199 protein-coding genes, 4 tRNA genes, 2 pseudogenes and 1 riboswitch (1 of these 206 cut by a window edge) are annotated in these 230,686 nt (G+C 70.8%); of the genes and pseudogenes, 113 read left to right on the top strand and 92 right to left on the bottom strand.

Features of this window, described 5'->3' with window-relative positions:
- Window positions 1–374 precede the first annotated feature (374 nt).
- From ACIRL2_RS26345 to ACIRL2_RS26320, 6 genes are all read left to right on the top strand, one after another.
- A complete protein-coding gene (locus ACIRL2_RS26345) occupies window positions 375–707 on the top strand; it encodes a putative quinol monooxygenase (RefSeq protein ID WP_395782147.1) in 333 nt (110 codons plus the stop codon).
- Window positions 673–1,941: a helix-turn-helix domain-containing protein gene (locus tag ACIRL2_RS26340; protein ID WP_402234891.1), complete on the top strand. Its 1,269-nt coding sequence runs from the start codon at window positions 673–675 to the stop codon at window positions 1,939–1,941. The genes ACIRL2_RS26345 and ACIRL2_RS26340 overlap by 35 nt, the downstream gene beginning before the upstream one ends.
- A gap of 1,079 nt (window positions 1,942–3,020) precedes the next feature.
- Window positions 3,021–5,348, top strand: a complete 2,328-nt coding sequence (gene pucD / locus ACIRL2_RS26335) for a xanthine dehydrogenase subunit D (protein WP_402234888.1) — start codon at window positions 3,021–3,023, stop codon at window positions 5,346–5,348.
- 130 nt (window positions 5,349–5,478) lie between these two features.
- Window positions 5,479–5,982, top strand: a complete 504-nt coding sequence (locus tag ACIRL2_RS26330; protein WP_395867907.1) for a nucleoside deaminase — start codon at window positions 5,479–5,481, stop codon at window positions 5,980–5,982.
- A 228-nt stretch (window positions 5,983–6,210) separates the two neighbouring features.
- The gene (locus tag ACIRL2_RS26325; protein ID WP_395867905.1) at window positions 6,211–6,510 is read left to right on the top strand and encodes a hypothetical protein; all 300 of its coding nucleotides are present in this window, start codon (window positions 6,211–6,213) and stop codon (window positions 6,508–6,510) included.
- A 224-nt stretch (window positions 6,511–6,734) separates the two neighbouring features.
- Complete coding sequence (locus ACIRL2_RS26320; protein WP_395867902.1) at window positions 6,735–7,091, top strand: VOC family protein; 357 nt, start codon at window positions 6,735–6,737, stop codon at window positions 7,089–7,091.
- Window positions 7,092–7,136: 45 nt separating this feature from the next.
- On the opposite strand, the gene ACIRL2_RS26315 is transcribed toward ACIRL2_RS26320, so the two are convergent.
- Window positions 7,137–7,727 carry a TetR/AcrR family transcriptional regulator gene (locus tag ACIRL2_RS26315; protein ID WP_395867900.1) on the bottom strand — a complete coding sequence of 197 codons (591 nt, stop codon included), beginning with the start codon at window positions 7,725–7,727 and terminating at the stop codon, window positions 7,137–7,139.
- Between the two features lie 76 nt (window positions 7,728–7,803).
- Here ACIRL2_RS26315 and ACIRL2_RS26310 point away from each other — a divergent pair, with 76 nt between their 5' ends.
- Window positions 7,804–9,573 (top strand): ABC transporter ATP-binding protein, encoded by a 1,770-nt coding sequence (locus tag ACIRL2_RS26310; RefSeq protein WP_395867898.1) that lies wholly within the window; start codon window positions 7,804–7,806, stop codon window positions 9,571–9,573.
- A 63-nt stretch (window positions 9,574–9,636) separates the two neighbouring features.
- Here ACIRL2_RS26310 and ACIRL2_RS26305 read toward each other — a convergent pair whose 3' ends face one another.
- On the bottom strand, window positions 9,637–10,716 hold the full coding sequence (locus tag ACIRL2_RS26305) for a PP2C family protein-serine/threonine phosphatase (RefSeq protein WP_395867896.1): 1,080 nt from the start codon (window positions 10,714–10,716) through the stop codon (window positions 9,637–9,639).
- 235 nt (window positions 10,717–10,951) lie between these two features.
- Here ACIRL2_RS26305 and ACIRL2_RS26300 point away from each other — a divergent pair, with 235 nt between their 5' ends.
- The 4 genes from ACIRL2_RS26300 (at window position 10,952) to ACIRL2_RS26285 (ending at window position 16,606) form a co-directional block, all read left to right on the top strand.
- The gene (locus ACIRL2_RS26300; RefSeq protein ID WP_395867894.1) at window positions 10,952–11,578 is read left to right on the top strand and encodes a TetR/AcrR family transcriptional regulator; all 627 of its coding nucleotides are present in this window, start codon (window positions 10,952–10,954) and stop codon (window positions 11,576–11,578) included.
- A gap of 220 nt (window positions 11,579–11,798) precedes the next feature.
- Entirely contained in the window at window positions 11,799–13,499 is a 1,701-nt protein-coding gene (locus ACIRL2_RS26295) for an amidohydrolase family protein (protein WP_395867893.1), read from the top strand.
- A gap of 186 nt (window positions 13,500–13,685) precedes the next feature.
- A complete protein-coding gene (locus ACIRL2_RS26290; protein WP_402234883.1) occupies window positions 13,686–15,347 on the top strand; it encodes a peptidoglycan-binding protein in 1,662 nt (553 codons plus the stop codon).
- Complete coding sequence (locus ACIRL2_RS26285; RefSeq protein ID WP_402234882.1) at window positions 15,344–16,606, top strand: ABC transporter permease; 1,263 nt, start codon at window positions 15,344–15,346, stop codon at window positions 16,604–16,606. Before ACIRL2_RS26290 ends, ACIRL2_RS26285 begins: the two co-directional genes overlap by 4 nt.
- Before the next feature lie 327 nt (window positions 16,607–16,933).
- On the opposite strand, the gene ACIRL2_RS26280 is transcribed toward ACIRL2_RS26285, so the two are convergent.
- On the bottom strand, window positions 16,934–17,332 hold the full coding sequence (locus ACIRL2_RS26280) for an SseB family protein (protein ID WP_020549161.1): 399 nt from the start codon (window positions 17,330–17,332) through the stop codon (window positions 16,934–16,936).
- Between the two features lie 217 nt (window positions 17,333–17,549).
- On the opposite strand from ACIRL2_RS26280, the gene ACIRL2_RS26275 reads away from it, so the two are divergent.
- The 3 genes from ACIRL2_RS26275 (at window position 17,550) to ACIRL2_RS26265 (ending at window position 21,271) form a co-directional block, all read left to right on the top strand.
- Window positions 17,550–19,376: an acyl-CoA dehydrogenase gene (locus ACIRL2_RS26275; protein WP_395867887.1), complete on the top strand. Its 1,827-nt coding sequence runs from the start codon at window positions 17,550–17,552 to the stop codon at window positions 19,374–19,376.
- 179 nt (window positions 19,377–19,555) lie between these two features.
- A complete protein-coding gene (locus ACIRL2_RS26270; RefSeq protein WP_395867885.1) occupies window positions 19,556–20,842 on the top strand; it encodes a M18 family aminopeptidase in 1,287 nt (428 codons plus the stop codon).
- 138 nt (window positions 20,843–20,980) lie between these two features.
- Window positions 20,981–21,271, top strand: a complete 291-nt coding sequence (locus tag ACIRL2_RS26265; protein ID WP_395867980.1) for a DUF6458 family protein — start codon at window positions 20,981–20,983, stop codon at window positions 21,269–21,271.
- Between the two features lie 201 nt (window positions 21,272–21,472).
- Here the strand turns inward: ACIRL2_RS26265 and ACIRL2_RS26260 are convergent.
- Window positions 21,473–22,921: pseudogene (locus tag ACIRL2_RS26260) on the bottom strand (thioredoxin-like domain-containing protein); the annotation flags it as partial.
- A gap of 171 nt (window positions 22,922–23,092) precedes the next feature.
- Between ACIRL2_RS26260 and ACIRL2_RS26255 the strand changes: the two are divergent.
- The 3 genes from ACIRL2_RS26255 to ACIRL2_RS26245 all read left to right on the top strand — a co-directional run bounded on the left by ACIRL2_RS26255 (window position 23,093) and on the right by ACIRL2_RS26245 (window position 24,976).
- On the top strand, window positions 23,093–23,632 hold the full coding sequence (locus ACIRL2_RS26255) for an LURP-one-related/scramblase family protein (protein WP_395867883.1): 540 nt from the start codon (window positions 23,093–23,095) through the stop codon (window positions 23,630–23,632).
- 94 nt (window positions 23,633–23,726) lie between these two features.
- Window positions 23,727–24,293 carry a SigE family RNA polymerase sigma factor gene (locus ACIRL2_RS26250; protein WP_395867882.1) on the top strand — a complete coding sequence of 189 codons (567 nt, stop codon included), beginning with the start codon at window positions 23,727–23,729 and terminating at the stop codon, window positions 24,291–24,293.
- 11 nt (window positions 24,294–24,304) lie between these two features.
- A complete protein-coding gene (locus ACIRL2_RS26245; protein WP_402234877.1) occupies window positions 24,305–24,976 on the top strand; it encodes a hypothetical protein in 672 nt (223 codons plus the stop codon).
- Between the two features lie 21 nt (window positions 24,977–24,997).
- Here ACIRL2_RS26245 and ACIRL2_RS26240 read toward each other — a convergent pair whose 3' ends face one another.
- Entirely contained in the window at window positions 24,998–25,771 is a 774-nt protein-coding gene (locus ACIRL2_RS26240) for a carbon-nitrogen family hydrolase (protein ID WP_395867879.1), read from the bottom strand.
- A gap of 149 nt (window positions 25,772–25,920) precedes the next feature.
- Between ACIRL2_RS26240 and ACIRL2_RS26235 the strand changes: the two genes are divergently transcribed.
- Entirely contained in the window at window positions 25,921–26,733 is an 813-nt protein-coding gene (locus ACIRL2_RS26235) for a maleylpyruvate isomerase family mycothiol-dependent enzyme (protein ID WP_395867877.1), read from the top strand.
- A 16-nt stretch (window positions 26,734–26,749) separates the two neighbouring features.
- Here the strand turns inward: ACIRL2_RS26235 and ACIRL2_RS26230 are convergent, their stop codons facing one another.
- The 4 genes from ACIRL2_RS26230 to pdhA form a co-directional block, all read right to left on the bottom strand.
- On the bottom strand, window positions 26,750–28,027 hold the full coding sequence (locus tag ACIRL2_RS26230; protein ID WP_402234875.1) for a nitrate/nitrite transporter: 1,278 nt from the start codon (window positions 28,025–28,027) through the stop codon (window positions 26,750–26,752).
- 173 nt (window positions 28,028–28,200) lie between these two features.
- Entirely contained in the window at window positions 28,201–29,595 is a 1,395-nt protein-coding gene (locus ACIRL2_RS26225; RefSeq protein WP_402234934.1) for a dihydrolipoamide acetyltransferase family protein, read from the bottom strand.
- A 32-nt stretch (window positions 29,596–29,627) separates the two neighbouring features.
- Window positions 29,628–30,593, bottom strand: a complete 966-nt coding sequence (locus ACIRL2_RS26220; RefSeq protein WP_402234931.1) for an alpha-ketoacid dehydrogenase subunit beta — start codon at window positions 30,591–30,593, stop codon at window positions 29,628–29,630.
- A 35-nt stretch (window positions 30,594–30,628) separates the two neighbouring features.
- A complete protein-coding gene (gene pdhA, locus ACIRL2_RS26215; RefSeq protein WP_395867874.1) occupies window positions 30,629–31,756 on the bottom strand; it encodes a pyruvate dehydrogenase (acetyl-transferring) E1 component subunit alpha in 1,128 nt (375 codons plus the stop codon).
- Window positions 31,757–32,120: 364 nt separating this feature from the next.
- On the opposite strand from pdhA, the gene ACIRL2_RS26210 reads away from it, so the two are divergent.
- On the top strand, window positions 32,121–32,777 hold the full coding sequence (locus ACIRL2_RS26210) for a response regulator (protein WP_395867873.1): 657 nt from the start codon (window positions 32,121–32,123) through the stop codon (window positions 32,775–32,777).
- Window positions 32,778–32,850: 73 nt separating this feature from the next.
- Here the strand turns inward: ACIRL2_RS26210 and ACIRL2_RS26205 are convergent, their stop codons facing one another.
- The 5 genes from ACIRL2_RS26205 to hisC all read right to left on the bottom strand — a co-directional run bounded on the left by ACIRL2_RS26205 (window position 32,851) and on the right by hisC (window position 41,909).
- Window positions 32,851–34,230, bottom strand: coding sequence for a flotillin family protein (locus tag ACIRL2_RS26205; protein ID WP_395867975.1), 1,380 nt, complete (start codon window positions 34,228–34,230; stop codon window positions 32,851–32,853).
- 185 nt (window positions 34,231–34,415) lie between these two features.
- A complete protein-coding gene (gene cydD / locus ACIRL2_RS26200) occupies window positions 34,416–37,994 on the bottom strand; it encodes a thiol reductant ABC exporter subunit CydD (RefSeq protein ID WP_402234872.1) in 3,579 nt (1,192 codons plus the stop codon).
- 56 nt (window positions 37,995–38,050) lie between these two features.
- Window positions 38,051–39,088: a cytochrome d ubiquinol oxidase subunit II gene (cydB, locus tag ACIRL2_RS26195; RefSeq protein WP_402234869.1), complete on the bottom strand. Its 1,038-nt coding sequence runs from the start codon at window positions 39,086–39,088 to the stop codon at window positions 38,051–38,053.
- Window positions 39,089–39,100: 12 nt separating this feature from the next.
- The gene (locus ACIRL2_RS26190) at window positions 39,101–40,537 is read right to left on the bottom strand and encodes a cytochrome ubiquinol oxidase subunit I (RefSeq protein WP_395867867.1); all 1,437 of its coding nucleotides are present in this window, start codon (window positions 40,535–40,537) and stop codon (window positions 39,101–39,103) included.
- Window positions 40,538–40,844: 307 nt separating this feature from the next.
- Window positions 40,845–41,909 (bottom strand): histidinol-phosphate transaminase, encoded by a 1,065-nt coding sequence (gene hisC, locus ACIRL2_RS26185; RefSeq protein ID WP_402234928.1) that lies wholly within the window; start codon window positions 41,907–41,909, stop codon window positions 40,845–40,847.
- A 247-nt stretch (window positions 41,910–42,156) separates the two neighbouring features.
- On the opposite strand from hisC, the gene ACIRL2_RS26180 reads away from it, so the two are divergent.
- From ACIRL2_RS26180 to ACIRL2_RS26160, 5 genes are all read left to right on the top strand, one after another.
- Window positions 42,157–43,176, top strand: coding sequence for a LacI family DNA-binding transcriptional regulator (locus ACIRL2_RS26180; RefSeq protein ID WP_395867865.1), 1,020 nt, complete (start codon window positions 42,157–42,159; stop codon window positions 43,174–43,176).
- Between the two features lie 242 nt (window positions 43,177–43,418).
- Window positions 43,419–44,360 (top strand): metallophosphoesterase family protein, encoded by a 942-nt coding sequence (locus tag ACIRL2_RS26175; protein ID WP_395867863.1) that lies wholly within the window; start codon window positions 43,419–43,421, stop codon window positions 44,358–44,360.
- A 167-nt stretch (window positions 44,361–44,527) separates the two neighbouring features.
- Window positions 44,528–45,151, top strand: a complete 624-nt coding sequence (locus ACIRL2_RS26170; RefSeq protein ID WP_395867860.1) for a hypothetical protein — start codon at window positions 44,528–44,530, stop codon at window positions 45,149–45,151.
- Window positions 45,152–45,231: 80 nt separating this feature from the next.
- Window positions 45,232–45,441, top strand: a complete 210-nt coding sequence (locus ACIRL2_RS26165) for a hypothetical protein (protein ID WP_395867858.1) — start codon at window positions 45,232–45,234, stop codon at window positions 45,439–45,441.
- Window positions 45,442–45,573: 132 nt separating this feature from the next.
- Entirely contained in the window at window positions 45,574–47,337 is a 1,764-nt protein-coding gene (locus ACIRL2_RS26160; protein ID WP_402234865.1) for a GAF domain-containing protein, read from the top strand.
- A gap of 246 nt (window positions 47,338–47,583) precedes the next feature.
- Here ACIRL2_RS26160 and ACIRL2_RS26155 read toward each other — a convergent pair whose 3' ends face one another.
- A complete protein-coding gene (locus tag ACIRL2_RS26155; protein ID WP_395867854.1) occupies window positions 47,584–47,706 on the bottom strand; it encodes a hypothetical protein in 123 nt (40 codons plus the stop codon).
- A gap of 118 nt (window positions 47,707–47,824) precedes the next feature.
- On the opposite strand from ACIRL2_RS26155, the gene ACIRL2_RS26150 reads away from it, so the two are divergent.
- From ACIRL2_RS26150 to ACIRL2_RS26135, 4 genes are read left to right on the top strand one after another with little or no spacing between them, the layout of a single operon-like run.
- Window positions 47,825–48,742, top strand: a complete 918-nt coding sequence (locus ACIRL2_RS26150) for an ABC transporter ATP-binding protein (protein WP_402234862.1) — start codon at window positions 47,825–47,827, stop codon at window positions 48,740–48,742.
- The gene (locus ACIRL2_RS26145) at window positions 48,739–49,458 is read left to right on the top strand and encodes an ABC transporter permease (RefSeq protein WP_395867851.1); all 720 of its coding nucleotides are present in this window, start codon (window positions 48,739–48,741) and stop codon (window positions 49,456–49,458) included. The genes ACIRL2_RS26150 and ACIRL2_RS26145 overlap by 4 nt, the downstream gene beginning before the upstream one ends.
- The gene (locus tag ACIRL2_RS26140; protein ID WP_395867849.1) at window positions 49,455–50,582 is read left to right on the top strand and encodes a sensor histidine kinase; all 1,128 of its coding nucleotides are present in this window, start codon (window positions 49,455–49,457) and stop codon (window positions 50,580–50,582) included. Before ACIRL2_RS26145 ends, ACIRL2_RS26140 begins: the two co-directional genes overlap by 4 nt.
- Complete coding sequence (locus ACIRL2_RS26135) at window positions 50,579–51,265, top strand: response regulator (RefSeq protein WP_402234858.1); 687 nt, start codon at window positions 50,579–50,581, stop codon at window positions 51,263–51,265. Before ACIRL2_RS26140 ends, ACIRL2_RS26135 begins: the two co-directional genes overlap by 4 nt.
- 48 nt (window positions 51,266–51,313) lie before the next feature.
- Here ACIRL2_RS26135 and thiC read toward each other — a convergent pair whose 3' ends face one another.
- The 4 genes from thiC to ACIRL2_RS26115 form a co-directional block, all read right to left on the bottom strand.
- A complete protein-coding gene (thiC, locus tag ACIRL2_RS26130) occupies window positions 51,314–53,083 on the bottom strand; it encodes a phosphomethylpyrimidine synthase ThiC (RefSeq protein WP_395867844.1) in 1,770 nt (589 codons plus the stop codon).
- Window positions 53,075–53,183: riboswitch (TPP riboswitch) on the bottom strand. Its footprint overlaps the gene before it by 9 nt.
- A gap of 53 nt (window positions 53,184–53,236) precedes the next feature.
- A complete protein-coding gene (locus tag ACIRL2_RS26125) occupies window positions 53,237–53,437 on the bottom strand; it encodes a hypothetical protein (protein WP_395867842.1) in 201 nt (66 codons plus the stop codon).
- Window positions 53,438–53,581: 144 nt separating this feature from the next.
- Window positions 53,582–54,247 carry a thiaminase II gene (gene tenA, locus ACIRL2_RS26120; RefSeq protein WP_395867840.1) on the bottom strand — a complete coding sequence of 222 codons (666 nt, stop codon included), beginning with the start codon at window positions 54,245–54,247 and terminating at the stop codon, window positions 53,582–53,584.
- Between the two features lie 121 nt (window positions 54,248–54,368).
- Entirely contained in the window at window positions 54,369–54,686 is a 318-nt protein-coding gene (locus ACIRL2_RS26115; protein WP_402234853.1) for a cupin domain-containing protein, read from the bottom strand.
- Window positions 54,687–54,768: 82 nt separating this feature from the next.
- On the opposite strand from ACIRL2_RS26115, the gene ACIRL2_RS26110 reads away from it, so the two are divergent.
- The 4 genes from ACIRL2_RS26110 to ACIRL2_RS26095 all read left to right on the top strand — a co-directional run bounded on the left by ACIRL2_RS26110 (window position 54,769) and on the right by ACIRL2_RS26095 (window position 57,895).
- On the top strand, window positions 54,769–55,146 hold the full coding sequence (locus tag ACIRL2_RS26110) for a phage holin family protein (protein WP_395867836.1): 378 nt from the start codon (window positions 54,769–54,771) through the stop codon (window positions 55,144–55,146).
- A gap of 93 nt (window positions 55,147–55,239) precedes the next feature.
- Window positions 55,240–56,361 carry a cystathionine gamma-lyase gene (locus ACIRL2_RS26105; RefSeq protein ID WP_395867834.1) on the top strand — a complete coding sequence of 374 codons (1,122 nt, stop codon included), beginning with the start codon at window positions 55,240–55,242 and terminating at the stop codon, window positions 56,359–56,361.
- Between the two features lie 74 nt (window positions 56,362–56,435).
- Window positions 56,436–57,335, top strand: a complete 900-nt coding sequence (locus tag ACIRL2_RS26100; protein WP_402234850.1) for a LysR family transcriptional regulator — start codon at window positions 56,436–56,438, stop codon at window positions 57,333–57,335.
- A 98-nt stretch (window positions 57,336–57,433) separates the two neighbouring features.
- Window positions 57,434–57,895, top strand: coding sequence for an NUDIX domain-containing protein (locus ACIRL2_RS26095; protein WP_395867830.1), 462 nt, complete (start codon window positions 57,434–57,436; stop codon window positions 57,893–57,895).
- Between the two features lie 43 nt (window positions 57,896–57,938).
- On the opposite strand, the gene ACIRL2_RS26090 is transcribed toward ACIRL2_RS26095, so the two are convergent.
- From ACIRL2_RS26090 to ACIRL2_RS26080, 3 genes and pseudogenes are all read right to left on the bottom strand, one after another.
- Window positions 57,939–58,607, bottom strand: a complete 669-nt coding sequence (locus ACIRL2_RS26090) for a response regulator (RefSeq protein WP_395867828.1) — start codon at window positions 58,605–58,607, stop codon at window positions 57,939–57,941.
- On the bottom strand, window positions 58,604–59,926 hold the full coding sequence (locus ACIRL2_RS26085; RefSeq protein WP_395867826.1) for a sensor histidine kinase: 1,323 nt from the start codon (window positions 59,924–59,926) through the stop codon (window positions 58,604–58,606). Before ACIRL2_RS26085 ends, ACIRL2_RS26090 begins: the two co-directional genes overlap by 4 nt.
- 22 nt (window positions 59,927–59,948) lie before the next feature.
- Window positions 59,949–60,227, bottom strand: a pseudogene (locus ACIRL2_RS26080) (MMPL family transporter); the annotation flags it as partial.
- 1,122 nt (window positions 60,228–61,349) lie between these two features.
- Here ACIRL2_RS26080 and ACIRL2_RS26075 point away from each other — a divergent pair.
- Together ACIRL2_RS26075 and ACIRL2_RS26070 are read left to right on the top strand one after the other, a co-directional pair.
- Window positions 61,350–62,261 carry an ATP-binding cassette domain-containing protein gene (locus ACIRL2_RS26075; protein ID WP_402234845.1) on the top strand — a complete coding sequence of 304 codons (912 nt, stop codon included), beginning with the start codon at window positions 61,350–61,352 and terminating at the stop codon, window positions 62,259–62,261.
- Window positions 62,248–63,021 (top strand): hypothetical protein, encoded by a 774-nt coding sequence (locus ACIRL2_RS26070; protein ID WP_402234842.1) that lies wholly within the window; start codon window positions 62,248–62,250, stop codon window positions 63,019–63,021. The genes ACIRL2_RS26075 and ACIRL2_RS26070 overlap by 14 nt, the downstream gene beginning before the upstream one ends.
- Before the next feature lie 65 nt (window positions 63,022–63,086).
- Here the strand turns inward: ACIRL2_RS26070 and ACIRL2_RS26065 are convergent, their stop codons facing one another.
- Window positions 63,087–66,839, bottom strand: coding sequence for a replicative DNA helicase (locus ACIRL2_RS26065; RefSeq protein ID WP_402234925.1), 3,753 nt, complete (start codon window positions 66,837–66,839; stop codon window positions 63,087–63,089).
- A 696-nt stretch (window positions 66,840–67,535) separates the two neighbouring features.
- Here ACIRL2_RS26065 and ACIRL2_RS26060 point away from each other — a divergent pair.
- Window positions 67,536–68,819 (top strand): MATE family efflux transporter, encoded by a 1,284-nt coding sequence (locus tag ACIRL2_RS26060; protein WP_395867969.1) that lies wholly within the window; start codon window positions 67,536–67,538, stop codon window positions 68,817–68,819.
- Window positions 68,820–69,036: 217 nt separating this feature from the next.
- On the opposite strand, the gene ACIRL2_RS26055 is transcribed toward ACIRL2_RS26060, so the two are convergent.
- The 9 genes from ACIRL2_RS26055 to rpsF all read right to left on the bottom strand — a co-directional run bounded on the left by ACIRL2_RS26055 (window position 69,037) and on the right by rpsF (window position 75,389).
- Window positions 69,037–69,246 carry a heavy-metal-associated domain-containing protein gene (locus ACIRL2_RS26055; protein WP_395867818.1) on the bottom strand — a complete coding sequence of 70 codons (210 nt, stop codon included), beginning with the start codon at window positions 69,244–69,246 and terminating at the stop codon, window positions 69,037–69,039.
- Window positions 69,247–69,424: 178 nt separating this feature from the next.
- On the bottom strand, window positions 69,425–70,390 hold the full coding sequence (locus ACIRL2_RS26050) for a hypothetical protein (protein ID WP_402234839.1): 966 nt from the start codon (window positions 70,388–70,390) through the stop codon (window positions 69,425–69,427).
- Window positions 70,387–71,499, bottom strand: coding sequence for a hypothetical protein (locus tag ACIRL2_RS26045; protein WP_402234837.1), 1,113 nt, complete (start codon window positions 71,497–71,499; stop codon window positions 70,387–70,389). Before ACIRL2_RS26045 ends, ACIRL2_RS26050 begins: the two co-directional genes overlap by 4 nt.
- On the bottom strand, window positions 71,496–71,951 hold the full coding sequence (locus ACIRL2_RS26040) for a DUF4188 domain-containing protein (RefSeq protein WP_402234835.1): 456 nt from the start codon (window positions 71,949–71,951) through the stop codon (window positions 71,496–71,498). The genes ACIRL2_RS26045 and ACIRL2_RS26040 overlap by 4 nt, the downstream gene beginning before the upstream one ends.
- On the bottom strand, window positions 71,948–73,492 hold the full coding sequence (locus tag ACIRL2_RS26035; protein WP_395867810.1) for a phenylacetate--CoA ligase family protein: 1,545 nt from the start codon (window positions 73,490–73,492) through the stop codon (window positions 71,948–71,950). Before ACIRL2_RS26035 ends, ACIRL2_RS26040 begins: the two co-directional genes overlap by 4 nt.
- Before the next feature lie 157 nt (window positions 73,493–73,649).
- The gene (rplI, locus tag ACIRL2_RS26030; RefSeq protein WP_020557175.1) at window positions 73,650–74,096 is read right to left on the bottom strand and encodes a 50S ribosomal protein L9; all 447 of its coding nucleotides are present in this window, start codon (window positions 74,094–74,096) and stop codon (window positions 73,650–73,652) included.
- A 17-nt stretch (window positions 74,097–74,113) separates the two neighbouring features.
- On the bottom strand, window positions 74,114–74,350 hold the full coding sequence (gene rpsR, locus ACIRL2_RS26025; RefSeq protein WP_020557174.1) for a 30S ribosomal protein S18: 237 nt from the start codon (window positions 74,348–74,350) through the stop codon (window positions 74,114–74,116).
- Between the two features lie 66 nt (window positions 74,351–74,416).
- The gene (locus ACIRL2_RS26020; protein WP_402234830.1) at window positions 74,417–75,022 is read right to left on the bottom strand and encodes a single-stranded DNA-binding protein; all 606 of its coding nucleotides are present in this window, start codon (window positions 75,020–75,022) and stop codon (window positions 74,417–74,419) included.
- A gap of 76 nt (window positions 75,023–75,098) precedes the next feature.
- Window positions 75,099–75,389 carry a 30S ribosomal protein S6 gene (gene rpsF, locus ACIRL2_RS26015; protein WP_020557172.1) on the bottom strand — a complete coding sequence of 97 codons (291 nt, stop codon included), beginning with the start codon at window positions 75,387–75,389 and terminating at the stop codon, window positions 75,099–75,101.
- 245 nt (window positions 75,390–75,634) lie between these two features.
- Here rpsF and ACIRL2_RS26010 point away from each other — a divergent pair, with 245 nt between their 5' ends.
- Complete coding sequence (locus ACIRL2_RS26010; protein ID WP_395867807.1) at window positions 75,635–75,961, top strand: hypothetical protein; 327 nt, start codon at window positions 75,635–75,637, stop codon at window positions 75,959–75,961.
- Between the two features lie 24 nt (window positions 75,962–75,985).
- On the opposite strand, the gene urtE is transcribed toward ACIRL2_RS26010, so the two are convergent.
- The 5 genes from urtE to urtA all read right to left on the bottom strand — a co-directional run bounded on the left by urtE (window position 75,986) and on the right by urtA (window position 80,849).
- The gene (gene urtE / locus ACIRL2_RS26005; protein WP_402234922.1) at window positions 75,986–76,681 is read right to left on the bottom strand and encodes an urea ABC transporter ATP-binding subunit UrtE; all 696 of its coding nucleotides are present in this window, start codon (window positions 76,679–76,681) and stop codon (window positions 75,986–75,988) included.
- An 8-nt stretch (window positions 76,682–76,689) separates the two neighbouring features.
- Window positions 76,690–77,478, bottom strand: a complete 789-nt coding sequence (gene urtD / locus ACIRL2_RS26000; protein WP_395867805.1) for an urea ABC transporter ATP-binding protein UrtD — start codon at window positions 77,476–77,478, stop codon at window positions 76,690–76,692.
- Complete coding sequence (gene urtC, locus ACIRL2_RS25995) at window positions 77,475–78,596, bottom strand: urea ABC transporter permease subunit UrtC (RefSeq protein WP_395867803.1); 1,122 nt, start codon at window positions 78,594–78,596, stop codon at window positions 77,475–77,477. The genes urtD and urtC overlap by 4 nt, the downstream gene beginning before the upstream one ends.
- Window positions 78,593–79,486 carry an urea ABC transporter permease subunit UrtB gene (gene urtB, locus ACIRL2_RS25990; protein WP_395867801.1) on the bottom strand — a complete coding sequence of 298 codons (894 nt, stop codon included), beginning with the start codon at window positions 79,484–79,486 and terminating at the stop codon, window positions 78,593–78,595. The genes urtC and urtB overlap by 4 nt, the downstream gene beginning before the upstream one ends.
- Before the next feature lie 118 nt (window positions 79,487–79,604).
- Entirely contained in the window at window positions 79,605–80,849 is a 1,245-nt protein-coding gene (gene urtA, locus ACIRL2_RS25985; protein ID WP_402234824.1) for an urea ABC transporter substrate-binding protein, read from the bottom strand.
- A 242-nt stretch (window positions 80,850–81,091) separates the two neighbouring features.
- Between urtA and ACIRL2_RS25980 the strand changes: the two genes are divergently transcribed.
- Together ACIRL2_RS25980 and ACIRL2_RS25975 are read left to right on the top strand one after the other, a co-directional pair.
- Entirely contained in the window at window positions 81,092–82,210 is a 1,119-nt protein-coding gene (locus tag ACIRL2_RS25980; RefSeq protein WP_395867797.1) for a lipid II:glycine glycyltransferase FemX, read from the top strand.
- Window positions 82,211–82,343: 133 nt separating this feature from the next.
- Window positions 82,344–83,375: an alanine racemase gene (locus ACIRL2_RS25975; protein ID WP_395867795.1), complete on the top strand. Its 1,032-nt coding sequence runs from the start codon at window positions 82,344–82,346 to the stop codon at window positions 83,373–83,375.
- A gap of 232 nt (window positions 83,376–83,607) precedes the next feature.
- Here the strand turns inward: ACIRL2_RS25975 and ACIRL2_RS25970 are convergent, their stop codons facing one another.
- Window positions 83,608–85,065, bottom strand: a complete 1,458-nt coding sequence (locus ACIRL2_RS25970; RefSeq protein WP_395867793.1) for a glycosyltransferase family 87 protein — start codon at window positions 85,063–85,065, stop codon at window positions 83,608–83,610.
- Between the two features lie 97 nt (window positions 85,066–85,162).
- On the bottom strand, window positions 85,163–87,697 hold the full coding sequence (locus tag ACIRL2_RS25965) for a transglycosylase domain-containing protein (protein ID WP_395867791.1): 2,535 nt from the start codon (window positions 87,695–87,697) through the stop codon (window positions 85,163–85,165).
- A gap of 372 nt (window positions 87,698–88,069) precedes the next feature.
- Here ACIRL2_RS25965 and ACIRL2_RS25960 point away from each other — a divergent pair, with 372 nt between their 5' ends.
- From ACIRL2_RS25960 to ACIRL2_RS25940, 5 genes are all read left to right on the top strand, one after another.
- Window positions 88,070–88,729 (top strand): PadR family transcriptional regulator, encoded by a 660-nt coding sequence (locus tag ACIRL2_RS25960; RefSeq protein WP_395867789.1) that lies wholly within the window; start codon window positions 88,070–88,072, stop codon window positions 88,727–88,729.
- A gap of 48 nt (window positions 88,730–88,777) precedes the next feature.
- On the top strand, window positions 88,778–89,857 hold the full coding sequence (locus ACIRL2_RS25955) for an inositol-3-phosphate synthase (protein WP_395867788.1): 1,080 nt from the start codon (window positions 88,778–88,780) through the stop codon (window positions 89,855–89,857).
- Window positions 89,858–90,001: 144 nt separating this feature from the next.
- Entirely contained in the window at window positions 90,002–91,321 is a 1,320-nt protein-coding gene (locus tag ACIRL2_RS25950; protein WP_402234819.1) for an MFS transporter, read from the top strand.
- Window positions 91,322–91,563: 242 nt separating this feature from the next.
- A complete protein-coding gene (locus ACIRL2_RS25945; RefSeq protein WP_395867784.1) occupies window positions 91,564–91,953 on the top strand; it encodes a hypothetical protein in 390 nt (129 codons plus the stop codon).
- A 144-nt stretch (window positions 91,954–92,097) separates the two neighbouring features.
- The gene (locus ACIRL2_RS25940; RefSeq protein WP_402234816.1) at window positions 92,098–92,760 is read left to right on the top strand and encodes a hypothetical protein; all 663 of its coding nucleotides are present in this window, start codon (window positions 92,098–92,100) and stop codon (window positions 92,758–92,760) included.
- 33 nt (window positions 92,761–92,793) lie between these two features.
- On the opposite strand, the gene ACIRL2_RS25935 is transcribed toward ACIRL2_RS25940, so the two are convergent.
- Window positions 92,794–94,281 carry a CCA tRNA nucleotidyltransferase gene (locus ACIRL2_RS25935; protein ID WP_395867780.1) on the bottom strand — a complete coding sequence of 496 codons (1,488 nt, stop codon included), beginning with the start codon at window positions 94,279–94,281 and terminating at the stop codon, window positions 92,794–92,796.
- 129 nt (window positions 94,282–94,410) lie between these two features.
- On the opposite strand from ACIRL2_RS25935, the gene ACIRL2_RS25930 reads away from it, so the two are divergent.
- The 9 genes from ACIRL2_RS25930 (at window position 94,411) to ACIRL2_RS25890 (ending at window position 107,073) form a co-directional block, all read left to right on the top strand.
- Window positions 94,411–94,872 carry an NUDIX hydrolase gene (locus ACIRL2_RS25930; RefSeq protein WP_395867777.1) on the top strand — a complete coding sequence of 154 codons (462 nt, stop codon included), beginning with the start codon at window positions 94,411–94,413 and terminating at the stop codon, window positions 94,870–94,872.
- A 35-nt stretch (window positions 94,873–94,907) separates the two neighbouring features.
- Window positions 94,908–97,289, top strand: coding sequence for a DUF6049 family protein (locus tag ACIRL2_RS25925; protein WP_402234812.1), 2,382 nt, complete (start codon window positions 94,908–94,910; stop codon window positions 97,287–97,289).
- Window positions 97,290–97,341: 52 nt separating this feature from the next.
- Entirely contained in the window at window positions 97,342–100,002 is a 2,661-nt protein-coding gene (gene murJ, locus ACIRL2_RS25920) for a murein biosynthesis integral membrane protein MurJ (RefSeq protein ID WP_402234809.1), read from the top strand.
- 239 nt (window positions 100,003–100,241) lie between these two features.
- Window positions 100,242–102,392 (top strand): protein kinase family protein, encoded by a 2,151-nt coding sequence (locus tag ACIRL2_RS25915; RefSeq protein WP_402234806.1) that lies wholly within the window; start codon window positions 100,242–100,244, stop codon window positions 102,390–102,392.
- A gap of 84 nt (window positions 102,393–102,476) precedes the next feature.
- Window positions 102,477–103,190 carry an RNA polymerase sigma factor SigM gene (sigM, locus tag ACIRL2_RS25910; protein WP_395867769.1) on the top strand — a complete coding sequence of 238 codons (714 nt, stop codon included), beginning with the start codon at window positions 102,477–102,479 and terminating at the stop codon, window positions 103,188–103,190.
- Window positions 103,187–104,128 (top strand): anti-sigma factor family protein, encoded by a 942-nt coding sequence (locus ACIRL2_RS25905; RefSeq protein WP_395867767.1) that lies wholly within the window; start codon window positions 103,187–103,189, stop codon window positions 104,126–104,128. The genes sigM and ACIRL2_RS25905 overlap by 4 nt, the downstream gene beginning before the upstream one ends.
- A 166-nt stretch (window positions 104,129–104,294) precedes the next feature.
- Complete coding sequence (gene trxB / locus ACIRL2_RS25900; protein ID WP_402234800.1) at window positions 104,295–105,236, top strand: thioredoxin-disulfide reductase; 942 nt, start codon at window positions 104,295–104,297, stop codon at window positions 105,234–105,236.
- 93 nt (window positions 105,237–105,329) lie between these two features.
- A complete protein-coding gene (gene trxA, locus ACIRL2_RS25895; RefSeq protein WP_395867763.1) occupies window positions 105,330–105,656 on the top strand; it encodes a thioredoxin in 327 nt (108 codons plus the stop codon).
- A gap of 238 nt (window positions 105,657–105,894) precedes the next feature.
- Window positions 105,895–107,073 (top strand): N-acetylmuramoyl-L-alanine amidase, encoded by a 1,179-nt coding sequence (locus ACIRL2_RS25890; protein ID WP_402234798.1) that lies wholly within the window; start codon window positions 105,895–105,897, stop codon window positions 107,071–107,073.
- 381 nt (window positions 107,074–107,454) lie between these two features.
- Here ACIRL2_RS25890 and ACIRL2_RS25885 read toward each other — a convergent pair whose 3' ends face one another.
- The 8 genes from ACIRL2_RS25885 to rpmH form a co-directional block, all read right to left on the bottom strand.
- The gene (locus ACIRL2_RS25885; protein ID WP_402234795.1) at window positions 107,455–108,660 is read right to left on the bottom strand and encodes a ParB/RepB/Spo0J family partition protein; all 1,206 of its coding nucleotides are present in this window, start codon (window positions 108,658–108,660) and stop codon (window positions 107,455–107,457) included.
- Window positions 108,657–109,589 (bottom strand): ParA family protein, encoded by a 933-nt coding sequence (locus tag ACIRL2_RS25880; protein ID WP_395867965.1) that lies wholly within the window; start codon window positions 109,587–109,589, stop codon window positions 108,657–108,659. Before ACIRL2_RS25880 ends, ACIRL2_RS25885 begins: the two co-directional genes overlap by 4 nt.
- A gap of 268 nt (window positions 109,590–109,857) precedes the next feature.
- On the bottom strand, window positions 109,858–110,610 hold the full coding sequence (gene rsmG, locus ACIRL2_RS25875; RefSeq protein ID WP_395867963.1) for a 16S rRNA (guanine(527)-N(7))-methyltransferase RsmG: 753 nt from the start codon (window positions 110,608–110,610) through the stop codon (window positions 109,858–109,860).
- A gap of 82 nt (window positions 110,611–110,692) precedes the next feature.
- The gene (locus ACIRL2_RS25870; RefSeq protein ID WP_395867756.1) at window positions 110,693–111,244 is read right to left on the bottom strand and encodes a protein jag; all 552 of its coding nucleotides are present in this window, start codon (window positions 111,242–111,244) and stop codon (window positions 110,693–110,695) included.
- Between the two features lie 68 nt (window positions 111,245–111,312).
- Complete coding sequence (yidC, locus tag ACIRL2_RS25865; RefSeq protein WP_395867754.1) at window positions 111,313–112,470, bottom strand: membrane protein insertase YidC; 1,158 nt, start codon at window positions 112,468–112,470, stop codon at window positions 111,313–111,315.
- A 2-nt stretch (window positions 112,471–112,472) separates the two neighbouring features.
- Window positions 112,473–112,817, bottom strand: a complete 345-nt coding sequence (gene yidD / locus ACIRL2_RS25860; protein ID WP_020557146.1) for a membrane protein insertion efficiency factor YidD — start codon at window positions 112,815–112,817, stop codon at window positions 112,473–112,475.
- The gene (gene rnpA, locus ACIRL2_RS25855; protein WP_395867752.1) at window positions 112,814–113,317 is read right to left on the bottom strand and encodes a ribonuclease P protein component; all 504 of its coding nucleotides are present in this window, start codon (window positions 113,315–113,317) and stop codon (window positions 112,814–112,816) included. Before rnpA ends, yidD begins: the two co-directional genes overlap by 4 nt.
- 16 nt (window positions 113,318–113,333) lie before the next feature.
- A complete protein-coding gene (gene rpmH / locus ACIRL2_RS25850) occupies window positions 113,334–113,471 on the bottom strand; it encodes a 50S ribosomal protein L34 (RefSeq protein ID WP_010849920.1) in 138 nt (45 codons plus the stop codon).
- 350 nt (window positions 113,472–113,821) lie between these two features.
- On the opposite strand from rpmH, the gene dnaA reads away from it, so the two are divergent.
- The 10 genes from dnaA to ACIRL2_RS25800 all read left to right on the top strand — a co-directional run bounded on the left by dnaA (window position 113,822) and on the right by ACIRL2_RS25800 (window position 128,137).
- Window positions 113,822–115,807: a chromosomal replication initiator protein DnaA gene (dnaA, locus tag ACIRL2_RS25845; RefSeq protein ID WP_395867750.1), complete on the top strand. Its 1,986-nt coding sequence runs from the start codon at window positions 113,822–113,824 to the stop codon at window positions 115,805–115,807.
- An 843-nt stretch (window positions 115,808–116,650) separates the two neighbouring features.
- Window positions 116,651–117,784 carry a DNA polymerase III subunit beta gene (gene dnaN / locus ACIRL2_RS25840; RefSeq protein ID WP_395867748.1) on the top strand — a complete coding sequence of 378 codons (1,134 nt, stop codon included), beginning with the start codon at window positions 116,651–116,653 and terminating at the stop codon, window positions 117,782–117,784.
- A 191-nt stretch (window positions 117,785–117,975) separates the two neighbouring features.
- Window positions 117,976–118,917: a phosphogluconate dehydrogenase (NAD(+)-dependent, decarboxylating) gene (gene gnd / locus ACIRL2_RS25835; protein ID WP_402234789.1), complete on the top strand. Its 942-nt coding sequence runs from the start codon at window positions 117,976–117,978 to the stop codon at window positions 118,915–118,917.
- 18 nt (window positions 118,918–118,935) lie between these two features.
- Complete coding sequence (gene recF / locus ACIRL2_RS25830; protein ID WP_395867744.1) at window positions 118,936–120,078, top strand: DNA replication/repair protein RecF; 1,143 nt, start codon at window positions 118,936–118,938, stop codon at window positions 120,076–120,078.
- On the top strand, window positions 120,071–120,598 hold the full coding sequence (locus ACIRL2_RS25825) for a DUF721 domain-containing protein (protein ID WP_395867742.1): 528 nt from the start codon (window positions 120,071–120,073) through the stop codon (window positions 120,596–120,598). Before recF ends, ACIRL2_RS25825 begins: the two co-directional genes overlap by 8 nt.
- A 393-nt stretch (window positions 120,599–120,991) precedes the next feature.
- Window positions 120,992–123,028, top strand: a complete 2,037-nt coding sequence (gene gyrB, locus ACIRL2_RS25820; protein WP_395867740.1) for a DNA topoisomerase (ATP-hydrolyzing) subunit B — start codon at window positions 120,992–120,994, stop codon at window positions 123,026–123,028.
- Between the two features lie 82 nt (window positions 123,029–123,110).
- Window positions 123,111–125,735 (top strand): DNA gyrase subunit A, encoded by a 2,625-nt coding sequence (gene gyrA, locus ACIRL2_RS25815; RefSeq protein ID WP_391587269.1) that lies wholly within the window; start codon window positions 123,111–123,113, stop codon window positions 125,733–125,735.
- 399 nt (window positions 125,736–126,134) lie between these two features.
- Entirely contained in the window at window positions 126,135–126,557 is a 423-nt protein-coding gene (locus ACIRL2_RS25810) for a DUF3566 domain-containing protein (protein ID WP_395867738.1), read from the top strand.
- Between the two features lie 50 nt (window positions 126,558–126,607).
- Window positions 126,608–126,681 (top strand) — tRNA-Ile (locus ACIRL2_RS25805).
- Between the two features lie 571 nt (window positions 126,682–127,252).
- On the top strand, window positions 127,253–128,137 hold the full coding sequence (locus tag ACIRL2_RS25800) for a phosphotransferase family protein (protein WP_402234785.1): 885 nt from the start codon (window positions 127,253–127,255) through the stop codon (window positions 128,135–128,137).
- A gap of 274 nt (window positions 128,138–128,411) precedes the next feature.
- On the opposite strand, the gene ACIRL2_RS25795 is transcribed toward ACIRL2_RS25800, so the two are convergent.
- From ACIRL2_RS25795 to ACIRL2_RS25765, 7 genes are all read right to left on the bottom strand, one after another.
- A complete protein-coding gene (locus ACIRL2_RS25795) occupies window positions 128,412–128,948 on the bottom strand; it encodes a hypothetical protein (RefSeq protein ID WP_402234784.1) in 537 nt (178 codons plus the stop codon).
- A 97-nt stretch (window positions 128,949–129,045) separates the two neighbouring features.
- Window positions 129,046–129,816, bottom strand: coding sequence for a class E sortase (locus ACIRL2_RS25790; protein WP_402234781.1), 771 nt, complete (start codon window positions 129,814–129,816; stop codon window positions 129,046–129,048).
- Between the two features lie 74 nt (window positions 129,817–129,890).
- On the bottom strand, window positions 129,891–130,886 hold the full coding sequence (locus ACIRL2_RS25785) for a class E sortase (protein WP_402234778.1): 996 nt from the start codon (window positions 130,884–130,886) through the stop codon (window positions 129,891–129,893).
- A 485-nt stretch (window positions 130,887–131,371) separates the two neighbouring features.
- Complete coding sequence (locus ACIRL2_RS25780) at window positions 131,372–132,010, bottom strand: aminodeoxychorismate/anthranilate synthase component II (RefSeq protein WP_395867720.1); 639 nt, start codon at window positions 132,008–132,010, stop codon at window positions 131,372–131,374.
- A complete protein-coding gene (locus ACIRL2_RS25775; protein WP_395867985.1) occupies window positions 132,007–132,219 on the bottom strand; it encodes a hypothetical protein in 213 nt (70 codons plus the stop codon). The genes ACIRL2_RS25780 and ACIRL2_RS25775 overlap by 4 nt, the downstream gene beginning before the upstream one ends.
- Before the next feature lie 88 nt (window positions 132,220–132,307).
- Window positions 132,308–133,000 (bottom strand): class E sortase, encoded by a 693-nt coding sequence (locus tag ACIRL2_RS25770; protein WP_395867718.1) that lies wholly within the window; start codon window positions 132,998–133,000, stop codon window positions 132,308–132,310.
- 49 nt (window positions 133,001–133,049) lie between these two features.
- On the bottom strand, window positions 133,050–133,799 hold the full coding sequence (locus ACIRL2_RS25765; protein WP_395867962.1) for a DUF881 domain-containing protein: 750 nt from the start codon (window positions 133,797–133,799) through the stop codon (window positions 133,050–133,052).
- A gap of 130 nt (window positions 133,800–133,929) precedes the next feature.
- On the opposite strand from ACIRL2_RS25765, the gene crgA reads away from it, so the two are divergent.
- Window positions 133,930–134,181, top strand: coding sequence for a cell division protein CrgA (crgA, locus tag ACIRL2_RS25760; protein WP_020557121.1), 252 nt, complete (start codon window positions 133,930–133,932; stop codon window positions 134,179–134,181).
- Between the two features lie 183 nt (window positions 134,182–134,364).
- Here crgA and ACIRL2_RS25755 read toward each other — a convergent pair whose 3' ends face one another.
- Complete coding sequence (locus tag ACIRL2_RS25755) at window positions 134,365–135,240, bottom strand: rhomboid family intramembrane serine protease (protein WP_395867716.1); 876 nt, start codon at window positions 135,238–135,240, stop codon at window positions 134,365–134,367.
- A gap of 62 nt (window positions 135,241–135,302) precedes the next feature.
- Window positions 135,303–135,833: a peptidylprolyl isomerase gene (locus tag ACIRL2_RS25750; protein ID WP_395867714.1), complete on the bottom strand. Its 531-nt coding sequence runs from the start codon at window positions 135,831–135,833 to the stop codon at window positions 135,303–135,305.
- A 201-nt stretch (window positions 135,834–136,034) separates the two neighbouring features.
- Here ACIRL2_RS25750 and ACIRL2_RS25745 point away from each other — a divergent pair, with 201 nt between their 5' ends.
- Entirely contained in the window at window positions 136,035–136,637 is a 603-nt protein-coding gene (locus ACIRL2_RS25745) for a DUF5324 family protein (protein WP_395867960.1), read from the top strand.
- A 111-nt stretch (window positions 136,638–136,748) separates the two neighbouring features.
- Here the strand turns inward: ACIRL2_RS25745 and ACIRL2_RS25740 are convergent.
- The 8 genes from ACIRL2_RS25740 to ACIRL2_RS25705 form a co-directional block, all read right to left on the bottom strand.
- Window positions 136,749–136,821, bottom strand: a tRNA-Ala gene (locus ACIRL2_RS25740).
- Window positions 136,822–136,956: 135 nt separating this feature from the next.
- Window positions 136,957–137,094 carry a DLW-39 family protein gene (locus ACIRL2_RS25735; RefSeq protein WP_020557117.1) on the bottom strand — a complete coding sequence of 46 codons (138 nt, stop codon included), beginning with the start codon at window positions 137,092–137,094 and terminating at the stop codon, window positions 136,957–136,959.
- A 232-nt stretch (window positions 137,095–137,326) separates the two neighbouring features.
- Window positions 137,327–139,225: a Stk1 family PASTA domain-containing Ser/Thr kinase gene (gene pknB, locus ACIRL2_RS25730; RefSeq protein ID WP_395867712.1), complete on the bottom strand. Its 1,899-nt coding sequence runs from the start codon at window positions 139,223–139,225 to the stop codon at window positions 137,327–137,329.
- Window positions 139,226–139,431: 206 nt separating this feature from the next.
- The gene (locus tag ACIRL2_RS25725; protein ID WP_395867710.1) at window positions 139,432–140,961 is read right to left on the bottom strand and encodes a peptidoglycan D,D-transpeptidase FtsI family protein; all 1,530 of its coding nucleotides are present in this window, start codon (window positions 140,959–140,961) and stop codon (window positions 139,432–139,434) included.
- Window positions 140,962–140,995: 34 nt separating this feature from the next.
- On the bottom strand, window positions 140,996–142,669 hold the full coding sequence (locus ACIRL2_RS25720; protein WP_395867708.1) for an FtsW/RodA/SpoVE family cell cycle protein: 1,674 nt from the start codon (window positions 142,667–142,669) through the stop codon (window positions 140,996–140,998).
- 10 nt (window positions 142,670–142,679) lie between these two features.
- On the bottom strand, window positions 142,680–144,260 hold the full coding sequence (locus ACIRL2_RS25715) for a PP2C family protein-serine/threonine phosphatase (RefSeq protein WP_402234771.1): 1,581 nt from the start codon (window positions 144,258–144,260) through the stop codon (window positions 142,680–142,682).
- 5 nt (window positions 144,261–144,265) lie between these two features.
- Window positions 144,266–144,802, bottom strand: coding sequence for an FHA domain-containing protein (locus ACIRL2_RS25710; RefSeq protein WP_395867704.1), 537 nt, complete (start codon window positions 144,800–144,802; stop codon window positions 144,266–144,268).
- Between the two features lie 10 nt (window positions 144,803–144,812).
- Complete coding sequence (locus ACIRL2_RS25705) at window positions 144,813–145,703, bottom strand: FhaA domain-containing protein (protein ID WP_395867702.1); 891 nt, start codon at window positions 145,701–145,703, stop codon at window positions 144,813–144,815.
- A 387-nt stretch (window positions 145,704–146,090) separates the two neighbouring features.
- Here ACIRL2_RS25705 and ACIRL2_RS25700 point away from each other — a divergent pair.
- Together ACIRL2_RS25700 and ACIRL2_RS25695 are read left to right on the top strand one after the other, a co-directional pair.
- Window positions 146,091–146,174 (top strand) — tRNA-Leu (locus ACIRL2_RS25700).
- 121 nt (window positions 146,175–146,295) lie between these two features.
- Window positions 146,296–147,678 (top strand): DUF2252 domain-containing protein, encoded by a 1,383-nt coding sequence (locus ACIRL2_RS25695; RefSeq protein ID WP_402234768.1) that lies wholly within the window; start codon window positions 146,296–146,298, stop codon window positions 147,676–147,678.
- 7 nt (window positions 147,679–147,685) lie between these two features.
- On the opposite strand, the gene ACIRL2_RS25690 is transcribed toward ACIRL2_RS25695, so the two are convergent.
- Window positions 147,686–148,531 (bottom strand): ATP-grasp domain-containing protein, encoded by an 846-nt coding sequence (locus ACIRL2_RS25690; RefSeq protein WP_402234767.1) that lies wholly within the window; start codon window positions 148,529–148,531, stop codon window positions 147,686–147,688.
- Between the two features lie 63 nt (window positions 148,532–148,594).
- On the bottom strand, window positions 148,595–149,182 hold the full coding sequence (locus ACIRL2_RS25685; protein WP_020557109.1) for a TetR/AcrR family transcriptional regulator: 588 nt from the start codon (window positions 149,180–149,182) through the stop codon (window positions 148,595–148,597).
- A 182-nt stretch (window positions 149,183–149,364) separates the two neighbouring features.
- Between ACIRL2_RS25685 and ACIRL2_RS25680 the strand changes: the two genes are divergently transcribed.
- The gene (locus ACIRL2_RS25680; RefSeq protein WP_395867696.1) at window positions 149,365–150,177 is read left to right on the top strand and encodes a hypothetical protein; all 813 of its coding nucleotides are present in this window, start codon (window positions 149,365–149,367) and stop codon (window positions 150,175–150,177) included.
- Window positions 150,178–150,446: 269 nt separating this feature from the next.
- Window positions 150,447–150,779 (top strand): rhodanese-like domain-containing protein, encoded by a 333-nt coding sequence (locus tag ACIRL2_RS25675; RefSeq protein ID WP_395867694.1) that lies wholly within the window; start codon window positions 150,447–150,449, stop codon window positions 150,777–150,779.
- A gap of 18 nt (window positions 150,780–150,797) precedes the next feature.
- On the opposite strand, the gene ACIRL2_RS25670 is transcribed toward ACIRL2_RS25675, so the two are convergent.
- Window positions 150,798–151,487 (bottom strand): PaaI family thioesterase, encoded by a 690-nt coding sequence (locus ACIRL2_RS25670; RefSeq protein ID WP_395867692.1) that lies wholly within the window; start codon window positions 151,485–151,487, stop codon window positions 150,798–150,800.
- A 122-nt stretch (window positions 151,488–151,609) separates the two neighbouring features.
- On the opposite strand from ACIRL2_RS25670, the gene ACIRL2_RS25665 reads away from it, so the two are divergent.
- The 16 genes from ACIRL2_RS25665 to ACIRL2_RS25590 all read left to right on the top strand — a co-directional run bounded on the left by ACIRL2_RS25665 (window position 151,610) and on the right by ACIRL2_RS25590 (window position 170,724).
- Complete coding sequence (locus ACIRL2_RS25665) at window positions 151,610–153,256, top strand: AMP-binding protein (RefSeq protein ID WP_395867690.1); 1,647 nt, start codon at window positions 151,610–151,612, stop codon at window positions 153,254–153,256.
- Between the two features lie 228 nt (window positions 153,257–153,484).
- Window positions 153,485–154,306, top strand: a complete 822-nt coding sequence (locus tag ACIRL2_RS25660) for a DUF5819 family protein (protein WP_395867688.1) — start codon at window positions 153,485–153,487, stop codon at window positions 154,304–154,306.
- The gene (locus tag ACIRL2_RS25655) at window positions 154,293–155,588 is read left to right on the top strand and encodes an HTTM domain-containing protein (protein ID WP_402234761.1); all 1,296 of its coding nucleotides are present in this window, start codon (window positions 154,293–154,295) and stop codon (window positions 155,586–155,588) included. Before ACIRL2_RS25660 ends, ACIRL2_RS25655 begins: the two co-directional genes overlap by 14 nt.
- A gap of 113 nt (window positions 155,589–155,701) precedes the next feature.
- Complete coding sequence (locus ACIRL2_RS25650) at window positions 155,702–156,454, top strand: TrmH family RNA methyltransferase (protein WP_395867684.1); 753 nt, start codon at window positions 155,702–155,704, stop codon at window positions 156,452–156,454.
- Complete coding sequence (locus tag ACIRL2_RS25645) at window positions 156,451–157,314, top strand: DUF6457 domain-containing protein (protein ID WP_395867682.1); 864 nt, start codon at window positions 156,451–156,453, stop codon at window positions 157,312–157,314. Before ACIRL2_RS25650 ends, ACIRL2_RS25645 begins: the two co-directional genes overlap by 4 nt.
- Window positions 157,314–158,531, top strand: coding sequence for a molybdopterin molybdotransferase MoeA (locus tag ACIRL2_RS25640; RefSeq protein ID WP_402234759.1), 1,218 nt, complete (start codon window positions 157,314–157,316; stop codon window positions 158,529–158,531). Before ACIRL2_RS25645 ends, ACIRL2_RS25640 begins: the two co-directional genes overlap by 1 nt.
- A complete protein-coding gene (locus ACIRL2_RS25635) occupies window positions 158,528–159,676 on the top strand; it encodes a potassium channel family protein (RefSeq protein ID WP_395867677.1) in 1,149 nt (382 codons plus the stop codon). The genes ACIRL2_RS25640 and ACIRL2_RS25635 overlap by 4 nt, the downstream gene beginning before the upstream one ends.
- Window positions 159,677–159,686: 10 nt before the next feature.
- A complete protein-coding gene (locus ACIRL2_RS25630; protein WP_395867675.1) occupies window positions 159,687–160,667 on the top strand; it encodes an NAD(P)H-quinone oxidoreductase in 981 nt (326 codons plus the stop codon).
- Between the two features lie 172 nt (window positions 160,668–160,839).
- The gene (locus tag ACIRL2_RS25625) at window positions 160,840–161,577 is read left to right on the top strand and encodes a hypothetical protein (protein ID WP_395867673.1); all 738 of its coding nucleotides are present in this window, start codon (window positions 160,840–160,842) and stop codon (window positions 161,575–161,577) included.
- Window positions 161,578–161,721: 144 nt separating this feature from the next.
- Window positions 161,722–162,540, top strand: a complete 819-nt coding sequence (locus ACIRL2_RS25620) for a hypothetical protein (RefSeq protein WP_395867671.1) — start codon at window positions 161,722–161,724, stop codon at window positions 162,538–162,540.
- A 164-nt stretch (window positions 162,541–162,704) separates the two neighbouring features.
- Entirely contained in the window at window positions 162,705–163,289 is a 585-nt protein-coding gene (locus ACIRL2_RS25615) for a PadR family transcriptional regulator (RefSeq protein ID WP_395867669.1), read from the top strand.
- Window positions 163,286–164,035 carry an ABC transporter ATP-binding protein gene (locus ACIRL2_RS25610; protein WP_395867667.1) on the top strand — a complete coding sequence of 250 codons (750 nt, stop codon included), beginning with the start codon at window positions 163,286–163,288 and terminating at the stop codon, window positions 164,033–164,035. Before ACIRL2_RS25615 ends, ACIRL2_RS25610 begins: the two co-directional genes overlap by 4 nt.
- A complete protein-coding gene (locus ACIRL2_RS25605) occupies window positions 164,032–166,872 on the top strand; it encodes an FtsX-like permease family protein (protein ID WP_402234752.1) in 2,841 nt (946 codons plus the stop codon). The genes ACIRL2_RS25610 and ACIRL2_RS25605 overlap by 4 nt, the downstream gene beginning before the upstream one ends.
- Window positions 166,873–166,899: 27 nt before the next feature.
- Window positions 166,900–167,433, top strand: a complete 534-nt coding sequence (locus ACIRL2_RS25600; protein WP_395867663.1) for a bacterial proteasome activator family protein — start codon at window positions 166,900–166,902, stop codon at window positions 167,431–167,433.
- A 164-nt stretch (window positions 167,434–167,597) separates the two neighbouring features.
- Window positions 167,598–168,734 carry a protein kinase gene (locus ACIRL2_RS25595; protein ID WP_402234749.1) on the top strand — a complete coding sequence of 379 codons (1,137 nt, stop codon included), beginning with the start codon at window positions 167,598–167,600 and terminating at the stop codon, window positions 168,732–168,734.
- A 394-nt stretch (window positions 168,735–169,128) separates the two neighbouring features.
- The gene (locus ACIRL2_RS25590; protein ID WP_395867659.1) at window positions 169,129–170,724 is read left to right on the top strand and encodes a protein kinase domain-containing protein; all 1,596 of its coding nucleotides are present in this window, start codon (window positions 169,129–169,131) and stop codon (window positions 170,722–170,724) included.
- 149 nt (window positions 170,725–170,873) lie between these two features.
- Here ACIRL2_RS25590 and ACIRL2_RS25585 read toward each other — a convergent pair whose 3' ends face one another.
- From ACIRL2_RS25585 to ACIRL2_RS25570, 4 genes are all read right to left on the bottom strand, one after another.
- Window positions 170,874–171,848 carry a phosphotransferase gene (locus ACIRL2_RS25585; protein WP_402234746.1) on the bottom strand — a complete coding sequence of 325 codons (975 nt, stop codon included), beginning with the start codon at window positions 171,846–171,848 and terminating at the stop codon, window positions 170,874–170,876.
- 170 nt (window positions 171,849–172,018) lie between these two features.
- The gene (locus ACIRL2_RS25580; protein WP_395867655.1) at window positions 172,019–172,822 is read right to left on the bottom strand and encodes an HAD family hydrolase; all 804 of its coding nucleotides are present in this window, start codon (window positions 172,820–172,822) and stop codon (window positions 172,019–172,021) included.
- Window positions 172,823–172,896: 74 nt separating this feature from the next.
- Window positions 172,897–173,784: an LLM class flavin-dependent oxidoreductase gene (locus tag ACIRL2_RS25575; protein ID WP_395867653.1), complete on the bottom strand. Its 888-nt coding sequence runs from the start codon at window positions 173,782–173,784 to the stop codon at window positions 172,897–172,899.
- Between the two features lie 59 nt (window positions 173,785–173,843).
- A complete protein-coding gene (locus tag ACIRL2_RS25570; RefSeq protein WP_402234743.1) occupies window positions 173,844–174,545 on the bottom strand; it encodes a TetR/AcrR family transcriptional regulator in 702 nt (233 codons plus the stop codon).
- 95 nt (window positions 174,546–174,640) lie between these two features.
- Between ACIRL2_RS25570 and ACIRL2_RS25565 the strand changes: the two genes are divergently transcribed.
- The 6 genes from ACIRL2_RS25565 to ACIRL2_RS25540 all read left to right on the top strand — a co-directional run bounded on the left by ACIRL2_RS25565 (window position 174,641) and on the right by ACIRL2_RS25540 (window position 181,256).
- Window positions 174,641–176,158 carry an MFS transporter gene (locus tag ACIRL2_RS25565; RefSeq protein ID WP_395867649.1) on the top strand — a complete coding sequence of 506 codons (1,518 nt, stop codon included), beginning with the start codon at window positions 174,641–174,643 and terminating at the stop codon, window positions 176,156–176,158.
- 160 nt (window positions 176,159–176,318) lie between these two features.
- Complete coding sequence (locus ACIRL2_RS25560) at window positions 176,319–177,122, top strand: alpha/beta hydrolase fold domain-containing protein (protein WP_402234740.1); 804 nt, start codon at window positions 176,319–176,321, stop codon at window positions 177,120–177,122.
- Window positions 177,119–178,045 carry a hypothetical protein gene (locus ACIRL2_RS25555; protein ID WP_402234737.1) on the top strand — a complete coding sequence of 309 codons (927 nt, stop codon included), beginning with the start codon at window positions 177,119–177,121 and terminating at the stop codon, window positions 178,043–178,045. Before ACIRL2_RS25560 ends, ACIRL2_RS25555 begins: the two co-directional genes overlap by 4 nt.
- Window positions 178,046–178,047: 2 nt before the next feature.
- Entirely contained in the window at window positions 178,048–179,001 is a 954-nt protein-coding gene (locus ACIRL2_RS25550) for an LLM class flavin-dependent oxidoreductase (protein ID WP_402234734.1), read from the top strand.
- Between the two features lie 219 nt (window positions 179,002–179,220).
- Complete coding sequence (locus ACIRL2_RS25545; RefSeq protein WP_402234732.1) at window positions 179,221–179,991, top strand: FadR/GntR family transcriptional regulator; 771 nt, start codon at window positions 179,221–179,223, stop codon at window positions 179,989–179,991.
- The gene (locus ACIRL2_RS25540) at window positions 179,988–181,256 is read left to right on the top strand and encodes a CynX/NimT family MFS transporter (RefSeq protein WP_402234730.1); all 1,269 of its coding nucleotides are present in this window, start codon (window positions 179,988–179,990) and stop codon (window positions 181,254–181,256) included. The genes ACIRL2_RS25545 and ACIRL2_RS25540 overlap by 4 nt, the downstream gene beginning before the upstream one ends.
- 34 nt (window positions 181,257–181,290) lie before the next feature.
- Here the strand turns inward: ACIRL2_RS25540 and ACIRL2_RS25535 are convergent, their stop codons facing one another.
- Window positions 181,291–182,088, bottom strand: coding sequence for an HAD family hydrolase (locus ACIRL2_RS25535; protein WP_395867637.1), 798 nt, complete (start codon window positions 182,086–182,088; stop codon window positions 181,291–181,293).
- A complete protein-coding gene (gene serS / locus ACIRL2_RS25530; RefSeq protein ID WP_402234728.1) occupies window positions 182,085–183,362 on the bottom strand; it encodes a serine--tRNA ligase in 1,278 nt (425 codons plus the stop codon). The genes ACIRL2_RS25535 and serS overlap by 4 nt, the downstream gene beginning before the upstream one ends.
- A 101-nt stretch (window positions 183,363–183,463) precedes the next feature.
- On the opposite strand from serS, the gene ACIRL2_RS25525 reads away from it, so the two are divergent.
- Complete coding sequence (locus ACIRL2_RS25525; RefSeq protein ID WP_402234725.1) at window positions 183,464–184,279, top strand: phosphatase PAP2 family protein; 816 nt, start codon at window positions 183,464–183,466, stop codon at window positions 184,277–184,279.
- 30 nt (window positions 184,280–184,309) lie between these two features.
- Window positions 184,310–185,956: a diacylglycerol kinase family protein gene (locus ACIRL2_RS25520; protein ID WP_402234722.1), complete on the top strand. Its 1,647-nt coding sequence runs from the start codon at window positions 184,310–184,312 to the stop codon at window positions 185,954–185,956.
- 22 nt (window positions 185,957–185,978) lie between these two features.
- On the opposite strand, the gene pheA is transcribed toward ACIRL2_RS25520, so the two are convergent.
- Window positions 185,979–186,926: a prephenate dehydratase gene (gene pheA, locus ACIRL2_RS25515; RefSeq protein WP_395867629.1), complete on the bottom strand. Its 948-nt coding sequence runs from the start codon at window positions 186,924–186,926 to the stop codon at window positions 185,979–185,981.
- 163 nt (window positions 186,927–187,089) lie between these two features.
- On the opposite strand from pheA, the gene ACIRL2_RS25510 reads away from it, so the two are divergent.
- A complete protein-coding gene (locus ACIRL2_RS25510; RefSeq protein WP_402234719.1) occupies window positions 187,090–187,875 on the top strand; it encodes an ABC transporter permease in 786 nt (261 codons plus the stop codon).
- On the opposite strand, the gene ACIRL2_RS25505 is transcribed toward ACIRL2_RS25510, so the two are convergent.
- Entirely contained in the window at window positions 187,845–188,669 is an 825-nt protein-coding gene (locus ACIRL2_RS25505) for a BRO family protein (RefSeq protein ID WP_402234717.1), read from the bottom strand. The two genes, ACIRL2_RS25510 and ACIRL2_RS25505, sit on opposite strands and share 31 nt — an antisense overlap.
- A 418-nt stretch (window positions 188,670–189,087) precedes the next feature.
- On the opposite strand from ACIRL2_RS25505, the gene ACIRL2_RS25500 reads away from it, so the two are divergent.
- From ACIRL2_RS25500 to ACIRL2_RS25490, 3 genes are read left to right on the top strand one after another with little or no spacing between them, the layout of a single operon-like run.
- A complete protein-coding gene (locus ACIRL2_RS25500) occupies window positions 189,088–189,330 on the top strand; it encodes a hypothetical protein (protein ID WP_402234714.1) in 243 nt (80 codons plus the stop codon).
- Window positions 189,330–190,961: an alpha/beta hydrolase gene (locus tag ACIRL2_RS25495; RefSeq protein ID WP_402234711.1), complete on the top strand. Its 1,632-nt coding sequence runs from the start codon at window positions 189,330–189,332 to the stop codon at window positions 190,959–190,961. The genes ACIRL2_RS25500 and ACIRL2_RS25495 overlap by 1 nt, the downstream gene beginning before the upstream one ends.
- Entirely contained in the window at window positions 190,958–191,446 is a 489-nt protein-coding gene (locus tag ACIRL2_RS25490) for a hypothetical protein (RefSeq protein ID WP_395867619.1), read from the top strand. The genes ACIRL2_RS25495 and ACIRL2_RS25490 overlap by 4 nt, the downstream gene beginning before the upstream one ends.
- Here the strand turns inward: ACIRL2_RS25490 and ACIRL2_RS25485 are convergent.
- Both ACIRL2_RS25485 and ACIRL2_RS25480 read right to left on the bottom strand, forming a co-directional pair.
- A complete protein-coding gene (locus ACIRL2_RS25485; protein WP_402234708.1) occupies window positions 191,421–193,523 on the bottom strand; it encodes an FGLLP motif-containing membrane protein in 2,103 nt (700 codons plus the stop codon). The two genes, ACIRL2_RS25490 and ACIRL2_RS25485, sit on opposite strands and share 26 nt — an antisense overlap.
- Before the next feature lie 118 nt (window positions 193,524–193,641).
- Window positions 193,642–194,394, bottom strand: a complete 753-nt coding sequence (locus ACIRL2_RS25480; protein ID WP_402234705.1) for a TetR/AcrR family transcriptional regulator — start codon at window positions 194,392–194,394, stop codon at window positions 193,642–193,644.
- Between the two features lie 174 nt (window positions 194,395–194,568).
- Here ACIRL2_RS25480 and ACIRL2_RS25475 point away from each other — a divergent pair, with 174 nt between their 5' ends.
- From ACIRL2_RS25475 to ACIRL2_RS25460, 4 genes are all read left to right on the top strand, one after another.
- On the top strand, window positions 194,569–195,573 hold the full coding sequence (locus tag ACIRL2_RS25475; RefSeq protein ID WP_395867611.1) for an ATP-binding cassette domain-containing protein: 1,005 nt from the start codon (window positions 194,569–194,571) through the stop codon (window positions 195,571–195,573).
- Window positions 195,570–196,397 (top strand): ABC transporter permease, encoded by an 828-nt coding sequence (locus ACIRL2_RS25470; RefSeq protein ID WP_402234702.1) that lies wholly within the window; start codon window positions 195,570–195,572, stop codon window positions 196,395–196,397. The genes ACIRL2_RS25475 and ACIRL2_RS25470 overlap by 4 nt, the downstream gene beginning before the upstream one ends.
- 160 nt (window positions 196,398–196,557) lie before the next feature.
- Window positions 196,558–197,046 (top strand): MarR family winged helix-turn-helix transcriptional regulator, encoded by a 489-nt coding sequence (locus tag ACIRL2_RS25465; protein ID WP_395867607.1) that lies wholly within the window; start codon window positions 196,558–196,560, stop codon window positions 197,044–197,046.
- A gap of 209 nt (window positions 197,047–197,255) precedes the next feature.
- On the top strand, window positions 197,256–198,785 hold the full coding sequence (locus tag ACIRL2_RS25460) for a DHA2 family efflux MFS transporter permease subunit (protein ID WP_402234699.1): 1,530 nt from the start codon (window positions 197,256–197,258) through the stop codon (window positions 198,783–198,785).
- A gap of 112 nt (window positions 198,786–198,897) precedes the next feature.
- Here the strand turns inward: ACIRL2_RS25460 and ACIRL2_RS25455 are convergent, their stop codons facing one another.
- Window positions 198,898–199,305, bottom strand: a complete 408-nt coding sequence (locus ACIRL2_RS25455) for a winged helix-turn-helix transcriptional regulator (RefSeq protein WP_395867603.1) — start codon at window positions 199,303–199,305, stop codon at window positions 198,898–198,900.
- A 65-nt stretch (window positions 199,306–199,370) separates the two neighbouring features.
- Here ACIRL2_RS25455 and ACIRL2_RS25450 point away from each other — a divergent pair, with 65 nt between their 5' ends.
- Window positions 199,371–200,312: an NADP-dependent oxidoreductase gene (locus tag ACIRL2_RS25450; RefSeq protein WP_402234694.1), complete on the top strand. Its 942-nt coding sequence runs from the start codon at window positions 199,371–199,373 to the stop codon at window positions 200,310–200,312.
- Between the two features lie 208 nt (window positions 200,313–200,520).
- On the opposite strand, the gene ACIRL2_RS25445 is transcribed toward ACIRL2_RS25450, so the two are convergent.
- The 7 genes from ACIRL2_RS25445 to ACIRL2_RS25415 form a co-directional block, all read right to left on the bottom strand.
- A complete protein-coding gene (locus ACIRL2_RS25445) occupies window positions 200,521–200,946 on the bottom strand; it encodes a hypothetical protein (RefSeq protein WP_395867599.1) in 426 nt (141 codons plus the stop codon).
- A gap of 5 nt (window positions 200,947–200,951) precedes the next feature.
- Entirely contained in the window at window positions 200,952–203,357 is a 2,406-nt protein-coding gene (efeB, locus tag ACIRL2_RS25440; protein ID WP_402234691.1) for an iron uptake transporter deferrochelatase/peroxidase subunit, read from the bottom strand.
- Entirely contained in the window at window positions 203,354–205,168 is a 1,815-nt protein-coding gene (locus ACIRL2_RS25435) for a copper resistance protein CopC (RefSeq protein ID WP_395867595.1), read from the bottom strand. Before ACIRL2_RS25435 ends, efeB begins: the two co-directional genes overlap by 4 nt.
- The gene (locus tag ACIRL2_RS25430) at window positions 205,155–205,808 is read right to left on the bottom strand and encodes a copper chaperone PCu(A)C (protein ID WP_402234688.1); all 654 of its coding nucleotides are present in this window, start codon (window positions 205,806–205,808) and stop codon (window positions 205,155–205,157) included. Before ACIRL2_RS25430 ends, ACIRL2_RS25435 begins: the two co-directional genes overlap by 14 nt.
- A complete protein-coding gene (locus ACIRL2_RS25425; RefSeq protein ID WP_395867592.1) occupies window positions 205,805–206,524 on the bottom strand; it encodes an SCO family protein in 720 nt (239 codons plus the stop codon). Before ACIRL2_RS25425 ends, ACIRL2_RS25430 begins: the two co-directional genes overlap by 4 nt.
- Window positions 206,525–206,689: 165 nt before the next feature.
- Window positions 206,690–207,439, bottom strand: coding sequence for a YcnI family protein (locus tag ACIRL2_RS25420; RefSeq protein WP_402234685.1), 750 nt, complete (start codon window positions 207,437–207,439; stop codon window positions 206,690–206,692).
- Between the two features lie 119 nt (window positions 207,440–207,558).
- Window positions 207,559–208,311, bottom strand: a complete 753-nt coding sequence (locus tag ACIRL2_RS25415) for a hypothetical protein (RefSeq protein ID WP_402234682.1) — start codon at window positions 208,309–208,311, stop codon at window positions 207,559–207,561.
- A 262-nt stretch (window positions 208,312–208,573) separates the two neighbouring features.
- Between ACIRL2_RS25415 and ACIRL2_RS25410 the strand changes: the two genes are divergently transcribed.
- The 4 genes from ACIRL2_RS25410 to ACIRL2_RS25395 all read left to right on the top strand — a co-directional run bounded on the left by ACIRL2_RS25410 (window position 208,574) and on the right by ACIRL2_RS25395 (window position 213,403).
- Window positions 208,574–209,014, top strand: coding sequence for an ATP-binding protein (locus tag ACIRL2_RS25410; RefSeq protein WP_395867585.1), 441 nt, complete (start codon window positions 208,574–208,576; stop codon window positions 209,012–209,014).
- 80 nt (window positions 209,015–209,094) lie between these two features.
- Entirely contained in the window at window positions 209,095–209,880 is a 786-nt protein-coding gene (gene larB / locus ACIRL2_RS25405; protein ID WP_395867583.1) for a nickel pincer cofactor biosynthesis protein LarB, read from the top strand.
- A gap of 118 nt (window positions 209,881–209,998) precedes the next feature.
- Entirely contained in the window at window positions 209,999–211,192 is a 1,194-nt protein-coding gene (gene larC, locus ACIRL2_RS25400; RefSeq protein WP_395867581.1) for a nickel pincer cofactor biosynthesis protein LarC, read from the top strand.
- 81 nt (window positions 211,193–211,273) lie between these two features.
- The gene (locus ACIRL2_RS25395; protein WP_395867579.1) at window positions 211,274–213,403 is read left to right on the top strand and encodes a hypothetical protein; all 2,130 of its coding nucleotides are present in this window, start codon (window positions 211,274–211,276) and stop codon (window positions 213,401–213,403) included.
- Here ACIRL2_RS25395 and ACIRL2_RS25390 read toward each other — a convergent pair.
- Together ACIRL2_RS25390 and ACIRL2_RS25385 are read right to left on the bottom strand one after the other, a co-directional pair.
- Window positions 213,336–214,811, bottom strand: coding sequence for a hypothetical protein (locus ACIRL2_RS25390; RefSeq protein ID WP_402234678.1), 1,476 nt, complete (start codon window positions 214,809–214,811; stop codon window positions 213,336–213,338). The two genes, ACIRL2_RS25395 and ACIRL2_RS25390, sit on opposite strands and share 68 nt — an antisense overlap.
- A gap of 49 nt (window positions 214,812–214,860) precedes the next feature.
- Window positions 214,861–215,622: a glycosyltransferase gene (locus ACIRL2_RS25385; protein WP_395867576.1), complete on the bottom strand. Its 762-nt coding sequence runs from the start codon at window positions 215,620–215,622 to the stop codon at window positions 214,861–214,863.
- Between the two features lie 404 nt (window positions 215,623–216,026).
- On the opposite strand from ACIRL2_RS25385, the gene ACIRL2_RS25380 reads away from it, so the two are divergent.
- Window positions 216,027–216,773, top strand: coding sequence for a bifunctional DNA primase/polymerase (locus ACIRL2_RS25380; protein ID WP_395867574.1), 747 nt, complete (start codon window positions 216,027–216,029; stop codon window positions 216,771–216,773).
- 180 nt (window positions 216,774–216,953) lie between these two features.
- Window positions 216,954–217,577: a hypothetical protein gene (locus ACIRL2_RS25375; protein ID WP_402234675.1), complete on the top strand. Its 624-nt coding sequence runs from the start codon at window positions 216,954–216,956 to the stop codon at window positions 217,575–217,577.
- Window positions 217,578–217,888: 311 nt separating this feature from the next.
- Here the strand turns inward: ACIRL2_RS25375 and ACIRL2_RS25370 are convergent, their stop codons facing one another.
- Window positions 217,889–220,117 (bottom strand): MMPL family transporter, encoded by a 2,229-nt coding sequence (locus ACIRL2_RS25370; protein ID WP_402234673.1) that lies wholly within the window; start codon window positions 220,115–220,117, stop codon window positions 217,889–217,891.
- A gap of 158 nt (window positions 220,118–220,275) precedes the next feature.
- Between ACIRL2_RS25370 and ACIRL2_RS25365 the strand changes: the two genes are divergently transcribed.
- Entirely contained in the window at window positions 220,276–221,019 is a 744-nt protein-coding gene (locus tag ACIRL2_RS25365; RefSeq protein ID WP_395867568.1) for a response regulator transcription factor, read from the top strand.
- Between the two features lie 63 nt (window positions 221,020–221,082).
- Window positions 221,083–222,738, top strand: coding sequence for a sensor histidine kinase (locus tag ACIRL2_RS25360; protein WP_402234669.1), 1,656 nt, complete (start codon window positions 221,083–221,085; stop codon window positions 222,736–222,738).
- 66 nt (window positions 222,739–222,804) lie between these two features.
- On the opposite strand, the gene ACIRL2_RS25355 is transcribed toward ACIRL2_RS25360, so the two are convergent.
- From ACIRL2_RS25355 to ACIRL2_RS25345, 3 genes are all read right to left on the bottom strand, one after another.
- The gene (locus ACIRL2_RS25355) at window positions 222,805–223,776 is read right to left on the bottom strand and encodes a DUF5926 family protein (RefSeq protein WP_395867564.1); all 972 of its coding nucleotides are present in this window, start codon (window positions 223,774–223,776) and stop codon (window positions 222,805–222,807) included.
- A gap of 246 nt (window positions 223,777–224,022) precedes the next feature.
- Window positions 224,023–224,496, bottom strand: coding sequence for an ATP-binding protein (locus tag ACIRL2_RS25350; RefSeq protein WP_395867958.1), 474 nt, complete (start codon window positions 224,494–224,496; stop codon window positions 224,023–224,025).
- A 202-nt stretch (window positions 224,497–224,698) separates the two neighbouring features.
- Window positions 224,699–225,526: a glycerophosphodiester phosphodiesterase gene (locus tag ACIRL2_RS25345; protein ID WP_402234666.1), complete on the bottom strand. Its 828-nt coding sequence runs from the start codon at window positions 225,524–225,526 to the stop codon at window positions 224,699–224,701.
- Between the two features lie 439 nt (window positions 225,527–225,965).
- Here ACIRL2_RS25345 and ACIRL2_RS25340 point away from each other — a divergent pair, with 439 nt between their 5' ends.
- From ACIRL2_RS25340 to ACIRL2_RS25325, 4 genes are all read left to right on the top strand, one after another.
- Window positions 225,966–227,519, top strand: coding sequence for a trypsin-like peptidase domain-containing protein (locus ACIRL2_RS25340; protein ID WP_402234664.1), 1,554 nt, complete (start codon window positions 225,966–225,968; stop codon window positions 227,517–227,519).
- A gap of 103 nt (window positions 227,520–227,622) precedes the next feature.
- Window positions 227,623–227,711: transfer RNA gene (locus ACIRL2_RS25335), tRNA-Ser, on the top strand.
- Window positions 227,712–227,915: 204 nt separating this feature from the next.
- Window positions 227,916–230,135, top strand: coding sequence for an MMPL family transporter (locus tag ACIRL2_RS25330; protein WP_402234661.1), 2,220 nt, complete (start codon window positions 227,916–227,918; stop codon window positions 230,133–230,135).
- Between the two features lie 5 nt (window positions 230,136–230,140).
- A protein-coding gene (locus tag ACIRL2_RS25325; protein ID WP_395867556.1) for a sensor histidine kinase crosses the window boundary here: on the top strand, window positions 230,141–230,686 show its start. Its footprint extends 639 nt past the window's final position; only the first 546 of its 1,185 coding nucleotides appear in the window; its start codon is at window positions 230,141–230,143; its stop codon lies beyond the right edge, outside the window.

Below are 230,686 nucleotides of genomic sequence, written 5' to 3'. Positions count from 1 at the left end.
GCGACCCACGGGGGCGCCCGCCTTCCGCCAAGTCCGCGGGCGCCCCGGCACACATCGGTGTGCCCCGTCTTGAGAGACGAGTGGCCGTGACCCCCGACGCGCGTGTTCGTACCGCGCATCGAGGACCAAAAGCACTCGTTTCGATCTCATTCGTCACACTGTTGAGTTCTCAAGGACCGAGCTGTCCCGGCGCTTACGGGCGTACGGCCGAAGCCGCCTTCCCTGGCAGGTCGCACAGTGCTCTGCGCCGCTTCAGTAGATGAAGCAACACTGCGAACGTACTCACAGAAAAACTGCGAGTCAAGAGAAACTGCTAGTCGCAGGAAAACAGCGAGCGTGTGAGACTGGCTGTTGCCCTGTGAGAGGAGCGAGACGTGGCCTTCGGCCTGAACGTGCGCTTCACCGCCCGCGACGAAGCGGCAGTGGAAGCCTTTGACGCCCTGGTGGCAGAGACCTTGGTCGGCATCCGGGAACTCGAACCCGGGACGCTCATCTATGTGAGTCACACCGTGGAGGGGCAGCCGCTTCAGCGGATGTTCTACGAGCTGTATGCGGACCGGGCCGCCTTCGATCGGCACGAGCAACAGCCGCACGTCCGGCGGTTCCTTGCTGCTCGTGAGCAGTACATCGACGCCGTCGAAGTGGACTTCCTGGAGTCCGTGGACGGCAAGGGTGTTGTCCAAGGGGAGGTGGCCGGTGGCGTCTGATGATGAGCGCAAGGCTTTCGGGGCGCGGGTCGCAGCGCTCCGGAAGCAACGTGGCATCAAGCAGACGGAATTGGCGACCGCAGTCGGTCGTACACCAAGTTGGGTGTCCCAGGTCGAGCGCGGCGTACAGCCCGTTTCGCGGCTCGATGTCCTACAACTGCTGGCCGACGCGCTCGGCGTCTCGGTCCAAGCGCTCAACCCCGATGCTCCGGTGGCGTCGGTACCGCCACCCACGGTGCCGGAGGGACCGAACGATCTCGATGCCGCGCGCCTGACGATCTCCGGTCATCCGGCACTGGGCGCCTTGCTGGCAGGCAGGGCGGCAACGACCGAGCGAACCTCGCTCGCCGATTTGAGTCACCAGGTAGACGTGCTGTGGGAACTCACCCACACCGCGAGGTTCGCAGAACTCAGCGCTCAGGTGGGGCCGTTGGTCGATCGCCTGGAAGCGGCGGTGCGAACCGCGGCCACCGCCGACCGGCCCGCACTGCAGGCCCTGCTTGCCCGTGTCTACCAGGCGCTGGCAGCGGCGTTCGTTCGCCAGGACGAGGCCGATGCCGCGTGGATCGCTGCCGACCGCGCCATTCGTGCTGCCGAGCAGTCCGGTGACGTGCTGCCGGTGTTCGCCGGCATCTACCGTCTTGCTCAGGCGTTCGTGAGGCTGAAGCGGTTGGACCAAGCCGAGCACGCCGCAACAACCGCTGTCCGAGCGCTGGAGACGCACGGTGAAGACGCGTTGTCCGTGCCGGAAGGGCTGTCCGTGCTGGGATCGCTCCGCTTGATCCTGGCGTTGGTCCATGCTCGTTCCGGCAACCGTGACCAGGCCCGTGCAGAGATCAGCGAAGCGCGATCCGTGGCTCGGCGCATCGGGGCGGACCGCAACGACTTCAATCTTGAGTTCGGCCCGACGAACGTGGAAATCCAAGCCGTGTCGACAGCCGTCGAACTCGGCGACGCCGGCGAAGCGCTGGACATCGGCGCTCGCATCAATGCCGAAGCGCTGTCCCCCGAACGTCGATCACGGCTCCTGATGGACCTTGGCCGCGCCCATGCCCAACGACGACACGTCGGCGAAGCTGTCGAGTACCTGCTTCGCGCCGAAGAACTTGCTCCGGAAACCGTCCGCAGCCACACCGCGTCACGTGCCGCCATTCGCGAACTGACCCTGATTGCCGGGCGCACGGCGCCGCCGGAACTGGTCGGCCTCGCCGAGCGCTCCGCAGCGCTGGACTAGGTCGGTCCTTGTCCCGCGTGTCCGACTGTCCGGTCACATGCTCTGACCTGGGAAGACGCTCCGGACACCCTGGACTGTGGGTGTCCGGGGTGTCCGGCAACCGCGAATCAAAAGGATTGCTGAAACATCCGGATGTTTCAGCAATCGTCCTGCCTCGCGCCGCAAGCCCCTTCCCGATCGGACAGAAGACGGCGGTGGGGTAATCCATGGGTGAGGGTGACGAAGTCGCTCCCCTAGCTCTTCCCTCGCACACGTCAGCGGCTTGAAGCGACAACACGTAGCTCTTGGGTCCTGCCAGCAGCCCCGACGACCATGATCATGGGCCATGCGCGGGCCGCTGGGCTGTCCGTCGCACCTTCACACCCGTTGTCGCAGGTCAGACCGGCTTTCGCGGCGCAATCGCCTCTGTTCGGCGAGGAGAGCGGGTCTCTTCTTTTTTGGGCGACTTCGTCGCCGGCTCGCGAGGCCCCACCTTTTTTCTCTCCCCCGCTTCGCTCCTCCGAGAAAAAAGGTGGGGCCTCGCTCGGGGCTTCGTGTCCCTCCGCTTCGCTCCGGGGCACGAAGCCCCAACTTGCGGCTCCGCCGCTCTCCGCGCTTCGCGCGTCGATCACTGGGGTGGGCGGGGGGGCGGGGGCGCTGACGCGCCGGGGGGTGGGCGGCGTTGGGGTGGCGTTGGGGTGGCGTTGGGCTCGGGGTGTGGCCGTTGGGGGTGTGCGGCTTGGGTGTCGTGCGCGAGATGAGCGGGCCCGGCCGAGGAGCTCGTGGCTCGGCGCCGCCGCGCACGAGGACCCTTTGCGCGGGTGGGGGTGATTCGGGGATGTGGGCGGCCAGCTCTTGTAGGAGTCTACGAAGAGGTGGGTGCGGGGTGTGGGCGCTTTCATTTCTTCCACCCCTGGTTGGCTCCACTCGGGTGACTGTGTACTTCTCGTAGGTGCAGCGCACCGCGATGACCCGCATTGGGGATCGGCATTTCCCGCGCGAGTCGCGGGCATCGGATAACTGCCTGCCATGCGGGCCGATTCGACTCACTCCGACCGAACTCTGGTTGCCGAGTGTCCAGACCGTGGGGGACTTTCCTGATGACCGAACAGACTTCTCCCGCTCGTACGCCGCAGGACCTCGACGAGTTGGTCGGTGGTGGCATCGGCGACAGCCCACTGCGGCCGGACGGGACGCTCAAGGTGCGCGGGCAATACGCCTACTCGTCGGATCTGTGGGCGGAGGACATGCTCTGGGGCGCGACACTGCGGAGTCCGCATCCCCATGCGCGGATCAGGTCGATCGACATCGGGCCCGCGCTCGGGCACCCCGGTGTGTACGCGGTGCTGACCCACGAGGACGTCCCCGGTGAGAACATCTACGGCCTGAAGGTCGCCGATACGCCCGTGCTGGCCGAGGGAATCGTGCGCTACCAGGGCGAGCCGGTGGCCCTGATCGCCGCGGATCACCCCGAGACGGCCCGGCGCGCGCTGGCGAGGATCGTGGTCGAGTACGAAGTGCTCGAGCCGATCACCGACCCGGAACGGGCCGCGCACGACGACACGTTGCCCAGGCTGCACCCCGGCGGCAACGTGGTGCGCTATCAGCCGATCGTCCGGGGCAATCCGGAGGCCGAGGCCGACGTCGTGGTGTCCGATGTGTACACCATGGGCATGCAGGACCAGGCGTTCCTGGGGCCGGAGTCCGGTTTGGCCATCCCGGCCGAGGACGGCGGGGTCGACCTGTTCATCGCCACCCAGTGGCTGCACGTGGACCAGAGGCAGACGGCGCGGGCGCTCGGGCTCCCGGTCGAGAAGGTGCGCTTCACCATGTCCGGCGTCGGCGGTGCCTTCGGTGGCCGCGAGGACCTCTCCATGCAGATCCACTGCTGCATGTTGGCGCTGCGCACCGGCAGGCCGGTGAAGATGGTCTACGGCCGGGAGGAGTCCTTCCACGGGCATGTCCATCGGCACCCGGCGAAGATGTACTACGAGCACGGCGCGACCAAGGACGGCAGGCTCGTCTACGTCCGGGCGCGGATGTACTTCGACGGCGGCGCGTATGCCTCCAAGACCCCGGTCGTGGTCAGCAACGCCACGTCGTTGGGAATCGGGCCGTACGAGGTACCCAACGTCAGGATCGAGGGTTGGGGCCTGTACACGAACAACCCGCCGTGCGGCGCGATGCGTGGCCTCGGCGCGGTGCAGCCCGCCTACGCCTACGAATCCCAGATGGACAAACTCGCCAAGGCGTTGGACATGGACCCGGTGCGGTTGCGCCGGCTCAACGCCATCGAGGAGGGCTCGACCCTGCACACCGGGCAGGTGCTGGACTACCCCGCGCCGGTCGCCGAGTTGCTGGACCGGGTCGAAAACATCCCGCTGCCGCCGGACGGCCGGAGCGGACCGGTGGACATCCGGGAGCTGCCGGGCGGCGCGGCCAACACCACGCACGGCGAGGGTGTCGTTCGGGGCGTCGGCTACAGCGTGATCATCAAGAACATCTCCTACGCGGAAGGCGCCGACGACTACTCCACGGCGCGGGTGCGGTTGCAGGCCATCGCCGGCAACCCGGTTGCGATGGTGCACACCGCGGCGGCCGAGGTCGGGCAGGGTCTGATCACCGTGCAGCAGCAGATCGCCCGCACCGAACTCGGCGTGGAGCGGGTGAACATCCACCCGAACGACACCAACGTCGGCGACGCGGGGTCGAGTTCGGCCTCCCGACAGACCTACATCACCGGCGGCGCCGTCAAGAACGCGTGTGAGGCCGTCCGCGAGGTGCTCTTCGAGCGGGTCGCCCGGCGTTTCGGCGAGAAGCCCGGGGACCTGTCGCTGGCCGGGGGCAAGGTCGTCTCCGAAGTCACCGGTGTCCTCGCCGATCTCGTCGACGTGCTCGGTGACGACGTGATCGAGGAGACCAGGGAATACCACCACCTGCGGACGTACGAGTTGGACCCGGTGAGCGGGCAGAGCCCGCGGGTGCACGTCCAGCACGCCTTCTCCGCGCACCGGGCGGTGGTGGACGTGGACACCGAATTGGGTCTGGTCAAGGTCGTGCAGTTGGACTGCGCGCAGGACGTCGGCAAGGCGATCAACCCGGACGCCGTCGTCGGGCAGATCCACGGTGGTTCCGCGCAAGGGCTCGGCCTGGCCGTGATGGAGGAGATCCAGGTCAGGGACGGGAAGATCCGCAACGCGTCGTTCACCGACTACCTGATCCCGACCATCATGGACATGCCGCCGATGACGGTGGACGTGATCGAAAGGGCCGACCCGAACTCGCCGTACGGGGTGCGTGGGGTCGGCGAACCGCCCACCATTTCCGCGACCCCGGCGATCGTGAACGCCATCCGCAACGCGACGGGGTTGAACCTGACCCACACTCCGGTCGCTCCGGAGCACATCTGCGGCGTCCGGCCGTCATGAACACCCGCGGGTGTCGCCGGCCGAGGTGAACTCGGGACGGCACCCGCAGGCCCACTTGTCACCCCGGTGCGTGCGGTGTTCCGCGTCGACAGCGCATCCGGGGATCCCCACACCGTCGCTAGGAGTGACCGTGACCACGCACACCCAAGGAACGAGCATCCGGGACCTCGAGCGCGCCTGGATGGACGAGGCGATCAGGTTGGCCACCGACAACGTGACCAATGGTGGTGGTCCGTTCGGCGCACTGGTCGCCAAGGAGGGCGTGGTTGTCGCGATCGGGCACAACCAGGTCACCGCGACCCTGGACCCGACGGCACACGCCGAGGTGAGCGCGATGCGCGCCGCCTGCAGGCAACTGGACGTCTTCTCGCTCGAGGGCTGCGTCCTGATCACCTCGTGTGAGCCGTGTCCGATGTGCCTCTCGTCCGCCCTGTGGGCTCGCGTGGACCGGATCGTCTACGCCGCCGATCGGCACGACGCGGCGGTGGCCGGCTTCGACGACCGCAAGTTCTACGACCTGTTCGAGAAGAAGCCCAAGTCGATGTGGCCGACCCGGGTCGAGCGGTTGGACCTGCCGCACCGCACGGCCCCCTTCGACGCGTGGCTGGCCAAGTCCGACCGCGTCGCCTACTGAGGACACGGGTGACATGCGCGCCTTCGCCCGGGCGTCGGCGCGCTTTGCCGATCCCCGCCGGGGGTGTCCGGTCGGGCGGGCCGAGACGTGCGTCGGGCTCGGCAGGGGTCCATCGCTCATGGTTCGGGCCGGCGGCGCCGATATGCCGTACATGGTCCGCGCGTCCGAGGTTCCCGATGTGGTGCCCCGAAGGGACGCGATGAGCACATGGGGTTGGTGAATGTTGTCGTGCGTGTCCTCGCCTGGGCGCTGCGATCGAGCCGTCCCGATCCGAGCGGCCCACACGAGGTCGAGGTCGAGCGCACCGCGCGCCCGAGCGGGCCTCGCGGGCCGGCCGCGCGCCCGGGCGGGTGGCCCGACTTCGTACCGCCCGCTCCCGTCGACGACCCGCCCGTGCCGGCGGCGACGAAGGTCGTCGGGTCGTATCCGATGTCGCCGGAGGAACTCGCCGAACGGCGCCGCACGGGTGTGGAACGTGCCCGGCGGCAGGCGCGGTTCGTCGCGACCGCGCACCGCGGACCGGGCTGACCGGGCCGGCTGGGCCGACGGGCCGACCGCGCAGCCGAAATCGACCGGTCCAGCCGGCTGCGGCCGGCGCGCACGGGGCCGCCGAGTCGACCGGCTCGATGTGGCGTGGAGCGGCGCGGCATGGTGGGCGCCGCGACGGCGGGCCGACCGGCCGGTTGCGCCATAATCGGGGATTTCACCGGCTCGTGTGGGGCGACCGGGCCCGTGATCGTGTGGGAGAGACCGTGTTTCGTGGCGTTCGGACCGTCCTCGTCTTCGCCGCCGATCCGCGCCGGAGTGCCGGTTGGTGGGCCGAGGTGCTCGACGTCCCGGCCCGCTTCGACATCGACGGGGAGTCGGTGTACGCGTGGGTGGACATCGCCGGTGTCGAACTCGGCTTCCACCCGGCCGATCCGGAGCGCAATCCGCCGGGCGCGAGCACCGTTCCGTACTGGGGTGTGGACGACCTTGACGTGGTCCGGGATCGGCTTCTCGCGGCCGGGTGTGCGCATCATCGCGGCCCACTGGTGGTCGAGGCCGGGCGGCGGATCTGCCAACTCACCGACCCCTTCGGCTTCGTCTTCGGGCTGGACGGGCCGTAAGCGGTTGGCACGGCGTCGCCGACGGCCGGTCGGTGAGCCCGCGGGTCAGTGTGGACGCGGATCAGTCGGTTCCGGGGCGAGGACGCCTCGGGTCAGGCTGGTCATGATCGCGTCGACTACCTCGTGGCGGGGCAGGCCGTCCTCCTTCGCCGCCTCCCAGCCCGTGTAGAGCAGGGCCCAGAAAGTACGGCGGGCCCACCCGGCGGGGAGCGCCGGGGCGGTCGGCCCGCCGGCGCGGGTGAGGATCGTGTCGACCGGATCGTCGCCGCCGATCAGTTCGTCCCACAGGTCGGTGTCGCCGACGAGCGTGGGCTCGTTGTAGATGAACAACAGGATCGGACCCAGCGCGAACTGCTCCTCGACGACCCGGCGCAGCGCCGCGAGTGGCGGCCCGCTGTCCGGGCGGGCCCGGGCCACGGCGGCCTCGCTGAGCGTGATGACGTGCCGGGCGAGGGCGCGCAGGAGGTCGTGCCGCTCGGGGAAGTACCGGTGCAGCGTGGTGCGGCCGACCTCGGCCGCCGCGGCGATCTCGCCGAGCGACGCGGCGGGGGAGGCCGCGAACACCCTCGCGGCCGCGTCCAGGATCGCGGTCCTGGTGCGGAGTCGGGTGCCGGTTTCCGCGGCGTCTTTGGTCATGCCGGCAAAGGTACCACTATGACCCGTAATGGAAATCTGCTTGACCAAAATGGAACAGTCATGCTCCACTCGAAGCATGACGCAGCCCGCCATCCCTTCCGAGCGCCGGCCGAACGCCCGCCTGCTCTGGAGCTTCGTCCGCCCGCATCGCGCGCGGCTGGCCCTCGCGCTGCTCCTCGGCCTGGGTTACACCGGCACCGCGCTGGCGACCCCGCTCGCCACCAAGTGGATCCTCGACACGATCGACTCGCCGAACTCGCTGGTCGGGCCGATCGGCCTGCTGGCCGGACTGCTCGTGCTCGGCGCCGGGTTCGGGCTCGTGCAGTGGATCATGCTGGGTCGGCTCGCCGAGCGGATCGTCTTCGACGCACGCGAATCACTGGTCCGGCGCTTCTTTCGAGGCGTGCTGCCCGACCTCCAGTTCCGGCCGCCCGGCGAACTGGTCACCCGGGTCACCTCGGACACCGTCCTGCTGCGCGAGGCCGCCTCCTCCAGCCTGGTCGACCTGGTCAACGGGACCGTCTCGCTGGTGGGCACGATCGTGCTGATGGCGGTGCTCGACGTACCGCTGCTGCTGTGCACGCTGGTCGCGCTCGTCCTGATCGCGGTCCTGGTCGGCTTGCTGATGCCGCCGATCGCGCGGGCCCAACGGCAGGCCCAGGAGTCGCTGGGCAACCTCGGCGGCATCCTCGAAGGCGGACTGCGCGCGGTCCGGACGGTCAAGTCCAGCGGCGCCGAGCAGCGCGAGGGCGACCGGGTGATCGCCGAGTCCCGCGACGCGGCCCGGCACAGCGTGCGGGCGGTACGCACCGAGGCGATCGCCTGGACCATCGCCGGCAGCGGCATCCAGTTGGCCATCATCGTGATCCTCGCCTACGGCGCGTGGCGGGTGGGCGAGGGACGGATGGCCGTGTCCACCCTCGTGGCGTTCCTGCTGTACGCCTTCCAAATCGCGGAACCGGTGGGCGAGTTGACCACCAATGTGGCCCAACTCCAGGCCGGTGTGGCGGCGGCGGCGCGGCTGCGCGAAGCCGAGTCGATCCGGACCGAGGACCTCACCGACGGCGAGCCGGCCCCGGCACGGCACTGCGGCCCCGCCGCGCTCACCCTCGACAAAGTGTCGGTGACCTATCCGGGAGCCGAACGACCGGCCCTGTCCGAGCTGAGCGTCGACGTCCCGCACCGCGGCCACATCGCGATCGTCGGCCCGTCGGGGGCGGGCAAGACCACGATCTTCTCGCTCCTGCTGCGGTTCTACGAGCCGGACGGCGGACGCATCGACATGGCCGGCGTGCCGTACCGGCGGCTGAGCATCGGCGCGGTGCGGTCCCGGATCGCCTATGTCGAGCAGGAGACGCCGCTGTTGGCCGGGACGGTCCGGGACAACGTGCTCTTCCGGCACCCGGACGCGAGCGATGAGGAGGCGTGGACGGCGCTGCGCGCGGTGCACCTGGAGGAGACCGTTCGGCGGCTTCCGGGCGGCTTGCACGAGCCGGTCGCCGGCACCAGTCTCTCCGGCGGCGAACGCCAGCGCATCGCGGTGGCCCGGGCCATCGTCCGCCGCCCCGAGGTGCTGCTGCTGGACGAGGCCACCGCACAACTCGACGGCCGTACCGAGGCCGCCATCCACGACGTCATGCGCGAGGTGGCCGAGCACGGCGCCGTGGTCACCATCGCGCACCGGCTGTCCACCGTGGTGGACGCGGACCGCATCCTGCTGATGGACGGCGGCCGGCTCCGGGCCACCGGCACCCACGACCAGCTCCTGGCCACGGACGAGTTGTACAAGGAACTCGTCGCGGCGCTCCGCATCTCCACGACACCGGACCCGACGCCGACCGCGTGACCGCCGACCGTGAGCCCGCCGTGGGCGAGCGGTGTGCCCGATTCGTGTGCCCGCTGCCTTGGGTCAGGCCGGGTGCCGGATCGGTTCCAGCGCCCGGGCCGGTTTGACCACCTTCATCAGCGGCCCCGTCAGGGTCACCGCGAGCATCGCCGCGTCGTCCTCCAGCTTGCCGCCCACGTGCGCCAGCAGGCTCTGTTCGACCGCGTCCAGCATCGCCGCGGCGTCGTTGTGCGCGTGCGTGGTCAGGTGCCGGCCCAGCGCGTAGAAGGTGCCGGAGGTGTCCCGCGCCTCGGTCACCCCGTCCGTGTGCAGCAACAACACGTCACCCGGCCGAAAGCGCACGTGCTCCACCGTGCGCGTGGTGGTCGCCGGCAGCAGGCCCATGCCCAGCGGCAGTCCCGCCTCGGCGATCACCTCGCCGACCGTGCCGCCGCGGACCAGCAACGGCGACGGATGGCCGCACGCCAGGACCTGCATGGTGCCCTCGCCGGGGCACAGTTCGACCATCACCGCGGTGACGAAGTCCTCGCCGCCGAGCTGCCGGTTGAGGCTGCGATCCACCCGGATGCCGACCTCCGCCAGGGTCGGCGCCTCGTAGGCCGCCTCGCGGAAGGCGCCCAGCGTCCGGGCCGCCATGTCGACCGCCTCCAGACCCTTGCCGCGCACGTCGCCGAGCAGCACCCGCACCCCGTACGGCGTTTCCAACACCTCGTACAGGTCGCCGCCGATGGACGCCTCCTCGGCCGCCGCCCGATAGCGGACCGCGAAGCCGAAGCGGCCGATCGTCCTGGGCACCGGCCGCAGCAGGGCACGCTGGGCCACCTCGGCCACCGACTGCACACGATGCAGGCGGGCGTCCTGCCGCCGCCGCTCCCTGCCCACCCAGCACCCGAACAGGGTCACGATCAGGATCGCCGCCGAGACGCCGGTGGAGTGCTTGTAGTCGCCGTGGTCGCCGCTGTACATCTCCGGCCGCAACAGCAGACGGGTGATCAGCGCGACCAGGCCGGCCACCGCGGTCATCCAGGGCCGATACGCCATCGCCACCACGGCCGGCACGGCGATCAGCACCGCGTGCATGTCCAGGTAGTCCGGAGCGAACACCCGACTCACCAGCACTGCCACGTACAAACCCACTGCCACCGGAACTGCTCGGCTGGCGGGAAGGGCCATGGCAGGCATGTGTCGGGACCTTTCGTTGACGCGCAGGGGGACGGACCGACGCCGACTCCATCCATCGTCACGTGCGCCGAGGCACACGGACAGGGGCGAAGGTCCCATAAGGTCTAAAACGTATCCAAACCTGGCCAAACAGGCACTTGACAACGCCGCCATTCGTGGCCGAACCCGGGCCCCACCCAGGCCATATGCTGCGCGCATGCCCCGTGACTCCGGCCCCACCAGGCGCCGCATCGTCGAGGCCGCCGAGATCCTGTTCGCGCGGCACGGTCTGGACGTGCCGTTGCAGGACATCACCCGCGCGGCGGGGCAACGCAACGCCGGCGCGATCCACTACCACTTCGGCGGTCGCGAGGGGCTGCTGCGCGCGATCGTCGAACAGCACGTCCCGGTCGTGTACGCGCGGCGCCAGGCACTGCTGGCCGCCGCCCGCGAGCGACCGGAGCAGATGTCCGGGTACGCCCGCGCGATCGTGCTGCCGATCACCGAGTTGCTCAACGGGTCGCCGGCCGACCGGGCGTACCTCCAGATCTCGGTGGAGCTGTTGCGCGACGCGACCTCGCCGATCACTCCGCTGCTCGGCGGCGAGGACGTCCAGGACGTGGTGGACGCGGTCGCGGCGGCCCGCCCCGAATCGGCCGTGACCGCGTTGCAGACCCGGACCTTCCTGGTCACCCAGATGGTCGGCATGTTGTGCGCGGCCCGCGCCGCGCGGCACACCCAGCCGCCCCGGCCGGACGGGATCGTCGCCACCGGCCTGCTCGGCCCGGAAGCCTTCGACGACCACCTGACCGCGATCGTCGCGGGCGCGCTCGCCGGCGGCTGAGCGGGTTCGGCCATCCCGCCCACCCGCCCGGGCCGCCTGCCGGCCCACCCCTCGCTTGCCGCGGCCCGCCCGACCGCCCGCCGATCCCCCCTCGCACCCGCTCCGCCCGGCCGCCGCGGCCACGCCCCGGAATCCCTTGACTCCTTCGACCCCTCGTATTAAACACACTTTTTAATTAACTGCATCAAGGGCTCTACCGAAGGACGAGGGAAGGGACGCCATGACGAACTACGACGTGGTCATCAAGGGCGGCATCGTCGTCGACGGTTCGGGAAACCCGCGTTTCCGGGGCGACATCGCGATCACCGACGGCGTGATCAGCCGGATCGGGCGAATCCCGGCCGAGGACGCGGATCGGGTGATCGACGCGACCGGCCTGATCGTCGCGCCCGGCTTCATCGACCTGCACACCCACTACGACGGCCAGGTCTTCTGGGACCCGTACCTGACCACGTCCGGCCCGCACGGCGTGACCTCGGTGGTCACCGGGAACTGCGGCTTCGGCTTCGCGCCGGTGCGCGAGGAGATGCGCGAGCGCGCGATGTTGTCGATGACCGCCGTCGAGGACATCCCCACCGAGACCCTGCGCGAGGGCATGCCGTGGGACTGGGTCACCTTCCCCGACTACCTGGACAGCGTCGACCGCACGCCCAAGGCGGTCAACGTACTGCCGTACGTGCCGGTGAACCCGCTGCTGATCTGGGTGCTCGGCCTGGAGCGGGCCAAGGCGGGCGCCGAACCCACCGACGCCGAGCACGCCGAACTCGCCCGCCTGCTGGAGGAGGCGATGGACGCCGGGGCATGCGGTTGGTCCGCGCAGTGTCTGGGCGAGCCGGGCAACCCGAACGGCCGACTGATGCAGGGCGACTTCGACGGCACGCCGATGCCCACCGACATCATGTGGCCGCAGACCCGCCTCGCGCTGGCCGAGGCGCTGGGCCGGCAGGGACGCGGCTTCATGCAGGTGTCCGGAACGCAGATCACCGAGGAGGAGTACGAGAACCTGGTCGAGGTCAGCGGCCGACCGCTGATCTGGAACGCGGTGATCGCCAACTCGCGCAGCGGCGGCCTGTACAAGCGCAAGATCGAATGGCTGCGACGCTGCCAGGAACGCGGTATCCCGATCTACGGCCAGGCGATGACGACCGACGTCCCGGTGCCGTTCAGCTTCCTGTACGGCGGCGTGTCCACCCGCCCGCCGGTGGCGGACATCTTCGCGGCCGAGACGGTCGAGGAGAAGATCGCGATGCTGAACGACCCGGCCGTGCGAGCGGAACTGCGCGAGTTCGACCCGCTGTTCTACCACCTGTACCCGGACATGAAGCTGCACCGCACCTTCACCGCCGAGTACAAGCAGTACGAGGGCCTGTCGTTCAAGGAGATCGGCGCGAAGCTGGACCGACACCCGGTGGACGTGCTGTGCGACGTCACCATCGCGGACGGGCTGACCACACAGGTGCACACCGGTCAGTTCAACGCGACCCTGGAGGGCCTGAAGGAACTCGTCGACTACGAGTACCTGCTGCCCGGCCTGTCCGACGGCGGCGCGCACCTGAAGACGCTGAGCGCGGGCATGTACGGCACGGAGTACCTGGTCGAGTACGTCCGCAAGCACGCCTGGACCTCGCTCGAACAGGCGCACTGGCGGCTCTCGGGTCTGCCCGCCCGCTGTGCGGGCTTCACCGACCGCGGCGTGCTCACCGAGGGCGCCGCGGCCGACATCATCGTCTACGACTACGACGAACTCGCTTACGGCGACCCCATGTTCGTACACGATCTGCCCGCCGGCCAACTCCGCACGGTGATCGATGCCAAGGGCTATCGCTACATCCTGGTCAACGGCCGGGTGACCATCGAGAACGACGAACCCACCGGCGTGCACAGCGGCGAACTGCTGCGTCACGGCCGGCGCGCCCGCTGACCCGACCCCTCCCCGTCCACCCACCGGCGCCGACGATCGCGCGCCGCGCGCCGCCCGTGGGGGCGCACGGCACCCGATCGTCGGCGCTTCGCGGTTCCGCGGCCGACCCGCCCGCCGAAGCGCCGACGGCCCGCCGGGTGGGTCGACGAAGCCCGCACGTGTGGCGGTCCGGGTATCGGCCATGCGGTGGACGACCGCACCACCGACCGCGCGTCCTCGTGCGGGGCACGGCTTCGGCTTGGCAGTCTGGGCGGCAACCGCCGAGTGGGCGGTGGTGTCGCTCTGCGCGAAGCGAGGATTGCCATCGGAACGTCCCGTGACCTCGGATTCGATCCGGTCGAGCCGGAATCCGCCCCCGCGCGCACGCCCGAGACGCGCCGGCGGCGCGTCCTGATCGTGCTGATCGTGATCACGCTGGTGTCGATCGTCGGCGGATGGACGGCCGCGCGCTTCGTCCGGTCGCCCGAAGAGCGGGCCGCCGAGGCCAAGGCGCCGGCTCGATCGGTGATCTCGGCGACGGTGGACCGCCGGGTGCTCACGGACACCGTGGTGCTGCGCGGGACGGTCGCGGCGGAGCACACGGTCACGGTGGCGCCCCGGGTGTCGACGGGCGCGGGCAAGGACGGCGGCGGTACGACGAAACCGGTGGTGACCGGTGTTCGGGTTCGGGCCGGGGACGTGGTCGAGGCCGGGCAGGTGCTGCTGGAGGTGTCCGGGCGGCCGATCTTCGTGCTGCCCGGGGAACTGCCGGTGTACCGGGATCTGCGACCGGGCGGCGAGGGCCGCGATGTCGAGCAGTTGCAGGCCGCCTTGAAGGGACTCGGGTACGGGGTCGGGACGGACCGGGCGGGAACCTACGGGGCCGGGACGCGGACGGCCGTGGCGGCGTTCTACCGGGCGACCGGGTACGAGGTGCCGGTGACGGGCGAGGACGACGCGATCGCGGCCGCCGAGGACCGGGTCACCGGCGCGGAACGCGCGTTGGCCCGGGCCAGGGACGGGGCAGGGACGGGGGACGGGGTCGAGGCGGGCGACGTGACGTCGACGGGTGCCGCGTCGACCGCGGGTGAGTCGACTTCGGGTGAGTCGACGTCGAGTGGGTCGACGGCCACCTCGTCGGCGGCCACGGCTCGGCAGGTGCGTTACGCGAACGAGGACCTGGCCAGGGCGAGGACCGCGCTGGCCGAGCTCAGGGCCAGGTCCGGTGCGATGGTGCCAGCTGCCGAGGTGGTCTTCCTGAGCCGCTTCCCCGCCCGGGTCGACACGATGCGGGCGGTCGTCGGCGACGAGGTGGAGGACAGGGCCCTGACGCTCTCGGTCGGCGATCCGATCGTGCGGGGATCGTTGGCGCCGCACGAGAAGAACCTGGTACGCCCCGGCCTGAGGGTGCGGATCCTGGTCGAGTCGTCCGGAATCGAGGCGACCGGCGAGGTCCGGTCGATCGCGGACACCCCGACCGCCGGGAGCGACGAGGGCCCCGCGCAGGGTGTCGCCGCCACGCCGGCCGCCGGCGGAGAGGGCTATCCGGTGATCGTCGTACCCACGGCGGCGTTGGATCCCGAACTGGCGGGACGAGAGGTGCGGCTGAGCATCGAGGCGACCTCGTCGGACGGACCCGTGCTGGTCGTGCCGGTGTCCGCGGTGTCCGCGGGCGCGGACGGTCGAACCATGGTGACGGTGCTCGAATCCAGCGGTGCCCGGCGGCGGGTGGAGATCCGTGCGGGCACCTCCGGCGACGGATACGTGGAGGTGGCGCCGATGGCGGGCGCGTTGGCCCCGGGCGACCGCGTGGTGGTCGGCGCGAACCGCAAGGTCGCGGCACCCGTCCGCGCCGGTGCGCACCCGTGACGGGCGGGGCCCGGCGGGCACCGACCGGCGAACCGGTACAGCGGACCGCCCGGTCCCGCCGACGCCTGCGCGCGTTGTTCTCCCAGGCCCTCGCCGACATGCTCCATCGACCGGCCCGCTCGATCCTCACCGCCCTGGGCACCGTCCTGGGCGTGGGCACCCTCGTCGCCGTCGTGGGTCTGACCGCCGGTGCCGACCGCCGGCTCGACGACCGCTTCGACGTGCGCACCGCCACCGAGGTGACCATCGAGGACACCGGCGGCGCCGACCCCGCCAACGAACCGCTGATGTTCAGCGCCGACGCCGACCGGCGCGTCGCCGCCCTCAACGGCGTCGAACACGCCGGTGTGCAGTGGACGGTCGAACTCCCGCCGGGCACCGAAGTGCGCGCCGCTCCCGTCGGCGGCGACCCGAACGCCCCGCGGATCCCCGTCCTCGCCGCCTCTCCCGGCTTCCTCCGGGCCGCCGGGCCGCACTGGGCAAGCGGCCGCGGCTACGACACCTTCCACGACGGGCGCGCCGAACAGGTGGCCGTCCTCGGCGCGGACGTCGCCGAGCGCCTCGGCGTCGGCACCCTGGACACCGCCCCGGCCGTGTTCGTCGGCGACACCCCCTTCACCGTCGTCGGCATCCTCGCCGGCGCCGACCGCCGGGCCGACCTGCTCCGATCCGTGCTCATCCCCCGCACCACCGCCGAACGCGTCTACGGCCCACCCGGCGGCGCCGACCGGGCCAGGATGCTGGTCACCACGAGGAACGGCGCCGCCCGCCAGGTCGCCGGCGAAGCCCCGTACGCGCTGCGCCCCGACGCCGTCGACGCGTTCCGGTCGATCCCGCCGCCCGATCCGCGCACCCTGCGCGGCCACGGCACCGACGACCGCGCCGCGCCGTTCCTCGTCCTGGCCGGGCTCTGCCTGCTCATCGGCGCCGTCGGCATCGCCGGGACCACGCTGGTCGCCGTCCTGGAACGCACCCGCGAGATCGGCCTGCGCCGCGCCCTCGGCACCGGAAGCCGCGACATCGCCGGCCGATTCCTCCTCGAATCCGCCGGCCTCGGGGCACTGGGCGGCCTCGTCGGCACCGCCCTGGGCACGATCACCATCGTCGTCACCGCCGCCGCGAAACACTGGCCCGCGGTCGTCGACCCCGCCATGCTCGCCGCGGGACCCCTGATCGGCCTCGCCATCGGACTCCTGGCCGGCCTGCCCCCCGCGTGGCACGCCGCCCGGATCGAACCCGCCGCCGCGCTGCGCCGCTGAGCCGAGGGCGTGGAGGGCCGGCGTCGAACGTCGCGGGTCGCGGGTCACGTGAAACTTCGGGCATGAACGCGGACCGGGCGCGGGTAAGCATGCGGCACGACGAACAAGGGGGCGCGATGTCGAGGAAGACCCGCAAGCGCAAGTCCCGTCGCAAGAACAGAGCCAACCACGGCCATCGTCCGGCCTGATCGAAGCACCGTCCCGAGCGCGCCGACCCTCGGCCGCCCGACATCGACGAGACGCGACCACCCGGTCACCGTCGGTGCCCCGAGCGGCACGATCGTCGGCGCGTTCGACCGTGCACGCCGCCCCGGTCGAACGGACGGCTCAGCCGTACATCCGGCGCATCGCGAAGGCGATCATCTGTTCTATGGCCTTCGCGTCGAACATCACCCGGTGTTCGCCGTCGAGGTCGAGCACGAAGCCGTAGCCGTTGGGAAGCAGGTCGAGCACCTCGGCGCCGGTGACCGTGAAGTGACGCGACTCCTCACCGGCGTACTTCTTGAGTTCGGCGAGGGAGCTGAACATCGGGATCACCGGCTCGGGGGTGTTGTGCAGGGCCAGGAAGCCCGGGCGATCACCTCTCGGGCAGAAGACCTTCGACGCTATGAAGATGGACTGGAAGTCCTCGCCGTTCATGACGCCCGTGGCGAACGCGCGCACGGCGTCGGTGAGCGCCGGCGCCTCCGCCCGGGCCTGGGATTCTTCCGTTGCGTAGCCGTACACACCACGAGGCTAGCGGGTCTCCGGCCCGGGTTTGAGCCCTCCGTCGAGACGGTCACATGTACCTGGTGGTAACCGGATGGGAACCTCTCGGGCATTGAAAAAGTTACCCATGGGTACGATCATTATGTTACTGACCAGTACACTGGGTCCAAGTTCAGTTCGGTCGTTCAGTTCAATCAGCGCAGTCCACGAGACGCAACCACGGGCGGAGCCTGTCATGGGTCACTACAAGTCGAATCTCCGCGACCTGGAGTTCAACCTGTTCGAGGTCTTCGGGCGCGAGCAGGTCTATGGCACGGGTCCGTTCGCGGAAATGGACGTCGATACCGCCAGGTCGATCCTGGCCGAGGTCGAACGCCTCGCCGTGAACGACCTCGCCGATTCGTTCGCGGAGGGCGACCGCAACCCACCCGTGTTCGACCCCGCGACGCACTCGGCCACGCTGCCCGAGGCGTTCAAGAAGTCGTACAAGGCATACATGGACTCGGAGTGGTGGCGCCTCGCGCTCCCCGAGAGCATGGGCGGCACCAACTGCCCGCGTTCGCTGCGCTGGTCGGTGGCCGAGTTGGTGCTCGGCGCCAACCCGGCGCTGTGGATGTACGCGGCGGGCCCCGACTTCGCCCAGGTGCTGCACACGCTCGGCACCGAGGAGCAGCGCAAGGTCGCAGGCTTCATGGTCGACCGCCAGTGGGGTTCCACCATGGTGCTGACCGAGCCCGACGCGGGTTCGGACGTCGGCGCGGGTCGTACCAAGGCGGTCCGGCAGGAGGACGGCACCTGGCACATCCAGGGCGTCAAGCGCTTCATCACCTCGGGTGACCAGGACATGACCGAGAACATCATCCACCTGGTGCTCGCACGCCCGGAGGGTGCCGGTCCCGGCACCAAGGGCCTGTCGCTGTTCGTGGTGCCGAAGTTCCACTTCGACCCGGAGACCGGCGAACCCGGCGAGCGCAACGGCGCCTTCGTCACCAACGTCGAGCACAAGATGGGCCTCAAGGTCTCCACGACCTGCGAGCTCACCTTCGGCGAGCACGGCGTCCCGGCGGTGGGCACGCTGGTCGGCGAGGTGCACAGCGGCATCGCGCAGATGTTCAAGATCATCGAGTACGCCCGGATGATGGTCGGCACGAAGGCCATCGCGACGCTGTCCACCGGCTACCTCAACGCGCTCGAGTACGCGAAGGAGCGCTACCAGGGCGCCGACCTCGCACAGATGACGAACAAGGCCGCGCCCCGCGTGACCATCACCCACCACCCGGACGTGCGCCGCTCGCTGCTCACCCAGAAGGCGTACGTCGAGGGTATGCGCGCGCTCGTGCTGTACACCTCCTCGTGGCAGGACCGGATCGAGGGCGCCGCGCTCGCCGGCGAGAGCGACGAGACCGCGGACCGGGTCAACGACCTGCTGCTGCCGATCGTCAAGGGCTACGGCTCGGAGAAGTCGTACGAGCAGCTCGCGCAGTCGCTGCAGACCTTCGGCGGCTCGGGCTTCCTTCAGGAATACCCGATCGAGCAGTACATCCGGGACGCCAAGATCGACACCCTCTACGAGGGCACCACCGCGATCCAGGGTCAGGACTTCTTCTTCCGGAAGATCGTCCGCGACCAGGGCAAGGCGCTGACCGTGGTGGCCGGCGAGATCCAGGAGTTCATCGCCGCGCACGCCGAGGGCGAACTGGCCGCCGAGGTCGGGCTGCTCGCGACGGCCGCCGAGGACGTCCAGGGCATGGTCGCCGCGATGATCAACCAACTGATGGCGTCCGAGCAGGAGATCGACTCGATCTACAAGGTCGGCCAGAACACCACACGGCTCCTGATCGCCGCCGGTGACCTGGTGGTCTCCTGGCTGCTGCTGCGTCAGGCCTCGGTGGCGCTGACGAAGCTGGCCGGCACGCCCGGTCGGGACGAGGCGTTCTACCAGGGCAAGGTGGCCGCGGCGAAGCACTTCGCCCGCGAGATCCTGCCGCTGCTGACGCCGCAACGCCTGATGGTGGAGCAGATCGACAACGCGATCATGGAACTCCCGGAAGCGGCTTTCTAGTCCTTCCGCGGATCGGGCCGGCGGCGAGGGCGTCCTGTGGACGACCTCGCCGCCGGCCCGTTTCGTGCGGCCGCGGCAGCGGGAGCGCACGGCGGCGGCGCTCCGGGTGGGGCGTAGTCTCGGGGCGGAGAGACCGTGACGATCTTCGCGGCCGGGCGGCCGCGGACCTTGGAGTATGTATGCCCTCGCCTCGCTTCGACCGGAGTCACACCGACGACTTGATCGAGTTCGTCGCGGCCAGTCCGTCCCCGTACCACGCGGCGGCGAACGTGGCCGCGCGACTGGAGGCCGCGGGCTTTCGGCGGCTGGTGGAGACGGCCGCGTGGGACGGCGGGGCCGGCGGGCGGTACGTGCTGCGCGGGGGCGCGATCGTGGCCTGGTACGTACCGGAGGGCACCGAGAGCACGCGCGGCTTCCGGATCGTGGGGGCGCACACCGACTCGCCGACCCTGCGGGTCAAGCCGCAGCCCGACACCGGGGCGGTCGGCTGGCGGCAGGTCGCCGTCGAGATCTACGGCGGGCCGCTGCTCAACTCCTGGCTCGACCGCGACCTCGGTCTGTCCGGCCGGATCGTGCTGCGCGACGGCAGCGAGCACCTGGTGTTCGTGGACCGACCGCTGCTGCGGGTACCGCAGTTGGCGATCCACCTCGACCGCTCGGTCAACGACGCGGGCCTGAAGTTGGACAAGCAGCAGCACATGACCCCGGTCTGGGGGCTGGGCCCGGTCGACGAGGGCGCGCTGATCCGGTTCGTGGCCGAGGAGGCCGGGGTCGCCGCCGGCGACGTCACCGGGTGGGACCTGATGGTCCACGACGTGCAACGGCCGAGCTACCTCGGGCGCGATCGCGAACTGCTCGCGTCGCCCCGGCTGGACAACCTGCTGTCGGTGCACGCGGGACTGGCCGCGCTGCTCGCGGCCGCGCACGACGGCGTCGCGCACATCCCGGTGCTCGGCGCGTTCGATCACGAGGAGACCGGCAGCGAGTCCACCACGGGCGCGGCCGGGCCGCTCCTGGAGACGGTGCTGAGCCGGATCGTCAGCGCCCGCGGCGGGACGTCGGACGACCGCGCCCGCGCGTTCGCCGACTCGTTCCACCTCTCCAGCGACGTCGGTCACGCCGTGCACCCCAACTACGCCTCCCGGCACGAGCCGGGCCACCACCCGGTGCCGGGCGGCGGCCCGATCCTGAAGGTGAACACCAACCAGCGCTACGCCACCGACGCGCGCGGCCGGGCCGTGTGGACCGCGGCCTGCGAACGTGCCGGGGTGCCCTCGCAGATCTTCGTCGGGATCAACTCGATCCCCTGCGGCTCGACCATCGGCCCGATCACCGCGACCCGGCTGGGCATCGAGACCGTGGACGTCGGCACCGCGTGCCTGTCCATGCACTCCTCCCGCGAACTGTGCGGCGCCGACGACCCGTTCCTGCTCGCCTCGGCAGCCGCCGCGTTCCTGGAGGGCTGAGCGAGGGCCGCACCGCGGCCGAACGCCGCCGCGAATCGGTGGGCATGGGTCGGAGGACTCCGGGTAGGCGCGAGCCGACAGGCAAATCGGGCGCAGCGCATACCCGCCGCACGTCAGCGGATCGGAGTGAACGAACTCATGGGCATCGGAGCGGGCATCCTGTTGATCGCGGTGGGCGCGATCCTGACTTTCGCCACCGACTGGAGCGTGTCCGGGGTCAACCTCGACGTGGTCGGCGTCGTACTGATGATCACCGGAGTCGTGGGCATCGCGCTGTTCCTGATGGTGTGGGGACCCCGGCGACGCAACACGCCGCTGAACCCGCCGCCGGCCGGCTACGTGCAACCGCCCGTCACGGGTGGCTACGTCGAGCCGCCGGTCGAGCGGATCGTCGAGGAACGGCCGACCCGCCGCTACTACCGACGCTGAGGACCATTTCGGCACCACCCCCCTGAAGACCGCGGCTCCGGAGCCCTCCCCCTCCCGCTCCGGAGCCGCGGTCGTCGCCGTTCACGGGAAGGACGTTGCCGGGCACCCTCGTTCTCGTTCGCGCGACCGCTCGGGGCGGCCGCGCTCGGGGAGCACGGCGACGCGGGTCGGCGGGGCGCCCGGCCGCCGACGTCACGTGTGCGGCATGCGCAGCTTGTGCACCCGGTGGGCGGAGGATTCCACCACGGTCAGGTAGAGCTCCTCGTCCAGATCCGCGACCACCGCCACCGCGGCCGGCTCGGCCAGGCCCTCGACCAGGGTCGTCACGAACCCGTCCGCGGGGTCGTAGCGGCGCAGCGCGCCGTTGTAGGTGTCCGCGACCACCACCGAGCCGTCCGGCAACGTGTCCACGCCCAGGGGGTGTTGGAACAGCGCGTGCTCGGCCGGGCCGTCCCGCAGGCCGAAGTCGAACAACCCTCGACCGACCACGGTCTCGATCCCGCCGTCCACCAGCCGACGCAGCGCCGAACTCTCCGCGTCCACCAGCCACAACGTGTGCTGGTCGGGCGAGACGGCCAGGCCACAGGGCTGGGCGAAGCTGGCGGTGTCGACCGGTCCGTCCTCCATGCCCTCGTCGGTGGTGCCGGCCAGCACCCCGACCCCCTCGCCCACCGGGTCGAACTCCCAGAGTTGATGCACACCCGCCATCGCCACGATGATCCGGCCGCCGAACCACGCGACGTCCCACGGGCTGGAGAGGTCGATCGTGCGGGCCGCGCCGTGGTCCTCGGTGCCGCGTCGGCGCGGGCGCCCGGTGCCCGCGACGGTACGGATCGAACCGGTGGCCAGCGAGACGCCGCGCAGCGCGTGGTTGGCGGTGTCCGCGACCACGACGTCGTACCGCACGTGCGCGGCCACCTCGGGCGGCAGCAGGGCCATGCCGTGCGGCTCGGCCAGCATCGCGTGCCGGGGCCCGCCGTCGAGCAGTCCGCGGCGCCCGGTGCCGATCCGGCGCAGCACCGTACGGCCGTCGTCGGAGAGTTCGGCCAGCGAGTGGTGCCCGGTGTCCGCGACCAGCAGCGCCCCGGAGGGCAACCGCAGCAGGTGGCCCGGGAAGCGCAGGTCGGTACGCGGGCTCTCGGACCGCTCGAACTCCTCGGCGGCCCGGCGCAGCGTGCCCTTGCCCTCGTGTTCGACCACCAGGTCGGCGATCATCACCTCCAGTTCGCCGGCGTGGCCCTCGCCGGACAGTTGCGCGACCACGTAGCCCTCCGGGTCGACCACCACCAGGGTCGGCCACGCGTGCACCGCGTACTGCTTCCAGGTGCTCAGTTCGGGGTCGTCCAGGACCGGGTGGCGCAGTTCGTGGCGCTGCACCGCGCAGACCACCGTGCCGTGCTCGGCCTCGTGTTCGAACTTGGGCGAGTGCACGCCGATCACGGTCAGCACGTCGCGGTGGCGCTCCTCGAGCGGCCGCAACTCGGCCAGCACGTGGTGGCAGTTCACGCACGCCGAGGTCCAGAAGTCCAGCACCACGATCCGCCCGCGCAGCTCGGCCAGCGTCGGGCCGGGGCCGTCGGTGTTGATCCAGCCGCCGGAACCGGACAACTCGGGGGCCCGGACCCGGGCTCGGCGTGCGGTGCTGCTCATGGTTCGAAGTGAACCATCCGGGTCGGCCACAGGCCGCCGGCCGGCGCGTGTACGGGCCGCACCCCACCCAACCGGGTGTATCCGCGGCCGCACACCGGCGTTCCCCAAGGCGACTGAACGCCGGCATTTCGGGCAGTCTGCCCGACAACGCGTAGTCATCGTGGAGGCACAGTGTTCGGGGACGAGTACGACGGAGCCCAGCTCTATCCGGGAGTGGCTCCCGGGCGCTATCTCGTGCGCGAGAAGATGTTCGCGATCGGCGACGACTTCTGGGTCACGACGGAATCCGGCGAGAAGGTCTACCTGGTCGACGGCAAGGCGCTGACCCTGCACGACCGGCTGGAGCTCAAGGACACCGCCGGCACGGTCCTGGCGACCGTGAAGAAGAAGATCATGAGCATCCATCACGCGATGAAGGTCGAGGACGCGACCGGCGAGACGGTCGCCACGGTGCGCAAGAAGATGTTCACCCCGCTGCACGAGGCATTCGAGGTCGACCTCGCGGTCGGGGTCGAACTGTCGGTGCGCGGCGACATGTTCCACCACGAGTACGGGATCGCCGGGCCGAACGGGCCGGTCGCGCAGATCACCCGCAAGTGGCTGCGGGTGCGGGACACCTACGGTGTCGACATCGCACCCGGGTGGGACCATGCGCTGATCATCGCCATCGCGGTGTGCGTGGACCGGTTGAGCAGCGAGGACGACGACTGATCCGGGGACGGCCGGCCGTTCGCGCCGGCGGGTCTCCGAACGCGGCATAGAACGAGCCCCTTCCACACGTCTGTTCGGGTGGAAGGGGGCACGGTTGAGATCCCACGGGGAAGACGAGTTCCGGACCTTCGTCGAGGACCGTCGAACAGCCCTGGTGCGCACCGCGTACCTGCTGTGCGGCGATCGCGACGAGGCCGAGGACCTGGCCCAGACCACGCTGACCAAGACGTACACGTCCTGGGCGCGGGTGGCCGAGGTGGAGAATCCGGACGCCTACGTGCGCCGCATTCTGGTGAACACCAATCTGTCCCGGGTCCGCCGACGTCGGGTGACGCACTTTCTCACCGACCGGATGCCGGACCGCGCCGGGCCCGATTCGACCGGCCGGGTGGCCGAACGCAGCGTGCTGATGGCCGCGTTGGCCCGGTTGCCGGCGGGTCGACGGGCGGCGGTGGTGCTGCGCTACTGGGAGGACCGCTCGGAGTCCGAGGTCGCGCAGATCCTCGGGTGCGCGGTGGGCACGGTGCGCAGTCAGACGTTCAAGGGGCTCGCCCAACTCCGCAAGGATCCCCAACTGGCCGATCTGATCCCATGTCAGACGGAAACCCCCTCTACTTCGGACACGGAGGTGCGGCCATGGCCGACGACGGCACCGCACTGAGGGAGGCATTCATGGCGGAGATTCGGGCGACGAAGCTGACCCCGCCCACGGCGGAGGCGGCGATCGAGCGGGCGGGCAGGCGCCGCGGCCGGCGGGCGTTCACGCTGGGGGCGACTGTGGCGACCGCGCTGGTGGTGGGCGGCGGCGGTGCGGTCATCGCCGGGGGTGTGCTGGACGAGGACGGCAGGTCCGCCGACATCGTCTCGGTCGACGCCGGCACCAGGCCGCCCGGCGCGGGCCCGGACATCGTGGGCGCCGGCGTGGTGGCCGGGAAGCCGTGGAAGTACCGGGCCTGGACGGAGGGTCCGGAACGGACCTGCTTCGAGCAGGTCGAGCGGGGCGTGTTCGACGCGGCGGGGACAATGTGTGATGTCCGGCCCGGCCGCACCGCACAGGACAAGGCAACCGACCGGAACCGCTTCGGCGGCGGCGGCAGGTTCGGACGGGTGGCGGGTGAGGCGAACCTGTACGCGGCGGCGGTCCAGGGCGAGGTGTCCCCCGACGTGGACCACCTGGAGGTCACCTGGCGCGGTCACCGGGAGCCGGTGGTGATCCGGCCCGTGCAGATCGACCCCACCACCCGCGTGTACGTACTCGTGGTGACCGCGCGCACGTCCGACCCCGCGTACGACCTCAAGGCGTACGACGCGGCGGGCAAGGAGGTGAAGAACATCCACCTGTAGGACCGCCGCGGCGCGGCGCGCTCACAGCACCCGGTTCCGCAGGACCGGGAAGTCCTCCCGGGTCTTGGCCACCAGCGCCGGGTCGATCTCGGCGGTGAGCACGGTCGCCTCGGTGCCCGCCTCGGCGACGATCTCGCCCCACGGGTCGATCACCATGCTGTGGCCGCCCATCGCCTCGCCGCCCTGGGTGCCCGTCGCGTTGCAGGCGAGCACGAACATCTGGTTCTCGATCGCGCGGGCGCGGGACAACACCCGCCAGTGCTCGACCCGCCGCGCCGGCCACGCGGCGGGCAGCACCAGCACCTCCGCGCCCGCGTCCAGGATCCGCCGGAACAGCTCCGGGAAGCGCAGGTCGTAGCAGGTCGCCAGGCCCACCTCGGCCCACGGCATGCGCACCTGCGCGGTCTCGGTGCCGCGCGAGATCAACGCGGCCTCGCCGCCGGTGAAGCCGAAGCGGTGGATCTTGCGGTACGTGCCGCGCAGCGTGCCGTCCGGGTCGAAGACCAACGACGTGTTGTACAGGTTCTCATCCGCGCCGCGCTCGATGATGCTGCCGGCGTGCAACCACACGCCGGCGTCGCGGGCCGCGCGGGCCATGGTCTGGGCGACGGGTCCACGCACGCCTTCGGCGCCCGCCTCCCAGTCGTCGTAGACCCAGCCGGTGTGCAACCACAACTCGGGCAGCACCACCAGGTGGTCGCCGCGCCGGCTTCGGACCAGGGCGGAGACCTCGGCCAGGCGGTCCTGGGCGGGCACCGTCGGGTCGACGTCGAGTTGTACGAGCGAAACGCGCACTTTCCCCTCACCTACACCGCTTGCTTCCCGCGAACGGGCTGACCGCAGGATCTTCGGCAGCGTAACGTGCCTGCCAGGATCCGGGACCACGTCAAAGCAACGGTCGCACCCGTCCCGTCGACCGACGACGCAGCGACAAGAGGTAGTACGTGAGCAACGACCTGAAAACGCACGCCGACGCCTGGGAGCACTCGGTTCGCTCCCTCAAAGATCTGGTCTCCACCCTGACCGAGGGCCGGTGGAGCAGCGCGACCGAATGTCCGGGCTGGTCGGTCCGCGACATCGTGTCGCACGTGATCGGGATCGAGCTCGAACTGCTCGGCGATCCACGACCGATCCACACACTGCCGCGCGATCTGCGGCACGTGCACGACGAGTTCAGTCGCTACACCGAGATACCCGTGGACGTCCGGCGCTGCCACACCTCACCGGAGATGACCGGCGAGTTGGAGTACGTGATCCTGCGTCGGCGTCGGATGCTGGACGAGTCCGACCGCGGCCCGGAGGACGAGGTGCGCGGCATCATGGGCCGCAGCGTCCCGTACCGGTTCCTGCTCACCCAGCGGGTGTTCGACGTGTGGGTGCACGAACAGGACGTGCGGCGCGCGATCGGGATGCCCGGCAACCTGGACTCGCCCGCCGCGCTGATCACCCGCGACTTCCTGCTGACCGGGCTGGCCCGGGTGGTGGCCAAGGACGCCAAGGCGCCCGCCGGTGCGTCGGTGGTGTTCGACGTGACCGGGCCGGTGGAGTTCATGCGCACGGTCACCGTCGACGAGAACGGCCGGGGCCGGTTGGACGGGCGGGTCCCGCTGGGACCGCTGGTGACGATCTCCACCGACTGGGAGACGTTCGTACGGCTGATGTGCGGTCGCGTCGCGGCCGCCCGGGCCGACGCCAAGATCGAGGGCGACCCCGATCTCGCGCGGCGGATCCTGGACAACATGGCCGTCACACCGTGAGCGGATCGGGCGGGGGTCAGCCGGCGTCGGGGACACTCTCGCGTTCCGGCACCCGCCCGGCCACCACGCACACGGGTTCGGTCGCGCGACCGCGACCGGCGACCTTGCGGGCGTAGCGCAACACCTGGACCACGCCCAGCAGCACCGGCACGGCCTGGACGGCCATCGCGACACGATAGGCGTTCAGGCCGTGCGCGCCCGCGCTCGGCTCGACCAGGTCCAGGACCAGACCGATCGCGAACAGGCACAGGGTCGCGGCGGCGAACCCGCCGACGTTGACGATGCCCGAGACCGTGCCCAGCCGCTGCGGCGGGTTGCCCGCCCGGGCGAACTCCATGCCGACCAGGGACAGCGCGCCACCCGGGCCGATCACCAGCGCGAGCACGACCAGCAGCCACAGCGGCGAGGGCTCGCTCGGGATCAGCACGGCCGCCCACAACACCGCGGCCAGCACCGGTTGGCCCACGCACAACACCAGCCTGCTGCCCGGCCGGCGGGTCACCAGCGGGCCGACCACCAGGCACGCGAACATGTTGATCACGATCGCGACGGTGAGCAGCGCGCTCGCGGTGCCCTTGGCCAGCCCCTGGCCCTCGACCAGGAACGGGAAGCCCCACAACATCAGGAAGACCTGCGGCAGGCAGCCGCACGCCCAGTGCGCCCACAGGCCGAGCCGGGTGCCGGGTTCGGCCCACGCCGCGCGGACCTGGGGCCACATGCCGGGCCCGCCGACCGGCCGCACCCGACGCGCCGCGCCGGGATTGTCGCGCAGCACGCACAGGACCACGACCAGCACCGCCACGCCCACCCCGGCGGAGACCGCGAAGGTCCGACTCCAGCCGAACGCGTGCAGCGCCCCGGCCAGCGGCGTGGCACCGGCGAGGTTGCCGGCCATCCCGAGCAGCGCGGTCAACTGGGTCAGTACGGCAACGCGGTTCGCCGGGAACCACACCGCCACCACCCGCAACACGCTGACGAACGTCATCGCGTCGCCCATGCCGACCAGCACCCGGGCGAGCACGGCGCCGGTGAACCCGTGCGCGAACGCGAAGGTGAACTGACCCGCCGTCATCAGCACCAGGCCGCAGGTGAGCACCCGCTTGGCCCCGAACCGGTCGGTGAGCGCGCCGACGGGTATCTGGAGGCCGGCGTAGACGAGCAGTTGCAGCATCGGGAACAGCGACAACTGCGAGGCGGAGACCCCGAACCGCTCCTGTGCGTCGATCCCGGCCACGCCCAGGCTGCTGCGATGGAAGACCGCGACGACGTATACCGAGGCCGCGACCGCCCACATGATCCAGGCAAGACTTCCACCGGGCCGGAAGGGAGCAGGATCCGCAGATGGTTTCACAGTACATACACATTAGGGGACGCCCCCGGACATACGTACGGCCGGGCCCCGAAAAGGGCCCGGCCGCAGGGCCGTACACGAACCGCACGCGAACCGTACGCGCTCGGAACGAACGGTCAGCCGCGCACGAACAGCAACTTGGGCCGCTCCAGCATCTGGGCCACGTCGGCCAGCACCCGCGAGCCCAACTCGCCGTCCACCATCCGGTGGTCGAAGGACAGCGAGAGCGTGGTCACCTGCCGGGGCTTGACCTTGCCCTTGTGCACCCACGGCTGCTCACGAATCGCGCCCACCGCCAGGATCGCGGCCTCGCCCGGATTGAGGATCGGCGTACCGCCGTCCACCCCGAACACACCCACGTTGGTGATGGTGACCGTGCCGCCGGCCATGTCGGCCGGCGAGGTGCGCCCGTCCCGGGCGGTGGCCACCAACTCGGTGAGCGCGCCGGCCAGCGCGACCAGGCTCTTGCCGCCCGCGTCCTTGATGTTCGGCACGATCAACCCGCGCGGCGTCGCGGCGGCGATGCCCAGGTTGATGCGATCGCGGATGACGATCTCCTGGTTCGGCTCGTCCCAGGAGGCGTTGATCTCCGGATGACGGGCGATCGCCACCAGCAGGGCCCGGGCGACCAGGAGCAGCGGACTCACCTTGGTGTCCGCGAAGTCGGGCAACTCGCGCAGCTTGCGCACCAGCCTGACCGTGCGGGTCACATCGACCGTCACCCACTCGGTGACGTGCGGCGCGGAGAACGCGCTGGCCACCATCGCCTGCGCGGTCGCCTTGCGCACGCCCTTGACCGGAACGCGGCGCTCGCCCGCGACGGTCTCGCCCGGTCCGGTCGCCGCGAAGGCGGCCGGGGCCGCGGTGGTGGGCGCGGGACGCGCGGCGGCGTGCACGTCCTCGCGCGTGACGGTTCCGCCGGGGCCCGAGGGCCGCACCGACGCGAGATCCACGCCCAGGTCCCGGGCCAGTTTGCGGACCGGCGGCTTGGCGAGCGCGATCGAGCCGTTGCCGGGCGAGCCCGACGTCGGCGGCACCGCGTGGCCCGAACCGTTGGCCGCGTGCACCGCGGGCGCGGGGGTGTCCGTCCTGCGGGCTCGGCGCCGGCCGGACGTGGTGCGCACGCCGTAGCCGACCAGCACCGCCGTACGGGTGTCCTTCTTCTCGGGCTCGGCGCCGGCGGCGGTCTCGGTGGGTTCGGCCGGTTCGGGCACGAGGTCCGCCGTGAGCGCCTCCTCCCGGGTGTCGGCCTTCACTTCGGCCGCGCCGGCACCGGTGGGCACCTGCGTACCGCTCGGCGCCACGGCGATGATCGGCGCGCCGACCGCGACCGTGTCGCCCTCGGCGGCCAGGAGTTCGGTCACCACCCCGTCGAACGGACACGGCAGCTCGACCAGGGCCTTCGCCGTCTCCACCTCGACCATGACCTGGCCATCGCTCACCTCGTCGCCGACCTTGACGTGCCATACGACGATGTCGGCCTCTTCGAGGCCCTCGCCGACGTCGGGCATCAGGAACTTCTTCACCTCGGACACGAGATTCCTCACCAGGCCAGGGAGCGGTCGACGGCATCGAGCACACGGTCCAGGTCGGGGAGGTACTCCTCCTCGACCCGGGACGGCGGATACGGCGTGTGATAGCCGCCGACCCGAAGCACCGGCGCCTGAAGGTGGTAGAAGCAGCGCTCGGTGATGGTCGCGGCGACCTCCGCGCCGATGCCCAGGAAGGACGGGGCCTCGTGCACGACCACGAGATGACCGGTGCGCTTGACCGACTCCGCGACCGCGTCGAAGTCCAGCGGGGACAACGAGCGCAGGTCGATCACCTCCAGCTCGCGCCCCTCCTCGGCGGCGGCCGCGGCGGCCTCCAGGCAGGTCGCCACCATCGGCCCGTAGGCCACCACGGTGCACGCGTCACCCGGGCGGACCAGGCGGGAGCCGTACAGCGGGTCCGGCGTCGCCGCGGTGTCCACCTCGGCCTTGGTCCAGTAGCGCCGCTTGGGCTCCAGGAAGATCACCGGGTCGTCGGAGGCGATCGACTGCTGGATCATCCAGTAGGCGTCCACCGGGTTCGAGCAGGACACCACCCGCAGGCCCGCGGTGTGCGCGAAGTACGCCTCGGGCGACTCGCTGTGGTGCTCGACCGCGCCGATCCCGCCGCCGAAGGGGATGCGGATCACGATCGGCAGCCGGACGTAGCCGAGCGAACGCGCGTGCATCTTGGCCAGTTGGGTGACGATCTGGTCGTACGCGGGGTAGACGAAGCCGTCGAACTGGATCTCCACGACCGGCCGGTAGCCGGCCAGGGCCAGGCCGATCGCGGTGCCGACGATGCCGGACTCGGCGAGCGGGGTGTCCACCACCCGGTCCTCGCCGAAGTCCTTCTGCAAACCGTCGGTGACCCGGAAGACACCACCGAGCTTGCCGATGTCCTCGCCCATGATCAAAACCTTGGGGTCGCTCTCCAGGGACCTGCGCAGTCCCGTGTTGAGCGCCTGCACCATCGACATCTGACGGGTCGTGCCCGTCGACTGTGCGGGAGCCATCAGTGCCCGTCCTCCCCGGCGTCGACGAAGGACGCGTGATAAGCCTCGAACTCGGCCCGTTCCCGGTCCACGAGCGTGTGCGGATCGGCGTACACGTGCGCGAACATCGACACCGGATCCGGATCCGGCATCGTGCGCACACCGTTGCGTACGCGCTTGCCCAGTTCCTCGCTCTCGGCCTCCAGGGCGGCGAAGAAGGCGGCGTCGGCGATTCCCTGCTTGTGCAGGTATGCCTTGAGCCGTTCGATCGGATCCTTGTGCTTCCACTCCTCGAGTTCGGCGTTCAACCGATAGCGGGTGGGGTCGTCGGAAGTGGTGTGCGCGCCCATTCGGTAGGTGAACGCCTCGATCAGCATCGGGCCCTCGCCGCGCCGGGCCCGGGCCAATGCCGCCCTGGTCACCGCGAGACACGCGAGCACGTCGTTTCCGTCGACCCGAACTCCGGGAAAGCCGAATCCGGCGGCGCGCCGATACAGCGGCACCTTCATCTGCCGCTCGTTGGGTTCGGAGATGGCCCACTGATTGTTCTGGCAGAAGAACACCACGGGCGCGTTGAACACCGCGGCGAACGTGAATGCCTCGTTGACATCGCCCTGGCTGGAGGCGCCGTCACCGAAATAGGTGACGACCGCGCCGTCGCCTCCGTCGCGTTGCATGCCCATCGCGTATCCGACACCGTGCAGGGTCTGCGCGCCGATGACGATCGTGTAGAGATGGAAATTGTTCTCACGGGGATCCCAACCACCGTTGTTGACGCCGCGGAACATCCCGAGCAGATTCAACGGATCCACGCCGCGACACCACGCGACGCCGTGCTCACGGTAGGTGGGAAACACATAGTCGTCCGGGCTCAGCGCACGGCCCGACCCGATCTGCGCGGCCTCCTGGCCGAGCAGGGAGGCCCACAGGCCCAGTTCGCCCTGGCGTTGCAGCGCGGTGGCCTCGGCGTCGAAGCGACGCACGAGAACCAGGTCACGGTACAGACCCAGGTATTCGTCATCGGACAGGTCGATCGAGTAATCGGGGTGCTCGACCCGCTCACCCTCGGGGGTGAGCAACTGGATCAGTTCTGGACCGGCTCCGGATTCGGGCGGAAACAATGTCCCGTCCGTACTGTCCACTGCCACGTTCTCTCCTCCGTCTGTCCGGTCCGCGGGGTCGCCGTGGACCGGGTCCGGATCGCCGGGCCCGGTTCCGCGCGGGGTGTGCGCGGCTACCTTGATGTGCAGACACGGCGATTGGTGGCTGTACTTCCTAGGATTTCCTAGGAATTCCCGGGTGAATCCGGGAGGCACCTGCGCACAGGCATGCGGTTCGGAAACCGCACACCGCAACGTTACCCACCAGTCCGCCCGGCACGTAGTGGCGACCGACCCGAACGTGGCGGCACTGTTTGTCGCTCCCCGACAAATGGCCGCGGAGGCGACCCGTTCCCAACCCTTCCGGCGGTGCCACCGAGACCCCGGACGATATGCGTGCGAACCTGTACAAGTGAGCGACCAAGGCAGTATCCGGGTATTCCTCCTCGATGATCACGAAGTGGTGCGTCGGGGTGTACACGAGTTGTTGTCACTCGAGGACGACATCGACGTGATCGGCGAGGCCGGCACGGCCGCCGAGGCGCTGGTGCGCATCCCGGCGACCCGACCGCAGGTGGCGGTGCTCGACGTGCGTCTCCCGGACGGGAGCGGGGTCGAGGTGTGTCGCGAGATCCGCTCGCAACTGCCGGAGGTGCGCTGCCTGATGCTCACCTCGTTCGCCGACGACGAGGCGCTGTTCGACGCGATCATGGCGGGCGCCTCCGGCTACGTGCTGAAGGACATCCGCGGCTCCGACCTGGTCGGCGCGGTCCGCGACGTGGCCGCCGGCAAGTCGCTGCTCGACCCGGCGGCCACCGCCCGCGTCCTGGAACGCCTGCGCGGCGGCACCCGAGGCGACGAGCGCCTGGCGGCCCTGAGCGACCAGGAGCGCCGCATCCTGGACCTGATCGGCGAGGGCATGACCAACCGCCAGATCGGCACCGAGATGCACCTGGCCGAGAAGACGGTCAAGAACTACGTCTCCAGCCTCCTCGCCAAGCTCGGCATGGAACGCCGCACCCAGGCAGCGGCATACGTGGCCCGCCAGAAGGCGGAACAGGGCCGATAGCCCGTTCGACGCGGTCGGGAAACGTCGGAGCCGGACCCGTGAGGGGGCCCGGCTCCGACGGTGATGGGGTGGATCAGTTGTCCGGGGTCTTGGTGAGGGCGAGGTCCGGGTGGTCGGGGGTCGGGTCCGGGTCCGCCTCCACCTCGATGCGAACGGATTCCCTGACGTCGATGGTGGGGGCCGGCTTGGCGGGGGCGGGGTTGGTGGCGGCCAGGAGTTGGCGGGCGATGCCCAGACCGGTGCCGCCCATGGTCAGGGCCTTGGCGAACAGGTCGCCCATGCCGTCGCCGCCGTTGAGCAGGACCATGTGGTCCACGTTGCCGAAGGCCTCGGCACCGGCCCGGACGATCTCCGGCCAGTTCTCCGCGAGTTGTTGGGCGACGACGGCCTCCTGGTTCTCGGCCAGCGCCGCCGCGCGGGCCGCGATCGCGGCCGCCTCGGCGAGGCCCTTGGCCTTGGCCGCCTCGGCCTGCGCCTTGCCGGTCGCCAAAGTCGCCTCGGCCGCGGCCAGACCGCGCACCTTCGTCGCCTCCGCGTCGGCGATCGCCGCCAACTCGGTCTCCCTGGCGCTCGCCTCGGCCGCCGAGATCCGCGCGTCGCGCTCGGCCTGGGCCCTGGTCCGGGTCTCGTACGCCTTCGCGTCGGCCGGCTTGCGTACGTCCGCCTGAAGTTGCTGCTCGCGCCGCATGGCCTCCAACTCGGCGACCCGGGTCTCCTGGACCACCACCTCCTGCTTCGCGGCGGCGTCCGCGAGCGGGCCCGCCTGGCGCGAGCGCGCGGTGGCCTCGTCCCGCTCGGCCTGGTATCCGGCCTGCTGGATCTCGCTGTCCCGGGTGGCCTGGGCCATCCGCGCCTTGGCGTCCTGCTCGGCCTCGGTGGCCTTGCGGGTGGCCAGCGCCTCGGCGATCCGCGCGTCCCGGATCACCGCGGCCGTGTGCGGCGCGGCCATGTTCTTGATGTAGCCGGTCGGGTCGTCGATCTCCTGGATCTGCAGGCTGTCCACGATCAGCCCGAGCTTTTCCATGTCCGATCCGGAGGCCGCGCGCACGTGCGCGGTGAGCTTCTCCCGGTCGCGGATCATGTCCTCGACGGTCAACCCGCCGACGATCGAGCGCAGATGGCCGGCCAGCACCTTACGGACCCGGGACTCCATCTGCTTCTGCTGGTCCAGGAAGCGACGGGCCGCGTTGGCGATCGAAACGTAGTCGTCGCCGATCTTGAAGATGACCACGCTCTGCACGCGCAGCGGGATGCCCTGGGTGGTGACGCATTCGACCGAGAGCTCCGCCTCGTTCAGATCCAGCGAGAGCTTGCGCACGGCCTGCACGAACGGCAGCACGAGCGTGCCGCGTCCGGTGACGATGCGAAATCCCATGCCCTCGCCCAGGCCCTCGGTGTGGTGCCGGGAGCCGGAGATGACGAGCGCCTCGTTGGGTTCGGCGACGCGCCACATGAGTTTGAAGACCACGATCAGGATCACGAGCAGACCGAGCACGGCGAGCACGGTATAGAGCACGGAGCATTCCCCCTTTGGCCTGTTCCGGAGTGTCCTCGCCCCCGGAGTGCGCGCCAAGAGGGAGCTCCCCAGGGGCAGTTGCACCCCGCCGGCCGGTCGGGGCCGGTCCCTGCCGGTCGCGCTCAGCCCGAGGTCGTCGCCGTGACCGCGCCCACCGCGTGCTCGCGCTCCAGCAGTTCCCGGAACGGGCCGGGGGCGGTGCTCACCTGCGCCCACGTGCCGCGTTGCAGCACTCGGCCCTCGGCCAGCACGAGGATCTCGTCCACCGCGTCCAGGCCGGTGAGTCGGTGGGTCACCAGCAGTGTGGTGCGGCCACGGGTCGCGTCCAGCAGGTCGGCGGTCAGCGCGTCGGCCGTGGGCAGGTCGAGGTGTTCGGCCGGCTCGTCCAGCAGCAGGATCTCGAAGTCGGCGAGCAACGCGCGGGCCAGCGCGAGTCGTTGCCGCTGACCGCCGGACAGTCGCGCGCCGTGCTCGCCGACCATCGTGTCCAGCCCCTCGGGCAGCGTGTCGACCCAGTCCAGCAGCCGGGCGCGGGCCAGCGCCGCGCGGATCGCGTCCTCGTCGCAGTCCGGGCGGGCCAGTCGCAGGTTCTCCCGCAGCGAGCTGTCGAAGACGTGCGCGTCCTGCGCGCACAGCCCGACCACCCGCCGCACGTCGTCCCCGGCCAGATCGGTGATCGGCACGCCGGCCAGGGTCACCGAGCCCGCGGCCGGGTCCAGGAAGCGCAGCAGCACGTTGGCCAGCGTGGTCTTGCCCGAGCCGCTCGCCCCGACCACCGCGAGCCGCTTGCCCGGGGTGAGTTCGAGGTCGACGCCGGCCAGCGCGGGCGGGCCGTCCGGCGTCCAGCGGGCGTGCAGGTCGCGCACCACCAGCGGGCGCGGCGCGGCGGGCAGCCCCAGCGGAGCGGCCGGCTCGCCCACCGGTTCCGGCGCGTCGGTCACCTCGAACACCCGCGCCGCGGCCCGGCGCGAGCTCTGCAGGTGTCGGCCGGCGGCGGGCAGCACGACGGTGGCCTCGAACGCGGCGAGCGGGGTGAGCACCACCAGCGCGAGCAGCACGCCGCTCAACCGGTCGGCGTGCACCGCCGCGACGCCCACCAGCGCGGATGCCCACACCGTCGCGCCGGACACCAGCGCGGCCAGCCCGGCCCCGACGCCCGCGCCCCGGGCCTGTCCCGCCTCGGTCGCACGCAACCGCGCGTCCACCGCGTCCACCTCGGCCAGCCGGGCGGGCGCGCGGCCCGCCGCGATCAGTTCGGGGGTGCCGCGCAGCAGGTCGACCACGGCGCCGGCGAGTTCGCCGCGGACCGCGGCGACCCGGCGTTCGGCCCGCCGGGCGACCCGGCCGGCCAGCCACGGCACCAGGATCCCGGCGGCGAGCAGGCCGAGCAGCAGGACGCCGCCGGCCTCGGGCAGCACCAGCGCGACGGTGAGCACCGCGCCCGCGCCGACCACGGCCGCCACACACGCGGGCAACAGCGCGCGCAGGAAGAAGTCCTGTACCGCGTCCACGTCGGCGACCAGTCGCGAGAGCAGGTCGCCGCGCCGGAACGCGGGCAACCCCGCCGGCGCCAGCCGCTCGAGCCGCTCGTAGACCCGCACCCGCAGCCGGGCCAGGACCCGAAACGCCGCGTCGTGGCCGATCAGCCGCTCGGCGTAGCGGAACACCGCGCGCGAGACGCCGAACGCGCGCACGCCGGTGACCGCGACCATCAGGGTCAGTACCGGCGGATGCTCCGAGGCACGCGAGATCAACCACGCCGAGGTGGCCATCAGCCCGACCGAACTGCCCAGCGCGAGCACCCCGCACAACACCGCGAGCGCGAGCCGTCCGTGCAACGGTCGGGCGAGCGCGAGCAGTCGGCGACCGGGACCGATCCCGGCGCCGACCGACCGGTCCGCCGAAGGCTGCTCGAAGGGCGTCCGGAAGGGCTCCTTCGGGGATGGCTCGACGGGCTGCCCGACCGCCGGCACCTCCCCGGACGCCTCCGACGCCCGCGCGGCCTCGACCCGCGCCCGGGCCGCGACCGCCGCATGCGCGCCCTCCGAAGCCCCCGCACAAGCCCCCGCGCCCACGGCCACCACCCGGTCGGCCAACGGCAGCAGCGCCGGCCGATGCGCGACCAGCACGACCGTACGCCCGACCGCCAACCGCCGGACCGCGTCGACGATGTCCGCCTCGCCGGCCCCGTCCAGGTTCGAGGTCGGCTCGTCCAGGAGCAGGATCGGCCGGTCGGCCAGGAACGCCCGGGCCAGCGCGAGGCGCTGCCGCTGCCCGGCGGACAGGCCCGCGCCGTCCTCGCCGAGCGGCGCGTCCAGGCCGCCCGAGGCCGCCACGAATTCGGCCGCCCCGGCCGCGACCAGCGCGTCGTGTACCTCGGCGTCGCCCGCGTCCGGTCGGGCCAGGCGGACGTTGGCCCCGATCGTGCCCGCGAACAGGTAGGGCCGCTGCGGGACCCACGCGATCCGGGCCCGCCACGCGTCCGGGTCCAGCTCGGCCAGGTCCACGCCGCCCACGGTGATCCGGCCCGCCGTCGGCCGGACGAAACCGAGCAGCACCGCGAGCACGGTGGACTTGCCGCACCCGCTCGGCCCGGTCAGCGCGATCGTCTCGCCCGGTCGCACGGTCAGGTCCAAGTCGGCCGGCGCCGCGTCCGGGCGGCCTGGCCGGCGCACGCTCAGGCCGGTCAGTACCAGCTCGGCCGAGTGCGGGTCGGGCACCGGCGCGGTCCCGGCGGGTGCGTCCGGTGTGGTCTCCAGGACCGCGAACACCCGCTCGGCGGCGCTCACTCCCTCGACGCTGGCGTGGTACTCGGCGCCGACCTGACGCAGCGGCAGGTATGCCTCGGGCGCCAGGATCAGCACCACGAGCGCGGTCTCCAGGCTCAGATCGCCGTCGACCAGGCGCAGGCCGACACCGACCGCGACCAGCGCGACCGAGATGGTGGCGAGCAGTTCGAGCGCGAACGAGGACAGGAACGCGATCCGCAGCGTCTTCAGGGTGGCCCGACGGTAGTCGTCGGTGATCGTGCGGATCGACGCGGCCTGGGCCTTGGCCCGGCCGAACACCTTGAGCGTGGGCAGCCCGGCGACCACGTCCAGGAAGTGTCCGGCGAGCCGGTTCAGCACGCTCCACTGCCGGTCCATGTACTTCTGGGTGGCCATCCCGATCAGCGCCATGAACAGCGGGATCAGCGGCAGGGTGATCACGATCGTCACCGCCGAGATCCAGTCGCCGAACACCACCCGCGCGAGCACCGCCACCGGCACGGTGACGGACAGCACGAGCTGCGGCAGGTAGCGCGCGAAGTAGCCGTCGAGCGCGTCCACCCCCCGGGTGGCCAGCGTGGTCAACTCGCCCGAGCGCTCGTTGTCCAGCCAGGCCGGGCCGAGCCGGACCACGTGCGCGAGCAGTCGCGAACGCAGTTGCGACTTCACCGCCGCCGAGGTGCGGTGCGCGATCACCTCGGTGAGCCAGGAGATCGCCGAGCGGGCCGCGACCACCGCGGCGAGCAGGCCCAGCTCCGGCCACAGGTCGGCGACCGCGGCCCCTTCCTCGAAGGCCGCCACGATCACTCGGGCGAGCAGGCCCGCCTGGACGAGCACGAGACCCGCGCCCGCCGTGCCCAGCACCACGGTCAGGGCCAGAAAGCCCCGGGTGGCACGGGCGTGGGTCAGCAGGCGCGGATCTACAGGCTTCACGAGCCGCTCTTTCGTCGGTGCGTCTTCGGCGCGGTCCTACACGGTGCCGTGGTCGGCTATTTGCCGACCAGGTCGGCCGCCGCGGCACCGAAGGCCGGCTTGGTCGGGATGCTCTTCGTGCTGATCCGCTTGCGGAACACCCAGTACGTCCAGGCCTGGTAGCACAGCACGATCGGGGTCATGAAGGCGGCGACCCAGGTCATGATCTTGAGCGTGTACGGCGTCGAGGACGCGTTGTGGATGGTCAGGTTCCACGCCGAGTCCAGGCTGGAGGGCATCACGTTCGGGAACAGCGACAGGAACAGCATCGCCACCGCGGCGATCACTGTCACGCCCGACAGCGCGAAGGCCCAGCCCTCACGGCCGATCCGGTTCATCGCCAGCGCGGCGACCAGGGCGAGCACCGCGACGATCAGCGCGGCCAGGGTGCGGCCGTTGCCGTGCTGGGCCTGGGTCCAGATCAGGAACGCCGCCGCGAGCACGGCGGTGGCCAAGCCGACCTTGCCGGCCAGCGCGTTGGCCCGGGCCCGGATGTCGCCGTCGGTCTTGAGCGCGACGAACACCGCGCCGTGGAAGGTGAACAGCACCGTGGTGACCACGCCGCCCAGCAGCGCGTACGGGTTGAGCAGGTCGAGCAGGTTGCCGACGTACTCCTTCTCCGCGTCGATCTTCACCCCGCGGGTGATGTTCGCGAAGGCCACGCCCCACAGGAACGCGGGCACCAGCGAGCCCCAGAAGATCGCCTGTTCCCAGCCGCGCTTCCAGCGGTCCTCGTCGCGCTTGGCCCGGTACTCGAACGCGACCCCGCGCAGGATCAGCGCGACCAGGATCAGCAGCAGCGGCAGGTAGAAGCCGCTGAACAAGGTGGCGTACCACTCGGGGAAGGCCGCGAAGGTGGCCCCGCCCGCGGTGATCAGCCAGACCTCGTTGCCGTCCCACACCGGGCCGATGGTGTTGATCAGCACCCGGCGCTCGGTCTCGTTGCGAGCCAGCACCTTGGTCAGGATGCCGACGCCGAAGTCGAAGCCCTCGAGGAAGAAGTAGCCGATCCACAGGACGGCGATCAGCAGGAACCAGAATTCGTTGAGTCCCATGACACTCTCCCCTTAGTACGCGAAGGCGAGCGGACGTTCGGCGCCCTCGCCGTCGCCCGACGGATCGTCGGAGTCCTTGCTCACGGGCGGCTTGATCGGCTCGGGACCGGCCTTGACGTAGCGCCGGATCAGGCCCAGTTCGACCACCGCGAGTGCCCCGTACAGCAGCGTGAACACGATCAGCGAGGTCAGCACCTCACCGGTGGACACGCTCGGCGACACCCCGGCCTCGGTCTTGAGCACGCCGAACACCAGCCACGGCTGGCGGCCCATCTCGGTGAAGATCCAGCCGAACGAGTTGGCCGCGAACGGGAACGCGATGGTCCACAGGCCGATCCGGTACACCCACGGGTTGGTCGGCAGCTCGCGCTTCCGCCGGGTCAACCACAGGCCGACCAGCCCGATGCCGGCGGTGACCATGCCGACGCCGATCATCAGCCGGAACGACCAGTAGGTGACGAAGATGTTGGGGCGGTAGTCGCCGGGGCCGAACTTGACCACCGACTGCTCCTGGAGGTCGTTGATCCCGGGCAGCTCGGCGTCGAGATCGTTCTTGGCCAGGAAGGACAGCGCGCCGGGGACCTCGATGGCGACCTTGTTGTGGCCCCTGTTGACGTCGCCGTAGGAGAAGATCGAGAACGGCGCCGGCTTCGAGGTCTCCCACAGCGCCTCGGCCGAGGCCATCTTCATCGGCTGCTGCTCGTACATCAGCTTGCCCTGCATGTCACCGGTGAGCGCGAGGCCGATGCCCGCCAGTACCGAGACCCACAGGCCCAGCCGCAGCGACGGGCGGAACACCGCGACCTCGTTGCGCTTGCGCAGGTGCCAGCAACTGATCCCGATCAGGAAGCCGCCGGCGACCAGGAACGCGGCCGGGAGGATGTGCAGGAACGCGGCGATCGCGGTGTTGTTGGTGAGCACCGCAACGAAGTCGGTCAGCTCGGCGCGGCCGGTCTCCGGGTTGATCCGGTAGCCGACCGGGTGCTGCATCCACGAGTTCGCGGCCAGGATGAAGTAGGCCGACAGGATCGTGCCGATCGCGGCGGCCCAGATGGTGGCCAGGTGGATCTTCCTCGGCAGTCGTTCCCAGCCGAAGATCCACAACCCCAGGAAGGTCGACTCGAGGAAGAACGCGACCAGGGCCTCGATCGCGAGCGGGGCGCCGAAGATGTCGCCGACGAAGCGCGAGTAGTCGGACCAGTTCATCCCGAACTGGAACTCCTGCACGATGCCGGTGACCAGGCCGAGCGCGAAGTTGATCAGGAAGAGCTTGCCCCAGAACTTGGTGGCCCGGAGGTAGTGCTCCTTCCCGGTGCGCACCCACGCGGTCTGCAGACACGCGACAAGGATGGACAGACCCATCGTGAGCGGGACGAAGAGGAAGTGGTAGACGGTCGTGACGCCGAACTGCCACCGGGCTACGTCGAGTGTTTCGACGGCGAGGTCCATGGGCCCCTCATTCCTCCTGATCGCCGGTCGTGTCTCGCACGCGAGCGCACGTTTGGTTCACGATGCACACGGCGCCTCCGCGCATCCCGCCCGACACTTGGTCGAACAAACCCGGACGAACCGGGCGTGAAGCGCGGACCCACCACGGCAAAACTTTGTGAATGGGTTCACAAAGTCGAGCTTGTGCATCCGTTCACAAACACTAGCGAGCCCCCTCGGGGACCCCTTGAGGGGGGTACCCGAGAGGGCTCGAAGTGGTCCGAACGGACCCAAACGACGACGGCTCGCCGACCGCGCCGGCAGCGCGCTAGGCGGACATGAACCGCGCGGCCTGCTCCAGGAAGATCGTGTTCGCCTCGGTCTCGCCGATGGTGATCCGGCAACCCTCGCCCGAGAACGGACGCACGGTCACCCCGGCCGCCTCGCACAGCGCGGCGAACTCGTCGGTGCGCTCGCCCAGTCGCAGCCAGACGAAGTTGGCCTGGGAGTCGAAGACGGTCCAACCCTGGCCGATCAGCGTCTCCAGCACCCGCTCCCGCTCGGCGACCAACGCGTCGACCCGCTCCAGGAGTTCGCCCTCGGCGCCGATCGAGGCGATCGCTGCCACCTGGGCCAGCCGGTTCACCGAGAACGGCATCCCGGTCTTGCGCAGCTCGGCCGCCACCGGCTCGTGCGCGATGGCGAAGCCCACCCGCAGGCCGGCCAGACCGTACGCCTTCGAGAACGTGCGCAGCACCACCACGTTGGGCCGGTCCCGGTAGACGTCCACCCCGTCCGGGACCTGCTCGTCCCGGATGAACTCGCGGTACGCCTCGTCGAGCACGACCAGCACGTCACGCGGCACCCGGTCCAGGAAGCGCTCGAGCTCGGCGCGGTGGATCACCACGCCGGTCGGGTTGTTCGGGTTGCACACGAAGATCAGCCGGGTCCGCTCGGTGACGGCGGCGGCCATCGCGTCCAGGTCGTGGCTCTCGTCGGCGAGCAGCGGCACCGGCACCGGCGTCGCGCCCGCCAGCAGCACCAGCAGCGGGTACGCCTCGAAGGAACGCCACGCGAAGACGACCTCGTCGCCCTCGCCGGCCGTCGCGTTCACCAACTGCTGCGCCACCGTCACCGATCCGGTACCGGCCACGATGTGCGACGCGGGCACCCCGAATCGCTCGGCCAGCGCCTCGGCCAACTCCGCGTTGCTCGGGTCCGGGTAGCGATTTATCTCGCCGACGGCGTCGGCCACCACCTTGTGCACGCTGGGCAGCGGCGGGTACGGGTTCTCGTTGGAGGCGAGCTTGTACGACGGCAGGCCCTCCTCCACCACCGGCGCCCTGCCCGCCTTGTAGACGGGCACCCCCGCCAGGGCCGCCCGGAACCTCACAGCGGCGCCGTCGTCCTTACCTGGGGCGTTGTGCTGGGTCACGCCCGTCCTCCTCGCATACTGGTCGGGGTGCCTGGGCGCACGTCCCGGTCGTGTCAACTCTATGGTCCGCCGGCCGGGGAGGGCATTGTCGGGCCGCACGAGTCGGTCGCCGAAGGTTCAGCGGTAGGTATGGGGCGATACGTTTCTTCGTAAAGCAATGACATGAACCCGGCCAGGGCGGCGCATTCGGCCTAGTGTCGGGACGATGACAGCGCCAGATGTACCGCGTGTGGGGCGGCGGATCCGGGTGGGCATCCGGGACGTCGCGGCGGCCGCCGGGGTGTCGATCACGACCGTCTCCGACGCGCTCAACGGCAAGGGCCGACTGCCCGACACGACCCGACTGCACGTGCGCGAGGTCGCGGATCGGCTGGGCTACCGGCCCTCGGCCGCGGCGCGCACGCTGCGCACCGGTCGCTCGGGGCTGCTCGGGCTGACCACGACCATGCGCTCCACCGAGCCGTTCGCGCTCACCGAGTTCGCGTGGTTCGCCGAACTGGTCCGCTCGGCCACCGCGACCGCCCTGGACCTGGGCTACGCGCTGGTCGTGCTGCCCGCGTCCTCGCCGCACGACGTGTGGGGCAACGTCGCGCTGGACGGCACGATCGTGGTCGATCCCGCGGACGACGATCCGCTCGTGCACGAGCTGCTGCGCCGGGGGGTGCCCGTGGTCAGCGGCGGTCATCCGGGCTCCACCCCGGTGTACGGCTGGGTGGACAACGACCACGTGGCCGCGGTGTGTTCGGTGCTCGACCACCTCGCCGACGCGGGCGCCGCCCGGATCGGGCTGCTGGCCGCCTCGGACGGCCCGGGTGCGGCCAAGGGCGTCGCGGGCTACCGCGCGTGGTGCGCGGATCGGGGTGTGTCGCCGATCACCGAGGAGTACGAGGCGCGTACGCCCGGCGCCGGTCGGGCCGCCGCGACCCGGCTGCTCGACCTGGCCCCGGACGCGGTCTTCGGGCTGCACGAGGGGTGCGCGGCCGAATTGCTCACCGCCGCCCGGGCACGCGAACTGCGGGTGCCCGACGACCTGCTCCTGGCCTGCTGCGGCGAGGGGGCCGATCCGTCGGTGACCTCGCTGAGCCTGCAACCGGCGCTGGCCGGCGCGTGGGCGGTGGAACTGCTGGTGAGCGTGATCGACGATGCCGGGGCCGGGCCGCTGCTGCCCGCCCAGCGCACCGTGCCCACCCGGCTTTCGGTGCGCGACTCGTCCACTCGCCGCTGACCGCCGGGCACCCGCGCGGCCCGGTCGGCTCGGGTCGGGGCCGCCCGGTGGGACGGGCACCGCTGCGCGCACAATTGAGCGTGGTCCGTTCCGCCGTGCCCGCACGAGAGATACGGTCCAGGAATCATCCGAATCGGACCGGGTGAGCCGCAGCCGAACCCGGCCCGCGTGCGTCTTGGTTCACGACGGGTGTCGGCATCGCCGCCGTACGGTGGTGCGGATCTGAAGAAAGGACCCTTCTGGTGAGCAACGTCTCGGCTACACCGGCCCCGATGGGCGCCGCAGCGGAGCTGGACGCCCCGCTGTACGTGGTCGGTGACGTCCACGGTCATCTGGAGGAGCTCAAGGCCGCCCTGCGCGCCCGGGACCTGATCGACGCGGACGCGCACTGGTGCGGCGGCCGGGCCCGGCTGTGGTTCCTCGGCGACTTCACCGACCGCGGCCCGGACGGCATCGGCGTGGTCGAACTGGCGATGGCGCTGGCCCGCGAGTCCGCCGAGGTCGGCGGCAGCACCCGGATGTTGCTGGGCAACCACGAGATCCTGCTGCTGGGGGTGTTCCGCTTCGGCGACCACCCGGTGCCGGTGGCGGGCGGCTCGACCACGTTCCGCGAGATCTGGCTGCGCAACGGCGGCATGCAGTCCGACCTGGACCGCTTCACCGACGAACAGGCCGGCTGGCTGGCCGCGCAGCCGGTCGCCGCGGTGGTCGACGGGCACCTGCTGATCCACTCGGACAGCAACGCCTACCTCGAATACGGCGACACCATCGAGGAGGTGGACGGCGCGGTCGCGGACATACTGCGCGAGCCGGATCCGCTCTCGTGGTGGGACCTGTTCCGTAACCTGACCCGTCGCGGCGCCTTCATGGGCGAGGTCGGCCCGTACGCGGCGGCCGACCTGTTGAGCGAGCTGGGCGGCCGGCGCATCGTGCACGGCCACACCCCGATCCCGTACCAGACCGGCGAGGACCCCACGACGATCGTCGAGCCGCGCGTGTACGCGGACGGACAGGTGGTCAACCTGGACGGCGGGATCTACCTGGGCGGCCCGTGTCTGGTCGCGCGCCTGCCGCTGACCGCCACGCCGCCGAGCGCGGCGGCCGGTTCGTTGGAGGAGACGCAGGGTCGCGAATACGACCTGGGCGCCCTCGGCGGCAACACCGGAGACGAGCCGCGGTCGTAGGGAACTCCCTGCCCAAAAGCGGGGGATGCACCCTATCATCAATAAGTATCCGCCTCGACACCGTCAGGTGCTTTTGCGGGTCGTTGATCCACCGACAGCTTGCACGGGTCCCCTGACGGGCCCGGCGGACGCGGGACACGCCCGCGCGGCCTCATTCGGGGGATCCGATGCAACACTGGTTTGGAAGTGACGAGCACCGCCGTCAGTACGAGCAGTTCGTCGATGACGCGCTGCACCTGGAGGAGACCCTCTCCGGTCTTGCGGCGGTACCCAACCTGAACGTCGAGCAGTTGCGGACGGCCACGTTGGACGCGACCCCGTCGATCGCGGACGCGGCACGCGACGAGTACGACCGCTACGAACGTACAGAGCAGCGTTTCGAGTCCGGGATCCGACAGGACTTCGGCGCCTCGATGATCGAGGCCGGCGAGAGCTTCGGCTGGTTCGCGCTCGCCACCGCCATGGCGGTGATCGTGGCCGGCATCTCGGCGGTCGTCTTCCTGATCGTGGGCTACGTGCTGTTGCCGCTCACGATGGACGACTCGTCCATGCAGCACACGATGCAACTCGCCTCGATCGCGGCCGTGGGCATCTCGCTCGGGGCGGCGGCGATCGGGGGACTCGCGATGCTGGCGGTGGCCGCGCGCAATCGGGCCCGGCCGACCGGCGAGGTCGAGGTGTACCTGGCCCGCGAGGAATGGCGCCGGGCGATCCTGCACCGGGGCATCCTGCCGTTCATGCGCTCGCGTCTGCGCGAGGTCTCCGACGAGGGCACCACCCTCCTCGGCTGACCGACCGTCGGCGCCGGCTCTCCCACCCGCCCGGGGCGGGAGAGCCGGATCACGCCGTCCGGGGCGGGCCGGGCCACACAATGGTCGACATGGTCGGCAAACGCGGGAAGGTCACCGGGGGAATCGGTCCCGGATTGGTGGGCGAGGTCATGATCGAGGTGCGCGGCGGCGTGGAGGCGTTCCTCGCGTACCCGGCGCTGCCGGGCGAGGAGCACCCGGTGGGTTCGTTGGTGGTGATCGTGGAATACCTGCCGCCCCGCACGGTGTACGTGGCGGGGGCTTTCGGCTGAGCCGGGGCGGCGGGCATTGGCGCGTGCATCCGCGTGTGCGGACCGGTAGGCGTGCACCGTGCGAGGGGATCCGTACGCGTGTCCGGGGTGATTTGGTGGTTTCATCCGGATTTGCCCACGTAGGCTGCGTTCATGGTGAACGCCACCGGCAGCAGTGCCGACAGCGCCGACGAGCCCGGCGGGGCGGGTCGCTCCGATCCCACGCCCGGACCGGCCGCGCCGGCCTCGCTCGGTCTGGACGACCTGGTGGCCGAGGTGGTGGAGCGGCTCGGCTCGGCGGCGGCGGCCGGGGAGCGGCTCCAAGGGCTGCTCGAAGCCGTGATCGCGGTCGGCGCCGACCTGGACCTGCACACCACGCTGCGCCGGATCGTCGAGGCCGCCGCCGATCTGGTGGACGCGCGCTACGCCGCGCTCGGCGTGATCGGCACGGAGAACAACCTGTCCGACTTCATCACCGTCGGCATCGCCGACGCGGATCGCGAGCGGATCGGCGAACTCCCGCACGGGCGAGGCATCCTGGGCCTGCTGATCGAGCACCCGGAGCCGCTGCGCCTGGACGATCTGGCCCGACACGCGGCGTCCTACGGCTTTCCGCCGAACCACCCCGCGATGCACTCGTTCCTGGGTGTGCCGATCCGGGTGCGCGACGAGGTGTTCGGCAATCTGTACCTCACCGAGAAGCGCGGCCGACCGGGCTTCAGCGCCGAGGACCAGCAGGTCGTCCGGGCCCTCGCGGCGGCGGCCGGGGTGGCCATCGAGAACGCGCGCCTGTTCGAGAGCGCGGCCCGCCGGGAGAAGTGGATCATGGGCTCGGCGGACGTCACCACGGCGCTGCTGACCACGCAGGACCCGGACGAGGCGCTCGCGGTGGTGGCCGAACGCGCGCGCAGCCTGGCCGAGGCGGACTTCGCCGCGATGTACCTGCCGCAGCCGGACGGCTCGTACCTGGTCGAGGTCACCTCCGGCGAGGACCTCGCGGGCCTGGGCGGCACGGTGGTCGCGCAGGGCAGCCCGGTCGCGGAGGCGATCAACACCGGGCGCAGCATCTTCATCGCGGACATGAGCACCGACCCGAACGTGATGCTGGACCAGTCCCGCTGCTTCGGGCCGGGCCTGTTCGTACCGCTGATCGCCAACGAACGCATCCTCGGCGCGCTGGAGTTGGACAAGCGGATCGGCGCGGTGCCGTTCAACCGGACCGAGCGCTCGATGGCCCAGGCGTTCGGCGGCCAGGCGGCGATCGCGCTGATGCTGGCGAGCGCGCAGCGCGACCGGGAGCGGCTGGCGGTGTTCGAGGACCGCGATCGGATCGCCCGGGACCTGCACGACCTGGTCATCCAGCGGCTGTTCGCGACCGGGATGATGCTCCAGGGCGCGGCCAGACTGGCGCGGGTGCCGGCGGTGACCGCCCGGATCAACCAGGCGGTGGACGAACTCGACGCGACGATCCGCGAGGTGCGCAGCACCATCTTCGCGTTGCAGAACCCGCCGCGTGAGGGGACGACCGGGGTCCGCGGCCGGGTGTTGCGCGAGGCGAGCACGTCGGCCGCCACGCTCGGCTTCGAGCCGACGGTCACCTTCACGGGCCCGGTCGACTCGACCGTCCCGGACGAGGTCGCCGAGCAACTCCTCGCCGCACTGCGCGAGGCCCTGTCCAACGCCTCCCGCCACGCGCACGCGTCCCGGGTCGAGGTGAGCCTCGCGGTGACCGGCGGCACGGTCGAGCTGACGGTCACCGACGACGGTGTGGGCATCGCTCCCGGCGGTCGGCGCAGCGGGCTGGTCAACCTGGCCGCCCGCGCGGAGGAGTTGGGCGGTCAGGCGGCGTTCGGACCGGGGCCGGAGGGCCGCGGAACCACGGTGACCTGGTCGGTGCCGCTCCAGCGCGGGTCCTAGCCGGGAGACCCCGACCGATGCTTGGACACCCCCGCCTCGCCCACACAAGGGATTCCGTCATGCGCCTGAACCGCTCCCTCACCAACCCGTCCCACTGGGCAAGCGCCACCCTGATGACCACCCTCGCCCTGGGCACCTCGACCTCCGCCCGCCCCACCTCCCGGGCCCCACACCCCCACCCCGAGCCACCCGCACCCCATCACCCGGGACCCGCCCCCGCCCATGACCCCGGACGCCCACGGCCGGCTACGCCGGGATGTCGCGGATGTTGCGTTGCACAACGTCGGGCAGGACGCCGGCCGCGGCAACGAAGTCGTTGTCGTCGTGCAGCACGACCAGCCCGTGATGGGCCGCGATCGCACAGACCATCAGATCCGCGGACAGCGCCCGAACGGCGCCTCCGGCCGGCCGGCTCCTCCTTCGGTGGCAGGTCGGGTTTGATCTTTTGGCTGAGGACCGGGAGATCGGTGGCGTCGATGCTCTCGGTATGACTTCGGTGCCATCACCGACCGCGGCGATCGCGGTCCACGAACTGACCAAGCGTTACGGGCGGACGACAGTGGTCGACCGGCTCTCCTTCACCGTGCGGGAGGGCGCGGTGACCGGGTTCTTCGGTCCCAACGGGGCAGGCAAGACGACCGTGTTGAAGACGATCGTCGGGCTGGCCAGGCCCACCGCCGGTCACGTGTCCTTTCAAGGCGGCCCGGTGCCCGCCGACGCCCGGGCGCTGGGTGTGCACATCGAGCCGTGCGGAGCCCATCCCGGCCGGACCGGCCGGGCCCACCTGCGAGCCCTGGCGCTGCTTGCCGGGCTGCCGGCCGGCCGGGTCGACGAGGTGCTGGAAACCGTCGGGCTGGAGCAGGCCGCCGGGCGGCGGGTCGGCAAGTACTCGCTGGGCATGCGCCAACGCCTCGGCCTGGCCGGCGCGTTGCTCGGTGATCCCGAGGTGCTCGTCCTGGACGAGCCGGTCAACGGCCTGGACCCCCAGGCGATCCGCCGGCTGCGCACCCTGCTCCGCGACCGGGCCGCTCGCGGTCGCACCACCCTGCTCTCCAGCCACATGCTCGGCGAGGCCGCGCAGACGGTCGACGACGTCGTCGTCATCGACAAGGGTCGGCTGATCCACACCGGCACGATCGGCGATCTCGACCAGGGCGCCCTCTCGGTACGCACCCCCGAGCCCGAGCGGCTCTCGGCACTCGTCGAAGGCGCCGGCGGACGAATCCGGCCCGCGGACACCGGCGGGTTGTGGATCGAAGGGCTCACCGCCGCGGAGGTCGCCGGGCTGGCCCTGCGCGAACACATCCCCTTGGAGGAGATCACCGCACGGACCGCCTCCCTGGACGTGTTCTTCGATCTGACCGAAGGCGGGACGCAAGCTCCGACGAAGGGCCGAAGCGCATGAGCCGGCTGTTGCGAGGCGAGTTGCTCAAGACCCTCACCACCCGCTCGATCCACGGCTTCGTGGCCGGCGGCGTCGCGTTCACCGTGCTCAACGTCGTGATCGTCGCGGTGGCGTCGGGCCGGCTGGACGAGGTGGCCGAGAAGGAGGAGGCGCTGGCCGGGCTGCCGGTCCTGTTGATGTTGTGGGGACTCGTCGGCGCGGCCGGCGAGTACCGCCACCGCACCGCCGCACCCGCGGCGCTGGTGGCCCGGCGCGACCGCGGCCTGGTCCTGCTCGCCCGGATCGGCGCCTACGCGGTGACGGGTCTGTCGATCGGGGCACTGCTGGTCGCCGTGTCCGTCGGGCTCGCCCTGCCGCTGCTCGCCGACCATCCGGGAGCCGACCTCGCCCCGGGGGAGGTCGCCTCGGTCGCGGCGGGCAACCTGGCCGCGTTCGTGCTGTCTGCGATCATGGGTGCCGCCATCGGGGCGATGGTGCGCAGCCCGGTCGTGGGGGTGGTCGTGGTGTTGCTGGTGAACTTCGCGGTGCTTCCGCTGGTCGCCGATGTCGCCGAATCCGCCGCCAACTACACGCCGTTCGGGGCCGCCGGTGTGCTGGCGCGGTCGACCCACCACACGACGCTGTCGGCCGGTGCCGCCGCGGTGGTCCTCGGCGCCTGGGCGGTCGCGCTGGTGATCGCGGCCGTCGCCGGCGAGCGTCGGCGTGACCTGGCATGAACCCGGTTCTCCGGTACGTGCGAGCGGCGCGCCGGTGGATCCGAGCGCGCCGCTCGGCCGTGTTCGACGCCGTCGTCGCGGTGGTGACCACGAGCGTCGAGGTCGGACTGACCTTCGAGGACTCGACACCCGTCCCGACGCTGCCCCTCGCACTCGTCTTCCTCACCGGTGCGCTCCTGCTCGCCCGACGGCGCGCGACCCTCACCGTGCTGGTGCTCGTCTGCTCGATCGAGGCGCTGCTCGCGGCGACCGGCGCCTACCCCGGCGGGGCGCCGGTGTTGGTGGCCCTCTACACCGTCGCCGAACTGCGGAATCGGCGTGTTTCGGTGGCCGCCCTCGCGCCGACGGCGCTGGTCCTGATGCTGGCGAGCATCGCCTCGATCCCCGTCTCCGTCGTCGCGTGGGGCCTGGGCACCTACGCGCAGACCCGACGGCGCTACACCGAGGCCCTGGAGGAGCGCACGACCCACCTGGAGCGCGAGCGCGAGCAGCTCTCGGTGATCGTGGCGCAGCGCGAGCGCGCGGCGATAGCCCGCGAACTGCACGACATCATCGCCCATTCGGTCACCGTGACCCTGGTGGGCGTACGCGGTGCGCGCGACGTACTGCGCACCGCGCCGGACGTGGCCGACGACACCCTGGGGCGGGTCGAGAGCAACGCCGAGCAGAGCCTGGTCGAGTTGCGCCGGATGTTGCTCCTGCTGCGCGAGCCGGACCAGGGTGTGCGGATGCGTCCGCAGCCCTCGCTGGCCCAACTGCCCGCGCTCGTCGCCTCGTACGGCGAGGCCGGGCTGCCCGCGCGCCTGGAGGTCACCGGCACGTCCCGACCGCTGGCCGGCGGCGTCGAGCTGTCGGTCTACCGCATCGTCGAGGAGGCACTGACCAACGTGCTCAAACACGCCCGCCCCACGCACGTCGCGGTAACGCTCGACTTCGACCGCACCCATCTGCGGGTCGCGGTCGTCAACGACGGCGAGCGGGTGTCCGCACCCTCGTCCGGCGGCCACGGCATCGTCGGCATGCGCGAGCGGATCGGTGTCCTCGGCGGCGAACTGGAGGCCCGGCCCGGCGCGGACGGCGGGTTCGAGGTGGCGGCCCGACTGCCGCTGGGGGATCCCGCATGAGCATCCGCCTGCTCATCGTCGACGACCAGGAGCTGATCAGGACCGGCCTTCGCCTGTTCCTGCAGACGCAGGACGACCTCGTCGTGGTCGGCGAGGCCGAGGACGGCGACGAGGCGATCGAACTGGCGGGCGCCCTGCGTCCGGACGTGGTGCTCATGGACATCCGGATGCCGCGGATGGACGGCGTCGAGGCCACCGCCCGCCTGCACGCCGCCGGCATCTCGCCACCGCCGCGCGTGCTGATCCTGACCACGTTCGACCTGGACGAGTACGTCTTCGGCGCGTTGCGCGCCGGCGCCGCGGGGTTTCTGCTCAAGGACGCCTCGCGCGCCCGCCTCGTGGAGGCCATCCGCGTCGTCCACGACGGGGAGGCGTTGCTCTCGCCCTCGATCACCCGCCGCCTGATCGAGAACTTCGCCACCCGCACCGAACCGCTCCGCTCCTCGCCCGCGCTCCTGGCGGGCCTGACCCCGCGCGAACGAGAAGCCCTGTTCCTGGTCGCCCGCGGCCTGTCCAACAGCGAGATCGCCGCCCGTCTGGTGGTCACCGAGGCGACCGTGAAGAGCCATGTGGGCAGCATGTTCGCCAAACTGGGCCTGCGGGATCGCGCGCAGGCGGTCGTCTTCGCCTACGAGCACGGCGTCATCGTCGCCGGCGAGAGCGACCGGCCCGGACCGGCCTGACGACGCCCCGGAAGCCGGCCCGCTCCCGGGACGTCGCCGACGCGTGCGTCAGTCGGCCAACGGCAGATAGACGCGGTTGCCCGAGGCGGCGAACTCCTGCGACTTGGCCCGCATCCCGGCCTCGGCGTCCACCTCCGACGCGACGGCACCATCGCCGTGCTCCGCGCGGATGTCGTGCGAGATCCGCATCGAACAGAACTTCGGTCCGCACATCGAGCAGAAGTGGGCCGTCTTGGCCGGCTCCGCCGGGAGCGTCGCGTCGTGGTAGGCGCGCGCGGTGTCCGGATCCATCGCCAGGTCGAACTGGTCCTGCCAACGGAACTCGAAACGGGCGTCGGAGAGCGCGTCGTCCCAGGCCTGCGCACCCGGGTGCCCCTTGGCCAGGTCCGCCGCGTGCGCCGCGATCCGGTAGGCGATCACGCCCGCCTTGACGTCGTCGCGGTCCGGCAGGCCCAGGTGCTCCTTCGGCGTCACGTAGCAGAGCATCGCAGTGCCCCACATGCCGATCATCGCCGCGCCGATCGCCGACGTGATGTGGTCGTAGCCGGGGGCGACGTCCGTGGTCAGCGGACCGAGTGTGTAGAACGGCGCCTCGTCGCAGATGCGTTGCTGGAGGTCGACGTTCTCCTTGATCTTGTGCATCGGCACATGGCCGGGGCCCTCGATCATCACCTGGACGTCCATCGAACGGGAGATCCGGCCCAACTCGCCCAGCGTCTCCAACTCGGCGAACTGCGCCGCGTCGTTGGCGTCCGCGATGGAGCCCGGGCGCAGACCGTCGCCGAGCGAGTAGGTCACGTCGTACGCGCGCAGGATCTCGGTCAGCTCGGCGAAGTGCGTGTAGAGGAAGTTCTCCCGGTGGTGCGCCAGGCACCACGCGGCCATGATCGAGCCGCCGCGCGAGACGATCCCGGTCTTGCGACGGGCCGTCAGCGGCACGTAGCGCAGCAGCACGCCGGCATGCACCGTCATGTAGTCCACGCCCTGCTCGCACTGCTCGATCACGGTGTCGCGGTAGAGCTCCCAGGTGAGTTCCTCGGGCTTGCCGTTCACCTTCTCCAGTGCCTGGTACAGCGGCACCGTGCCGATCGGGACCGGCGAGTTGCGCACGATCCACTCGCGCGTGGTGTGGATGTCCTTGCCGGTGGACAGGTCCATCACCGTGTCCGCGCCCCACCGGATCGCCCACACCAGCTTGTCGGTCTCCTCCTCGATCGAGGAGGTCACCGCCGAGTTGCCGATGTTCGCGTTGACCTTGACCAGGAAGTTCTTGCCGATCACCATCGGCTCGATCTCCGGGTGGTTGATGTTCGCGGGCAGCACCGCGCGACCGGCGGCGATCTCGTCCCGGACCAGCTCGGGCGTCAGGCCCTCGCGGATCGCCACGAACTCCATCTCCGGGGTGACCAGTCCGCGCCGCGCGTAGGCGAGTTGGGTCACCGCCTCGGCCCCGGACGCGCGCCTGGGCCGGGCCCCGGCGCCGGGCACCGCGAAACCGGCCGGGGTGAGCGCGCCGATCCGCCCGTCGTAGCGGACGGTGTCGCCGCGCTCCTCGATCCAGGCCTCCCGCAGCGCGGGCAGGCCGCGCCGCACGTCCACCTCGAAGGCGGGGTCGGTGTACGGGCCCGAGGTGTCGTACAGGCGAACCGTCTCGCCGTTGGTCAGATGCACCGTGCGTACCGGAACGCGCAGGTCCTCGCGCGATCCGGGGACGTAGCCGCGGTGGTGGGCGGGGGAAATCGGTCCGCTGGTGACCGTGTCCGCGGCGGCCGGGTCGGCAACCGGGACAGCGGGCAGCGATGTGTCGTGCGAGGTCATGGAAAGGCTCCCTACGCCGGCATTACCCGGTCAGGTTCTGCGGTCGGCGCGGCCTCAGCGCCCTCTCAGCCCGGTGCCCCGAGCTCCCGTGTATCTCCGTGTGGTGCGCCCCCCACCCTGACACACCGTCGGTCGCACGACCAGCGTCGGGTTTCAGCCGAGCGGATCCCGCGGTTCGCGGCCGACCACCGCGGTACGCGCGAGCACGACCATCCCGACCGTGACGAGCAGCCCCACGACACCCTTGACGATGAGCATCAGGAAGGCCGAGAACAGCCAGATCAGCAACCAGCACAGCAGCACCAGCGCGAGCACCGGCACACCGACCCGCACCCACTGCGGCCATGTCTCCATCGTTCAACCCCCAGTCACGCGATCCCACGCGAGACGTGCGTGCGGGGACCACATTCCCCGCAAGGACACGTCGTATCCGGGCGGACCGGTTCCGGCCGGACCGAATCCGGCCGGCCGGGCGTCGCGACGACCGGCCCGATCCGCTCAGACCGGCCAGCGCTCGCCGCGCCACGCGGCGTCCCAGAACATCCACTCGTAGCGGGCCGTGGTGGTGAAGTGTTCGATCATCCGAGCCCGCTCGGTCGCCGAGAGGTCCTCGCCGATCCGGTCCACCAGATCGAGCACCGCGCGCACCGTCTCCTGGAACTCCTCGGCGCCGTAGGTGGCTATCCACCGCCCGTACAGCTCGTCGGGCGAGCCCTTGGCCAGCAGCGCGTCACCCACGCGGGCGTAGATCCAGTAGCAGGGCAGCACCGCGGCCACACCTTCGGCGAACGAGCCGTTGTGCACGGTGGCGAGCAGGTAGCTGACGTAGGCCCGGGTGCTGGGCAACACCGGCTCGGTCGCGGTCGCGTCCGCCACCGAGCTGCCGAAGTCGACCATGAAGCCCTCGTGCAACGAGCGCTCGGCGGCGATCGCACCGGCCGCGTCGCCGGCGAACTGCACGGTCGTCGCCTCGTCCGGCGCCTTGGCCGCGCACACCGCGAGCGCCTTGGCGTAGTCGCGCAGGTAGTGCGAGTCCTGCACGACGTAGTGCCGAAACGCCTCGCGCGGCAGCGTGCCGTCGGTCAGCCCGTGGATGAACGGGTGCTCGAGGATCGCCGCGTAGACGTCCTCGATCGCGGCCCAGAGCTCGTCGCGCAGCGCCATCAGGTCTACTCCCGATCGTCGGATCCCGGGATCCGAATCCCGGATCCCAAGATGCGATTGTCGTACACGGGTCCGGGCCCGCCCGTGGGTGCGCCCCTCGCGCGCGCCGCGCGCATCGCGCTCAGCCCTCCGGCGGCGAGAAGAACACCAACACGCGCAGCGGCTCGGTGATCCGGTGGAAGTGGTGCCGCACGCCGGCCGGTACGTACACGACGCTGCCGCGCGCGACGTCGGTGGACTCGTCGCCGACGGTCAGCGTGGCCCGACCGCTGATCACCACGTACGCCTCGTCCTGACGGTGCGGCTTCTGCGTGTCGGTCTCGCCCGGTTCGAGGGCGTACAGGCCCATCGAGAAGTTCCGCTCGCTGAGGAACTTCAGGTACGCGCCCTGCTCGAACGCGCGCTCGGCGTCCAGATCATCGAGGCGAAAGACCTTCATGTGACCAAACTCCTTACCGACACGAACAGACTTTCCCATCATGCTCAAGCGGGAGGCATCCACCGGATGCCAGCATCAAGATATGAAAAGCCTGGTCGTCAAACTGGTTGTCAACGCGCTGGCCATCTGGTTCGCCAGCTGGTTCGTACACGGAATCGATCTCGCCGACGGTGCGTCGGCCGGCAGCAAGGCCAAGACGATAGTCGTGGTCGCGCTCATCTTCGGGATCGTCAACGCCGTCATCAAACCGCTGGTGAAGCTGTTCTCACTCCCACTGTTCGTGCTCACCCTCGGACTGATCACGTTCGTGATCAACGCGTTGATGTTGTGGCTGACCGAGGCGATCTCGAACAAGCTGGACCTCGACTTCCACATCGACGGCTTCTGGGCCGCGCTGCTCGGCGCCCTGGTGATCAGCATCGTGAGCTGGTTCCTGAGCCTGATCCTGGACCGCGACTGAGGTCCGCGGGCGCGGTCTCGGCACGGCGTCGCCCGAGGGCACGCCGAGGAGCCGCGCAACGTTTCACGTGAAACAGGCAGCGAAGGAGTCGTGATGGCCACCGAGTGGAGCGACGGTACCCGGGCGGTCCGGGCCGGCAGTCCGGGCCACGCCCCCGGCGACCCCTTCCTGCCCGGACCCGTCTTCGCCGGTACGTACCACCTGCCCGGCGAGGTGAACGGTCCCTACCAATACGGGCGTTACGCGAACCCGACCTGGACCGGCCTGGAGGCGGCGATCGGCGACCTGGAGGGCGCCGCCGACACCGTCACGTTCGCGTCCGGGATGGCCGCCGTCTCGGCCGTCCTGATCGGGCTCACCACGCCGGGCGACGTGGTCGTACTGCCGTCCGACGGCTACCCGGCCACCCGCACGCTCGGCGAGCACCTCGCCGCACGCGGGATCACCGTGCGCCTGGTGCCGACCGCCGGCGCCGAACTCGAAGGGGCCCTGCCCGGCGCCCGCCTGGTGTGGCTGGAGACACCGAGCAACCCGGGCCTGGACGTGTGCGACATCGAGCGGATCGCCACGCTCGCCCACGCGCGGGAGACCCTGGTGGCCGTGGACAACACGCTGGCCACCCCCCTGGGCCAACTCCCGCTCGCGCTCGGCGCGGACATCTCCGCGGCCAGCGGCACCAAGGCACTGACCGGGCACAGCGACCTACTGCTCGGGTACGTCGCCTGCGCGAACGCCGAACTCGCCGCCCGCGTGCGGTCCTGGCGCTCGCTCACCGGCGCGGTGCCCGGGCCGATGGAGGCCTGGTTGGCGCATCGCTCGTTGTCCACCCTCCAGTTGCGGGTGGACCGCCAGGCGGCCAACGCGCTGGCCGTCGCCGAGGCGCTGCTCGGCCGCACCGACGTCGCCGACGTTCGGCACCCCGCACTCGCGGGCGATCCGGCCTACGATGTGGCAACCCGTCGGATGCGGCGGTTCGGCTGCGTCGTGGGCTTCACGCTCGCCGACGCGGACACCGCTCGCCGGTTCCTGGGCGCCCTCGAACTGGTCGCCGACGCCACCAGTTTCGGTGGCGTGCACAGTATGGCCGAACGTCGCGCGCGCTGGGCCGGCAACGATGTGCCGGAGGGATTCGTCAGGTTCTCGGCCGGTTGCGAGGACACCGCGGATCTCATCGCGGACATCCTGCGCGCCCTGGACGCCGCCTCCCCGGGCTGACCTGCGACTTCGGGCAAGATCACGTGATGTCCCCGACTCTCGGGAGTGGTCGGGGGACACGAGACGGGGGACCCGTGGACCTGACGCTGTTGCGCACTTTCCTGGCCGTACACCGCGCGGGTTCGTTCACCCGGGCCTCCGCGTCGCTCGGGCTCTCGCAGCCGGCGATAACCGCGCAGATCCGCACGCTGGAGAAGCAGGTCGGCAAGCAGTTGTTCGAGCGGCTGCCGCGCGGGGTCGCGCCCACCGGCCCCGCCGACGAGCTCGCCCGCCGGCTCGCGCCGCACCTGGACGCGATCGAGGAGATCGCGGCCCGCGAGGTGCGCGGCGTGGACCCGATGCGGCGCACCGTGCACCTGGGCGGCCCGACCGAACTGACCGCCCTGCGTGTGCTGCCGTCGCTGGCCGACCTGGTCCGGCGCGGTCTGCGGTTACGGGTGACCCTGGGCCCCGGCGACGTGCTGCTCACGGGCCTGGCGGCGGCCCGGCACGACCTGGTGATCTCCGACGTGCGACCGCGGGCACGCGGGATAGTGGGGACGCCGCTCACCGACGAGGAGTACGTCCTGATCGGCGCGCCGCACTGGGCCGCACGGCTGCCGCAGAGCCGGATCCTGGCCCAGGGGCCGACCGCCCTGGAGGGGGTGCCGCTGGTCTGCGAGGCGGAGGAGCAGCCGCTGATCCGGCGCTACTGGTCGACCGTGTTCGACGCGAAGCCCACCGCCCCGGCCGCGGTGACGGTGCCCGACCTGCGTGCCGTACTGGAGTGCGTACGCGCCGGGCACGGCATCGCGGTGCTGCCGCGCTATCTGTGCGCCGAGGCGCTGGACCGGCGCGCGGTGGTCGCCCTCCTGGAGCCGGAACTGCCGCCACTGCACACGGTGTTCCTGGCGGTGCGGGAGGGTACTTTGAGCCAACCGCACATCGCGCACCTGCACGGCGAGCTGATCGCGCGCGCCGCGCGCTGGGCGTGATCCCGAACGTGCGGCCGGGCAGGCATAAACCCCCCGTGTCGCCGGAAAGGGAGACTTCAGACGGGGGCAACGCCGCAAGAAAGCAGAGGGCACCGACGATGCGTTCAGTGGTGAAGCGGACGGCACGCGCGATCCTGCTCGACGACGAGGATCACATGGTGCTGATCAAACGCACCAAGCCGGACAGCCCCCCGTACTGGATCACCCCCGGCGGCGGCGTCGAGCCCGAGGACACCACGGTGTCCGAGGCGTTGCGGCGCGAGGTGTTCGAGGAACTCGGCGGCAAGATCGGCCGTCCGGTGCCCGCGTTCGTGGACACCGTGCCCGAGCCGGGCGGGGTCAAGGTCCAGCACTTCTTCGCCTGCCGGCTCGAATCGATGGATCCCGCGCTGCGGCACGGCCCCGAGGTGGACGAACCGAACGGCGAGTACGACATCGTCCGGGTGCCCTTCACCCCCGCCGGGCTGGCCTCGGTGGGCCTGGTGCCGGCGAGCCTGGCGGCCTACCTGCGGGCCAACATCGAGGGCATCCACACCCTGCTCGCGGGCGACCTGGGCTAGAGCGGTCCGGGTCCCGCCCCGGGAGCGCAGCGGGGCGCGGTGCTCAGCCGCGTCCCGGCCGGACCATGCCCGACTCGTAGGCGATCACCACGAGCTGCGCGCGATCGCGCGCGCCGAGCTTGACCATCGCCCGGCTGACGTGGGTCTTGGCGGTCAACGGCGAGACGAACAGGTGCTCGGCGATCTCGTCGTTGCTCATCCCGGCCGCCACCAGCGAGAGCACCTCGCGCTCGCGGTCGGTGAGCGCCTCCAGCCGGTCCGGCGCGGCCACCTTGGGCTCGGGCTGGGACAGGAAGCGGGCCACCAGCGCGCGGGTGGCCCCCGGCGAGAGCAACGCGTCGCCGGTCGCCACGGTCTTGATCGCCTTGAGCAGGTCCTCGGGATCGGTGTCCTTGACCAGGAAGCCGCTGGCCCCGGCCCGCAGCGCCTCGAAGACGTACTCGTCCACCTCGAACGTGGTCAGCACCAACACCCGTACGCCCGCGAGCTCGTCGTCGTGGACGATCCGGCGGGTGGCCTCCAGGCCGTCCATGCCGGGCATCCGGATGTCCATCAGCACCACGTCCGGCCGCGTCTCCTTGGCCAGGGTGAGCGCCTCGGCGCCGTTCGCCGCCTCGCCGACCACCTCCAGCTCGGGGTCGCTGCCGACCAGCACCTTGAAGCCCGACCGGACCAGCAGTTGGTCGTCCGCGATCAGCACGCGCACCGTCATGAGGAATCTCCGTCCCGACGCGCGGTGAGCGCGCCCTTGTGGTGCGGCAGCACCGCGTGTACCGAAAAACCGCCATTGGGGCCGGGTCCCACCGCGAGCGAACCGCCGACGGCGACCGCCCGTTCCCGCATGCCGAGCAGCCCGTGTCCGGTGCCGTCGGCGCTCTTGCCCCGTCCCGTCTGGGGCGTGCCCCGGCCGTCGTCGAGCACGTCGACCTCGACCGCGTGCTCGCCGTACACGACCCGCACGATCGCGGACGCGCCGTCGCCGCCGTGCTTCATCGCGTTGGTCAGCGACTCCTGGACGATCCGGTACAGCGCGAGGCCGACCGGCGCGGACGGGGTCCGGGCCTCGCCGGACTCCTCCAGGAGCACCGGCAGACCCGCGTTGCGGTAGGACGCCACCAGCGCGTCCACGTCGTCCACCCCCGGGGTCGGTTCGGTGGGCAGGTCGTTGTCGCCGTCCTGGCGCAGCACGCCGAGCGTCGTGCGCAGCTCGGCCAGCGCGTCCCGGCTGGCCACCTTGATGTGCACCAGCGCCTCCTTGGCCTGCGGCACGTCCCGGTCGATCACGTGCGCGGCCACGCCCGCCTGGATGTTGATCATCGCGATGCTGTGCGCGACCACGTCGTGCAACTCGCGGGCGATCCGCATGCGCTCGGCGGTGACCCGGCGTCGGGCCTCGTCCTCGCGCTCGTGCTCGGCGCGGGCCAGTCGCGCCTGCACCTCGGCCCAGTAGGCCCGCTTGGCGCGGACCGCCTCGCCGATCGCGACCGGCAGGTACATCCAGATCCCGGAGAGGTACTTCTCCGGGGACAGGAACCCGTCCGGGGTCAGACCTATCCGCATCCCGGTGTGCACCACCGCGACCGCCGAGGCGATCAGCACCGAGCGGCGCAGTTGCCCGCTGGCCGCCACCGTGTACAACGCGACCATGGTCGGGATCAGGATCGGGCCGTCCAGGCCGTCGGCGGCCAGGTAGAACACCTGGCCCGCCTCGGTCAGCGCCAGCACCGTGAGCGGCCACCGCAGCCGGCCGAACAGCACCAGGCAGGTGAGGCCGGCGATGCTCAGGTTGAGCGCGTCGGGGTGCCCGACGTTGTGGTCCTGGGTGGAGCCGCCGACCGAGCCGCCGATCACGCACATCAACACCAGCGCGACCAGGCACACCTCGCCGACCCAGGGTCGACAGGGCAACCAGCGCGCGAAGGTCTTGGGCGCCGGCAGCAGCCAGGGCTCGACCGGCTCGCTCGTACGGGGGCCCGCCGCGGACGCGGGAAGGCCCCGCACGGCGGCTCGCGCGGGGCCTTCCTTGGGCATGCGTTCTCCTCGGTCCACCGGGTCAGCGGTCCCCGGTGAATACCGGCTCCCTGTCCTCGTCGCCTCGGCCCACCGGCTTCGGCGCACGATCGGCGTGTCCGGGCCACCACGCCGCGTGCCCGATCAACGCGGTCACGGAGGGAACCCGGAACATCGACACCACGAACGCCGAGACGCAGATCCCGACCGAGACCGCGAAGCCCATCCGGGTCAGCATGTCGATGCCGGCCATCCTGGGCGACGCGAACGTCCCCGCCAGGATGACACCTGCGGCGGCGGTCGGTGAAGGACGCGGTCCGGCCGCCGACCATCGCCCGGGTGCCGTCGGGCCGGTGCGCGTGCACGAAGTCGCGCAGATCGGCGCGAACACCACCCGGGCCCTGCGGCCATCAACCGGCCGGCGGTGATCTTCCAGGGGTTGTGAACGACGAGTCGGCCCAGTCGCCCGAACATCGGTCTCTCCTCGGTTGCGTGCGCGATCCCACGGTGTGACCGGCCCCCGAGCACACCTTGTGATCGAATTCACAAAGCGCCGATCGCGCACGAGCCGAGAGAACGCCGGTGGTGTCGGCCTCGACGGTAGGCGGGCCGGAACGGACACTTCAATTGAAATCGGGGCCGCGCACACAAGTTCCGCCCCCGGGACTACAAGGGTGCACCGCCCCCGCAGACGTGGGAGTGGCGGCGTACTACAGCGGGAGTATCGAAAATTCGCGCCCGGGGACGCACGACATGTACTCGTCCCGGTGGGCGAACCACGCGGGCCACCGGCCCGCGGCGGCCCGAAGAACGAAAAGGGCGCGGGGCCGGGACCGACCGCGACAGTGCGCGCCAAGCCGGCGCCCATTCGATCCCAAGCGGCGCCGACCATGATCGAAGGCATGCGGCGGGCCCGGCAACCCCGTGATCGGGCCCGCCGCACCGGGAGCGGTTCGGAGCCTTCCGAGGGGGGAGGGGCTCCGGACCCAACTCCCCGGCACCCGCCGCCCGCCGAGACCCGGCCACGCCCGCCGCCGCCCACCGGGACGGGGATGTCCGGCGGGCGGCGGTTGCGGTGCTTGCGGTGGCGGTGGCAGTGCCGGCGGGGCGACGACCCTGGCGCCGAATCTCCCCGCGGGGTCCATGATCGCGATGTCCTCTCGCCGTTGCCCCCGCGAGACCACCTCGGCCCCACATCGACGAGTCTGCCGGTGCGCCGTGCGGCGAACACTGCGCCGAACCCTCGACCCGAGGTGGGTCCAGATCCACTCCCGCTAGGCGCACCCGCCCGGGCCCCGGTCCATGGCGTGGCCGCCCCATGGCGCGGATCCAGAGCTGCGCCGGCCCGCGCCTCTGCCGAAAGTCGTGCTGGAGCCCTGTCGAACGAGCGATGCCGCGCCCCGAGGCCGGCTCCTAGCGTCGTCCCGGACGACAAAGGAGCACGATGATCAGGCTGGAACGACTGACCAAACGCTACGGCGCACACACCGCCGTCGACGCACTCACGCTCACCGTCGAGGGCGGACTGGTGACCGGCTTCCTGGGTCCCAACGGCGCGGGCAAGTCGACCACGATGCGGATGATCCTGGGCCTGGACCGACCGACCTCGGGACACGCCTCGATCGACGGCCGCCCGTACGCCCGCCTGCACCGCCCGCTGCACGAGGTCGGCGCGCTGCTCGACGCCAAGGCGGTGCACCCCGGGCGGACCGCGCGAGCACACCTGCGCACGTTGGCGCGGACCCACGAGATCCCGCTCCGACGGGTGGACGAGGTCCTGGACCAGGTCGGCCTGACCGAGGTCGCGAACCGCCGCGCGGGCCTGTTCTCGCTCGGCATGAGCCAACGGCTCGGCGTGGCCGGCGCACTGCTCGGCGACCCCCGGACGCTGATCCTGGACGAGCCGATCAACGGCCTCGACCCGGACGGCGTGCGCTGGATCCGCGAGCTGATCCGCTCCCTCGCGGCGGAGGGGCGGGCGGTGTTCGTCTCCAGCCACCTGATGAGCGAGATGGAGCAGACCGCGGATCGGCTCGTCGTGGTGGGCCGGGGACGGCTGATCGCCGACGCGCCGATCGCCGAGGTGATCGACGCGGCCGGTGCCTCCGGGGTGCTGGTCCGCAGCCCGGACCGGGCGGGTCTGGACCGGCTGACCGAGTACCTGCTCGAAACCGGCGCCCGGATGGTGCCGACCGACGAGGACTCCCGCGGCTACACCGGCGCCTCGATCGAGGAGGTCGGCCGGGCCGCACACGCACTCGGCGTGCCGCTGTACGAACTGAGCCACCGGCGGGCCTCGTTGGAGCAGGCATACCTGGAACTGACGGCGAAGGCGGTGGAGTATGCGGCAGGCTGAGGCGCGAACCCGGGTTTGGGAACAGGGTCGGGGCGGGCCGCTCGCGCTGCGCTCCGCGGTGGGCTCGGAATGGATCAAGCTGTGGTCGGTGCGCTCCACGTGGTGGTCGGTCGCCGCCTCGGTGTTCCTGATGACCGTGTGCGCGGGAATCATCGGCATGGACTTCGCCAACGACGTGGAGCGCGGGGAGACCAAGGACGGTCTGACCATGGCCGTGGGCGAACCCGCGACCGGCTCGGTCCTGCTCGCCCAATTCGCCGTCGTCGCACTCGCGATGGCGGTGATCACGGCCGAGTTCGCGACCGGGTCCATCCGCACCACACTGACCGCCGACCCGCGCCGGGGCAGGATGCTCTTCGCGAAGACGGCGGTCGTGGTCGCGGTGACCACACCGCTGGCCGCGCTGCTCGCGGTCGCCGGCGTGGGCATCGGCCGCTTCACGCTCGGCTCGTACGCCATCACCTCGTCCGGCGCGGTGGCCGGCGACATCGCCGCGATCACCGCCTACCTGGTGCTCACCGCGATCCTGACCGTCGGCCTGGGCGCCCTGTTGCGCAGCCCGGTGGCCACGCTGAGCGTCGTGCTCACGGTGATGCTCGCGCTCCCGATGCTGATCGCCACCGAAGCCGCCGACATCCTCCCCGGCCGCGCCGGAATGAACCTCCTCGACGGCGACGCCACCGCCGCCGCGATTCTCGCCGCCTGGGCCATGGCCGCCCAAGTCGCAGGCTGGGCAGCCCTGCACCGCCGCGACATCTGACCACCGCCGCGCCGACCGACCCCCGCCCCGGGCACGCCTGGGGTGGGGTCGTCCCGTCCCTCCAGTCAGCTCTGCGCCATGTCCACGAACCGCGAATAGTGCCCCTGAAAGGCCACGGTGATCGTCGCCGTCGGCCCATTACGGTGCTTGGCCACGATCAGGTCCGCCTCCCCGGCCCGCGGCGACTCCTTCTCATAGGCGTCCTCGCGGTGCAACAAAATGACCATGTCGGCATCTTGTTCGATGGAGTTGTGGATGTTGATCCCGTTGGCAATGAAGTTGTGCGTACCGAGCACGGTGGCGTCGTAGACCGCCTGCTCGCCGAGGCTCTCGATCTCCGTGACCTGGTCCCAGAACACGTCGCTGGTCGCGAGTAGTTCCAGGTCCGCGTGCTCCAGGACGCTCGCGACGGTGGCGAGCCTGGTCCTGCTGGGAGCCGCCTTGTACAGGGACGTGCCGCAGTACTTGGTACCCAGAGCCGCCTGGAAGGCGCGTGTGGACATGCCTCGGCCCTGCAGGGCCTCCTTGACGGCGTCCCACACGTCCCGGGGGACGGTGTCCAGGTTGGTGTTCGCCAGAACCCCGTCCAGCCTGGTCAGGGCCTTCGCCACGCTCTCACCGCGAGCGCCGTGCACGCCCACGTCGGTCAGGAACCGACGCTGGTCCTCAACCCCGGAGATGTCCAAGGTCCAGCCCGGGCGCCCCTTCGTGTTCCCCACCCGGCGCAGCCTCGCGCGGATGTTCACCCGCAGGAGCAAAAGCTGGAGATCACGAACGAGCCGCTCACTCGTGCTCGCGTAGTAGACGCGAACCGCGCCAGCCTTCGAGACCGTCACCGAACCGTCGGTTGCCCACAGGTGTCGCAGAAACAGCCGCACTTGCTCGTCGGGCAGCCCGAACACCTCCGGCGGCAGGAACTTCTCGTGCGATCGCTTGCCGTACAAACCGAACCGATCGAGCCATGCCGCGATCGGGTTCCGACGACCTCGGGCAAGGCGCTGAGGGGCCGGGAGGTAGACGTGCCACCACGCCTGCTGCTGTTCGCGGCGTGGAGTGATCCCGAAGTGGGCGGCCGCTTCCTCCACGGCGCCGAGGTTGGCCTCGTCGTTGCTCGTGTAGTGGATGGGCTGTCGTGGCGCCACACAACCGTCGCCGAGGAGGTGCGCCAACATGACCACTTCGGCCTCGGGCCAGGCGGCCGGGTCCATGGGAGCGTCGATCCGTCGAGGCACGGCGACGCGTGCGCCCACGGTCAACTCGCCGAGCGGCCTCCACCCGTCGTAGGTCTGGAAGGGGTGGTTCGCGGTCGCCTCGATCTCCCGCCCGGATGCGAGCCGCAGCCGGAAGACCTCCTTGACCCCGCTGGGGAAGACATGCGTCATGGTGCGCGGAACAAGCCTCAAGTGCTCGTCCAGGGACCAGACGGGAATGTCCCGCTCGCCGGTCGCCAACAGTTCTCCCATGGAGATCTCGGCACCGGTGTCGGCCCGCAACACCCGGGTCGCCGCCGTGACGCAACCGGACTCACGCAGGTCGGAAACCATCGGCTTCTTGTCGGTGCGCTGTTCCGGGCCACGGTTGAGCTGGGACATCGCGACCACCGGGACCTCCAGCTCCTTGGCCAGGAGCTTGAGGTTCCGCGACATCTCGGAGACCTCCTGCTGGCGGTTCTCGGCCCGCCGCGAGCCGCCCGACTGCATGAGCTGGAGGTAGTCGATAATCACCAGCCGCAGGTCGTGCTTCTGCTTGAGCCGGCGACACTTGGCCCGAATCTCCATCATCGACAGGTTCGGCGAGTCGTCGATGTACATCGGCGCCGCCGTGACCTCACCCATCTTGCGCGAGAGCCGCGTCCAGTCGTCGTCCGTCATGCTCCCCGAGCGCATGTGGTGCAACGCGACCCGAGCCTCCGCCGACAGCAGACGCATCATGATCTCGTTGCGCCCCATCTCCAGCGAGAAGATCACACTCGCAAGATTGTTTTTGATCGAACACGCACGTGCAATGTCCAATCCGAGGGTGGAATTGTGGGTGGGAATCCACGAGCGGCCCGCCAGGTAGAGGTGGCTGTCGTTGTCCACCTCCACGCAGCGCACCGGTACCGAGTCGACGCGCCGCACCGCGCTGATGTAGCGCAGCCGAGTGGTCGGGTAGGCCAGGGTGCTCTGCCGGGCGATCTTGCGCGGCAGCCGGAAGACCTTGTCCGCCGGCGTGAAGTTCACTTGGTAGCAGACCGACGATTCGGCAGTGCGGCCCTTGACCGGCTTCGTACGCATCGTCGCGCGATAGCCCAGACTCAGCACGAGTTCGAGAACACCCTTGGCGAGCCTGCGGCTGGTCACCGCGAACTGCACGGTGCCGCTCGGGCTCACGTACCCGTCGGTGTCGAGCAGTCCGGCGAGGAGATCGCGCCGCTGCTGTTCGGAGGCCCGCAGGTAGACCTCGGGAATGTGCTTGTCGTGCAGGACACCAAGCGTGCGCAGGATGGCCGGAACCGTACCGTGTCGGTCGCGGCAGGACTGACACCGCAGCAATCCGCTGGAGGGTCCTCCACAGTCGGGGCAGGACGGATCGCCGACCGGCGCCGAGACCGCCTTGGCCTTGCCACCACAGGACTTGCCGCACGAGCGCACCTGCGAGGTGCGGGGCACGAACGGCTTTCCGCAGACCACGCACGCACGTTCCTCGACGGCCGCCGGTTCCGGAAGGCGTAGGTTGTACAGCAGGGGACTCCCGGTCGGGACGGCTCGAATGCCGCTCCGCTCGATGTTGTCGATTATTTCCGGATCTGCCGTGGTGAACCGGCTCCCCGCGCTGTGCCCGTCACCCAACCAGGCCCCCAGCACATAGGGCGGCAACATCAGGTCCCGCTCCGGGAAACGCGCGGGCGCGGCCACCCGGACGGCATGGTTCAACCGCCGGTCGGCCGTCTCGCACCGCACGGTGGCCGCGATCTCCTCGGTGGTCCGGACCGTCCCGGCTACCGCCGGCGCGTCGGTCCGGCCGTGGACCGCGCGACGCTCGGCCCGGGTCTGGGTCACCCACTGGTGGGCGCCGTCCGCAACGATCACCGCACCATCGGAGAACTCGACCTCGTAGCACGGTCGATCGATCAACATCTCGGTCGCCGCCACCACCCGGGTCGGCGCCCCGTCGGCTCCGATCAGCAGGTCGCCAACCCGCACCTCACCCATCGTGGTCCACCCGGTCGGCGTCGGTAGGGGAGTGTCCAGCGCCAGCGCCTTGCCCATGGCCGGACGGGCGGCGATGACGATCATCTGGCCGGAGTGGAGGCCGTTGGTGAGGGAGTCGAGGTCGGTGAAGCCGGTGGGGATGCCGGACATCTGGCCGCCGCGAGAGCTGATCGCCTCGATCTCGTCGAGCGCGCCCTCCATGATGTCGGCCAGCGGCGCGTAGTCCTCGGTGGTGCGCTGCTCGGTGACCTTGTAGACCTCGGCCTGGGCGTTGTTGACGATGTCGTCGACCTCGCCGTCGGCCGCGTAACCCATCTGCACGATGCGCGTGCCCGCCTCGACCAGGCGGCGCAGCACCGCCTGTTCGCGCACGATGCGGGCGTAGTACTCGGCGTTCGCCGCCGTGGGCACCGACGAGATCAGGGTGTGCAGGTACGGGGCGCCGCCCACCCGGCCGATCTCGGTGCGCTTGGTCAGTTCGGCGGCGACGGTGACCGCGTCGGCCGGTTCGCCCCGGGCGTACAGGTCCAGGATCGCGTTGTAGACGAGTTCGTGGGCGGGCCGATAGAAGTCGATCGGCTTGAGGTTCTCCACGACGTCGGCGATCGCGTCCTTGGACAACATCATGCCGCCGAGGACCGATTGTTCGGCGGCGATGTCCTGGGGTGGGGTCCGCTCGAATCCTTCGCGGGCCGGCTCGGGCCTGGCCTCTTCGAACTCGGAGACGCTCATGCCCGGGGTCTCCTTTCACAAAGGCTCGCGCGAGATCGCACCGCAATACACCGTGTCCTTCATACGCCACACGGCCGACAGTTCCGCCGCACGACGCGGCATGCGGCCCTTCACCGTACGGGTGGACCCTGGGACCGCCAAGACGGTCATACACAGGCCCTGTGGATAACTGTGGATAACCTGTGGAGAGAGGCGGGTCGAGCTGTGCACAAGCTGTGCGCAGTCGACCGCCAACGCTTCGCAATCATGTGCACAAACCCGGTCTGACCTGCGATTTCTCTATCCACCGGCTGTGTATGTGAAAAACTGTTGGGCGAATCATGCGGCTATCGCCCCACGTGTGCACCCGCGTACGCCCCGCGCTCGCCGGTAATGACCAGGAGCGCATTGTGACCCTTACCTGTGGATGACTACGGTGGACGCGTGCCGTCCACGGTCCCGTCCCCACCCCCAGAGCCGCCCACCGGCGAGCCGCCCGTCCCCGAGCGGCTCGGCACCGGGGATCGCGGCACCGAGCAGCCCGCCCGCGAGCCCGCGACCCCGCCGGCGCCCGCCGACCGGGCCCGGCGCCGCGCACACGACCGCGACATCTTGCGCCTGGCGATACCCGCCTTCTTCGCCCTCGTCGCCGAGCCGCTGTTCGTGCTCGTCGACTCGGCGATCGTCGGCCGCCTGGGCACACCCCAGTTGGCCGGCCTCGGCGTCGCGGGCGCGGTGCTGACCACCCTGGTCAACCTGTGCGTGTTCCTCGCCTACGCGACCACCGCCGCCGTCGCCCGCCTGATCGGCGCGGGCGACCCGCGCGCCGCGATCCGCCAGGGCCTGGACGGGCTGTGGCTGGCCGCACTGCTGGGCACCGCCCTGCTCGTGGTCGGCTTGGTCGCCGCCCCGTGGGTGGTCGCGGCGTTCGGCGCCTCGGACAGCGCGACGCCGCACGCGGTGACCTATCTGCGGATCGGTTCGCTGGGCATCCCGGCGATGCTGATCGTGCTCGCCGCCACCGGCGTGCTGCGCGGGCTCCAGGACACCCGGACCCCGCTCGTGGTCGCGGTACTCGGCTTCGGCGCCAACCTGCTGCTCAACATCGTGTTCGTGTACGGCCTGCACTGGGGCATCGCCGGATCCGCGTGGGGCACGGTGCTCGCGCAGACCGGGATGGCCCTGGTCTACCTGGTCCGCGTCGTCCGCGGCGCCCGCCGACACGGCGCGTCGTTGCGACCGGACCCCGCCGGCATACGCGCGTCCGCGAGCGCCGGCGCGCCGCTGTTCGTACGCACCGTCAGCCTGCGCGCGATCCTCGTCGTGGCCACCGTGGCCGCCACCCACATGGGCGACACCTCGATCGCCACGCACCAGGTCGCCTGGCAGGTGTGGACCTTCCTCGCCTTCGCGATGGACGCCCTGGCCATCGCGGCCCAGGCGATAGTGGGCCGGGCGCTGGGCGCCGGGGACGCGGCCGGGGCCCGCGCGGCGACTCGCCGGATGCTGGTGTGGGGGGTCTGGACCGGCGTGTCGTTCGCGATCGTGGTGGTCCTGGCCCGCCCGCTGTACATCCCGCTGTTCACCGCCGACCCGGCGGTGCGCGACCTGCTGGCGGGCACGCTGCTCGCGGTCGCCGTGCTCCAACCGCTCGCCGGCGCGGTGTTCGTGCTGGACGGAGTGTTGATAGGCGCGGGCGACGGCCGCTACCTCGCGCTCACCATGCCGATCGTGCTGGCCGTCTTCTGCGCGGTGCTGGGCACCGTACTGGCCCTGGGCGGCGGCCTGATCGCGGTCTGGTGGTGGGCGATCGGCACGTTCATGCTCACCCGCCTGGTCGTGCTCGGCCGGCGCGCGCACGGCGACGCGTGGCTGGTGACGGGCAAACGCTGAGGTCGGGCACACCCTGGCGGCACGCACGGCGGTCGGGCCGAGAGCGGCCGGACCGGGCTTCGCGAACATCCGACCGGGGCCGGAAGGCCGGACCTCGACGCGCCGCCGACTCCCGCACCCCGTCCCCGTCGCGTCCCCGACGCCGGGCATGCCCGCCGTCGACGTGAACCGGCGCAGTCGCGGTGGGTTGCCGACCACGAACACCGCCGGCTCGGACTCACGCCCCGACGACCTCGTAGCCCGCCTCCACGACGGCCGCGCGCACCGCGTCCGCGTCCACGGGCGCCTCGGAGGTCACGGTCACCAGGCCGGAGGCCAACTCGACCTTGACGTCGGTCACGCCCGAGACCTCGGAGACCTCCTCGGTGACCGACGATACGCAGTGGCCGCAGGTCATCCCGCTGACGGTGAAGGTGGCGGTGCTCATGACGGTGATCCTTTCGTCGATACGAGGACCATGATCGGCCCCACGACGATGAATTTATACCCCCCTAGGGTATCCAGGCAAGTCGCCGGACCCACCCGTCCGTGGGATTCCGACCACCCCACCGCCCGAACTCCACCGCCCGCCCGGATCACGCCCGCCCACCCGGTGTCGCCCCCGCTCAGTCCGTCCGCCGCGCGGACCGCACCGGTTCCCGCACCGGCCGTCCGACCCGAAACACCGCCCACGGAACCGCCCCCACCCGATCCGCCAACTCCCCGCAGGTGCGCCCGCAGTCGATGAGCTGGCTGAGCGGATGCGTCGCGTACCCGTGCCGGGCCAACGTCAACCAGCAGCGCAACAGCCCCCGCCCCGCTTCGAGCAGGTGCTTCGGCTCTGCGGGCACCGTCGGCGCGGTCACCACCAGCACGGTTCCGTCGTAGCGCATCACCCCCCGCAACGCCGCCGCCAACGCCCGGGCCAACCCGACCCGGCGCAGCACCCGATGGGCGGCCGGACTCAGCGCCGCGCGCAACGCCCGCTCCTCGACCCGGGACAGCGCGAGCGCCGGCCCGGTCAGCCCGTCCCGCGCGTCCGGGTGCCCGGCCGGCACCGGCCGCAGCCGCAACCACCGCCGCAACTCGGCGACCAGCGCCGGATCCGCGAACAACCACCGGTCCGCCTCCTCCGACAACGGCGCCAGCGCCCGGGTCCCGCCGCGCCACAGCCCGGCCGACCCGGCGAACGCGTCGCCCGCCTCCGCGAACACCGCGTCCGGCAGCGCCCCCGGCTCGTACGCCCCGCGCGCGCTGCGCCGCCCCGCCAGGTCCGCCGCCGTGAACGGCGTCGGATGACACTCGTACGCCCGCACGAAACGAGCCACCGGGCCCCGCTCCGACGCGCCGGTCCACTCCACCCGCAGCGGCACGCCCAGGTCCGCCGACGCGATCAGGAACGCCTCCGTGAACGCCCCGAGTGCCAGGAACAGGTCCCGCCGGGTGGGGTCGCCGACCGGCAGCTCGCGCGCGGCGTCCCAGGACAGCGCGTAACCCAGGGCGCCGCTCGGCGACACCGTCCACGGCTGGGTGTTGTGCGCGCTCGGCGCCCGCCCGGCCGCCCTCAACAGCTCCTCGAGTTGCCCGCTCACGACGCGCTCCCCAGCGATCGCACGTAGAACGTATGCCCGTGCAGCTCGCGTCCGCCGATCCGGCGATACTGCGCCGCCGAGGCCTTGTTGTCGTCCTCGACCCAGGTGCTGCGCAACGCGTGGTAGCCGCCCGCCCGCAGCGCCCGGTACTGCTCGCGCGCGAGCAGCGTCAGATAGCCGCGCCCCTGGGCCGCCGGCACGGTCCCCTTGATGATCAGCACGGCCTCGCGGCGATGGCGCCCGCGCGTGGCCAGCAGACGTAGCTGGTTGCCCAGGTGCAGATCGCCGCCGATCCGCATCAGGAACTCCGAGATGTCCGGCACCGCGAGGGTGAACGCGATCGGCTCGCCCGCCCGCTCCAGCCACAGCAGCAGCGACTCCTCCAACAGATGCGCCAAGCCGTCCGTCTGCGCCCGCAGTTCGTCGAGTTCGATCGGCGTGTAGTAGCCGAGCTGCCCGAAGCTCGCGTTCAACATCGAGTGCAGGATCGGCAGTTGCTCGGCCAGCCGACGACGTGATCCGCGCCGGATCACCAACCGCTCGGTGGCGATCCGCGCGTCGTCGAACACGTACGTCTCGTCGGGGTCGTCGGTGCGCTCGCGCAGATCCGGGCAGATCCAGGTGGAGGCGGAGAACCTCCTCGCGAAGCCGGCCCGTTCGTAGGTCTCGGGATAACGCGCCGGATTCCACGCCGAGTCCACGAAGCCGCGCTCGGTGAACCCGGAGGTGATCACCCCGCCGGTCTGGTTCGGCAACAGCGCCACCGGTCCGAACAGGCGGTCGCGACCGGCCCGCGCGGCCCGCCGCTCCATCAGGTCCACCAGGACGGCGAACACCTCGGGATCGTCGCTGAACTCGGTGAGCCCGAAGAGCTGATGCCGCCCGCGCAATTTGGCGTCGAAGCGCCCGTCGGTGTGCAGGCAGGTCCGCCCCACGACGCGCCCGGCCCGATCCCGCACCACGTACAACTCGATCCCGGCCCGCTGCCACTGCCGCACCTGACCGCGCAAAACCGGTACGTAGCGGTCCTTCGGGTGCAGCCGCAGCGGGAGTTCGCAGAAGTCGCGCAGCGCGCGCCGGGACTCGACCCGCTCCACCGTCGGTATCACGACTTCGCCTTCCGGTGCACCGGCGCGCCGGTCTCCTCGCGGCCGATCGGGGTGAACTCCTCGATGTGCGCCATGCCGTCGCCCTCGGCCCGCCACTCGCCGTTGCTGTAGCCGGCCGGCTGCGCGTCGAAGAGCCGGATGAAGCCCGCCGTGCCGTTGCGGTCGTCGTGATCGGTCATCCAGCACATCAGGTCGCGGTGCGCCTTGGAACGGGCGAACCGCAACATCGCGTCTTGATCCGCGAACACCGCGACCGTACCGAGTGTGAACGGGCCCTGGCGGTAGACCTTGTGCCAGCGGTAGCCCTCCATGCGCTTCATCGTGCGCACCATCCGCAACCACGGCCGGGCCAACGACAACAACGACCGCAGCCCGCTGTAGTGCGTGGCTCCGATGAACAACGCCTCGCCGCGCGCCTGCGGCGGTGCCGCCGAGAAGTCGGTGGTCCTCATCGCTGCTCCCCCTCCACGAGGTAGACGTTCTTGATCTTGGTGGTGCCGTGCAGGAACGGCCCGGTGCCGAAGTCGTGTACGAGCACCCGCACGTCGGCCGCCGTCGGGTCCTCCGCGAGCGACTGGGCGAAATCCCGGCTGACCCGGGCCAGATGGCGCACCACACCCTCCCGGCACACCCGGGCGAGCTTCTCCCGGTCCGCGTCGTCGAGCGAGGTCCCGTCGCGCAGTTGGAGGTTGACCACGGGCCGGCTCTCCAGGTCGGCGTACTCGTCGACGGTCAGGCAGAAACCCTCCAGGTGCGCCGCCATCGGGTTGTCCTGATAGAGCCCGTACTCGACGTCCTGCGGATAGATGTTGGCGCCCATGTAGGAGATCGTGCTGTCCTTGCGCCCGAACAGCAGCAACATCGGCAGCCGCATGCCCTCGACCCGCGCCGCGCGTTCCCAGCCGACCCAGGCCTGCGCGTCCGGCCGGATCATCTCCTCGACCTCGGCGAAGGTCAGCAGCCGGCCCTCGTCGCCGATGTTGTAGCGCACCTTGGGACTCATCACCGCGGTCGAGTTGATCGTGCAGATCACCTCGTCGTCGGCGTTGGTCTCCAGGTACGTCTCCAGCGGGTTGTACTGGAACACCATCGGCACCCGCCCCTCGTCCGGCCCGAGCACGCGCGCCCGCAGCCGCTCGTCGGTCAGCAGCCGCTTGCGCAGCCACACCGTCGCGTCGCTCTCGCCGGCCATCCCGATGGTCAGGTCCGAGGCCCCGTAGCCCGAGCGCACCTTGACGAACCGCTCCTCCAGATAGTCGCGCAACGCCTCGGTCATGCCCTCGCCGCCGACGAAGCCGTACATCGCGTGCCGCCGCCAGTCGAAGCCCTCGGCGTCGAGCCGGTCGCGCAGATGCTTGAGGAAGGGCGGGTACGCGGTGACCAGGTAGGTGAAGCGCGGCCCGAAGTGGCGCAGCGTGTCCACGATCTTGTCGATGTCGGGCCCGGTGTTCTTGACCATCGCCACCCGGGCCATCGCGATGCCGGTGTTGGTCCCGGTGGCCCACGCGCCCATCGAGTAGGCGTTGATCACGAACAACTTGCGTCGGGGGAACACCAGCGAGGTGTAGCCGGCCACGTTGCGGTGCACCGACTTGAGTTCGCGCCGCGAGCGCAGCCAGTTGTGCGGTGTCCCGGAGGAGCCGGAGGACTCGTCCACGACCGTCCCGGCCACCTCCAGCGTGCCCAGCCAGCACCGGGTGTCCTCGGGGTACGCCTTGACGTAGTTCTCCTTGGACGTCTCCGGGTAGGAGGTGAGGTCGAACCAGCGGAAGCGCCAACGGTGCCGGCGCAGGAAGTCGCGGTACGCGGGCACGTCGAGCGCGGCGAACTGGCAGGTCATCCACGCGTGCCGGCGGGCGAACCGCTGCATCCACGGCCGATAGTTGCGCGCGGTCCAGCGCCAGACGACGGGATGGACGCGGTAGAGCTGATACAGACCGGTCAGCGCGAAGCTGACCACACGCAGCAACCACTGTCGGATGAACCTGGCCATGACCGTCCGCCCCTTTGCCCCGCCGGACCGCCCGGCGTGTGTCTCCAGCGTGCGACGGAAGGGGTGTTCGGGACATGAGTACCACTACTCAGTCGACTACTCGGAAACGCCGAACGGCCCGACCCCGGAAGGGGTCGGGCCGTTCGGGTGCTTCAGGTCAGGCGGGCACGACGTCGAGGTCGAGCGCGGCCGAAACCTCCTGGTGGAGGCGGACCGTGATGCGGTGCGACCCGACGGTCTTGATCGGCGTACCGATCTCGACGCGACGCTTGTCGATGTCCGGACCGCCGGCGGCCTTGATGGCCGACACGACGTCCGCGACGGTGACCGAGCCGAAGAGTCGGCCCGTCTCGCCGGCGCGCGTCTGGAGCGTCACCTTGAGACCCGCGAGCTGACCCTTGACCTCGGCGGCCTGGTCGAGCGTGCGGATCTCGCGGACCTTGCGGGCGCGACGGATGGCCGCCACGTCCTTCTCGCCGCCACGGCTCCAGCGGATCGCGTAGCCGCGCGGGATGAGGTAGTTGCGGCCGTAGCCGTCCTTGACCTCGATGATGTCGCCGGGCTCACCGAGACCGGTCACCTCGTGGGTGAGGATGAGCTTCATGACAAGATCACCCTTTCTCAGCGAGCAGTGCTGGTGTACGGCAGCAGCGCCATCTCGCGGCTGTTCTTGACAGCCACGGCGACGTCACGCTGGTGCTGCGTGCAGTTACCGGTCACGCGACGAGCGCGGATCTTCCCGCGGTCGGAGATGAACTTCCGCAGCAGGTTGGTGTCCTTGTAGTCCACATAGGAGATCTTCTCCTTGCAGAACACGCAGACCTTCTTCTTAGGCTTGCGCGCAGGCGCCTTCGCCATTGTGCTCTCCAGATCGTTTCAGAAGTCTTCAGCTCGGGGTGCGAACCGATCCCTCGGCCTTGCGGCCTAGAAGGGGGGTTCGTCCGAGTAGCCGCCCGGCGGGGGACCCCAGCCCCCCGCGCCGCCGCCCTGCTGCTGGCCGCCCCCTGCGGGAGTGGCCCACGGGTCGTCGGCGGGTGCGCCACCGCCCTGCTGGGGACGGCCGCCGTAGCCACCGCCACCCTGCTGTCCGCCGCCCTGTTGGCCGCCGTAACCGCCACCGCCCTGCTGCTGACCGCCGCCGTAACCACCCTGGCCGCCGCCTCCGCGGCTGGTCTTGGTGATCTTGGCGGTGGCCCACTTCAGGGTCGGGCCGATCTCGTCGACCTCGAGCTCCACGACGGTGCGCTTCTCGCCCTCTTTGGTCTCGTAGGACCGCTGCTTCAGCCGGCCCTGGACGATGACGCCCGTGCCGCGCTGGAGGGATTCCGCGACGTTCTCCGCCAGCTGCTTCCAGGCCGAACAACGGAGGAACAGCGCTTCGCCGTCCTTCCACTCGTTCGTCTGACGGTCGAACGTGCGCGGCGTGGACGCCACGGTGAAGTTCGCGACAGCGGCACCGCTGGGCGTGAAGCGCAGTTCCGGGTCGGCAGTCAGGTTTCCGACAACAGTGATGATGGTCTCGCCTGCCATGCTGACCCCTTCGCTGATTTCAGCGCAGTGCTGCGTTTCGACGTGCGGTGTGGTTGGTGGTGCGCGCGAGCTCGGACTAGCGCTGGTCGGGGCGCAGGACCTTGGTCCGCAGCACCGACTCGTTGAGGTTCATCTGACGGTCGAGTTCCTTGACGGTCGCGGGCTCCGCGGCCAGGTCCACGACGGCGTAGATGCCCTCGGACTTCTTCTTGATCTCGTACGAGAGCCGGCGACGGCCCCACGTGTCGATCTTCTCGACCTTGCCACCGTCGTTGCGGATGACATTGAGGAACTGCTCGAGCAGCGGCGTGACCGCGCGCTCTTCGAGGTCCGCGTCGAGGATGACCATGAGTTCGTAGCTACGCATGTGAACACCCACCTCCTGTGGACTGATCGGCCACGGAATCTCCGTGGCAGGAGGGCTTGCGTAAATGCCGCCACGCCAAGGCGGCCCCCGATCCGAAAACGCACGGGGGTGCCGAGAAGGCAGCGGACGGTACAGCGTACCCGGCCCCACACACACTCTTGAAATCCGAGCATGACGCCCGTCACCCTGGGGGATGGATATACGGACAAAAGGTCCGTACCGCAGTCACTCACCGGAGGTGCGTGATGGCACATACGATCCGCCGTACGGGAACCGCCGCGACCGCGGGAGCGCACCGGCCCCGGCTGACCCTCAACTCCGACGGCCGTGCCCATCCGCGCGAGAACGCGCTGGTGGCCGCAGTGGTGCTGTTCGCGCTGGTGGCGGGCATCTGCGCGTTCTTCGAGGGGATGCACATCCTGGGCGCGTGGACCGCGCTCGCGGGCGTGCTGACCGGACTGGTCAGTCAGATGTTCTCGGCGACCACCGCAGAGCGTGTGGTCACGGTGCTCGCGCTGGGTGTGTCCGCCGTCGCCCTGTTCATGAACATGTTCCACGGCGGACTGTACTGAGCACCCGCACCCGTATCCGGCGACTCACACGGCCAGCAGTCGCCGGATCTCCGGTTCGGCCAGTTCGCGGCCGGCGCCCTCGCGCACCACGACGCCCGCGTCCAGGACCGTGAAGCGGTCCGCCAGGCGCTCCGCGAAGTCCAGATACTGCTCGACGAGCAGCACCGCGAGGCCGCGCTCGCGGTGCAGCCGCTCGATGACGTCCTCGATCTCGGTCACGATCGAGGGCTGGATGCCCTCGGTGGGCTCGTCCAGGATCAGCATCGCCGGTTCGGTGACCAGGGTGCGGGCGATGGCGAGCTGTTGTTGCTGGCCGCCGGAGAGGAAGCCGGCGGGTCGGTTCAGCAGCGGGCGCAGACGCGGGAACAGATCCAACACCTCGTCCGGCACGCCCGCGTCCCGGCCGCCGCTCGCCTCCCGGGTCACCCGCAGGTTTTCCCGCACACTGAGCCGGTCGAAGCTCTCGTGCCCCTGCGGCACGTAGCCCAGGCCCAGCCGGACCCGCTCGTGGGTCGGCAGCCGGGTGATGTCGCGGCCGCGGAACCGGACCCGGCCGGCGCGTACCGGCAACACGCCCATGATCGTTTCGAGCAGCGTGGTCTTGCCGACGCCGTTGCGGCCCATGACGCACACGAGCGAGCCCGCTGCGACGGTGAGGTCGACGCCGAACAACACCCGGGCCCGGCCGTAGCCGGCCTCCAGGCCGGCCACCTCCAACATCGCGTCCATCAGGACACCGCCTCCCGCTCGTGGGCCTCGCCGGCCGTCCGGGTCCGCGCCTCGCGCGAGCGGCCGAGATAGACCTCCCGCACGGTCGGATCCGCCTGGACCGAGGCCATGTCGCCCTCGGTGAGCACCCGCCCCTCGTGCAGCACCGTCACCGTGGACGCGTAGGTGCGGACGAACTCCATGTCGTGTTCGACCACGATCACCGTGCGGTCCCGGGCGATCGCGGTCAGCAGTGCGCCGGTGCGCTCGCGCTCGTCCCGGGACATGCCCGCCACCGGCTCGTCGAGCAGCAGCAGGCGCGGCTCCTGGGCGAGCAGCATGGCGATCTCCAGCCACTGCCGCTGCCCGTGCGAGAGCACGCCGGCCGGGCGGTCGGCCAGGTCGATCAGGCCGGTGTCCGCCAGCGCCGCCTCGACCGCGGTGCCGCGTCCGCGCCGTCGTCGCAGCAGACGGTGCAGGCCGAGCCGGAACGAGCCGGCCAGGTCGACGTTCTCCTCGACGGTCAATTCCTCGAAGACCACCGCGGTCTGGAAGGTGCGACCGATGCCCGCCCGGACCACCTGATGCTCGCGCCGGCCGACCAACTCGGTGCCGGCGAAGCGCACGCTGCCCTCGGTGGGCCGGGTCAGACCGGTGACGATGTCGATCAGGGTGGTCTTGCCCGCCCCGTTGGGACCGATCAGAAAGCGCAGCTCGCCCTCCTCGACGGTCAGGTCGACGCCGTCGATCGCGCGGAATCCGCCGAACACCACACCCAGACCCCGCACGCTCAGCAGTGGCTCGCTCATCCGGACACCTCCTCGGCGGTACGGGGGCGCGCCGGCGCACTCGTGCGCGTCGAGCGGCGGCGGGCGATCGTGTCCCGGATCTGCCCGACCAGGCCGAGGGCACCCTTGGGCGCGAACGCCATCACCACGATGAACAGGACGCCCTGGAGGTAGAGCCAGCCGTCCGCGTAGTTCTCCGAGAACGTGGTCTTGGCGTAGTTGAGCAGGACCGCGCCCAGGATCGCGCCGGCCAACGCGTACCGACCGCCGACCGCGACCGCGAAGACCAGTTCCAGCGAGGGCACCACCCCCAGCAGGGCGGGCGAGATGATGCCGACCACCGGAACGAACAGCGCGCCGGCGATGCCCGCGGAGATCGCGGACAGGGTGAAGGCGACGGTCTTGACCAGCGCCGGGTCGTAGCCCAGGAAGCGCACCCGGTCCTCGCCGTCGCGCACCGCCACCAGGAGCCGGCCGAACCGGCTCGCCACGACCTGCCGAAAGCCCAGATAGAGCAGGCCGAGCACGATCGCCACGACGAAGTACAACGTGCGCCGGTCCGCGTCGGCGGCCAGGTCCAGGCCGAAGAAGGTGCCGAAGTCGGTCAGCCCGTTGGTGCCGCCGGTCAGGGCCTGTTGACCGACCAGCCAGATGGTGAACGCGGCGGCGAGCGCCTGGGTGAGGATGGCGAAGTAGGCACCGCGTACCCGACGGCCGAAGACCAGCAGGCCCAGCAGCGCGGCGACGGTGCCCGGCAGCAGCACCACCATGGCCAGGGCGAACCATGGTTGGCGGAACGGCTCCCACACCATCGGGAGTCGGTCGACCCCGCTCCAGACCATGAAGTCGGGCAGTTGCCCGGGACCCGCCTCGGCGAGTTTGAGGTGCATCGCCATCGCGTAGCCGCCGAGGCCGAAGAACACCCCCTGGCCCAGGGTCAACATCCCGCCCTTGCCCCAGGCCAGCCCGATGCCGAGCGCGGCGATCGCGAAGCACAGGTATTTGGCCAGGAGTTCGAGGCGGAAGGGACTCAACGTCGCGGGTGCGACGGCGAACACGAGCAGGGCGGTGGCGATGAAGCCGACCGTCCCGCGCCAGTTCTCGGATCGGGCCCATCGTCCGCCCGCGCGGCCGCTCACGTCAGCGCCCGCGAGCGCAGCACGAACAGGCCCTGCGGACGCAGTTGCAGGAAGCCGATGACGACCGCGAAGACCAGCACCTTGGCCAGCGAGGCGTCCGACCAGTACTCCAGGTAGCTGTTCATCAGGCCCAGCGCGAAGGCCGCGATCACCGCGCCCTCCAGCCGGCCCAGCCCACCCGCCACGACCACCAGGAACGCGTCGACGATGTAGTACGTGCCGAGCGAGGGCCCGACCGGGCCGACCAGGGTCAGCGCGACACCGGCCACGCCGGCCAGGCCGGATCCGATGAAGAAGGTGCGCTGGTCCACCCGCCCGGTGTCGATCCCGCCGCACGCGGCGAGCCGGCGGTTCTGCATCACCGCCTGCATCCGCCGACCCTGGCGGGTGCGGTCCAGGTAGATCCGGATCGCAGCCACGCAGAGCAGCGCCAGCACCAGGATGAACACCCGGGCGTACTGGATCCGGACGCCGAACACCTCGTTCCCGCCGACCAGCCAATCGGGCGCCACCACCTGGACGTTGGGGGCACCGAACAGATCCCGCGCGACCTGCTGGAGCACCAGCGACACGCCCCAGGTGAGCAGCAGCGTGTCCAGCGGCCGGCCGTAGAAGCGGCGGATCAGCACCCGCTCCAGGATCAGTCCCATGGTGCCCGCGACCACGAACGCCACGGGGAGGGCGACCGGTACGGCCTGACCCTTCAGACCGAGTGCCGCCACCGGCGCCTGCACCATGTACGCGGTGTAGGCGCCGGCCATGATGAATTCGCCGTGGGCCATGTTGATCACGCCCATCTGACCGAAGGTGAAGGTCAGGCCGAGCGCGATCAGCAGCAGGACGGCGCCGATCGCGAGGCCGATCGGCAATTGGTTCAGGAATGCGTGCACCGGGTGATACCTCCTGTCTCCGTGGTCCCCTGTGCCTGTCTCCCGGGTCGCGTCGCCGGACCGGGTCGAGCCGCCGGGCCGGGTCGGGTCGCGTCGCCGGACCGGCCGCGTCACCCGACTAGGACAGGCCCGAGGCCCACGGATAGGCCTTGAGGTAGGGATCCGGCTTGATCGGCGCCCCGGAGTTCCAGACCTCCTTGATCAGGCCGTCCGGCTGGACCACACCGATCCGCGCGGTCTTGTGCACGTGTTGGGTCGCGCCGTCGATGGTGACCCGGCCTTCGGGCGCGTCGATCCAGACGCCGTCCGCGGCCTTCTTCACCGCCTCGGGATCGAAGCTCTGTGCCTTCTCGACCGCTGCCTTCCACAGGTGGACCGAGTTGTAGCCGGCCTCCATCGGGTCCGAAGTGACCTTGTCCGCGCCGTACTTGGCCTTGTAGGCGGCGACGAATTCGGTGTTCTGCGGGGTTTCGGTGCTCTGGTAGTAGTTCCAGGCGACCGGCTGACCGACGATGTTGTCCGGGCCGATGCCCCGGACCTCCTCCTCGGCGACGCTGACCGAGAGCACGGGCATGCTCGCCGCGCCGACGCCGTTGCCGCGCAGTTGCTTGAAGAAGGCCACGTTGCTGTCGCCGTTGAGGGTGTTGAACACCGCGTCGGGCTTGGCCGACTCGACCTTGTTGATCAGGGTGCTGTACTCGGTGTGGCCCAGCGGCGTGTACTCCTCGCCGACCACCTCCATGCCGTTCGCCTTCGCGTACGCCTTGATGATCTTGTTGGCGGTGCGCGGGAAGACGTAGTCGCTGCCGACCAGGAAGATCTTCTTCTTGCCCTGGCTCTTGAGGTAGTCCAGGCCCGGCACGATCTGCTGGTTGGTGGTCGCCCCGGTGTAGAAGATGTACGGCGAGCTCTCCAGGCCCTCGTACTGAACGGGGTAGAAGAGCAGTTGTCGGTTCTTCTCGAACACCGGCAACATCGCCTTGCGGCTCGCCGAGGTCCACCCGCCGAAGGTCACCGCGACCCGGTCCCGGGAGATCAGCTTCTGCGCCTTCTCGGCGAAGGTCGGCCAGTCGGAGGCGCCGTCCTCGGTGACCGGTGAGATCTTCTTGCCGAGCACGCCGCCCTTGGCGTTGATCTCGTCGATCGCGAGCAGGACCGAGTTCTTCACGGTCACCTCGGAGATGGCCATGGTGCCGCTGAGCGAGTGCAGCACTCCGACCTTGATCGAGTCCCCGCCGACGTCCGGACCGGCGGCACCCTTCTTCGCGGTGCTCTCGTCGGCGGCGCAGGAGGTGACGAGCAGGGCGGCCAGCGACAGGGCGGCGACGCGCGCCCAGGGTCGGTAAACCGTGATTTTCCGCACGATGCCGGGACTCCTTCGGTTCCGGGGGATGACGTACCGGAGTCTGGCGAGACGCGGTTTCCCCGCCGAGTCGCGATTGTTAAGCGACGATTGCTGATTACTGACACAGTCAAGCGTCTGTTTCGACGCCGAAAGACCGAATTGTTCGCGTACCGTCCCGCGTGTGCCGCCCGGCACGATCCATAGCGCCCAAAGGCGCAGTAACCTCTGTCACGGCCGAACCGATTTCGAGGAGCTCTTACATGTCTTTGCGCCTGAGGACGCTCACCGCCGAGGAGCATCTCGCCTTCATCAAGGGCAGGCCCTCCGTGAGCTTTCTTCAGTGCCCTTCCTGGGGCGCGGTGAAGAGTGAGTGGCGGTCCGAGAGCATCGGTTGGATCGACGAATCGGGCGCGGTGGTGGGCGCGGCACTCGTGCTGTACCGGCAACTGCCGAAGATAAAGCGCTATCTCGCGTACATGCCGGAGGGGCCGGTCATCGACTGGTTCGACGGCGATCTGCGCAAGTGGCTCGACCCGATGCTCGCGCATCTCAAGAGCCGCGGTTCGTTCTCGGTCAAGATGGGCCCGCCGGTGGTGATCGCCCGCTGGGAGGCGGACACGATCAAGAAGGCGATCGCGGCCAAGTCGGCGAACCGACTGCGCGATCTGACCCCGGACTGGACCGACGAGCGCGGCGCGGAGCTGGAGCGGCAACTGCGCGGCCTGGGCTGGCAGCAGGACGCGTCGGGCGGCGCCGGCTTCGGCGACGTGCAGCCGCGCTACGTGTTCCAGGTGCCGCTGGTCCGGCGCAGCCTCGACGACGTGCACGCGGGCTTCAACCAGTTGTGGCGACGCAACATCAAGAAGGCCACGAAGGCCGGCGTCGACGTGGTCCAGGGCGGCTACGACGACCTGCCCGTCTTCCACGAGGTCTACAAGGTCACCGCCGTGCGCGACCACTTCACGCCGCGCCCGCTGGCCTACTTCCAGGGCATGTGGAAGGCGCTCAACGCCGAGGACCCCGAACGCATGCGGCTGTACCTGGCCAAGCACGAGGGCGAGGTGCTCGCGTCCACCACGATGGTCACGGTGGGCGACCACGTCTGGTACTCGTACGGCGCCTCGGCCAACCACAAGCGCGAGGTGCGTCCCTCGAACGCGATCCAGTGGCGGATGTTGCGCGACGCGTACGCGCTCGGCGCCTCGGCGTACGACCTGCGCGGCATCAGCGACACCCTGGACGAGAACGACCACCTCTTCGGTCTCATCCAGTTCAAGCTCGGCACCGGCGGCCAGGCCGTCGAATACCTCGGCGAGTGGGACTTCCCGCTCAACAAGATGCTGCACAAGGCACTCGACATGTACATGTCGCGTCGCTGACGCAACGCCGGCGGCACCTGTGTCGTCGGCTGTTACGTGATGATCATCGTGACGCGGCCGGCGTCGCGTGTCCCCCGCCTCCGCCCTGTGTTCCCAAGGGCAAGCCCCGCACACGGAAGGCCCCGAAGCGCCCATGTCGCTCACGCTCTACGTCGACGCCGCCCGCTGGCGCAAGCACCAGGACGAGGTACGCGACACGTTCCCCGGTCTCGTACCGGTGATGAAGGGCAACGGGTACGGGTTCACCAATCCCAGGCTGGCCGAGGAGGCCACCCGGATGTGCGTGGACACCGTGGCCGTGGGGACCACGTACGAGGCCGCGGTGGTCAAGGACCACTTCGACGGCAAGGTGCTGGTGCTCACGCCGTATCTGCGCGGCGAGGAGGCGGTCCCGCTGCCGGACCGCACCATCCGCACGGTGTCCTCGGTGCAGGCCGCCCGGGACCTGGTGGGCTGCCGGGTGGTGGTCGCGTGCATGACCACGATGAAGCGCGACGGGGTCACCGAGGAGGAGCTGGTCAAGCTCCGCACCGGGATGGACGACGTGCGCCTGGAGGGCTTCTCGCTGCACCTGCCGCTGGACCACCCGGACGGGTACGACCCGGTGGCCGAGGTGGTGGGCTGGGTCGAGCGGCTGCGCGCGGCGCGGCTGCCGGTGCGCACGATGTACGTCAGCCACCTGAAGGCGGCCGAGCTCGCGGCGTTGCGCGAGCGGCACCCGGACACCGAGTTCCGGCCGCGGATCGGCACCGACCTGTGGCTGGGCGACCACGACGTGCTGGCCAGTCGCGGGACGGTGTTGGACGTGGTGCGCATCGCGCGCGGCGAGCGGTTCGGCTATCGCCAGCGCAAGGCGCCCAGTGACGGGCACCTGGTGGTGGTCAGCGGCGGCACCGCGCAGGGTGTGGGCCTGGAGGCCCCCAAGACCGTGCGCGGGGTGATGCCGCGCGCCAAGGGCGTGGCCCGGGCCGGCCTGGCCACCGTCAACCGCTCGTTGTCCCCGTTCACCTGGGCGGGCAAGCAGCGCTGGTTCGCCGAGCCGCCGCACATGCAGGTCAGCCTGCTGTTCCTGGCCAACGACGTGGCGCCGCCCAAGCCCGGCGACGAGTTGGAGGCCGCGCTGCGGCACACCACGACACACTTCGACCGGATCGCCCTGCGCTGAGCCGTCCGAACGACGAGGCGGCCTCGGGGGGGGGGGGGGGCCCCCCCCCCCCCCCGCCCCCCCCCCGCCCCCGGGCCCCCCCCCGCGCCCCGGCCCCCGGGGGGCCCCAGAAGGGCCGCGGGCGGGGGCCCACACCCCCCCCCCGTCCGCGCCCGCGGGGCCCCCCCCCCCCCCCCGGGGGGGGGGGGGGGGGGGCGCCCCCCCCCCCCCCCCCGGGCCCGCCTCGTGGTGTTCAGCGACCCGCGCGGACCAGGACCGAGGTCGGCACGAAGACGTCCGGCGCGCGGTCGAGCACCCCGCCCGAGGGGTCGTCGCTGCCGTCCGCGCGCACCGGGTCCCGGTCGGGGCGCAGGATGTCGCGCACCACCACCAGGCAGATGTACGCGGTGCCGAGCAGGTGCAGCAGGATCACCACGTGGTACGCGTTCTGCGACAGGCCCTTGCCGGAGAACGAGGCGATGTACATCCACACGCCGAGGAAGTACGTGACCTCGCACGCCTGCCAGATCAGGAAGTCCCGCCAGCGCGGCCGGGCCAGCACCACCAGCGGGATCAACCACAGCACGTACTGCGGCGAGTAGACCTTGTTGGTCAGCACGAACGCGGCCACGATCAGGAACGCCACCTGGGCGAACCTCGGCCGCCGCGGCGCGAACATCACCAGCGCGGCGATCGCGAGGCAGCACAGCACCAGGCTCGCCGTGACGTAGCTGTTGAGGTGCTCCAGCGGTCTGCCGTCGCGCTGCTGGATGATCAGCCAGATCGACCCGTAGTCGGCGGGCCGGTCCTGGCTGAACGTGTAGAAGAGTTTCCAGCCCTCACGGATGTACCAGTCGCGCCGCTCGTACCAATGGCCGTCGTAGACCAGCATCACCGGCAGGTTCACCACCAGCCAGGACACGATCGCCGCCGCCGCGGTCTTGGCGAACGGGATCAGCCGGCCCGAGCGCAGGCACAGCAGGAACAACGGTGCCAGCAACAACACCGGATACAACTTCGCCGCGGTCGCCAGGCCGATCATCACCCCGGCGACCACGATGTTGCGCCGCGCCCACGTCCACATGGCCACCGCCGTCAGCGCGACCGCGACCAGGTCCCAGTTGATCAGCCCGTTGAGCGCCAACGCGGGCGCGCAGGCCACCATCGCCGCGTCCCAGGGCCGCCGCCCGGACGTGCCCTTGACCGCGACCACGGTCACCACCGCGCAGGCCATCATGATCAACGCGTTGATCATGACGAACCACAACTGCTCGTCCTGGAGATCGCCGTCGGTGATGTCCCCGGCCGCGCGCGCCAGGGTCCCGGCGAAGGCCATCACCCCACCGGTGATCACCGGGTACTCCAGGAACTTCATGTCCTTGTCGCCGGTCTCCTGGAAGTACGGGATCTTCCCGTCCGCGAGACCGCGATTGATGTACAGGTGCGGCATGTCGCTGTAGCACGCGTGCGAGTACTGCGTGCTGCCGGAGAACCAACCCCCGTCGTAGCAGGGCTTCTTCTGCATGATCCCGAGCGCGAAGCAGACCACCGCGAGCAGCACGAGCACCCGGACGGGGGTCCACCACCGGTTCGGCGCGAAACGAATCCGCCGCCCGGCCGGACCACCGACGAGTTCGCTGCCGGCGCGGACCACCGGATCGTCCCGAGTGGGCAGGACGGGTTCGGTCGATGTCGGCGTCATGGCGCCCATCCTCTCGCGATCCACGAGGAGGTCGCCCTCGCCGGCCGGATACGACAACGCGTGCCCCACCGCCGAAGCGATGGGGCACGCGTAAGGCTAACGCCGGTCAACCGCCCCGGCCGCCCATGATGAAGCCGTTCGAACCGCCGCGAGTGTTGCCCTGCGAGCCACCGGGCGGATCGGTGCTCGGCGGCCTGCTGCTGCTCGGCGGCTTGGTGGTGTGCCCACCACCCCCGGGATCACCCGTACTGCCCTGCGATCCACCGGGCGAGGTCGACGACGGCGGCGCCGCGGAGGTCGGCGGCGCGGTGGACGACGGCGGCGGCGTCGTGGGCGCGCGGGTGGTCGGCGGCGCGGTCGTCGGCGGCAGCGTCACCTTGTCCTTGTCCTCGAACTTCTCGCCGGGCGTGGCGAAGTCGGACGTGGGCATCCCCTGCATCGCGCTCTTCATGTACGCGGTCCACACCAACGTGGGGACGTCACCACCGTGCACGGAGTCACGACCGCCCAGACCCTTGAGGGACAGCCGGGCGTGCGTGTTCGGGTCCTCCCGGAACAGCGCCACCGACGTGGCCAGGTTGGGCGTGTACCCCACGAACCACGCGGAGTTGTTGCCGTCGGTGGTACCGGTCTTGCCGGCCACCGGCCGGTTCAGCGCCTTCGCCGCGCGGCCGGTGCCGTCGCCGAGCGGCGGGTTGTCCACCACCCGCTGCATGACCTGGTTGACGGTGTCCGCGACGTTCTTGGGGAAGAGCTGCTTGGTCTCGCGCTTGGGCAGTTCGACCTTGGAGCCCCCGTGGGTGACTTCCTTGATCCAGTACGGATCCGCGTGCAGGCCGCGGGCCGCGAAGGTGGCGTACGCCTCGGCCATGTCCAGCGCGCTCGGCGGCGCGACACCGAGCGCCATCGTCGGGGTCGGCTCGAACGAGCCCAGGTCCGGCGGCAGACCGGCGTCGATCGCGGCCTTCTTGACCTTCTCCGGCCCGACATCGGCGGCGAGTTGGAGGAAGACGGTGTTCACCGACTTCTCCATGGCTCTGGTGATCGGGACCGGGCCGTAGTCGACGTCACCCTCGTTCGGCGCCAGATACTCCTTGCCGGACTTGTCGTCCTTGAAGATCTGACCGTTCTGCAGCTTGATCGGGATCTTGCTGTCGCCGTTGTACATGCTTTCCGGGCCGATCGGTTTCGCGTCCGCCCCGCCGTCGCGCAGCGCCGCCGCGAGCACGAACAACTTGAACGTCGAACCGGCCTGGATGTCGCGTCTGACCGCGTCGTTGTACTCCTGCTGGACGAAGTCCGGACCGCCGTAGAGGGCTACCACCGCCCCGTCGCCGGGGACCACCGAGGCCAGGCCGGTGCGGATGTAGCGGTCCGCCTCGTTCTTTTCCGGTTTCAGCTCGGAGGTCAACTGGTCCTTGACCGCCGCGACCGCCGCGTCCTGCTTGGCCTTGTCGAACGTGGTGACGATCTTGAAGCCGCCGCGCGCGAGTTCGGCCTCGGGGATCACGTTGTTGGCCTTGAGGTACTGGTCGGTCACCTTCATCAGGTATCCGGCCTGGCCGGCCTTGTTCGCGGCCGGCTTGGGCTTGATCGGCATCGGGAACTGGAGCGTGTCGCGTTCCGCCTTGGTCAGCCAGCCCTCCTTGACCATGCCGTCCAAGGCGTAGGCCCAGCGCCCCTTGACCTTCTCGATCTGACCGGGGAACTCGATCACGTCGTAGATGCCGGGCGCGTTGAGCAGGGTCGCCAGATAGGCGCCCTCGGCCACGTTCAGCTCGCCGACGTTCTTGCCGTAGTAGGCCTGCGCGGCGGCCTGGATGCCGTACGCGTTGCGGCCGTAGAAGGCGGTGTTGAGGTAACCGACGAGGATGTCGTCCTTGCGCATCTGCCGGTCGACCTTGAGCGCGATGAAGATCTCGCTGAACTTGCGCTTGAAGGTGCGTTCCTGGGTCAGATAGGTGTTCTTGACGTACTGCTGGGTGATCGTGGAACCACCCTGCGTGTCACCACCCTTGACCATGGTGACCCCGGCGCGCAGCAGGCCCTTCGGCGAGACGCCCGAGTCGCTGTAGAACGACCGGTTCTCCGCCGCGATCACGGCCCGCTGTACGTGCTTGGGGATCTGGTCGACCGTCACGTTCTGCCGGTTGACCTGACCGGTCCGACCGATCTCGGTCTTCCCGTCGGCGTAATAGTAGATGTTCGACTGATACGTCGTGTTCGCGTTCGGGTCCGGCACCTTGACCATCGCGTACGCCAGGGCCGCCAGGCCCATGATCGACGCGAGGAAGAACAGGATCATCGCCAGGATCTGCTTGAAGGACGGCAACCAGCGGCGCACGCCGGTCTTGCCGTACCTCGGGTAGTCGATGAACCGCTTCTTCCGGGGCGGACCGGCGTTGGCCCGTGATCGGCCGCCGGCCGCGGTGCCGTTGGCGGCGCGTCGACCGCCCCCGCGGGCGGCCGCTCGGGCCTCCACACGCGAGAGCGGGCGCTCCTCGTCGTCTCCTCCCGGCCCGGCGGGCAGCGACGAGCCGCCGGGCGGCGTCCCGCCCCCGGCGCCGGCCGCGCCCCCCGAATACGAGTCACCGCGCCCCTCGGGACGCGGCTGCTGTGATCTACGGCGATGTTCACTCATGCGTTCGCTACTCCTCGGCCGTACGACGCGGAGGTCGGACGCACGGGTCGTGGCTCTCCGCTCCCCAGGACGCACGCGCGAGGGGGGCGGTTCCGCAGGAAGCGGGGCTTGAGGTACCACACGGCGGAACAGACTACGCGGAACCGCTTTCGCGACCTCACTGTGACCTGCCTGTGACCCGAGTCACCGGCGGCCGCCTTGCCACCACACGGCAAGGAGACCTATCGTCTCGATGTATCGGTTCGATACATCGGGCCGGTACATCGAGCCGGGGGCACAGGAGCCCCGGCCGGACGAAGGTCGGCTGCGACCGTATCCCACGATCACGGAGGGACCCACGTCCGGCCCGGTCAGCATGGATGGAGGAAGGCGATGAGCAGGCGCGGTGGCGTCCTCGAATTCGCGATCCTCGGCCTGCTGCACGACTCCCCCATGCACGGTTACGAACTGCGCAAGCGGCTCAACACCGTGCTCGGCTCGTTCCGTGCCATCGCCTACGGCACCCTCTACCCCTGCCTGAAGTCCCTGCTGGAACGGGGCTGGCTCGCGGAGGAGGTTCCGGAGGTGACGGCACTCGCCGGCAGCAAGCGATCCCGGATCGTCTACCAGCTGACGGCACAGGGCAAGGAGCACTTCCAAGAACTGCTGTCCGAGTCCGGGCCCTCGGCCTGGGAGGACGAGAACTTCGGCGTGCACTTCGCCTTCTTCGGTCGAACCGACCACGAGGTACGCATGCGTATCCTCGAAGGTCGGCGCAGCCGGCTCGAGGAACGCCTCGACCGGGTGCGCGGGTCGCTGACCCGGACGCGGGAGAAGCTCGACGGGTACACCCTCGAGTTGCAGCGACACGGCTTGGAGTCGGTCGAGCGCGAAGTGCGCTGGCTGAACGAGCTCATCACCGCCGAGCGGCACGCCGGAGCAACTCCGGACGCCGCCGGTCCCGAAACCCCGGTCGACGCGTCGAAGGACGCCGACCGGCTTCGGACCCCCACCCAGGACGTGGCCTCGGACCCGTCCGCATCCAACAACTGAGGTCGCCGGTTCATGGCGGCTTCGTCGAGATCACAGGGAGCAACCGGAATGGGTTCGGTTCGCGTAGCCATCGTCGGCGTGGGCAACTGCGCCGCTTCGCTGGTGCAGGGCGTCGAGTACTACAAGGACGCCGACCCGAACAGCCGCGTCCCCGGCCTGATGCACGTGCAGTTCGGCGAGTATCACGTGCGTGACGTCGAGTTCGTGGCCGCTTTCGATGTGGACGCCAAGAAGGTCGGCTTCGACCTCACGGACGCCATCGGTGCCAGCGAGAACAACACGATCAAGATCTGCGACGTGCCGCCGTCGGGCGTCACCGTGCAGCGTGGGCACACCCTGGACGGTCTCGGCAAGTACTACCGCGAGACCATCGAGGAGTCGACCGAGGCCCCCGTCGACGTGGTCAAGGTCCTCAAGGACCAGGCCGTCGACGTCCTCGTCTGCTACCTCCCGGTGGGCTCCGAGGACGCGGCGAAGTTCTACGCCCAGTGCGCCATCGACGCCAAGGTCGCGTTCGTCAACGCTCTCCCGGTCTTCATCGCCGGGACCAAGGAGTGGGCGGACAAGTTCACCGAGGCGGGCGTGCCGATCGTCGGCGACGACATCAAGTCGCAGGTGGGCGCCACGATCACGCACCGCGTGATGGCGAAGCTCTTCGAGGACCGCGGTGTCCTGCTCGAGCGCACCATGCAGCTCAATGTCGGCGGCAACATGGACTTCAAGAACATGCTCGAGCGCGAGCGCCTGGAGTCGAAGAAGATCTCCAAGACGCAGTCCGTCACCTCGCAGGTCGACCGTGACCTCGGCGCGGACAACGTGCACATCGGCCCGTCGGACTACGTCGCGTGGCTCGACGACCGCAAGTGGGCGTACGTGCGCCTCGAGGGTCGCGCCTTCGGTGACGTTCCGCTGAACCTGGAGTACAAGCTCGAGGTCTGGGACTCGCCGAACTCGGCCGGTGTCATCATCGACGCCGTCCGTGCCGCGAAGATCGCCAAGGACCGCGGCGTCGGTGGCCCGATCCTGTCGGCGTCCTCGTACTTCATGAAGTCGCCGCCGGTGCAGTACTTCGACGACGAGGCCCGCAACGCGGTCGAGTCCTTCATCAAGGGCGACATCGAGCGCTGACCCACCTCACTCGGCCGATCCGGCCGGGTGACCTCGGGTTGATCGAAGGCCCGGCTCCCGCCCAGGAGCCGGGCCTTCGGCGTGCCCGGGTCCGATCGGTGCCGGTCTCCGGTCCGCGTGCCGGGGCCGGCTACGGTGGGCGCCGTGGCCCTCATCCGTGATCTGCGCTCGTTGCTGAAGCTGCGCGACTTCCGTCGGCTCTTCGCCACCCGACTGACCTCGCAGCTCTCCGACGGGGCGTTCCAGGTGGCCATCGCGGGCCAGGCGTTCTTCTCGCCGGAGAAGCAGACCTCGGCGGCCGACATCGCGACCGCGTTCGCGGTCCTGCTGCTGCCCTATTCGCTGGTCGGACCCTTCACCGGGGTGCTGCTCGACCGGTGGCGGCGGCGCCAGGTGCTGGTGCTGTGCAACCTGCTGCGGGCGGCGCTGGTGACGGTGACCGCGGGCCTGGTGCTGCTCGGGGTGCCCGACCCGATCTTCTACGCCGCCGCGCTGGTAGTGCTCTCGGTGAACCGGTTCGTGCTCGCCGGGCTGTCCGCGTCGCTGCCGCGCGTGGTGCCGGCCGAGCGGCTGGTGACCGCGAACTCGGTGTCGCCCACGGCCGGCACGGTCGCGGCGGCGGTCGGCGGCGGGTCGGCGCTGCTGGTTCACGCGTTCCTGGCCGAGGGCTCCGGGGCGACCGCGCTGGTGATCGTGGTGTCAGGGGTGTTGTACCTGGGCTCGGCGGCGGTCGCGGCGACGATGCCGGCCGATCTGCTCGGGCCCGATCCCGATCGGGTGTTGCCCGGCGCGGGGGAGGCGCTGCGCTCGGTGGCCCGCGGGCTGCGCGAGGGGGCGGTGCACGTGTGGCGGCGTCGGGCGCCGGCGCACGCGTTGGCCGCGATCACCGCGATGCGGTTCTGCTACGGCGTGCTGACCGTGATGACCGTGTTGCTCTGCCGCAACACGTTCAACGATCCGGCGGACACCGACGCAGGGCTGGCCACCTTCGGAGTCACGGTGAGCGTCTCCGCGCTCGGCTTCTTCGTCGCGGCCGTGGCCACGCCCGCGATCACCACCCGGATCGGCGTCGCGGCCTGGATCGGCACCTGCGCGCTCGCGGGGGCGGTCTGCCAGACCGCGCTCGGCCTGCCCTTCGTGTTCGCACCGATGGTGGTGGGCGCCTTCCTGCTCGGGGTGACCTCGCAGGGCGCCAAGATCGGCGTCGACACGATCGTGCAGACCACCGTCGACGACGCGTATCGGGGTCGGGTGTTCTCCGTATACGACGTGCTCTTCAACGTCGCGTTCGTGGGCGCCGCCGCCGTCGCGGCGCTGGGGCTGCCCGACGACGGCCGGTCCCCGGCGGTGCTGCTCGGGGTGGCCGGGGTGTACGCGCTGACCGGCGCCCTGTACACGCTGGCAGCGCGTCGCCACCCTCCGGTGATCGTGCAGACCGTCCCGGCGGACGACCGCCGGCCGTAATATCCCTTTTGATGCCGATCACGGCTTATTTCACCCGGCGGTATCCCCAGGAAATTACCTGCGGGTAGTGCATTACCGAGGCCGAGGTTCTAACCTGCACATCCAGCGACTTTCGGCACCTCTGGAGATACTCCATGTCCAATAACGCCGGTTCGGGTGAAAACGATCCTTTGCCGTACATACCGGCGTGGACCGAGAACACCCCGCCGCACGGGCTCCCGCTTCCTCCGCAGGAAGCGTCGATGCCGCATGCGCCCGTCGTACGCCGGGCACCGGTCGACGGGCGCGCGGCGCGCCGCGAGGCGGCCCGGCCGGCCCGGCGTGGGCGCGGGGTGTTGGTCGCGGTGCTGGCCGTACTGCTGGTGGGCGGTACCGCCGCCGGGGGCTGGTGGTACGTGCAGAAGGAGGACGACGGGCCGCGCATCCACGAGGGCGACTGTCTGCGGGACAAGACCGGGATCGACCAGGACCCGGTGCGCTGCGAGGACTCCGCGGCCCGGTTCATCGTGGTCGAGCGTGTGCAGGGCACCACGTTCGCGGGCGTCTGCGACTCGGTACCGGGGGACCCCATCGCGTTGACCTCGGATCCCACCGTGGAGAGCTTCGTGTTGTGTCTCGCCGAGCGGAAATGACGCATCGCTCCTGCGATTAGCTCTTTATGCCCGTTATTCCGCTCACATTCGACCGGGACAAGGGGAATCCCCGCTGCGGGTGTCCGGCCGGAGCCCTAGTGTTCCGGACTGTCTCACCAGTCCCCTGCAACGGAGATCGTCCCCATGTCCAATCCCTTCCCGCCCGACCCCAACGGTCCCCAGCAGCCGAACCAGGGCTGGAACCAGCAGCCGGGTCAGCCGCAGCAGCCCCAGCAGGGTTGGGGGCAGCAGCCGGGCCAACCGCCGCAGGGTGGCTTCCCGCCGGGCGGCTACCCCCAGGGCGGTCAGCCGGGCTTCTACGGCGGCCCGCCGCCGCCCCCGCCGCGCAAGAGCAAGGCCAAGTGGATCGTCATCGGCGTTGTCGTCCTGGTGGTGGCGGTCATCGGCGCGGTAGTCGGCACCGGCGTGTTCAACAAGGACGCCGTCGACAAGGCGAATGTCGGCGACTGCATCACCGGCACCAAGAACAAGAGCCCGAAGGTGGTCTCCTGCTCCAAGTCGGACGCCGCGTTCAAGGTCGTCGCCAAGTTCACCGACACCTCGGACACCGAGAAGTGCAACACCGAGGAGATCGCCCGCAAGGGCTCGGTGCTCGGCCTCTACCGCAAGGGCTCCGACAAGGGCCTGCTGTGCGTGACGGTCACCGACCACACCACCCCGGAGTCGTTCTCGGGCGTGCCCGGTGCCAGCACGACGTTCACCCCCTCCGTCATCGCGCAGATCCAGAAGATCATGGCCGACGGCAAGGTCAGTGACGAGGAGCTCGAGGAGCTGGGCGGGAGCTGAGGCAGCCCCCGCCCGAATCCGGTGGTGGCCCGCTCACGCGCTCCCGTGGGCGGCCCACCACTCCCGAAGCGCCGCGACCGCCGTGTCGTGGTCCATCGGGCCGTGTTCGAGCCGCATCTCCAGCATGTGCCGGTAGGCCTTGCCCACCAGCGGGCCCGGCGGCACGTCCAGCAGTCGCATGATCGCGTTGCCGTCCAGGTCCGGCCGGATCGAGTCCAGCTCCTCCTGCTCGGCGAGCTGCGCGATCCGCTCCTCCAGCGAGTCGTAGGCGCGCGCGAGCGTGGCCGCCTTGCGCTTGTTGCGGGTCGTGCAGTCCGAGCGGGTCAGCTTGTGCAGCCGCTCCAGCAGCGGCCCCGCGTCCCGCACGTAGCGGCGCACCGCCGAGTCGGTCCACTCTCCCGTGCCGTAGCCGTGGAAGCGCAGGTGCAGTTCGACCAGGCGCGTGATGTCGTCCGTGACGTCCTTCGGGTACTTCAGCGCCTTGAGCCGCTTGCGCGTCATGTGCGCGCCGACCATCTCGTGATGGTGGAACGAGACCCGGCCGTCCGGCTCGAAGCGCCGCGTGCGCGGCTTCCCGATGTCGTGCAGCAGCGCGGCCAGCCGCAGGATCAGGTCCGGCTCGCCCGGCGCCTCCAGCGCCATCGCCTGCTCGAGCACGGTGAGCGTGTGCTCGTACACGTCCTTGTGCCGGTGGTGTTCGTCCACCTCCAGGCGCAGCGTGGGCAGCTCGGGCAACACCCGCGCGGCCAGCCCCGTGGAGACCAGCAGTTCCAGGCCCTTGCGCGGGTGGTCGGAGCAGATCAGCTTGTTGAGCTCGTCCCGCACCCGCTCGGCGGAGACGATGTCGATCCGCTCGGCCATGTCCGTCATCGCCGCGACCACCTCGGGCGCGACCTCGAAGTCGAGCTGCGCGGCGAAGCGCGCGGCCCGCATCATCCGCAGCGGGTCGTCGCCGAAGGACGCCTCGGGCGTGCCCGGCGTGCGCAGCACCCGCGCGGCCAGGTCCTCCAGCCCGCCGTGCGGGTCGACGAAGGTGATCCCGGGCAGTGCGACCGCCATCGCGTTGACCGTGAAGTCTCGGCGGACCAGGTCGTCGTCGATCGAGTCGCCGTAGGAGACCTCGGGCTTGCGCGAGGCGCGGTCGTAGGCCTCGGAGCGGTAGGTGGTGATCTCGATCTGGTAGTCCGGCGAGTCCGCGAGCTTCTTGCGGCAACCGACCGTGCCGAACGCGATCCCCACGTCCCACACCGCGTCCGCCCACGGGCGCACGATCGCCAGCACCTGTTCGGGGCGGGCGTCGGTGGTGAAGTCGAGGTCGTTGCCGAGCCGGCCGAGCAGGGCGTCCCGCACCGAGCCGCCGACCAGCGCGAGCGTGTGCCCGGCCGCCTCGAAGCGACGGGCGAGGTCGTCGGCGACGGGGGCGACGCGCAACAGTTCGGTGACGGCGCGGCGCTGTACGGCGCTCAGTTCGCCGGTGGCCGGCGGGTCGTCCGGGTGGGGTGTGTTCTTGGCGTTCGGCACGGGAGACAAGGTTACGGGTCGAGGCCGCGGGTCTCGCGCGCATTACGCCGCGGCCGAGGCCGCGAGCGGGCCGCGCGATGGAGTGATCATGGCGTTATGGCGTGGCGCATGTCGCACTAAGCTTGGCGGATGCCTTCCGAGACCACGCCGCCGCGCCGTCGGCTGCAGGTGGTCGAGGAGACCTCGGCGGGTGGTCTGGTGGTCGATCGACTCACGTTGCGCGCGGCGTTGATCGCGCGCCGGGACCGACGCGGCCGGCTGTTGTGGTCGTTGCCCAAGGGGCACATCGAGAACGGCGAGAGTGTGGTCGACGCCGCGTTGCGCGAGGTCGAGGAGGAGACCGGCATCGTGGGTCGGGTGCTGGCCCCGCTCGGGGTGATCGACTATTGGTTCACCGCGCCGGACCGGCGGGTGCACAAGACCGTCCACCACTACCTCATGGAGGCGGCGGGCGGGGATCTGTCGGACGACGACATCGAGGTCGAAGCGGTGGCTTGGGTTCCGCTCGGCGCGCTCTCCGCGCGTCTCGCCTACCCCGACGAGCGGCGATTGGTCACGCTCGCCCCGGAACTGTTGGCGGACAGCGCGTGAGCGATGGACGGTTCCGATCCGGGACCCCGACGAACGTGCCCCGCGGCCGGCCGGCCGCCATCCTGATACTGATCCTGGCGCTCGCCGCCGGGCTGTTGTCGATGATGCCGCCGAACATCGCGCGCGCCGCCGACGGCGACGGGATCCAGGTCCTGATCACCAGGATGACGCCGGTGGCCAAGGCCGGCGGCACCATCACCATCGAGGGCCAGGTGCTGAACTCCGGCACCAAGACGATCGACTCGGCCGAGGTCGCGGTCCGGCTCCGCACCTCCGAACCGCTCTTCCGCAGCGGCATCAGCTCGGCCGAGGACGCCCAGTCGGGCGGCACCCTGCTGCGCGATCCCAAGCCGGTGACGCTGCGCAACCTGGCACCGGGCACGGCCCAACCGTGGACGTTCACCTTCCGCGCCGACCCGCTCGGCCTGGTCGAGGCCGGCGCCTATCCGCTCGCGATCGAGGCCAGGGCCGGCGGCAAGACGATCGGCGCGGCCCGCACCTTCCTGCCGTGGATCCCCAAGAACGGCCTCAAGGACGTCAAGAGCATGCGGATCGGCATGGTCTGGCCGCTGGTCGATCGGCCGCACCGGGACGGCACCACGCTCGGCGACGAGGCCCAGACGCCGGTCTTTCGCGACGACGACCTGGCCGCGTTGTTCGCGCCGGGCGGGCGGCTGTACGACCTGGTGAACATCGGCACCGGGATGAAGGTCGACTGGGTCGTCGACCCCGAGCTGCTGGACTCCGCCACCCGGATGGCCGGCGGCTATCGGGTCGCGCCGCCGGGCAGCCTGGATCCGGACAAGCCGAAGAAGTCCCGGGACGGCAAGACCCCGAGCGACGAGGACACCGCCAAGGCGACGCCGAACCAGATCGAGAACACGCTCGCGGGCGGCGGCGGCCAGGTCGCCGCCGGATGGCTGGATCGGCTCAAGACCGGCATCGGCGCCCAGCCGGTGATCGCCCTGCCCTACGCCGACCCCGACCTGGCCGCCGTCGCGCACGCGCTGGACGCGGGCAAGGCGGACCTGCGCCCGCAACTGAGCGAGGCCCAGGCCGAAGCCGCCACCGTCATGCAGCGCACGTTCGCCCGCCCGGTACGCAACGACGTGGCGTGGCCCACCGGCGGCGCGCTGGACCCCTCGATCGTCGACCTCGCGATCGGGAACGGCGCGAGCACCGTGCTCACCTCCGGGGCGAGCCTGCCGCCGACCAAGGAACTCAACGTCACCCCCCTGGTGACCGCGGCCCTGCCGGGAGCCGACAAGGGCACCGCGCTGGTCACCGACCCGGACATCGACAAGACCCTGACCGCGGACACCAGGGCGCCGGGACAGAGCGTGCTGACCACCCAGCAGCTGCTGGCCGAGCTGCTGACCATCGCGCTCCAGGAGCCCACCCTCAAGCCCGCCCGCAGCCTGCTGATCGCCCCGCCGCGCACCATGGACGCCTCGCTGGCCGGCGTGCTCAAGGACGTCATGAACGCCTCGGTCGACTGGACCCACGGCGCCACCCTGGCCGAGCTCGCCGCCGAGCCCGCCCCGCTGCCCGCGCGCAAGCTCGCCGGCTACCCCAAGGACGTCCGCGCCAGCGAGCCGTCCGAGCAGTACATCGCCGAGACCGACAACCTGGTCCGGTCGATGCAGACCTTCGCCTCGATCCTGACCCGGCCCGAGCGGGTCACCGGCCCGTTCAACCCCGCGCTGCTGCGCCTGCTGTCGACCCAGTGGCGCGGCGACCCCCGGGGCGCGGACCGCTATCGACTCGGCGTCACCCGCGGCCTGCGCGAACTCGAATCACTCGTCTACATCATCCGCAGAACCGGTGTGACGCTCTCCGGCGAGGAGGGCAATATCCCGGTCACCGTGGTGAACAACCTCCAGCAGCCGGTCACCGTACGGATCGCGGCCGTCTCGCATCAGCCCAACCGGCTCAAGCTGGGCGACGCGACCACCGTGACGGTGCCCGACGGGCGGCGCCGGGAGGTGCCGATCTCGGCGAAGTCGGCCGCGAACGGCAAGGTCATGGTCGACGTCCAGTTGCTCACCCCGGACGGGAGAGCGGTCAAAACGCCCGAGTCGTTCTTCGTCAACACGACCACGATCGACGCGCTGACCCGCTGGATCATCGGCGGCCTCGCCTTCCTGCTCGCGGTCTTCTCGCTCCGCGCGTTCCTGCGCAAACGTCGGGAAGCGGCCCTTGCCCCGGACACGAACGGCGAGGATGGTGAGGACCGCGACGACGCGCCGTCGGATCCCGACTCTTTCGACGACACCGAAAACGACCGGAACGAACCGACCTCCGGGTGGCCGCCACCCCATCCCGTGGCACCCCACGCCGGCGGAAACGGACCGCCCGATCCGGCCGACCCGCGCGGACACACACCGTCGAGATCCACGACCGACCGCCCCGAATGAGAAAGTGGGCACCGGACACTCAACCTGACCGAGAAGACGAGGGCCCGCCCGCATGAGCGACCGGAGCGACGAACGTCAGCCGTACACCGGCGGCTCCGCCGAGCCGGACGACGGCGCGCACGACGATCCCTACCGGGGTCGGCCGCCCGCCGACCCGTACCTGCAGCAGTACGTCGACCCGTACGGACAGCCGGCCGATCCCTACGCCGCGCAGCCGCACGATCCGTACGCGCAGCCGGGCGACCCTGGCTACCACGACCCCAACGCGCCACAGCCGGGGTACGGCGAGCAGCCCTATCCGCAGCAGGGCGGCTATCCGGGCCAGGGCGGCTACGGCGGCGGGCCCGAACCGGTCTACGGGGATCCGTACGGCTCCGGGTCGGGTCAGGGCGGCTACGACCCGTACGCGCAGCAGCAGTCCCCGCAGCAGGCCGCCCAGGACGGCGGCGGCGCGTGGTTCCGGGACGAGTTGAGCGATCCGCCGGCGAACGACCCGTACGTGGGCGTGGACGAGCTCTTCACACCGGAGGCCCCGCAGTACTACGACCCGTCCCCGCCGTACGACCCGTCCGGGCAGGGCGGGCAGCCGCACCAGGCCCAGCAGTACGGCGGCGGTTACGGCTCGGGCGACCCGTACCAGCAGCAGCACCAGGTCCCACCGGCCCAGAACTACCCCCCACAGCAGCCGCACCAGCAGCCCCATCAGCAGCAGGCGCACCAGCAGCCGGTGCACCAGCAGGCGTACGTCCCGCAGCAGCCGAGCCCGCAGCAGGGGCAGGGCGGCTGGGGCGACTACGACCGACCGGGCGGCTGGCTGATGGACCAGACGCTGACCGGCATCAACCTCGGCCTCGCCGGCGACATCGCGGGCATGCCCTCCTACACCGAGGCCTACCAGCGCTACGAGACCCAGCACCGGGCCGAGGCCGCGGCCGCGTCGATGTCCGCGAGCGCGGTCCTGGACGCCCCGCCGGTGCCGCTGAACCCGTCCACGTCGCCCGTCTACCGGATGCCCGGCTCGGGCGCCGAGGAGCGCATGGCCGGCATCCCGGTCGGCGGCGAAGGCAAGAAGGGCAGCAAGCTCGGCGGGATAATGCGATCCTCCGCCGTGATGGCGGCGGGCACGATCGTGTCCCGGATGACCGGCTTCGTGCGCAACCTGGTCGCCGCGGCGGCCCTGGGCACGGCGATCCTGGCGAACACCTACAACGTCGCCAACACGATGCCGACGCTGTTGTACATCCTGGTCGGCGGCGGCGCGCTGAACGCGGTCTTCGTCCCCCAGCTGGTGCGCGCGATGCGCCAGGACGACGACGGCGGCGAGGCGTACGCGAACCGTCTGCTCACCCTGGTCATGACGGTGCTGGCGGGGCTGGTGGTGATCGCCTGGCTGGGCGCGCCGCTGCTGATCCGGGCCTTCGCGAACTCGCTCGCCAAACACCATCAGGACTACGAGCTGGCGATCACCTTCGCCCGCTACTGCCTGCCGATCATCTTCTTCATGGGTCTGCACGTGCTGTTCGGGCAGATCCTCAACGCGCGCGAGCGCTACGGCCCGATGATGTGGACCCCGGTCCTGAACAACATCGTCATCATCGCCACGTTCGGCCTCTACATCTGGGTCGCCGGCACCGCGAAGAACACCGGGCAGAACTCGGACACCATCACCCCGGACGAGATCCGGCTGCTCGGCCTGGGCACGCTGCTCGGGATGATCGTGCAGTCGATGGCGATGGTCCCGTATCTGAAGGCCGCCCGGTTCCGCTTCCGGCCCCGGTTCGACTGGCGCGGCTCGGGGATGGGCAAGGCGCTCGGACTGGCCAAGTGGACGTTCCTGTTCGTGCTCGCGAACCAGGCCGGCTACCTGGTGGTGACCCAGCTCGCGACCGCGATCGACGTCAACGCCCGGGACGAGAACATCCAGTACGGCGTCGGCTTCACCGCGTACAGCAGCGCACTGCTGATCTGGCAGTTGCCGCAGGCGGTGATCACCGTGTCGGTGATGACCGCGATGTTGCCGCGGATGAGCCGGGCCGCCGCCGACGGCGACCTGGCCAGCGTGCGCGGCGACATCTCCTCCGGATTGCGCCTGTCGGCGGTGGCGATGATCCCGTGCGCGGCGATCTTCGTGGCGCTGGGCCGGGACATCGGCGGCTTCATCTTCGCCCCGACCGGCGAACAGAGCGCGCACTGGATCGGCTACATGCTGATGGCGCTGGGCCTGGGCCTGATCCCGTACTCGGCGCAGTACGTATTGCTGCGCGGGTTCTACGTGTACGAGGACACCCGCACGCCGTTCCTGAACACGGTCTGGATCGCGGGCGCCCAGGCCGCGTTCGCGGGCCTGGCGTTCATCGCGCTGCCCACCAAGTGGGCCGGTGTCGGCATCGCGGGCGGCTACAGCCTCGCCTACCTCGTGGGCGTGGTGCTGGCCGCGCAGCGGCTCAAGAAACGACTCGGCGACCTGGACGGCCGACGGGTGACCCGGACGTACACCCGGCTGCTGATCGCCGCCGGGATCGGCGGCGCCGCGGCGTTCTTCGTGGCCCGGATGTGCACCGGCCACTTCGGCTCGGCGATGGGTGGCTCGGCGATCGCCGTGGGCGCGGGCATCGTGACCATGTTCGTGGTCTTCTTCATCGCGGCGAACCGGATGCGGGTCGAGGAGATGAGCGCGATGACCGGGATGATCAAGGGTCGCCTCGGCCGCTGACCGCGAGCCCGTCCGGAGTGTCTACATCCGCCCGCCGAATCCCCCACCGGGAATTCGGCGGGCGGATCCGTGGGGGATGTACCACCATGGGCGAGTGAGGGTGTGCCGTGCGCCTGAACCGGGGTAAAGCTCCCGATACGCCGGTCTCGGTTTCCTTTCGGATCTTGTGACGAGGCAACCCGAGACGCGGTCCGGGAGTCTCATGTTGTGTGGAGGTCGTCCCTGGCCAACGGCCGGAGATGGCTCACCTCTACGATGAGTACGCCGACGAGGAGGATGAGGCCGAGGTGACGGACCGAACCGCAGGATCCGTCGACCTAGCGACGGACGAGGCAAACCCCGTACCGACAAAGGCTTCTGATACATCGTCGGACAATCCGGTCGGTTCGGACGGCAAGGTCTCCGGAAACACCACCACGGTTCTGCCCGTCGGTACCGAGCCCGAATCCGATTCGGTCGAGGAAGTCGCGGCCGAGGCCGGCGCGGTCACCGCATCAGCGAACGGCGGCGCCGGGAAGGGCGATTCGCCCGAGACCGCGGACGCACCCGCCGCGGAGCTCCCCGCCGCCGAAGCCACGCCCGCCTCCGCCACACCCGCACCGGACGCGCCCGTCGAGGACGAACCGGTCACCCACAAACGGGCGAAGCGCAAACCCGCGAGGGCCGAGACCACGGCCGCGGACCCCACGCCCGACGACACCGCGACCGCGAAGCCGAGCGAGACCGAGCCCGCCACCCCGCGCACCGGCGTGGACGCCGCGGCGGACGCGCCGGATCCCGCCCCGGAACCGGCGCCGCCCCGGGTCGCCGTCAGCCGGGGCACCCGACTGGCCGACCGCTACCGGCTCGAACACCGCCTCTCCCAGAACGGCCGCAGCGAGACCTGGCGCGCCGTCGACGAGAAGCTGCGGCGCGCGGTGGGCGTGCACATCGTGCCCGCCGGAGGAGAGCACGGCCGCGCCGTGATCGCCGCCGCCCGCGCCGCCGCGCTGATGGGCGACCCGCGCTTCGTCCAGGTGCTCGACTGCGCCCAACAGGACGGCCTGATCTACGTGGTGAAGGAGTGGCTGCCCGACGCGGACAACCTCACCAAGGTCTTCGAGAGCGCGCCGCTGCCGCCGCACGAGGTCTACGAACTCTCCCGCGCGGTCGCCCAGGCGATGTCCGTCGCCCACCGGGCCGGCCTCTCCCACCTGCGCCTGACGCCGGAGAACGTGCTGCGCATGCACACCGGCCAGTACAAGATCGTCGGCCTGGCCGTCGAGGCCGCCCTGTACGGCCACGACACCACCGACGCGGCCCGCGACGACACCCACGCGGTCGGCATGCTGATGTACGCGGCGCTGACCCGGCGTTGGGTCGACGGCACCGAATACGGGCTCCAGGCCGCGCCGTTCACCGGCGGCAAGCTGTGCGCACCCGGCCAGATCCGGGCCGGTGTGGACGACACGCTGGCCGCGCTGGCGATGCGCGCGCTCGGCCACGAGGTCAAGCACGACCCGGCGTTCGAGACTCCGGGCGAACTCTCCGCGGCGATCGCCGCGATCCCGGAGATCCATCCGCCCGAGCAGGGCGAGATCGTCGGCGGCCCGGAGCAGGACGAGTACCCCGTCTACACGCCGACGCCGACCCGGACCGTCTACACCTCGGCCGGCTACGGCGGCGGCTCGAACGGCTCGGTCCGACCTCCGATCGCGCCACCGCCGCCGCTGGGCGGCCGGTTCGGCGCGACGGTCAAGGGCGCGGTCGCGGTACTGGTGGTACTCGCGATCGTGTTGGTGACCTGGCAGGTGGCCAGCCATCTGGGCGACGGGGAGAAGAAGGAGGACCCGTTGAAGCCGCAGGGGGGCACCTCGTCGTCGGTCCCGCCGCCGAGCACCGCGGCCCCGACTCCGGTCACGTCGACGCCCAAGAACGCCCGGGAGATCTCCATCGGCGGCGGTTCGCCGACCCAGGCGGACGCCGCGAAGCTGACCATCGACGGGAACCCCGCGACCTACTGGCGCACGAACTACATGGTCGACGGCCCGGCGATCACCTACAACCGCAAGGGTTACGGCATCGTCTACGACCTGGGCGCGGTGCACGAGATCCAGAGCGTCGAGATCCAACTCGGCGCGGGCGGACCGCGCACCGACATGAAGCTGATGGCGGCGCCCGACGCGAAGTCGATGCCCACCTCCGAAAGCGCGTTCCGGGTCGAGGTCGGCCAGGCGTCGACCTCCGAGAACACCCTGAGGATCACCGCGGCCAAGCCCGTGAAGGCGCAGTACGTCCTGCTGGTGATGACCGCGATGCCCAAGGTCGAGGCGAGTGTCGGCGACTACCAGATCTACAACGCCGGCTACCAGAACGCCTGGCGCGAGGTCACCTTCACCACGCTCGGCTGACCCGTCGCGACGATCGAGGCGAACCCCTCGCCAACCGGTGGCCGGCCCGTGCCAGGATGATCCCGGCACAGGGGGAGGTAGGCAGTGGGCACCGAGCAGACCGGATCGGCATACGCGGACGTCACCGACGCCGATCTGCTCTCCCGGCACGGCGGCGGCGACCCCGACGCGTTCGGCGAACTCGTCCGCCGACACCGCGACCGGCTGTGGGCGGTGGCCCTGCGCACCTTGGGAGACCGCGAGGAAGCCGCTGACGCCCTCCAGGACGCCCTGGTTTCCGCGTACCGTGCCGCGGGTCGGTTCGAGGGCCGTTCGGCCGTCACGACGTGGCTGCACCGGATCGTGGTGAACGCCTGCCTGGACCGGGCCCGGCGCAAGGCCGCCCGGCCGGCCGTACCGCTGCCCGAGGATCTCGACCAGCGACTGCCCGCGCCCGTGCACGAGGATCCGGCGATTCGCGGCGAGACCCGAGCGGCGGTGCTCGCCGCGTTGGCCACGCTGCCGGCCGAACAGCGCGCCGCGCTGGTGCTGGTGGACATGGAGGGCTATCCCGTCGAGGAGGCGGCCCGGATCCTCCAGGTCGCGTCGGGCACCATCAAGAGCCGCTGCGCCCGGGGCCGGGCCAAGCTGCTGCCGCTGGTGCGGCACCTGCGCGAGGCCGGACCACCCGGGGCGGATCGGGCACACGGGAACCCCGGAGCCGGACAATCCGTCCCATCGACGGACGGCCGCCCGAGAGCCGGCGGTCCGACCCCCGACACGGGTGGCACGAGCATGGAGGGAGGTGGCGCACGATGAGCGAGCACATCGACGTCGAGGTGCTGTCCGACCTCGTCGAAGGACTGCTCACCCCGGAGCGCGCGGCCGCCCTGGACGCGCACCTCGCCGAGTGCGCCGAGTGCCGCGACACCCGGGACGCGCTCGCGGAGGTCCGCGAGTTGCTCGGCGGTCAACCCCCCGAACCGATGCCGGCCGACGTGATCACGCGGATCGACCAGGCGCTCGCTCTGGCCGCGCTCCCGCCGCCGCGACCCGCCGAGGCACCCTCGGTGGGGATCCCCACCGCGGAACTCTTCGCCCTGCCGACCCCGGTTGCTCCGGTCCCGCCGTCCGCCCCGGCCGACGCCCGGACCGGGGCCGGCGACGACAACGTCGTCCGGCTCGACTCCGCCCGCCGGCGGCGCCGGCGCGGTCCGCTGCTGCTCGCGGCGGCCGCCGTGGCCGCGGTGGCCCTCGGCGTCACGGTCGTGGTCGGCACCGGTGGTGAGGACCGCGACTCGTCCGGCCGCCCCGCCGCCGCCAGGGACAACTCCGCCGTGTCCGCGCCCCAGGGCGGGGCCGGGGCGAGCGCCAAGGCCGGCGACCAACCGGGCGCGAAGTCCGAGGAACAGGCGCCGAGCCTGGAGAAGCCGTCCATCGCCGCGCCCCGCGAGTACACCGCCGCCGGACTGCCGCAACAGATCTCGCAACTGCTCCGCCGCGGCACCGTCCCGCCGACCCGGGAACTGCCCGGGTGCGTCGCGACCGCGGTCGGCCCGAACGCGGCGCGAGCGCTGGCCGTCGACACCGGTACCTATGCCGGCGTCCCGGCCTGGGTGGTGGTCCTGGACGGCTCGAACGCCGGCCGGGTCAAGGTGGTCATCGTGGACTCGTCCTGCACCCGAGCGCACTCGGCGGCGCCTTCGAGCACGTTCGCGGGCTCGGTACTGCTGAGCACCGAGGTCGCCCGAGGGTGATCCCCGGCACGCCGCGCCCGCGGCGTTGGGACCCGGGAATGGTGCGCACCTAGGATCCGTTGTCGAACGAGACACCGCATCTCATCGGGGCGCGGGGCTCGCAGACCCGCACAGCCGACGCCGGTCACCGGCACGAGGCTCGACAAGGAACCAGGAAAGGCTCAGCGTGAGCGACGTCCGCAACGTGATCATCATCGGATCGGGTCCGACCGGGTACACGGCCGCCGTCTACGCAGCACGCGCGGACCTGAAGCCGCTGGTCTTCGAAGGCGCCGTCACTGCGGGCGGCGCGCTGATGAACACCACCGAGGTCGAGAACTTCCCCGGCTGGCCGGACGGCATCATGGGTCCGGACCTGATGGACAACATGCGCAAGCAGGCCGAGCGCTTCGGCGCCGAGCTGATCCCCGACGATGTCGTGGCCGTCGACCTGACCGGCGACGTCAAGACCGTCACGGACGGCGCGGGGACCGTGCACAAGGCGCACGCGGTGATCCTGGCGACGGGGTCCGCGTACCGCAAGCTCAACCTGCCCAACGAGGACGCGCTGTCCGGTCGGGGCGTCTCCTGGTGTGCCACCTGCGACGGCTTCTTCTTCCGGGACCAGGACATCGCCGTGGTCGGCGGTGGCGACTCGGCGATCGAGGAGGCCACGTTCCTCTCCCGCTTCGCCCGCTCGGTGACGGTGATCCACCGCCGGGACGAACTGCGGGCGAGCAAGGCGATGCAGCACCGCGCGTTCGCCGACGAGAAGATCTCCTTCGCGTGGAACAGCGAGGTCGCCGAGATCGTGGGCGACGGCAAGCTCACCGGCGTCAAGCTGCGCGACACGGTGACCGGTGAATTGCGCGACCTGGCGGTGACCGGTCTGTTCATCGCGGTCGGCCACGACCCGCGCACCGAATTGCTGAAGGACCAGATCGAGTTGGACGCCGAGGGCTACATCAGGGTCGACGCGCCGACCACGCACACCAACCTCACCGGTGTCTTCGCGGCGGGCGATGTCGTGGACCACACCTACCGACAGGCGATCACCGCGGCCGGCACCGGATGTGCCGCCGCCCTCGACGCCGAGCGCTACCTCGCCTCGCTCGCCGACGACGCCTGAGGCACACCCGTCCGGCGGTTTTCGTTCCGCCTTCCCGCAGTCGAGCACAAGCCACCCGAGCAGACCGCCACCCGAGCACACCGAGGAGCAACCATGGCCGGGGCCACCACCACCGTCACCGACAAGACCTTCGACACCGACGTCCTGATGAGCGACAAGGCCGTGCTCGTCGACTTCTGGGCCGAGTGGTGCGGCCCGTGCCGCCAGATCGCCCCCGCCCTGGAGCAGATCGCGGAGGAGAACGCCGACAAGCTCACCGTCGCGAAGCTGAACATCGACCAGAACCCGGAGATCACCACCCGCTACGGCGTGATGTCGATCCCGACCCTGCACGTGTTCAAGGGCGGCGAGATCGTCAAGACGATCGTCGGCGCGAAGCCGAAGTCGATGCTGCTCAAGGAGCTTGCCGAGTACGTCTGAGCCGACGCGTTCCACGCACCGGCCGCACGGCACACGAGGGGCGCTTCCCGGAACCGGGAAGCGCCCCTCGTGCGTGTCAGGGCGTACCGTCGACCGGCGGGTGGGCGGCGAACGCGAGCCGCACACCCCGCCCGCTCGAGCCGGAATCCGGGCCCCGAGAGCCCCGCTCCGGTACGGGAACGGCCGAATGCGCGCGTACGATCGAGTGTTGCGTCAAAACTCGGGAGGACTCCTTTCCATGACCATGCAGCGGCGGTACCGACGCGGTGACACCGGCCCCGCAGTGGCCGAGATCAGGTCCAAACTGGTGCTGCTCGGCCTCCTGCCCGCCGGTGCCCACGCCGTCCACGGCACCGGCGACACGGACGGCCACGGCGGCTACGCGGACGCGGTGTTCGACGATTCCGTGGACCTGGCCGTCCGGCATTTCCAGCAGCAGCGCGCGATGACCGTGGACGGCGTCGTCGGCCCGGAGACCTACCGTCACCTCGACGAGGCACGGTGGCGCCTGGGCGACCGCATGTTGTCCTACTCGATCGGTCACCCGACGGTCGGGGACGACGTGGCCACCCTGCAACAGCGACTGCTCGACATGGGCTTCGACTGCGGCCGGGTGGACGGCATCCTGGGCCCGGCCACCGAGCGCGCCCTGCGCGAATTCCAGCGCAACTACGGACTCGGCGCGGACGGTACGTGCGGACCGGCCACGTTCCGAGCCCTCGACCGGCTCGCGCGCACGGTCGTCGGCGGCCAACCGCACGCGATGCGCGAGTCGGAGCTGCTGCACCGCTCCGGCCCCTCGCTGGCCGGCAAGACCGTGGTCATCGACCCGGGCCACGGCGGCACGGATCAGGGCGTGACGGCGCACGGGCTGACCGAGGCCGAGATCGTCTGGGACCTCGCCCGGCGGCTGGAGGGCCGGCTGTCCGCCCTGGGCGTGCAGGCGTACCTCACCCGAGGCCTGGACTCCGACGGCATCGGCGAGGAGGATCGCGCGGCCTTCGCCAACGCCACGGACGCGGACCTGGTCATATCCCTGCACGCGGACCGCAACGAGAGTCCGCGCGCCGCGGGCGTCTCCTCGTACTACTACGGCAGCGGCAGCGACCGGTACGGGCGGCGCTCGCCGACCGGGGAGCACTTCGCGAGCCTGGTCCAGCGCGAACTCGTGGCGCGCACCGGCATGGTGGACGGCCGCACGCACGGGAAGGCGTGGACGCTGCTGCGGCGCACCAGGATGCCCGCCGTACGGATCGAGGTGGGCTACCTCACCAACGCGGAGGACGCGGCCCGACTGGCCTCGTCGGAATTCCGCGACCACGCCGCCGAGTCGGTGGTGGTGGCGCTCCAGCGGCTCTACCTGCCGCCGGAGGAGGACGTCCCCACGGGGATGTTGCGGCTGCCCGTCTTCACCTGAGCCGATCGGCCTTCGCCCGATCGCACGTCGGGTCCTCGGGTACGACCGGATCCACCGGCCGGCGTGAACCCCGCGGCAGCGCGTGGACCGGGATCACGGGCCCGTCCGGCGTCCACGGCGTCGGGACCGGCCCTCGCGGACGCGGCGACCCGGCGAGCAGCCCGCCGACGAATCCGCCGACGGCACCCACTCCGAGACCTGCGACGACCCAGCGCATCGATCTCATCGCCCCTCCACGGGTGGTGCCGCGTTTCACGTGAAACGCGGCGCGAACAGTGACACCGCGCACGGCGGGCCGGACGACACGTTTCACGTGAAACACAAGCAAGGAAGGGGCCCTCGGTCAACGACCGAGGGCCCCTTCCCGCGTTCCTTTGCCGACTACGGGACGAGCAACGAGGTTTCCGTGCCGGCTGCGGACGTCGAATCCGCCTCCCGGTCCGCGTCCTCCGGGTCCACGTCCACCGGGTCCACGTCCACCGGCGTCACCGCCACCGCGTCCACGTCCGCCGCGTCCGCCGAAGCCGCGCCGGCCCGAACGGGCCCGGTCTGACCGGGCAGTTCCGGCTCGGACAGCCGCTTGGCGAAGTGGTCGCCCTCGCCGGGTGCCATCGAGGCGAGGATGCGCTCCAGGTCCTCGATCGAGGCGAACTCGACGACGATCTTCCCCTTCTTCTGCCCGAGGACGACCTTCACCTCCGTCTCGAAGCGGTTCTTGAGCCGGTCCGCGAGATGGTTCAACGCGGGCGCGACGATCCGACCGGCACGCGGCTTGTGCGCCTTGGACTTGGCCGGACCCTCGTTGTTGATCGAGCGGGCGATCTCCTCGACCGTCCGCACGGTCATGCCCTCGGCGATGATCCGCTTGGCAAGCTTGGTCAGTTCGTCGGGTCGATCCTCCAGCGCCAACAACGCCCGCGCGTGACCGGCGAGCAACGTGCCGGCCGCGACCTTGGAGCGGACCTCCACCGGCAACTTCAACAGCCGCATCGTGTTGGTCAGATGCGGACGCGAGCGACCGATCCGGTCGGCCAGCTCCTCCTGCTTGCAGTCGAACTCCTCCAACAACTGCTGGTAGGCCAGCGCCTCTTCCAGCGGGTTGAGCTCGGAGCGGTGCAGGTTCTCCAGAAGCGCGTCGAGCAGCAGCTTGTCGTCGTCGGTCACCCGGACGATCGCCGGGATGTGGGTCAGCCCGGCCTTGCGGCAGGCCCGCCACCGCCGCTCGCCCATCACCAGCTCGTAGGTGCCCTCGGCGGTCGCCCGAACCACGACCGGCTGGAGGACGCCCACTTCCCGGATCGACTGGACCAGCTCGGCCATCGCGTCCTCGTGGAACACCTCACGCGGCTGGCGGGAGTTCGGCACGATCAGATCGAGCAACAACTCGGCGTACAGCGCGGCGGCGGGCGCGGGTTCGGTCTTCGGTGAATCCTGCACCGGGACCGACGTCGGCGACAGCGCCGACTCGTCCGTCGCTATCTCCGCCATCTTGCGCAGGGTCGCCGCAGCGGAGGACGAGGGCTGCAACGGTCGAGGGGGGATGAGCGATCCGAGCCCCTTGCCCAATCCCCTGCGTTGCCCGCTCATACTTCCTCCTTCGCCTTCGCCACGCCGCGCAGCGCCATCTCCCGAGCCGCTTCAAGATACGACAACGCCCCGGTGGAACCCGGGTCGTAGGTCATCACGGTCTGCCCGTAGCTGGGTGCCTCGGAGATGCGCACCGAACGCGGAATCGCGGTGGGCAACACCTCGTCCGGGAAGTGGTCGCGCACCTCCTGGGCCACCTGGGAGGCCAGCCGCGTCCGGGCGTCGTACATGGTGAGCAGGATCGTCGACACCGCCAGGTTCGGGTTCAGGTGCGCCCGGACCAGTTCCACGTTCCGCAACAACTGCCCGAGGCCCTCCAGCGCGTAGTACTCGCACTGGATCGGGATGACCACCTCGGCACCGGCCACGAGCGCGTTCACGGTCAACAGGCCGAGCGACGGCGGGCAGTCGATCAGGATGTAGTCCAACGGCTGCTCGTACGCCGCGATCGCGCGTTGCAGCCGGCTCTCCCGAGCGACCAGCGAGACGAGTTCGATCTCGGCGCCGGCGAGGTCGATCGTGGCCGGCGCACAGAACAGGCCCTCGACGTCGCGCACGGGCTGGACGACCTCGGCCAGGTCGCGGCCCTCGACCAGCACCTCGTAGATCGACGGCGTGCCCGCGTGATGGTCCACCCCGAGCGCGGTGGAGGCGTTGCCCTGCGGGTCGAGGTCTATCACCAGGACACGGGCACCGTGCATGGCCAGCGCCGCCGCGAGGTTCACGGTCGACGTGGTCTTGCCGACGCCACCCTTCTGGTTCGCGACCACCATGACCCGGGTGCGCTCCGGGCGGGGAAGCCCCTCCGAAGCACGGCCCATCGTCTCGACGGCCTGTCTGGCCGCTCGGGCGATGGGTGTGTCTTCGATACCGGGCGCCTCTGTTTCACGTGAAACGTCGATGGGGGCACCCACTCGGGGCGCCGGCATCGAGGCTGTCGGGTACTCGGACGGCAACGGTCCACTCTCCTCTCCTGCCGCGGCGACATGGGAACTCGGGCCGACGGAATGACCACGCACTGCGGCGGCACCCTCAGAGGGTGTCACGTTCCGGCGCGCCTCAGGTGAGTAGAAGCGTTTCCACGGAAGGCGTTTCACGTGAAACACGATCTCGGGTATCGCGGTGGGAGCACGCTCACGACACACCCCGAGCGGGCAGGAACGGCGTTTCAGCCGTCCGGCCCAACCCGGGGACGGACTACTTCCCGGGACGCCGCCTGGTCGTCTTCGCGGCCCGCCGCGCCTTCGTCGTCTTGGACTCCTTGGCCGACACGGTGCCGATCCGCACCCGCACGACGGTGGTCAGCGGATCGACGATCCCGGCCCCGGCGTGCTCGACCCGCCACGAGACCGCGCCGAGCTTGCGCAGGTCCGCCTCGGACTCCAACAGTTCCTCGGCCGCCGAGTCGCCCTTGAGTGCGAGCATCTCGCCGCCCGAACCGAGCAGCGGCAGCCCCCACCCGGCCAGCTTGGCCAACGGCGCGACGGCGCGCGCGGTGACCACGTCGGCGGCGGTACGGCCGCGCAGTTCCTCGGCGCGGCCGCGCAACACCTCGACGTTGTCCAGGCCGAGTTCCTCGACCACCTCGTCGAGGAACGTGGTGCGCCGCAACAACGGCTCGACGAGGGTGATCCGCAGGTCCGGTCGGACCAGCGCGAGCGGGATGCCCGGCAGGCCACCGCCCGAACCGACGTCGTGCACGATCGCGTTCTCCGCGATCAATTCGGCGACCACCCCGCAGTTGAGCAGGTGCCGCTCCCAGAGCCGGCCGACTTCGCGTGGGCCGACCATGCCCCGGCGTACACCGGGCCCGGCCAGCAGATCGGCATAGCGAATCGCGCGGTCCAGGTTGGCACCGAAGAGGCGGCCTGCCGCCTCCGGCGCCTCGGGCGCGCGCTCGTCCACCGGCGGATCGGGGGTCGTGTCGTCCTGACGTTTCACGTGGAACATCATCCCAGGAACGGCGCCGGCCCCACCTGTGATGCAGGTGGGGCCGGCGCGACGGTTTGCGGAAACGGATCCGTGGACCCGATCAGGCGGGCAGGACGACGACGCAGCGATTGGGCTCCTCGCCCTCCGACTCGCTGCGCAGTCCGGCCTCCGCGACGGTGTCGTGCACGACCTTGCGCTCGAACGGGGTCATCGGCTTGAGCTTGAGAGAGGTACCCGCAGCCTTGACCTCTGCCACCGCCTCGGTGGCGATCTCCGCCAGGTTCGCCCGCTTGGCGGCACGGAACCCGTCCACGTCGAGCATCAGCCGGCTGCGCTCGCCGGTCTCCCGGTGAACCGCCAGCCGGGTCAGCTCCTGGAGAGCCTCCAGGACCTCACCGTCGCGGCCGACCAGACGCTTGAGGTCTGCGCCGGAGGATTCGCTCTCGTCCCCGGCGATCACCGAGACCGACGCGCGCCCGCCCTCGACGTCCATGTCGATGTCGCCGTCGAGGTCGGCGATGTCGAGCAGGGCCTCCAGGTAGTCCGCGGCGATCTCGCCCTCCTGCTCCAGACGGCTGATCTCCTCCGCGGTGAGCGTGATCCGACGCGAGGCGGCGGGTGAGTCGACGGCGGGGGTCGTGCCTTCCGTCACAGGGGAACTCCTTTGTGGACGAGTGAGCGAGTCGTTGGGGTGGGCGGCGGCCGGCCCTTCGAGGGTGGTCACTTCTTCCTCGGATGCTTCCGGCTCTGGGTCTGCTTGCGCGGGCCGGCGTTACGCGCACCGGAGTGCGGGGTCCGCGCGGTCGAGCCCTTGACCGAGCCGTTCGACCGGGCGGTGCCGTTGCTCGCCGCGGTACCGGCTTCCGAGGTCTCCTCGGCGTCCTTGCCCGCCGCTTCCGCGTCCTCCCGAGCCCGGGCCTTGCGCTGCGACTTGGTGAGCCTGGTGGGCTGCTGGCGCCGGGCGGCCTGGGCCTTGAGCTCGGCCTGCTGGGCCTCGTACTCGGCGGCGTCCATCACCTTGCCGTCGGGAAGCAGCACCTTGCCCTGCTTGCGCGCCTTCTCCGCGAGCTTCTCCTGCCGCACCTTGAACGCCGGGCTGCCCGGGGTGGGGTTGCGGTTGATCACGAAGAGCTGCTGGCCCATCGTCCACACGTTGGTGGTCAGCCAGTAGACGAGCACACCGACCGGGAAGTTGATGCCGAAGACCGCGAACATGATCGGGAACGCGTACATCATCAGCTTCTGCTGCTTCGCGAACGGGTTGCCCACGAGCGAAGCGGGGTCGGTGTTCTTCGTCATCAGCTGGCGCTGAGTGAAGAACTGCGACCCGGACATCAGCACGATCATCACGATGGTGACGATGCGCACGGTGGTCAGGTCGGCCCCGAGGCCGGCGATCTTAGCCGCCGAGTCGGTGAACTTGGCGGCGATCGGCGCACCGAAGATGTGCGCCTGCTGCGCGCTGTTCACCAGGTCACGGTCGATCACACCGACCGTGCGGTTCTGCGAGATCCGCTGCAGTACGTGGAACAGGGCGAAGAAGAACGGCGACTGGACCAGGATCGGAAGGCAGCTCGAGAGCGGGTTGGTACCCGTCTCCTTGTAGAGCTTCATCATTTCCTGGGACTGACGCTCACGGTCGTCCTTGTACCGCTTCTGGACCTCCTTGATCCGCGGCTGCAGCGCCTGGAGTCCGCGGGTTGCCTTGATCTGCTTCACGAAGAGCGGGATCAGGCAGATCCGGATGACGACCACGAGGCAGACGATGGACAAGCCCCAGGACCAACCGCTGTCCTTGCCGAAGATCGGGCTGAACAACGAGTGGAATTGGACGATGATCCAGGATACGGCGGTATATAGGGGGTTAAGAATCCCCACGGTCAAGCTCCTCGGGCGGTGGTGTTCGCACCGGGCGCGGGCTCGGTACGGCCGGTGCTGGACGTCTGCTGCCGCTCGTGCGGCTCCGACTCCGAGCGCGACTTCCGTTCGGGGAGTCGCCACGGTCGGCGTGTGCGCGGCGGCACAGGATCGACACCGCCAGAGTTCCAGGGGTTGCAGCGCAGGATGCGCCACACGGTGAGGTAGGTGCCCTTGAACGCGCCATGGACGGACATCGCCTCATACCCATAATGCGAGCACGACGGGTAGAAGCGACACACCGGCCCCAGCATCGGGCTGATCGTCCACTGATAGACCCGAATGAACCCCATGAACAGGTACTTCACGCCGTCGCTCCCGGCTTGGCCGCGGGTCCGTCCGTGCGAACCGCGACAGGGCGCCCGGCCCGGCCCAGAAGCCGGTCGAACGCTGCGTCCAGATCCCGTGCCAGGGCGGAGTGCTCCGCCTGGGCAGCAGGTGGCAATGCCCGTACCACGACCAGGCTACCTGCCGGGAGCAGGGCCATCCGATCGCGTATGAGGTGGCGTAGCCGACGCTTGACGACGTTACGGACAACCGCGGGGCCGACAGCCTTGCTCACGACGAAACCCGCACGCGGTGGTGGAGCGTGCTCCACATCCGCGTGCGGGTCCTCTGCCACAGATTGGCGCAGGGTGTCCGGCTCGGACGGCCGTGCGGTCACCGGGGTGCGTTCGGACGTCACGAGCCCACTCGTCTCCTGGCGATGCAGGTGGACGACCAGGTTCGGACGGCCGGCTCGACGCCCGCGGCGAACCGCGATCGCGAAGTCCTCGCGCCGCCTCAGCCGGTTATCGGCAGGCAGCACGGAGAGATCCGCGAACTCAGGCGGAAAGCTCCGCGCGGCCCTTGCGGCGACGGGCAGCAAGGATGGCGCGACCGGCACGGGTGCGCATGCGCAGCCGGAACCCGTGGGTCTTCGCCCGGCGACGGTTGTTCGGCTGGAAGGTGCGCTTGCTCACTCGGGGGCTCCAGGATTTGAATCGTGGGCCGGCAGAAAAGACCGCCGGCCACCACCGTACGTCCGCATCGACATGATCTCGGACATGCGGCAGCGGTCGTCAGACAACTAGACCGGCCCACGGTACGTACCAATAGGCGACGGGGTCAAATGGGGGATCCGGGGCACGTCGCCCACCTGCGAAAACACAGTATCGAGCAGGCTGTACACAGGCTGTGGACAACGGGTTGAGCAGGTTACCGGGCGCCACTACCGTGAACAGGTGGGTCGGACCGGAGCGCTCGCTCCCGGGGTCCGGGACACTGGGAGCCCTCCCGAGACCTGCGTCGATGCAATGAAAGAGCGTGCACTGTGGCTGACATCACCAGCGACCTCGCCGCAGTCTGGGCACGGTTCCTGGAACGACTGGCCACCGACGACTCGGTCACGGCCAAGGACAAAGGATGGCTCCAGCGGACGCAGCCGCTGACCCTCTTCTCCGACACCGCGCTGCTGGCGGTGCCGAACGAGTTCGCCAAGGAAGTATTGGAGACCCGGCTCCGCCAGGTGGTCACGGACGCGTTGAGCCACGGTTTCGGCCGGCCGATCCGGTTCGCGGTCAGCGTCGAGCCGGGAGCCGGCGAACCCGAGCCGGTGCCCGAGCGGCACGACCGCTCGCCCCGGCACGACGACTACAACCCCGGCCCGTACGGACGCTCCTCCTATGGCGGCGACCGCTACGGCCGCGACGGTTACCCCCAGGAGCCTTACGGCCAGCAGGCGTATCGCCAGGACCGTGATCCGTACGCCGAGCCGCAGTACCAGCAGGACTACCCGCACGAGCGCTACGCGCCGGGACCGTACCGGGATCAGCGTGACCCGCGCGAGCAGCGCGATCCCCGGGACGGTCGGGACGGCCGTGAGCAGCGGGATCTTCGTGATCCCCGCGAGCCGCGTGAGCCCCGGGACACCCGCGATCCGCGCGACGCGCGCGACCCGCGGGATTCTCGTGATCAATACGGGTACGGAGGCAGCCCGAGCGCCCCCTCGGATCATCCGGGAATTCCGCCGTCCGACGGAACGCTCTTCGCGGATCGCGAGGACCTGTTCGGACCGCCCGGCTTTTCCACACCGTCCGTCCACAGCTTTGTGGATAATTCGACACATCAATCCGGCGACAGAGAGCAGCCGCCGGGCGCCTCGCAGCCGCCCCAGCAGTCCCAGCCGCCCCACCAGGCACCGCCCGTACCACCGGCCGACGTGCCCGGCGGGCGACCGCTGCGGCTGGCCCGGCCCGGAACCGGGCGCGAGCACGGCGTGGTCGAACACGAACCCGCCGCGCGGCTGAACCCCAAGTACCTGTTCGAGACGTTCGTCATCGGGTCCAGCAACCGGTTCGCACACGCGGCGGCGGTGGCGGTGGCCGAGGCGCCCGCGAAGGCGTACAACCCGCTGTTCATCTACGGCGAGTCGGGCCTGGGCAAGACCCACCTGCTGCACGCGATCGGGCACTACGCGAAGAGTCTGTATCCGGGCACCCGGGTGCGCTACGTGAGCTCCGAGGAGTTCACCAACGAATTCATCAACTCGATCCGCGACGGCAAGGCCGACGGCTTCCGCCGGCGTTACCGCGATGTCGATGTGCTGCTTGTGGACGACATCCAGTTCCTGGAGACCAAGGAACAGACGCAGGAGGAGTTCTTCCACACCTTCAACACGCTGCACAACGCGAACAAGCAGATCGTCATCTCCTCGGACCGGCCGCCCAAGCAGCTCGTCACGCTGGAGGACCGACTGCGCAACCGGTTCGAGTGGGGGTTGTTGACCGACGTGCAGCCGCCCGAGTTGGAGACCCGGATCGCGATCCTGCGCAAGAAGGCCATCCAGGAGGGGCTCAACGCGCCGCCGGACGTACTGGAGTACATCGCCAGCAAGATCTCCCGGAACATCCGCGAGTTGGAGGGCGCGCTGATCCGGGTGACCGCGTTCGCCAGCCTGAACCGCCAGCCGGTGGACCTGCAGCTCACCGAGATCGTGCTCAAGGACCTGATCCCGGACAGCGCGGGGCCGGAGATCACGGCGACCACGATCATGGCGCACACCGCCGCCTACTTCGGCCTGTCCGTCGAGGACCTGTGCGGCACCTCGCGCAGCCGGGTGCTGGTCACCGCGCGCCAGATCGCGATGTATCTGTGCCGTGAGCTGACCGACCTGTCGCTGCCCAAGATCGGGGCCCAGTTCGGCGGGCGCGACCACACGACCGTGATGCACGCGGACCGCAAGATCCGCTCGTTGATGGCCGAGCGGCGCTCGATCTACAACCAGGTGACCGAGTTGACGAACCGCATCAAGAGCTGATTCGGCGTCTCGAGACCGCTTCGTACCGGCCGGCGTTCCCCTTCGGGGCCGCCGGCCTTCGCATGTCCGATGTGACCTTCGTCTCATCGTCTCCACGGAGGCCGAGTTATCCACCGATCGGCGCCGACTTGGGCGTCCACACCATGGGGATGACGCGTTTGCCGTCGAGTTCCCCACAATGGCTCCGGGATCCTGGGGAAAACGCCGGCGAGCCGGCAGGTCAGGTTCCTGTGGTGATGTGGAGCGGATTCCTCCACAGACTGTGGATAACTTTTCCTTCGCGCGTCGTCCACCGCTGTGTTGTCTGGTTGTCCACGTCCCGTCCACCGAAATTCCGAGCTTGTCCCCAGGTTGTCCACGGATCTGTCCACAGTCGGGCCGGTTTCACCCCTTACGGTGAATCCCGTGCCGAGCGGCGTCCGCAGAGGGTGGGGACAAGTGGCCCTCAACCTGGGGATTGACTGGGGACAAGTACGGGTACGGCTGGGGACGGCCTGTGGAGCCAATTCGGGCATCCACAGACACAGGGGGTTTATCCACTGGTCCACCCACACCTCGAAGTGGACAAAAAACAGCCTCTGACCTGTGCATATACCGGTTATCCACGGTATCCACACCCCCTACTACTACGACCACACGGAGTTCAAGAGAGATCCACGGAAAACGGTCGGGTCGGCCCGAATCTGTGGACTGCGGGTTTGCCGGGGGCTGCGCGGGCTGTCGGCCCGGTGCGTCAGACTGTGTCCCGGTGGTAGGCCCCGACGGCCCGGCACCGATGCCGAACCAACGAACGGCAGACAGACGACAGACAGACGGCCGGTAACGGCAGGAGGCGGTGAACCGGTGAAGTTCCGGGTCGAGCGTGACGTTCTCGCTGATGCGGTGGCGTGGACCGCGCGGAGTCTCCCGGCGCGGCCGGCGGTTCCCGTCCTCGCCGGATTGCTCCTGGAAGCGGCGGACCAGCGACTGACGCTGTCCAGCTTCGACTACGAGGTCTCCGCCCGAGGCGGCGTCGAGGCCGAGATCGACGAACCGGGCCGGGTGCTGGTGTCCGGGCGACTGCTCGCCGACATCTCCAAGAGCCTGCCGAACCGCCCCGTCGAGGTGTCCACCGACGGCTCCAAGGTGACCGTGGTCTGCGGCAGCGCCCGATTCACCCTGCCCACCCTGCCTGTGGAGGACTACCCGGCGCTGCCGGAGATGCCCACCGCCGCCGGGACGGTCGAGGGGGACGTGTTCGCCGCCGCCGTGGCCCAGGTGGCCATCGCGGCCGGCCGCGACGACACGCTGCCGATGCTGACCGGCGTCCGGGTCGAGATCGAGGGCGACCTGGTCACCCTCGCCGCCACCGACCGATACCGGCTCGCGGTCCGCCAGTTCCACTGGAAGCCCGAGGCCGACGGCCTCTCCTCGGCGGTCGCCCTGGTGCCCGCCAAGACCCTCAACGACACCGCCAAGTCGCTGACCCAGGGCGACAGCGTGCAGATCGCGCTCTCCGGGGACAAGATCGGCGAGGGCATGATCGGCTTCGAGGGAGCCGGTCGACGCACCACCACGCGGTTGCTCGAAGGCGAATTCCCCAAGTACCGGGCGCTGTTCCCGGAGCAGTCGGAGACCGTCGCGACGGTGGAGACCGCCCCGTTCGTGGACGCCGTCAAGCGCGTGTCCCTGGTCGCCGAGCGCAACACCCCCGTGCGGTTGTCGTTTTCCGACGGTCGGCTGGTGCTCGAAGCCGGCTCCGGCGACGAGGCGCAGGCCTCCGAGGCGATCGACGCGACGCTGGAGGGCGAGGAGATCTCGATCGCCTTCAACCCGACGTTCCTGCTCGAAGGGCTCAGCGCGATCGGCTCCCCGGTCGCCCAGATCTCCTTCACCACGTCCACCAAGCCGGCCGTGATGACCGGCAAGCCGGACGTCGAGGCCGAGGCCACCGACGAGTACCGCTACCTGATCATGCCGGTGCGCCTGTCCGGCTGACGCCGGGCCGCGGCCGAACCGGGCACGATCCACACCCGGGTTCGGCCGCGACCACCGTGCATGACCCCGCAGCAGCACGGGCAACCGCTACCCGCGTACCGTCGACGCGGTGAAAAGCCCCCACAAGGGGTGTGGAAGCGGCCTCGGTGGTGCCCCACCCGGCATCGCAGCAGCGAACGAAGGATTTCAGGATGCAGCTCGGACTCGTCGGCCTCGGCAAGATGGGTGGCAACATGCGCGAGCGTCTGCGGCGCGCGGGCCACACGGTCGTGGGCTACGACCGCAACCCGGACGTCGCGGATGTGCACAGCCTCAAGGAACTTGTGGACGCGCTCCCCGAGCCGCGCGTGGTGTGGGTGATGGTGCCGGCGGGTGCGGCCACCCAGGCCACGGTCGACGAGCTCGGCGAACTGCTGTCCCCCGGTGACGTGGTCGTCGACGGCGGCAACTCCCGCTGGACGGACGACATCAAGCACGCCGAGGCGCTGGCGGCGAAGAACATCGGTTTCGTCGACTGCGGTGTCTCCGGCGGCGTTTGGGGTCGCGACAACGGCTACGCGCTGATGTGCGGCGGCGACGCCGCGAACATCGCGAAGGTCCAGCCGATCTTCGACGCGCTCAAGCCCGAGGGTCCGGCGGGCTTCGTGCACGCGGGCAAGGTCGGCGCCGGGCACTTCGCGAAGATGGTGCACAACGGCATCGAGTACGCGCTGATGCAGGCCTATGCCGAGGGCTGGGAACTGCTGGAGGCGGCCGACGTGGTCACCGACGTGCGGGAGGTGTTCCGCAGTTGGCAGGAGGGCACGGTCATCCGCTCGTGGCTGCTCGACCTGGCCGTGCGCGCGATGGACGACGACGAGCACCTGGAGGGCCTGCGCGGCTACGCGGAGGACTCCGGCGAGGGTCGCTGGACCGTGGAGGCGGCGATCGACCACGCGGTCCCGCTGCCCGCGATCACCGCGTCGCTGTTCGCCCGGTTCGCCTCCCGTCAGGACGACTCGCCGCAGATGAAGATGGTCGCGGCGCTGCGCAACCAGTTCGGTGGCCACGCGGTCACCGCCGCGTCGACGCACAAGGGGGCCGACGCCCCGGGTGCCGACACCTCGCCGCCGAAGGAGGCCGACGCGGGCTGATCGCCGGCCCGCCCGCCCATGCATGTAGCGCACCTTTCACTCGTCGACTACCGGTCGTACGCCCGGGTCGAGGTTCCCCTCGAACCGGGCGTGACCGCGTTCGTGGGGCCCAACGGCCAGGGCAAGACGAACCTCGTCGAGGCGATCGGATACCTGGCCACCCTCGGCAGCCACCGGGTCGCCTCCGACGCGCCCCTGGTCCGGCTCGGCGCCGAGCGGGCGTACGTACGGGCCAGCATCGTCCGCGAGGACGGCCGCAGCGCGCTGGCCGAGTTGGAGATCAATCCCGGCAAGGCCAACCGCGCCCGGATCAACCGCTCGGCCGCGACCAGGCCTCGCGACCTGCTCGGCCTGCTGCGCACCGTGCTGTTCGCGCCGGAGGACCTGGCGCTGGTCAAGGGCGACCCGGGCGAACGCCGCAGGTTCCTGGACGAGTTGCTGACCGCGCGCACCCCGCGCCTGCTCGGCGTGCGCCAGGACTACGACCGGGTGCTCAAGCAGCGCAACACGCTGCTGCGCACCGCGGCCCTGGCCCGGCGGGCGGGCGGCGGTCGCAGCGGAGCGTTGAGCACGCTGGACGTGTGGGACGAGCACCTGGCCGCGACCGGCGCCGAACTCACCTGTGCCCGGCTCGATCTGGTCGCCGCGCTGCAACCGCTAGTGGACAAGGCCTACGACGCGTTGTCCACAGGCGGTGGACCGATCGTCCTGGACTACCGCAGTTCGATGTCGGAGGATCCGCTGCCCACCGACCGGGCCGGCGTGCACGCGGTGCTCACGGCGGCGATCGCGGCGGGCCGGGCGGCGGAGGTGGAGCGCGGCCAGACGCTGATCGGCCCGCACCGCGACGATCTCGTCCTGCGCCTGGGCCCGCTGCCCGCCAAGGGCTACGCCAGCCACGGCGAGTCCTGGTCGTACGCGCTGGCGCTGCGGCTGGGCTCCTACGAACTGCTGCGCGCGGACGGCGGCGAGCCGGTTCTGGTGCTCGACGACGTGTTCGCCGAGCTCGACGTCACGCGGCGGGCGCGGCTCGCGGAGATGGTCGCGCACGGCGAGCAGGTGTTGGTCACGGCCGCCGTGGCCGAGGACGTGCCGGCCGCGCTCTCGGGCGCGCGCTACGACGTCGCCGCGGGCGAGGTTCGGAGGGTCGGGGATGAGTGACGAGGCCCACATCCCGCCCGCCGGCGGCCCCGGGCGGGCCGAGCAGCCGCCCGCCGAGCCGACTCGCGGGATCGACCTGGCCCGCGCGGCGCTGACTCAGGCCCGGGCCCAGGCGCGGACCCGCCACGACGTTCGACAGGACCAGGCACAGGCCCGACGTGGCTTGAAACGCAGTGGTTCCGGTCCCGACGATCGCGACCCCCAGCCGCTGCGGCAGATCATGGGGCGCCTGGTCACCGAGCGCGGCTGGCAGACCCCGGCGGCGGTGCACGGTGTCCTGCAGCGCTGGCCGGAAATCGTCGGACCGGCGCTGGCGGCAAACTGCCGCCCGGAGCGCTTCGAGGACGGCGAACTGGTCGTTCGCGCCGAATCCGACAACTACGCGACCCACGTGCGGTGGCTCGCGCCGAAACTGCTGGCCCGGCTCAACCAGGAACTCGGCGATGGCACCGTCACGTTCATCCGGGTCCTGGGACCGGCGCAGGAACGCCGCCGGGGACAGTGGCGCGCGCAGCCCTAGTCGGTTTTCGGCCATGGGTGATCGGGCTCGCGCCCGCCCGTGGGCGGGCCGCGGCGCCCATGACCGCCGCCGACCGGGGCGATGTGTCCGGTGTCATACCGGTCTGACACGCTGTTACCGTCCGAGTCGGTCGCGCCGCGTGGACAGGCATGAGAGCGATTCGGGACCCCGGGGCAAGTAGGGGGACATGCGACAGGGCACATCAGGGCGCCACACGCGGACACAGGCCCCTTGGGAACCCATCTTTGTGTCGCCCCGACCGGTAGACTGAACCAGCAATACCGCTCATGCGGATCCTGTTTCGACTTCCGCGGCTCCGTGCCCGGGGGCGTGTCGGGCCGGCCGGCCGGTCGTCCGACGCTCCCTGCCGATCCTGCTCCCGGGCAGGGAGCCGTGCTGTGCCAGAAAGGGCGCTTCGTGGCCGATTCCGGCAACCCCAAGGAGAATGACGTGGCCGGCTCGCCGGAAACCTCTGCCGCGAGCAACTCGGCGTCGTACGGCGCGAGTGACATCCAGGTCCTGGAGGGCTTGGACGCGGTCCGGAAGCGCCCGGGCATGTACATCGGTTCCACCGGTGAGCGCGGCCTGCACCACCTGGTCTACGAGGTGGTGGACAACTCGGTCGACGAGGCCCTCGCGGGGCACGCGACGCACATCGAGGCGACCATCCTCGCCGACGGCGGCGTGCGGGTGGTCGACAACGGGCGTGGCATCCCCGTCGACATGCACCCGGTCGAGAAGAAGCCCGCGGTCGAGGTCGTGCTGACCATCCTGCACGCGGGCGGCAAGTTCGGCGGCGGCGGCTACTCGGTCTCCGGCGGTCTGCACGGCGTCGGTGTCTCCGTGGTCAACGCGCTGTCCTCGCGCCTGGCGGTGGACATCCGCCGCGACGGCTACCGCTGGACGCAGGACTACAAGCTGGGCACGCCCACCGCGCCGCTGGAGCGGCACGAGGCGACCGACGAGACGGGCACCCAGGTCACCTTCTGGGCCGACGGGGACATCTTCGAGACGACCGTCTACTCGTTCGAGACGTTGTCCCGGCGCTTCCAGGAGATGGCCTTCCTCAACAAGGGCCTGACCATCTCGCTCACCGACGAGCGCCCGGACCACGTGGACGAGAAGGGCGAGCAGCTCTCGGTCACGTACCACTACGAGGGCGGCATCGCCGACTTCGTGCGCTATCTCAACTCGCGCAAGGGCGAGCTGGTGCACCCGTCGGTGATCGACATCGAGGCCGAGGACAAGGGTCGGACCATCTCGGTGGAAGTCGCGATGCAGTGGAACTCGCAGTACACCGAGGGTGTGCACAGCTTCGCCAACACGATCCACACGCACGGCGGCGGCACCCACGAAGAGGGCTTCCGGTCCGCGCTGACCGCGTTGATCAACCGTTACGCGCGGGAGAAGAAGCTGCTCAAGGAGAAGGACGAGAACCTCGCCGGCGAGGACATCCGCGAGGGTCTGACCGCGATCATCTCGGTCAAGCTCGGCGACCCGCAGTTCGAGGGCCAGACCAAGGACAAGCTGGGCAACACCGAGGCCAAGACCTTCGTACAGCGGGTCGTGCACGAGCACCTCACCGACTGGCTCGACCGCAACCCCGCCGAGGCCGCGGACATCATCCGCAAGTCGATCCAGGCCGCGACCGCGCGCATGGCGGCTCGCAAGGCACGCGACCTGACCCGGCGCAAGGGTCTGCTGGAGACCGCGTCGCTGCCGGGCAAGCTCAGCGACTGCCAGAGCAACGACCCGTCCAAGTGCGAGATCTTCATCGTCGAGGGCGACTCGGCCGGTGGTTCGGCCAAGTCCGGCCGCGACCCGATGTACCAGGCGATCCTGCCGATCCGCGGCAAGATCCTGAACGTCGAGAAGGCCAGGATCGACAAGATCCTGCAGAACACCGAGGTCCAAGCGCTCATCTCGGCCTTCGGCACCGGTGTGCACGAGGACTTCGACATCGAGAAGCTGCGCTATCACAAGATCATTTTGATGGCGGACGCCGACGTCGACGGTCAGCACATCAACACCCTGCTGCTGACCTTCCTGTTCCGCTTCATGCGCCCGCTGGTCGAGGCCGGCCATGTGTACCTGTCGCGCCCGCCGCTCTACAAGATCAAGTGGAGCCGGGACGACTTCGAGTACGCCTACTCGGACCGCGAGCGCGACGCGCTGCTCGAACTGGGCCGACAGGCCGGCAAGCGCGCCAAGGACGACTCGATCCAGCGCTTCAAGGGTCTCGGCGAGATGAACGCCGAGGAGCTGCGGGTGACCACGATGGACATCGACCACCGAGTCCTGGGCCAGGTCACGCTCGACGACGCGGCGCAGGCCGACGAACTGTTCTCGGTGCTCATGGGCGAGGACGTCGAGGCCCGCCGGTCGTTCATCCAGCGCAACGCCAAGGACGTCAGGTTCCTGGACATCTGACCAGCCGGGGGGATCCGCCGCGGCGCGGATGTCCACACCCGAGTCGGCCCCACGCCACACCTCGAAAGGACTTTGACCAGCAATGGCCGAAGAGAACACCCCGGCGCCCGAAGGCGACCCGGCGGACGCGGTGAACAGTACCGGCGGTCTGCGGATCGAGCCCGTCGGGCTCGAGACCGAGATGCAGCGCAGCTATCTCGACTACGCGATGAGCGTGATCGTCTCGCGCGCCCTGCCCGACGTGCGCGACGGCCTCAAGCCGGTGCACCGCCGCGTGCTCTACGCGATGTACGACGGCGGATACCGGCCCGAGAAGGGCTTCTACAAGTGCGCCCGCGTCGTCGGCGACGTGATGGGTACGTACCACCCGCACGGCGACACCTCCATCTACGACGCGCTGGTCCGGTTGGCCCAGCCGTGGTCGATGCGGATGCCACTGGTGGACAGCAACGGCAACTTCGGCTCGCCGGGCAACGACCCGGCCGCGGCCATGCGGTACACCGAGTGCAAGCTCAAGTGGTTGTCCATGGAGATGCTCCGGGACATCGACGAGGACACCGTCGATCTCCAGGACAACTACGACGGCCGCAACCAGGAGCCGACGGTCCTGCCGGCGCGCTTCCCGAACCTGCTCGTCAACGGCTCCGCGGGCATCGCGGTCGGCATGGCGACCAACATCCCGCCGCACAACCTGCGCGAGGTCGCGTCGGGCGCGCAGTGGTTCCTGCAGAACCCGGACGTATCGGCTGAGGAACTCCAGGACGCGCTGATCGAGCGGATCAAGGGCCCGGACTTCCCCAGCGGCGCGCTGGTGGTCGGCCGACGCGGGATCGAGGACGCGTACCGCACCGGCCGCGGCTCGATCACGATGCGCGCGGTGGTCGAGGTCGAGGAGATCCAGAACCGGCAGTGCCTGGTGGTCACCGAACTGCCGTACCAGGTCAACCCGGACAATCTCGCGCAGAAGATCGCCGACCTGGTCAAGGACGGCAAGATCGGCGGCATCGCCGACGTCCGCGACGAGACCTCCTCGCGCACCGGCCAGCGCCTGGTGATCGTGCTCAAGCGCGACGCGGTGGCCAAGGTCGTGCTGAACAACCTCTACAAGCACACCCAGTTGCAGGACACGTTCGGCGCGAACATGCTCGCGCTGGTGGACGGCGTCCCGCGCACGCTCTCGATCGACCTCTTCATCCGCAACTGGGTGGAGCACCAGATCGAGGTGATCGTCCGGCGGACCCGCTTCCGGCTGCGCAAGGCCGAGGAGCGCGCGCACATCCTGCGTGGTCTGCTCAAGGCCCTGGACGCGATCGAGGAGGTCATCGCGCTGATCCGGGCCTCGAACACGGTCGACGAGGCGCGCACGGGCCTGATCGGGCTCCTGGAGATCGACGAGATCCAGGCCAACGCGATCCTGGAGATGCAGCTTCGCCGGCTGGCCGCCCTGGAGCACCAGAAGATCACCGCCGAGCACGACGAGCTGATGGCGAAGATCACCGACTATCAGGCGATCCTGGCCTCGCCGGACCGGCAACGGCAGATCATCAGCGAGGAACTCGCCGCGATCGTCGACAAGTTCGGTGACGACCGGCGCAGCGCGCTGGTGCCCTTCGACGGTGACATGTCCATCGAGGACCTGATCGCCGAAGAGGACATCGTCATCACCATCACGCGCGGCGGCTACGTCAAGCGCACCCGGACCGACCTGTACCGCTCGCAGAAGCGCGGCGGCAAGGGGGTGCGCGGCGCGCAGCTCAAGCAGGACGACATCGTCGACCACTTCTTCGTGACCACCACGCACCACTGGATCCTGTTCTTCACCAACAAGGGCCGGGTCTACCGGGCCAAGGCGTACGAGCTGCCGGACACCGGTCGGGACGCGCGTGGTCAGCACGTGGCCAACCTGCTGGCGTTCCAGCCGGACGAGAAGATCGCCCAGGTGCTCGACCTGCGCGACTACGAGGTCGCGCCGTACCTGGTGCTCGCCACCAAGGCCGGTCTGGTGAAGAAGACCGCGCTCAAGGAGTACGACACCAACCGCGCGGCGGGCGTGATCGCGATCAACCTGCGCTCGGACGAGGCCGGTGACGACGACGAGGTGATCGGCGCCGAACTGGTCTCCGCGGACGACGATCTGCTGCTGGTGAGCAAGAAGGCGCAGTCGATCCGGTTCACCGCCACGGACGAGACGCTGCGGCCGATGGGTCGGGCGACATCCGGGGTGAAGGGGATGAGCTTCCGCGAAGGTGACGAACTGCTGTCGATGAACGTGGTGCGCGAGGGTACTTTCGTGTTCACGGCCACCGATGGCGGCTTCGCGAAGCGAACCAGTGTGGACGAGTATCGCGTCCAGGGACGTGGGGGCCTGGGCATCAAGGCCGCCAAGATCGTCGAGGACCGAGGTTCACTCGTCGGGGCTCTCGTCGTGGACGACACGGATGAAATCCTCGCCATCACCCTCGGCGGTGGAGTGATCCGTACCCGCGCCGCGGGTGTCCGGCACACCGGACGTGACACGATGGGTGTGCAGCTGATCAACCTGGGTAAGGGCGACGCCGTTGTCGGCATCGCACGTAACGCCGAACCTGAGCCCGAGGCCGAGATCGACCCTGAGGTCGACGGGGCCGAAGCCGGTGCGGCCGATGGCACGCACGAGCCGACCTCCACCGTCGAAGGGGAGGTCGCGCCCGGCGGGCAGGAAGGGTGACGCGTGAGCACAGACCGGAAGTCGGCCGGCGGGAGAGGCGAGCGCGCCGACCGGGGTCGGGCCGGCGGGCGCGCTGACAGCACGAGCCGTAGCGAGGCGGCACCGCCCCCCACGGGGCCGGTGCCGCCGAAGCCGGTCGCACCACCTCCCGTGAAGGGGACCGGGCCCGCCAAGGACGCGGCGGCACGTCCGCCGCGTCCCTCGGCGCCCACCCCGTTCACGTCCCCCTTCCCTCCCGCGTCTGCGGCGAGCGAGGGTACGGAGCGGCCGCCGGCCGCGGTCAACGGCACACCCGCCGCCGCCCGCCCGACGGCCGGCGGCACGATCACCACGCCGCGCCCGACCCGGGGCACCCCGGCCGGCGGGACTCCGTCGGCCGGTCACCCAGCGGGGCGGTCCATGGCGCAGCAAGGGCGGGTCGGGCCGGAGGCGCAGCCTCGACCGAGCGCGCGCTCCCGGCGGGCCCGACTGCGGGCGGCGCGGGTGGACCCGTGGTCGGTGATGAAGGTCGGTTTCCTGCTGTCCCTGGCACTGGGCGTGGTGCTGATGGTCGCGGTGAGCGTGCTGTGGCTGGTCCTGGACGGCCTCGGCGTGTTCACCTCGGTGGGCGACACGGTCAAGGAGGCGACCCAGTCGGAGAACAACGCCGGCTTCGACCTCCAGCACTTCCTGTCCCTGAAGAACACGCTCTTCTTCAGCGGCATCGTGGCCATCGTCGACGTCATCCTGGTGACCGCGCTGGCCACTCTCGGAGCCTTCCTCTACAACCTCACCGCGTCCTTCACCGGAGGCATCGAGGTCACGCTGGCCGAGGAGGACTAAGGATTTTGGTGGCGGGCAAGCGGTGCGGTACTCTCTTCGAGCACGCACGCGGGCCTATAGCTCAGACGGTTAGAGCGCTTCCCTGATAAGGAAGAGGCCACAGGTTCAAGTCCTGTTAGGCCCACTCTCATAAGTGCAGATCAAGGGCCCTTCCCCGTGTCTCGGGGAAGGGCCCTTGATCGTCTTGGGGGAGATTTAGGGGAAACCCGGATCAGGCCGCCGGCCCCAAGCGCGGAAGCAGCCCGACGAGCGTTTTCCGTTCGTTCGCGTCGAGAGCCAAGAGCGAGCCGTCCCAGCGAGCCTCGAGGACGTCGGATACCCGCTGCTCCATTTCCGGCACATCATCGTTCGGCGAGCCACGGCGGAGACGATCGACCTGGGCGACAGCCGCGGCTGCCGGCGCGATGCGTCCAAACCTTCTCTACGTGTTCAAGGCGACCCCGCACGCGGGGCCGCGCGGTACCAAGCCGCCGGGGCACCTCCCGCCTCCGCCTTCGGTCCAGGGGGAGCCGCGCCGGCGGCCAAGAACCGCGAAACCACGATGGGGACCAGGAGCACGGCTTGGTGGTGAAGCCGACTTCCGCGAGACAGGTTCGCAGCTGCGCTGCGAGTCGCCTGGGGGGCGACCCGCGGCCCTCGTCCACGCCGGGGGCGCCCCTTCAACCCATCCGCCCTGAAGCGAGAGAGCATCGATCATGCCCCGTCGCCATGCCTGGACCGAACTACCCGAGTCGGTCCGGGAGAAGATCCAGCAGCACACCGGCCCCGTGCTTTCGATGCACGCCCCCGAGTTCGGCAAGTCGTCGGAGTTCTCGGCGACGCTCGAGACGCGGGACGGCCGGGTGTTCTGCAAGGGGGTTCGTGCGGACCGGCCGTACGCGTGGACCCACCGCAACGAAGCCGCCGTCGCGCCGTTCCTGCCCGTGTCGCTCGCCCCTGCGCTGCTGTGGAGTGTGGTGCAGGACGGGTGGCACATGCTCGGGTTCGAGTACGTGCCCGGACGGTATCCGTCGCTGTCGCCGACGTCCTGCGACCTGGACGTGATCGGCTACCTGGTCGTCACGATGGCCGAGACGTTGACGCCGTGTCCCTCCGCCGCACTGCACTCGATCGCCGACCGATGGGGCGCCGCCCCCGGGTGGGCTGCCGTCTATACGAAGTCACCCGATGACCTTGATCCCTGGGCACGCGCACACATAGGGGTGCTCGTGACGCTCGAACGTGGCGCCTCATTGGACGGCGACACCCTCGTTCACTCCGACCTGCACCCGGCGAACATGCTCACCAAGGACGATCGGGTGCGCGTGATCGATTGGGCGTGGTCGGCGCGAGGTGCCGCGTGGATCGATGCCGCGTACGTGGTTGTCCGCCTCATGCACGAAGGCCATACGCCCGAAGCGGCCGAAGCGTGGGCGATGCACGTGCCGGCTTTCGCGAAGGCGCCCGACCGGGTGATCGACGCGTTCGCCGTGAAGTTGTCCGGGATGTGGGAGTTCATCACCCGATCCGCCCGGGCACGGCCGCACTCACGAGCACTTGCCGACACCGCCCGGGAATGGGCCCGATACCGGCTCGACTGACACCACGACCCGCGAACCGAAGCGCCCGGAGACCGTCGCCCAACGGTCCCGGGATGAGCCGATCCGTGATCCCTGAAGAGAAGCCGACAAGCCAGGACAGAGACTATTGCCCGCTTACGCGCATGGGTGCTCGGACGTCACGCCCCGATGTGGGCCGCCGGTACGCACCGCAGCGGCTGATCGAACCGCCCCCGCCCTGCCGGACCGGGCAGGCCCAGGCACGCGGGGCGGCGGCCCCGGCGTCGTGGAGTTCGGCGGGGGATCGAGGACACGCCTAGGCGCGTTCGAGGAGGGTGCGGAGTCGTAGTCCTACCGCGGCGACGACGTCCTGGGGATACCAGGGGCTGCCTCTGTCGCGGAAGCGGAACCAGGCGTCGTGCGGGCCGGGCACGTCCAGGACCTTGAGTCGTCTGTGGGTGTACACGACTTCGCCGAAGGGTTTCGCCGCCCAGCGTGTTCGGACCGCGTCGCAGGCGAGTTTCACCATTTCGTCGGTGACCTTCCACGCCTCGGGCGGGCCTTGCGGGCGCAGGAGCAGCACGACATCGGCGCCGTCGAGTCGGGGCGCGAGTTGCTCGGCCCAGGCTGCGGATTCGCCGGCTCGCGGCATGGCGCCGGCGTCGATGGTGACGTCGTCGCACCGCAACCCGAGGAGGCGGACGTACTCCACGAGCCACATCCGTATCCGGTCACTCGGGAAGGACGGCCGTGTGCCGAGCGAGACCAGCGCGACCAAGGGGCGGTCTCCGGGCGAGGACGAATCGGCTTCGCCCTGCCTGCCACCACGCCACGGCCATCGTCTCCTGAGCATGAGCGAGGATGTTACAGCCGATGGCCCGTGGCGCCCCGTGGGATGAGGCCGTCGTTCCCGGTCGGGTGGGGGTGTGGGTTGGGCCGCCCTCGGTGGGTCAGTTGCGCAGGGCGGCCGGCTTGGTGTTGCCGACCTTGGCTTCGGTGACGGTGAGTTCGCCCCAGTAGATCATTCGGTTTCGCGAGGTGAACTCCGGATCGCACGTGGTCAGGGTGATCAGCCGGCGGCCGGCCGGTCCGCCCAGGTCCGGGGGTCGTGCGGTGAGCACCGAGCCGTTGGAGGGCTTGGTGATGAACGGGCCCTTGACGATCGTGTACGTGAACCACTGGGTCTTGGTCTCCACGACCACCTTGTCGCCCGCCCTGAGCTTGTTCAGGTGGCGGAACGGCTCGCCGTGGCCGTTGCGGTGCCCGGCGAGGCCGAAGTTGCCCGCGCCGCCCGGGCCGACGTAGGGCGGGTAGGTGTAGTGGCCGACGCCCTTCGAGAGCGATGCCAGGCTGGAGCCCTCGATGATCGGCTGGAACCAGTTCGAGCCGAGCCTGGGGATCCACAGGACGGCCATCGTGTCGCCGCGGATGCTGCCGCGCGAACCGGGCACCTGCTGGCCGTCCTTGCCGCCGTCCGTGCTCACGTCGGTGGGGCCGGTGAGGATGTCGGTCGGCGGCTGCGCCTGGGGCGCCTCCTCCTGTGCCTCCGGCGCGCTGGGGGTGCCCGCCTTGGCCCAGTCCTTGCGGAGCTGCTCCACTTCACTGCGGGCCTCGGCGCGGGCCTCGAAGTTGGTCCAGTAGAGCTGGTGTACACACAGCAGCAGCCCGACCAGGCCGAGTGTCAGGAGCAGTTCCGCCCCGACGCGAATCGTTTTGCGCACAACGCCCATGGGTCGACAGCTTGGCATAGACAAGCAGTTAGGTCAGGACCCGGAGGCCGGAATGTGACGTGTTCTCACTTGGCCGGGAGCAGCGCGTCCGGCTTGCCCTGCGATCGGGGCCGCTCCTCCTCCAGGTGTCCCCAGACGATCAGGCGGTATGTGGACGCCCCGTCGGGAGTGCACGTGGTCAGCGTGATGTAGCGGCCGGCCTTCTTGTACGGGCCCTTGTCCGGGATCGGGTCGATCACCTCGATGTGCTGCGGCGAGGTCTCCGGCAGGTCGGCGTCGACGGTGTACGTGAAGTACGTCGTCGCGGTCTCCACGACGATCTTGTCGCCGGGCTTGAGCTTGTTGATGTAGCGGAACGGCTCGCCGTGCCCGTTGCGGTGCGCGGCCACCGCGAAGTTGCCCTGGGCGTCCCAGGGCATCGCGGTCTGCGGGTCCGTGTAGTGGCCCACCAGGCCGTTGTTGAGCACCTTGGCCCGATCGGTGCCCTCGGCCACCGCCTGCTTCTCCATCCCGATCCGCGGGATGTACATCAGCGCGAACCCCTTGTTCGGCGCGACGTATTGGCCGGGGTTGCGCGGGTCGACCACCTGACCGGGCGTGTTGTTCCAGCTCTGCTGTATGTCCTGCGCCTCCTCCCGGGCCTTCTCGGCCGCCACGATGTTCGTCCACCAGGTCAGGTAGACCACGTACAGCACCAGCAGTACGCCCACCGTCATGGCGAGTTCGCCGACGAGTCGGGCACCGGCGGTCAGCACGCGTGAGCCCACCGACGGCTTGGCCGCCCGGCGCCGCGCGGCCCGACCGGCCCCCTCGGCGACCGCCGGGCCGGCGGGCGGGCGGTCGGCGGCTCCTCGGCCGCCCTTCTTCCGCTGTGCCTTGCGCCGGGCCGCCCGGCCACCGGAGACGGTCGCGCCGCCGGCCGCGGCGCTCGGCACGGCCGCGGCGCTCGGTACGGGAGGCAGGACGGACGTGGCACCCAGGGACGGGTCGTACGCGGGGTCGAGTGCGGGAACCGGCGTCGGGCCCGCGATCGCCGTTCCCGCCTCCTCCCGAAACCACACGGCGGGGTCGGCCGCGGCGGCCGACGAATGCTCGCCACCCGCCGGTCCGAGGGCCCGTGGCCCCGGCGCCGGGGGCCCCAACGCTCCCGGCCCCGGCGTCCCGGGCCCCACCGCCCTGTGCCTCGGCGCACCGGGCCCCGATACCCCGGGCGGCGCCGGAGCCCCGTGGAACGCGTCCGCGGGCGGCCCCGTCGGCGGCCGGACCGGGCCACCCATCGGCGGCCGAAGCGGATTTCCGGTCGGCGGCCGCAGCGGGCTTCCGGTCGGCGGTGGAAGCGGGTTTCCCGCCGCCGCCTCGGCCTGTCGGGCCTGCGCGGCCCGCCGCCGGGCGGCGCGGCCACCCGGAATCGGCTCGGAAACGGCGGGAAGGGCCGTTGTGGGCGGTGCGGCGAAGCCGGGCTCCACCAGGTCGCCCGCATACGTTCCGGGCGCGTACGGCGCGATCTCGGCCGATCCGTACCCGCCGTCGGGTATCGGGGGCTCGGTCAGGCCGGGAGCGGCGTGCGCCCGACGACGGGAGCCAGTCCCGCCGAGCGGGTCGGCGCCGTCGGGTCCCCGCATGTCACCAGCCAGTTCGCCAGCATCCGGTGGCCGTACTCCGTCAGCACCGACTCCGGGTGGAACTGCACGCCTTCGACCGGTCGGTCGCGGTGCCGCAGGCCCATGATCACGCCGGTCTCGGTCCATGCGGTCACCTCCAGTTCGGCCGGAATCGTGTCCGGGTCCACCGCGAGCGAGTGATAGCGCGTCGCGGTGAACGGCGACGGCAGGCCGGCGAAGACGCCCGACCCCTCATGCAGCACGGGGCTGGTCTTGCCGTGCAGGAGCTCGGGTGCCCGGCCAACGGTAGCGCCGTGCGCCGCCGCGATGGACTGCATCCCCAGGCACACCCCGAAGACCGGCACCCGGCCGCCCTCGCGACGAACCATCTCCATGCAGATCCCGGCGCCCTCGGGCGTCCCGGGACCGGGCGAGAGCAGGACGCCGTCGAACTCCTCGGCCTCTTCCACGGTCACCGCGTCGTTGCGGCGCACCTCGCAGGTCGCGCCGAGTTGGTAGAGGTACTGCACGAGGTTGAAGACGAAGCTGTCGTAGTTGTCCACGACGAGAATGCGCGCGCTCATCCGGGCAGCCCTCCCGGCAGGGTCGTGGGGGAGGTCGCACCGGTCGCACCGGCCGGGCGCGGCGCGCCGGGACCGGTGGTGTTCGTGACGCTGTCCTGATCCACCGTCACATCGCTGAACGGCAGCAGGGGTTCCGCCCACGGGAAGACCCACGTGAACAGCGCGTACACGATCGCCAACACCAGGAGCAGGGAGATCAACAGCTTCACCCACGCGTTCCCCGGCAGAGTGCGCCAGATCCAGCCGTACATCAGGCCCAGGCCCTCTCTCGCTCGCCGCCCGCGCGGCTCGACTCGCTCATCCCTGCAACGCCGCCGGCTTGCCGGCCGCCAACGGAGTGCGCGACTCCAGGTGGCCCCAGACGATCAACCGGTGCGTGCTGCCGAACTCAGGTTCGCAGGTGGTCAGGGTGATGTACTTCCCGGCCGTCGTATAGGCCTTCTCCGGCACCGGGTCGAGCACGTGCACGTCCTCGGGGATGGTCTTCAGGACCGCCTTGTCACCGGAGAGGCTGACCGGCTTGTCGATCGAGTAGACGAACCACTCGGTGATGCCCTCGATCACGATCTTGTCGCCCACCTGCAGCTTGGGTACGTTCAGGAACGGGTCGCCGTAGGTCTTGCGGTGCCCGGCGATCGCGAAGTTGCCGTCCTCGCCCGCCTGCGCGCTGCCCTTGTACCAACCCAGGCCCTTCTGCAGCTCCTTCGGCGTGACCCCGGGCCGGATCGTCTTGTACCAGTCGCTCCCGAACCGCGGCACGTACATGGTGCCGAACGGCTCGCCGTCCTCGTACGGGGCCGGCGGGGGCGTCTGCGCGACGGGCACGTTCTTGGGCGCCGCCGCCACGGTCCGCTTGCGCGCCTCGTCGAGCTTGTGCATCTCGTCGGCGCGCGCCCGATCGGCCAGTACTCCGGTCCAGTAGAGCTGATAGACGACGAACAGCAGGATGACGACGCCCAGTGTGATGAAGACCTCCCCGAGGCCTCGCATCGCGGTCCGCAACACTGTCGTCAGACTCCCCTCGGTTCACCGCTGTCGATCACGTCCCGGAGACTTTCGCATACTCCAGGCCAAGCGGGCCCGTGTACCCCGGTGCGTCCAGGCGCTTCTTGTCCTCGACCTTCCAACCGAGTCCGAACGCCTCGACGTAGTCGGTGTAGTTGGACACGCTCTTGCTCTCGTCCAGGGCGCGCCGCAGGGCACCGGTGTCGCCCACCGCCGAGATCACGTACGGCGGCGAGTACACCCGACCGTGCAGGATCAACGTGTTGCCGACACATCGCACGGCGGACGTGGCCACGATGCGCTGGTCCATGATCTGGATCGCCCGCGCGCCGCCGCTCCACAGCGCGTTCACCACGCCCTGGATGTCCTGCTGGTGCACCACCAGGTCGTCCGCGGTGGGCTCGCGCACCCCGGGCACCCGCGACTTCGCGTCCGGCGGGGCGTCGGTCAGGGTCACGGTCAGACCCTCGCCGGACACCGGGGTGACTCCGGCCGGGTCCGCGACCGCGTCGATCCGGCCGCGTGCCTGGGGGTCGTTGGCCTGCTCCTGGACCAGGGAGTCGACGTCCCGCTGCAGCTTGGACAGGTCGTGCTGGGCACTCTCGTTGCGCCGGCCCTGGTCCCGGATCACGTCGGAGAGCCGAAGCATCTGCGCGTCGCTGCGCAGATTGGTGCCGTGTGAGGTGTCGGCGCTGATCCAGAACAGCAGACCGGCCAGGGCGAAAACCACAAGAGCGGACAACCGGGGTACAATCGCACGCCAGGACATCCCGGACGGCCGCATGGCGGAGATACGCACGTCGCCGTACCCTCCTTCCGGACCTGACAGCGACTACGCTAACCGACACATCACCGGATCGTGTCGCGTGTGCTGCGCACCCACTCGTCCGGCTACATCGACAGGAGAGACTCTCGTGCCGAAGTCCCGGATCCGTAAGAAGGACGACTTCACCCCGCCGCCGCCCAAGAAGACGACCATAAAGCTGGACTCGCGCCGCTGGGTGGCGCCGTTCATGCTGGCTCTCTTCGCGATCGGCCTGCTGTGGATCGTGGTCTTCTACGTGACCGACATGCGCTTCCCGGTCGAGTCCCTGAAGAACTGGAACATCGTCGTCGGCTTCGGCTTCATCGCCGCCGGCTTCGGCGTCTCCACGCAGTGGAAGTAGCGCGTCGGCGCAGTTCAGCGGGTTTTCCAAGGAGGACTCCACAGAGTTATCCACAGTGGGGATAACCGAGCAGATCCTGTGGATAACCCCTTACGGTCCAACGAGTGACCGGGATGCGAGTAACGGCTTGCATCCCGGATTCATCACCGTGGGTCATTAAGCAGATTCATCGGGTGACATCGATCAGGTGATCTGTGCGGTCCTGATCAGCACTATCGCCACGATGATCGCGGTCACCGCGAGCACGGTCCCCACCTGGATCAGCGTGCGATTGCGCTGCGGTGCGTAGACCATCCCGATCGCGGTGAGAGTGCCCGCGACCAGCCCGCCCATGTGCGCGCGCCAGTCGATCGCGCTCATGTTCAGAAACGTGATCATCAGGTTGAGCGCCAGCAGGATGAGCAGCGGGCGCAGGTCGTACCGGAGCCGGCGACCGAGCACGATCATCGCGCCGAACAGCCCGAACAGCGCCCCGGACGCGCCCAACGAGGCCTGATGGGGGTCCGCGATCAGGTACGACAGCGCGGTGCCGCCGAACGCGGAGACCAGGTACAGGGCGATGAACCGGATCCGGCCCAGCGCGGCCTCCAGCGGCGGTCCCAGCATCCACAGGCCGATCATGTTCAGCGCGATGTGCCAGATCTGCTGGTGCAGGAACGCGGCGGTGAGCAGCCGGTACCACTGACCCTCGGCGACGCCCTGCCACTCGCCGCCCATGAAGTAGCGGCCGAAGAGGATCATCCGGTCGACGAACTTGTCGCCGACCACCAGGACCAGCAGGAAGACCGCGAGGTTGAGCCCGATCAGGGTCTTGGTCACGATCGCGTTCGCGGGCGCGATCCGGCCGCCGGCCACGGTGCGTGCCTCGCGTACCTGCCGGGTGCCCTGCCGTACGCAGTCCGGGCACTGGAAACCGACCGACGCGCTGACCATGCAATCGCCGCAGACGGGGCGCTCGCAGCGCGTGCAGCGGATGTTCGACTCGCGGTCGGGATGCCGGTAGCACACGGGCGGTCCGGCCGGACCCGCCGCGCCCGGTTGTTGCTGGTCGGGGCTCATGCTCACCTTCAGGCACGCGACGCGGGCCGGGACCCGAAGGCCCCGGCCCGTGTGCTCGGGGTTCAGGACTTGACGGTCTCGACCTCGACGGTGTTGATCACGACGTCGGAGGCCGGACGGTCACGCATGTCGGTCTCGGTGCCGGCGATCGCGTCGACGACCTTGCGGCTCTCCGGGTCGGCGACCTCGCCGAAGATGGTGTGCTTGTGGTTCAGGTGCGGCGTGGCACCCACGGTGATGAAGAACTGGGAGCCGTTGGTGCCCGGTCCCGCGTTGGCCATCGCCAGCAGGTACGGCTTGGAGAACTGCAGATCCGGGTGGAACTCGTCGGCGAAGCGGTAGCCTGGGCCGCCGGTACCGGTGCCCAGCGGGTCACCGCCCTGGATCATGAAGCCGGAGATGACCCGGTGGAACACGGTGCCGTCGTACAGGCGCTCGGTGGTCTTCTGCCCCTTGCCCGGGTGGACCCACTCGCGCTGCCCCTGCGACAGCTCGACGAAGTTCGCGACCGTCTTCGGCGCGTGGTTCGGGTACAACCGGATGCGGATGTCCCCGTGGTTGGTCTTGATGGTGGCGAAAAGATCCTCGGCCACTGATGCGCCTTCCCTACGGTTGCACGGACGGTCTTCCTGAATCCTCGAAATCCTCGCATGCTGCGGGCGGCTCCTGCCACGAGGCCGCCCCCGGCACGGTTCCACCGTACGGATCCCGGGCGGATACGCGGCGCATGATCCCGGGATCGTCGGGAACAGATAGCGGATGAACCCGGCGAGTAGGAGGATGTCGTGACCCGCATGGATCCGGTACGTGAGGCGACCGGCAGGACCAGGGAGCGGCTCGCCCCACACGCCGCCAACGCGAAGGACGCGGCGGCCCACTACGCGGGCGCGGCTCGTGATCGAGCGGTGGAGACCACCCGCGAACGAGTGGTCCCCGCCTTGGTGCAGGCCAAGGAGAACGCCGCCCCGCGGGTGGAGCACGCGGTGGAGATGGCCCGCCACCGGGTCCGCCACGACGTGGTGCCGCGTGTGCACCTGGTGGTCGACCAGGCCAGGGAGGCGGCCGAGCCCGTCCGTGACGAGGCCCTCTCGCGGGCCGGTGCGGCGCTGTCGGTGATCAAGGGCGAGGTGACCGCGGCGGAGATCGAGAAGGTCACCCGAAAGAAGCGGCGCCGCGGCCGAGGCCGTCGGTTCCTGCTGATCACCGCGGTCGCGGGCGGCGGCTACGTGGTCTTCACGTGGTGGCGGCGGCGCAACGCGCAGCCCGAGTGGCTGACCGACGAACCGGATGTGGCGCCGCAGGGCTCGGCGACCACGCCGACGACCGTCGAGACGCTCGACAACGAGGTCAAGCCCGCCGAGGACGAGTTCCGCTCGACCGCGCCGAAGACCGACTGACCGCGACCCGCGTCGACTCACAACAGTCGACTCACGGCATACGACGAAGGGCCCGCCGCACCGGATGGTGCGGCGGGCCCTTCGTCGTGCGCACCTCGGGTGCGCGGTCTGTGGAGCCTAGGGGAGTCGAACCCCTGACATCTGCCTTGCAAAGGCAGCGCTCTACCAGCTGAGCTAAGGCCCCTCGGTGCCGAACCAGATTACCGGTAATCCGGGTCGGGGTGGACAACACCTCATCCGGGGAAAGGGACGTTTCACGTGAAACGCGCCCTTCCCCCGGATGGGTTCAAGCTTTTGCGGGGTCTCCCGCAAGATCTGTTCAGCGGGTGGCAGTGCCCGCCGGAACCGCGTCCGTCGCCTCGGTCCACAGATCCTGCTCGGCCCGATCCGCCTGGATCTGGCGGTAGACCAACAGGCCACCTACAGCAGCCAAAGCCACCAGGATCAGCTTCTTCATCAGCGTGGCCTCTCCGTCCTGCGAGTGACGTTCGTGCACCTGTCCGTACGCCGGAGCGCCGCGGCCGGGTTGGGCTCGACAATAACAGGTGCACGGATGCACCGACCAATACCGAAAGCCCCGGTCAGGCGCCGGTCGGTGACCCGCAGGGCCGGCGGGGCGGGAGAAGCAGAGGGCCCCGGAGGCGGTTGCCTCCGGGGCCCTCTGCCCTGCCGTGTGCGGATGTCCTCGGTCAGTTGGGCCAGTTGCCGTGGCCGCCGCGGAGGTCGCCGCCCATGATCGGGTTGCCGCCGCCACCACGGGAATCGCCCGTGGACGGTGGCGGAGTGGTGGCACCGCCGGTGCTGCCGCCGGGGCTGCCCGAGGAGGGCGGCGGCGACGAGGTGGCCGGCTGCGGGCCCTTGGAGACGGTGAGGTTGATCGTGTTGCCCTCGGTGACCTTGCCGCCCGGGTTCTGGCTCTGCTTGATCACCGTGCCCACCGGCTTGTCCGCGCTGTACTGCTCGGACTTGGTCACCTTGAGCTGCAGGTTCTCCAACTGTGCCTTGGCGTCGTCATAGGACGAGCCGACCACGTTCGGCATGTCGTGCTGCGGCTTGCCGCTGAAGACGTTGAGGGTGACCTTGTCGCCCTCGTTCAGCTCGGTGCCGGAGTCGGGGCTGGTCGAACACACGGTGTCGCGGGTGCAGTTGGTCAGCGTCTGACTGCGCTGCACCTCGGCGACCAGGTTCGCGGCCTTGAGCTTGGCCGTGGCCTCTTCGTCGGACAGCCCCTTGAGACCGGTGGGGACGGTGGTCTTCTTCGGACCGCCGAAGGCCCAGACCTGGATCGTGTCGCCCTTCTTGGCACTCGCCCCGGCCTCGGGGATCTGCTTGCAGATGTTCCCCTTCACGGAGCCGGCGACCTGCGGGCACTGGGTCGGATCGTCGTTCATCTTGAGCTTGAAGCCGGCGTTCTCGACCGCCCTGCTCGCCTCGTCCACGGTCTTGCCGACCAGGACCGGCGCGCTCGCGGACTTGTCCTCGTCGCCGCCCATCAGCGTCTTGCCGACGAAGAACGCGGCGACCAGGACGGCGATGCAGGCCAGGGCGAGCAGGATCCACGCACCGCCCCGGGACTTCCCGGGCTCGTCCCGGCGCCGATCGTTGTCGTCGAGCTCGTACTGTCCGGTGTTCGGCCCCTGACCGTGTGCCGGGATGACCTGGGTCGCCCCGCCCGCCGTCGGCGGCAGGTACTGCGTCGCCGGGTCGGCTCCCATCGGCGCGGCCATCACGCTCGGCGCGCCCACCGGCAGCCCGTGCAGGGCTCGCTCGATGTCGGCGCGCATCTCATCGGCGCTCTGGTACCGGTTGTCCGGGTTCTTGGCCAACGACTTGAGCACGATCGAGTCGATCGTCGGCGAGACCTCCGGATCGAAGGTGCTCGGCGGCAGCGGATCCTCGCGCACGTGCTGATAGGCCACCGCGACCGGCGAGTCGCCGATGAACGGCGGACGCTCGGTGAGCAGTTCGTAGAGCAGACAACCGGTGGAGTACAGGTCGGTGCGGGCGTCCACGGTCTCGCCGCGCGCCTGCTCCGGGGAGAGGTATTGGGCGGTGCCGATCACGGCCGCGGTCTGCGTCATCGTCATGCCGTTGTCGGCCATGGACCGCGCGATGCCGAAGTCCATCACCTTGACCGTGCCCTGCCGCGTCAGCATGACGTTGGCGGGCTTGATGTCGCGGTGGATGATCCCGTTGCGGTGGCTGTACTCCAACGCCTGGAGCACACCGGCGGTCATCTCCAGCGCGCGCTCCGGCAACAACCGGCGGCCGGAGTGCAACAGCTCGCGCAGCGTCGAGCCGTCCACGTACTCCATCACGATGTACGGGATCGAGATCCCGTCGATGTAGTCCTCACCGGTGTCGTAGACCGCGACGATCGCCGGGTGGTTCAGCGAGGCGGCGGATTGTGCCTCGCGTCGGAACCGGGCCTGGAACGTAGGGTCACGGGCGAGATCGGCGCGCAGTGTCTTGACGGCCACACTGCGTCCCAGACGAATGTCACGGCCCATGTACACCTCGGCCATGCCACCACGGCCGAGGACCGCGCCGATCTCGTACCGGTCGCCGAGGCGACGCGGCTCTTCCATAACTTCCAGCCCTTCCCTTACCGGTCCACGGCCTTCGGTCTTCGGCCGGCCGAGACCGGGTCGGTTGCCCGACCGGTCCGGCGCGTTCTCCGACACGGTACCGGTGCGACGCCCCGCGGGACCGTCACACCCGAGTCACGAGGGCACGTCGGTATCTGATTGCAGTAGTGGTCGGAGTGATCAGGTGTGCGATCGCGGGCCATGGCTCACTTCTTGACCACGGCTTCCATGATGGACTTGGCGATCGGGCCGGCGAGCTGGCCACCGGCGATGTCGTCCCGCTCGACGTTGTCGTCGGGCTCGACCACGACCGCGACGGCGATCTTCTTGCCGTCGGCGCCCTTGGCGTACGAGACGAACCACGCGTACGGCTTCTTGCCGTTGTTGAACCCCTGCTGCGCGGTACCGGTCTTGCCGCCGACCTCGACGCCCTGGATCGCGGCGGGCTTGCCGGTGCCGTCCTTGACGACGCCCTGCATCATGTCCCGCAACTGCGCCGAGACCTCGGTCGAGACGGCCTCGCTGAGCATCTGCGGCTGGGTCTTCTCCAGCACCGAGAGGTTCTGCGCCCGCAACTCGTCCACCACGTACGGCTTCATCACCTTGCCGTTGTTGGCGATCGCGGCGACGACCATGGCCATCTCCATGGGCGTGGACGCCACGCTCTCCTGGCCGATCGAGGACCGCATGAGCTGTCCGCCGTCGTTGCCGCCCGGGAACAGGCTGGGCTTGACCCGGCTGGGAATGTCGAGCGGGTTGTCGTTGGCGCCCTTGCCGAAGTTGTTGAAGCCGAACTTCTCGGCCTGCTCCTTCAACTTGGCCTCGCCCACGTCGGTGCCCAGTTGGGCGAAGACCGTGTTGCAGGACAGCTCGAGCGCTCGTTGCACGGTCGCACCGATGCACCCCGGGTGGTTCTTCTCACTCAACCCCTGCGTCGACGACGGGTAGAACAGCGTGTCGCCCTTGAGCGGGACCGTCGGTGCCTCGTTCGGCTTGGCCTTGCCCTCGGACAGCGCCGCCGCCGCGGTGATGAGCTTGAAGGTCGAACCGGGCGGATAGGTGTACCGGATCGCCCGGTTGTCCATCGGCATCTTCGGGTCGAACTTGGTGTCCGGCTTCTTGCGGTTCTTGTCCGTGTCCAAGGTGAGCTGGTCGTACGCCTCGGCCACCTCGTTGCGGTTGTTCTGGGCGAGGACGTTCGGGTCGTAGGACGGTGTGCTGACCATCGCGAGCACCTTGCCGGTTTCCGGGTCGAGCGCGACCGCGGCGCCGGTCTTGTCCTTGAGGCCGTTGTACGCGGCCTCCTGCGCCTTGGCGTTGATCGTCAGCGCGACGTTGCCGCCCCGGGTGCCCTTGTTCGTCACCGTGTCCAGCACCTTGCGGACGAACAGCCGGCTGTCCTTGCCGCTGAGGATGTCGTCGTCGATGCTCTCCAGCAGGTTCTTGCCGACGAACGGCGAGATGTAGCCGGTGACCGGCGCGTACATCGGGCCGAACTCGTACTTGCGCAGGAACTCGTACTGCTTGTCGTCGGTCTTGACCGAGCTGGTGATCGGCTTGCCCTCGACCAGGAAGTCGCCGCGCGGGTGCGAATACTTCTCGTAGATCGCCCGTTTGTTGTGGCTGTTGCTCGCATAGTCGTCGGCCTTGACGACCTGGACCCAGTTGGCCCGAAGCATCAGCGCCGCGACCAGGATCAGGCAGAAGACGGAGACCCGCCTCAAAGGCTTGTTCACGGTATGTCCCTCCCCTGGACGTGCGTTGCGGCCGTCACGGGTTCTGCCCGCCGGTGCCGCTCTGGCCCGGTGGGCCGTACGGAGTGCCGCCGCCGGGGTTCGGCGGGGGAACGAAGGGTCTGGGTGGCGTTCCGGATCCGCCCGCGGGCGGTGTCGCGCCGGGGCCGCCGGGGGCACTGGGCACCCCGCCCGCCACGGTCAGCGCCTCGGGCGAGGCGGAACCGCCGGCCGGCGTCGAACTCGGCGTCGACGGGGTGGGTGTGCCGGCCGCGGGGGTGCCACCGCGGTTGGAGGCGTGCGAGCCGCGCCGGGGCGCGACGCCCTCGCTCGGGTCGAACGCCCCGGCCGGTGGGGCGGGTCGGCGGGCGGTGTCGCTGATCCGGATCAGGATCGCGATCAGGGCCCAGTTGGTGATCACGGACGAGCCGCCCTGGGCCAGGAACGGCATCGTCATACCGGTCAGCGGGATCAGGCCGGTCACGCCGCCCGCGACCACGAAGACCTGGAGCGCGACCGAGACCGACAGACCGGCCGCGAGCAGCTTGCCGAACGGGTCGCGGGCGGCCAGCGACGTGCGCAGGCCGCGCTCGATCAGCAGCGCGTACACCATGAAGACGGCCATCATCCCGGCCAGGCCCAGCTCTTCGCCGACCGTGGTGAGGATGAAGTCGCTGCGCGCCGCGAAGCCGATCTCGGTCGGGTGGCCCTGGTTGAGGCCGGTACCGAGCAGACCGCCGGTGCCGTAGCCGAACAGCGCCTGGGCGAGCTGCTCGGACTGCACCGAGCCGTCGCCCTTGTAGACCGCCAACGGGTTCAGCCAGGCCGCCACGCGGTCGTGCACGTGCGGCTCGAAGGTTCCGACGATGGTCGCGCCGCCGACCGCCATGATCACGCCGAACAGCAGCCAACTCGTGCGCTCGGTGGCCACGTAGAGCATCACCACGAACAGGCCGAAGAACAGCAGCGAGGTGCCCAGGTCGCGTTCGAACACCAGGATCAGGATGCTCAGCAGCCAGACCACCACGATCGGGCCCATGTCCCGACCACGCGGGAAGTACAGCCCCATCACCTTGCGACTGGCCAGCGCGAGCGCGTCCCGCTTGGCCATCAGGTAGCCCGCGAAGAAGATCGTCAGCACGATCTTGGTGAACTCGCCGGGCTGGAAGTTGAACGGGCCGAGCCGGATCCAGATCTTGGCGCCGTACATGTCGCCGGGGAACGGGATCGGCGACACCAGCAGGACCAGCGAGAGCGCCATGAACGAGTAGGTGTAGCGCTGGAGCAGCCGGTGGTCCTTCATGATCACCACGACGCCCGCGAACAGCGCGATGCCGATCGCCGAGTACATCAACTGGGACGAGGCCGCCGCGGTGCCCTTGACGTTGTTGGGGAGGCCGATCCCCTTGACGATGTCCAGGTCGAGCCGACTGATGAACATCAGGCCCATGCCGTTGAGGAACGTGGCCAACGGCAGCAGCAGCGGGTCGGCGTACGGCGCGAACTTGCGCACCAGCAGGTGGGCGAGGCCCGCGAAGACGCCGAGGCCGAGCCCGTACTTGACCAGGCTCCCCAACGGCAGTGACCCGTCCCCCGCCAGTCCCACGTTGGCATAAGCCAGCATCGGCACCAGAACCGCGAAGCCGAGCATCATCAACTCGGTGTTGCGGCGATTCGGTGCGGCTTGGGGGGTGATCGTCGTGTTGCTCACGGCGCTCCCCTCAGTTCGTTCCGGTGGTTCCGGGCGGTCGCGGATAGCACTGCTTGGCCAGGTCGGCCTCTTCGGCGGTGAGCCCCGATCCCGGTGCCTCCGGCGCCGTGGCCGGCGGTGCGGAACTCGGTGGCGCCGATCCGGCAGGCGCGCTCGGGCTGGTGGTCGACAGACCCCTGCCCTTGCTGCCCGGTTCGGTCGGTGGCGCCGACGAGCGGCCACTGCGCGACGCGGTGGTCGGGGTGTGCTTGCCCACCGGTGCGTTGGTCTGGAGCGCGGCCGGCGTGCCCAGGTTCTGCTGCGGGAACAGGTCCACGCTGCCGGCGGGCTGGGCGCCGGGGACACCCTCGACCTTCTTCGCGTCGTCCGCCGCGTAGGCCCTGCGACACACGTCGGCCTGCCGCTTGAGCCGGTCGATGGTGTGCCGGGCCTCGGTCAGACTGGCCGCGTCGAGCGTGCTGTTGACCGCGTCCCGGTTGGTCTGGCCGATCATCGTGAGCTTCACGTCGTCGTAGCTCTGATACGTGCTCGCGAGGTTGAGGCCCAGGATCTTCGAGTCGATCCCCCGGTAGATCGCGACGTGGTCTCCTTTGTCGGCCACGAAGTATTGCGTCTGGGTCCAGTAGTACGCGCCGCCGAGCGCGGCCACGAGCACCGCGACACCGCCCCAGATCGGCAGGGTCCTGCGCAGCGTGGACTTCGGCTTGGGCTTGCGCCGGCTGCCCGGCTCGGAGACCAGCGCCTCGGTCTCGTACTCGCCGGCGGTCAGCTCGCGGGCCCGGGAGGCGGGTGTGGTCGGCAGGGTCGTGGTGTCGTCCACGATGCTGGCCACCGCGCCGACCACGATCGGGCTGTCCGAGGGCTGGTCGGACGGATCCACGACGTCCGCGACGATGCACGTGATGTTGTCGGGGCCGCCGCCGCGCAGCGCGAGCTGGATCAGCTCCTGCACCGCGTCGTTGGGGTTGGCGTAGGTGAGGAGGGTGCCCTCCATCGTCTCCCGGCTGACCACCCCCGACAGGCCGTCGCTACAGATGAGGTAACGGTCGCCGGGGCGGGCCTCGCGCACCGACAGGTCCGGCTCGACGTGGCCGCGCCCGTCCAGGGCACGCATCAGCAGCGAGCGCTGCGGATGGTGGTCGGCTTCCTCCTCGGTGATCCGGCCCTCGTCGACCAGGCGTTGCACCCAGGTGTGGTCCTGGGTGATCTGTTCCAGGGCGCCGTCACGCAGGAGGTAGGCACGGGAGTCGCCGATGTGGGCGAGGCCGAGTCGGCTCCCCGTCCACAACAGCGCGGTCAGCGTGGTCCCCATGCCCTCGAGCTGGGGATCGTCGTCGACCATCACACGCAGTCGGTCGTTGGCGCGATCGACCGCCGAACGCAGCGCGTCCAGCAGGTCGGCTCCGGGCACGTCCTCGTCGAGTTCGACGATGGTGGACAGGACTTCGGAGCTGGCGACTTCGCCCGCTGCCTGCCCGCCCATGCCGTCGGCGACCGCGAGCAGCCGAGGGCCGGCATAGCCGGAGTCCTCGTTGCCTTCGCGGATCATGCCCTTGTGGGATCCGGCGGCGAAGCGGAGAGAGAGGCTCATTCAGGCTACCTGCGCAGCTCGATAACGGTCTTGCCGATGCGGATCGGCGCACCGAGCGGCACGGGGGTCGGACCGGTCAGGCGCGTACGGTCCAAGTAGGTACCGTTCGTCGACCCGAGGTCTTCGACCACCCAGCTGCCGTCGGGCGCAGGGTAGATGCGGGCGTGCCGACTCGACGCGTAGTCGTCGTCGAGCACGATGGTCGAGTCGTGCGCCCGGCCGATGGTGATCTGCTGATCCGTCAGATTGATCGTCGTGCCGGTCAGCGAGCCCTCGGTGATCACCAGCTTGCTGGGGTTGTTGCGCTGGCCGCGGCGGGGCCGGGCCTGCTGCCGCTGCGGAGGCGGGGCCGGCTGCGCCTGCGAGGGCGGAGCGGCACCTCCTCCACCGGCGGCGGGCGCGGCGGTTCTGCGCCGCGCGGGTCGTTGGGTCACGCGAGTGCCGAAGAGGTCGCTACGGATCACCTGTACGGCGACGATCACGAACAACCACAGCACAGCGAGGAAACCCAACCGCATAACGGTGAGGGTCAGCTCAGACATGCGCCCGTTGTCACCCCTCGGCTTGGCGGAACACGACAGTGGTGCTGCCGAGCACGATGCGGGATCCGTCGCGCAGACCGGCACGCTGACAGTGCTGACCGTCGACGACGATCCCGTTGGTCGAACCGAGGTCCGTGATCGACGCGGGAGCGCCGATGCGGATCTCGGCGTGGTGCCGCGAGACGCTCGGATCGTCCACGCGAACTTCCACATCGGTGCTGCGGCCCAACTTCACGACCGGGGCAGTGAGCTCGTGACGCACCCCGTTGACCTCCAGCCAGGTACGCAGCCGTGGTGCCGGCGGCGGACTCTGACCGTAGGCTGCCTGCTCCCCCGGCTGCGGCCGGGGAGGCGTCGGCGTTCCCGGGGTCCCGGGCGGGCCGAAGGGCGGTGGTGCGGGCACCCCGGGCGGGGGTGGCCCGCCGGGTCGACCGTATCCATAACCCTGTGGTGGCTGCTCCGGTTGCGGCCCCCCGCCCGGGAAGGGCGGTTGGTGTGGGGGCTGCTGTTGTTCATGGTGCGACTGACTGCCCGCGAGTGCCTGACTGCGCACACGGTACAGACCCGTGTCCAGGTCGTCGGCATGCTCGAAGTGGACCTCGACCGGACCGATGAAGGAGTAGCGCTGTTGTTGCGCGTAATCCCGCACCACGGTCGCCAGCTCGCCGCCGAGTTGCTGCACGTACGGACTCAGGCGCTCATAGTCGTGTTGGCCGAGCTCGACGACGAAGTCGTTCGGGACCATGGTTCGGTCGCGGTTCCAGATCGTCGCGTTGTTGTCGCACTCGCGCTTGAGCGCGCTGGCGATCTCGACGGGCTGGACATCCGACTTGAACGCCTTGGCGAAGGCGCCGTTGACCAGGCCCTCAAGCCGTTGCTCGAACTTCTTCAGGGGACCCACGGGCACCTCCTTCCGTACGCGATCGGCCGGTCCGGTCCTACAGTCTGCTCACTGATCGTATCCACGCGTGGGAAACGGGCGCGGTTCCCTACCGTGGCCACTGTAAGGAGTGTTGGCTTTCACAGGGATTCCTACACCCTGTTGCCCCCTCCGTGGCTCGCTTGCAGTAGTTGTGCCGCGACCGTGTGCGTGGCCGGGGTCGAACCCCGTTCACCGTACGGTGCAGGGCAAGCATGCCGGAGAGGCGGGGGTCGTGGGGATCCCGGTCCACAAAGATGAACCGTTGGTTGCTCTGGGTGTCCATACGGATGCTCATGGTGTGAGCGGTGCGGCCTGCGGGTATGGATTCGTATCGGACCTCGCGCCCGTGCTAATCTTTGATTGCTCGCGCGGGTGGCGGAATAGGCAGACGCGCTGGATTCAGGTTCCAGTGCCCGAAAGGGCGTGGGGGTTCAACTCCCCCCTCGCGCACCGAGCAAAGGCCCCAGGTCATCGACCTGGGGCCTTTCTGTATGCCCTGCCGGGTAGGTCCGGTGGTGTCGTGGCGGGTCTTGGCGGTGGGCCGTGCGCCGGCTCCGGGGAGGATCGGTAGATGTCGGGTACTGCGGTGGGGCGGGAATTCGTCGTCCCGGGTTTTCGGGACAGGTCCGATGTGGCGTCGAAGGCGCTGGGCAAGGGGCTGCGCGAGCGGGTGTCGCGCGGCGCGCACGCCGACTTCGAGCCCGCGGTGGATCGGCCCGGTGTCGTGGAGAGCGTCGAGCGGGCCAACGCCGGGCGGCTCGAGCACCTGGTGCCGTTGCGGATCGGACGGATGGCGGCCTCGCCGTTCGCGTTCCTGCGCGGGTCGGCCGGGTTGATGGCGGCCGACCTGGCCGCGCAGCCGGTCACCGGGTTGACCGGGCAGATCTGCGGTGACGCGCACGCCGGGAACTTCGGGGTGTTCGGCACCGCCGAGGGACGCCTGGTGATGGACCTCAACGACTTCGACGAGACCGTGCAGGGCCCGTGGGAGTGGGACCTCAAGCGGCTGACCGCCTCGCTGGTGGTGGCCGGTCGGGTGGGCGGCCTGGACGCGGACGCGTGCCGTGCGGCCGCCTACGACGCGGCCGCCTCGTATCGCAGGACGATGGCGGTGCTGGCCAGGATGCCGGTGTTGCAGGCGTGGCACGCGATCGCCGACGAGTCGCTGGTGGCGCACGCGGACGCGGGCGAGTTGTCCGGGCTGCTGGCCCAGGTGACCGCGAAGGCCCGGCGCAACACCAGCGCCCGGTTCGCGGCCAAGTCGACCCGGCAACGCTCGGACGGCACCTGGCACTTCGTTCCGGAGCCGCCGGTGTTGACCGCGGTGGACGACGACCTCGCCCGCGCGGTGGCCGCCGGCCTGGAGGGCTACGTGGACACCCTCTCCACCGAACGGCGGCCGTTGCTGGCCCGGTTCGCGATCGAGGACGTGGCGTTTCGGGTGGTGGGCACCGGCAGCGTGGGTACCCGGGCGTACGTGGTGCTGTTGCTGGGCAACGGCGACGAACCGCTGGTGCTCCAGGTGAAGGAGGCGCGGCCCTCCGCGCTCGCGCCGTATCTGCCGCCCGCCCACGTCGAGCACGAGGGGCGCCGGGTCGTGGTCGGCCAGAAGTGGATGCAGGCCCATACCGACGGGCTGCTGGGGTGGACCTCGATCGACGGGCGCGCGTACATGGTGCGGCGGTTCCGCAACATGAAGGGGAGCATCGACCCGAGCGCGCTGGCCGCGCACGAGATAGACGACTACGGGCGGATGACCGGCGCGCTGCTGGCCCGCGCGCACAGCCACTCCGTGGACCCCAAGGTGCTGGCCGGCTACTGCGGCAAGAGCGACAAGCTGGAGGAGGCGTTCGCCGGGTTCGCGGTGCGTTACGCGGATCGCACCGAGGCCGACCACGAGCAACTGCTCGCGGCCGTGCGCTCGGGTCGGCTGCCGGCCGAGACCGGGGTCTGACCCGGGGTCAGCGGCGGGCGGCGAACAAGGGCTCCAGCAGCGCCCGGGGCGGGACGCCGGCGGGCAGGTCCGAGACCTGCCCGTCGCCGACCTCGATCACCCGCCACGCGCCGTCCCGGCGCCGGGCCAGGTCCGTGGTGCAAAACGGCGAGCCCAGTTCTTCGACGGCCGTGCGGACCGCGGTCAGGTTAGGCGGCTCGGTGTGCCCGGCGGGTGTGTCGGGGTGCGCCGTGCTCAGCACGGGGACACCGTCGACCCACCACACCCGGGTCTCGGCGCCGGTGAACTCCTCGAACGCGCGATAGAGCACGCCACCCTGCAATTCGGCGCCCTGCCGTTCGAGGAAGGTGCGCACCACCGAGCGGGTGTGCGCGACGTCGGCGACATCGGGCACGAAGCACGCCTCGTGCCATTCGTGCTTGCGCGACTTCACCCAGTCCTTGACGATCGCGGGGCCCGCGCCGAGCAGCGCGGGGTCCTCCACCGTGCGCGGCGTCAGGTCGCGGAAGCGGGGATACCAACCCGGGAGTTCGTGGGCCGCCCGATAGTGCTCGGGCGAGGTGGCCAGGCTCGCCCCACGCGAGCGCAGCGCCGCGTCCAGCGCGGCGTAGTGCGGCCCGGGGATCATCCAACCCCGATAGCGCAGCGGTCCCCGGTCGTGGGGGACGCGTCGCACCGCCTCGTGCGCGTCGCCGCGCACGAGGGCCTCGTGGTCCACGCGCGCCACCGGGATCCCCAGCGCGAGCGCTGCCTCGGCCTCGGGGGCGAAGTGGGGGTCGGTGCGGCGGGGGTTCAGGGGGTCCGTGGGGACGAGCAGGACCTCGGGTGCGCCCTCCCCCGGGGGTGGTGTCATGGGGAGGACGGTATTGCGTGGGCATGCCGGATGAAGGGTGGACCCTTCATCCGGCCGTGCGCCCTATGACTGCTTCATCGACGCGATGGACGCTCGCGTGAACTCGATGAGGTGCTTGCGCCGGTTCGCCCGGGCCTCCTCGGACTCCGAGTCGGCCCCGAGCAGTACCCGCGACATCTGCGGCATCGTCTGTTGCCAGGCGGCGACGCCGATGAGCGAGAAGAGCAACTGGGCGACGTCGGGCGAGGGCTTCACGCCGAGATGGTCGGCGAACTCCTGAAGTTTGGCGGCGTAGCTCGTGACTCGCCGCTCCTCGTCCGGAACCGGGTCGTGACCGTAGTACAACGCCTCCCACACCAGCAGCCGGAGCAGCTCCGGGCGGGCGCAGTAGAAGTCGTAGACCTGGGCGATGTACTCGGCCGGGTCGTCGTTGGGCATCGTGACGACCGTGTTGAGCTCTTGGAGCGACTCCGTCAGCACGTGCTGGAAGAGCTGCTCCTTGTTGCCGAAGTACGCGTAGATGCGCTCCTTGTTCACCCCGGCGCGCAGGGCGATGCGGTCGACGCGGGCGCCGGCGATGCCGTGCTCGGCGAACTCCGCGCGGGCGGCGTCGAGAAGTTTGGCTCGGGTGCGTGCGGTGTCGGGCGGCATGGCTGGATCTTATCCCCTCTAGCCAACTGCTTTGTTGGATCGACTGGCCAGGGACGGCCTGACCATGCTGCCCTACCACATAGGCTGCTGGGGGGTGTTGCGAGTGATTTGATCTTCAAAGTCCGGCAGACGCGCCCGCCGGCCGGTGTCGCGCGGGAACAGAACAGCACACAAGGGACGTGATGGACGAGGTCAGCGCGCCGACCCCCTGGTCGGACCCCGAAATCGCCGAGTTGGAACGACAGGTCGCCGCGGCGGAGACCGCGCTGCTCGACGACGAAGTCGATGTGACGACCCTTCAGGTCGAGCTGGACAACCTGGCGATCGTGCACCACCGCCGGCTCGGGCCGCTGTACGAGCGGCTCGACGAGTTGGACGCGTTGATCGCGGAGGCGATCGCGGCGCACACCGGCGATCCGGCGGACATCCGGCGTGCGGTCGAATTGCGTGGTGTGGTGACGGACATGCCGGACTTGGACTCGCTTTTGGGTGCCCTGGACGGCGCGGGCGGCGGCGAGCCGGGCGAGGCGGCCGACGAGCCGCTGCCGGTGCCGGAGGTGCACCGGGTCAGCCCCGGAGCCGAGGCCCGCAAGCTCTTTCGCGAGCTGGCCCGCCGGGCGCACCCGGACCTGGTCCAGGATCCCGAGGAGAAGCAGCGCCGAGGCACCTTCATCGCCCGGGTGAACGCCGCCTACGCGCGCGGCGACGTGACCGAGCTGCTGGCCCTCGGCACGGAATGGGCCACTTCCCCGGAGGGTGCGATCGGCCCGGACGCGGAGAGTCGGGGGCAGTGGCTGCGCAGCCGGCTGGCCTGGCTCACCCACCGGCGGTCCGAACTGGCCGGCCTGCGCGATCAGCTGATGGAGGGCGCGATGGGGCAATTGCTCCAGCTCGCCCCGCACGACCCGGACGGACTGCTCGAGCACCTGGCCGATCAGCTCCTGCACGACATCGCGGAGAAGGAGAAGGTGCTCGGCACGCTCGTCGAGTCCTGATCGGGGCTCGGCTCGCCGCATCGCCCGGGCCGGCTGCCCGTCCGGGCCTGGACCCCTCCCGGGCCGGCCGGATGGGCGTCGGTCGGCCCGGGGAGGTTGCCGCCCACCCTGCTCGCCGCGGCGGTACACAGCCGTCATTTCGGCCGCGTGTCGCGGATGACGGCCGGACGGTTCGCTCTTTCGAGGCACCTGTGCGCGGCGCCGATGACCGACAATGTGCGATGAGCGCGGCCGGACGGGTTCCGGGCGCCCGACCCACCGGAGATCCGATGCACCTGTCGCCCCCGCCGGCCGTCCCCGCCGCCGCGGTCCCTGACGACGCCTTCGTCCTGGACGTACGGGAGGTGCACGAATGGGACGCCGGTCATGTGGCCGGTGCCCGGCACATCCCGATGAGCACGCTCCTGGAGCGGATCGACGAGGTTCCGCACGACACGCGTGTGTACGTGATGTGCCGGGTCGGCGGGCGCTCCGCCCAGGTCGCGCACTATCTGGGGCAGCAGGGTTGGGAAGCGATCAACGTCGACGGGGGGATGCTCGCGTGGGAGGCCGCCGGGCGACCCATGGTGAGTGAGACGACCCTCGCCCCGGTGGTGGTGTGATCGCGGCCACCGCCCCGATCAGGAGCGGCGTTCCGCGATGAACACCGCGGTCGCCTCGGCGGTCACCTCGCCGTCGGCGCGGATCTCGCCGGTCGCGAAGCTCTTGCGCCCTTCGCGACCGGTCCAGCGTCCGGTCAGCTCCAGCGGTACGTCGTAGGGCGTCGCCCGGCGGTAGCGGATGTCCAGCCCGGCGGTCAGCCCGGGCGCCCCGGCAGCGGACGCGGCGACGCCGAGCAACTGGTCGAGTACGACCGCCACGATCCCGCCGTGCGCGCGGGCGGGCGGACCGCCGTGTGCCGCGGTCAGCGTGCAGCGGGCGTGGATCTCGATCGACTCCGGCTCGGCCGAGGGGTCCGGCCTCGGCGCGACCTCCTCGAACACCAGCCTGGGCGCCTGCGGATTGAGCCGGCCCGAGCCCATCTGGGTCAGGTGCTCCAGCCTGCCGTTCGGATACCGGATCAGCGACACCGCCTGCGGGCGTCGGGCGGCGCCCAGCAGTGCGGTCAGTTCGGCGACCCGCCGGGCCGCGTCCGCGCGCGTCGCCGGGTCCACGTCCGTCCACACCACCGCCTCGACCAGGTCCCGCACCCGATCCGCGAGCTCCAGCGCCTGCGGGGTCACGCTCTCGGGGCCGGGCAGCGTGCCGGCCATCAGTTCGGCGAGGGCGGTGGCCGAGGCCGGCGGCAGCGGCCTGGTGTTCGAGTTCATACCCGTACCTCCGTGACACTTTTCTTGATCTTGCCAAGAATGCGGGCAAAGAATATGACGGTGCATCAGATCTAACGGTCTATCAGATCCGGCCCGACCGGATCTCGGTGAGGGAGTGCGGCATGGTGACGATCGCGGAACTCGTCCATCACCAGTGGGGCGACCAACGGACCGGGCTCTACTTCGAGGATCGAACCTGGACGCACCACGAACTCGCCCGCGCCGCCGCCGCGCGGGCCGCGCTGCTGGCCGACCTGCTGCCGGGCGGGGCTGAGCCGCACGTGGGAGTCCTGCTCGACAACGTGCCCGAGTTCCCGATCTGGCTCTCCGGCGCGGCGGTGGCGGGCGCCACCCTGGTGGGGGTCAACTCCACCCGGCGCGGCGCCGAACTGGCGCGCGACATCACGCACGCCGAGTGCGCGGTGATCGTCACCGAGCGCGCGCACCTGCCGCTGCTGGACGGGCTCGACCTGGGCATCCCCGCCGAGCGCATCCTGGTGGTCGACGATCCCGGGTACGACGAGCGACTGCGGCCGTACGCGGACGCCGCGCTGCCCGCACTGGTCGCGGACCCCTCGGACCGGCTGCTGATCGTGTTCACCTCCGGCTCCACCGGGGCGCCCAAGGGCGTGATCTGCTCGCAGGGCCGGCTGGCCGGCGCCGGGACCGTGTTGTCCGAGCAGTTCGGCTTCGGGCCGGACGACGTCAACTACATCTGCATGCCGATGTTCCACGGCAACGCGCTGATGGCGAACTGGTCGCCGGCGCTGCGCGCGGGCGGCGCGGTCGCGCTGCGCCGGCGGTTCTCGGCGTCCGCGTTCCTGCCCGACATCCGGCGCTACGGCGCGTCGTACTTCACCTATGTGGGCCGTGCGATCTCCTACCTGCTGGCCACCCCGGAGCGGCCCGACGACCGGGACAACCCACTGCGCGCCGGATTCGGCACCGAGGCGGGCGCGGTGGACATGGCGCGCTTCGAGGCGCGCTTCGGGTGCGCGTTGACCGAGGGGTACGGCTCGTCGGAGGGCGGGATGAGCGTCAACTGGCGGCCGGGCACCCCCGCCGGTGCGGTCGGGCCGTGTCCCGAGAACGCCTCGGTGCTGGATCCGGCGACCGGAAAGGAGTGCGCCCGGGCCGAGTTCGACGCGGCGGGCCGGCTGGTCAACGGGGACGCCGCGATCGGCGAGCTGGTCAACACCGGGCGCAACGGCTTCGAGGGGTACTGGCGCAACGAGGAGGCGTCGGCGGCCCGGGCCCGGGACGGGCAGTACTGGACGGGCGACCACTTCTACCGGGACGGCGCCGGATATCTGTACTTCGCCGCCCGCTCGGACGACAAGCTGCGGGTGGACGGCGAGAACCTGGCGGTCGCCGGCATCGAGGGCATCCTGGCGCGCTTCGCGCCGTTCGAGGTCGTGGTCGTCTACGGGGTGCCGGATCCGGTGACCGGGGATCAGGTGATGGCGGCCGTACAGGTGCGCGAGGGCGCGGTGTTCGATCCGGAGGAGTTCGCCGCGTTCCTGGCGGAGCAGTCGGACCTGGGCGCCAAGATGGCGCCGACGTTCGTGCGGGTGGTGGACGAGGTGCCGACCACGGCGACCAACAAGGTGCACAAGGTCGGTCTGCGGCGGGCGGGCTTTCGGGCGGCGGGGCCGGTGTGGTGGCGGCCCGCGCGCGGCGCCGGGTACGGCCTGCTCGACGACGCGGGGCGGGCGGAACTGCTCGACCGCTACCGCGCGCACGGGCGGGAGGGCGTCCTGGACCTGTGAGCCGCGCCTTGGACCTGTGAGCCGAGCGGCCGCGCCGCCTCGACCCGGCGGGTCCGTACCCGCGACCGGGGTCGGGGCCGGCGCTCGGGCGCGGAACGTGGTCGTGGGTCACCGAAATCGCCTCGACGGCTTGGTTGGCGACGGTTTCGGTACGTGCGACGGACCGGACCCGGTAGCGTGCCGGCAGCACGGGTCCGGACCGGTGGACCCATCGACCACGGGAGAGGCATGCAGTCGCCTGACGACGCGGTGCCCGGACAACCGGCGGACCGGTCGAGGCCCGGATCCGAGACCGGTGCGACGGTGGGCGTCTCGGCCGCCGGCCCGGCGACGGGTCGGGGCACGGAGTCCGACCCGGACCCGGTGATCGCCCGGATCCCGGAACAGTCGGGGGAGCGCTCCCCCGTGGACGTGCCGATCGACACGGCCGTGCCCGCGGACGAACGGCGCTCGACCGCGGTGCGTTCGATCTCCGCGCTGTTCGCCGTGCTCGCGATCCTGGTCACCCTGGTCCACGTGTTCTTCGTGTTCCTGCACGTCGCGCCCAACAACACGCTGACCCAGGACTACCGCAAGCCGACCGGCACCTGGATCTACCCCTACTTCGAGCAGAACTGGGCGTTGTTCGCGCCCAACCCGATGTCGGAGAACTTCCGCGTGCAGGCCCAGTCGCGGGTGCGCAACGCGGACGGCACCGTCGTCGAGTCCGACTGGTCCGACCTGACCGGGGACGACCTGAAGCACATCCGGGGCAACCCGTATCCGAGCAAGGCCGACCAGAACATGATCCGACGCGCGTGGTCGAGCTACGCCGACGCGCACGACGCCAAGGACGAATCGGCGATCGGCGCGCGCGGCCCGCTGACCCAGAACTACCTGCGGCGCATCGTGGTGCACCGGTTCCAGGACGCGGGAGCGAACCGCTCGGTCGAATCCGTCCGGGTCCGGGTCGCCACCACGCCGATCGGCAGGCCGGACGCCAAGACCAAGCCGGAGACCTCGTACCGCATGCTCGGCTGGTGGGAGACGAAGCCCGATGACTTCCGCTGACCCGACGCCGCGCGTCGCGGCGAGCCCGTACCGCCGGGTGGAGGACGCCGTCGCCCGTCGACTGGTGTCCGCCCTGGACACGGTGAGCACCCGTACCTTCGCCGTGCACCAGGCGGCGCTGCTGCGGATCGGCTACGGCCTGGTCTTCCTGGTCGGCCTGATCCGCGAATACCTCAACCGCCGGGAGATCTGGGGCGACCGGTCCGCGTGGTCGCCGGAGATGGCCAGGGAGTTGCTCAGCGGCATCGACGGGGTGAGCCTGCTCCTGGAGAGCGACACGCGCTGGTGGTTCGAAGGCGTCTACCTCGCGGCGATCGTGGTGAGCGCGCTGTTCGTGCTCGGATGGCACACCCGGGCGATGAGCGTGCTGTTCGCGGTCATGGTCGTCTCGTTCAACAGCCGGTCCATCCTGATGACCGACGGCGGCGACACCGTCCTGCTGCTGATGTCGATCTACCTCGCGTTCACCGCCTGTGGACGGGTGTGGTCGCTGGACGCACGCCGGGCCAGGCGCACCGGGATCCGCCCCGGCACCGGTCCCGGACACGAGGTCGGCGTGCTGGTCGGCCTGCTCGCGATGGTCGCGCTCGGCACCACGTGCCGAGCCGACTCGTGGACCCCGGAGCCCGAGTTCTCCTTCGCGTTCGTCTGCCAGTGGATCTGGATCCCCGGCATCGCGATCGTCTTCGGCGCGCTGTGGCGGCTGCCGCGTGCGGCCGAACAGGTACGGGCCGGCCTGGTCACCGTCGTGCACAACTGCGCGCTGTTCGTGATCGCCGCCGAGGTGTGCTTCATCTACGGCGCGGCCGGGCTGTACAAGGTGCAGGGCTCGTACTGGCAGGACGGCACGGCCATGCACTACGTGCTGAACCTGGAGTACTTCGCACCGTGGCCCGGGCTCAGTCACACGCTTGGGGAGAACGCCCAGATGGGCGTCCTGATGGGCTACCTCACGGTCTTCATCCAGGTCGGCTTCGTGTTCATGCTGTTCGCCAAGCGGGTCAAGTACGTCGCGATCGTGATCCTGCTCGGCATGCACTTCGGCATCGCGATCCTGCTGGGACTGCCCGCCTTCTCCGCGTCGATGTCGGTGGGCGACGCGCTGTTCCTGCCCACCGCGTTCCTGATCTGGACCCGCTCGCGAGTGGTCGGCCGACTGATGGACCGGCTGCGCCGCGGACCCACCGGGCCGGCCCCGACGCCCGCGGGCCGCGAGGCGGCGCCCGCCCCGCCGGTACCCGGCGGACTCGAAGGAGTGGCCTCGACCTCGGGTCGGGTCTGATCGCTCTCGACCGTCGGCGGGCGATCCCGCCCGTCGCGGACCCGGCGGCCGGCAGGCGCGCACCGCCCGCCGGCCGGCCGAGACCCGTGCGCGGCAGGTCCTACGCTGCTGTCATGAACGCGCACGAGATGGAGACCCTCGCGCTGTGGCGGGCCGCGTCGCCCGGCGCGGTGCTGCTGGACGGGTTCCACGCCGTCAAGCACGCACTGCGATTCGGCGCCGAGATCCGTGTCGTGCTGACCACCGACCGGGCGGCGGTGCGCGCCCTCGCCGACGAACTCGCGGCCGACGTGGGCGGCTATATAGAGGAGACGGCGCGTGAGGTGTCCGTGCCGTTCCTGCGCGAGTTGATCCCGCGCGGCGGCCCCACCGGGGTGGTCGCGCTCGCCCGCCGCCCCGAGGCCGGCCCCTCCGGCGAACCCGCGCGCACCGCGCCGATCGTGCTCCTGGAGAACCCGCGCAACCTCGGCAACGTCGGCGCGGTCGTCCGGCTCGCCGCCGGATTCGGCGTCGCCGCCGTGCTGACCACCGGCGACCTGGACCCGTGGCACCCGAACGTGGTCCGCGGCAGCGCCGGACTGCACTTCGCGACCGGCGTCGCCCGGGTGGACTCGGACGCGTTGCCCACCGGCCCCCTGTTCGTGCTCGACCCCGAGGGCGTCGACCTGCGCGCGACCGAGATCCCGGACGACGCGATCCTGGCCTTCGGCACCGAGCGGCACGGCGTCTCGGCGGCGCTGCGCGGGCGCGCCGACCGGCGCGTGGCCATCCCGATGCGACCGAGGGTCTCCAGCTACAACCTCGCCACCAGCGTCGGGATGACCCTCTTCCGCTGGTCCGAGACCTCCGCGAACGCGCCCACGTGAGCGGCTACGACGCGGTGGTCCTGGCCGGCGGCGCGGCCCGCCGGCTGGCCGGCGCCGACAAGCCGGGCCTGCTCGTGGCCGGCGTCTCGCTGCTCGACCGGGTGCTGGCCGCCGCGGCCGGAGCCGAGCGGACCGTTGTCGCCGGTCCGCGCCGGAACACCCGGCGCGAGGTGGTGTGGGTGCGCGAGGACCCGCCCGGCGGCGGACCGGTGGCCGCGCTGGCCGCCGCGCTGCCGCTGGTTCGCGCCGAGACGGTCGTGCTGCTCGCGGCCGATCTGCCGTTCGTGCCCACCGCGTTGATCGACCGCTTGGTCGCCGCCCTGGAGCCGGCGGTGGATCGAGGCGACGGGTACGCCGGCGCGGTGGCGGTGGACGCCGACGGGCGCGATCAGATCCTGCTCGCCGCCTACCGCACCGCGGCCCTGCGGGCGGGCGTCGCGGCCCTGCCCGAACCGGCCGGGGCGCCGCTGCGCCGGGTGGTCGAGCCGCTCGCGCTGCACCGGATCCGGGCCGATCCCGACGCCGTCTTCGACTGCGACACCTGGGCGGATGTGCGCGGCGCGCGAGCCCGGTCGGGGAGGATGGACACAGCCCCGAAGAGGAGAGACATGACTGGCTTGGAAGAGTGGACGGAAGCGGTCAAACAGGAGCTGGGCATCGAACTGGACGTGGACATCGCGGCGCTGCTGGACATGACCCGGGTGGCGGCGCACAACGTACAGCGACCGGCCGCGCCGCTCACCTCCTTCCTGGTCGGCTACGCGGCGGCCAGTCGCGGCGGCGGCGCGGCCGCCGTGGCCGAGGCGCTGCGGCAGGCCCGAGAGCTCGCCGAACGCGCCGGCGCGGAGCCGGGCGCCTGATGACCCTTCGGGAGGACCGGGCCACCATGCCGCGCTCCGAGTCGCACCCGCCGCAGGCACTGGGCTGGCCCGAGGCCCGGGCCACGGCCCGCGCGGCCGGCCGACCGCTGCCCGTGGTCTCGCGCACCCTGCACCACGCGCGCGACCACGTGCTGGCCCGGCCCATCGTCGCGCTCACCGACCTGCCCTCCTTCGACACCTCGGCGATGGACGGATGGGCGGTCGCCGGACCCGGGCCGTGGCGGGTGCGCGGCCGGTTGCTCGCGGGCGAGGCCGGCGAGGGCATCGGCGTGATGCGCGACGGCGACGCGGTGGAGATCGCCACCGGAGCGCGGGTGCCGCGCGGGGCCACCGCCGTGCTGCGCAGCGAACAGAGCCGGGTCGAGGGCCGCACGCTGTTCGGCGACGTGCACATCCAGCAGGGCACCGACATCCGCGCGTGCGGCCAGGAGTGCCGCCGCGGCGACGAGTTGTTGCCGGCCGGCACCACGGTCACGCCGGGGGTCACCGGGCTGGCCGCCGCCTCCGGCTACGACGAACTGGTGGTGGTCGACCGGCCTCGGGTGGAACTCCTGGTGCTGGGCGACGAGTTGCTCGACTCCGGGCTGCCCAGGGAAGGCCGGATCCGGGATGCGCTCGGCCCGTTGATCACGCCGTGGCTGCGCACCCTCGGCGCCGACCTGCTGCGAGTGCGCCGAGTGGGAGACAGCCTGGACACGCTGCGCGGGCACGTGAGCGCGTCCCGCGCCGACGTGGTGATCACCACGGGCGGCACCGCCGACGGCCCGCGTGATCATGTGCACCCGCTGCTCGCCGACCTGGAGGCGGACGTGCTCGTGGACGGCGTCGCGGTCCGCCCGGGTCATCCGATGTTGCTCGCGCACCTGCCCGGCGAGCGGCCCGGCGCCGGGCGTTACCTGGTCGGCCTGCCCGGCAACCCGCTGGCCGCGGTGGCCGGCATGCTCACCCTCGCGGTACCGCTGCTGCGCCGGCTCTCCGGCCGCCCGGAGCCGCGCCCGCGCCGGATCCGGGTCGGCGCCGACATCGCCGGCCACCCGAGGGACACCCGGCTGGTGCCGATGCGCGCGGATCGGCCGCTGGCCTTCTCCGGCCCGGCGATGCTGCGCGGGCTCGCGGTCGCCGACGGCATCGCGGTGGTGCCGCCGGGCGGCGTGCGCGCGGGCGATCGGGTAGAGGTGCTCGGGGCGCCGCGATGAAGACCGTGCGCTTCCCCGACGACCGACCGGCCGATCGGCGCGGGCCGCGCGGTGCGCTGGCCCGGCCGCTGCCGGCACTGAAGAAACGTACCGACGGACCGGCGGGCCTGGCCGGTCAGGCGGGCGCGACCGTGCACATCCCCAAGGACCGTCCCGGTCCGCTCATGCAGGTGTTGCGCCGGTTCGGGATGGCGCTGCTGGTTCTGGCGGTCACCATCCTGGTCGTCTATCTCGACCGGGACGGCTACCGCGACACCGTGGACGAGCACGTCTCGCTGCTCGACGCGGTCTACTACGCGACGGTCACCCTGTCCACGACCGGCTACGGCGACATCACCCCCGCGAGCGACGGCGCCCGCCTGGTGAACGTCGTCGTGATCACCCCGCTGCGGGTGATCTTCCTGATCATCCTGGTCGGCACGACCCTCGAGGTGCTCACCGAGCGCACGCGGGAGCAGTTGCGGCTCAACCGTTGGAGGTCCACGTTGCGCGACCACACGATCCTGGTCGGCTACGGCACGACCGGGTACAGCGCGGTGCACACGCTGATGGCGCAGGGGGTCTCGCGCGAGAACATCGTCATCGTCGACTCCGACCCCGAGGCGGTCACCGAGGCGAGCGACGACGACAAGCTCGTGGTGGTGTCCGGCGACGCCACCCGGGCCGAGGTGTTGCGCCGGGCCGAGGTGGAGCGGGCCCGGAACATCATCGTCTCGGTCAACCGGGACGACACCGCCGCCCTGGTCACGCTGACCGCGCGGCAGTTGAATCGGCGGGCCTGGATCGTGGTCGCGGTCCGCGAGGACGAGAACGCGCCGCTGATCCGGCAGAGCGGGGCCGACTCGGTGGTCACCACCGCGAGCGCGGCGGGCCGGCTGCTGGGAGTCTCCATGCTCAGCCCGAACGTCGGCGAGGTGATGGAGGACCTCATGCACTACGGCGAGGGCATGGACCTGATCGAGCGGCCGATCGACAAGCGCGAGGCGGGCAAGTCGCCTGGCGAGTGCGGCGATCTGGTGGTGGCCGTGGTGCGCGGACACCGCACGCTGCGGCACGACGACCCGGAGGCGGCGGTGCTCGGCGCGGGTGACCGACTCGTGGTGATCAAGACGCATAAGCCGCAGCCGAAGACGGGCGACTCATAGGCTGGTGGCCATGTTTGCGATCACGATTGCCGAACCGGGCGGACCCGAGGTACTGAACTGGACCGAGGTCCCGGACGAGAAACCCGAACCCGGCGAGGTGTTGGTGGAGGTGGCCGCGTCGGCGGTCAACCGGGCCGATCTGTTGCAGCGACAGGGCTTCTACCAGCCGCCGGCCGGCGCTTCGGCCTACCCCGGCCTGGAGGCGTCGGGTCGGATCGTCGAGGTGGGCGCGGGCGTGTCCGGCTGGGCGGTCGGTGACCGGGTGTGCGCGCTGTTGGCGGGCGGCGGCTATGCCGAGCGGGTCCGGGTGCCCACCGGCCAACTGCTGCCCGTGCCCGCGGGCATGGACCTGATCACGGCCGCCGCGCTGCCCGAGGTGGTCTGTACCGTCTGGTCGAACGTGTTCATGGTCGCCCACCTGCGCAAGGGCGAGACCTTTCTGGTGCACGGCGGGTCGAGCGGGATCGGCACGATGGCGATCCAGCTGGCCTCGGCCGCGGGCGCGCGGGTGTTCACCACGGCGGGCTCGGCGGTCAAGCTGGAGCGCTGCCGCGAACTCGGCGCCGAGGTCGCGATCAACTACCGGGACGAGGATTTCGTGTCCCGGGTCCGCGAGGCCACCGACGGGGCCGGCGTGGACGTGATCCTGGACAACATGGGCGCGAAGTATCTCGATCGCAACGTGGACGCGCTCGCGGTCAACGGCCGGCTCGTGGTGATCGGCCTCCAGGGCGGCGCCCGTGGCGAGTTGGACCTCAACAAGCTGCTGACCAAGCGGGCCGCGATCGCGGCGACCTCGCTGCGGGCCCGCCCGATGTCGGAGAAGTCCGCGATCGTCGCGGCGGTACGCGAACACGTGTGGCCGCTCCTGGACGCGGGCCGGGTCGAGCCGATCGTCGATCGGGTGCTGCCGGTGGCCGAGGCGGCCGACGCGCACCGGGTGCTCGAGGAGAGCGGACACATCGGCAAGGTCCTGCTGAAGGTGCGTTGACGCGGTCCGGGGCCGCCGGCGCGGCAGACGACGCGCCGGCGCGGTCCGGGCGGCGCGGTCCGGGCGGTGTGGTCCGGGCGGTGTGGTCCGGACGAATGAAAATCGGATGACCATTCCATTGCGCCGAATGTCGCTGAATGGGTCTTTTGTCGATTTTCCTTAGTCTGACCGCATGCCTACCCCCGGCGGCTTCGCGCGTCGACTGGCTGCCGGGTGTGTGCTCACGGCGGCCCTCGTCCTATCCGGTGCCTCGGCGCTCCCCGGCGCGTCGGTGCTGCCCGATGCCCCGGCGCTCGCGGGCCCGTCACCCCTGCCCTCGGCCGGCGCGGTCGACGGGTCACGGCCGCCGGCCGACGAGCCGGACCCGGGGGCGTCCCCGCGCGGCCGGCCGCCGGCCGCGCCCGAGTTGCGCCCGGATCCGCCGGTGCACGTGGACGCGCCGGCCGAGCCGACCGGGCCGCCCCGACCCGCGCCGGTCACGGACGCGCCGACGCAGCAGGAGTGGGAACGACTGCTCGACCGGCTGGCCCGACACGGCGCCCGCCCGGTGACCGACGAGTCGGGCCGGGCGGTGCTCGACGTCGAGAACGAACTCGTGCTCACCGGCGGCGCCGCCGGCCTGGACGCGCTGCGGTCCTGGGGGGCGGAGGTCGCCGAGGACGATCGACCCGGGGTGTACGCGGTGCGCTCCGGCGGCCGAATCGTCGCGCGCTACCTGATGGAGTCCGACCCGCACGCCCCGACCGACCCCTCGGCTCCGGTCACCTCTTCGGTCTTCGATGCGCCGCCCACGCTGCCCAAAACCGGTCCATCCGTTGTGAATTTGACTCTGATGGGCCTCGGGGGAGCCGGTATCGTCTGCGCCGGTGGACTGCTCGTCCGGTGTTTCCCGGCACCGCGACGACGCTGACCGGCGGGATGGACGTCGGTCCCGCCGGTCAGACTGGGTGTCTGGCGCATCGCGGATGAAGGGTGCAGGCTCGTCGAGGATGCGAATCGTGATACAGCGGTACCTTCCGGCAACGTCCGACCGGTGGTGGGGGAAGGAGGCGTGATGTGGTCGATCGGCGGGTTTCACCGGCGGATACCGCTGGGCCCGACGATCATCGCGCTGGCCCTGATCACGCTGCTCGTACTCACGAACATCTGCGGCTCCGGCCCCGGCGTGCAGGCCCGACACGATCGGAGCGGGCCCTCGCCCGCCGACATCCCGCCGCAACTGCCCGCCCAGGACCAGAGCATCGAGGCCGGCCCGGCACCGACCGGCGGTGCCACGCCCGCGCCCGACGGTTCGGCGCCCACGAGTGGGCAGCCCGTTCCGGTGCCCACGGTGACCGTGACCGAGACGGTGACGGCACCGCCCGGGAACGCGCCCGGTTCCGGTGGCCGGACCGGGAACACGACGAGCACCCCCGCCCCCGGCGGACAGTCCGGTGGATCCGGCGGCGCCGCCGCGACGACCGGCTCCGGCGGCCGGACACCCACCCCGCCGCCGCCGTTGGGTCAGCGGTTCCGGGTGAGCGACGTACGGCTCAGCGCCGACCGCGCCAACGGTTCCTACGTGCGCTGCAACGGACTCGATCAGGTGACGTTCGTCGGAACGGTGCTCGTGGACGGGGTGGGTCCCGGCGACATCGTCTTCCAGTGGGTGTACGAGAGGGGGCTGCTGCTCCCGCAGGACATCCTGCACTTCACCGGCTCCGGCCCGCGCCAGGCGAGTATCCCGATCACCTGGGCGATCCCGCCGCAACTGTTCGGTGAGGCGAGCGGTGTCCTGCAACTGCTGATCCTCCAGCCGGTCGCGAACGCGCAGACCGAGCGGTACACGTTCAACTTCAACTGCCGGGGCGGCTCCCCCTCCAACGACCGCTGACCCTCGTTCGCCGGTCGAGCCCGGTCGGGCTCGGCTCGGCCGCGGGCGGGTCGTTCGCCTCGTCGTCGGTCGCGACCAAGCCTCCTCCCGCCGGCGGTTTCCCGGGACGCTCCCACCGCGTGCCGGTCTTGCGCTCTTGAGCATACCGGGTATACATACTCGGTATGTCCATCAAGCACGGTCTGCTCGCATTGCTCGATCAGGGCCCTCGATACGGCTATCAGCTCCGGACCGAATTCGAGGCCCGGACCGGATCCACCTGGCCGCTCAACGTCGGTCAGGTCTACACCACGCTCGGCCGCCTGGACCGCGACGAACTCGTCGCACCCGACGGCGAGGACGACGAGGGGCACGTCTTCTACCGGATCACCGACAAGGGTCGGGCCGAACTGCGCGAGTGGTTCGAGGCGCCGGTCTCGCGCACCAGCCCGCCCCGGGACGAACTCGCGATCAAGCTCGCGATGGCGGTCACGGTGCCCGGGATCGACGTCCGGTCGGTGGTCCAGGGACAGCGCGCGCACACGTTGCGGGCGTTGCAGGACTACACCCGGCTCAAGACCCGCGCCGCCGAGGACGACCTCGCGTGGCAACTCGTCCTGGAATCACTGATCTTCCACGCGGAGGCCGAGGTTCGCTGGCTCGACCACTGCGAGGCGCGGCTGGCCCGCCGGGCAGCCGAGCGGGAGCCGGCACCGACTCCCGCGGACGAGCGACCCGCACCCGTCCGCAAGCGCGGGGCGCGTCGATGACCAAGGGCACAGGGGGCACAGTGGAACCGGTACTGGAACTCAGGTCGGTGGGCCGGATCCACGGTCGGGGCGACGTGCGCGTCGAAGCCCTGGCCGAGGTGGATCTGGCCGTCGCGCCGGGCGAGATGCTCGCCGTGATGGGACCGAGCGGGTCGGGCAAGTCGACCCTTTTGATGCTCGCGGGCGGACTGGACCGGCCCACCCACGGCGAGATCCTGGTCGAGGGGCAGGAACTCGGCGGGCTCAACCGGCGCCGGATGGCCGCGCTGCGCAGGCGCAGCGTCGGCTACGTCTTCCAGGACCTCAACCTGGTCCCGGCACTGACGGCCGCGGAGAACGTCGCGCTGCCGCTCGAACTCGACGGCGTGTCGATCCGCCGGGCCCGGCAGGCCGCGCAGGCGGCGCTGACCGAGGTCGGTCTCGAACACTTCGGCGACCGCTTTCCCGACGACATGTCCGGCGGCCAGCAACAACGCGTCGCGATCGCCCGCGCGTTGGTCGGCGAGCGCCGACTGGTGCTGGCCGACGAGCCGACGGGCGCGCTCGACTCGACCACGGGCGAGGCGGTGTTGCGGGTGCTGCGGGCGCGATGCGAGGCCGGTGCGGCGGTGGTCCTGGTGACCCACGAGGCCCGGCACGCCGCGTGGGCGGACCGGATCGTGTTCCTGCGCGACGGTCGGCTCGTGGACGACACCGGTTCCACGGCCGACGCCGAGTCGCTGCTGTCCCGGGGTGGTTCGCGATGAGCGTGGGCTCGTGGCGGGCGACCTTGCGGATCGCCCGTCGGGACGCGCTGCGGGCCAAGGGACGCAGCGCGCTGATCGTCGCGATGATCGCGCTTCCGGTACTGGGGATGAGCGCGGCCGACGTGTCCTGGCGCAGCGTGCAGTTGGACACCGACGAGGTGATCTCGCGCTCGATGGGGCAGGCGGACGCCCTGGTGCGGGATACCGCTTCGGAGCGGCAGGGCGACGGGACCTCGTCGCCCGCGGTCGCGATTCGACAGGATGTCGAAGGCGAGGAGTGGCGTCCGGCCGACCTGGATCGGCCGCCGCCCGGGCAGTCCGTAACACTGCTGCCGACCGGCGGGTTGCCCGATCGGCCGGCTTCCCGGGCGGCGAGTGCGGCGATTCCCGGGGTGACCGAGCGACTGATCGACCGCTTCGGGTACGGGACGGTGTCCACGGAGCACGGTCGGACCGAGGTACAGATCCGCGAGTTCGACTACACCGCGCCGCTCGCCGAAGGCATGGTGTTCCAGCGTCGGGGGCGGGCCCCGCAAGCCCTCGACGAGGTGGTCGTCACCGAGGAGTTGCGTCGTTCGGGCGGATACCGGGTCGGTGGGCGACTGACCGAGAAGTCCACCGGTCGCACGTTTCGCATCGTCGGCACGGTCGATCTGCCGAACCATCTGCGCAAGTCCGTGGTGATCGGCCGGCCGGGCGCGGTGCTCGACGCGATGCGTGCCCTGCCGGGGGCGAGTGGTTCGTTCGCCGAGCAGGTCGACGAGCTGATCCGGGTGCCGGGCGGGGTGTCGTGGGCGAAGGTCAAGGAGGCCAACCGGCAGGGCTTTGTGGTCAAGTCCGCCGTGGTACTCGAGGATCCGCCCGCGAGCGACGAGTTGCAGTACGAGACCCCGCGCCAGTGGGTCGACTCGCGCGCGCTCAGGCTCGGTGGCATCGGCGTGGGCCTGGGCCTGCTGGAGATGATCCTGCTCGCCGGCCCGGCCTTCGCGGTGGGCGCGCGCCGCAAGCGGCGCGAACTCGGGCTCATCGGCGTCGCGGGTGGCAGCCGTCGACACATCGGCGGGGTGGTGCTCGGCGGTGGTGTCGTGCTCGGCGCGGTCGGCGCTCTGCTCGGCACGGCCCTGGGCATGGCGGTCGCGGCCCTGCTGCGGCCGTGGTTCGCCGAGAAGTCCGGCCGGCTGCTGGGCCGCTACGACGTGCGCGCGCTCGAATTGCTCGGCATCGGCGCGGTCGGGGTGGCGGTCGGCGTACTCGCCGCGCTGATCCCGGCCTGGCTCGCGGCCCGTGAGGACATCGCCGCGTCGTTGTCCGGCCGCCGAGGGGTGCGCCGAGGTTCGCGCGTGCTGCCGATCGCCGGGGTCTTCGGTGCCGCGCTCGGCGTCGCCATCGCGCTGTACGGCGCGGACGGCGCGAACGACAAGGTCATCGTCGCGGGTGTGGTGGTGGCCGAACTGGGCCTGGTCGCGTGTTGCCCGGCACTGATCGGAGCGACCGCGAAGCTCGGTCGCTTCCTGCCGCTGAGCCCCCGATTGGCGCTGCGCGACGCGGCCCGCAGCCGCCCGCGCAGCGCGCCGGCGGTGGCGGCGGTGATGGCCGCGGTGGCGGGTTCGGTGGTGATCGCGGTGGTCTGGTCGAGCCAGAACGCGGACGAACGGAACAGGTACCGCCCCAACGCCCAGGAGAACCACGTCCTGATCGGTTTCCCCGGGCGTGTGCCGGGGAGCGGGCCGCCGGGCGAGACGGCGGTGAGCACGCGTGGAGCCGAGGAGATCCGGCGGGCGGTCGAGCGGATCCTGCCCGACGCGAAGGGCGGACCACTGGGCACGCTGGGCGGAACCTGTGTGCAGGAAGGCAGGTGCGTCACCTTCCGGCCGGAGAAGTTGCCCGAGGCCCGCTGCCCGGCCCGCCCCGGCGACGACCGGTGGCGTGACGATCCCAGATGCCGGTACGAGACCCGGGCCCGGAACGGTTTCTTCCAGTCGGTGGTCGGGGACGCGGATCTGCTGCGCAAGCTGACCGGCGCGGACGACCCACGCGCGATCGAGGTGTTGTCCCGCGGCGGGGTGGTCCTGTTCGAGGACGGGTACGTCGGGCCGGACGGCAAGGCGGAGGTCAAGTCACAGGAGGTGTTCTCCGGCCTCGGATCGGTCCACATGCCCTCCCCGGGAGCGGCAGAGTCGGAACGTCCGGGTGTGCGGTTGCCCGCGGTGTCGGTGCAAGCCCCCTTCGGCCTGTCCGGCATGTTCGCCTCGCCGGAGGCGGCGCGCGTGCTCGGGGCCGTCGTCGAACCGGCCGGGTTGGTCTACGACGCCGGGCGCTCGCCCTCGGACGCGCAGAAGCAGCGGCTGGAGGAGCAGGTGGCGAAGGTCTCCGAGCAGGGCTTCGTCTTCGTCGAGCGCGGATTCCAGCCGATGAGCGACGCGCGGATGTTGTTGCTCGCGGTGTTCGCGCTGGTGGTCACGGTCGGCGCGTCCGGGGTGGCCACCGGGCTGGCACTGGCCGACGCGCAGAAGGACCTGGCCACGCTCGGTGCGGTGGGCGCGCCGCCGAGTGTGCGGCGCCGGTTGTCCGCGTTCCAGAGCGGGGTGATCGCGTTCCTGGGGACCGCGTTGGGACTCGCGGCGGGCGTACTCGCGGGGGTGGTCGTACGGCGAGGACAGAAGTCGGCCGTGTGGGACGTGATGCCGGCCGAGGCCAAGAGTCGGCTGCACGCTCCCGAACTGGTGATTCCGTGGTCGCAACTGGGCCTCGCGCTGATCGTGCTGCCGATCCTCGCGGCCCTGCTCGCGGCGCTTTTGACACGATCGCGTGCGGTGGTGCGCGGCAGGACGGCTTAAGCCCTCGGCGCTCCTAGGATGAGATGTATGGACACGCCGAACAGCGAAGCGAATGGTGAGAACCCGCAGGTGGTGATCGTCGGGCCGGATGGCATGGCGCTCGGCGGCGGCCTCGGTGAAGAGGGCGGTGAACTCGCGGTGACCGACATGGTCGAACAACCCGCGAAGGTCATGCGCATCGGCAGCATGATCAAGCAGCTTCTGGAGGAGGTGCGCGCGGCTCCTCTCGACGAGGCGAGCCGGGTGCGACTCAAGGAGATCCACGCCAGCTCGATCAAGGAGCTGGAGAAGGGACTCGCCCCGGAACTGGTCGAGGAGCTGGAGCGGCTCTCGCTCCCGTTCACGCACGACTCGGTACCCAGCGAGTCCGAGCTGCGGATCGCGCAGGCACAGCTGGTGGGCTGGCTGGAGGGTCTGTTCCACGGCATCCAGACCGCGCTGTTCGCGCAGCAGATGGCGGCGCGCGCGCAACTGGAGACGATGCGTCGGGCACTCCCGCCCGGCGTGGTCCCCGGTGGCCAGGGTGAGCCGCCGCACACCCAGTCGGGTCCGTACCTCTAGCGTTTGGGAGGGGCGTACCCCGGAGCGGTGCTCGATGGCGCCGACCCGGTGCGCTCCCGTCGCGTCTCTGACAGGCTGTCGGCGGTGCGACGGGAGCGCTTTTCGGTAGGTCGATTCGTGCCGGGATCGTGCGCGAGTCGTGCGGCGTGGAGGGCGGCCTGACGGTGACCGTTTCGGGAGACCCGGCTCGGGCGAACGGGCGTGTCTTCGGCGGCGGGCGGTATCGCACCGGGCGCCGGATCGGCGGCGGCGGCATGGCCGTGGTGTACGAGGCCCACGACCTGGTGCTCGATCGGCTCGTCGCGGTCAAACGCCTGCGCAGCGACCTGGCCGAGGACACCGTCGCGCGCTCGCGGTTCGCCCGCGAGGCCGAGCACGCGGCGGCGCTGAACCACCCCACGATCGTCTCGGTGTTCGACACCGGTGCGGACCCGGGCGAGGACGGCGTGCTGGTGCCGTGGATCGTGATGGAGCTGATCGAGGGGCTGACCCTGCGCGATCTGCTGGAGGCACACGGTCCACTGCCGTGGCCGCGTGCCCTCGCGATCACCGCGAAGGTGCTGGACGCGCTGGAGTACAGCCACGACCGCGGCCTGGTGCACCGCGACATCAAGCCGGTCAATTTGATGATCACCCCGGGCGGCGCGGTCAAGGTGATGGACTTCGGCATCGCCCGTGCGCTGTTCGTCACCGACGGCGCGCTCACCGACCCCGGTCGGATCATGGGCACCCCGCAGTACTTCTCACCCGAGCAGGCGTTCGGACATCCCGCGTCCACCCGCAGCGACCTGTACTCGGTGGGATGCCTGCTGCACGAGCTGCTGGTCGGGGTGCCGCCGTTCGACGGCGGTACGGCGGTGCACATCGCCTATCGACACATGCGCGAGGAGCCGACCCCGCCGTCCGTGTACCGGCCCGACGTGCCCGGCGCGGTCGACGACCTGGTCCTGCACGCGCTGCGCAAGGACCCGCACCTGCGCTTCGACACCGCCGGGCGGATGCGCGAGTCGGTGCGTCGGATCCTGCCCGCGGACGTCTGGGACTCGGTCCTGTACGGCGCCGGCGTCCCGGCGCAGTCCGGGCGGCCGCCGGGGACGCCGACGCCGCAGCGGCCCGCCCGTCCGTCCGCCGGCGGTCCGCCGTGGGCGCGGGTGTTGTCCGGGTTCGGACCCCGGGCCCGTTCGGCGGGCGCGCACAGCGCGCCGGGGACGTACGGCCGCAAGACCGGTGTGGGCGCCGCGTTCGCGGCGACGGTGCTCGGCGTGCTGGCGGTGCTCGCCTCGATCCTGATGTTGCGTTGATCGAGTCGGCCGGATCCCGCGGGTGGGCGGTGCCCGGAGCGCTCAAGGCATCGGCCGGGGATCCGGAATCCCGTTACCATGGGCAATTCACACGGAGTACCGCTGATCCCGGTATCGTTTCGGGACTTGACGCGAGGATGCGCCACATTTCATCTGCACACCGGCGCGGGCCAACGCCCCGGCGCCACGTGAGGGGACTGTCGAGGATGAGCTCCGAGTCCCCGGCCGCAACCCTGACGCCCGAATCGGCGTGCCTTTGTGGCCGGCCGATCGTTGGAACCGTCGTGCTCCCCCGCTCCCGTGGTGCTTTCCGCTCTCCCCTGCTCGCGGCGCACGCCATCGCCACAGTTCGGCGGCCCCGGACGGGCCGCCCCGACGCGCAGGGCGAGGAGCGATGACCGCGCCGACGGGACCGGACGAACGTGAGACGTCCGGCACACAGGTGAAGACGGTCGGGTCCGGCCGCTACGAACTCGGTCGCCAACTCGGCCGAGGCGGCATGGCCGAGGTGTTGATGGCCCACGACGTGCGGCTCGGTCGCACCGTCGCGGTCAAGACGCTGCGCCCGGACCTCGCGCAGGATCCGGTCGCGCGCTCGCGGTTCGGCCGCGAGGCGCAGAACGCGGCGTCGCTCAACCACCCCGCGATCGTGTCGGTCTACGACACGGGCGAGGACCAGGTCGGCGACGAACTGGTTCCGTTCATCGTGATGGAGTGCGTCGAGGGCCGCACGGTCCGGGAACTGCTCGGCGAGGGCAACCCCATACCGCTGGAGCAGGCGCTCCGGGTCACGGAGGGGATCCTGGAGGCCCTCGAGTACAGCCACCGGAACGGCATCATCCACCGCGACATCAAGCCCGCGAACGTGATCATCACCAACTCGGGCGCGGTCAAGGTGATGGACTTCGGGATCGCCCGCGCGATGCACAGCGCGGCGACCACGATGACCCAGACCGGCATGGTCATGGGCACGCCGCAGTACCTGTCGCCGGAGCAGGCCCTGGGCCGCACCGTCGACGCGCGCAGCGACCTGTACTCCAGTGGCTGCCTGCTCTACGAACTGCTCGCGCTGCGTCCGCCGTTCAACGGTGACACGCCGCTGTCGGTGGTGTACCAGCACGTCCAGGACGAGCCGCGTCCGCCGTCGATGATGGACCCCCGGGTGCCTCCGCACCTGGACGCGATCGCGTTGAAGGCGCTGGCGAAGAACCCCGACGACCGGTATCAGACGGCCGACGAGATGCGGATGGACATCCGTCGCGCGCTCGCCGGTCAGCAGGTCTCGGTCGCCGTTCCGCCGCGGGTGCCCACCCAGCAGAACCGGCCCGAGTTCGGTTCGTGGAGCCAGGTCGCCGCGGGTTCCGCGGCAGCGGGGCACACCGGCTCCACCGACGCGACGGCGGCGATGCCACCGCTGCCGGGGCAGTCGGGCACCGGGTCGCAGCAGCGTCCGCCGGCCAACGACGGCGGCACCGGGCCACTGCCGATCCTGCCGCAGGAGCCGGCGCACAAGCGCAGGCTGCCGCTCTATCTGGTGGCCGCGCTCGCGGTGATCCTGGTGCTGGTCGGTGCGGTGCTCCTGGTCAAGGGCCTGCCCGGGGACGGGGACAGCCCCTCGGATGACGATCCGGTCGGACCCGCCGTGTCGGTGACCAACGACAGTGGCGCGCAACCGGGGAACAACAACAACCAGCCCAGCCCCGACGCGAACACCAAGGGCACGTCGGGCGCGACCCCGTCCAACCCGACGCAGACGTGGCGGCAGACGACGCCGCCGTCCAACACGCGCGATCCGGGCGGGACGACCTCGGGACAGTCGCACTCGCCGTCCTCGACCCCGTCGAACAAGCCGTCCGAGACGAGCCGGCCGAGCACGTCGGCCACCGTGCCGCAGGGTTCGACCAAGGGCGGCGGCGAGACGAAGCCGCCGGACTCCGGCGGCGCCGCCGCCGGGGGCAATCCGGCGGGCGGCAGCGGTACGACCCCCTGAGTCGTACGCCCCCGAGTCGCACAACCCCTGGGTCGCACGACCTCCGGGTCGCACGACCTGCGGGCCTGAGACCTCAGGGCCGAAGACGCGAAACCCGCGCGAGCCACGATCGGTGGCGCGCGCGGGTTTTCTCGTGCGGGGCCGGTTCGTCAGCCCAGGAACGCCTTGAGGACCTCGTCGTAGGCCATCGTCCACCACACGATCAGCGCGGCGGACGCGGGGAAGAGCGGGGCACAGCGCGGGTCGTGCTCGAGGTAGTGCCGGGTGAGCATCCAGAAGTCGTTCAGTCGCTCCCACCACAGCCGGTGCACGGCGGCGGCGAGCTGGGTGGGCCCCGGATCGAACACCGCGCGATAGCCGTCCACGAAACCGCGTACCCGAGCGAGGTCGAGCGTGCCGGAGATCGGATCGGTGAAGAAGATCAGCGCGGCCCGGACCAGTTCCTCGGTGTCGGGCAGCGCCGCGAGCCGGTCCCAGTCGATGATCGCGACCGGCTCGCCGGCGCGGTACAGCAGGTTCAGCGGATGGAAGTCGCCGTGTACGTAGCCGGTTCCCGGCGCCTCGTGGTCTCGTGGTCTGCGGTGCGCGTACCGCAGGAGCATCGCGCGGCGCTCGATCAGGCGCAGCTCGGCGAGCCGGTCGAAGGCGTTCGGGCCGGGCCGGGCGCGGATCCGGGTGAGCAGCCGCTCGACGGTGGCCAGTGATTCGTGCGGGTCGGCCGTGGGCACCAGCAGCGGCTGCTGGATCGGCGGCAACAACTTCGGCAGCGTCACGTGCACGCCGCCGAGCAGCGCGCCCACCCGCGCGCAGCCCCGGGCGTCGAGTTCCGTGCCGCGTCGGTGCTCGCCGTCCACCCAGGGGTACAGCGCGAACCAGCGTCCGCGCGAGGTGAGTGCGGTGCGCCCGTGCCGGTCGGCCACCGGCGGGATCGCGGGTATCCCGCACGCGGCGAGCCGCTGGGTGGTGTGGTGCTGGAAGCGGATGGTGTCGGGTCGTTGGTTCAGATAATGCTTGAGAAACCAGCGTCCCCTGGTGGTGACGACCTCGTAGCCTCGGTTGAGCAGGCCCTCGGCGATGGGTCGGAACGAGAGTGCCTTGCCGACCCGGTAGCGATCGATCGTCACAGCCAGTGGGGACCCTGGCCGGGAGGGGATGTACACGGGCGTCAATCTATGTCACGGAAAGCAATCATATTGCTACTCTGTGCAACCTTCACGCGTAAGCGTGTCTTTGCTGTCACGCGTTCGAGGAGGCGGTTGGTGCGTACACCGATACCGGGCGATGCGCGATCGGCTCAGCCGAACAACTTCTCCAGCACCTGGGCGACGCCGTCGTCCTGATTGCTCCCGGTATGCCGGATCACCGCCGCGAGCACGTCGGGGTGCGCGTTTGCCACCGCGTACGCCTGTCCGGCCCAGGCCAGCAGCGGCAGATCGTTGGGCATGTCGCCGAACGCCACCACGTCCTCGGTACGGATCCCGCGCTGCGCGCAGAACCAGGCCAGCGTGCTGGCCTTGCTGATCCCCAGCGCGCTGATCTCGACCAGGGCGATCGAGGAGGAGTGGGTGAACTCCGCGTACGCGCCGGCCCGGTCGCGGGCGAGCGCGAGGAACACGTCGGGATCCAGGCTGTGGTGCCGGGCGAGCAGCTTGAGCACCGGCCCGGTGAGCAACTCCTCGACCGGACCGACCGCGTGCACGATCGACACGTCGCGCTCCAGCGCGGGGTAGTCGGGCTCGTGCATGAAGCCGGTCTCGGTCTCGACCGCGAAGGACACGTCCGGTACCGCCTCGCGGAGCAGCCGGGTCACCTTGCGCGCGGCGGTCACGTCCATCGTGTGGGTGCCCACCACACGTTCGGCCCGCAGGTCGTAGACCACCGCGCCGTTGCCGCAGATGGCCAGGCCGCGATGGCCGGTGACCTCGGCGACGCGGCTCATCCAGCGCGGCGGCCGGCCGGTCACGAAGACCACCTCGGCGCCGGCGGACTCGACGAGTTCGAGCGCGGCGAGGGTGCGTTCGGAGATGGATCCGTCGTCGCGCACGATGGTGCCGTCGAGGTCGGTGGCCACTAGGCGTGGGCGATTCGTGATCGTCACGGGTACATCCTCGCTCAGAAACGATTCACCCGGTCCGGGGGGCCGGGCCGACCGACCCGTCGGCACGGATCGGCTCAGTCGAGTTGGGCCAGGCCCTCGGTCGCGATGCGTTCGAAGACCGTCGGGTCCGCCTCGAAGACGGAGTCCGGCACCGGCCAGTGCAGCACCAGTTCGGTGATGCCCACCTCCCGGTAGCGGCCCGCGTAGTCGACGAACGCGTCCACCGAGTCCAGCGGTCGCTCCAGCGTCGAGCCCTGGAGCAGGACCTTCTCCAGCTCGTCGGGCTTGCGGCCCTCCTCCGCGCAGATGTCGGACAGCCGCGCCAACTGTCCGGCGATCACGGCGGGGCAGTCCTGTGCCGGGACGGCCTTGGGGTCGCGGGGGTCGCCGTAGCTGATCCAGCCCTCGCCGTGCCGCGCGGTCAGCCGCATGCCCCGGGGGCCGGTCGCCGCGATGTACATCGGCAGCCGCGGGCTCCGCCGGCCGGCCGGGATCATCCGGACGTCGTGGGCGGTGTAGTACGCGCCCTGCTCGGTCACCGCCGGCTCGGTGAGCAACCGGTCCAGCAGCGGAACGAACTCGGCGAAGCGGTCGGCGCGCTCGCGCGGGGTCCACTCCCGTTGTCCCAGGGCGGTCGCGTCGAACCCGGAGCCGCCCGCGCCGATGCCCGCGATCAGCCGACCGTCGGAGATGTCGTCGATCGCCGCGAGGTCCTTCGCGAGCGTGACCGGGTGCCGGAAGTTGGGCGACGTGACCATCGTGCCCAGACGCAGCCGCTCGGTGGCCGTCGCGGCGGCGGTGAGTGTGGGCACCGCGCCGAACCAGGGCTGCTCGCGGAAGCTGCGCCAGGACAGGTGGTCGTAGGTGTACGCGGCGTGGAAGCCGAGGTCCTCGGCGCGACGCCAGACCTTTTGGCCCTCGGTCCAGCGGTGGATCGGGAGGATCACAGTGCTCAAACGCATCCGTCGACCATACGTGCCCGACCGAGCGGGACCGGCGGACGGGCCGGCCGGCCCGTCGGCTACGGGACGTAGGCACCCGCGCGGGCCGCGGCCGCGGCGGCCGTCGCGGCGCGCTCCGCGCTTGCCTCGTCCAACGGGTCGCCACTGGCCAGCAGCCGGTAGTACAGCGGCCCCGATACCGCGCGGATCACCTCGTGCGGGTCGGTGCCCGGCGGCGCCTCGCCGCGCTCGATCGCGGCCTCGACGCAGGGCGCCCACTCCTTGATCCGGGTCGCGTAGAACGCGTGCAGCGCCTCCGAGGTCCGCGCGTCGCAGGTCGCCGCGGCGATCACCGCCTTGAACAGCGCCCCCTGCCGCTCGTCGGTGAGCGTGCGGCGGACCAGGTGCGCGTTGGCCCGCAGGTCGCCGAGCAGCGACCCGGTGTCGGCGCGCGACACCGAGCTCTCGGCCATGTCCACCAGCAGGTCCGCGACCAGGCCCGTGGTGTTGCCCCAGCGCCGGTACACGGTGGTCTTGCCGACCTCGGCGCGCTGTGCGACATCGGCCAGGTCGAGACCGGCGAAGCCGCGCTCGGCGAGCAGATCCCCGGCCGCGCGCAGCACGGCCTCGCGGACCCGGGCGGTGCGTCCGCCGGGTCGGACCGTGCCCGGATCGGCCGGTGCGTCGGTCGGTGCGGTCGGTGCGGCCGGTGCGTCGGCCGGTTCCGCAGAGCGGTCGGCGGAGCCGGGAGGGGGATCGCCGGCGAGACCATCCGAAGTCATAACGGGACTCCTGTTCCATTAAGTCGATCCAGCGTGCTACCTTCGGAACATCTTAACGGGAAAGCAGACCCGTTAGAGCATCTCGGGAGACGCACATGTCCACGCTCGACCACCGCGCGAGGCCCGTCGAGGCCGCGCCCGCCGCACCGCCCGCCGCACCGCCAGCCACATCGGCCGACGCATCGCCGGACGCCCCGCCCGAATCGCGCGGCGACCGGATGACCGGACAGCAGAAGCTGATCCTCACCCTTCTCCTCGGCGCCCAGTTCATGATCGCGGTGGACTTCTCGATTCTGAACGTCGCGCTGCCCGTGGTCGGCGAGGGCCTCGGCTTCTCGCTGAACAACCTTCAATGGGTGGCCACCGCGTTCGCGCTGACCGCCGCCGGATTCACCCTGCTCTTCGGCCGCGTCGCGGACTTGTTCGGCCGCAAGCGACTGTTCCTGGGCGGCATGGCCCTCCTGGGCGCCTCCTCGGCGCTCGGCGGCTTCGCCACCTCGCCCGAGATGTTGCTCACCGCGCGGGTGCTCCAGGGCCTGGCCACCGCCGCGGTGACGCCGGCCGGCCTGTCGCTTTTGACCACCGCGTTCAAGGAGGGACCGCTGCGGGATCGGGCGCTGGGCCTGAACGGCGCGCTGATGTCGGCGGGCTTCACCGCCGGAGCGGTCCTGGGCGGCCTGCTCACCGACATGCTGTCCTGGCGCTGGGCCTTCTTCGTCAACGTCCCCGTCGCCGCGCTGGTGCTGATCCTCGCGCCGTCCGTGATCACCGACTCGCGGCCGACCCACCGGCCCAAGCTGGACGTCCCCGGCGCGATCGCGGTCACCGGCGGTCTGCTGGCACTCGTCTTCGGGCTCACCCAGGCCGGCGCCGAGGGCTGGGGCGAGCCCACCACCCTCGGGGCACTGATCGCCGGTGCCGGACTCCTGGTCGCCTTCTGGTTCATCGAGCGAGGCTCCGCCTCACCGCTGGTCCCGGTCGGCATCATGAAGCGCCGCAGCGTGCTGTGGGGCAACATCACCGGCCTGATCGCGTTCGTCACCGAGACCTCGCTGGTCTTCCTGCTCACGCTCTACCTCCAGGAGGTCCTGGACTACTCGCCGCTGGCCACCGGGCTCGCGTTCGGCGTGCTGGGCATCGGCACGGTCATCGGCGGCACGCTCGGCGGCCGGGCGGTGGGCCGGTTCGGCACCCGCGCCACGATCGTCGGCGGCGGCGTCGTCCAGGCACTGGCCACGCTGTCGCTGGTCGCCCTCGGCAGCTCCGGCGGGTGGATCTGGCTGCTGCTCGCGGCGACCTTCGTCGGCGGCATCGGCAACATGCTGATGATCGTGGGCTTCATGGTCACCGCGACCTCGGGCCTGCCGGACGCCGAGCAGGGCCTGGCCACCGGTCTGGCCACGATGACCCAGCAGGTCGGCATCACGATGGGCATCCCGATCATGAGCGCGATCGCCACCGCGCGAATGAGCTCGCTCGGCAGCACCGGACCCGACGCGGTCCTGTCCGGGGTCGCCGTCGCGATCCTGATCGACTCGGCCCTGGTCCTGCTCGGGGCGCTGCTCGCGGGGCTGTTCCTGGCGCCGCGTCGGGCTCGGCGGACGACGGTCTGAGTGCCGACCGGCGGCTCGGCGGGCACCAACCTGGCCGCGCGGGCCCCGGCCCGCGTCCCGCGTCGCCCTGTCCCGCGCCGTCCCGTCCCGCTTCGTACGCCCGAGGCCGTACGACAAGTTCGTGCGCCCAGGCTTCACGACAAGACCGAGGAGGTTCGTCATGGCCGTGACCCGCACCACTCCCGACACTCTGCCGCCGACGATCATCGTTCCCGGCGCCGATCACGACGTCCCGGTCCGGGTCTTTCCCGGCGGAACCGGCTCGGCCGGCCTGCTGGTCTGGGCGCACGGCGGGAGCTGGCGCTCGGGAGCCACCGTCGACTGGGCGCCGGCCCTGGCCCACCTGGCGCGGATCGCGGCCACCACCGTGGTCGGTGTCGACTACCGACTGGCCCCCGAACACCCGCACCCCGCCGCGCTGATCGACGTCCTCACCGTGCTGGACTGGGCCGACGCCGAGCACGTCTCGGTCGGCGGGGACAGTGCCGGCGCCACGATCGCCGCGTCCGCCGCGCTGGCCCGGCGCGACCTCGGCCGGCCGCTCGCCGCGCAGGTGCTCGCCTATCCGCCGATCGACCCCGGGTGCCGAGCCGGGTCCTACCGCGGTCGGCGGGGAGCCTTCCCGTCCCGCGCGGCGCTGGGCTCGGCCTGGCGGGCGTACCGGGGCGAGGCGCCGACCCACCCGGCCGCCGCCGGCGCGCGACCGCTGTACAGCACGCCGGACGAGGCCGAGGACCTCACCGGGGTTGCCCCGGCGATCCTCGTGGTCGGCTCGCTCGACCCGGTCGTGGACGACGTCCGCGGCTACGCCCGCCGACTGCGCGCCGCCGGCGTCCCGATCGACCTGCACGAACTCGCCGGCACCGGGCATGGCGCCTTCCTGACCGACCCGGCCTTCCGACACCGCCTGGGCACCGCGTACGCCGCGGCCCACCGCACCGCGTCCCCGAGGAGGACCCGATGAACACCACCGCTCTGCTGCGGCACTTCGCGGACCTGCGCGATGGCACCCACGGCGACGTGGTCTCGCGCCGGGACAAGGAAAGGCTGTTCGGCGCGGCCGTCGCGCTGCTCGACCCACAGGCCCGCCGGGCGCTCGCCGAACTGGACGCCGACCTGCTGCTGGGCACCGGCGAGTACACCGCGAGCGGCGTCCGACGCGCGCCGGACGGCGGCTTGGAGGCGATCTGGGCGCTGTCCTGGCCCGAGCAGCGCGCGGCCGGCGTCCCGCCGATCACGCTGCGGGCGGTCTACGGCGCCGGCTTCCATCACCCGCACCTACGCGGCGGCACGGTCCGGGAATGGCCGCTGAACGTGTTCACCCCCGAGCAGGCCATCGAGGAACTGCCCACGCTGCGCACGATCGCCGCCGCCGATTTGCACAACCTGGTCTTCCTGCGGGACTTCCGGATCGTCCCGGCGACGACGCGACCGACGGGTGGCGAGCGGGTGCTTGGGGGTGCGGGGAGGGCTGAGAGCGGTGCTCGCGGGGTGAGCGGTGCTCGTGTTGAGAGCAGTGCTCGCGAGGAGAGCACTGCTCTCGACGTGAGCGCTGGTCAGGTCGAGAGCGCTGCTCGCGAGGAGAGCACCACTCACGTTGTGAGCAGTGGTCACCACGAGAGCACTGCTCACGTTGAGAGCAGCGGCCGCGTTGAGAGCACTGCTCACGTAGAGAACACCGCTCGCGAGAAGAGCACTGGTCGCGTTGAGAGCACTGCTCACAGCGAGAGCACTGCTCACGAAGAGAGCGCCGCCCGTGTTGAGAGCGCTGCTCACAGCGAGAGCGCTGTTCACGAAGAGAGCGCCGCTCACGAAGAGAGCACTGCTCGCGTTGAGAGCACCACCACCCACGCCGCACACGCCGTGCGCATCGAGAACGGAGCTTGATCATGTCCATCCGCCTCTCCGTCCTGGACCAGTCGCCGATCCCCGCGGGCGGTACGCCGGCCGACGCGCTCACCGCGACTCTCGACCTGGCCCGTACCGTCGACCGGCTGGGCTACCACCGCTACTGGGTGGCCGAGCACCACGGCTCGCCGAGCTTCGCCGGTACCGCGCCCGAGGTCTTGGTCGCGACGCTGCTTGCGCACACTCACCGGCTGCGGGTGGGCAGCGGCGGGGTGTTGCTGCCGCGCTACGCGCCGGCCAAGCCGGCCGAGGTCTTCCGGGTGCTGGCCGCGTTGTATCCGGACCGGGTGGACCTGGGGATCGGCCGCGCGGGTGGCCCGGCCGACCGTTTTCCACAGCAGGTGGCCGAACTGCTCGGGCACCTGGGCGACCCGGCGCAGGACTTCCCCGGGTACGTCCCGCCGCCGGTGTGGCTGCTCGGCGCGGGTACCCGATCCGCCGCCCTCGCCGCCGAACTGGGCACCCACTTCGCGTTCGCGCACTTCTTCAACCCCGGGCTCGGTGTCGGCGCGCTGGGCACGTTCCGCGCGGGGCCGGCGGGCGCGGACCGTACTCGCGCCGCCCTCGCGGTCCGCACGATCGTCGCGGACACCGAGGCCGACGCGAGCGAATTGGGCTCGGCGTACCTGCTCTGGCGCAGCCGCAAGGACCTCGGCTTCGACGAGCCCTTCCCGGACCGGGCGCGCACCCGCGCGCACCGCTGGACCGGCGCCGAGCGCGAGCGGGCCGGGCACAACGCGCGTGCGTTGCTGACCGGGACGCCCGAGCGGGTCCGGGCCGGGCTGGACGAGTTGGCCGACCGGCACGGGGTGGACGAGCTGGTGGTCAACACGTTCACCCACGACCCGGCCGACCGGGAGCGCTCGTACCGACTGCTGGCCGAGGTCTACGGCACGGTCGAGGCCGCCGGCACGCCGCTGCGGGGAGCCGCGTGACGCGACGATCGCGGATCGCACCGGCAGCACCGGTGCACCGGTCGCGTGGATCGGACTGGTCGCACCGGTTGCGCAGGTCGGACCGGTCGCACCGGTCGAAGGGGAAAGCCGGCGTGCGTGGACCTCGGGCCGCGGGCGCCGGCTTTTTGCCGCCCTATCGCGTGCACTATGCAGCTACTTGTAGGATGACCGGGCAACCCCACGAATTCGGGAGAGTCCATGTCGCTTCAGGCAGCCGGTCGGCGATCCCTCGTCGACGACGCGATCGACCAGCTCCGTGCCCAACTGACGGCCGGGACCTGGCCGATCGGTGCGCGCATCCCGAGCGAGAGCGTGATCGCCGAGCGGCTCCGGGTCGGCCGGAACACCGTGCGCGAGGCGATCAGGGTGCTCGTGCACGCCGGGATGCTGGAGTCGCGCCAGGGCGACGGGACCTACGTACGCTCGACCACCGACCCCGGCGACCTGGTCCGCCGGATCGAACACGCCGACCTGCGGGACATCTTCGAGATGCGCCGAGCGCTGGACGTGGAGGCCGCCCGGCTCGCCGCGCAGCGCCGGGACACCGCGGACCTGGACCGGATCCGGGCCGCTCTGAGCAGGCGCGGCGCGGCCGACGGCAGCGCGGACACCCCGGAACCGCACGACTTCGACCGGGGCGACGTGGCCGAGGGCGAGTTGGACGACCTGGTCGAGCAGGACGTGGCCTTCCACACCGCGATCGCCATCGCGTCGCACAACTCGGCGTTGGTCTCCACCTACCGCTGGTTCAGCGACTCGTTGTGGCGCAGCATCCGCACGGTGGTCGGCGACGGCACCCTGCCGGACGCGTCGCACGCCCTGCACGTGGCGTTGGCCGACGCGATCGAGGCGGGCGATCCGGACGCGGCCGAACGCGCCGTGCGGCGCATCCTCGAACCTGCCGTGATCGCCCTGGACGCACTGCTGCACGACCCGACAGGGCACCACCCCATGGAGCACGACGCATGAGCACGACCGAACTGCGCATACCCCCGACCGGCAGGTCCGGCCGGACCGGCACGAGCACCGCGCGGGCGACCGGCGGCGCGCTGCTGCTCGCCGGCATCGTGCTGATCGCGCTCAACATGCGGGCCGGGCTCTCCAGTGTGTCGCCGCTGGTGGGCGAACTGCGCGAGGTGTTCCACCTGTCCGCGACCACGGGCAGCCTGATCACCGCGATACCCGTGCTGTTCCTGGGCCTGATCTCGCCGCTCGCGCCGATCGCGGCCCGCCGGTACGGCACCGAGACGGTGCTGCTCGGCGCGCTCGTCGTGGTGGGCGTCGGGATCCTGCTGCGGGTGATTCCCGACCTGACCGCGCTGTTCGCGGGCGGCGCGCTCGTGGGCGCCGGGATCGCGGTGCTGAACGTGCTGATGCCGGGTGTGGTCAAGCGCGAGTTCCCGCATCGGGCGGCGGCGATGATCGGCGTGTACAGCGCGGCCATGGTGTTCGGCGCGGCGGTCTCGGCCGGCGCGACGATGCCGCTGGAGAAGGCGATCGGGCACGGCTGGCAGCCGGCGCTCGGCGTCTGGGCGCTGCTCGCCTTCGCGGCGGTGGCGGTCTGGCTGCCGCACGTGCGCCGTCGGCGCGGGAGCGTCGCGGCGGCGATGCCGCACGTGCCGGGTCTGTGGAGGTCGCCGCTGGCCTGGCTGGTGACCGGCTTCATGGGCCTGCAGTCGCTGTTGTTCTACGTACTGCTGGCGTGGATGCCGACCATCCTCACCGACAACGGGATGGGCAAGGGCACCGCGGCGACGATCTTCGCGTTCAACACGTTCGTCCAGATCCCGGCCTCGCTCGCGGGGTCGATCATCGCCGGTCGGATGCGCAACCAGAGCCCGTTGGTGATCGCCTCGATCGGGCTGGTCGCGGCCGGCTACGTGGGGCTGATGGTCGCGCCGACGGGCGGTGCGTGGTTGTGGGCGGTGCTCCTGGGGCTGGGGCAGGGCGGCGCGGTCTCGCTCGCGCTGACCCTGATCGTGCTGCGCTCGCCGGATCCGAACACGGCCGCGCAACTGTCCGGGATGGCCCAGGCGGTCGGGTACGTGCTCGCCGCGTTCGGGCCGTTGGCCGCCGGGGCGCTGCGTCAGGCGACCGACGGGTGGACCGTGCCGATCGTGTTGATGCTGGTGTTGTGCGTGTGCGCCCTCGCCTGCGGGGTGGGCGCCTCGCGCCCGATGCACGTGCGCGTGGCGCGCGAGGTCGTGCCGGGCGATCGTGCACCCGTCGGGTGAGGTGGGACGAGGCTCGGCTCGCCGGAACGGGTGCTCAGTGGTCGGGGAACAGCCGTTCCAGGACCACCGCGACGCCGTCGTCCATGTTGGACAGGGTCACCTCGTCCGCCACGGCGAGCAGTTCGGCGTGGGCGTTGGCCATCGCGACGCCGTGTGCCACCCACTTGAACATCGCGACGTCGTTGGGCATGTCGCCGAACGCGATGGTGTCCGCGGCCCTGGCCCCCAGCTTGCGCGCGGCCAGGGACAGGCCGACCGCCTTGCTCAGGCCCAGGGGCAAGAGCTCGACGATGCCCGTCCCGGCGTGCGTGACGTCCACCAGACCGGCGCAGATCTTGCGCGCGCACGCGGTCAACCGGTCGTCGTCGTAGTCCTCGTGGTGCAGGTAGAGCTTGAGGATCGGCTCCGACCACAACTCGTCGCGGTCTCGGACCACACGCACCGGCAACACCGGGTTGTACGGGTAGCCGTGCTCCACCACGATCTCGCCGCACAGGCCATCCCGGCTGACCGCGAACCGCACCGCGCCCAGTTCCTCGGTCAACCGCTCGGTGGCGAGCCTGGCCAGCTGCCGGTCCAGCGTGACCGACGTGAGCAGTCGGTCCTCGCCCGCGTGGTAGACCTGCGCGCCCTGCCCGCACACCGCGAGGCCCCGGTAGCCCAGCGCCTGGAACACCGGACGGGTCCAGGTCACCGCCCGCCCGGTCACTATCACGTGCTTCGCGCCGGCCGCGGTGACCCGGGCCAACGCCGCACGATTGCGCTCCGAGACGGTGTGGTCCTCGCGCAGGAGCGTGCCGTCCAGGTCGGTGGCGACCAGGGAGAAGGTCACGCCTGCACCGGTTCCAGCACCTCACGGCCGCCGAGGAAGGGACGCAGCGCCTCGGGTACGACGACCGAGCCGTCCGCCCGCTGGTGGTTCTCCAGGATCGCCACGATCGTGCGCGGCACCGCGCACAGCGTGCCGTTGAGCGTGGCCAGCGGGCGGGTGCCCTGCTCGTCGCGCATCCGCACCTGGAGCCGGCGGGCCTGGAACTCGGTGCAGTTCGAGGTGGACGTGACCTCGCGGTACTTGCCCTGGGTCGGAATCCACGCCTCGATGTCGAACTTGCGCGCGGCCGAGGAGCCGAGGTCGCCGGACGCGACGTCGATCACCCGGTAGGGCAGTTCGAGCCGGTTCAGGAACTCCTTCTCCCACGCCAGCAGACGCCGGTGCTCCGCCTCGGCCTCCTCGGGCGCGACGAAGCAGAACATCTCGACCTTGTCGAACTGGTGCACCCGGATGATGCCGCGGGTGTCCTTGCCGTACGTACCGGCCTCGCGGCGGAAGCACGGCGAGAAGCCGGCGTAGCGCAGCGGCAGTTCGGCGGCCGGGATGATCTCGTCCATGTGGTACGCCGCGAGCGGTACCTCGGCGGTGCCCACGAGGTAGTAGTCGTCGGCCTCGAGGTGGAACACGTTCTCCGCGGCCTGGCCGAGGAAGCCGGTGCCCTCCATCGCGGGCGGGCGCACCAGCGCGGGCGTCAGCATCGGCGTGAAGCCGGCCTCGGTCGCCTGCGCGATCGCCATGTTGACCAGCGCGAGTTCGAGGAGCGCGCCGATGCCGGTCAGGTAGTAGAAGCGCGAGCCGGAGACCTTCGCGGCCCGCTCGACGTCGATCGCCTTGAGCACGCGACCCAACTCGACGTGGTCGCGCGGCTCGAAGCCCTCGGCCGCGAAGTCGCGCGGGGTGCCGATCTCCTCGATCGTGACGAAGTCTTCCTCGCCGCCGACCGGTGCGTCCGGGTCGATCAGGTTGGCCAGCGCCTTGAGCAGCCGGTCGGTCTCGGCCTTGGCCTCGGCCTGCTCCGCGTCGGCGCTCTTGACCTCACCGGCCAGCGCCTGGGCCCGGGTCAGCAATTCCTGCCGCTCGTCGCCCTTGGCCTTGGAGACCTGCTTGCCCATCGACTTCTGCTCGTTGCGCAGCGCGTCGAACCGGGAGCCCGACGAGCGGCGGAGCTCATCCGCCGCGAGCAGCGCGTCGACGATGGTCTCGTCCTCGCCGCGAGCGCGCTGCGAAGCGCGGACACGGTCGGGATCCTCACGGAGCAGTCGCAGGTCGATCACACCCGAAGCCTACCGGGGGACCGCCAACGGATTTCCCGAGTGCGTCGAAGCCGATGGCGGGTGAATGAAGTGACGGGCGGGATTCGGGCTAAGAATGAGAGATGACCTCCACCCCGACCTGGACCAGAAGGCGCCTCGACCCCGACCGACGGTTCGGCCTCAGGATCACCCTGGTCGCACTCGCCCTGCTCGTGGGCGCCCTGCCGTTCGGGCTGCTCGCCCTCCTGGTGGAAACCAAGTGGTCGCCGCTGCTCGACCTGGACAAGGACGTCGCGACCGGGCTGAACGACTGGGTCCGCGAGCATCCCGGATGGCAGCACGCGCTGCGGATCCTCAGTGACTGGGTCTGGGATCCGAACATGTACCGCCTCCTGGTCGCGATCATGTGCGTGTGGTTGTGGTGGCGCGGCGCCCGTCGGCTGGTGGTGTGGGCGGTCGTCACGATGGCGGTCGGCGGGCTGCTGGGCGCGATGTTCAAACTCGTCTTCACCCGGGCCCGGCCGAATCTGCCCAACCCGGTCGATCACGCGGGCGGTTGGTCCTTCCCGTCCGGGCACGCGTTGATGGGCGTGGTCGGCCCCGGAGTGCTGCTGTTGGCGCTGCTGCCGCTGATCCCGCGGGCGTGCCGGCCGATCGCGTGGGTGGTCGCGATCGCATCGGCGGTGGGTGTCGGGTTCACCCGGGTCGCACTCGGTGTGCACTACGTCACGGACGTGCTCGGCGGCTGGGTGCTCGGCCTGATAGTGCTCGCCGCGACGTCCGCGGTCTTCGAATGGTGGCGTCGCGACGCCGGACTGCGGGATGTGGACGCGACCGACGAGGGGCTGGAACCGGAGATCGACGGGCACGATCCGGATCCGGAGATTCGGCACATTAGGCCCGGAACGGAGGGGCACTCTTCGGATCGGCGGAACTGAAGGATCCGTGGCCGGGTAAGAATGTCGGTCATGCTGACCGAAGCAGGACGGTTCCTGCGCCGTATCGTCCTGCCCCTTGCCATATTGACCTTCGTCATGGTCGGCCTCGGTCTGCTGATCACCAAGAGCCTGGACGGTGTCTGGCCGTTCACGATCGAGGACGACCTCGACCGCACCTTCGCCGAGCATCGCTCGGGGGGCTGGAACGACGCCACCCACCTGTTCTCCACCCTGGCCGACACCCGTGTGATCATCGCCACCACGCTGCTCGCGGCGGTGGTGGCCCGGATCGTCGGCCACTCCTGGCGCGGCCCGCTGTTCCTGGCCTGTTCGGTGGCCGGTCAGGCCCTGGTGTTCTTCCTCGTGCAACTCTTCGTCTCGCGGGACCGGCCGGACGTGCCGCGCCTGGACGAGGCCGCCGCGACGTCGAGCTTCCCCTCCGGGCACACCGGCGCCGCGTTCGCGTTGTACGCCGGGCTGGCGGTGCTGCTGGCGAGCCGGCTGCGCGGGCGCGCGGTGGTCGCCCTGGTGTGGGTGCTGCTCGGCGCGGTGCCGCTGGCGGTGGCCGGGAGCCGGATGTACCGGGGCATGCACCACCCCAGCGACGTGCTGATGTCGCTGCTGTACGCGAGCGTTGTGCTGGCGGTGATGAACCGCGCGCTGTTGTCCCCGAAATCGATCTGGGGATTTCGATCCCGCCGGCGCGAGGCGCCGCAGGGGGCGGACGGCGGACGGCCGCGCGCGGCGCTGGTGGTCAACCCGATCAAGCTCGACGTCGCCGAGTCGCGCACCCGGATCGACCGGATCATGCAGGACGCCGGGTGGGCCGAGCCGCTGTGGCTGGAGACGACCGTGCTCGACCCCGGCGCCGGGGTGACCGCCAAGGCGCTGGCCGAGGGGGTCGACCTGGTCATAGCGGCGGGCGGCGACGGCACGATCCGCGAGTGCGCCGGCGCGCTGGCCGGTACGGACACCCCGCTCGCGGTGATCCCGGCGGGCACCGGCAACCTGCTCGCGCGCAACCTCGGGCTGCCGATCGACGTGGCCGACGCGCTGCACGTCGCGATGCACGGGCGCGACCGGCGGATCGACCTGGGCACGGTGGACCCGGACGAAGAACTCGCCGGCACCGCGGGCGTGGAACCGCGCTGCTTCACCGCGATGGCCGGCATCGGCCTGGACGCGGCGATGGTCGCGGACGCGCCGGACGCGCTCAAGAAGAAGGTCGGCTGGCCCGCGTACGTGGTCTCCGGGGCCCGGCACCTGCGCGATCGGCGGATGCGGGTGACGCTGACCGTCGACGACGGCGAGCCGATCCGGCGGCGGGCCCGAATGGTGCTGGTCGGCAACGTCGGCGCGCTCCAGGCCGGCATGCAACTGCTGCCCGGGGCCACGCCGGACGACGGGCTCCTGGACGTCGTGGTGTTCGCGCCGTACGGGATGACCGGCTGGGCGCACGCCACGGTGCGGGTGATAGGCCGGCGCCGTGACCAGGAGCCGGCCGTGGTGCCGGTCAAGCAGCAACGGCTGCGCCCGATCGAGCACTTCACCGGTCACCGGGTGCTGATCGAGACCGATCGCCCGGAGCCGCGCGAGTTGGACGGCGACCCGATCGGGCCCGGCACCCGGCTCTCGGTCCGGATCCGGCCCGGCTCGCTCACGGTGCGTGTTCCCTGAGGCCTCGCCGCGGAGCGTCGACTCAGATCCCGCCGCCGCGAGCGCGCGCCAGCCACTCGCTCGCGTTCGCGAACTCGGCGTCCGAGGTCCCGCGACGCAGCGTCGGACGGACCTGGTCGGCACGCGGATAGGACCCGAGGAAGCGCACCGCCGCGCACACCCGACGCAGCCCCATCAGCGCCTCGCCGACCCGCGCATCCGCGACATGGCCCTCGGCGTCCATCGAGAAGAAGTAGTGCCCCAGCCCGTCCCCGGTCGGCCGCGACTCGATCCTGGTCAGGTTGACCCCGCGGACCGCGAACTCCTGGAGGATCTCCAGCAGCGCGCCCGGGTGGTCGTCCACGATGTACGCGACCACCGTGGTGCGGTCCGCGCCGGTGGGCCGGGTGGGCCGGTCCGGGCGCTCGACCAGCACGAAGCGGGTGACCGCGCCCTCGACGTCGTGGATGTCGGTGATCAGCGGCACCAGGCCGTACGGCGCGGCCGCGAACTCGCCCGCCAGGGCCGCGTCGTAGCGCCCCTCCTGGACCAGCCGGGCGGCGTCGGCGTTGGACGCGGACGAGTACCAGTGCGCGTCGGGCAGGTTCGTCGTGAGCCAGTTGCGTACCTGCGGTTGCGCGTGCGAGTGGCTGGAGATGGTCTTGATGTCGTCCAGGCCCACGCCCGGACGCACCAACAGCGCGAACGCGATCGGCAGCAGCACCTCGGCGGTGATCACCAGCGGGGCGCCGGTCGCCAACTCGTCCAGCGTGATGGACACCGCGCCCTCGACCGAGTTCTCCAGCGCGACCACCGCGCCGTCGGCGTCGCCGCGCCGGACCGCGTCCAGGGCGGCGGGCACCGACTCCATCGGGGTGACCTCGGCGTGCTCCGCGCCGGGCAGCGTACGCAGCGCGGCCTCGGTAAAGGTGCCCGCGGGGCCGAGGTAGGTCCAGCGGGGCGCGGCGGCGGGCGTACGAGCGTCGGACATGTCGTCACTGTACTGAGCCGGCCGGCGTGTATCGGCCGTGTTCCGGGGTGCGGACGGGTGGGCTGCGACGGTTGCGGGAGGCGGGTGCCCGCGGTGTGTGCACGCGTTGTGGACTGTGGACGCCCGCGCTGCGCGGTACCGCCGAGAGGGTGAGGCTGGGCCTGTGGAAAACGCCACGACGCTGCTCCCGGTGACCCCCACCCTGGGGATCGTCACCGTGCTGCTCCTGGTCGTCGCCATGGCGGTCGCGGGGGTGGCGCGACTGGGCCACGGCCGGGCGGTGGTGGTGGCCGGGCTCCGGGCGACGGCGCAGTTGCTCGCGGTGTCCTTCGTCATCACACACGTGGTGGACCGACTCGGCTTCGCGGGTCTGTTCGTGGTGATGATGTACACCGTCGCGGCCTTGACAGCGGCCGGGCGGGTGACCGCGAACCGACGGTTGTTCTGGCCCGCGGTGCCGATCGTGACGGCGACGGCGCCGACTCTGGTCCTGCTGTGGGCGACCGGTCTGCTGCCTGCCGAGGGCATCGTGCTGATCCCGATCGCGGGCATCCTGATCGGCGGTGCGATGACCGCGACGGTGCTGGCGGGGCGGCGGGCGCTGGAGGAGTTGGCACAGCGCCACGGTGAGGTCGAAGCGGCTCTGACCTTGGGTTTCTCCGATCGCGACGCGGCGATGGAGATCTGTCGGCCGACCGCGGCGGGGGCGCTGATCCCGGCTTTGGACCAGACCAGGACGGTGGGGTTGGTGACCCTGCCCGGGGCCTTCGTGGGCATGTTGCTCGGCGGGGCGACACCGCTGCAGGCGGGGGCGGTGCAGTTGTTCGTGTTGGTCGCGCTGCTTCAGGTCCAGGCGGTCGCGGTGGCTTTGACCATCGAGTTGGCGGCGCGGGGGCGGCTGGCGCGGACGCAGTCGGGTCAGGGGCACAAGGGCGGCTCGGGCACGTAGCGGTAGGTCTGGCCGCGCACCGCCGAGCGCATGGTCGAGTCGCTCACACCGTGCTCGCGAGCGAGGCGATAGACCGACACCCCGTCCCGGGCCCGACGCCGGCACTCGGCGACGACCTCGGGGGTGAGACGACGCCGATCACCGGGTGTGGGTAGTTGCGCGGGCCTGTGGATAACCCTGTGGAAATCGCTGTGGAGAACTTGGGTGGGGCTGTGGGTTTCCGAGGTGGGAGGGGTCGCGTTAGAGGTAACTGTGGACAACGGAGCCGCCGACTCGAACCCGGTGGTGAGGCGGGCGACGGCCATGGTGTTGATCTCGATCGCCTTGGTGAGATCGCCGGTGCGGGCGGCGAGATCGGTGATCGAACCGATCGCGCGGGAGAGCAGCGCATCCATGTTTTCGCTGGTGGCGGGGGTGTAGCGGCCGGTTCGGCGGATGGTGGGGAGGACGTCGTGGGTGACCCAGCGGCGGAAGGGTTTGGCCGTCGTCTTGTTGCTCCGCAGGATCAGCGAGTAGAGACCGGCCTCGCTGATGAAGGTCATGTTCGGATTGCCACCGGGGTCGGAGGTTCCGTAAGGATTGCTTACGGAACCCCTCTGAGCTGCGGTTTTCCCGACGCGGACGCTGGTTTTTTCGTCGGCGTCGAGGTTTGAGACCGCCATGCGGGAGTTGGTGTGGTCGAGCACGGCGCACACATCCGTCGCGCAGAACCACGGGTCGCCGTCGATCATGACGATGCGTACCTGGGTCTCCTCTGTGTACATGAAGATCTCGACGATGTTCTCGTGGCTCATGCCAGTTCCTCGCTTGTTCCGGCTCGATGGTGTTGTTTGTCCCGTTTGGTTCCGTAAGGATTTCTTACGCTATCCGTCTGACCTGTGGTTTTGCAGACGAGTCCTGACCCGATCGATGCCTTGCGGGCTGCTGTCGCTGCACGGCTTCAAGCGGCTTTCGTGTCCCTCGAACGGCTCATTGCGTTCGCCCATATGTATGAACGAGCGTGGGGCGGTCGGGTTACGTGCCGGTTGGTGGATCTGTTCGCCCTCGGGGGATTCGCGAGGCTGGGCGGCCGGATGAGGCTTATCGGTGGGTATCGTTTGATCTCATTGCGTGATCAGGCGACCACGGGGAGGGATCTTGGCTGGTGGCGGTGAGGGTGGGGGAGGCTCGGCGATTCGGGTCGAGACGGGGGCGTTGCGGCAAGGAGCCACGGTGGCTCGGGAGGTGGCGGGAGCACTGCGGCGGGCGGCCGGAGGGCCGAGTGCGGGGGTCTCGGGGTGTCCGGGGTTCGCGGTCGCGGGGGCGGCGGTGGCGCTGACGGTGGTGTGGGCGGATCATCTGCGGGCGCTCGGCGACGAGTACGGCGGTGTCGGCGACGTGTTGTGGACGAACGCCGATGCGCACGATCGCACCGATCAGGCGGTCGCGGGTGCGTTCGCCGGGGCGCGGCCCTGATGGTGACGCTGGCTCAACTGCGCGACGCCGCGTTGGGTGGGCTGGACCGTGCGGTGGTCGAGTGGACCGACCTGGCGGCCGCGTTGGACGGGTTGGTCGGGCGGGCGACTACAGGGGTGGGCGGGCCGCTGCGAGCTTCGCGCTGGGAGGGTGCGGACGCGGACGCGGCGGCACGGGGGTTGGCCGCGCGTGGTGAGCAGGTGATGGTGGCGGCGCAGGAGGCCCGGTGCGTGCTCACCGTCCTGGACACGGCGGCCGACCAACTCCGGAACGCGCAGCGCGATTTGTGGGCGGGATTGGCGGAGGCGGCGGCTGCGGGATTCACCGTGTTCGAGGACGGGCGGATGGAGCCGGCCGATCCGACGAGCCGTGCCGACGCGGCGATGATCTCGCGGCGGCACGAGTTGGAGCAGCTCCTGGCCGCGCCGGTCCGGAAGGCGACCGAGGTCGACACGCACTGCGCGGAGACGTTGGCCCGGCTGTATCCGACGGGGACGGCCGACTGGGCGGACACGGCCGCCGACGGCACGTGCGTGATGGCGTTGGCGGGTTTGGACCTCGCCACCATTCCGAGGGGCGATCCGGTTGCTGCGGCCAAGTGGTGGGCGGGGCTGAATCCTTCGGAGCGGGCGATGTATCTGGCCGGCTATCCGGCGGTGCTGGGGGCGATGGACGGGTTGCCGACGGAGATCCGGGACCGCGCCAATCGGGTCGCGCTGGCCGAGGCGAAGGCCGGGCTCATCGCCGAACTTGCTGCCGCGCGTGCCAAGCGGGACGCGGCGGGCCGCACCGACGACGCGAAGTGGCGCCTCCGGGTCACGGCGCTCAAGGAACGCCTGGCGGCGATCGAGGGTTTGGAGGCGACGTTGCGCTCGGGCGACGACCTCTATCTGATGGGCTTCAGCGCCAAGGGCGACGGCCGCGCAATCGTCGCCATCGGCAACCCCGACACAGCTGCCCACACAGCGGTCTACGTTCCGGGGACGGGAGCGGGATTGGCGAGAATTGGTTCGCATGTCAGCAGGATGCGGAGTCTTTGGTTGGCTGCACGTCAGGAATCTCGGAGTGGCGGTGTTTCGACGATTACATGGATCGGCTACGACGCCCCAGACACTCTGGCACATGCCATATCGACTTCAAGTGCGAATGAGGCGGCGCCAGCCTTCGTGCGATTTTTGCGTGGAGTCGGGGTGACGCAAGGCATTAGTTCAAACAACCATGTGACTGTGATCGGCCACAGCTACGGGTCAGTGGTTGTGGGACAAGCTGCTCACTACAGCGGCGGTCTCGTTGCACAGGATGTCGTCGTGGTTGGAAGCCCTGGCCTCCATGCGACGAAAGCAGAAGATCTGCATATCTCTCCGAAGCATGTATGGGTTGGGGCGGCGGAGGGTGATCTTGTTACCAGCATTGGGGCAGGAGCCCACGCGCCAATCTCTGAGAACGCAAAAGTCCATCGGCGTGTGACGCCTGATGATAAAGAATTCGGTGCCAACCGGTTCACGTCTGACGGCTCCAGCGGACATAGTGAATACTGGTCCACATCTGACCCGATGAGCCTAGATAACCAAGCTGCGATTATCACGGGCAACTATAAGGATGTTCGTCTTATTTGGGGAGAGCGTCCATGAAGCGCCCTGGGGCCCTACTTTTTCTTGCCGCCATTGTTGTAGGGTGTGGACAATCGGATGTTTCGGGTGGAGTTGTGAATCATGTCGAAATCAATAAAACTCTCCGCGAGTATTCCAGCCGTGTTTTCGATGGCCTTGCATTGCAAGGAAAGCATGGTGATGCAGACGATATTAACTCGGCTGATTGTGCGTCTGGATCGGCAAGCCTAGAGTCCAGTTGGCAGGCGGTCACACATTTTTGGCAGATTGATGCTCTTCCCACGGGTGAGGCCAGATTGGCGGTTGACCGGCTGCGTAAGCACCTTGAAATACAGGGTTGGCAGATCATCGACTATGCCGTTCCGCCAGAGGTAGGCGATGCGGCTGTTCGAGCCAAGAACCCTCGGGATAACTACGTGATCCGCGTTAAGGCTCTGGGTGATGTAAACCGCGTCATTGTTCGTGTCTCCTCTCCGTGCGTCAGGCTCCCGAAGGATGGTTCGTAGGAGGCCGCAGGCGGAAGATGGCCCAGAAAGTGATTGATGCGAGTGCGGCGGTGGCGAAGAGGATTGTGGAGCGGAGCCACATGTCTCGGGTGAGGCCGTTGGCGGCGCCCGTGGGGTCGAGGAGGGCCAGGACGAACAGGAACAGGGCCAAGGCGTAGATCGCCGCCCAGGCCCAGCGGTTCCATTGCCACAGGGCGTGGCCGTCCATGAAGCGCATCGGCAGCAGGCCGAAGACCAGGCCGACCACCGCCGCCACGAAGCACTGGGTGAGCACGTCCTCGGCGAAGACCCAGCCGAAGGGCGCGCCGTCCGATTCGTTCAGGACGTGGGTCACCGGGATGCGCCACACCCACGCGACCAACGCGAGGCCCGCCAGGGACCAGGAGCCGAGGGCTATCGCGCGGCCCTCGTCCGAGGGAGCCAGCCGCCGCAGGCCGGCCGAGGTGAAGGCGAGGAACAGCCCGTACACATAGCCCGGCGTCAGATGCAGCAGCCGCGATGCCACGGCCAGCACCAGGGCGACGCCCAGTGCTCCCGGAACCAGCCGAGGCAGGGCCCGGATGCGGGAGATACGCCTTCGGTAGGCCTCCGCCGAACCCTCGTACACCAGCACGCCCAGCGGAACCGCCGCCACCAGTGCCAGCGCGAGCGCGGCGGTGCCCGCGTTCCAGCCCGTACCGGGTTCGACCGCGACGCAGAACGCGGCCGAGAGCAGCACGAAGACGAGCACCTGCAACTCGGGCATGCGCGGCTGCGATCGCGGGCGCGCGGCCCCCGGGCGCAGGCGGCGTCGGATCCGAAGCCGGTTCTGCTCCCACGTCTTGTTGAACAGCTCGGCCGAGAAGCCAAGCACCGGAAGCGCCACCACCGCCGTCGCGCCGGCCAGCACCACCGGCCGGGGCTCGTCGAACAACGCGCTCGGGCTCGGCAGGTTCACCGCAGCCTCGGACCGCTCCGAGACCGCGCTCGTCCCGGCCGCGCCCAGCACCGCGACCCGTACCGAGAAGTCACCGTCGTAGCCCGCGCCAGTCGCGCACGCGACGGTCAACATCCCTTCTCCACCCGGGAGTTCGCGCGGTACCCGAATCTCGCTCGCGAACCGCCCGTCGGCGGCCACCGGCACCGTCCCCAGCACGGTGCCGCGATGACGCACCGTCAGTGTCCCGGCCCCGCCGTCGACCGGCCGACCGCACGTGACGAACCCGCTGCCCTCGACGCGCAACGGCCGACCGGCCGTCGGCTGCGTGGGCGTCAGCGTCAATTCGGGCCGGGCGACCTGGAAGTCGGCGCGCTGGACGACCCCGTTGTCCGGCATGCCCGCGCCCTGCGCGAAGCAGGTCACGGTGATCGGGCGTGGGCCGCGATCGGGTCCGTCCGGCACGATGAAGCGCTGGGCCTCGGCACCGGTGCCCGAGATGCTGAGCTTGGCGAGGTCGCGTCCACCCCACGTCACGCGTGCGTCGTCGCTCGCGTTCGCGTCCCCGCAGCGCAGGTCGGTCCACAGGGTGACCTCGGTGCCGGGCACGCCGGTGGCCGGCTCCAGCACGAGGTGCCTGGTGCGCAGGTCGGCCGGTGGGGTACGGGTCTCCTCGGGACGAAACGCGTTGATCTCGATCGCCGTCTCCGCGAGGGCCTTCTCCTGCCCCGGACAGCGCACCGCGATCCGGTTCACCGGCCGGTCCGTGCTCGCTGCCCCGTTCGAGCTGAAGGTCGGGGCGAGCATCGTGTGCCGGAACGCGATCGAGTCCCCGTGTGCGGTGTCCACCGGCAGGTCTGCCGCGAGCAGGTCGAGGTACTCCCCGGAGCTGCCGCCGTTGGCCGACAGGAGGTAGACGTCCACCTTGTTCGTCGGGCAGCCGGCCAGCCCGGATCCTCGGATCGCCACGGAATCTCCCGGTCGCACCGGGCCGGGTGTCACGCTCACCGTGGCGCTCGTGGCGCTCGTGGCGCTCGTGGCGCTCGTGGCGCTCGTGGCGCCGGCGGCCGAAGTTCCGAACGCGAGGGGCGCCAGGGTCAGGGCCACAGCCCCGATTCCCATGCCGAGCGCGGCCCGCATCCGCAGCAGTGTCCTGTTCATGGTCCCCGTTCCCCGTAGCCGAGCACCGATGATGATGCCGGCCATTCCGCTTTCGTGACCCCTTGTCCGCCAGGTCCACAATTCCTGGGGCCGGGTGCGGTATGGGTGCGGATCGGGTTCAGGCGCGGCGGTCGACGAACGTCTCCAGGCCGTCGAGCAGGAGGCGCAGGCCGAACTCGAACACCGCCTCGCCGTCCTGGGTGAAGCTGTCCTCGGCGAGCGCGGCCAACCTCGGGTAGCGCCCGCTCGTCATCGCCGCGTTCAGCAGGGGAGCCTGCGCGGCCCAGAACTGTTCGTCGCTGACCCCGGTGCGCTGCGCCGCGTGCACGGTGTTGAAATGGGTGCGCGCCATGCCGCTCACATAGCCGCCGTCGATGATCGACAGGACGGTCATCTTCTCCCGGTCGGACAGCGCCGCGTCGCCGATCGCGGCCAGCGTCAGCTCCAGGGCCTCGAGCGAGTTGGGTCCCAGCACCGGCCTCGCCTGATCGACGCCGAGCAGCCACGGGTGGCGGTTGTACATCTGCCAGATGCCGCGCGCGACCTGCTCCAGGGCCCCGCGCCAGCCGAGTTCGGGGGGGAACTCGGCGTCGCCCGGCGCGTTGACCTTGTCGACCATCAGGTCGAGCAGTTCGGCCTTGCCCGGGACGTAGCGGTAGAGCGACATCGTGCCGGACCCGATCTCGGCGGCCACGCGCCGCATCGACACCGCGTCCAGCCCCTCGGCGTCGGCGACGGCGATCGCGGCCGTGACGATCCGGTCCAGGGTCAGCGCCGGTTTGGGGCCTCGGGCCGGTTTCCGGTCCACGCCCCACAACAGTTCGAGGCTGCGTGCGAGATCGCCGCCGCCGGTGTGGTCGGTGCTCGTCATGGTGCCCCCATCGTAGGAGCCCGCCTCGGCACCCCCACAGGTATGCCGATCGCCCGGCGTCCGCGCGCGACCGATCCAAGACAACTGGGTACGCCGTACGCGCAATCGGGTACGGTGTACTCGGTTTGAAGGAGGCCGATGAGCACGTCGATGAGAACACCGACGGAAATGCGGATGGAAACCACGAGCCACGCGGTCCTCGCCGAGGGCCTGACCAAGCGCTACGGCAACACTCACGCGCTCGACGACTTCGACCTGACCGTGCCCCGAGGCACCGTCCAGGGGTTGCTCGGGCCCAACGGCGCGGGCAAGACCACGGCGGTCCGGATCCTGTCCACGCTGCTGCGACCGGACGGCGGCCGGGCCCTGGTCGCGGGCCACGACGTGACCGGCGATCCCCGGCGGGTGCGCCGGCACATCGGACTGGTCGGTCAGTACGCGGCGGTCGACGAGAAGGTGACCGGGCGGCACAACCTGATCCTGTTCGGCCGCCTGTTCCACCTGGACAAGCGTGGTGCGGCCCGTCGCGCCGACGAACTGCTGGAGCGGTTCGGCCTGGTCGAGGCGGCCGACCGGAGCGTCAAGCAGTACAGCGGTGGCATGCGCCGGCGACTCGACCTGGCCGCGAGCATGATCCTGGCGCCCGACGTGCTCTTCCTGGACGAGCCGACCACCGGACTCGACCCGCGCGGGCGCAACGAGGTCTGGGAGGCGGTGCGCTCGTTGCTCGCGGGCGGTACGGCGGTGCTGCTGACCACGCAATACCTGGACGAGGCGGACAAGTTGGCGGATCGCATCGCGGTGCTCGATCGCGGACGCAAGATCGCCGACGACACCCCGGATCGGCTCAAGCGCGAACTGGGCGGCGACCGGATCGAGATCGTCGCGCGGGACGCGGTCGACCTGCCGCGCGTGGCCGCAGTGGTGGCCCGCGTGGCCGAGTCGGGCGCCGAGCCGGTGCTCGATCCCGAGGATCGGCGGGTGACCGCCCCGGTCGGCGATCGGGTCGCGGCGCTCACCCACGCCGCCCGGGCCTGCCAGGACGAGGGGATCACGATCGAGGACATCGGCGTACGCCGGCCGACCCTGGACGAGGTCTTCCTCGGGCTGACCGGCCACCGCGCGCACGAGCCGGAGCAGGCCGCGAACGAATCCGCGAAGGAGGCGGTGCGCCGATGAGCGTGACCACCGCGGGACCGGTGGAGGCTCCCGAACGCCGGCTGTACTGGGCGATCGCGGACTGTCTGACCGTCGTGCGCAACGAGATGGAGCACATCGCTCGGCAACCGAGCGTGCTGGCCTGGCAGTTGGGCTTCCCGATCGTGTCCGTGCTGCTGTTCGTGTACGTCTTCGGCAGTGCCATGGACGTGGGCGGATCGATCGACTACAAGGACTACGCGCTGCCCGGCATGTTCGCGATGACCATGGCCCAGGGGTTCATGAACACCGCGACGGTCGTCGCGGTCACCCGGCAGCTCGGCGTGATGGACCGGTATCGCTCGATGCCGATGGCGCCCTCGGCGGTGGTCAGCGGGCGCGGGGTGGCCGACGTGCTCGGCGCGAGTCTGGACCTCGCGGTGCTCGCGTCGATCGCGCTCGTCGTCGGATGGCGACCGGACGGCACCCTGTGGGAGATCCTGGCCGCATTCGGGCTGCTGTTGTTGCTGCGGTTCGCGCTGACCTGGGTCGGTATCTACCTGGGGTTGCTGGTGCCCAACGCGGAGGCGGCGGGCAGCCTGTTCGCGGTGGCCCTGCCCTTCGGGATGATCTCCAGCGTCTTCACGCCGCCGTCGATGATGCCGCAGTGGTTGGGCGCGGTGGCGATGTGGAACCCGGTTTCCTCCACCGCGAACACGATCCGCGACCTGTTCGGCAGTCCGGCTCCGCACGGGGGGAGCTGGATCGAGGAACACGCGTTGCCGATGGCGGTGGTCTGGCCGCTGGTGATCACCGCGATCTTCCTGCCGCTCGCGGTGCGCAAGTTCCAGGCCCTCGGCCGCTGATCGACGAGGCCGGCCGCGATCTCCTCGCGGCCGGTCCGGTCGGCGGGGTGGACCGGTCGGCGGGTGCGGACCGGTCGGTCGGGCGCACGCCCTTCCGATCCCGGCCATAGGTCTACTACGGAACAATCTATTGGCTTACCTATCTTGTTACGCTGGCCGCATGACTACCGAGAGCCTGGCCCCGACCGTGCTGGACATGACCGGCATGTTCGTGCACGCCGGTCACGTGATGAACACCCGAATGGCCGCCGCCCTCGCGGCGATCGACGTCACGCCGCGCAGCTTCTGCGTCCTCTCGCACGCGATCGACCGGGATCTGACCCAGGCCCAGGTGGCCGAGCTCTCCGACCTGGACAAGACCACGATGGTCGTGACCATGGACGAGCTGGAGCGGGCCGGGCTGGCCGAGCGGCGGCCCGCGCCGACCGACCGGCGGGCGCGGATCATCGTGGTCACCGAGGCCGGGCGCGACCTGGTCCGGGCCGGGCGCGGGATCGTCGATGGTGTGCATCACGAGGTGCTGGAGGCGCTGCCCGAGGACGAGCGTGCGGTGTTCGCCTCCGCGCTGGCGCGCCTGGTCGGCGGAGTGCTTGCCAAGCCGGTCGAGTCCGAGGCGACGGTACGGCGGGCGCGGACGTCGAAGCGGTAGGCGCGGGTTGCCTCTCAGGTGGCGGGTGGCGGGTGGCAGGTGGCAGGGCGCGAGCAGCGGACCGCGGGCACGGTCGATCGAGATGAGTCCGTGACAGATGGGTTTCAAAGAGAAGAGTCTGAAAGAGATCGTCTATAACAAAACTATCTGCTAACGTCTCTCCTGTGAGTCGGCCGCCCGCCGACCGGTCGTCCAGGGAGATGAGCAGCATGTCGCGCACGTTCGCCACACCGGAATCGACGGACAGGTCACGCTGGTCGGCGCTCGCGGTGCTGTGTGCCGGGGTGCTGATGGTCGTCCTCGACGGCACGATCGTCACGGTGGCCCTGCCCGCCATCCAGAGCGACCTGGGCTTCTCCCAGTCGGGCCTGGCCTGGGTGGTCAACGCGTACGGAATCGCCTTCGGCGGCCTGCTGCTCCTGGCCGGCCGGCTCGGCGACCTGATCGGGCGGCGCCGGATGTTCATCGCGGGCATGGTCGTCTTCACCGCCGCGTCGCTGCTGTGCGGCGTGGCCACCGGGCCGGAACTGCTGATCGCCGCCCGCTTCCTGCAGGGCATCGGCGGCGCGATGTCCTCGGCCGTGGCGATCGGCATGATCGTCACGCTCTTCCCGGACCCTCGGGAACGGGCCAAGGCGATCGGCGCGTTCAGCTTCGTCGGCGCGGCCGGCGCGTCGATCGGGCTCGTGCTCGGCGGGTTGCTCACCGAGGCGTTCACGTGGCATTGGATCTTCTTCGTCAACGTGCCGATCGGCGTCGCCGCCACCGCGCTCGCGTTCCGCCTGCTGGTCGCCGACCGGGGTCTGGGCCGGTCGGCGGGCGCGGACCTGTGGGGCGCGCTGCTGATCACGTCCGGCCTGATGCTGCTCGTCTACACGATCGTCGAGGCGGACGCGCACGGCTGGGCCTCGGCGCGCACGCTCGGCATGGGCGCGGTGGCACTCCTGCTGATCGCCGGTTTCGTGGTCCGCCAAGCGAAGGCTCGGACGCCGCTGCTGCCGCTGCGGGTGTTCCGGTCGGCGCGGGTGTCCGGGGCCAACGCGATCCAGATGTTGATGGTCGGCGCGCTGTTCGCCTTCCAGTTGATGATCGCGCTCTACCTCCAGCATGTGCTCGGCTACGGCGCGGCCCGGACCGGCGTCGCGATGTTGCCGTCGGCGGTCGTGATCGGGGTCATCACGCTCGGCTACTCGGCGCGGATCAACGCCCGGTTCGGCGAGCGAAACGTCGTGGTCGCGGGCCTGGCCCTGCTGCTGGTCGGGCTGCTGTTCCTGGCCCGGGTGCCGGCGGACGGCGCGTACCTCACCGACGTGTTGCCCGCGATGTTGCTGCTGGCCGGCTTCGGTCTGGCCATCCCGGCGCTCACCACGCTGGGCATGTCCGGGGCCACCGCCGAGGACGCCGGCGTGGTCGGCGGTCTGTTCAACACCACCCAGCAGGTCGGCGGCGCGCTCGGACTGGCCGTACTGAACACGCTCTCCAGCGCCAAGGCGGAACGGCTGGTGGCCGAGAGCACCTCCGCGCCCGAGGCGCTGACCGGGGGGTACACCCTCGCCTTCGGCATCGGCGCCGGTCTGATCGCCGCCGCGATCGTGCTCACCCTGCTGGTGCTGCGCTCGCCGAAGCGGGAGTCGATCGTGGTCACCGACGGCACCGAGGGCACCGAACACACCGAGGGAACGGGCGGCACGGGAAGCGCGGAGACGGCCCCGGCCGAACCGACGGCATCCGCACGCTGAACGGAGCCGGTACAAAACCCCACTCCGAACACCCGAAGGCCCCGTGTCGCCACCGCGACCGGGGCCTCGGCGCGACCGCAGCCCGTCGCACCCGCGAGCGGCGCCCGTCAGACTAGACCGCCTCCGGTCGGTTCGCCGTCGCCTCGGCGTAGGCCCGTTGCGCCGCCTCGATCTCGTCGATGTGGCTCTCGGACCAGGTCCGGATCTCACTCATCAAGCCGCTCACGCTGGTCCCGAGTTCGGTCAGCGAGTACTCCACCTGGGGCGGCACCGTGGCGTAGACCTTGCGTCGGACCAGGCCGTTGCGTTCGAGGTCGCGCAGGGTCTGGGTGAGCATCTTCTTGGTGATCCCGCCGAGCCGACGGCGCAGTTCCGCGTAGCGCAGCGTCTGCGGGTGGAGGGCGCCGACGACGAGGGCCACCCACTTGTTCGCGATCAGGTCGAGGACCGCCCGGGAGGCGCAGTCGGCGAGATAGACGTCGGCGCCACCGTAAGGGCGCAGGTCGGGAGGGGTATGCATAAGGTACCCAGGTACCAGGAAGGTGCCTTCTTCACAATGGTTACCGGGTCCACGATGCTCTCCGCATGACGAAGAACATGATCACTGTGCATCAGGACACGCTCGGCGGCCCGGAGGTTCTCCGGGTGATCGAGACCGCGATACCCACACCCGGACCGGGTGAGGTACTGGTCGAAGTGCGCGCCGCGGGGGTCAACCCCATCGACACCAAGATCCGCGCCGGCGGAATGTGGCTGACGCCGCCGTTCACGCTCGGGTGGGACGTCTCCGGTGTGGTCGCGGGCGTCGGCGCTGGCGTCTCCCGGCTCACCGTCGGCGACGAGGTCCACGGGATTCCCGGGTTCCCGCAACTTGCCGGTGGATACGCGGAGTTCGTGGTGGCCGCGGAGTCCTCCTTCGCGCTCAAGCCGAGCACGCTCGACCACGTGCAGGCGGCCGCCCTGCCGCTGTCCGCCTCGATCGCGTGGCAGGCCCTGGTCGAGGCGGCGCAGGTGCGACCGGGGCAGCGCGTGCTGATCCACGCGGCGGCGGGCGGCGTCGGGCACCTGGCGGTACAGATCGCCAAGTCCCGGGGCGCGTACGTGATCGGCACGGCGAGCCCGGCCAAGCACGACCTGCTCCGCGAATTGGGCGCGGACGAGGTCGTGGACTACGCCACAACCGACTTCGCGGAGACGGTACGCGACGTCGATGTCGTGTTCGACCTGGTCGGCGGCGCGTACGAGGACCGCTCGCTGCGTACCCTCCGCCCCGGCGGCATCCTGATCAACATCACCAACCCGCCCGCCGCCGAGGCCACCGCGGCCAAGGCCGAGGCGGCCGGCGTCCGCGGCATCACCGTCGACCTGGCGCCGAACCCGGAACGGCTGGCCCTGCTGGCCGAGGCGGTGGACGCGGGCCTGCTGCGCCCGGTCGTCGCCGAGACCTTCCCGCTCGTCGAGGTGGTCAAGGCACACGAACTGGCCGAGACGAACCGCACCGCCGGCAAGATCGTGCTGATCCCCTGAGCCGGCCCGGAAACCCCGTGCCGTCCCGGAAACCCCGTGCCGGCCCGACAACCCCGAGCCGTCCCGGAAACCCGGCCCGCCTCGGAAGACCGAGAGCCCGGCCGGGCGGATCCTCGACACCCCGAGACCGGCACCCCCGCCCCACGACGGCGAGGCCGGGTACCCGTGCCGAACGGCCGGGGGTACCCGGCTTCGACCGGTGTGCGTCCTACTCGGTGATCTCGATCGTGCCCGCCATGCCGGTGCCCACGTGATACATGCAGTTGAAGGTGTACGAGCCGGGTCGGCCGAAGCTCAGCTTGATGTCCTGGGACTTGCCGCCCTCGGACGGCGCGACCGGGGCACCGCCGGGCAGGATCATCTGGTGCGGGGTGATCCCGGTGTCCGCGAGGGTGATCACCAGCGGACCGGTCCGGGCTCGGATCACCGACGGCGAGAAGCGCAGCTTGTCGTCCACCCGCAGCTCGATCCGCTGCACCCCGTCACTGCCCAGGGCCGCGACGCCCTCGGACGCCGCCGCCGTCGCCTCGGCCTCGCTCATGTACGAACCCGGGCCGCCCTCCGCGCCCCAACTTCCGCAGCCGGTAAGCAGCAACGGCAGGGCCGCGGCCCCGACCAGCCATCGACGGCGCATCGGACTCAGCCCTCCAACAGGGATTGACCGACATACCCGCCCGGGGCGCACCCCGGCGGGATCACGAACAGCCCGCTCGCCTCGTGCCGCAGGAACGGGGACAACGCGTCGCCGCGGGCCAGCTTGCGCTGGATCGGCACGAAACCGTCGTCCGGGTCGTGCTGCCACGCCACGAACAGCAGCCCGGCGTCCGGCGCGCCGTCCGTACCGAACCCGTCGTGGTAGGAGTAGCCGCGCCGCAACATCGTCGAACCGCGGTTGAACTCCGGTGCCGCGACGCGCATGTGGGCGTTCGCGGTGATCACCAACTCGCCGTCGGCACCCCGCTTGCCGAAGTCCGCGGCGCTGTGCTCGCCGCCGCCGGACAGCGGCGCGCCGGTGTCCTTGGTCCGGCCGATCACCCGCTCCTGATGCGCCTTGTCCAGGCCGTCCCACGCGTCCAGCAACATCCGGATCCGGCGGAAGACCACGTAGGTACCACCGGTCAGCCAGCCCTGATCGGGCCCGGCCGCGGCGGTGACGAAGATCTTCTCGTCGAACTTCGGGTCGGCCGGCTTCGGATTGTTGGTGCCGTCGATCTGGCCCATCAGGTTCCGGTGCGTCATCGGCTTGGCGGTGGCACCCGGCGACCGGGCGAAGCCGTTCATCTGCCAACGGATCCGGGCCACGCCCTTGGCCAGCCGCTGCAGCGTGCGGACCGCGCCGAAGGTGACCAGCCCGTCGTCCGCGCACACCTGGACGAACAGATCGCCGTCGCCGCGGGCCGGATCCAGCGCGTCGTCCGGGAACGGCGGCAGCGGCTTGAGCGCGGCGGGCCGCCGTGCGGCCAGGCCCACCTTGTCGAACAGGCCGGCGCCGAAGCCGAAGGTGACCGTCAACGAGCAGGCCCCGGCGTCCGCCGCGACCCGGTCGTCGTCCGCCACCGGCCGGCCCGAGGTCAGCCGTGCGGCCGCGTCCGACCAGCGCCGCATCAGCGCGGCGACGGCGGCACGGTCCGCGCCCGGTTCCAGGTCCCAGCCCAGGAAGACGGCCTTGGCCTGGGCCGGGGTGGTGATGCCGGCCTGGGTCTTGCCGTGGAAGGGCACGCTGGTCGAGCCGACGTGGGCCAGCGTCGGGCCGGAGGCGGTCGAGTCGTCCGCGAACGCGACCGCGCCGCCGGTCGCGCCGACCACCAGGCCGCCCGCGCCGGCCGCTCCCGCGACACCGACGAACCGGCGGCGCGAGACGGCCGAATCGGCGCTCGCTCGATCGGAGGATTCAGGGCTGCTCATCACGTCGTCCCTCGCAGGTTCCACCGGCTCGTGCGCGCCGTTCGCGTCGCGCTCGCCGTTTGTCACACACACCGCTTCCGCGGCTCCGGCGGTCGCCGCCACCGGGTTCGGTCCCCGTCGCACCACCACGACCAGCGCGAGCGCCGCGCCGAGGCCGGCGCCGAGCACCAGCACGGTCAGCGCCCGGTCCAGCGCCAGCCCGCCCACGAACGGCGACGACGAGCGCCACAACACCGGCAGGTCGTACCCGGCCACCCGCAGAGCCAGCACGCCGAGCGCCGGCGCGGCCAACCACGCGCCGCCCACCCGGCCCCGGACCAGCAGCGCCGCGCCCGCGAACGCCACCGCCCCGGAAAGCAGTTGGAGCAGATTGCCGGCGAAGAACGCGCCCGCCCAGGCGCCGAACCCGCCGGCCCGGGCCGCCGCGACCAGGGCCAGGTGCAGCACGCTCGCCGCCGCGACCACGCCCGCGAGCACGCCGTACCCGAGCAGTGCCCGGCGGCGGACCGGCGGCAGCCACACCACCGCGAACACCAGCACCGCGAGCCCGATCGAGCCGAGGATGCCCGGCCACGGACTGGGCCCGGGCAACCAGCGCAGTTCGCCGGTCGCGGCCAGCTCGCGTTCGCCGATCCGCATCGGCACGGTCCAGGTGGAGATCCGCTGCGCGCGATCCGGATCGGCCATCACCCGCGGTGGCAGCCGCTGTTGCACGATCCAGTGCACGCGCTGGTCGTACCAGCGGGCCACCGGCTCGGCGGAGATCCGGTGCCACTGCGGCGCGCCGGTCGGTTGCAGGTTCGACTTCTCGTCGACCGAGCCCCACCGCTCGCTGCTCAACTGCACGGCGGGGGACTGGCGGTTCTCGAACACCCCGCCGCGGCCGATCCGCAGGAACGGCTCGCTCATGTAGCCGAGCACGACCACGTCCTCCGGACCGGTGTTGCGCACCTCCATCCGCGCACCGTTCTCGATCACCTTGACCGTCAGGCCCGGGTCGAGCTCGCTCGGCGAGGTCATCACGGTGTGGAAGTTGCTCGGCCCCTGACCGGACAACTCCTGCGCGAACGCGCTGCCCGCCGGGGCCAGGCAGACCAGCACCCCGACGAACAGCAGCACGAGGCGGCGTACGTGCCTCACTTGACCTCCACGGGCACCGTCACGGTGATCCGGTCGACATCGGAGGTTCGGATCGAGAAGGACAACTCCCAGCGGCCCGCCATCGGCAGCGACAGATCGCCGAGCCAATGCCCGGGACCACCCCGGCGCACCTGGACGTCCGCTCCGTCGATGCCCTTGCCCGGCAGCGCCATCGACACCGTCAACTCGGCGACGTCCCGGATCTGCCCGATCGGATCGGAGAAGTAGATGTGCAGCTCGTTGGGGCCGACCCGGGCCGGATCGACCGTGACGTCGAGCTTGCCCTTGCCCGCGGCGCCCCCGGCGTCGAACGGGACGCTGCGGCTGACCGGGCCCGCCGCCTCGGATTGTTTGCGCTCGTGCGCGGTGCGGCCCGGTTCGGTGTCGGTGAGCACCGTGGTGACGCCGAGCACCGCGATCGCCAGTGCCGCCTCGATCGCGACGGCCTTGCGCAGCACGGCCCACTTCGGCTTCCCGGCGGTGCTCTTGCCGATGGGGGACTTCCCGGCCGCCGCCAACTGTCGCATCAGCCAGCGCCGGGAGACCCAGGCGCCGGCCAGCATGAGCAGCACCAGGTCGACCTTGAAGACCAGCAGCAGGCCGAACGTGGTGTCGAACAGCGCGGCGAAGGAACCCACCTGACGCCAGCTCGCGTACAGCCCCGTCGCCACCAGGACGCAGACCGAGACGAACGCGGTCCGGGAGAAGATCCGCACCGTCGGCACGTCCAGGCCCGCCTCCGGCGCCGGCTCGCCCGGCCGCACGATCAGCGTGACCACGATCGCGAGCCCGCCCAGCCAGGTGGACATCGCGAGCAGGTGCAGCGTGTCCGCGGCCATCGCCACTTCCACCTGGCGGCCCACCGACGCGTGGTCGGCGATCGGCCAGGTGATCGCGATCGCGGTGCACAACACCGCCCAGACGCCGGCCAGTACGTGCCGGGTGCGGTCGGCCGCGTGCGCGAGCGAGGCGATCAGCCAGCCGAGCAGTGCGCCGGCCGCGCCCAGCAGCAGCACCCGGGCCGCGATCGCCTTGCCCAGCTTGGTGTCCAGCGTCGCGCGCAGCACGTCCGCGTCGAACGCCGAGGACAGGCCCAGACCGGACGCGTTCGGACCGTGCAGCATCAGCACCGCGAGCGAGGACAACAGCAGCCCGCCCCAGGCGCCGGACAGCAGCAGCCAGACCCGGAACCGGCCGACCGCGGCGGGTCGGGCGATCAGCAGGAACAGCACCGCGCCGCCGAGCACCGCGAAGGACAGGTAGGCGACCCCGGTCGAGGCCCGCTCCAGCACGTCGGTCGCGGTGGAGCCCTGGTCGGTCAGGTCGGAGACCCGGACACCACCGGAGGCTTGGCCGATGTTGAAGGTGAACGCGCCGGAGATCGGGTGCGAGTCGGCCGAGACCGCACGCCAGGCGACCGTGTAGGTACCGGTCGGCAGGCCGCCCCGGAGCGGGGTGACCACGCTGGTGTCGCCATCCGGACCGTGCTTGGCCTGGTTGTTGTCCACCCGGGTGCCGCTCGGGTCGAACACCTTGACCCCGCCGAGCCCGATCTCCACGCCCTCGCTGAACCGGAGCGTGACCGTCGCGGGCGCGCTCGTCAGCGTCGAGCCGGACGCCGGGTTGGACGACTGGAGGACGGCGTGCGCGGACGCGGACCCGGCCCCGCCGAGCACGAGCGCGGCGAGCAGCAGTGGCAGCGCGAGCAGCCACGCGAGCGCGCGGCGGCCCACCCCGCCGGCGGCTCGGGCCGGGGACGGGGGCGGTGCCGGGACGGCGGCCGGGCGGCCGGCCGGGTCAGTGACCCGCATGGCCCGGTTGTTCGGCCGAGGGCGCGACCGCCGCGGGCGCGGCCGACGAGGCGGCCGGTGCCGGCGTGGTCGAGCCCGGTGTGGTCGACCCGGGCGACCCCGCTGCCGGGGCGTCTCCGGGACGTTCGGTCACCCCGAGCACGGGCACCTGTACGGTGACCGGCCCGGTCTGCTGGAAGGTCAGCGTGAGCGGCACGGTGTCGCCCTTCTTCACGGCCTTGTTCGGGTTCATGAACATGATGTGGGCGCCGCCGCGCGCCAGCACGCCCTTGCCGTGCGCGGGCACGTCCAGACCCGGGATGTGTCGCATCGAGTTGCCGCTGGTCTGGTGCAGCATCACCTCGCCGGACAGCGGGCTGGCCACCGAGAGCAGCCGGTCGGCGGTGTCGCCGTCGTTCTGCACGATCAGGTAGCCCGCCGCGACGTCCGTCGACGAGGGCTGCGGGATGTACGGGTCGACGATGCGCAACTTCGGCGTGCCCTCGGCGGCGCCCGCGTTCGCCGGCGCGGCGGCCTCGCGGTCGGCCGAGTCGGAGGACCCGGAGTCGGCGCAGGCCACCAGCACACCGCCGATCCCGAGCGCGAGCACGCCGCCGACGGCGAGTGGTACGGCCTTGCGGGGGAGGGGGAAGAGCTTCACTTCTTGGCGTCCTCGGGGTGGATCAGCAGCGGCAGGTCGTGGGCGAAGTCGTCGGAGGAGTTCCCGTTCGGGGTGCCGTCCGGCAGCAGTCCGCTGCTCGCGCTGTACATGACCGGCCCCTCGTTGTTGGGGGCGAAGGCGATCACCTGGGTGCCGTGGGTGCTCACCACCTTGCCGTCCGGGCCGGTGGTCGGCGGCTCGATGGAGACCCCGACCTGGCGTGCGGCGGCCTGGATCCTGTCGAACGGGCCGGTCAGGCCGACGAAGGACTTGTCCAGCGAGTCGAGCCACTCGCGCAGCGCCGCCTGGGTGTCGCGTTCCGGGTCGGTGGTCACGAACACCACGTCCACGGTGGCCCGGTCCGGCGCGGGCAGCTTGCCCAGCGCGCGCACGATGTCGCCCATGACCGTGGGGCACGCGTCCGGGCAGTGCGTGTAGCCGAAGTACAGCAGCGTGGTACGCCCGGCGGTCTTCGCCCGGAAGTCGTACGGCTGCCCGGAGGTGTCGGTCAGGGTGAGTTCCGGCTTGCTCCACGGCGGGTCGACGGCGATGCCCTTGTACTTCGAGTTCGCCTCGCGCACCTTCACCGGCGCACCGTTGTCGGACTTGTCGGAGTCACCGCACCCCGTGGCCAGGAGCAGCCCGGCCGCGACCAGCGCGGCGAGGCGGAGGCCGGTACGGCGGCCCCGGACCGGGGACTGCGTTGCGTTGCTCATCGTTCTCCAGGTCGTTGCTGCCGAGGGCTCGTGGCCGACGTGTTCGGCGTCGGCGCGGGCCCGGTGGCCCGGGCGGCCGGCACCGATCGATGCGGTGCCGGCGCCCGGGCCGGGAAGTTCACCCCGAGACCGTGGTGCGAGACCTCGGTCGGGGCGGGCCGAGGATCAGGCGGAGGTGCCCCGACGCGACGCGCGCAGGACGGCGAACACGCCGGCGCCCAGACCCAGCACGCCGACCACGATGCCGACCACGCCGAGCGTGCGGGCCGTCGAGTCGTCGCTCTTGTCCTCGGCGACCGCGGCGACGGACGCCTTGGCGTCGGTCGAGGGCTTGGCCGAGGCGGCGGGCGCTGTGGTTCCGGCACCCGCCTTGGCGGTGAGCTTGAGCGTCGGCGCGGGGTACTGCGGCTCCTTGCCGTCCGCGCCGGCCAGGTCGATCCAGCGCACGACCTCGCCGCTGTCGTAGGTCTGCACGGCCTTGAAGACGAGCTTGTCGGTGTCGGTGGGCAGCTTGCCCATGGACACCTCGAAGTCCTCGAACGTGCCCGGGTTCACCCGGGTGCCGGCGTCCGCGGTCCAGGTGATCTTGGAGACCACCTCGGTCAGCGGCTTGCCGTGGTTGTCGATCGGCGTGGTCAGCTTGGTCTTCTCGACCTCGGCCTTCCAGCCCGCCATCGCCCGGGTCTGCACCGACGTGAGCGGCTTGTCGGCGGGCAGGGTGATCTCGAGCTTGGTGGTCCCCGCGTCGTCGCGCTCGTTGGGGACCCGGAAGGCGACCTTGGCGTACGAGCCCTGCTCGGCGGTGCCGGGTTGCACCGTCACGTGCGCGGAGGCCGAGCCGGCGAAGACGAGGATGCCGGCGCCGGCCGAGGCGGCTATCACGGACAGCCGGCGGCGCGTGGTGGTCATGGTCATGGGGTGTCTGCTCCATGGGTGATCCGGCCGAGGGCGCACAGAGGCGGCCTCGGTCCGGGAGGGGACGGCAGGAGGGCGGACGCGCGCCACCGCCGATCCGACACCCGGTCGAGAGCGGATCAGCAGGCGAGCGCGTACTCCGCCGGCGGGCCGCGCCGGGTCACCGCGTGCCGAAGCAGCGTCCGGTGTGTCGTCGGGTCCGGCGCCGAGCCGGTCCGCCGGATGCCGCCCGGGGTCTCGACCACCGGGACGACCAGGCCGAAGAGCACCGCCAGCACCAACCGCAGCGGCGCCGCGGCCAGGCCGAGCAGGGCGAACAGCGCGGCCTCGCCGCGCCGCAGCCACCAGCCGGTGAGCAGGGCCGCCGCGAGGTGCGCGCACACCATGCCCGCGCCGCCGTCGAACAGCAGCGGGCCCGAGCCGCCCATGTGGTGGTGCCCGGCCGGCGGGTCCTGCGGGAACAGCGTCGGGTCCACCCGGGCGTTGCGGATGATCTCCTCGGGCGTCCAGCCGTTGGGCAGCAGGATGTGCCCGGTGGAGTCGCGCGGACCGCACAGCAGTCGATCCAGCAGGGTGCTCGACCCCGAGCCGCCGGCCGCGGCCGAACGGCCGGGCGTCGCGGCGTTCGCCGCCGCGGCGGCGAACAGGGTGTGCAGCGCGAGTTGGGCCGCCGCGAGCAGCGTGGTGATCGCGGCGAAGGAGCGCTGTCGCCCGGCTCCGGCGAAGGCCGAGACGAGCACCGCGGCGAAGCCGGCGACGGGCGCCCACAGCGGCAGCGGCTCGGTCGACATCCACGCGTGACCGCATGCCGCGAGCGCGGCGCAGACCGCCGCGAAGACGGCGGCGCGCACGGCGCGGAAAGGTACGGACACGGCCTGCATGACGCCCCATCGTCTCATCGCGCGCGGGCCCGTCGTGCCCGGGGCCGGGAATGGCCGATGATCATGGCCGGCGACCCGGCACCGGCGGGGCGAGCACATGATGTCCCCACGATGCGGCCGAACGAATCGTCTTTACGGGGTATTGACGACCGATCAAGTGATGTGCGCATACAGGGAGCAAGCGGCGGCAATAAAACCGGGTGTGTGATCCGCCGGATACAGCCGGACTCCCAGAGATGTCGAAAGGCCGCTCATGGACATGAGGTGGACTGTCCACCTGCCACGGGATACGGCGAGCGTGCCGATGGCGCGCCGGCTATTGGTCGGTGCGATGGAGACGGCGGGGGTGGATCGCGAGATCGCGATGGAGATCGGCCTCGCGTTGTCCGAGGCGTGCGCGAATGTGGTCGAGCACGCCCGGGGCGGGCCGTATTCGGAATACCAGATTCGCGCGGGCATCACCGGTGACTGTTGTCGGGTCGAGATCATCGACGGCGGCCCGGGCTTTCCGATGGATCGGCTGCGCGGCTCGACGGTGAACGTCGGCCCGGGCGCGGAGAACGGTCGCGGGTTGATGCTGATCCGGGCGATGACCGATCACGTGCAACTGAGCAACCACCCCCGGCGCGGTGCGGTGCTGCGTTTCGAGAAGACGTTGCGCTGGCGCAAGGACGCGTTGGTACCGGTCTCCTAGCCGGTCCGCGGGCGGCCCGGCGTCCGCCGCCAACTGCCTTGCCGGACGCGGTCGTTCCGGTGCAGGTTACGATCGGGGCAGTGGACCGGGCCGAGGTAAGGGAATTGCTCGACCGCGTCGCAGCCGGGGAGGCGGGCGTGGACGAGGCGCTCGACGACCTCGTGCGCGGGCCGACCGCGGGCTTCGCCGACCTGGGTTTCGCCCGGGTGGACACCCACCGGGCACTGCGCACCGGTGATCCCGAGGTGGTCTTCGCGGCCGGGAAGACCCCCGAACAGACCGTCGCGCTCTTTCGCCGGTTGCGCGAGGCGGGCGGGCGGCCCGCGTTCGCCACCCGCGCCTCGGCCGCCGTGGTGGACGCGGTGCGCACGGCGTTCCCCGGCGAGGCGTACACCGACGACAGCGGCACGTGTGTCGCGGTGGGCACGCCGCCCACCCCGCGCGGCCTGGTCCGGGTGGTCTCGGCGGGCACCTCGGACGCGGCGGTGGCGGGCGAGGCGGCGTTCACCGCGCGCCTGTTCGGCGCGGACGTGGAGCGGATCGAGGACGTGGGCGTGGCCGGCATCCATCGGCTGCTCGCGGTACACGCCGAACTCGACGCGGCGGACTGTCTGATCGTGGTCGCGGGCATGGAAGGCGCGTTGCCCAGCGTGGTGGCGGGCCTGGTGTCGGTGCCGGTGCTCGCGGTGCCCACCAGCGTGGGCTACGGGGCGTCCTTCGGCGGGCTCGCGGCGCTGCTGGCGATGCTCAACTCGTGCGCGCCCGGGGTCGCGGTGGTCAACATCGACAACGGCTTCGGTGCGGGCGTGTTCGCGGCCCGGGTGGCGCGGTCGGTCGGGGCGGCGCGGAGCGCCGAGACCCGGTAGTCACGAACGCCGAAGCACGCGGGAAAACGCAAGAAAGCGGTCGCTTTCGGTCGCTTCGTCGGTTTCCCGGCGGGACCCGCGATCGGCTGCGACAGTGGCCGCGACGGGAGGTATCCGCTTGGCAATCGCATGGTTCCAGTGCCAGGCCGGTGCGAGCGGCGACATGCTGCTCGGGGCCCTGATCGACGCCGGCGCCCCGCTGGAGGCCGTCCAGCAAGCCGTCGACGCGGTGGGCGTCGAACCGATCCTGATCACCGCCGAACGCACCGACCGACACGGGATCGCCGCGACCCACGCCCGGGTCAAGACCGTGCACAGCCACGTGCACCGCACCTGGAACGACGTCCGCGACCTGCTCGATCGCGCCGACTTGGCGGAACCCGTGCACGCCCGCGCGCACGACGTGTTCGGTCGGCTCGCGCACGCCGAGGCCCGCGCGCACCGATGTCTGCCCGAGGAGGTGCACTTCCACGAGGTCGGCGCGTTGGACGCGATCGCCGACGTGGTCGGCACGTGTACCGCGCTGCACGCGCTGGGCGTCGAGGACGCGGTCGGCTCGCCGGTCGCGCTCGGCAACGGCAGCGTGCGGGCCGCGCACGGCGTGCTGCCGGTGCCGGTCCCGGCCGTGCTCGAACTGATGCGGGTGGCCGCCGCGCCGGTCTACGCGGGCCCGGCCCCGTACGAGATGTGCACCCCCACCGGTGCGGCCCTGCTCACGGCGGTGTGCCGGAGTTGGGGGCCGATGCCGGCCCTGCGGATCACCGCGGCCGGGACCGGCGCGGGCAGCCGGCGGGTCGAGGAGGTGCCCAACGTCCTGCGGGTCGTGCTCGGCGAACGGCACGAGGCGGAGCGCGTGCACCCGACCGGCGAGGACGTGCTGATCGAGACCAACGTGGACGATCTCGACCCGCGGCTGTGGCCGGCGGTGCTCGGCAAGCTCCTCGCGATCGGCGCGGGCGACGCGTGGCTGGTGCCCATTCTGATGAAGAAGGGGCGTCCCGCCCACACGCTGTGCGTCCTGGTCCCGGCGGACCGGGTGGACGCGGCGCTGCACACGGTGTTCCTGGAGACCTCGACGATAGGGGCGCGGATCGTTCCGGTGGCCAAGCGGGCGCTGGCCCGCGAGTTCGGCACGGTACGGGTGGAGGGCCTGCCGGTGCGGGTCAAGACCGCGATGTTCGAGGGCAGGGTGGTCAACGCCCAGCCGGAGTACGAGGACGTGGCCGCCGCTGCCGCGTCGCTGGGCCGACCGGTGAAGGTGGTGATGGGCGCCGCGACCGCGGCGGCGTACGCGGCGGGCCTGCTGCCCTGAACGTGCGGGCGGGCGCGGGCGCATAGCCTTGGGCGAGCATCCGTCCCCGTGTAGGCCGTGTACGTCAAGGAGCAGGCACCCGTGATCGCACGTCCCCTCCGGCTGCTGCTCGCCGTGCTCACGGCGGTGCTCGTGCTCTCGGCGCTGCCCGGGTCGGCCGGAGCCGCACCCGCTCGTCCGGCCGCCGCCGACCATGTCGTCCTGCTCGGGATACCCGGCCTGACCTGGGCCGACATCGACGCCACCGGCACCCCGGGGCTGGCCGCGCAGGCCGGGCACGCGACCTCGGCGGCGATGTCGGTGCGCACCGTGCACCCGCGCGCGTGCCCGGTCGACGGGTGGCTCACCACCGGCTCGGGTGCCCGCTCGACGGATGCCCGGACCAGTGCCAGGAGCGCCGAGCCGTGTGCCGAGCCGCTGCCGCCGACCCTGGCCCCGGACGGCTCGGCGACGGTGCCGAACATGCGCGCGATCGTCAAGCGCAACGACTCGTTCGGCTACAACCCCGGGTACGGGCAACTCGCCGCCTCGGTCGCCGAGCACGGCCGGGTGGTCACCTCGGTCGGCCCCGGCGCGGCCTACGCGAGCGCCGACCCGACCGGCCGGGTGCGCGGCACCTACCTGCCGGACCCGAACGCCGTGGACACCGCGCTGATCGAACGCTCCGCGCTGACCCTGATCGACCTCGGCGGCCTGACCGGACCCGGCGTCGACCGCGCGGAGCGGCTGCGGGCGGTGGACGCGCAGGTGGCCCGGATCGGCGCCGCGCTGCCGCCGCGCACGCAACTCGTGGTGGCCGGCCTCGCCGACGACACCGGCACCCCGCACCTGCGCGCGCTGATGGCGAGCGGGCCGGGCACCGCGACGGACACGACCTTCTCCTCCGGCTACCTGACCGCGACCTCGACCCGCGACGACGGCCTGGTCCAACTCACCGACCTGGCCCCCAGTCTGCTCGCGCCGCTGGGCATCGACGCGCCGAGCGACCTGGTCGGCGCGGTCTACACCCGGGCGCCCGGCCCCTCCGGGAGCACCGCGATCGACGAGTTGCGCCTGTTCGACGTGGGCGCGCAGGCATCGCGCACGGTGCGCGAGGTCTGGTACTTCTTCACCTGGCTCACCCTGCTGCCGATCGTGCTCGCGGCGCTCGCGCTGTGGCTCGCCGTGCGGTTCGGCCGCGGTGGCCGGACCCGGGCCCGGCGCGCGGTGATACGCGCGGCGACCGGGATCGGGGTGTTCTTCGGTGCCGTTCCCGGCGGATCGTTCCTGGTCGGCCTGGTCCCGTGGGAGCAGGCCGGCGACCCGGCCTGGGCGCTGCTCGGGCTCACCGTGGTGTTCGCCGCCGTGCTCGCGGCAGTGGCCCTGCTCGGCCCCTGGCGACGGCACCCCTACGGCCCGGCCGGCGTGGTCGCCGCGGCGACCGCCGTGATCCTGGCCGGTGACGTCATGGCCGGCTCACCGCTGCAACTGAACACCCTGTTCGGCCTGTCCCCGCTGGTCGCGGGCCGGTTCTACGGCTTCGGCAACGTCGCCTGGACGATTTTCGCGATGGCCGTCCTGCTCGCCGTCGCGTGGCCCACGGGCCGGCTGCTCGCGGCCGAGCGGCGGCGGGCGGCGGTCGCGGTGCTCGCGGCGGTGGGCACGGTCGCGGTGGTGGCCGACGGCTGGCCCGCGTTCGGCAGCGACTTCGGTGGCGTGCTCGCGCTGATCCCGGGCCTGGCGGTGCTCGGCCTGCTGCTCACCGGCACCCGGATCTCGTGGGCCAAGGTCGGCCTGGTCGGCCTGGGCGCGGTCGTGGTGATCGGCACCATCGCCGTGCTGGACTGGCGGCGCCCGGCGGCGAGCCGCTCGCACCTGGGCCGGTTCGTCCAGGAAATCGTCGACGGCGACGCCGGCGACACGCTGCACCGCAAGATCATGGGCAACCTGCACTCGTTCACCACGCCGTTCACGCTGATCATCCCGGTCGTGTTCGTGCTGCTCGTGCTCGCCCTGCGCGATCCCGCGAAGTGGCGGGCGCCCGCCCTGGCACGGTCCTTCGCGGCCGTGCCATGGCTGCGTTCGACGCTGCTCGCGTGCTGGTTGACCGCGGTGGTCGGCTACGCGGTGAACGACTCCGGCATCCAGATCCCGGCGGTCGCGCTCACCATCGCGGCGCCGCTGGCGATCGCGGTGATCGCAGCCGCGGAGGCCCGCCCGCACGCCGGCTGACCAGCACCACCGCGACCAGGATCGCCGCGCCCGCCCACGGGCCGACGGTGCCGCGCAGGGTGCGCTGGAGGGTGTCCACCGCGTCCGGCAGCGGAACCACCCGGCCGGGAATGTACGCGCACACCAGGAGCGTGCTGCGGGCCAGCAGCAGCCCGTCGAGCGCGGACGGCGCGAGCAGTGCGAGCGGTGCCCAGGCCGCGACGTCGTACCAGGGCAGGCTGTACGGCGTGGTCAGCAGCCAGGCCAGGGACAACAGCGCGGCCGCGGCGGCGCTGTCGCGCGTCACGTGGGCCATCGCCGCGGGCCGGGCCCGGGCGGCGGTGCGCGCCAGCAACCACACCACCACCGCGGCCAGCAGCCAGCCGAACAGGCCGATCACCGTGCGGGCGGTGTCATGCCCCAGGGCCGACTCCAGCGGCCCCAGCACCAGCCGCAGCGGCACCGCGAGCGAAACCAGCCTGGTGTTCTCGCGCATCTGATCGAACGCGCCGAGGCCGACCGGCAGATAGGTGGCGATCCCGACCAGCAGCGCCGACCCGATCAGCGCGGCCAGCGCGCGCGGGCGACCGCGCAGGCCCCAGGCCAGTGCCAACACGTACAGGCCCAGCGAGATCTTCGCCGCGCAGGCCAGACCGACCAGGACGCCCGCGAGCGCGGGGGAGCGGCGCACCGCGAGCAGCGCGCCGACCGCGAACACCAGCGCGAACGCGTCCAGGTGGCCCGCGTTGACCGCCACGAACAGCAGCAGCGGATTGAGCGACCACAGGATCGCCACCCGGGCCCGGGCGCCCCGGTCCGGGCCGGCCGCACGCTGGAGCAGCAATCCGGTCAGCACGAACGCGGCCGCCCCGAGCAGGGTCAGCACCAGCACGGTCGTGTGCACCGAGGTCCCGCCGATCCGGGCCGCGAGCCACTGCTCGGCGGTCGCCACCGGCCCGTACACGGACGGTGTGTCCGTCCACGGCGCCTCGACCGCCACGCCGACCGGATCCCCGTCCCGCACCAGCGTCGCGGCGGTGTCCCGGTAGGGGTCGCCACCGGTGGCCGCCAGCCGGCCGTACGCGGCGTACACGAGGTGGTCGGCCGAGCCCATCGGCGGCACGCACACCATCGCGAGCGCGGCGACCGCCCCGGCGAGGGTGGGCCGGCCCGGATCCGGTCTCCAGCCCCGGCGCAGCTCGCGCATCGCCACACCCAGCCCGAGCGCGCCCGACAGCGCCGCCGCGAGCAGCAGAGCGGTCACCACACCGGCGCCGGGCCGGACGTCGAGATGGTAGGGCGGCAGCCACGACGGCCCGCCCGGCACCGGTGGCTGCGCGGCCGAGGGCCCCAGCAGCCCGGTCAGCAGGAGCAGCGCGATCGCCAGTGCCGTCAGGCCGAGCGCGACACACCCAAACGGGTGTTCCACGTGAAACATCGACGAGCGACGCTCCGCGCCGGGCCGTGCCGTCACCGGTTCAGCCACGACCGCGGATCGCCCCCGGCAACGCCCCGGCCGCGCCGCGCTCGGCCAACGCCCGGGCCACGTGCGCGTACTGCCGGGCGCGATGGCGCTGCGCGGCGAAGTCGGTTCCGGTCACCCGGTGGTGCAGTTCGACCTCGACCTCCTCGACCGCGAACCCCTCGCGGACCAGGTCGATGGTCAGTCCGGTCTCGACGCCGAAGCCGGCCGCGAGCGGCAGCGCCGCCTCGAACGCCTCGCGGGTCAGGCAGCGCTGGCCGGAAAGCGGCTGGGTCGCGGTGAACCCGCAGGCCCGGGCGATCCCGTCCCGGGCGGCCCGGACGACGAACCCGCGCCCGCCGCCGGCCCGCAGTTGCGGCGGCAACACCGCGATGGTCATCGCCGCCGCGCCGGCCCGGACCGGGGCGATCAGCGGTGCCGCGGCGGCGGCCGTACGCTCCAGGTCGGCGTCCAGAAACAGCAGGTGACGCGGCTGCTCCCGGCCCTCGCGCACGTCGATCGCGGCGACCACGGCCGCCCCGGTCTCCATCGCCGCGGCCTTGCCGCGATTGCGCCCGTGCCGGGCGAGCACGGCGCCCGCGGCGCGCGCCGCCGTACCGGTGTCGTCGGTGGAACCGTCGTCCACCACCACCACGAGGTCCACGCCGCCGATCGATCGTGCTGCCTCGACCGTGGCCGAGATTCGCTGTGCCTCGTCGTATGCCGGGATCACCACGGCCGTGTCGCCGGTCGGTGTGCCGGTCGTGTGCTCCGCCATGGCGTGATCCTACGAGCCGACCCGAATGCCGGCCGGTTCCACCCGTCCTGCCCAACGCCGCGGCGCGGCGGCGTGAAGGTCACGGGCGATGGGGGTACAACGGAAGAGAGCCACATCGCGGGTATGCTCCAGGACCCTGTGATCGCGGTCTCGTGATATCTGCGGAACCTCCGAGGGCCGGCCGTTCGTCGTCCTCGGTGAGGAGTGCTGGAATAGGCGCGGCGTCGCATCGGACGCGGTGCCGGGCCAGGCAGAGACCAACAGACCCAACCGCAGCGCAAACCGCAGCAATGGATGGCACAACGGTCCGCTCGGGAGCCCCCATCTCCCGCCCGAGGCCCGATCCGCGAGGGCAACACCCGTACCGGGCGCCGTAATTCGCCACCCCTGCGCCACCTCGCGCCATGTGCCGCCAAGCGGCCTCCTCGTGGTCGGCTGCGGAGTACCTGAGTATCACGCATAGTGCTTCCACGTTCACGGAAAGGAACGAGCGCATGCTGCGCGAGATCCTCGGAAGACGACGGAGGGAACGCACCGCATTGATGTCGGCCGTGCTGACGTGTGCGAGATGGCGCTGGCCCGTGGTTCCCGGCGTCGGATACGACCGCTGGTCGGGCGTGTGTCGTTGTGGTGCGACCGATTGTCGCGTGCCGGGCGCCCATCCGGGTGAACCTCCCCTGCTCGCGGCCACATGTGACGAGCGCATGGCGCGCTGGTGGTGGCAGCAGACCCCGGACGCGTCGGTGATCCTGGCGACGGGTGGGCGGGTGGCGGCGTTGAGTGTGCCGTCGGAAGCCGGTGCCCGCTCGCTCGACCAACTCGCCCGGCTCGGTGTGCGTACCGGTCCGGTCGTCGCCGCGCCGGGCCGCTACGCGTTCCTGGTTGAGCCATACGAGTTGGGCGAACTGGGTGAGTTGCTGGACCGATACGGCCTCGATCGGTACGGCACGGTGCCTTCCACCCTGCGCTTTCACGGCGACGGCGGCTACCTCGCGCTGCCGCCGTCCCGAGTACAGGGCGGCCTGTTGCGCTGGGCCCGGCCACCGGCTCCCTCCGGGGATCCGACGGCCGGTGGACCATGGTTGCCCGCCGTGGCCGACCTGGTCCGCACGCTCGTGGACACCTGCCAACACGCCGGGCCCAGAGCCTGATCGAAAGCGCGCCGTCACGCGATGCGGTGATCGTTGTGGCGTAACCGCAACATGTGGTGATCGCTGCACGTCGTGGCGGCGCGATAGGCTCGGCGCGCCGATCATTCCGGCCCCGTTCCGCACCCGGATCCCCATCGTCGGGGAGCGTGTGGAGGGGGGCTTTGCGCGCTAGGAGACACCATGCAGCGCCCACGCACGGGTCACGTCCGCACGGTGGCTCTGGGCGCGGTCGTGGGTCTGTGCCTGATCGTCCCGCTCGCCGCCGCCTCCGCGGACTCGGCGGGCCCGGACAAGGGCCGCCACACCGCCGACTCGGGGCCGACCACCCGCCCGAGCGCCGCCAAGGCGGCCGAGTTCGGCAATGGTGTCGGCGATCGTGATCGGGCCGGATCGGCCGGGCTGCTGGAGTTGATCGGTGGCAAGCCCACCGCGAAGTCCTCGGCCACGGCCGGTACTTTGCCGGTCGTGGGCACGGAAAGCGTGTGCGGCAAGGCGGTCGACGGCCCCCAGGGGGTGCGCGCGCAGACCTGCGTCGAGCGCGACGGCTCGGAGGCATGGGGGCGGGTCTACTACCGAAACCCCACGCCCGACCCGCTGTTGCTGGTGATGAGCGTTCTCCAGCCGGGCGGCAACACGCTGCGGGTGACCTGCACCGTCGAACCCAAGGACACCGAGGGTCGCTGCGACAGTCCGCGCGTGCGTGTGCCCAAGGACATCCAGGGCTGGTCCGCGGTCGCCGAACTGGCTTCCAAGGACGGCTCGACCAAGCTGCTCCGTTCGGGATCGGCCACCACGCAGCGCTGACTTCGGCCCGGGAAAGCCGCCGCGTCCGGCGATCGACGCATACGGACAATTCGATGCTCGGTGGTGAAAAAAGCCCTCGGGACAAAATCGGGAAAAGACCCCGGAAAAGTGAGAGGCCCGGCCGCTGAAGACGGGGGATGCATCAGCGACCGAGCTGTCTCAAAGGTAACAACAAGCCGGCCGATCTCCAATCCGGGGCCGTTCATCGACCGATCGCGACCGATCCCGCACGCCCGTTGTCGGGCGTGCGGGCGATTTTTGTCGTCCTCGGTGTACGTCGGCGACCGGGCGGATCGACCCCGCCCCGTTCCCTATCGGCTGGGCGTCAGCACCTTCTCCGCGGTGCCCTCGGCGGTGCCGCCGGCGGGTCGGTTGGGCGGGTCCACCGCCAGGTGCGGCAGCACCTTGTCGAGCCACGCGGGCAGCCACCAGTTGGCCCGGCCCAGGACGTGCATCAGGGCGGGCACGAGCAGCATGCGCAGGATGAACGCGTCCAGCGCGACCGCGCCCGCCAGGCCGAGGCCGGCCATCATGCCGCCGCGGTCGCCGCTGAGGATGAACGAGCCGAACACGAAGATCATGATGAGCGCGGCCGAGTTGATCACCCGTCCGGTCCCGGCCTGGCCCACGCGTACCGCACGGGCGTTGTCGCCGGTGTGCAGCCATTCCTCGTGCATGCGGCTGACCAGGAAGACCTGGTAGTCCATCGACAGCCCGAACAGCAGCGGCAGCATGATTACCGGCAGGAAGGAGATGATCGGCCCCTCCTTGCCGAGCCCCAGCAGATCCATGCCCCAGCCCCACTGGAAGATCGCGACCAACAGGCCGAACGACGCGCACGCGGCGATCAGGTTCATCAGCGCGGCGGTCAGCGGCACCAGCAGGCTGCGGAACGCGACCAGCATGAGCAGGGCGCCCAGCCCCACGATCAGGGCGATGAAGCTCGGCATGCGGTCGCCGACCACGGCCGCGAAGTCCTTCTGCAGCGCGGTCTCGCCGCCGATGTGGACCTTGAGCGTGCTGCCCTTCGCGGCGGCGGGGACGGTCTTGTCGCGCAACGTGTCGATCAGCTTGTCGGTCGCCTCGGCCTGCGGGGACGTCGCGGGCACGACCTGTACGACCCGGGTATCGGCGGCGAGGCCGCGGGCGTCGGCGGGCACCGGGGCCTCGATGACGCGCACGACACCGGGGGTACGGCGTATCTCGGTGATCAGGGTGTCCAACGCCTGCCGGTCCCGCGCACCGTCGAGCTCGGCGACCATCAGCAGCGGGCCGTTGAAGCCGGGGCCGAAACCCTTGGCGAGCAGGTCGTACGCCTGCCGCACGGTCTGCGAAGTCGGCTGGTTTCCTTGGTCGTTGGTGCCCAGGCGGAGCGAGAGCGCGGGCACCGACAGCGCCGCCATGACGACCAGCGCGACGAGGCCGAGGAGTCGGGGCCGGCGTTGCACCAGGCTCGCCCAGCGCAGCGCGGCGCGCCCGGCCTCCGCGTCGCGCGGGGCGTCGGCGGCGGACGTCGCGGCCAGGCCCCGGCGTTCGCGGCGGCTGAGCGCGCGCAGGCCGAGCAGCCCGAGCAGCGCGGGCAGCAGGGTGGCGGACGCGAGCACGCTGAGCACCACGACGAGCGTGGTGCTGATCGCGATTCCGTCGAACAGGGTGATGTCGACGGTGAACAGCGCGAGCAGCGCGACGCACACCGTGCCGCCCGCGAACACCACGGCCCGCCCGGAGGTGTCCAGTGCCCGTACCGCCGCCTCCTTGGGGGACAGGCCCGCCTTGAGGCCGTTGCGGTGTCGCGTCACGATGAACAGGGCGTAGTCGATGCCCACACCCAGCCCGATCAGGCTGCCCAGCAGCGTCGCGGTCTCCGGGATGTCGGTGACGTGGCTGAGCAGGACGACCGTGGAGATCCCGGTGCCGACCGCGAACACCCCGCTGACCAGCGGGAGCAACATGGCGAACAACGATCCGAAGGCGAGGAAGAGGATGATGCCCGCCGCGACGATGCCCACCGCCTCGGCCAGCCCGGCCGGAGGCTCCTGGGCGGCCTCGATCGCGGGACCGCCGAGTTCGACGCGCAGTCCGGGGGCGCGGGCCTGCTCGGAGCGCTCGATCAGGTGCTTGAGATTCTCGGTGTCCAGCTCGAACTGCTGCTTGACGAAGGTCACCTGCGCGAACGCGATCCGGCCGTCGGCGCCGACCTGCTCGGCGCCGTCCGGATCGTACGGGCCGACCACACGACCGACGTCGGGCATGCGCGCGATGTCGGCGAGCAGCGCGGTCATCCGGTCGCGTACCGCCGGATCGTGCACGGTGCCGCGCTCGGTCTGCCACACGACGTTGTCCACATCGCCGGCCGCGTCGGGGAAGGCCTTCTGCAGGCGCTCGTACGCGGTCGACGACTCGGTCCCGGGGATCTTGAACACGTTGGAGTACGCACTGCCCGCCGTCACGCTCGCCGCGACGGTTCCGAACAGCGCGGCCACCCACAGCAGGACCACCGCCCACCGGTGATCGAGACACCATCGCGCCCAAGCCGCCATAGCCGTTCCCTTCCTCGTGCGGGCCACGCGGCCCGGTCGTGCGTTCCGAGGCCAGACTCGGCGGCGGCCGAGGCGGTGCGGCGGCCGGCCGGCGCACTCACAGGAAGCTCACAAGCAGTCCCCCGCAGTTCCGCAAACTTCCGCCGGATACTGGGGACATGAGCAGCAGTCAGCCGCGCGCGGGCGCCACGGTCCTGATCGTCGAGGACGAGCCGAGCATCACCGACGTCCTCGCCATCACCCTGCGGTTCCACGGCTTCGAGGTGGCCACGGCGGACGGTGTGCACGCCGCCCTCGCCGCCGCGCGCAGCGTGCGACCCGACGTCGTGCTGCTGGACATCTCGCTCCCGGACGGCGACGGACGCCAGGTGTGCCGCATATTGCGCGCCGAACGGCCGGAGATCGCGGTCGTGTTCCTCACCGCCCGCGACGCGCCCGCGGACGTCGTCAAGGGGCTCACCCTCGGCGGCGACGACTACATCACCAAGCCGTTCAATGTGGACGAGTTGGTCGCGCGCACGCGCGCGGTGTTGCGACGTACCCGGCCGGCGCCGGACGCGAGCGCGCCGCCGATCGCGCGTCCGCCCGTACTGCGGCACGGCGACCTGGAGTTGGACGAGGCGACGTACACCGCGCGCCGGGGCGGACGCGGCGTGGAGCTGACCCCGACCGAGTTCGCGCTCCTGCGCCACCTGATCCGGCACGGCGACCGGATCGTGCCGAAGGAGCAACTGCTGCGCGAGGTGTGGAAATACGAGCACGTCGTGGAGTCCACGGTGGTCGAGACGTACATCAGCTATCTGCGTCGCAAGCTCGACCCGCTGGTGCCGGACGGGCCGCCGCTGATCACGACGCGACGGGGCATGGGGTACGGGCTCCGGCCGGCGGACTACGGAGCGTGACGGGCGGGATCGGCGGGAGCGAGGGGCGGAGCGACGTGGGCGGGTCGACGTGAGCGGGTTGACGTGAGCGGGTTGACGAGGCGGGCGGGCGGACGACTGCGCCGGCGCGGGAAGGCGTGCGAGCGCAAGCGTCCGCACATCGTGGCCATGCGCGCGACGCTGGCGCTGAGCAGCATCGCGGTGCTCGCGATCGGGCTGGCGCTGCTGATCTGGTTCAGCATGATGGGGGTTCGGCACTATCTGGAGTCCGGCGTCGACGACGACCTGACCACGGGCCGGACCGGCATCGAGCGGGCCGGCCTCACCCGCGCGCAGTTGTCCGAACCGGGCCCGACCGCGGGCCTGCGCGATGTGCTGATGTCGGTCGGCCTGCACGGCAAAGTCTTCGTGATGGTCGACGAGCGGGGCACCGCCCTGCCGGTCGCCGACCAGACGCCGAACGCCCTGCAGCGCGCCTTGGCGGCGGTGGTCCGGGATCCACGCGGCATGACGGCGCACGAACAGCCGCGCGCCGTCTCCCTCGGCGGGGGGTCCTACCGGGTCGTCACGGCACGCCTGGCCGACGGTCACTACATCCTCCTCGCCCGCTCGACCGAGGACCTCGATGGTGTGGTCGACCAGGTCGTGCACTTCGAACTGCTGGTCGGCGGCGCCCTGTTGGTGCTGTTGGGCGGGTCCATCTACTTCGTCGCCCGGTGGCGGCTGCGGCCGTTGGAGGACATGGTCGAGACGGCGTCGGGCATCGCCGAGGGCGGTCCGGACCGACCCGACCTGTCCGCGCGCGTGGCGCCGCGCCATCGGTCGTTCAGCGAGGTCGAGCAACTGCGTACCGCGTTGAACGCGATGTTGCAGCAGGTCGAGTCGGCGTTCGAGATCCGCGAACACGCGGCGACGCACCTCAAGCGGTTCGTGGCCGACGCGTCGCACGAGCTGCGTACACCGTTGGCGGCGATTCGCGGCTATCTGCAGTTGTACGAAAAGGGAATGCTGGCCTCGGAGGCCGAGCGCACCCGGGCGCTGAACCGCATGGGGGTCGAGGCCGAGCGGATGGACCGGCTGGTCGACGAGTTGCTGGCGCTGGCCCGGCTGGACCAGCGCCCGCAGTTGCGGCCGCGCCCGATCGACCTGGTGTGCGTGGTGCGTGGCGCGATCGCCGACCTGCGCGCGCAGCAGGCGACCCGGCGGGTACACACGGATCTGCCGGAGACCTGTGTGGTGCTGGCCGACGAGGCGACGCTGAGTCAGATCGTCGGCAATCTGCTGACCAATGTGCGTGCGCACACGCCGACGTCCGCGGATGTGCACGTGTCGGTGTCGATGTCCGAGGCCACGGGCGAGGACGGGGAGCGGCGGGTCGTGTTGTGCGTGCGCGACGAGGGGCCGGGCATGCGTCCGCGGGACGCCGAGCGCATCTTCGACCGGTTCTTCCGGGCCGCGCGCGAGCGCGGCGGGAACGGCACGGCGAGTGGCATCGACCAGGGGACCGGTTCGGACACCGGGAGCGGGCTCGGCATGGCCATCGTGTGGGCGGGGGTGGCCGCGAACCGGGGCAGTGTGCGGGTGGAGACCGCACCGGGGGCGGGGCTGTCCGTCGTCGTCGAACTGCCGGCCGCGGATGCCGACGCGCGGCGGCGGGAGGGCGGGGCGGACGAGGGGACGGATGAGGACTTCGGCCCGCGACCGCCGTCGCTGGTGGCCCCGACGTCGGATTCGCGCTGAACGCGGTCCGGTCGACCGACCGGGTCGGCCGCGGGTGCGGCCGACCCGGGTGCCCGCGGGGTCCGACTAGTTCAGCGTGATCTGGCGGTTCAGCAGACCGTTGCGTGCGCTGCGCTGACGCGGCGTCAACGGACTGGTGTCCGCCATCGCGGCGGCGAGCCGCTCACCGAATTCGCGGGCCGGCTTCTCCACGTCCTCGGCGCTCATCGCGGTCGGCAGGTCCCACACCGGGACGAGCAGCCCGTGCGCGCGGAACGAACCGACGAAGCGGGTGCCCTCGCCCAGGCTCGACTCGCCGGCCGCGTGCAGCCGCGCGATCGCGTCGAGCAGCTCCTCCTCCGCGTACGGCATCACCCAGCGCAGGTGGTTCTTCTCGGTGGTGCCGCACCAGTAGGCGGCGTCCACCGAGGTCAGCCGTACGGTCGGCATGGCCGCCGCGTTCGCCCGCTCCAGCGACGCGCTCACCTCGGCGTTCATCGCGGCCGGGTCGTCCACCCAGAAGTCGAAGCCCTGGTGGACGGTGATCTCCAGCGGCTTGGACAGGTCGAGCAGGTCCTGCAGCCGGTCGCCGGACTCGGGCAGCGGGCCGGGGGTGACCGAGGTGCCGTCCTCCTGCGCGAGCGCGCGCTCCAGGGCGTGCGCGAGGTCCCGGCTGACGTCACCCGAGCTGGTGTGGGTCTGCAGACCGACCAGGATCGCGCCGTCGGCGCGCCGCAGCGCGGGCCAGGCCATCGGCAGCACGGTCGCGAGCGTGACGACCTGGTCGGCGTGCTCGCCGGTCAGGGTCAGCCGCGCGGTCGCGGCCGGGACCAACTCGCGCAGCGCGATCCAGTCGCATTCGTTCGGCAGCCCCTGGAACGGACGCAGCACGAGCGTCTCGGCGGCGGAGGACGCCTCACGTCCGTGACATGCCTTGTACCGGCGGCCCGAGTTGCACGGGCACGGTTCGCGACCGCCGACGACCGGGACGGATCCCGTGGCGGCTGCGGTCTGGGTCTTGTTGCCGGTGTGGCCCTTCAGCGCGGCCTTCTTGCCCATGCTGCGGTCTCTCCGCCTCGGTGTCGGGGGGATGGTGGTCGACGACTCACCAGGTCCGAGGGTACTGAGTTCCGCGAGCACGGGTAGCCGCTCGAACGGGTGGGCGAACGCGTGGCTGACGCGATGGGTGCGCGGGTCGGCCCGCGTCGGTCGACGTACCGGCTCGGTGGTGCGGGCTCGGTGGCCCGGGCTCGGCCGCACGGGTGAACTCGCCGTGCGTACGCCGCGGGGGCGGCGCGGCCGGATTCAGTCGAGTGGGTCCACCGCGTCCAGGTCGAACTCGTCCCACAGTCGGTCGCCGGTGCGCGACTTGATCGGGACCAGTGCCCACACGGTGACCTCGTCCGGGGTGCCGCGCACGCCCCAGTCGGCCGCCAGGGTGCCGATGATGGACAGGCCTCGGCCGCCGTGCGCGCTCAGCGACGGGCTGGCCTGCCGGGGGCGGGTCGAACTGCCGCCATCGGTGACCTCCATGGCGAGCAGCCCGTCGGGACGCACCCACCAGGCCGCGCGGACGTTGCCGGACGGCAGCGCGCGGGCATGCCGTAGCGCGTTGCTCAACAATTCGGACAGGATCAGCACCGCGTCGTCCACGACGTCCCCGGCGATGCCGCGTTCGCCGAGGTCGGTGGCCAGGCGGTGCCGAGCCGCGGACACACCGATCGGAGCGTGCGGTACCAACACCGCCGCGGAATCGGGCACCCCACGGGCCACGACCATTGCCACCCCCGGCCTCCTTAGTGCACACGCCTGTCGCGAGCGCATCTCTCGCGCGTCGGGCTTGAGATGCCCGATGCCGACGGACGGGAAACGGCGGGGCGACGCGCGCTCCGACTCGCCCAGGGGCGTATAGGGGTATGCGATCCTGCCAAGACGGATATAACGGCTCGAAAGGCTACCAGCGTACGCCCCCTAATGGGGTTCAACCGGACACTTGGGTCAGTACCTGTCGTGGCCGATTCGTGATGATGGCGTCCACGCCGAGCCGCAGGCACAACTCGACGTCCTCGGGAGCGTCCACGGTCCACACGTGCACCCGGTGGCCGGCCCGGTGCAGGCGGGCGACGTAGCGCGGATGGGCCCGCACGATGTCGATGCTGGGGCCGGCGATGCGCACGTCGCGGGGCAACGTACCGTCGCGGAACAACAGCGGGACGTGCTCCATCAGGAACACCGTGGGCAACTCCGGCGCCATCAGCCGCATCCGGCGCAGGGACAGTTGGGAGAAGCTCATCACCCGGATCAGTGACGGGCCCTCGGCGATCGGGCGGGTCAGCGCGAACCGCTCCAGCAGGTCGACCAGGCGGCGCTCGACCAGGCCCGCGTAGCGGGTGGGGTGTTTGGTCTCGATCGCCAGGCGCACGGTGCGCGGCGCGTCCACGACCAGTTCGAGCAGGCGCTCCAGGGTGAGTACCGACCGGCGGTCCCAGTCGGGGGCCTCCGGCTCCTCCGGGCGTTCGCGTTCGACGCCGGATTCCTTCCAGGAGCCGAAGTCGAGCGCGGACAGGTCCGCGAGCTCCAGCGTCGAGACGATCCCGCTGCCGTTGGAGGTGCGGTCGACCTTGCGGTCGTGGACGCAGACCAGATGGCCGTCGGCGGTCAATCGGACATCGCATTCGAGTGCGTCGGCGCCGTCCTCGATGGCCTGGAGATAGGCCGCGAGCGTGTGCTCGGGGACGGTGTCGGACGCGCCTCGATGGGCGACGACCTGCACGTTGGCGCGCAGTGGGCGCGCCCCGGTGGTGGACACGGGACAATCGTGCCATCCCGAGGTGAGCACAGGGTGACGGCCGGGTGTCCGGCGTCGGTGTCCGGCGGCGGGTCGTTGTCGGGATTGCCGCCGGGGTGCCGGCGGGGCGCCGGCAAAATGGTCGGCAGGTCCGGCGGAGGGCCGGTGGGGTGGGCCCTCGGATGCTCCCGGAGCGCTCACCGGAAGCGGTCGATACGGCGCCGATGGGGCCGCCGATCGGGGCGCGAACCGGGGCGCGCATTGACCCGACGGCGCCGGATCGGGTCGATCTTCGGTGATTCTTCCGGGATTTGCACCCCGGTTCAGGGGGTTCGACCTGCGCGGATAATCCCGGGATAAGGGGGGCGGGCGGTCGGGACGTCCGGCGCTTACGGTGTTCAGACAGGGCGTCGGGGAGTCTGTGGACATCAACGATTCCGAAGTGTGTGGGAGGAAGACCGTGAGCGACGACCGCGACGTGACCGGCGGCGAAGTCGGTTCACCGGTGCCAGGGGAGGGCAACGGATCGTCTCCCGCCACACCACTGCCGGCGGAGCCGGTGATCGGGTCCGGGCAGGCCGAGCCGGCGTTCCGTTCCGAAGCGGCGGCCGAGCCGGAGTTTCGGTCCGAGGTGCCGGCCAAGCCGGTCGAGGCGCCCACCGTGGGTCAGTCGCACGCCGCGCCGGTGTCGCCGACCGCTCCGCTGCCGCCGGTGGGCGAGCCGTCGGCCGAGGTGCCCGCCGCGTTCGCGGCCGGCGCGTCCACGGCCGGTGCGGGTGGTGGGGCCGGCGCGGGCGTTCCGCCGTTCGGGACCACCGGTGCCTACCCCGGTTACCCGGGCTACCCCGGCTTCGGCGCACCGCCCAAGCCCAAGCGTCGCCCGTCCGGGATCCTGGTCGCGGCCGTGGTGGCCGCGCTGCTCGCCGGTGGTGTCGGCGGCGGGGTGGGCGCGTGGATCGTGGACCGCGACGACACGCCGGCCACGGCCGGCGTCAGCCCGTCCTCCTCCCCGGTGGACCCGGCCTCGCTGAACCGCTCGCCCACGAGCGTGGCGGGGATCGCCAAGCAGGCCGTTCCCAGCACGGTGACGATCAAGACCAAGGGCAGCGCGTCCGGTCAGGGCACCGAGACCGGCACCGGCGCCGGCTTCGTGTACGACAAGCAGGGCCACATCCTCACCAACAACCACGTGGTCTCGCTCGCCGCCGCCGGTGGCGAATTGAGCGTGACCTTCTCCGACGGCACCACCAAGCCGGCCAAGATCGTCGGCCGCGCCGAGGGCTACGACCTCGCGGTGATCAAGGTCGACGACATGCCGGCCAGCGTGCAGCCGCTGCCGCTCGGCGACAACGACAAGGTCGCGGTCGGCGACCCGGTGATCGCGATCGGCGCACCGTTCACCCTCTCCAACACGGTGACCACGGGCATCGTGAGCGCCAAGGACCGTCCGGTCGCCTCCGGCGACCAGCAAAAGGTCTCCTACATGAACGCGATCCAGACCGACGCGGCGATCAACCCCGGCAACTCCGGCGGTCCGCTCCTGAACGCGGCCGGCGAGGTGATCGGGATCAACTCGGCGATCCGCTCGACCGGTGGCGGCGGCCAGTCGCCGTTCGGCCAGCAGCAGGAGTCCGGCAGCATCGGCCTGGGCTTCGCGATCCCGATCAACCAGGCCAGGTGGGTCGCGGACACCCTGATCCAGGGCAACAAGCCGGTCTACGCGCAGATGGGCATCCTGCCCGACTCGCGCTACACCGGGACCGGCGCGCAGATCGTGGCGCAGAACACCAACGGCCAGGACCCGGTCACCGCGAACGGCCCGGCGGCGAAGGCGGGCCTGAAGGCCGGCGACGTGATCACCAGGCTGAACAACCGGGCGATCGGCTCCTACGAGGACCTCTTCAGCGAGATCTGGAGCCACCGCCCGGGCGACAAGGTGAAGGTCACCTACCAGCGCGACGGCAAGGAAGCCACCACCGAGGTCACCCTGGGCCAGCGCGTCGGTGACAACTGACCGCCACCCCGGGCCCGAACACCCCCGCCCCGAATCCCCAGTGATCGACACCATCGCTCATGAGAGACTGATCCCGCCCGCGCCCGATCCCGGTCGCGACGCTGGAGGACTCGCCTAGTGGCCGATGGCGGCAGTCTTGAAAACTGCTAGCAGGGGTGACTCTGCTCGTGGGTTCGAATCCCACGTCCTCCGCAGGAAGCAACGCGGACACACGAGAACACAGGTGGGCGGCGGTACCCGGAGGGAATCGGGTGCCGCCGCCCACCTGTGTGTCGTGGTGTTCGTGGAGCGGTCGTGATCGCTGCTCCCCGTCGCCCTTGTCCACCGATCGGTGGACGACGAGTTCCATCGGTCGAGCCTGTCCGGGATATGGGCGCCGAGACCAGGATTTCGGGCATGACGAAACTTCCTGTTCGCATGGCGCGGTGGAGCGCCGGACATCCCTGGCGGGCGATAGCCGGCTGGTTCCTCTTCGTCGCGCTGTGCCTCGGAGCCGGGATCGGCGTCGGGACCAACGCGGCCACGGCCGACGACTTCCGGGTCGGCGAGGCCGGGCGCGGCGAGGCGCTGGCCACCGAGGGCGGCCTGCAACAGAAGCCGACGGAGCGGGTGTTGATCACCGCGAAGCCCGGGGCGCAACAGTTGGACCCGGGCGCCGCCGACGCCGCGGCCCGCGAGGTCGTCGGCCGGATGCGGGCGCTGCCCGAAGTGTTGTCCGTGGCCGCGCCGGTGCGCTCGGCGGACGGTACGGCGGTCCGGGTCGACGTCACCATGAAGGGCGCCGAGCTCGAGGGCAAGGAGCACGTCGACCCGCTGCTGGCGCAGACCGCGAAGGTACGGGCCGGCCATCCCGGGCTGCTGATCGCGGAGACCGGCGGCCCCTCGATCAGCAAGGACGTCCAGGGCCAACGCGGCGAGGACCTCTCGCGTACCGAACTGATCGCGCTGCCGATCACCTTGATCACCCTGCTGATCGTGTTCCGGTCGGCGGCGATGGCCACCGTGCCGCTGCTGCTCGCGCTGTCCTCGATCGCGGCGTCCATCGGGTTGTCGATGCTCGTGTCGCACGTGTTCCCGGACGCCGGCGTCGGTACCAACGTCATCCTGCTGATCGGGTTGGCGGTCGGCGTCGACTACGCACTCTTCTACCTCAAGCGCGAACGCGAGGAGCGGGCCCGGTCCGACGGCCGGCTCGACTCGCGGGCCCTGGTGGAGCTGGCCGCGGCCACCTCAGGACACGCCGTCGTGGTGTCCGGGCTCGCGGTCGCCGCCTCCAGTGCGACGCTGTTCCTCGCGGACGACGTGATCTTCTCCTCGATCGCCACCGGTGCGATCGTGGTCAGCCTGGTCGCGGTGCTCGGTTCGCTGACCGTGTTGCCCGCGCTGCTGGTCAAGCTCGGTGCCCGGGCCGAGCGCCGGGCGGCCCGTCGAGCCGAGCGGGCGAGCCGACGCGGCGAGGTCGTGGCGGCCAAGCCGCCGCGTACCACCGGAGCCGGCCGGATCACCTCGGCCATGCTGCGGGTCACCAGCCGGCGCCCCGGCGCCACGCTCGCCGTCGCCGTGCTGGCCATGCTGGCCATGACCGCTCCGCTCGCGGACCTCAAGCTGACCGACATCGGCCGGGAGACCTACTCCCGCGACCTCCCGGCGATGGAGACCTGGCACCGGCAGAACCAGGCGTTCCCGGAACTGAAGTCGATGCACCAGGTCGTGGTTCGGGCCGAGGCCGGCCGCGCCGACGAGGTGGCCGGCGCGCTGCGCGAGTTGGAACAGCGGGCCCAGGCCGACCCGTCGCTCTCCCGGGTCACCGAGCTGCGCACGTCGCCCGACCGCCGGATCACCATGCTGGAACTGCGAGTGCCGCATTTCGTCAGCGCCGCCACCGCGCAGGACTCGCTCGATCGGGTACGCGACGAGTACGTGCCGGCCACCGTGGGCAGGCTGTCCGGCGTCGACGTCGCGGTGACCGGTGACGTCGCCCGCTACGCGGACTATCCCGAACATCAAAAGGGCAAGTTGCCGCTGATCGTGGTGACGCTGCTCCTGGTCACCTTCGTGATCACCGTGTTCGCGTTCCGGTCGGTGGTCCTGGGCCTGGTCGGCGTGGTGTTGAACCTGCTCTCGGCCGGCGCCGCGCTCGGGCTGCTCGTGCTGACCTTCCAGGGCACCTGGGCGGAGGGGCTGCTCGACTTCGATTCCACCGGATCGATCGGCTCTCGCGTACCGCTATTCCTGTTCGTGATCCTGTTCGGGCTGTCGATGGACTACCAGGTGTTCGTGATCAGCCGGATCCGGGAGGCCGCGCTGCGTGGGGTGTCGACCCGGCAGGCGGTGCTCGACGGGATCGGCAGCTCGGCCGGCGTGGTGACCAGCGCGGCGTTCGTGATGGTGACCGTGTTCGCCAGCTTCATCGGTCTGCATCTGATCGAGATGAAGCAGTTCGGCTTCAGCCTTGCGGTGGCCGTGCTCCTGGACGCGTTCGTGATCCGGATCATGATCCTGCCGGCGACGATGTTGCTGCTGGGGGAGAAGACCTGGTGGCCGTCGATCGGGACGCGTCGGACCCGGGAGCAAGCCCCCGCCGCCGACGCTCGCACGACCGAAAAAGTAGGCTGATCGGTATGTCCGAACGGCCGCAGCTCACCGACCCGTTCCGGATGTGGACCCTGCACCGGTGGTACATCCTCTTCTGGGTGCTGCTGGGACTGGCTCCGATGGCCGTCGCCGGCACGGACGATGCCGGCGCGACCCGGTACTGGTCGGTGGGGCTGCCGGTCGTGCTCGGCCTGGCCTACCTGATCACGCGGGTGTTCCCCGGCAACCGGGTGCTGCGACCGCACACCTTCGTGTGGGTGCTGATCATCGGGCTGGGCGCGATGGCCTACCCGCGCGACGGCGGTGCCTCGGTGTACGTCGCGACCCTCCCGCTCTTCTGGTTCCTCACTCGGGACCCCAGGCCCGCCATCACGTACGGCGGCCTCGCCGCGGTCGCCACCGTGATCGGCGGGGTGGCGCCGCAGGGTTGGAGTCCGGACCTGCTCACCGGCAACACCGTCGCCACCCTGATCGCCTACACGGTGAGCGTGCCGCTGGGGTTGTCGGTGCACCGCCTCGTCGAGCAGAGCGGTGAGCGGGTCCGCGTCCTGGGCAGCGAACTGGAGAGCGCC

The organism is Embleya sp. NPDC127516 (assembly GCF_044765325.1).
Taxonomy (GTDB): Bacteria; Actinomycetota; Actinomycetes; order Streptomycetales; family Streptomycetaceae; genus Embleya.
Note: the sequence above shows the minus strand (reverse complement) of the source record. Positions and strands in the feature narration are given on the sequence as shown.

Bases quoted from the DNA above. Each gene is read 5' to 3' on its own strand.
- pucD (WP_402234888.1), top strand. From the start codon at position 3,021: ATGACCGAACAGACTTCTCCCGCTCGTACGCCGCAGGACCTCGACGAG.
- ACIRL2_RS26315 (WP_395867900.1), bottom strand. From the start codon at position 7,727: ATGACCAAAGACGCCGCGGAAACCGGCACCCGACTCCGCACCAGGACC.
- ACIRL2_RS26310 (WP_395867898.1), top strand. From the start codon at position 7,804: ATGACGCAGCCCGCCATCCCTTCCGAGCGCCGGCCGAACGCCCGCCTG.
- ACIRL2_RS26300 (WP_395867894.1), top strand. From the start codon at position 10,952: ATGCCCCGTGACTCCGGCCCCACCAGGCGCCGCATCGTCGAGGCCGCC.
- ACIRL2_RS26295 (WP_395867893.1), top strand. From the start codon at position 11,799: ATGACGAACTACGACGTGGTCATCAAGGGCGGCATCGTCGTCGACGGT.
- ACIRL2_RS26275 (WP_395867887.1), top strand. From the start codon at position 17,550: ATGGGTCACTACAAGTCGAATCTCCGCGACCTGGAGTTCAACCTGTTC.
- ACIRL2_RS26270 (WP_395867885.1), top strand. From the start codon at position 19,556: ATGCCCTCGCCTCGCTTCGACCGGAGTCACACCGACGACTTGATCGAG.
- ACIRL2_RS26265 (WP_395867980.1), top strand. From the start codon at position 20,981: ATGGGCATCGGAGCGGGCATCCTGTTGATCGCGGTGGGCGCGATCCTG.
- ACIRL2_RS26245 (WP_402234877.1), top strand. From the start codon at position 24,305: ATGGCGGAGATTCGGGCGACGAAGCTGACCCCGCCCACGGCGGAGGCG.
- ACIRL2_RS26230 (WP_402234875.1), bottom strand. From the start codon at position 28,027: ATGTGGGCGGTCGCGGCCTCGGTATACGTCGTCGCGGTCTTCCATCGC.
- ACIRL2_RS26225 (WP_402234934.1), bottom strand. From the start codon at position 29,595: ATGCCCGACGTCGGCGAGGGCCTCGAAGAGGCCGACATCGTCGTATGG.
- ACIRL2_RS26220 (WP_402234931.1), bottom strand. From the start codon at position 30,593: ATGTCGATGGTGCAGGCGCTCAACACGGGACTGCGCAGGTCCCTGGAG.
- ACIRL2_RS26205 (WP_395867975.1), bottom strand. From the start codon at position 34,230: ATGTGGCGCGTCGCCGAACCCAACGAGGCGCTCGTCATCTCCGGCTCC.
- cydB (WP_402234869.1), bottom strand. From the start codon at position 39,088: ATGGGACTCAACGAATTCTGGTTCCTGCTGATCGCCGTCCTGTGGATC.
- ACIRL2_RS26190 (WP_395867867.1), bottom strand. From the start codon at position 40,537: ATGGACCTCGCCGTCGAAACACTCGACGTAGCCCGGTGGCAGTTCGGC.
- ACIRL2_RS26180 (WP_395867865.1), top strand. From the start codon at position 42,157: ATGACAGCGCCAGATGTACCGCGTGTGGGGCGGCGGATCCGGGTGGGC.
- ACIRL2_RS26170 (WP_395867860.1), top strand. From the start codon at position 44,528: ATGCAACACTGGTTTGGAAGTGACGAGCACCGCCGTCAGTACGAGCAG.
- ACIRL2_RS26165 (WP_395867858.1), top strand. From the start codon at position 45,232: ATGGTCGACATGGTCGGCAAACGCGGGAAGGTCACCGGGGGAATCGGT.
- ACIRL2_RS26160 (WP_402234865.1), top strand. From the start codon at position 45,574: ATGGTGAACGCCACCGGCAGCAGTGCCGACAGCGCCGACGAGCCCGGC.
- ACIRL2_RS26155 (WP_395867854.1), bottom strand. From the start codon at position 47,706: ATGGTCTGTGCGATCGCGGCCCATCACGGGCTGGTCGTGCTGCACGAC.
- ACIRL2_RS26150 (WP_402234862.1), top strand. From the start codon at position 47,825: ATGACTTCGGTGCCATCACCGACCGCGGCGATCGCGGTCCACGAACTG.
- ACIRL2_RS26145 (WP_395867851.1), top strand. From the start codon at position 48,739: ATGAGCCGGCTGTTGCGAGGCGAGTTGCTCAAGACCCTCACCACCCGC.
- ACIRL2_RS26140 (WP_395867849.1), top strand. From the start codon at position 49,455: ATGAACCCGGTTCTCCGGTACGTGCGAGCGGCGCGCCGGTGGATCCGA.
- ACIRL2_RS26135 (WP_402234858.1), top strand. From the start codon at position 50,579: ATGAGCATCCGCCTGCTCATCGTCGACGACCAGGAGCTGATCAGGACC.
- thiC (WP_395867844.1), bottom strand. From the start codon at position 53,083: ATGACCTCGCACGACACATCGCTGCCCGCTGTCCCGGTTGCCGACCCG.
- ACIRL2_RS26125 (WP_395867842.1), bottom strand. From the start codon at position 53,437: ATGGAGACATGGCCGCAGTGGGTGCGGGTCGGTGTGCCGGTGCTCGCG.
- tenA (WP_395867840.1), bottom strand. From the start codon at position 54,247: ATGGCGCTGCGCGACGAGCTCTGGGCCGCGATCGAGGACGTCTACGCG.
- ACIRL2_RS26115 (WP_402234853.1), bottom strand. From the start codon at position 54,686: ATGAAGGTCTTTCGCCTCGATGATCTGGACGCCGAGCGCGCGTTCGAG.
- ACIRL2_RS26110 (WP_395867836.1), top strand. From the start codon at position 54,769: ATGAAAAGCCTGGTCGTCAAACTGGTTGTCAACGCGCTGGCCATCTGG.
- ACIRL2_RS26105 (WP_395867834.1), top strand. From the start codon at position 55,240: ATGGCCACCGAGTGGAGCGACGGTACCCGGGCGGTCCGGGCCGGCAGT.
- ACIRL2_RS26095 (WP_395867830.1), top strand. From the start codon at position 57,434: ATGCGTTCAGTGGTGAAGCGGACGGCACGCGCGATCCTGCTCGACGAC.
- ACIRL2_RS26090 (WP_395867828.1), bottom strand. From the start codon at position 58,607: ATGACGGTGCGCGTGCTGATCGCGGACGACCAACTGCTGGTCCGGTCG.
- ACIRL2_RS26085 (WP_395867826.1), bottom strand. From the start codon at position 59,926: ATGCCCAAGGAAGGCCCCGCGCGAGCCGCCGTGCGGGGCCTTCCCGCG.
- ACIRL2_RS26075 (WP_402234845.1), top strand. From the start codon at position 61,350: ATGATCAGGCTGGAACGACTGACCAAACGCTACGGCGCACACACCGCC.
- ACIRL2_RS26070 (WP_402234842.1), top strand. From the start codon at position 62,248: ATGCGGCAGGCTGAGGCGCGAACCCGGGTTTGGGAACAGGGTCGGGGC.
- ACIRL2_RS26065 (WP_402234925.1), bottom strand. From the start codon at position 66,839: ATGTTGTCCAAGGACGCGATCGCCGACGTCGTGGAGAACCTCAAGCCG.
- ACIRL2_RS26055 (WP_395867818.1), bottom strand. From the start codon at position 69,246: ATGAGCACCGCCACCTTCACCGTCAGCGGGATGACCTGCGGCCACTGC.
- ACIRL2_RS26040 (WP_402234835.1), bottom strand. From the start codon at position 71,951: ATGAGGACCACCGACTTCTCGGCGGCACCGCCGCAGGCGCGCGGCGAG.
- ACIRL2_RS26035 (WP_395867810.1), bottom strand. From the start codon at position 73,492: ATGGCCAGGTTCATCCGACAGTGGTTGCTGCGTGTGGTCAGCTTCGCG.
- rplI (WP_020557175.1), bottom strand. From the start codon at position 74,096: ATGAAGCTCATCCTCACCCACGAGGTGACCGGTCTCGGTGAGCCCGGC.
- rpsR (WP_020557174.1), bottom strand. From the start codon at position 74,350: ATGGCGAAGGCGCCTGCGCGCAAGCCTAAGAAGAAGGTCTGCGTGTTC.
- ACIRL2_RS26020 (WP_402234830.1), bottom strand. From the start codon at position 75,022: ATGGCAGGCGAGACCATCATCACTGTTGTCGGAAACCTGACTGCCGAC.
- rpsF (WP_020557172.1), bottom strand. From the start codon at position 75,389: ATGCGTAGCTACGAACTCATGGTCATCCTCGACGCGGACCTCGAAGAG.
- ACIRL2_RS26010 (WP_395867807.1), top strand. From the start codon at position 75,635: ATGGCACATACGATCCGCCGTACGGGAACCGCCGCGACCGCGGGAGCG.
- urtE (WP_402234922.1), bottom strand. From the start codon at position 76,681: ATGTTGGAGGTGGCCGGCCTGGAGGCCGGCTACGGCCGGGCCCGGGTG.
- urtD (WP_395867805.1), bottom strand. From the start codon at position 77,478: ATGAGCGAGCCACTGCTGAGCGTGCGGGGTCTGGGTGTGGTGTTCGGC.
- ACIRL2_RS25980 (WP_395867797.1), top strand. From the start codon at position 81,092: ATGTCTTTGCGCCTGAGGACGCTCACCGCCGAGGAGCATCTCGCCTTC.
- ACIRL2_RS25975 (WP_395867795.1), top strand. From the start codon at position 82,344: ATGTCGCTCACGCTCTACGTCGACGCCGCCCGCTGGCGCAAGCACCAG.
- ACIRL2_RS25970 (WP_395867793.1), bottom strand. From the start codon at position 85,065: ATGGGCGCCATGACGCCGACATCGACCGAACCCGTCCTGCCCACTCGG.
- ACIRL2_RS25965 (WP_395867791.1), bottom strand. From the start codon at position 87,697: ATGAGTGAACATCGCCGTAGATCACAGCAGCCGCGTCCCGAGGGGCGC.
- ACIRL2_RS25960 (WP_395867789.1), top strand. From the start codon at position 88,070: ATGAGCAGGCGCGGTGGCGTCCTCGAATTCGCGATCCTCGGCCTGCTG.
- ACIRL2_RS25955 (WP_395867788.1), top strand. From the start codon at position 88,778: ATGGGTTCGGTTCGCGTAGCCATCGTCGGCGTGGGCAACTGCGCCGCT.
- ACIRL2_RS25945 (WP_395867784.1), top strand. From the start codon at position 91,564: ATGCCGCATGCGCCCGTCGTACGCCGGGCACCGGTCGACGGGCGCGCG.
- ACIRL2_RS25940 (WP_402234816.1), top strand. From the start codon at position 92,098: ATGTCCAATCCCTTCCCGCCCGACCCCAACGGTCCCCAGCAGCCGAAC.
- ACIRL2_RS25930 (WP_395867777.1), top strand. From the start codon at position 94,411: ATGCCTTCCGAGACCACGCCGCCGCGCCGTCGGCTGCAGGTGGTCGAG.
- murJ (WP_402234809.1), top strand. From the start codon at position 97,342: ATGAGCGACCGGAGCGACGAACGTCAGCCGTACACCGGCGGCTCCGCC.
- ACIRL2_RS25915 (WP_402234806.1), top strand. From the start codon at position 100,242: ATGGCTCACCTCTACGATGAGTACGCCGACGAGGAGGATGAGGCCGAG.
- ACIRL2_RS25905 (WP_395867767.1), top strand. From the start codon at position 103,187: ATGAGCGAGCACATCGACGTCGAGGTGCTGTCCGACCTCGTCGAAGGA.
- trxA (WP_395867763.1), top strand. From the start codon at position 105,330: ATGGCCGGGGCCACCACCACCGTCACCGACAAGACCTTCGACACCGAC.
- ACIRL2_RS25890 (WP_402234798.1), top strand. From the start codon at position 105,895: ATGACCATGCAGCGGCGGTACCGACGCGGTGACACCGGCCCCGCAGTG.
- ACIRL2_RS25885 (WP_402234795.1), bottom strand. From the start codon at position 108,660: ATGAGCGGGCAACGCAGGGGATTGGGCAAGGGGCTCGGATCGCTCATC.
- ACIRL2_RS25880 (WP_395867965.1), bottom strand. From the start codon at position 109,589: ATGCCGGCGCCCCGAGTGGGTGCCCCCATCGACGTTTCACGTGAAACA.
- rsmG (WP_395867963.1), bottom strand. From the start codon at position 110,610: ATGTTCCACGTGAAACGTCAGGACGACACGACCCCCGATCCGCCGGTG.
- gnd (WP_402234789.1), top strand. From the start codon at position 117,976: ATGCAGCTCGGACTCGTCGGCCTCGGCAAGATGGGTGGCAACATGCGC.
- recF (WP_395867744.1), top strand. From the start codon at position 118,936: ATGCATGTAGCGCACCTTTCACTCGTCGACTACCGGTCGTACGCCCGG.
- ACIRL2_RS25825 (WP_395867742.1), top strand. From the start codon at position 120,071: ATGAGTGACGAGGCCCACATCCCGCCCGCCGGCGGCCCCGGGCGGGCC.
- gyrA (WP_391587269.1), top strand. From the start codon at position 123,111: ATGGCCGAAGAGAACACCCCGGCGCCCGAAGGCGACCCGGCGGACGCG.
- ACIRL2_RS25810 (WP_395867738.1), top strand. From the start codon at position 126,135: ATGGCGCAGCAAGGGCGGGTCGGGCCGGAGGCGCAGCCTCGACCGAGC.
- ACIRL2_RS25800 (WP_402234785.1), top strand. From the start codon at position 127,253: ATGCCCCGTCGCCATGCCTGGACCGAACTACCCGAGTCGGTCCGGGAG.
- ACIRL2_RS25795 (WP_402234784.1), bottom strand. From the start codon at position 128,948: ATGCTCAGGAGACGATGGCCGTGGCGTGGTGGCAGGCAGGGCGAAGCC.
- ACIRL2_RS25780 (WP_395867720.1), bottom strand. From the start codon at position 132,010: ATGAGCGCGCGCATTCTCGTCGTGGACAACTACGACAGCTTCGTCTTC.
- ACIRL2_RS25770 (WP_395867718.1), bottom strand. From the start codon at position 133,000: ATGCGAGGCCTCGGGGAGGTCTTCATCACACTGGGCGTCGTCATCCTG.
- ACIRL2_RS25765 (WP_395867962.1), bottom strand. From the start codon at position 133,799: ATGCGGCCGTCCGGGATGTCCTGGCGTGCGATTGTACCCCGGTTGTCC.
- ACIRL2_RS25755 (WP_395867716.1), bottom strand. From the start codon at position 135,240: ATGAGCCCCGACCAGCAACAACCGGGCGCGGCGGGTCCGGCCGGACCG.
- ACIRL2_RS25745 (WP_395867960.1), top strand. From the start codon at position 136,035: ATGGATCCGGTACGTGAGGCGACCGGCAGGACCAGGGAGCGGCTCGCC.
- ACIRL2_RS25735 (WP_020557117.1), bottom strand. From the start codon at position 137,094: ATGAAGAAGCTGATCCTGGTGGCTTTGGCTGCTGTAGGTGGCCTGTTG.
- pknB (WP_395867712.1), bottom strand. From the start codon at position 139,225: ATGGAAGAGCCGCGTCGCCTCGGCGACCGGTACGAGATCGGCGCGGTC.
- ACIRL2_RS25715 (WP_402234771.1), bottom strand. From the start codon at position 144,260: ATGAGCCTCTCTCTCCGCTTCGCCGCCGGATCCCACAAGGGCATGATC.
- ACIRL2_RS25710 (WP_395867704.1), bottom strand. From the start codon at position 144,802: ATGTCTGAGCTGACCCTCACCGTTATGCGGTTGGGTTTCCTCGCTGTG.
- ACIRL2_RS25695 (WP_402234768.1), top strand. From the start codon at position 146,296: ATGTCGGGTACTGCGGTGGGGCGGGAATTCGTCGTCCCGGGTTTTCGG.
- ACIRL2_RS25690 (WP_402234767.1), bottom strand. From the start codon at position 148,531: ATGACACCACCCCCGGGGGAGGGCGCACCCGAGGTCCTGCTCGTCCCC.
- ACIRL2_RS25685 (WP_020557109.1), bottom strand. From the start codon at position 149,182: ATGCCGCCCGACACCGCACGCACCCGAGCCAAACTTCTCGACGCCGCC.
- ACIRL2_RS25680 (WP_395867696.1), top strand. From the start codon at position 149,365: ATGGACGAGGTCAGCGCGCCGACCCCCTGGTCGGACCCCGAAATCGCC.
- ACIRL2_RS25675 (WP_395867694.1), top strand. From the start codon at position 150,447: ATGCACCTGTCGCCCCCGCCGGCCGTCCCCGCCGCCGCGGTCCCTGAC.
- ACIRL2_RS25670 (WP_395867692.1), bottom strand. From the start codon at position 151,487: ATGAACTCGAACACCAGGCCGCTGCCGCCGGCCTCGGCCACCGCCCTC.
- ACIRL2_RS25665 (WP_395867690.1), top strand. From the start codon at position 151,610: ATGGTGACGATCGCGGAACTCGTCCATCACCAGTGGGGCGACCAACGG.
- ACIRL2_RS25660 (WP_395867688.1), top strand. From the start codon at position 153,485: ATGCAGTCGCCTGACGACGCGGTGCCCGGACAACCGGCGGACCGGTCG.
- ACIRL2_RS25655 (WP_402234761.1), top strand. From the start codon at position 154,293: ATGACTTCCGCTGACCCGACGCCGCGCGTCGCGGCGAGCCCGTACCGC.
- ACIRL2_RS25650 (WP_395867684.1), top strand. From the start codon at position 155,702: ATGAACGCGCACGAGATGGAGACCCTCGCGCTGTGGCGGGCCGCGTCG.
- ACIRL2_RS25640 (WP_402234759.1), top strand. From the start codon at position 157,314: ATGACCCTTCGGGAGGACCGGGCCACCATGCCGCGCTCCGAGTCGCAC.
- ACIRL2_RS25635 (WP_395867677.1), top strand. From the start codon at position 158,528: ATGAAGACCGTGCGCTTCCCCGACGACCGACCGGCCGATCGGCGCGGG.
- ACIRL2_RS25630 (WP_395867675.1), top strand. From the start codon at position 159,687: ATGTTTGCGATCACGATTGCCGAACCGGGCGGACCCGAGGTACTGAAC.
- ACIRL2_RS25625 (WP_395867673.1), top strand. From the start codon at position 160,840: ATGCCTACCCCCGGCGGCTTCGCGCGTCGACTGGCTGCCGGGTGTGTG.
- ACIRL2_RS25620 (WP_395867671.1), top strand. From the start codon at position 161,722: ATGTGGTCGATCGGCGGGTTTCACCGGCGGATACCGCTGGGCCCGACG.
- ACIRL2_RS25615 (WP_395867669.1), top strand. From the start codon at position 162,705: ATGTCCATCAAGCACGGTCTGCTCGCATTGCTCGATCAGGGCCCTCGA.
- ACIRL2_RS25610 (WP_395867667.1), top strand. From the start codon at position 163,286: ATGACCAAGGGCACAGGGGGCACAGTGGAACCGGTACTGGAACTCAGG.
- ACIRL2_RS25605 (WP_402234752.1), top strand. From the start codon at position 164,032: ATGAGCGTGGGCTCGTGGCGGGCGACCTTGCGGATCGCCCGTCGGGAC.
- ACIRL2_RS25600 (WP_395867663.1), top strand. From the start codon at position 166,900: ATGGACACGCCGAACAGCGAAGCGAATGGTGAGAACCCGCAGGTGGTG.
- ACIRL2_RS25590 (WP_395867659.1), top strand. From the start codon at position 169,129: ATGACCGCGCCGACGGGACCGGACGAACGTGAGACGTCCGGCACACAG.
- ACIRL2_RS25575 (WP_395867653.1), bottom strand. From the start codon at position 173,784: ATGCGTTTGAGCACTGTGATCCTCCCGATCCACCGCTGGACCGAGGGC.
- ACIRL2_RS25570 (WP_402234743.1), bottom strand. From the start codon at position 174,545: ATGACTTCGGATGGTCTCGCCGGCGATCCCCCTCCCGGCTCCGCCGAC.
- ACIRL2_RS25565 (WP_395867649.1), top strand. From the start codon at position 174,641: ATGTCCACGCTCGACCACCGCGCGAGGCCCGTCGAGGCCGCGCCCGCC.
- ACIRL2_RS25560 (WP_402234740.1), top strand. From the start codon at position 176,319: ATGGCCGTGACCCGCACCACTCCCGACACTCTGCCGCCGACGATCATC.
- ACIRL2_RS25555 (WP_402234737.1), top strand. From the start codon at position 177,119: ATGAACACCACCGCTCTGCTGCGGCACTTCGCGGACCTGCGCGATGGC.
- ACIRL2_RS25550 (WP_402234734.1), top strand. From the start codon at position 178,048: ATGTCCATCCGCCTCTCCGTCCTGGACCAGTCGCCGATCCCCGCGGGC.
- ACIRL2_RS25545 (WP_402234732.1), top strand. From the start codon at position 179,221: ATGTCGCTTCAGGCAGCCGGTCGGCGATCCCTCGTCGACGACGCGATC.
- ACIRL2_RS25540 (WP_402234730.1), top strand. From the start codon at position 179,988: ATGAGCACGACCGAACTGCGCATACCCCCGACCGGCAGGTCCGGCCGG.
- ACIRL2_RS25525 (WP_402234725.1), top strand. From the start codon at position 183,464: ATGACCTCCACCCCGACCTGGACCAGAAGGCGCCTCGACCCCGACCGA.
- ACIRL2_RS25520 (WP_402234722.1), top strand. From the start codon at position 184,310: ATGCTGACCGAAGCAGGACGGTTCCTGCGCCGTATCGTCCTGCCCCTT.
- pheA (WP_395867629.1), bottom strand. From the start codon at position 186,926: ATGTCCGACGCTCGTACGCCCGCCGCCGCGCCCCGCTGGACCTACCTC.
- ACIRL2_RS25505 (WP_402234717.1), bottom strand. From the start codon at position 188,669: ATGAGCCACGAGAACATCGTCGAGATCTTCATGTACACAGAGGAGACC.
- ACIRL2_RS25495 (WP_402234711.1), top strand. From the start codon at position 189,330: ATGGTGACGCTGGCTCAACTGCGCGACGCCGCGTTGGGTGGGCTGGAC.
- ACIRL2_RS25490 (WP_395867619.1), top strand. From the start codon at position 190,958: ATGAAGCGCCCTGGGGCCCTACTTTTTCTTGCCGCCATTGTTGTAGGG.
- ACIRL2_RS25485 (WP_402234708.1), bottom strand. From the start codon at position 193,523: ATGAACAGGACACTGCTGCGGATGCGGGCCGCGCTCGGCATGGGAATC.
- ACIRL2_RS25480 (WP_402234705.1), bottom strand. From the start codon at position 194,394: ATGACGAGCACCGACCACACCGGCGGCGGCGATCTCGCACGCAGCCTC.
- ACIRL2_RS25475 (WP_395867611.1), top strand. From the start codon at position 194,569: ATGGAAACCACGAGCCACGCGGTCCTCGCCGAGGGCCTGACCAAGCGC.
- ACIRL2_RS25470 (WP_402234702.1), top strand. From the start codon at position 195,570: ATGAGCGTGACCACCGCGGGACCGGTGGAGGCTCCCGAACGCCGGCTG.
- ACIRL2_RS25465 (WP_395867607.1), top strand. From the start codon at position 196,558: ATGACTACCGAGAGCCTGGCCCCGACCGTGCTGGACATGACCGGCATG.
- ACIRL2_RS25460 (WP_402234699.1), top strand. From the start codon at position 197,256: ATGTCGCGCACGTTCGCCACACCGGAATCGACGGACAGGTCACGCTGG.
- ACIRL2_RS25455 (WP_395867603.1), bottom strand. From the start codon at position 199,305: ATGCATACCCCTCCCGACCTGCGCCCTTACGGTGGCGCCGACGTCTAT.
- ACIRL2_RS25450 (WP_402234694.1), top strand. From the start codon at position 199,371: ATGACGAAGAACATGATCACTGTGCATCAGGACACGCTCGGCGGCCCG.
- ACIRL2_RS25445 (WP_395867599.1), bottom strand. From the start codon at position 200,946: ATGCGCCGTCGATGGCTGGTCGGGGCCGCGGCCCTGCCGTTGCTGCTT.
- ACIRL2_RS25435 (WP_395867595.1), bottom strand. From the start codon at position 205,168: ATGCGGGTCACTGACCCGGCCGGCCGCCCGGCCGCCGTCCCGGCACCG.
- ACIRL2_RS25425 (WP_395867592.1), bottom strand. From the start codon at position 206,524: ATGAGCAACGCAACGCAGTCCCCGGTCCGGGGCCGCCGTACCGGCCTC.
- ACIRL2_RS25420 (WP_402234685.1), bottom strand. From the start codon at position 207,439: ATGACCATGACCACCACGCGCCGCCGGCTGTCCGTGATAGCCGCCTCG.
- ACIRL2_RS25410 (WP_395867585.1), top strand. From the start codon at position 208,574: ATGGACATGAGGTGGACTGTCCACCTGCCACGGGATACGGCGAGCGTG.
- ACIRL2_RS25385 (WP_395867576.1), bottom strand. From the start codon at position 215,622: ATGGCGGAGCACACGACCGGCACACCGACCGGCGACACGGCCGTGGTG.
- ACIRL2_RS25380 (WP_395867574.1), top strand. From the start codon at position 216,027: ATGTGCCGCCAAGCGGCCTCCTCGTGGTCGGCTGCGGAGTACCTGAGT.
- ACIRL2_RS25375 (WP_402234675.1), top strand. From the start codon at position 216,954: ATGCAGCGCCCACGCACGGGTCACGTCCGCACGGTGGCTCTGGGCGCG.
- ACIRL2_RS25370 (WP_402234673.1), bottom strand. From the start codon at position 220,117: ATGGCGGCTTGGGCGCGATGGTGTCTCGATCACCGGTGGGCGGTGGTC.
- ACIRL2_RS25365 (WP_395867568.1), top strand. From the start codon at position 220,276: ATGAGCAGCAGTCAGCCGCGCGCGGGCGCCACGGTCCTGATCGTCGAG.
- ACIRL2_RS25355 (WP_395867564.1), bottom strand. From the start codon at position 223,776: ATGGGCAAGAAGGCCGCGCTGAAGGGCCACACCGGCAACAAGACCCAG.
- ACIRL2_RS25350 (WP_395867958.1), bottom strand. From the start codon at position 224,496: ATGGTCGTGGCCCGTGGGGTGCCCGATTCCGCGGCGGTGTTGGTACCG.
- ACIRL2_RS25330 (WP_402234661.1), top strand. From the start codon at position 227,916: ATGACGAAACTTCCTGTTCGCATGGCGCGGTGGAGCGCCGGACATCCC.